At 63.7% G+C, this 223929-nt stretch carries 218 protein-coding genes, 3 tRNA genes, 1 other RNA gene, 1 pseudogene and 1 riboswitch (2 of these 224 cut by a window edge); of the genes and pseudogenes, 127 read left to right on the top strand and 96 right to left on the bottom strand.

Translation table 11 applies throughout. The features are described 5' to 3' along the window. The 3 genes in view from VVT58_RS07810 to VVT58_RS07800 are tightly spaced (at most 12 nt apart) and all read left to right on the top strand, a layout consistent with a single transcriptional unit that may run on beyond the window. On the top strand, nucleotides 1-462 hold the 3' portion of the coding sequence (locus tag VVT58_RS07810) for a type III pantothenate kinase (protein ID WP_327753493.1). 318 nt of this gene lie to the left of the window's left edge; 462 of the gene's 780 nt are visible here — the last part of the coding sequence; its start codon lies off the left edge, out of view; its stop codon occupies nucleotides 460-462. Then, nucleotides 462-2099, top strand: a complete 1638-nt coding sequence (locus VVT58_RS07805; protein WP_327753494.1) for a ribonuclease J — start codon at nucleotides 462-464, stop codon at nucleotides 2097-2099. The genes VVT58_RS07810 and VVT58_RS07805 overlap by 1 nt, the downstream gene beginning before the upstream one ends. Nucleotides 2100-2111: 12 nt before the next feature. Next, nucleotides 2112-2372 carry a DUF1467 family protein gene (locus VVT58_RS07800; protein ID WP_066555765.1) on the top strand — a complete coding sequence of 87 codons (261 nt, stop codon included), beginning with the start codon at nucleotides 2112-2114 and terminating at the stop codon, nucleotides 2370-2372. Nucleotides 2373-2411: 39 nt separating this feature from the next. Here the strand turns inward: VVT58_RS07800 and VVT58_RS07795 are convergent, their stop codons facing one another. Then, nucleotides 2412-3098 carry a GNAT family N-acetyltransferase gene (locus VVT58_RS07795; RefSeq protein ID WP_327753495.1) on the bottom strand — a complete coding sequence of 229 codons (687 nt, stop codon included), beginning with the start codon at nucleotides 3096-3098 and terminating at the stop codon, nucleotides 2412-2414. 188 nt (nucleotides 3099-3286) lie between these two features. Here VVT58_RS07795 and VVT58_RS07790 point away from each other — a divergent pair, with 188 nt between their 5' ends. Then, nucleotides 3287-5254, top strand: coding sequence for an EAL domain-containing protein (locus tag VVT58_RS07790; RefSeq protein ID WP_327753496.1), 1968 nt, complete (start codon nucleotides 3287-3289; stop codon nucleotides 5252-5254). Between the two features lie 2 nt (nucleotides 5255-5256). Here the strand turns inward: VVT58_RS07790 and VVT58_RS07785 are convergent, their stop codons facing one another. Beyond that, complete coding sequence (locus VVT58_RS07785; protein ID WP_405053689.1) at nucleotides 5257-6216, bottom strand: crotonase/enoyl-CoA hydratase family protein; 960 nt, start codon at nucleotides 6214-6216, stop codon at nucleotides 5257-5259. A gap of 238 nt (nucleotides 6217-6454) precedes the next feature. Here VVT58_RS07785 and VVT58_RS07780 point away from each other — a divergent pair, with 238 nt between their 5' ends. Together VVT58_RS07780 and tgt are read left to right on the top strand one after the other, a co-directional pair. Next, a complete protein-coding gene (locus VVT58_RS07780) occupies nucleotides 6455-6634 on the top strand; it encodes a hypothetical protein (RefSeq protein ID WP_327753498.1) in 180 nt (59 codons plus the stop codon). Nucleotides 6635-6687: 53 nt separating this feature from the next. Next, entirely contained in the window at nucleotides 6688-7818 is a 1131-nt protein-coding gene (tgt, locus tag VVT58_RS07775) for a tRNA guanosine(34) transglycosylase Tgt (RefSeq protein WP_327753499.1), read from the top strand. 233 nt (nucleotides 7819-8051) lie between these two features. Here tgt and VVT58_RS07770 read toward each other — a convergent pair whose 3' ends face one another. From VVT58_RS07770 to VVT58_RS07760, 3 genes are all read right to left on the bottom strand, one after another. After that, a complete protein-coding gene (locus tag VVT58_RS07770; protein ID WP_327753717.1) occupies nucleotides 8052-9560 on the bottom strand; it encodes a sensor histidine kinase in 1509 nt (502 codons plus the stop codon). A 221-nt stretch (nucleotides 9561-9781) separates the two neighbouring features. Beyond that, on the bottom strand, nucleotides 9782-10027 hold the full coding sequence (locus tag VVT58_RS07765) for a NepR family anti-sigma factor (RefSeq protein WP_327753500.1): 246 nt from the start codon (nucleotides 10025-10027) through the stop codon (nucleotides 9782-9784). A gap of 70 nt (nucleotides 10028-10097) precedes the next feature. Beyond that, nucleotides 10098-10292, bottom strand: a complete 195-nt coding sequence (locus VVT58_RS07760; RefSeq protein WP_327753501.1) for a hypothetical protein — start codon at nucleotides 10290-10292, stop codon at nucleotides 10098-10100. Nucleotides 10293-10374: 82 nt separating this feature from the next. Here VVT58_RS07760 and VVT58_RS07755 point away from each other — a divergent pair, with 82 nt between their 5' ends. The 7 genes from VVT58_RS07755 (at nucleotide 10375) to prsR (ending at nucleotide 17473) form a co-directional block, all read left to right on the top strand. Beyond that, complete coding sequence (locus tag VVT58_RS07755) at nucleotides 10375-11169, top strand: response regulator (RefSeq protein WP_327753502.1); 795 nt, start codon at nucleotides 10375-10377, stop codon at nucleotides 11167-11169. A 94-nt stretch (nucleotides 11170-11263) separates the two neighbouring features. After that, complete coding sequence (locus tag VVT58_RS07750) at nucleotides 11264-11398, top strand: hypothetical protein (protein ID WP_327753503.1); 135 nt, start codon at nucleotides 11264-11266, stop codon at nucleotides 11396-11398. 113 nt (nucleotides 11399-11511) lie between these two features. Continuing rightward, on the top strand, nucleotides 11512-12168 hold the full coding sequence (locus tag VVT58_RS07745; RefSeq protein WP_327753504.1) for a sigma-70 family RNA polymerase sigma factor: 657 nt from the start codon (nucleotides 11512-11514) through the stop codon (nucleotides 12166-12168). Nucleotides 12169-12216: 48 nt separating this feature from the next. After that, complete coding sequence (locus tag VVT58_RS07740; RefSeq protein ID WP_066555778.1) at nucleotides 12217-12468, top strand: hypothetical protein; 252 nt, start codon at nucleotides 12217-12219, stop codon at nucleotides 12466-12468. 183 nt (nucleotides 12469-12651) lie between these two features. Then, nucleotides 12652-14040, top strand: coding sequence for a TIGR03013 family XrtA/PEP-CTERM system glycosyltransferase (locus VVT58_RS07735; RefSeq protein WP_327753505.1), 1389 nt, complete (start codon nucleotides 12652-12654; stop codon nucleotides 14038-14040). Beyond that, nucleotides 14037-16109 (top strand): XrtA/PEP-CTERM system histidine kinase PrsK, encoded by a 2073-nt coding sequence (gene prsK / locus VVT58_RS07730; RefSeq protein ID WP_327753506.1) that lies wholly within the window; start codon nucleotides 14037-14039, stop codon nucleotides 16107-16109. Before VVT58_RS07735 ends, prsK begins: the two co-directional genes overlap by 4 nt. Then, the gene (gene prsR / locus VVT58_RS07725; RefSeq protein WP_087574085.1) at nucleotides 16109-17473 is read left to right on the top strand and encodes a PEP-CTERM-box response regulator transcription factor; all 1365 of its coding nucleotides are present in this window, start codon (nucleotides 16109-16111) and stop codon (nucleotides 17471-17473) included. The genes prsK and prsR overlap by 1 nt, the downstream gene beginning before the upstream one ends. A 40-nt stretch (nucleotides 17474-17513) precedes the next feature. Here the strand turns inward: prsR and VVT58_RS07720 are convergent, their stop codons facing one another. Both VVT58_RS07720 and VVT58_RS07715 read right to left on the bottom strand, forming a co-directional pair. After that, complete coding sequence (locus VVT58_RS07720) at nucleotides 17514-17858, bottom strand: GntR family transcriptional regulator (protein ID WP_327753507.1); 345 nt, start codon at nucleotides 17856-17858, stop codon at nucleotides 17514-17516. 72 nt (nucleotides 17859-17930) lie between these two features. Then, nucleotides 17931-18509 carry a nitroreductase gene (locus tag VVT58_RS07715; protein ID WP_327753718.1) on the bottom strand — a complete coding sequence of 193 codons (579 nt, stop codon included), beginning with the start codon at nucleotides 18507-18509 and terminating at the stop codon, nucleotides 17931-17933. 138 nt (nucleotides 18510-18647) lie between these two features. On the opposite strand from VVT58_RS07715, the gene VVT58_RS07710 reads away from it, so the two are divergent. Beyond that, complete coding sequence (locus VVT58_RS07710) at nucleotides 18648-20174, top strand: peptide MFS transporter (RefSeq protein ID WP_327753508.1); 1527 nt, start codon at nucleotides 18648-18650, stop codon at nucleotides 20172-20174. A gap of 7 nt (nucleotides 20175-20181) precedes the next feature. On the opposite strand, the gene VVT58_RS07705 is transcribed toward VVT58_RS07710, so the two are convergent. Then, nucleotides 20182-20652: an SH3 domain-containing protein gene (locus VVT58_RS07705; protein ID WP_327753719.1), complete on the bottom strand. Its 471-nt coding sequence runs from the start codon at nucleotides 20650-20652 to the stop codon at nucleotides 20182-20184. Nucleotides 20653-20771: 119 nt separating this feature from the next. Here VVT58_RS07705 and VVT58_RS07700 point away from each other — a divergent pair, with 119 nt between their 5' ends. After that, on the top strand, nucleotides 20772-21770 hold the full coding sequence (locus tag VVT58_RS07700) for a D-glycerate dehydrogenase (RefSeq protein ID WP_327753509.1): 999 nt from the start codon (nucleotides 20772-20774) through the stop codon (nucleotides 21768-21770). A gap of 219 nt (nucleotides 21771-21989) precedes the next feature. On the opposite strand, the gene VVT58_RS07695 is transcribed toward VVT58_RS07700, so the two are convergent. Continuing rightward, nucleotides 21990-24662, bottom strand: coding sequence for a hypothetical protein (locus VVT58_RS07695; protein ID WP_327753510.1), 2673 nt, complete (start codon nucleotides 24660-24662; stop codon nucleotides 21990-21992). A gap of 80 nt (nucleotides 24663-24742) precedes the next feature. Here VVT58_RS07695 and VVT58_RS07690 point away from each other — a divergent pair, with 80 nt between their 5' ends. The 4 genes from VVT58_RS07690 (at nucleotide 24743) to VVT58_RS07675 (ending at nucleotide 28815) form a co-directional block, all read left to right on the top strand. Then, nucleotides 24743-25045 carry an Hpt domain-containing protein gene (locus tag VVT58_RS07690; protein WP_066555790.1) on the top strand — a complete coding sequence of 101 codons (303 nt, stop codon included), beginning with the start codon at nucleotides 24743-24745 and terminating at the stop codon, nucleotides 25043-25045. 77 nt (nucleotides 25046-25122) lie between these two features. After that, nucleotides 25123-26289 (top strand): hypothetical protein, encoded by a 1167-nt coding sequence (locus VVT58_RS07685; RefSeq protein WP_327753511.1) that lies wholly within the window; start codon nucleotides 25123-25125, stop codon nucleotides 26287-26289. Between the two features lie 46 nt (nucleotides 26290-26335). Continuing rightward, nucleotides 26336-27433, top strand: coding sequence for a hypothetical protein (locus tag VVT58_RS07680; protein WP_327753512.1), 1098 nt, complete (start codon nucleotides 26336-26338; stop codon nucleotides 27431-27433). Next, nucleotides 27433-28815, top strand: coding sequence for a HAMP domain-containing sensor histidine kinase (locus VVT58_RS07675; protein WP_327753513.1), 1383 nt, complete (start codon nucleotides 27433-27435; stop codon nucleotides 28813-28815). Before VVT58_RS07680 ends, VVT58_RS07675 begins: the two co-directional genes overlap by 1 nt. A 194-nt stretch (nucleotides 28816-29009) precedes the next feature. Here the strand turns inward: VVT58_RS07675 and VVT58_RS07670 are convergent, their stop codons facing one another. Both VVT58_RS07670 and gltX read right to left on the bottom strand, forming a co-directional pair. After that, a complete protein-coding gene (locus VVT58_RS07670) occupies nucleotides 29010-30296 on the bottom strand; it encodes a citrate synthase (RefSeq protein WP_066561525.1) in 1287 nt (428 codons plus the stop codon). 17 nt (nucleotides 30297-30313) lie between these two features. Further along, nucleotides 30314-31768: a glutamate--tRNA ligase gene (gene gltX, locus VVT58_RS07665; RefSeq protein WP_327753514.1), complete on the bottom strand. Its 1455-nt coding sequence runs from the start codon at nucleotides 31766-31768 to the stop codon at nucleotides 30314-30316. A 27-nt stretch (nucleotides 31769-31795) separates the two neighbouring features. Here gltX and VVT58_RS07660 point away from each other — a divergent pair, with 27 nt between their 5' ends. Next, the gene (locus VVT58_RS07660; RefSeq protein ID WP_405053688.1) at nucleotides 31796-33961 is read left to right on the top strand and encodes a ComEC/Rec2 family competence protein; all 2166 of its coding nucleotides are present in this window, start codon (nucleotides 31796-31798) and stop codon (nucleotides 33959-33961) included. On the opposite strand, the gene lexA is transcribed toward VVT58_RS07660, so the two are convergent. Further along, entirely contained in the window at nucleotides 33952-34635 is a 684-nt protein-coding gene (gene lexA / locus VVT58_RS07655; protein ID WP_327753516.1) for a transcriptional repressor LexA, read from the bottom strand. The two genes, VVT58_RS07660 and lexA, sit on opposite strands and share 10 nt — an antisense overlap. A gap of 154 nt (nucleotides 34636-34789) precedes the next feature. On the opposite strand from lexA, the gene VVT58_RS07650 reads away from it, so the two are divergent. Next, a complete protein-coding gene (locus tag VVT58_RS07650) occupies nucleotides 34790-34948 on the top strand; it encodes a hypothetical protein (protein ID WP_169576135.1) in 159 nt (52 codons plus the stop codon). 108 nt (nucleotides 34949-35056) lie between these two features. On the opposite strand, the gene VVT58_RS07645 is transcribed toward VVT58_RS07650, so the two are convergent. The 7 genes from VVT58_RS07645 to VVT58_RS07615 form a co-directional block, all read right to left on the bottom strand. Then, the gene (locus VVT58_RS07645; protein WP_327753517.1) at nucleotides 35057-36238 is read right to left on the bottom strand and encodes a molybdopterin molybdotransferase MoeA; all 1182 of its coding nucleotides are present in this window, start codon (nucleotides 36236-36238) and stop codon (nucleotides 35057-35059) included. Next, nucleotides 36235-36720 (bottom strand): cyclic pyranopterin monophosphate synthase MoaC, encoded by a 486-nt coding sequence (gene moaC, locus VVT58_RS07640; RefSeq protein ID WP_327753518.1) that lies wholly within the window; start codon nucleotides 36718-36720, stop codon nucleotides 36235-36237. Before moaC ends, VVT58_RS07645 begins: the two co-directional genes overlap by 4 nt. Further along, nucleotides 36717-37508 (bottom strand): indole-3-glycerol phosphate synthase TrpC, encoded by a 792-nt coding sequence (gene trpC, locus VVT58_RS07635; RefSeq protein WP_327753519.1) that lies wholly within the window; start codon nucleotides 37506-37508, stop codon nucleotides 36717-36719. The genes moaC and trpC overlap by 4 nt, the downstream gene beginning before the upstream one ends. Beyond that, nucleotides 37505-38497 (bottom strand): anthranilate phosphoribosyltransferase, encoded by a 993-nt coding sequence (trpD, locus tag VVT58_RS07630; protein WP_327753720.1) that lies wholly within the window; start codon nucleotides 38495-38497, stop codon nucleotides 37505-37507. The genes trpC and trpD overlap by 4 nt, the downstream gene beginning before the upstream one ends. A 96-nt stretch (nucleotides 38498-38593) precedes the next feature. Next, nucleotides 38594-39187, bottom strand: a complete 594-nt coding sequence (locus VVT58_RS07625) for an aminodeoxychorismate/anthranilate synthase component II (RefSeq protein ID WP_327753520.1) — start codon at nucleotides 39185-39187, stop codon at nucleotides 38594-38596. A gap of 213 nt (nucleotides 39188-39400) precedes the next feature. Then, nucleotides 39401-40000, bottom strand: coding sequence for an NAD(P)H:quinone oxidoreductase (gene wrbA, locus VVT58_RS07620; protein ID WP_066555818.1), 600 nt, complete (start codon nucleotides 39998-40000; stop codon nucleotides 39401-39403). A gap of 112 nt (nucleotides 40001-40112) precedes the next feature. Continuing rightward, nucleotides 40113-40832 carry a pirin family protein gene (locus VVT58_RS07615; protein WP_327753521.1) on the bottom strand — a complete coding sequence of 240 codons (720 nt, stop codon included), beginning with the start codon at nucleotides 40830-40832 and terminating at the stop codon, nucleotides 40113-40115. Between the two features lie 120 nt (nucleotides 40833-40952). On the opposite strand from VVT58_RS07615, the gene VVT58_RS07610 reads away from it, so the two are divergent. Further along, on the top strand, nucleotides 40953-41846 hold the full coding sequence (locus VVT58_RS07610; protein WP_066555821.1) for a LysR family transcriptional regulator: 894 nt from the start codon (nucleotides 40953-40955) through the stop codon (nucleotides 41844-41846). 209 nt (nucleotides 41847-42055) lie between these two features. After that, on the top strand, nucleotides 42056-42763 hold the full coding sequence (gene ctrA / locus VVT58_RS07605; protein WP_007688543.1) for a response regulator transcription factor CtrA: 708 nt from the start codon (nucleotides 42056-42058) through the stop codon (nucleotides 42761-42763). A gap of 87 nt (nucleotides 42764-42850) precedes the next feature. Here the strand turns inward: ctrA and VVT58_RS07600 are convergent, their stop codons facing one another. From VVT58_RS07600 to VVT58_RS07590, 3 genes are all read right to left on the bottom strand, one after another. Further along, on the bottom strand, nucleotides 42851-43270 hold the full coding sequence (locus VVT58_RS07600; RefSeq protein ID WP_066561532.1) for a hypothetical protein: 420 nt from the start codon (nucleotides 43268-43270) through the stop codon (nucleotides 42851-42853). Between the two features lie 276 nt (nucleotides 43271-43546). Continuing rightward, nucleotides 43547-44209, bottom strand: a complete 663-nt coding sequence (locus VVT58_RS07595) for a hypothetical protein (protein ID WP_327753522.1) — start codon at nucleotides 44207-44209, stop codon at nucleotides 43547-43549. Between the two features lie 100 nt (nucleotides 44210-44309). Next, on the bottom strand, nucleotides 44310-45602 hold the full coding sequence (locus tag VVT58_RS07590; RefSeq protein ID WP_327753523.1) for a S8 family serine peptidase: 1293 nt from the start codon (nucleotides 45600-45602) through the stop codon (nucleotides 44310-44312). 91 nt (nucleotides 45603-45693) lie between these two features. Here VVT58_RS07590 and VVT58_RS07585 point away from each other — a divergent pair, with 91 nt between their 5' ends. Together VVT58_RS07585 and VVT58_RS07580 are read left to right on the top strand one after the other, a co-directional pair. Further along, a complete protein-coding gene (locus VVT58_RS07585; RefSeq protein ID WP_066555825.1) occupies nucleotides 45694-46182 on the top strand; it encodes an RNA polymerase sigma factor in 489 nt (162 codons plus the stop codon). After that, nucleotides 46179-46874, top strand: coding sequence for an anti-sigma factor (locus tag VVT58_RS07580; RefSeq protein ID WP_327753524.1), 696 nt, complete (start codon nucleotides 46179-46181; stop codon nucleotides 46872-46874). The genes VVT58_RS07585 and VVT58_RS07580 overlap by 4 nt, the downstream gene beginning before the upstream one ends. Before the next feature lie 437 nt (nucleotides 46875-47311). Here the strand turns inward: VVT58_RS07580 and VVT58_RS07575 are convergent, their stop codons facing one another. Further along, complete coding sequence (locus VVT58_RS07575; protein WP_327753525.1) at nucleotides 47312-48064, bottom strand: NRDE family protein; 753 nt, start codon at nucleotides 48062-48064, stop codon at nucleotides 47312-47314. 23 nt (nucleotides 48065-48087) lie between these two features. Between VVT58_RS07575 and ssrA the strand changes: the two genes are divergently transcribed. From ssrA to VVT58_RS07550, 5 genes are all read left to right on the top strand, one after another. Continuing rightward, nucleotides 48088-48434, top strand: a transfer-messenger RNA (tmRNA) gene (gene ssrA / locus VVT58_RS07570). A 290-nt stretch (nucleotides 48435-48724) separates the two neighbouring features. Beyond that, nucleotides 48725-49108 (top strand): tetratricopeptide repeat protein, encoded by a 384-nt coding sequence (locus VVT58_RS07565; protein ID WP_327753526.1) that lies wholly within the window; start codon nucleotides 48725-48727, stop codon nucleotides 49106-49108. A gap of 281 nt (nucleotides 49109-49389) precedes the next feature. Beyond that, entirely contained in the window at nucleotides 49390-50982 is a 1593-nt protein-coding gene (locus VVT58_RS07560) for a hypothetical protein (protein ID WP_327753527.1), read from the top strand. Between the two features lie 89 nt (nucleotides 50983-51071). Beyond that, a complete protein-coding gene (locus VVT58_RS07555; RefSeq protein WP_327753528.1) occupies nucleotides 51072-53756 on the top strand; it encodes a TonB-dependent receptor domain-containing protein in 2685 nt (894 codons plus the stop codon). A 156-nt stretch (nucleotides 53757-53912) separates the two neighbouring features. Continuing rightward, a complete protein-coding gene (locus VVT58_RS07550; protein ID WP_327753529.1) occupies nucleotides 53913-55352 on the top strand; it encodes a CHAD domain-containing protein in 1440 nt (479 codons plus the stop codon). 2 nt (nucleotides 55353-55354) lie between these two features. Here the strand turns inward: VVT58_RS07550 and VVT58_RS07545 are convergent, their stop codons facing one another. Then, nucleotides 55355-56002: a 2OG-Fe(II) oxygenase gene (locus tag VVT58_RS07545; protein WP_327753721.1), complete on the bottom strand. Its 648-nt coding sequence runs from the start codon at nucleotides 56000-56002 to the stop codon at nucleotides 55355-55357. 169 nt (nucleotides 56003-56171) lie between these two features. Between VVT58_RS07545 and VVT58_RS07540 the strand changes: the two genes are divergently transcribed. The 19 genes from VVT58_RS07540 (at nucleotide 56172) to trxB (ending at nucleotide 73524) form a co-directional block, all read left to right on the top strand. Next, a complete protein-coding gene (locus tag VVT58_RS07540; protein ID WP_327753530.1) occupies nucleotides 56172-56987 on the top strand; it encodes a type II secretion system protein N in 816 nt (271 codons plus the stop codon). Continuing rightward, a complete protein-coding gene (gene gspD / locus VVT58_RS07535; protein ID WP_327753531.1) occupies nucleotides 56984-59176 on the top strand; it encodes a type II secretion system secretin GspD in 2193 nt (730 codons plus the stop codon). The genes VVT58_RS07540 and gspD overlap by 4 nt, the downstream gene beginning before the upstream one ends. Continuing rightward, the gene (gspE, locus tag VVT58_RS07530; protein WP_087574167.1) at nucleotides 59176-60720 is read left to right on the top strand and encodes a type II secretion system ATPase GspE; all 1545 of its coding nucleotides are present in this window, start codon (nucleotides 59176-59178) and stop codon (nucleotides 60718-60720) included. Before gspD ends, gspE begins: the two co-directional genes overlap by 1 nt. Then, complete coding sequence (gene gspF / locus VVT58_RS07525; RefSeq protein ID WP_327753533.1) at nucleotides 60713-61930, top strand: type II secretion system inner membrane protein GspF; 1218 nt, start codon at nucleotides 60713-60715, stop codon at nucleotides 61928-61930. The genes gspE and gspF overlap by 8 nt, the downstream gene beginning before the upstream one ends. 10 nt (nucleotides 61931-61940) lie before the next feature. Continuing rightward, nucleotides 61941-62414, top strand: coding sequence for a type II secretion system major pseudopilin GspG (gene gspG / locus VVT58_RS07520; RefSeq protein WP_327753534.1), 474 nt, complete (start codon nucleotides 61941-61943; stop codon nucleotides 62412-62414). 58 nt (nucleotides 62415-62472) lie between these two features. Beyond that, nucleotides 62473-62922: a GspH/FimT family pseudopilin gene (locus tag VVT58_RS07515; protein WP_327753535.1), complete on the top strand. Its 450-nt coding sequence runs from the start codon at nucleotides 62473-62475 to the stop codon at nucleotides 62920-62922. Beyond that, nucleotides 62915-63277: a type II secretion system minor pseudopilin GspI gene (gene gspI / locus VVT58_RS07510; protein WP_327753536.1), complete on the top strand. Its 363-nt coding sequence runs from the start codon at nucleotides 62915-62917 to the stop codon at nucleotides 63275-63277. Before VVT58_RS07515 ends, gspI begins: the two co-directional genes overlap by 8 nt. Then, nucleotides 63277-63915 (top strand): type II secretion system minor pseudopilin GspJ, encoded by a 639-nt coding sequence (gspJ, locus tag VVT58_RS07505; protein ID WP_066555852.1) that lies wholly within the window; start codon nucleotides 63277-63279, stop codon nucleotides 63913-63915. Before gspI ends, gspJ begins: the two co-directional genes overlap by 1 nt. Next, a complete protein-coding gene (gspK, locus tag VVT58_RS07500; RefSeq protein ID WP_327753538.1) occupies nucleotides 63908-64897 on the top strand; it encodes a type II secretion system minor pseudopilin GspK in 990 nt (329 codons plus the stop codon). The genes gspJ and gspK overlap by 8 nt, the downstream gene beginning before the upstream one ends. Continuing rightward, nucleotides 64894-66012, top strand: coding sequence for a type II secretion system protein GspL (gene gspL, locus VVT58_RS07495; protein WP_327753539.1), 1119 nt, complete (start codon nucleotides 64894-64896; stop codon nucleotides 66010-66012). Before gspK ends, gspL begins: the two co-directional genes overlap by 4 nt. Continuing rightward, nucleotides 66009-66497: a type II secretion system protein M gene (locus VVT58_RS07490; protein WP_327753540.1), complete on the top strand. Its 489-nt coding sequence runs from the start codon at nucleotides 66009-66011 to the stop codon at nucleotides 66495-66497. Before gspL ends, VVT58_RS07490 begins: the two co-directional genes overlap by 4 nt. Then, nucleotides 66494-67216 (top strand): type II secretion system protein N, encoded by a 723-nt coding sequence (gene gspN, locus VVT58_RS07485; protein ID WP_327753541.1) that lies wholly within the window; start codon nucleotides 66494-66496, stop codon nucleotides 67214-67216. The genes VVT58_RS07490 and gspN overlap by 4 nt, the downstream gene beginning before the upstream one ends. Next, entirely contained in the window at nucleotides 67213-67974 is a 762-nt protein-coding gene (locus tag VVT58_RS07480; protein ID WP_327753542.1) for a prepilin peptidase, read from the top strand. Before gspN ends, VVT58_RS07480 begins: the two co-directional genes overlap by 4 nt. A 107-nt stretch (nucleotides 67975-68081) precedes the next feature. Next, a tRNA-Met gene (locus VVT58_RS07475) sits at nucleotides 68082-68158 on the top strand. A gap of 177 nt (nucleotides 68159-68335) precedes the next feature. Next, nucleotides 68336-69745: a circularly permuted type 2 ATP-grasp protein gene (locus VVT58_RS07470; RefSeq protein WP_327753543.1), complete on the top strand. Its 1410-nt coding sequence runs from the start codon at nucleotides 68336-68338 to the stop codon at nucleotides 69743-69745. A 121-nt stretch (nucleotides 69746-69866) separates the two neighbouring features. Beyond that, a complete protein-coding gene (locus VVT58_RS07465; protein ID WP_066555864.1) occupies nucleotides 69867-70799 on the top strand; it encodes an alpha-E domain-containing protein in 933 nt (310 codons plus the stop codon). Nucleotides 70800-70811: 12 nt separating this feature from the next. Then, nucleotides 70812-71681, top strand: a complete 870-nt coding sequence (locus VVT58_RS07460; RefSeq protein ID WP_327753544.1) for a transglutaminase family protein — start codon at nucleotides 70812-70814, stop codon at nucleotides 71679-71681. 24 nt (nucleotides 71682-71705) lie between these two features. Next, entirely contained in the window at nucleotides 71706-72443 is a 738-nt protein-coding gene (locus tag VVT58_RS07455; RefSeq protein ID WP_327753545.1) for a peptidase, read from the top strand. A 118-nt stretch (nucleotides 72444-72561) separates the two neighbouring features. Further along, nucleotides 72562-73524 carry a thioredoxin-disulfide reductase gene (gene trxB / locus VVT58_RS07450; protein ID WP_327753546.1) on the top strand — a complete coding sequence of 321 codons (963 nt, stop codon included), beginning with the start codon at nucleotides 72562-72564 and terminating at the stop codon, nucleotides 73522-73524. Nucleotides 73525-73597: 73 nt separating this feature from the next. Here trxB and VVT58_RS07445 read toward each other — a convergent pair whose 3' ends face one another. Next, a complete protein-coding gene (locus VVT58_RS07445; RefSeq protein ID WP_066555875.1) occupies nucleotides 73598-74071 on the bottom strand; it encodes an Lrp/AsnC family transcriptional regulator in 474 nt (157 codons plus the stop codon). Nucleotides 74072-74274: 203 nt separating this feature from the next. On the opposite strand from VVT58_RS07445, the gene VVT58_RS07440 reads away from it, so the two are divergent. The 7 genes from VVT58_RS07440 to VVT58_RS07410 all read left to right on the top strand — a co-directional run bounded on the left by VVT58_RS07440 (nucleotide 74275) and on the right by VVT58_RS07410 (nucleotide 82055). Then, complete coding sequence (locus VVT58_RS07440; RefSeq protein WP_327753547.1) at nucleotides 74275-75981, top strand: HAMP domain-containing sensor histidine kinase; 1707 nt, start codon at nucleotides 74275-74277, stop codon at nucleotides 75979-75981. A gap of 50 nt (nucleotides 75982-76031) precedes the next feature. Further along, on the top strand, nucleotides 76032-77069 hold the full coding sequence (locus VVT58_RS07435) for a polysaccharide deacetylase family protein (RefSeq protein WP_327753549.1): 1038 nt from the start codon (nucleotides 76032-76034) through the stop codon (nucleotides 77067-77069). 26 nt (nucleotides 77070-77095) lie between these two features. Next, nucleotides 77096-77171, top strand: a tRNA-Ile gene (locus VVT58_RS07430). 435 nt (nucleotides 77172-77606) lie between these two features. After that, nucleotides 77607-78887: a CmpA/NrtA family ABC transporter substrate-binding protein gene (locus VVT58_RS07425; protein WP_327753550.1), complete on the top strand. Its 1281-nt coding sequence runs from the start codon at nucleotides 77607-77609 to the stop codon at nucleotides 78885-78887. Next, entirely contained in the window at nucleotides 78887-79882 is a 996-nt protein-coding gene (ntrB, locus tag VVT58_RS07420) for a nitrate ABC transporter permease (protein ID WP_327753551.1), read from the top strand. Before VVT58_RS07425 ends, ntrB begins: the two co-directional genes overlap by 1 nt. A 17-nt stretch (nucleotides 79883-79899) precedes the next feature. Then, nucleotides 79900-80703: an ABC transporter ATP-binding protein gene (locus tag VVT58_RS07415; RefSeq protein WP_066555882.1), complete on the top strand. Its 804-nt coding sequence runs from the start codon at nucleotides 79900-79902 to the stop codon at nucleotides 80701-80703. A 68-nt stretch (nucleotides 80704-80771) separates the two neighbouring features. Then, complete coding sequence (locus tag VVT58_RS07410) at nucleotides 80772-82055, top strand: alginate export family protein (RefSeq protein ID WP_327753552.1); 1284 nt, start codon at nucleotides 80772-80774, stop codon at nucleotides 82053-82055. Between the two features lie 414 nt (nucleotides 82056-82469). Here the strand turns inward: VVT58_RS07410 and VVT58_RS07405 are convergent. The 3 genes from VVT58_RS07405 to VVT58_RS07395 all read right to left on the bottom strand — a co-directional run bounded on the left by VVT58_RS07405 (nucleotide 82470) and on the right by VVT58_RS07395 (nucleotide 84426). After that, nucleotides 82470-82546: transfer RNA gene (locus VVT58_RS07405), tRNA-Pro, on the bottom strand. Between the two features lie 134 nt (nucleotides 82547-82680). Continuing rightward, a complete protein-coding gene (locus VVT58_RS07400) occupies nucleotides 82681-82893 on the bottom strand; it encodes a hypothetical protein (protein ID WP_327753553.1) in 213 nt (70 codons plus the stop codon). Between the two features lie 156 nt (nucleotides 82894-83049). Continuing rightward, complete coding sequence (locus tag VVT58_RS07395; protein ID WP_327753554.1) at nucleotides 83050-84426, bottom strand: M28 family peptidase; 1377 nt, start codon at nucleotides 84424-84426, stop codon at nucleotides 83050-83052. A gap of 100 nt (nucleotides 84427-84526) precedes the next feature. Here VVT58_RS07395 and ettA point away from each other — a divergent pair, with 100 nt between their 5' ends. Beyond that, nucleotides 84527-86212 (top strand): energy-dependent translational throttle protein EttA, encoded by a 1686-nt coding sequence (gene ettA / locus VVT58_RS07390; protein WP_066555887.1) that lies wholly within the window; start codon nucleotides 84527-84529, stop codon nucleotides 86210-86212. Between the two features lie 371 nt (nucleotides 86213-86583). Here ettA and VVT58_RS07385 read toward each other — a convergent pair whose 3' ends face one another. Further along, nucleotides 86584-86874, bottom strand: coding sequence for an acyl carrier protein (locus tag VVT58_RS07385; protein ID WP_327753555.1), 291 nt, complete (start codon nucleotides 86872-86874; stop codon nucleotides 86584-86586). A 28-nt stretch (nucleotides 86875-86902) separates the two neighbouring features. Beyond that, nucleotides 86903-87910, bottom strand: coding sequence for a GNAT family N-acetyltransferase (locus tag VVT58_RS07380; RefSeq protein WP_327753556.1), 1008 nt, complete (start codon nucleotides 87908-87910; stop codon nucleotides 86903-86905). Nucleotides 87911-87959: 49 nt separating this feature from the next. On the opposite strand from VVT58_RS07380, the gene VVT58_RS07375 reads away from it, so the two are divergent. The 19 genes from VVT58_RS07375 (at nucleotide 87960) to VVT58_RS07285 (ending at nucleotide 111816) form a co-directional block, all read left to right on the top strand. Continuing rightward, nucleotides 87960-89513, top strand: a complete 1554-nt coding sequence (locus VVT58_RS07375) for an acyl-CoA ligase (AMP-forming), exosortase A system-associated (RefSeq protein WP_327753558.1) — start codon at nucleotides 87960-87962, stop codon at nucleotides 89511-89513. Next, a complete protein-coding gene (locus VVT58_RS07370; protein WP_327753560.1) occupies nucleotides 89510-90742 on the top strand; it encodes a pyridoxal-dependent decarboxylase, exosortase A system-associated in 1233 nt (410 codons plus the stop codon). Before VVT58_RS07375 ends, VVT58_RS07370 begins: the two co-directional genes overlap by 4 nt. A gap of 131 nt (nucleotides 90743-90873) precedes the next feature. Beyond that, nucleotides 90874-91524: an XrtA/PEP-CTERM system exopolysaccharide export protein gene (locus VVT58_RS07365; RefSeq protein ID WP_327753561.1), complete on the top strand. Its 651-nt coding sequence runs from the start codon at nucleotides 90874-90876 to the stop codon at nucleotides 91522-91524. A 1-nt stretch (nucleotide 91525) separates the two neighbouring features. Further along, entirely contained in the window at nucleotides 91526-93037 is a 1512-nt protein-coding gene (locus VVT58_RS07360) for an XrtA system polysaccharide chain length determinant (protein ID WP_327753562.1), read from the top strand. A gap of 13 nt (nucleotides 93038-93050) precedes the next feature. Then, entirely contained in the window at nucleotides 93051-93971 is a 921-nt protein-coding gene (locus VVT58_RS07355) for an AAA family ATPase (RefSeq protein WP_327753563.1), read from the top strand. Continuing rightward, nucleotides 93968-95557 (top strand): hypothetical protein, encoded by a 1590-nt coding sequence (locus tag VVT58_RS07350; RefSeq protein ID WP_327753565.1) that lies wholly within the window; start codon nucleotides 93968-93970, stop codon nucleotides 95555-95557. Before VVT58_RS07355 ends, VVT58_RS07350 begins: the two co-directional genes overlap by 4 nt. Nucleotides 95558-95587: 30 nt before the next feature. Continuing rightward, a complete protein-coding gene (locus VVT58_RS07345) occupies nucleotides 95588-96814 on the top strand; it encodes an XrtA/PEP-CTERM system-associated ATPase (RefSeq protein ID WP_327753566.1) in 1227 nt (408 codons plus the stop codon). Nucleotides 96815-96821: 7 nt separating this feature from the next. Then, nucleotides 96822-97667, top strand: a complete 846-nt coding sequence (locus tag VVT58_RS07340) for an XrtA system polysaccharide deacetylase (protein WP_327753567.1) — start codon at nucleotides 96822-96824, stop codon at nucleotides 97665-97667. Further along, nucleotides 97664-98725 (top strand): FemAB family XrtA/PEP-CTERM system-associated protein, encoded by a 1062-nt coding sequence (locus tag VVT58_RS07335; protein WP_327753568.1) that lies wholly within the window; start codon nucleotides 97664-97666, stop codon nucleotides 98723-98725. The genes VVT58_RS07340 and VVT58_RS07335 overlap by 4 nt, the downstream gene beginning before the upstream one ends. Next, the gene (locus VVT58_RS07330) at nucleotides 98722-99951 is read left to right on the top strand and encodes a TIGR03087 family PEP-CTERM/XrtA system glycosyltransferase (protein ID WP_327753569.1); all 1230 of its coding nucleotides are present in this window, start codon (nucleotides 98722-98724) and stop codon (nucleotides 99949-99951) included. Before VVT58_RS07335 ends, VVT58_RS07330 begins: the two co-directional genes overlap by 4 nt. Next, a complete protein-coding gene (gene xrtA / locus VVT58_RS07325) occupies nucleotides 99948-101474 on the top strand; it encodes an exosortase A (protein WP_327753570.1) in 1527 nt (508 codons plus the stop codon). The genes VVT58_RS07330 and xrtA overlap by 4 nt, the downstream gene beginning before the upstream one ends. A 10-nt stretch (nucleotides 101475-101484) precedes the next feature. After that, complete coding sequence (locus tag VVT58_RS07320; RefSeq protein ID WP_327753571.1) at nucleotides 101485-103380, top strand: XrtA/PEP-CTERM system amidotransferase; 1896 nt, start codon at nucleotides 101485-101487, stop codon at nucleotides 103378-103380. Between the two features lie 232 nt (nucleotides 103381-103612). Beyond that, the gene (locus tag VVT58_RS07315; RefSeq protein ID WP_405053736.1) at nucleotides 103613-104902 is read left to right on the top strand and encodes a sugar transferase; all 1290 of its coding nucleotides are present in this window, start codon (nucleotides 103613-103615) and stop codon (nucleotides 104900-104902) included. Then, nucleotides 104902-106035: a glycosyltransferase family 2 protein gene (locus VVT58_RS07310; RefSeq protein WP_327753573.1), complete on the top strand. Its 1134-nt coding sequence runs from the start codon at nucleotides 104902-104904 to the stop codon at nucleotides 106033-106035. Before VVT58_RS07315 ends, VVT58_RS07310 begins: the two co-directional genes overlap by 1 nt. Before the next feature lie 61 nt (nucleotides 106036-106096). Next, nucleotides 106097-106840 carry a methyltransferase domain-containing protein gene (locus tag VVT58_RS07305; RefSeq protein WP_327753574.1) on the top strand — a complete coding sequence of 248 codons (744 nt, stop codon included), beginning with the start codon at nucleotides 106097-106099 and terminating at the stop codon, nucleotides 106838-106840. A 38-nt stretch (nucleotides 106841-106878) separates the two neighbouring features. Further along, nucleotides 106879-108165 carry a hypothetical protein gene (locus VVT58_RS07300; protein WP_327753723.1) on the top strand — a complete coding sequence of 429 codons (1287 nt, stop codon included), beginning with the start codon at nucleotides 106879-106881 and terminating at the stop codon, nucleotides 108163-108165. A gap of 8 nt (nucleotides 108166-108173) precedes the next feature. Next, nucleotides 108174-109328 carry a glycosyltransferase family 4 protein gene (locus tag VVT58_RS07295; RefSeq protein ID WP_327753724.1) on the top strand — a complete coding sequence of 385 codons (1155 nt, stop codon included), beginning with the start codon at nucleotides 108174-108176 and terminating at the stop codon, nucleotides 109326-109328. Beyond that, on the top strand, nucleotides 109325-110077 hold the full coding sequence (locus VVT58_RS07290) for an FkbM family methyltransferase (RefSeq protein ID WP_327753575.1): 753 nt from the start codon (nucleotides 109325-109327) through the stop codon (nucleotides 110075-110077). Before VVT58_RS07295 ends, VVT58_RS07290 begins: the two co-directional genes overlap by 4 nt. Then, complete coding sequence (locus tag VVT58_RS07285) at nucleotides 110077-111816, top strand: MFS transporter (RefSeq protein WP_327753576.1); 1740 nt, start codon at nucleotides 110077-110079, stop codon at nucleotides 111814-111816. The genes VVT58_RS07290 and VVT58_RS07285 overlap by 1 nt, the downstream gene beginning before the upstream one ends. A gap of 6 nt (nucleotides 111817-111822) precedes the next feature. On the opposite strand, the gene VVT58_RS07280 is transcribed toward VVT58_RS07285, so the two are convergent. Both VVT58_RS07280 and VVT58_RS07275 read right to left on the bottom strand, forming a co-directional pair. Continuing rightward, nucleotides 111823-113526 (bottom strand): amidohydrolase, encoded by a 1704-nt coding sequence (locus VVT58_RS07280; RefSeq protein WP_327753577.1) that lies wholly within the window; start codon nucleotides 113524-113526, stop codon nucleotides 111823-111825. Further along, the gene (locus VVT58_RS07275; RefSeq protein ID WP_327753578.1) at nucleotides 113523-114392 is read right to left on the bottom strand and encodes an NAD(P)-dependent oxidoreductase; all 870 of its coding nucleotides are present in this window, start codon (nucleotides 114390-114392) and stop codon (nucleotides 113523-113525) included. The genes VVT58_RS07280 and VVT58_RS07275 overlap by 4 nt, the downstream gene beginning before the upstream one ends. Before the next feature lie 97 nt (nucleotides 114393-114489). Between VVT58_RS07275 and VVT58_RS07270 the strand changes: the two genes are divergently transcribed. The 3 genes from VVT58_RS07270 to VVT58_RS07260 all read left to right on the top strand — a co-directional run bounded on the left by VVT58_RS07270 (nucleotide 114490) and on the right by VVT58_RS07260 (nucleotide 119379). After that, nucleotides 114490-115737, top strand: a complete 1248-nt coding sequence (locus tag VVT58_RS07270; RefSeq protein ID WP_327753579.1) for a threonine ammonia-lyase — start codon at nucleotides 114490-114492, stop codon at nucleotides 115735-115737. Between the two features lie 121 nt (nucleotides 115738-115858). Further along, complete coding sequence (locus VVT58_RS07265) at nucleotides 115859-116677, top strand: arginyltransferase (RefSeq protein ID WP_327753580.1); 819 nt, start codon at nucleotides 115859-115861, stop codon at nucleotides 116675-116677. Between the two features lie 179 nt (nucleotides 116678-116856). After that, nucleotides 116857-119379 carry an EAL domain-containing protein gene (locus tag VVT58_RS07260; RefSeq protein ID WP_327753581.1) on the top strand — a complete coding sequence of 841 codons (2523 nt, stop codon included), beginning with the start codon at nucleotides 116857-116859 and terminating at the stop codon, nucleotides 119377-119379. A 9-nt stretch (nucleotides 119380-119388) separates the two neighbouring features. Here VVT58_RS07260 and VVT58_RS07255 read toward each other — a convergent pair whose 3' ends face one another. From VVT58_RS07255 to VVT58_RS07240, 4 genes are all read right to left on the bottom strand, one after another. Further along, nucleotides 119389-120198, bottom strand: a complete 810-nt coding sequence (locus VVT58_RS07255) for an RcnB family protein (RefSeq protein WP_327753582.1) — start codon at nucleotides 120196-120198, stop codon at nucleotides 119389-119391. A 107-nt stretch (nucleotides 120199-120305) separates the two neighbouring features. Beyond that, the gene (locus VVT58_RS07250; protein WP_327753583.1) at nucleotides 120306-120791 is read right to left on the bottom strand and encodes a GAF domain-containing protein; all 486 of its coding nucleotides are present in this window, start codon (nucleotides 120789-120791) and stop codon (nucleotides 120306-120308) included. A 99-nt stretch (nucleotides 120792-120890) separates the two neighbouring features. After that, nucleotides 120891-121316, bottom strand: a complete 426-nt coding sequence (gene arfB, locus VVT58_RS07245) for an alternative ribosome rescue aminoacyl-tRNA hydrolase ArfB (protein ID WP_327753584.1) — start codon at nucleotides 121314-121316, stop codon at nucleotides 120891-120893. 3 nt (nucleotides 121317-121319) lie between these two features. Beyond that, nucleotides 121320-121997: an RluA family pseudouridine synthase gene (locus tag VVT58_RS07240; RefSeq protein ID WP_066561549.1), complete on the bottom strand. Its 678-nt coding sequence runs from the start codon at nucleotides 121995-121997 to the stop codon at nucleotides 121320-121322. A 64-nt stretch (nucleotides 121998-122061) separates the two neighbouring features. On the opposite strand from VVT58_RS07240, the gene VVT58_RS07235 reads away from it, so the two are divergent. After that, nucleotides 122062-123024 (top strand): acyltransferase family protein, encoded by a 963-nt coding sequence (locus tag VVT58_RS07235; RefSeq protein ID WP_327753585.1) that lies wholly within the window; start codon nucleotides 122062-122064, stop codon nucleotides 123022-123024. 63 nt (nucleotides 123025-123087) lie between these two features. Here the strand turns inward: VVT58_RS07235 and VVT58_RS07230 are convergent, their stop codons facing one another. From VVT58_RS07230 to VVT58_RS07195, 8 genes are all read right to left on the bottom strand, one after another. Then, complete coding sequence (locus VVT58_RS07230; RefSeq protein ID WP_327753586.1) at nucleotides 123088-123948, bottom strand: sigma-70 family RNA polymerase sigma factor; 861 nt, start codon at nucleotides 123946-123948, stop codon at nucleotides 123088-123090. After that, nucleotides 123948-124403, bottom strand: a complete 456-nt coding sequence (locus VVT58_RS07225) for a carboxymuconolactone decarboxylase family protein (RefSeq protein WP_327753725.1) — start codon at nucleotides 124401-124403, stop codon at nucleotides 123948-123950. The genes VVT58_RS07230 and VVT58_RS07225 overlap by 1 nt, the downstream gene beginning before the upstream one ends. 254 nt (nucleotides 124404-124657) lie before the next feature. Then, on the bottom strand, nucleotides 124658-127444 hold the full coding sequence (locus VVT58_RS07220) for a TonB-dependent receptor (RefSeq protein ID WP_327753587.1): 2787 nt from the start codon (nucleotides 127442-127444) through the stop codon (nucleotides 124658-124660). Between the two features lie 180 nt (nucleotides 127445-127624). After that, nucleotides 127625-128389: a metallophosphoesterase gene (locus VVT58_RS07215; protein ID WP_327753726.1), complete on the bottom strand. Its 765-nt coding sequence runs from the start codon at nucleotides 128387-128389 to the stop codon at nucleotides 127625-127627. 44 nt (nucleotides 128390-128433) lie between these two features. Beyond that, nucleotides 128434-128988, bottom strand: coding sequence for a dCTP deaminase (gene dcd / locus VVT58_RS07210; RefSeq protein ID WP_087573006.1), 555 nt, complete (start codon nucleotides 128986-128988; stop codon nucleotides 128434-128436). A 7-nt stretch (nucleotides 128989-128995) separates the two neighbouring features. Then, nucleotides 128996-129454 carry a cytidine deaminase gene (locus tag VVT58_RS07205; protein ID WP_327753588.1) on the bottom strand — a complete coding sequence of 153 codons (459 nt, stop codon included), beginning with the start codon at nucleotides 129452-129454 and terminating at the stop codon, nucleotides 128996-128998. Beyond that, a complete protein-coding gene (locus VVT58_RS07200) occupies nucleotides 129451-130119 on the bottom strand; it encodes a glycoside hydrolase family 25 protein (protein ID WP_405053728.1) in 669 nt (222 codons plus the stop codon). Before VVT58_RS07200 ends, VVT58_RS07205 begins: the two co-directional genes overlap by 4 nt. A gap of 29 nt (nucleotides 130120-130148) precedes the next feature. Continuing rightward, the gene (locus VVT58_RS07195; protein ID WP_087573025.1) at nucleotides 130149-130631 is read right to left on the bottom strand and encodes a UPF0262 family protein; all 483 of its coding nucleotides are present in this window, start codon (nucleotides 130629-130631) and stop codon (nucleotides 130149-130151) included. 135 nt (nucleotides 130632-130766) lie between these two features. Here VVT58_RS07195 and VVT58_RS07190 point away from each other — a divergent pair, with 135 nt between their 5' ends. Then, nucleotides 130767-132248, top strand: a complete 1482-nt coding sequence (locus VVT58_RS07190) for a replicative DNA helicase (RefSeq protein ID WP_327753589.1) — start codon at nucleotides 130767-130769, stop codon at nucleotides 132246-132248. Nucleotides 132249-132302: 54 nt separating this feature from the next. Here VVT58_RS07190 and VVT58_RS07185 read toward each other — a convergent pair whose 3' ends face one another. From VVT58_RS07185 to VVT58_RS07145, 9 genes are all read right to left on the bottom strand, one after another. Continuing rightward, nucleotides 132303-132698, bottom strand: a complete 396-nt coding sequence (locus tag VVT58_RS07185; RefSeq protein ID WP_327753590.1) for an MAPEG family protein — start codon at nucleotides 132696-132698, stop codon at nucleotides 132303-132305. Between the two features lie 13 nt (nucleotides 132699-132711). Beyond that, nucleotides 132712-134604, bottom strand: coding sequence for a CocE/NonD family hydrolase (locus VVT58_RS07180; RefSeq protein WP_327753591.1), 1893 nt, complete (start codon nucleotides 134602-134604; stop codon nucleotides 132712-132714). 105 nt (nucleotides 134605-134709) lie between these two features. Next, nucleotides 134710-135501, bottom strand: coding sequence for a phosphoadenylyl-sulfate reductase (locus VVT58_RS07175; RefSeq protein ID WP_327753592.1), 792 nt, complete (start codon nucleotides 135499-135501; stop codon nucleotides 134710-134712). Further along, a complete protein-coding gene (locus VVT58_RS07170; protein ID WP_087573011.1) occupies nucleotides 135494-135934 on the bottom strand; it encodes a DUF934 domain-containing protein in 441 nt (146 codons plus the stop codon). The genes VVT58_RS07175 and VVT58_RS07170 overlap by 8 nt, the downstream gene beginning before the upstream one ends. Continuing rightward, nucleotides 135927-137558: a nitrite/sulfite reductase gene (locus tag VVT58_RS07165; protein ID WP_327753593.1), complete on the bottom strand. Its 1632-nt coding sequence runs from the start codon at nucleotides 137556-137558 to the stop codon at nucleotides 135927-135929. The genes VVT58_RS07170 and VVT58_RS07165 overlap by 8 nt, the downstream gene beginning before the upstream one ends. 2 nt (nucleotides 137559-137560) lie before the next feature. Further along, nucleotides 137561-137857 (bottom strand): DUF2849 domain-containing protein, encoded by a 297-nt coding sequence (locus tag VVT58_RS07160; RefSeq protein ID WP_066555963.1) that lies wholly within the window; start codon nucleotides 137855-137857, stop codon nucleotides 137561-137563. Continuing rightward, complete coding sequence (gene cobA / locus VVT58_RS07155; RefSeq protein ID WP_327753594.1) at nucleotides 137854-138642, bottom strand: uroporphyrinogen-III C-methyltransferase; 789 nt, start codon at nucleotides 138640-138642, stop codon at nucleotides 137854-137856. Before cobA ends, VVT58_RS07160 begins: the two co-directional genes overlap by 4 nt. Before the next feature lie 96 nt (nucleotides 138643-138738). Beyond that, nucleotides 138739-140172, bottom strand: coding sequence for a succinylglutamate-semialdehyde dehydrogenase (gene astD, locus VVT58_RS07150; protein ID WP_327753595.1), 1434 nt, complete (start codon nucleotides 140170-140172; stop codon nucleotides 138739-138741). Nucleotides 140173-140199: 27 nt separating this feature from the next. Beyond that, nucleotides 140200-141594, bottom strand: coding sequence for a protein adenylyltransferase SelO family protein (locus tag VVT58_RS07145; protein WP_327753596.1), 1395 nt, complete (start codon nucleotides 141592-141594; stop codon nucleotides 140200-140202). Nucleotides 141595-141634: 40 nt separating this feature from the next. Between VVT58_RS07145 and VVT58_RS07140 the strand changes: the two genes are divergently transcribed. The 5 genes from VVT58_RS07140 to VVT58_RS07120 all read left to right on the top strand — a co-directional run bounded on the left by VVT58_RS07140 (nucleotide 141635) and on the right by VVT58_RS07120 (nucleotide 146110). Beyond that, a complete protein-coding gene (locus VVT58_RS07140) occupies nucleotides 141635-142504 on the top strand; it encodes an alpha/beta hydrolase (RefSeq protein WP_327753597.1) in 870 nt (289 codons plus the stop codon). A gap of 15 nt (nucleotides 142505-142519) precedes the next feature. After that, nucleotides 142520-143671: a glycosyltransferase gene (locus tag VVT58_RS07135; protein WP_327753598.1), complete on the top strand. Its 1152-nt coding sequence runs from the start codon at nucleotides 142520-142522 to the stop codon at nucleotides 143669-143671. Nucleotides 143672-143765: 94 nt separating this feature from the next. Then, nucleotides 143766-145169, top strand: coding sequence for a nitronate monooxygenase (locus VVT58_RS07130; protein ID WP_327753599.1), 1404 nt, complete (start codon nucleotides 143766-143768; stop codon nucleotides 145167-145169). Then, complete coding sequence (locus tag VVT58_RS07125) at nucleotides 145169-145381, top strand: DUF2093 domain-containing protein (protein WP_327753600.1); 213 nt, start codon at nucleotides 145169-145171, stop codon at nucleotides 145379-145381. Before VVT58_RS07130 ends, VVT58_RS07125 begins: the two co-directional genes overlap by 1 nt. Before the next feature lie 573 nt (nucleotides 145382-145954). Further along, on the top strand, nucleotides 145955-146110 hold the full coding sequence (locus VVT58_RS07120) for a hypothetical protein (protein ID WP_169576141.1): 156 nt from the start codon (nucleotides 145955-145957) through the stop codon (nucleotides 146108-146110). Between the two features lie 91 nt (nucleotides 146111-146201). On the opposite strand, the gene VVT58_RS07115 is transcribed toward VVT58_RS07120, so the two are convergent. Continuing rightward, nucleotides 146202-146906 carry a glutaminyl-peptide cyclotransferase gene (locus VVT58_RS07115; RefSeq protein WP_405053735.1) on the bottom strand — a complete coding sequence of 235 codons (705 nt, stop codon included), beginning with the start codon at nucleotides 146904-146906 and terminating at the stop codon, nucleotides 146202-146204. A 38-nt stretch (nucleotides 146907-146944) separates the two neighbouring features. Next, nucleotides 146945-147682, bottom strand: coding sequence for a folate-binding protein (locus tag VVT58_RS07110; protein WP_327753728.1), 738 nt, complete (start codon nucleotides 147680-147682; stop codon nucleotides 146945-146947). A gap of 61 nt (nucleotides 147683-147743) precedes the next feature. On the opposite strand from VVT58_RS07110, the gene VVT58_RS07105 reads away from it, so the two are divergent. Continuing rightward, nucleotides 147744-149069 (top strand): dihydroorotase, encoded by a 1326-nt coding sequence (locus tag VVT58_RS07105; protein WP_327753602.1) that lies wholly within the window; start codon nucleotides 147744-147746, stop codon nucleotides 149067-149069. Here the strand turns inward: VVT58_RS07105 and rarD are convergent. Continuing rightward, a complete protein-coding gene (gene rarD, locus VVT58_RS07100) occupies nucleotides 149066-149935 on the bottom strand; it encodes an EamA family transporter RarD (RefSeq protein ID WP_327753603.1) in 870 nt (289 codons plus the stop codon). The two genes, VVT58_RS07105 and rarD, sit on opposite strands and share 4 nt — an antisense overlap. 38 nt (nucleotides 149936-149973) lie before the next feature. Then, entirely contained in the window at nucleotides 149974-150195 is a 222-nt protein-coding gene (locus VVT58_RS07095; RefSeq protein WP_327753604.1) for a hypothetical protein, read from the bottom strand. Between VVT58_RS07095 and VVT58_RS07090 the strand changes: the two genes are divergently transcribed. From VVT58_RS07090 to VVT58_RS07060, 7 genes are all read left to right on the top strand, one after another. Continuing rightward, nucleotides 150194-150352 (top strand): hypothetical protein, encoded by a 159-nt coding sequence (locus VVT58_RS07090; RefSeq protein WP_327753605.1) that lies wholly within the window; start codon nucleotides 150194-150196, stop codon nucleotides 150350-150352. The genes VVT58_RS07095 and VVT58_RS07090 overlap by 2 nt on opposite strands. A 4-nt stretch (nucleotides 150353-150356) precedes the next feature. Further along, a complete protein-coding gene (locus VVT58_RS07085) occupies nucleotides 150357-151052 on the top strand; it encodes a hypothetical protein (RefSeq protein ID WP_327753606.1) in 696 nt (231 codons plus the stop codon). 225 nt (nucleotides 151053-151277) lie between these two features. Continuing rightward, on the top strand, nucleotides 151278-151661 hold the full coding sequence (gene crcB, locus VVT58_RS07080) for a fluoride efflux transporter CrcB (protein ID WP_327753607.1): 384 nt from the start codon (nucleotides 151278-151280) through the stop codon (nucleotides 151659-151661). After that, nucleotides 151658-152968 (top strand): RluA family pseudouridine synthase, encoded by a 1311-nt coding sequence (locus VVT58_RS07075; RefSeq protein WP_327753608.1) that lies wholly within the window; start codon nucleotides 151658-151660, stop codon nucleotides 152966-152968. Before crcB ends, VVT58_RS07075 begins: the two co-directional genes overlap by 4 nt. Beyond that, complete coding sequence (locus VVT58_RS07070) at nucleotides 152965-153633, top strand: HAD-IA family hydrolase (RefSeq protein WP_327753610.1); 669 nt, start codon at nucleotides 152965-152967, stop codon at nucleotides 153631-153633. The genes VVT58_RS07075 and VVT58_RS07070 overlap by 4 nt, the downstream gene beginning before the upstream one ends. Then, nucleotides 153630-153887, top strand: coding sequence for a hypothetical protein (locus VVT58_RS07065; RefSeq protein ID WP_066555985.1), 258 nt, complete (start codon nucleotides 153630-153632; stop codon nucleotides 153885-153887). The genes VVT58_RS07070 and VVT58_RS07065 overlap by 4 nt, the downstream gene beginning before the upstream one ends. Beyond that, nucleotides 153884-154579, top strand: a complete 696-nt coding sequence (locus tag VVT58_RS07060; protein ID WP_327753611.1) for an ATP12 family protein — start codon at nucleotides 153884-153886, stop codon at nucleotides 154577-154579. The genes VVT58_RS07065 and VVT58_RS07060 overlap by 4 nt, the downstream gene beginning before the upstream one ends. A gap of 18 nt (nucleotides 154580-154597) precedes the next feature. Here the strand turns inward: VVT58_RS07060 and VVT58_RS07055 are convergent, their stop codons facing one another. The 3 genes from VVT58_RS07055 to VVT58_RS07045 form a co-directional block, all read right to left on the bottom strand. Next, nucleotides 154598-155278, bottom strand: coding sequence for a murein L,D-transpeptidase catalytic domain family protein (locus VVT58_RS07055; protein WP_066555989.1), 681 nt, complete (start codon nucleotides 155276-155278; stop codon nucleotides 154598-154600). A 125-nt stretch (nucleotides 155279-155403) separates the two neighbouring features. Continuing rightward, nucleotides 155404-155697 (bottom strand): hypothetical protein, encoded by a 294-nt coding sequence (locus VVT58_RS07050; RefSeq protein WP_066555991.1) that lies wholly within the window; start codon nucleotides 155695-155697, stop codon nucleotides 155404-155406. Between the two features lie 4 nt (nucleotides 155698-155701). Next, on the bottom strand, nucleotides 155702-157174 hold the full coding sequence (locus tag VVT58_RS07045; protein WP_327753613.1) for a L,D-transpeptidase family protein: 1473 nt from the start codon (nucleotides 157172-157174) through the stop codon (nucleotides 155702-155704). Nucleotides 157175-157232: 58 nt separating this feature from the next. Between VVT58_RS07045 and VVT58_RS07040 the strand changes: the two genes are divergently transcribed. Beyond that, nucleotides 157233-158156 (top strand): histone deacetylase, encoded by a 924-nt coding sequence (locus tag VVT58_RS07040; protein WP_327753729.1) that lies wholly within the window; start codon nucleotides 157233-157235, stop codon nucleotides 158154-158156. Here the strand turns inward: VVT58_RS07040 and VVT58_RS07035 are convergent, their stop codons facing one another. The 7 genes and pseudogenes from VVT58_RS07035 to hisB all read right to left on the bottom strand — a co-directional run bounded on the left by VVT58_RS07035 (nucleotide 158157) and on the right by hisB (nucleotide 162111). Continuing rightward, nucleotides 158157-158738 (bottom strand): hypothetical protein, encoded by a 582-nt coding sequence (locus VVT58_RS07035; RefSeq protein ID WP_327753614.1) that lies wholly within the window; start codon nucleotides 158736-158738, stop codon nucleotides 158157-158159. A gap of 78 nt (nucleotides 158739-158816) precedes the next feature. Then, on the bottom strand, nucleotides 158817-159137 hold the full coding sequence (locus VVT58_RS07030; protein ID WP_327753615.1) for a phosphoribosyl-ATP diphosphatase: 321 nt from the start codon (nucleotides 159135-159137) through the stop codon (nucleotides 158817-158819). A gap of 42 nt (nucleotides 159138-159179) precedes the next feature. Beyond that, nucleotides 159180-159323: pseudogene (locus VVT58_RS07025) on the bottom strand (PEP-CTERM sorting domain-containing protein); the annotation flags it as partial. 77 nt (nucleotides 159324-159400) lie between these two features. Continuing rightward, nucleotides 159401-160165, bottom strand: a complete 765-nt coding sequence (hisF, locus tag VVT58_RS07020; RefSeq protein ID WP_327753616.1) for an imidazole glycerol phosphate synthase subunit HisF — start codon at nucleotides 160163-160165, stop codon at nucleotides 159401-159403. A gap of 10 nt (nucleotides 160166-160175) precedes the next feature. Then, nucleotides 160176-160913 carry a 1-(5-phosphoribosyl)-5-[(5-phosphoribosylamino)methylideneamino]imidazole-4-carboxamide isomerase gene (gene hisA, locus VVT58_RS07015; protein WP_066556001.1) on the bottom strand — a complete coding sequence of 246 codons (738 nt, stop codon included), beginning with the start codon at nucleotides 160911-160913 and terminating at the stop codon, nucleotides 160176-160178. After that, nucleotides 160910-161527: an imidazole glycerol phosphate synthase subunit HisH gene (gene hisH / locus VVT58_RS07010; protein WP_327753617.1), complete on the bottom strand. Its 618-nt coding sequence runs from the start codon at nucleotides 161525-161527 to the stop codon at nucleotides 160910-160912. Before hisH ends, hisA begins: the two co-directional genes overlap by 4 nt. Then, nucleotides 161524-162111 (bottom strand): imidazoleglycerol-phosphate dehydratase HisB, encoded by a 588-nt coding sequence (gene hisB, locus VVT58_RS07005; protein WP_066556006.1) that lies wholly within the window; start codon nucleotides 162109-162111, stop codon nucleotides 161524-161526. The genes hisH and hisB overlap by 4 nt, the downstream gene beginning before the upstream one ends. Before the next feature lie 99 nt (nucleotides 162112-162210). On the opposite strand from hisB, the gene VVT58_RS07000 reads away from it, so the two are divergent. The 4 genes from VVT58_RS07000 to gmk all read left to right on the top strand — a co-directional run bounded on the left by VVT58_RS07000 (nucleotide 162211) and on the right by gmk (nucleotide 165248). Further along, entirely contained in the window at nucleotides 162211-162687 is a 477-nt protein-coding gene (locus VVT58_RS07000) for a ClpXP protease specificity-enhancing factor SspB (protein WP_327753619.1), read from the top strand. Nucleotides 162688-162754: 67 nt separating this feature from the next. Beyond that, the gene (fumC, locus tag VVT58_RS06995; RefSeq protein ID WP_327753620.1) at nucleotides 162755-164140 is read left to right on the top strand and encodes a class II fumarate hydratase; all 1386 of its coding nucleotides are present in this window, start codon (nucleotides 162755-162757) and stop codon (nucleotides 164138-164140) included. Nucleotides 164141-164189: 49 nt separating this feature from the next. Continuing rightward, nucleotides 164190-164531 carry a hypothetical protein gene (locus tag VVT58_RS06990; RefSeq protein ID WP_327753621.1) on the top strand — a complete coding sequence of 114 codons (342 nt, stop codon included), beginning with the start codon at nucleotides 164190-164192 and terminating at the stop codon, nucleotides 164529-164531. Between the two features lie 51 nt (nucleotides 164532-164582). Further along, nucleotides 164583-165248: a guanylate kinase gene (gene gmk / locus VVT58_RS06985; RefSeq protein WP_066561562.1), complete on the top strand. Its 666-nt coding sequence runs from the start codon at nucleotides 164583-164585 to the stop codon at nucleotides 165246-165248. A gap of 49 nt (nucleotides 165249-165297) precedes the next feature. Here the strand turns inward: gmk and VVT58_RS06980 are convergent, their stop codons facing one another. From VVT58_RS06980 to rpsF, 6 genes are all read right to left on the bottom strand, one after another. After that, a complete protein-coding gene (locus VVT58_RS06980; RefSeq protein ID WP_327753622.1) occupies nucleotides 165298-166365 on the bottom strand; it encodes an SAM-dependent methyltransferase in 1068 nt (355 codons plus the stop codon). Beyond that, nucleotides 166355-167221 (bottom strand): prolipoprotein diacylglyceryl transferase, encoded by an 867-nt coding sequence (lgt, locus tag VVT58_RS06975; RefSeq protein WP_327753623.1) that lies wholly within the window; start codon nucleotides 167219-167221, stop codon nucleotides 166355-166357. The genes VVT58_RS06980 and lgt overlap by 11 nt, the downstream gene beginning before the upstream one ends. An 87-nt stretch (nucleotides 167222-167308) precedes the next feature. Then, nucleotides 167309-168748 (bottom strand): hypothetical protein, encoded by a 1440-nt coding sequence (locus VVT58_RS06970; protein ID WP_327753624.1) that lies wholly within the window; start codon nucleotides 168746-168748, stop codon nucleotides 167309-167311. Between the two features lie 172 nt (nucleotides 168749-168920). After that, complete coding sequence (gene rplI / locus VVT58_RS06965) at nucleotides 168921-169517, bottom strand: 50S ribosomal protein L9 (protein WP_066556016.1); 597 nt, start codon at nucleotides 169515-169517, stop codon at nucleotides 168921-168923. A gap of 13 nt (nucleotides 169518-169530) precedes the next feature. Next, nucleotides 169531-169755, bottom strand: a complete 225-nt coding sequence (gene rpsR, locus VVT58_RS06960) for a 30S ribosomal protein S18 (RefSeq protein ID WP_004212076.1) — start codon at nucleotides 169753-169755, stop codon at nucleotides 169531-169533. A gap of 13 nt (nucleotides 169756-169768) precedes the next feature. Beyond that, nucleotides 169769-170218: a 30S ribosomal protein S6 gene (gene rpsF, locus VVT58_RS06955; RefSeq protein ID WP_327753625.1), complete on the bottom strand. Its 450-nt coding sequence runs from the start codon at nucleotides 170216-170218 to the stop codon at nucleotides 169769-169771. 218 nt (nucleotides 170219-170436) lie between these two features. Here rpsF and VVT58_RS06950 point away from each other — a divergent pair, with 218 nt between their 5' ends. Further along, nucleotides 170437-171840 carry a GntP family permease gene (locus VVT58_RS06950; protein ID WP_327753626.1) on the top strand — a complete coding sequence of 468 codons (1404 nt, stop codon included), beginning with the start codon at nucleotides 170437-170439 and terminating at the stop codon, nucleotides 171838-171840. Nucleotides 171841-171888: 48 nt separating this feature from the next. Here VVT58_RS06950 and VVT58_RS06945 read toward each other — a convergent pair whose 3' ends face one another. Beyond that, complete coding sequence (locus VVT58_RS06945; RefSeq protein WP_327753730.1) at nucleotides 171889-172260, bottom strand: RcnB family protein; 372 nt, start codon at nucleotides 172258-172260, stop codon at nucleotides 171889-171891. A gap of 419 nt (nucleotides 172261-172679) precedes the next feature. Here VVT58_RS06945 and fabD point away from each other — a divergent pair, with 419 nt between their 5' ends. From fabD to metA, 7 genes are all read left to right on the top strand, one after another. Next, entirely contained in the window at nucleotides 172680-173615 is a 936-nt protein-coding gene (fabD, locus tag VVT58_RS06940) for an ACP S-malonyltransferase (protein ID WP_327753731.1), read from the top strand. Continuing rightward, entirely contained in the window at nucleotides 173612-174418 is an 807-nt protein-coding gene (locus VVT58_RS06935) for a crotonase/enoyl-CoA hydratase family protein (protein WP_327753628.1), read from the top strand. The genes fabD and VVT58_RS06935 overlap by 4 nt, the downstream gene beginning before the upstream one ends. Before the next feature lies 1 nt (nucleotide 174419). Then, entirely contained in the window at nucleotides 174420-175160 is a 741-nt protein-coding gene (fabG, locus tag VVT58_RS06930) for a 3-oxoacyl-[acyl-carrier-protein] reductase (RefSeq protein WP_327753629.1), read from the top strand. A gap of 215 nt (nucleotides 175161-175375) precedes the next feature. After that, nucleotides 175376-175609 (top strand): acyl carrier protein, encoded by a 234-nt coding sequence (locus VVT58_RS06925; protein ID WP_007689016.1) that lies wholly within the window; start codon nucleotides 175376-175378, stop codon nucleotides 175607-175609. Nucleotides 175610-175802: 193 nt separating this feature from the next. Further along, a complete protein-coding gene (gene fabF, locus VVT58_RS06920; RefSeq protein WP_327753630.1) occupies nucleotides 175803-177062 on the top strand; it encodes a beta-ketoacyl-ACP synthase II in 1260 nt (419 codons plus the stop codon). A 10-nt stretch (nucleotides 177063-177072) separates the two neighbouring features. Beyond that, nucleotides 177073-178044: an endolytic transglycosylase MltG gene (gene mltG / locus VVT58_RS06915; RefSeq protein ID WP_327753631.1), complete on the top strand. Its 972-nt coding sequence runs from the start codon at nucleotides 177073-177075 to the stop codon at nucleotides 178042-178044. A 283-nt stretch (nucleotides 178045-178327) separates the two neighbouring features. Continuing rightward, nucleotides 178328-178434: riboswitch (SAM-I-IV-variant riboswitch) on the top strand. A gap of 43 nt (nucleotides 178435-178477) precedes the next feature. Beyond that, on the top strand, nucleotides 178478-179404 hold the full coding sequence (gene metA, locus VVT58_RS06910) for a homoserine O-succinyltransferase (protein WP_327753632.1): 927 nt from the start codon (nucleotides 178478-178480) through the stop codon (nucleotides 179402-179404). Here the strand turns inward: metA and VVT58_RS06905 are convergent. After that, nucleotides 179401-179820, bottom strand: coding sequence for a sugar transporter (locus tag VVT58_RS06905; RefSeq protein ID WP_327753633.1), 420 nt, complete (start codon nucleotides 179818-179820; stop codon nucleotides 179401-179403). The two genes, metA and VVT58_RS06905, sit on opposite strands and share 4 nt — an antisense overlap. Nucleotides 179821-179924: 104 nt before the next feature. Between VVT58_RS06905 and VVT58_RS06900 the strand changes: the two genes are divergently transcribed. Then, nucleotides 179925-180428: a 2'-5' RNA ligase family protein gene (locus VVT58_RS06900; RefSeq protein WP_327753732.1), complete on the top strand. Its 504-nt coding sequence runs from the start codon at nucleotides 179925-179927 to the stop codon at nucleotides 180426-180428. Nucleotides 180429-180440: 12 nt separating this feature from the next. Here VVT58_RS06900 and VVT58_RS06895 read toward each other — a convergent pair whose 3' ends face one another. Further along, on the bottom strand, nucleotides 180441-181667 hold the full coding sequence (locus VVT58_RS06895) for an FAD/NAD(P)-binding oxidoreductase (RefSeq protein WP_327753634.1): 1227 nt from the start codon (nucleotides 181665-181667) through the stop codon (nucleotides 180441-180443). 127 nt (nucleotides 181668-181794) lie between these two features. Continuing rightward, complete coding sequence (htpG, locus tag VVT58_RS06890; RefSeq protein ID WP_327753635.1) at nucleotides 181795-183678, bottom strand: molecular chaperone HtpG; 1884 nt, start codon at nucleotides 183676-183678, stop codon at nucleotides 181795-181797. Nucleotides 183679-183925: 247 nt separating this feature from the next. Between htpG and VVT58_RS06885 the strand changes: the two genes are divergently transcribed. After that, nucleotides 183926-184579 carry a protein-L-isoaspartate(D-aspartate) O-methyltransferase gene (locus VVT58_RS06885; protein WP_327753636.1) on the top strand — a complete coding sequence of 218 codons (654 nt, stop codon included), beginning with the start codon at nucleotides 183926-183928 and terminating at the stop codon, nucleotides 184577-184579. 40 nt (nucleotides 184580-184619) lie between these two features. On the opposite strand, the gene chrA is transcribed toward VVT58_RS06885, so the two are convergent. Beyond that, nucleotides 184620-186011, bottom strand: a complete 1392-nt coding sequence (gene chrA / locus VVT58_RS06880) for a chromate efflux transporter (RefSeq protein ID WP_327753637.1) — start codon at nucleotides 186009-186011, stop codon at nucleotides 184620-184622. Further along, nucleotides 186008-186958 (bottom strand): chromate resistance protein ChrB domain-containing protein, encoded by a 951-nt coding sequence (locus VVT58_RS06875; RefSeq protein ID WP_327753638.1) that lies wholly within the window; start codon nucleotides 186956-186958, stop codon nucleotides 186008-186010. The genes chrA and VVT58_RS06875 overlap by 4 nt, the downstream gene beginning before the upstream one ends. 46 nt (nucleotides 186959-187004) lie before the next feature. On the opposite strand from VVT58_RS06875, the gene VVT58_RS06870 reads away from it, so the two are divergent. After that, complete coding sequence (locus tag VVT58_RS06870) at nucleotides 187005-188354, top strand: alginate export family protein (RefSeq protein WP_327753640.1); 1350 nt, start codon at nucleotides 187005-187007, stop codon at nucleotides 188352-188354. Nucleotides 188355-188473: 119 nt separating this feature from the next. On the opposite strand, the gene VVT58_RS06865 is transcribed toward VVT58_RS06870, so the two are convergent. Then, the gene (locus VVT58_RS06865; protein ID WP_327753641.1) at nucleotides 188474-189739 is read right to left on the bottom strand and encodes an MgtC/SapB family protein; all 1266 of its coding nucleotides are present in this window, start codon (nucleotides 189737-189739) and stop codon (nucleotides 188474-188476) included. Nucleotides 189740-189742: 3 nt separating this feature from the next. Continuing rightward, a complete protein-coding gene (locus tag VVT58_RS06860; protein ID WP_350339862.1) occupies nucleotides 189743-190744 on the bottom strand; it encodes a zinc-dependent alcohol dehydrogenase family protein in 1002 nt (333 codons plus the stop codon). A 92-nt stretch (nucleotides 190745-190836) separates the two neighbouring features. Here VVT58_RS06860 and VVT58_RS06855 point away from each other — a divergent pair, with 92 nt between their 5' ends. The 3 genes from VVT58_RS06855 to VVT58_RS06845 all read left to right on the top strand — a co-directional run bounded on the left by VVT58_RS06855 (nucleotide 190837) and on the right by VVT58_RS06845 (nucleotide 196974). Continuing rightward, nucleotides 190837-193062, top strand: a complete 2226-nt coding sequence (locus VVT58_RS06855) for a copper-transporting P-type ATPase (RefSeq protein ID WP_405053727.1) — start codon at nucleotides 190837-190839, stop codon at nucleotides 193060-193062. Between the two features lie 268 nt (nucleotides 193063-193330). After that, nucleotides 193331-195751 carry a TonB-dependent receptor gene (locus VVT58_RS06850; RefSeq protein WP_327753642.1) on the top strand — a complete coding sequence of 807 codons (2421 nt, stop codon included), beginning with the start codon at nucleotides 193331-193333 and terminating at the stop codon, nucleotides 195749-195751. Next, complete coding sequence (locus VVT58_RS06845; protein WP_327753643.1) at nucleotides 195751-196974, top strand: dipeptidase; 1224 nt, start codon at nucleotides 195751-195753, stop codon at nucleotides 196972-196974. Before VVT58_RS06850 ends, VVT58_RS06845 begins: the two co-directional genes overlap by 1 nt. Before the next feature lie 105 nt (nucleotides 196975-197079). Here VVT58_RS06845 and VVT58_RS06840 read toward each other — a convergent pair whose 3' ends face one another. Further along, nucleotides 197080-197697, bottom strand: coding sequence for a hypothetical protein (locus VVT58_RS06840; protein ID WP_327753644.1), 618 nt, complete (start codon nucleotides 197695-197697; stop codon nucleotides 197080-197082). A gap of 184 nt (nucleotides 197698-197881) precedes the next feature. Here VVT58_RS06840 and VVT58_RS06835 point away from each other — a divergent pair, with 184 nt between their 5' ends. From VVT58_RS06835 to VVT58_RS06825, 3 genes are all read left to right on the top strand, one after another. Next, the gene (locus tag VVT58_RS06835) at nucleotides 197882-198211 is read left to right on the top strand and encodes a helix-turn-helix transcriptional regulator (protein WP_327753645.1); all 330 of its coding nucleotides are present in this window, start codon (nucleotides 197882-197884) and stop codon (nucleotides 198209-198211) included. After that, a complete protein-coding gene (locus VVT58_RS06830; protein WP_327753646.1) occupies nucleotides 198198-199898 on the top strand; it encodes a SulP family inorganic anion transporter in 1701 nt (566 codons plus the stop codon). The genes VVT58_RS06835 and VVT58_RS06830 overlap by 14 nt, the downstream gene beginning before the upstream one ends. 315 nt (nucleotides 199899-200213) lie before the next feature. Then, nucleotides 200214-200687, top strand: a complete 474-nt coding sequence (locus tag VVT58_RS06825; protein WP_327753647.1) for a CYTH domain-containing protein — start codon at nucleotides 200214-200216, stop codon at nucleotides 200685-200687. Nucleotides 200688-200798: 111 nt separating this feature from the next. Here the strand turns inward: VVT58_RS06825 and arsH are convergent, their stop codons facing one another. From arsH to VVT58_RS06800, 5 genes are read right to left on the bottom strand one after another with little or no spacing between them, the layout of a single operon-like run. Further along, nucleotides 200799-201536, bottom strand: a complete 738-nt coding sequence (gene arsH, locus VVT58_RS06820) for an arsenical resistance protein ArsH (protein WP_327753648.1) — start codon at nucleotides 201534-201536, stop codon at nucleotides 200799-200801. Beyond that, nucleotides 201533-202201: an MIP/aquaporin family protein gene (locus VVT58_RS06815; RefSeq protein WP_327753649.1), complete on the bottom strand. Its 669-nt coding sequence runs from the start codon at nucleotides 202199-202201 to the stop codon at nucleotides 201533-201535. Before VVT58_RS06815 ends, arsH begins: the two co-directional genes overlap by 4 nt. Continuing rightward, the gene (arsC, locus tag VVT58_RS06810) at nucleotides 202198-202632 is read right to left on the bottom strand and encodes an arsenate reductase (glutaredoxin) (RefSeq protein WP_327753650.1); all 435 of its coding nucleotides are present in this window, start codon (nucleotides 202630-202632) and stop codon (nucleotides 202198-202200) included. The genes VVT58_RS06815 and arsC overlap by 4 nt, the downstream gene beginning before the upstream one ends. After that, on the bottom strand, nucleotides 202629-203150 hold the full coding sequence (locus VVT58_RS06805) for an arsenate reductase ArsC (RefSeq protein WP_327753651.1): 522 nt from the start codon (nucleotides 203148-203150) through the stop codon (nucleotides 202629-202631). Before VVT58_RS06805 ends, arsC begins: the two co-directional genes overlap by 4 nt. A 12-nt stretch (nucleotides 203151-203162) precedes the next feature. Further along, nucleotides 203163-203492 carry a helix-turn-helix transcriptional regulator gene (locus tag VVT58_RS06800; protein ID WP_066556102.1) on the bottom strand — a complete coding sequence of 110 codons (330 nt, stop codon included), beginning with the start codon at nucleotides 203490-203492 and terminating at the stop codon, nucleotides 203163-203165. 294 nt (nucleotides 203493-203786) lie between these two features. Here VVT58_RS06800 and VVT58_RS06795 point away from each other — a divergent pair, with 294 nt between their 5' ends. Genes VVT58_RS06795 through VVT58_RS06785 form a run of 3 tightly spaced genes read left to right on the top strand, consistent with a single transcriptional unit; the run spans nucleotide 203787 to nucleotide 206056 of the window. Then, entirely contained in the window at nucleotides 203787-204449 is a 663-nt protein-coding gene (locus VVT58_RS06795; RefSeq protein WP_327753652.1) for a peroxiredoxin, read from the top strand. A gap of 1 nt (nucleotide 204450) precedes the next feature. After that, entirely contained in the window at nucleotides 204451-205494 is a 1044-nt protein-coding gene (locus VVT58_RS06790) for a rhodanese-like domain-containing protein (protein WP_327753653.1), read from the top strand. After that, the gene (locus VVT58_RS06785; protein WP_327753654.1) at nucleotides 205472-206056 is read left to right on the top strand and encodes a GNAT family N-acetyltransferase; all 585 of its coding nucleotides are present in this window, start codon (nucleotides 205472-205474) and stop codon (nucleotides 206054-206056) included. The genes VVT58_RS06790 and VVT58_RS06785 overlap by 23 nt, the downstream gene beginning before the upstream one ends. Here VVT58_RS06785 and VVT58_RS06780 read toward each other — a convergent pair. Continuing rightward, the gene (locus tag VVT58_RS06780; protein WP_327753655.1) at nucleotides 206017-206277 is read right to left on the bottom strand and encodes a SulP family inorganic anion transporter; all 261 of its coding nucleotides are present in this window, start codon (nucleotides 206275-206277) and stop codon (nucleotides 206017-206019) included. The genes VVT58_RS06785 and VVT58_RS06780 overlap by 40 nt on opposite strands. Nucleotides 206278-206440: 163 nt before the next feature. On the opposite strand from VVT58_RS06780, the gene VVT58_RS06775 reads away from it, so the two are divergent. Then, entirely contained in the window at nucleotides 206441-207226 is a 786-nt protein-coding gene (locus VVT58_RS06775) for a hypothetical protein (RefSeq protein WP_327753656.1), read from the top strand. Here VVT58_RS06775 and VVT58_RS06770 read toward each other — a convergent pair. The 5 genes from VVT58_RS06770 to VVT58_RS06750 form a co-directional block, all read right to left on the bottom strand. Continuing rightward, a complete protein-coding gene (locus tag VVT58_RS06770) occupies nucleotides 207217-210285 on the bottom strand; it encodes an efflux RND transporter permease subunit (RefSeq protein ID WP_327753657.1) in 3069 nt (1022 codons plus the stop codon). The two genes, VVT58_RS06775 and VVT58_RS06770, sit on opposite strands and share 10 nt — an antisense overlap. Further along, nucleotides 210285-211283 carry a hypothetical protein gene (locus tag VVT58_RS06765; RefSeq protein ID WP_327753658.1) on the bottom strand — a complete coding sequence of 333 codons (999 nt, stop codon included), beginning with the start codon at nucleotides 211281-211283 and terminating at the stop codon, nucleotides 210285-210287. Before VVT58_RS06765 ends, VVT58_RS06770 begins: the two co-directional genes overlap by 1 nt. Then, nucleotides 211280-212683, bottom strand: a complete 1404-nt coding sequence (locus tag VVT58_RS06760) for a TolC family protein (protein WP_327753659.1) — start codon at nucleotides 212681-212683, stop codon at nucleotides 211280-211282. The genes VVT58_RS06765 and VVT58_RS06760 overlap by 4 nt, the downstream gene beginning before the upstream one ends. A 228-nt stretch (nucleotides 212684-212911) precedes the next feature. Then, a complete protein-coding gene (locus VVT58_RS06755; RefSeq protein ID WP_327753660.1) occupies nucleotides 212912-214279 on the bottom strand; it encodes a metallophosphoesterase in 1368 nt (455 codons plus the stop codon). Nucleotides 214280-214307: 28 nt separating this feature from the next. Then, complete coding sequence (locus tag VVT58_RS06750) at nucleotides 214308-216560, bottom strand: TonB-dependent receptor domain-containing protein (RefSeq protein ID WP_327753661.1); 2253 nt, start codon at nucleotides 216558-216560, stop codon at nucleotides 214308-214310. A 339-nt stretch (nucleotides 216561-216899) separates the two neighbouring features. Here VVT58_RS06750 and VVT58_RS06745 point away from each other — a divergent pair, with 339 nt between their 5' ends. Continuing rightward, a complete protein-coding gene (locus VVT58_RS06745; RefSeq protein ID WP_327753662.1) occupies nucleotides 216900-217577 on the top strand; it encodes a response regulator transcription factor in 678 nt (225 codons plus the stop codon). Continuing rightward, nucleotides 217570-218925 (top strand): HAMP domain-containing sensor histidine kinase, encoded by a 1356-nt coding sequence (locus VVT58_RS06740; protein ID WP_327753663.1) that lies wholly within the window; start codon nucleotides 217570-217572, stop codon nucleotides 218923-218925. Before VVT58_RS06745 ends, VVT58_RS06740 begins: the two co-directional genes overlap by 8 nt. Nucleotides 218926-218967: 42 nt before the next feature. Here VVT58_RS06740 and VVT58_RS06735 read toward each other — a convergent pair whose 3' ends face one another. The 3 genes from VVT58_RS06735 to VVT58_RS06725 all read right to left on the bottom strand — a co-directional run bounded on the left by VVT58_RS06735 (nucleotide 218968) and on the right by VVT58_RS06725 (nucleotide 222047). Beyond that, the gene (locus VVT58_RS06735; RefSeq protein WP_327753664.1) at nucleotides 218968-220383 is read right to left on the bottom strand and encodes a M20/M25/M40 family metallo-hydrolase; all 1416 of its coding nucleotides are present in this window, start codon (nucleotides 220381-220383) and stop codon (nucleotides 218968-218970) included. A 122-nt stretch (nucleotides 220384-220505) separates the two neighbouring features. Then, complete coding sequence (locus tag VVT58_RS06730; RefSeq protein WP_327753665.1) at nucleotides 220506-220808, bottom strand: hypothetical protein; 303 nt, start codon at nucleotides 220806-220808, stop codon at nucleotides 220506-220508. A 1065-nt stretch (nucleotides 220809-221873) separates the two neighbouring features. Continuing rightward, the gene (locus VVT58_RS06725; RefSeq protein ID WP_327753666.1) at nucleotides 221874-222047 is read right to left on the bottom strand and encodes a hypothetical protein; all 174 of its coding nucleotides are present in this window, start codon (nucleotides 222045-222047) and stop codon (nucleotides 221874-221876) included. Between the two features lie 212 nt (nucleotides 222048-222259). Between VVT58_RS06725 and VVT58_RS06720 the strand changes: the two genes are divergently transcribed. The 5 genes in view from VVT58_RS06720 to VVT58_RS06700 are tightly spaced (at most 35 nt apart) and all read left to right on the top strand, a layout consistent with a single transcriptional unit that may run on beyond the window. Then, nucleotides 222260-222451: a hypothetical protein gene (locus VVT58_RS06720; protein ID WP_007683897.1), complete on the top strand. Its 192-nt coding sequence runs from the start codon at nucleotides 222260-222262 to the stop codon at nucleotides 222449-222451. 3 nt (nucleotides 222452-222454) lie between these two features. Beyond that, nucleotides 222455-222778, top strand: a complete 324-nt coding sequence (locus VVT58_RS06715; RefSeq protein ID WP_327753667.1) for a hypothetical protein — start codon at nucleotides 222455-222457, stop codon at nucleotides 222776-222778. Nucleotides 222779-222782: 4 nt separating this feature from the next. Continuing rightward, nucleotides 222783-223145 (top strand): hypothetical protein, encoded by a 363-nt coding sequence (locus tag VVT58_RS06710; RefSeq protein WP_327753668.1) that lies wholly within the window; start codon nucleotides 222783-222785, stop codon nucleotides 223143-223145. Nucleotides 223146-223153: 8 nt separating this feature from the next. Next, entirely contained in the window at nucleotides 223154-223753 is a 600-nt protein-coding gene (locus VVT58_RS06705) for an SOS response-associated peptidase family protein (protein ID WP_327753669.1), read from the top strand. 35 nt (nucleotides 223754-223788) lie between these two features. Beyond that, a protein-coding gene (locus tag VVT58_RS06700) for a thermonuclease family protein (RefSeq protein WP_327753670.1) crosses the window boundary here: on the top strand, nucleotides 223789-223929 show its 5' portion. Its footprint extends 345 nt past the window's final position; only the first 141 of its 486 coding nucleotides appear in the window; its start codon is at nucleotides 223789-223791; its stop codon lies beyond the right edge, outside the window.

Raw genomic sequence — 223929 nt, 5'->3', positions numbered from 1 at the left:
GTCGGCGCGGACCGGGTTGTAAATGCCATCGCCGCCCACCATCTCTACGCGGCCGATCTTATCGTCATCGATTTCGGCACGGCGACGACCTTCGACGTAATCGACTATCATGGCGCTTATAAGGGCGGCATCATCGCGCCGGGCATCAACCTGTCGCTGGATGCGCTGGTGGCGGCCGCCGCCAAGTTGCCCAAGATCGCGATCGCGCCGCCGGAGAACCGGTCGGTTATCGGTCGGACCACCGAAGCGCAGATGCATATCGGCGTCTTCTGGGGCTATGTGGCGATGATGGAGGGGTTGGTCGCCCGCATCCGTGCGGAGATCGGCCGGCCGGCCAAGGTGATTGCGACGGGGGGCTTAGCGGTCCTCTTTGATGACAATAGCGATATTTTCGATGCGATCGCGCCCGATCTCACGATCCAGGGCCTCGCATTGCTGTATGAACGGAGTTTGAAAACATAATGACACCTGGAAATGAGCTGATCTTCCTGGCCCTTGGCGGGTCGGGGGAGATCGGCATGAATGTGAATCTTTACGGTTGCCAGGGCAAATGGGTGATGGTCGATCTGGGCCTCACCTTTGCCGATCCGGCCTATCCGGGCGTCGAGCTGGTGTTGCCCGACCTCGCCTTTATCGAGGAACGCAAGGACGACCTGCTCGGCATCGTGCTGACGCATGGGCATGAGGATCATATCGGCGCGATTCCCTATCTCGCTGCCGATCTGGGCGTGCCGCTCTATGCGACGCCCTTTACCGCTGGGCTGATCCGGCTGAAGCTGGAGGAAGAGGGGCTCAGCCGAGAGGTCGAGCTCAACGTCATCGACAATGAGGGCAGCTTCGCGCTGGGGCCGTTCGGTTTCCGCTATGTGCCGCTGGCTCACTCGATCCCCGAAGGCAATGCGGTGCTGATCGACACGCCTTATGGCAAGATATTCCATACCGGCGACTGGAAGCTGGATGAGGCGCCGCAGTTGGGCCAGCCCTCCACGCCCGAGGAACTGACCGCGATCGGGGATGAGGGCATATTGGCGCTGGTGTGCGACAGCACCAATGTCTTCAATGCAGAGGCGAGCGGCTCCGAAGGCGATGTGCGCATAGGGCTGATGGAGACGATCAAGGGCGCGAAGGGCCGGGTGCTGGTCACTACCTTCGCCTCCAACGCCGCGCGTCTGCAGACCTTGGGCGAGGTCGCCAATGCCGTGGGGCGCAAGCTCTGCGTGGCGGGGCGGTCGCTCGATAGGATCATTTCCACGGCGCGCACTGCGGGTTATCTCAAGGATTTTCCGCCCACCGTCGATTGGGACGATGTCATGGCGCTGCCTCATAATGAGGTGATGATCATCGCCACCGGTGGGCAGGGGGAAGCGCGCGCGGCATTGTCCCGCATCGCCTTCGACAGTCATCCGATCAAGCTGGACGAAGGCGATCTGGTCGTCTTCTCCTCCAAGCAGATTCCGGGCAATGAGATCGCCATCGGGCGCATCCAGAATGCGCTGGCGACCAAGGGCGTGCTGATGGTGACGGATCGCCAGGCGGAGGTCCATGTGTCGGGCCATCCGGGGCGGCCCGAGCTGGAGGCCATGTATCGCTGGGTGCGGCCGCAGATTCTGCTGCCGGTGCATGGCGAGCGGCGGCATATGGCCGAGCAGGCGCGGCTGGGGCTGGCGAGCGGGGTGCCTTCCGCCGTGGTGCAGTCCAACGGCGATATGCTGCGGCTGGCACCGAACGGGCCGGAGATTATCGGCCAGGAAGCCACTGGGCGGCTGGTGCTCGACGGCGATGTCATTCTGCCGGCGGACGGCTCGACGATGAACGAGCGGCGGAAGGTCGCGCTGCATGGGCAGATCAGCGTGGCGGTGGCACTGGACGACAAGGGGCGGGTGATCGGCACTCCTGCCTTGCGGACCCAGGGCGTGCCGGTCGAGGAAGACAAGACGGCCTTTCTGCATGAAGCCGCCGAGGAAGCCGCCGCCGTCGTGGCCAAGGGATCGCAGGAAGAAGACGCCCTGCGTGAGCGGGTACGACTGGCGGTGCGGCGCACGGCGACGCGCTGGACGGGCAAGAAGCCGGTGGTAGACGTGCTGCTCATTCGCGCCTAAAGCCTGACCTCCATGAACTGGTATGCGATTTTTGCCATTTATGTGCTGTTCTGGGTGATCAGCGCATTCATCGTGCTTCCCTTCGGCATTCGTACGCCTGACGAAACGGGCGAGGTGTTGCTGAAGGGGCAGGCGGACAGCGCGCCCGGCAATTTCCGGCCGGGCCGGGTCGCCATCCGGGCGACCATCCTGTCGGCGGCCTTGTTCGGCCTCTATTATGCCAATTATGTCGAAGGCTGGATCACGCTGGAGCGGTGGACGCATATCGGCTGAGCCTCCGGTGGAGCGGCGCGCGGAGGCGATTTCACCGATTTATCGCATGTCAGCGGCGATCACCATCATGTGCATCCGCGCCCGCACCCGAAAGCCGAGCGTCTCGTAGAGCGCGACCGTTGCCTCATGCGCGGCATAAGCATGGAGGAAGGGCGTTTCTCCCCGTTCCAGCATGGCTCTGGCGACGATCTGCATCAGCCTTTTCGCATGGCCCCGTCCGCGATGGTCGGGATGGGTGCAAACCCCGCTGACTTCGGCAAAGCCGGGCATGCGCATCCGCTCGCCCGCCATGGCGATCAGCTTGCCCTGCTCCTTGATGCCGATGAACCGGCCGAGCCGGTGGGTGAGGGGCAGGAACGGTCCCGGCTTCGTCATCAGGGCCAGGGCGCGCATCTCCGCCGCATCCTCTTCGGTCAAAATGACGGGTTCGAAGGGGGTGGGATCGCCAAGGATTTCTTCCGCCACCATCTGCGCCAGCATCGCTTCCCGCACCAGGCGGGCGCCTGGTGGTGGCGTCGGGGCTTCCGGTTCGACGATCCATGCCTCGCCATCCTTCGGCACCAGTGCCGCCAGGGCGGCCTGCGCCGTCGGCCCGTCATCCGCGGCGGCGGCGAAGGGGCCGTAGCGCGGATCGATCCGCAATGCATGCGCATCGCCTTGGGCCAGCGGCATCCAGCCGCTGTTGAGGGCGTTCCAGACGGGGCGATGCAGAGGATGATCTGTCATGACGGTCCTATTTTCCGGTTAAGAGCAGGGAAGGCAAGCCCTTCCCGGCCCCATTCGGCGGCGGGCTGCGGAAACCGTCGATTCCGTAACAATCCGCTTGTTTCGGGCGTCTTTGCGGGGCGTGATTTACCAAATGGAAATCATGTTTCGGCAAAGGTGGCGATGACGTGCCACGCCATGAACGAAACTTGATCGCAACCTTGCGCGGGCGCCTTGCCCCGGACACTCAGCAAAGCGCTGAAGTGCAGGCGAATCTCGTCAAATCCCTCTATGCTTCCCCGGCATCGCTGATGATCGGCGCGGTGGCGGGCGGGGCGCTGAGTCTGGTCGTCGCGTGGCATGCGCAGATTACCGCCATTACCGTCATTTGCGGATTGATCTGTTTGGTAGGGCTCAGCCGATCGATCTCCGCCGTCTATTTTCAGCGGCAGCTTGCCCATCAGCATGGCGTGACCCAGCCGATCTGGGGGCTGGCTTATGAGCTGGGCGCCTGGTGCTATGCGGCGCTGCTGGGAATTTTGTCGTTCGCGACGCTGCTATTGTCCAGCGACGCGAAGCTGCACGTCCTGGCCGTGTGTCTGGTGGCGTCTTATTCAGGCGGCATTTCCGGCCGCAATGCGGGGCGCATCCAGGTCGCGGTGGGCCAGACCTGCCTCTCGCTGCTGCCGACTTCGCTGGGCCTCATCCTTTCGGGTGGGCTGGGCTATACGGTGCTCGGCATCCTCTGCTTCCTGATGATCTTCGCCATGGCGGACATCACCAAGACGACGCACCGCATCGTTCTGGAGGCGTTGCAGGGCAAATATGAAAAGTCCCAGCTCGCCACCAAGTTCGAGCGTCTGGCCCGGTTCGACAGCCTGACCGGCGTCGAAAACCGCATGGCGATGCAGATGCGGCTGCGCGAACTGTTCGACGGGCGACGATCCGATCAGGATCCGATGGCCGTGTTCTGGATGGATCTGGACCGGTTCAAGGAAATCAACGACTCCCTGGGGCATATGATTGGCGACCAGCTATTGTGCGGGGTCGCTGAAAGGCTTTCCCATGCGCTGGACGGCCGGGGCCATGTCGCGCGCTTCGGCGGGGACGAGTTCGTCCTGATCTGCCCGGGCGCCGACCGGGGTGCGGCGGAACATATCGCCGCCGATGTGATGGCGGAATTCGCGCATGATTTCGACGTCGGCGGCTATCGCCTGGGCGTGACCGCCTCCATGGGCATCGCCGTCGCGCCGGAGGATGGGCAGGACAGCGAGGAACTGCTCCAGCATGCGGACATGGCGCTCTATCAGGCGAAACATGCCGGGCGGAACCGCCATGCGCAGTTCACCTGGTCGATGAAGGAACGGCAGAACCGCACCTACGAGCTGGAAATGGGTCTGCGCAGCGCCATGGCCAATGACGAGCTGATGCTGCACTATCAACCGATCTTCGATACGGAGACGGGGAAGATCGCGATCTGCGAGGCGCTGATGCGCTGGGATCATCCGACGCTTGGCCGCATTTCTCCGGCGGAGTTCATCCCGATCGCGGAAAGCAGTTCGATGATCGAGCCGATCACCGCCTGGGCGCTGGAGCGGGCCTGCGAGGATGCGATGGAATGGGATGAGAATGTCCGCGTCGCCGTCAATATCTCGCCTGTGCTGATCAAGAGCGACGGTCTGCCTCGCGCGGTGATATCGGCGTTGATGCAGTCGGGGCTGAAGGCGCGCCGGCTGGAACTGGAGGTGACGGAATCGATCTTCCTGGAGGATAGCGGGCGGACCAACCTGATCCTGTCCGACTTGCGGCGCATCGGCCTGCGGCTGGCGCTGGACGATTTCGGCACGGGCTATTCTTCGCTCGGCTATCTGCGCGACTATGCCTTCGACACGATCAAGGTCGACCAGAGCTTCATGCGCGGGGTGGATGGCAATTCACGCCACCGGGCGATCGCCCAGTCGGTCGCTTATCTGGCCCATGCGCTGGACGTGGAGACGGTGGCCGAAGGCATAGAGACGGAGGATCAACTGCGGTGCGCCCATGAGATGGGCTTCACCAATGTCCAGGGCTTCGTGTTGAGCCGGCCGGTGCCTGCGGCCCAGGTGTTGGAGATGATGCGGCGCATGAACGACGACAGCGGCACCGTGGCGATGTTGCAGGACCGGCGGCGCGCCTGATCCTATTTCTGCAGGCGGGTTTGGGCGGAAGCCAGGCGGCGCATCATCCGCACGCTCTTCGGATCGAGCTTGAGCGCGGTGGCCGCCCAATTTTCGACAATGTCCTTGAGTTCCTCATATTCCAGCGGATCGACACGCCGACCCGCCTGGAAAACGCCGACATGGCCCGCATGACGGGACAGGCTGCCCGCTATATAGTCGCGCACCGCCTGTTCGCCTTCGCCATCCTCCACCAGCGTATGGACGATGCCCATGTCGTACATTTCCTGCGCGCTATAGACCTTGCCCGACAGGATCATCCGCTCGGCCATCAGCCGGCCCAGCTTGCGCGCCAGGATGGAATAGGCACCCATGCCGGGGAACAGACCGAAGAGCATTTCGGGCAGGCCGAAGCGGGCGCTGCGTTCAGCGATCACCACGTCGAAGCAGAGCAAGGCTTCGAACCCGCCGCCCAGCGCATCGCCCTGCGCCAGCGCGATCGAGATCACCGGCAGGTCGCCATTGCGCCAGGTGCGGTGCACCACGTCGATGCAGGCGTGGCCATAATCGACCAGTCCCGGCAGGTCGCCCCGCTCGATGCAGCCAGCAAACAGTTCCAGATCGCCGCCCAGGTTGAAGACGCCCGGAAAGCGCGATCCCGCCACCATATATTTGACCGGCAGCTTGCCGGCGTCGAACAGGCGCTTCGTCTCCACATACCAGTAGCGGACGTCGCGCAGCATCGCCGGACTGAAGTTGGGCCGATTCGCGGGCGTCATGAATGCCCACAAAGTGGCCGCCGCCGCGTCCCAGCTCACGTCGATCTGGCCCAGATCGAACATCGTCGACGTGCCGATGTCCGGCGCGGAAGTTACGCTTTCCGTAACGGCAATGAGGGCAGCGTCCTCCTCCGCCGGGAGATGGGCGGGAGTCAGCTCGTCCATATGTTCACGCGCGGAATTAAATCGCCCGGAATCAACCATCTGAGCCCCCAAACTGCGACAGATAATGAGCAGAACAGTGTTGCGGCACTTATGCAACCGCCGCGGTCGAGGTCTCTCCGGAATTAACCATTTTTATTAGCTACTGTTGCGTACATGTCGCCCAAAAGAGGGTTATCGAAGGGTAAATGTTGCACTAATGCAACAAATCGCTGTTTTGACTGCCGGTCGCAAATTCGGCGCAGGCCTTTGTTAACCTTTATTAATTAGGACGGGCGGCATGAACACGCCCCGAACCGATACGCAGCTTGTGACCCTGCTGCTGCACGATCTGCAAGGTGAGTCATGGCGGCTCAGCCTGTCTGCGGATTGCCTTTGCTTCATCGGCCATTATCGCCGGGTGGAGGGCTTCAACGTCGACGCGATCGTGGCATTGGACGGGTTGCGCAAGAAGGGCTGAACCGCGCCTTTGCGACCTTGTATGGCGCGTCTTTCAACCTTACAGCGCGCAGCGTGACCAATCCCCGTTTCTCCTTTTCGATCGCCGCGACCGACGGCAAGGCCCGCACCGGCACCATAAAGATGCGGCGCGGCGACATCCGCACGCCTGCTTTCATGCCGGTGGGCACGGCTGCCACGGTCAAGGCGATGCGCCCCGCCGAGGTGCGCGCGACAGGCGCCGACATCATCCTGGGCAACACCTATCATCTGATGCTGCGTCCTGGCGCGGAACGCATGGCGCGGCTGGGCGGCCTGCACGGCTTCATGGGCTGGGACCGGCCGATCCTGACCGACAGCGGCGGCTATCAGGTGATGAGCCTCAGCGCGCTCACCAAGATGAGCGAGGAAGGCGTCGCCTTTTCCAGCCATATCGACGGGTCGAAGCATATGCTGACCCCGGAGCGGTCGATGGAAATCCAGCGGCTGCTGGACAGCGACATCGTCATGGCGTTCGACGAGTGCACGAAAAACGGCTGCACCCATGATGAGGCGGCCAAGTCCATGGAGCGTTCCATGCGCTGGGCGAAGCGTTCGCGCGACGGCTTCGATGCGGGCGGGGAGCATGCCCAACGAGCGGCTTTGTTCGGCATCCAGCAGGGATCGCTTGACGAAGGGTTGCGGCGGATTTCGGCGGACAGGCTGATCGATATCGGCTTTGATGGCTATGCCGTCGGCGGGCTGGCCGTGGGCGAGGGGCAGGAGGCGATGTTCGCCACGCTCGATTTCGCGCCCGACATGTTGCCGGTGGACAAGCCGCGCTATCTGATGGGCGTGGGCAAGCCCGACGACATCGTCGGCGCGGTGGAGCGCGGCATCGACATGTTCGATTGCGTGCTGCCGACGCGCAGCGGGCGCAACGGGCAGGCCTTTACCTGGGCCGGGCCGCTCAACATCCGCAATGCGCGCTTTGCCGAGGATATGGGTCCGCTTGATCCACGCTGCGACTGCCCGGTCTGCGCGACCTGGAGCCGCGCCTATCTGCATCATCTGGTGAAGGCGGGCGAGATGCTGGGCGCGATGCTGATGACGCAGCACAACATCCATTTCTACCAGGCGCTGATGCAGGGGATTCGCGACAGCATCGCAGAAGGGCGGTTCGCGGGGTTTGCGGCGGATTTCCGGCGGGATTATCGGCGGGCGTAAGGGGATGGGTCTGGGCGAGGATGTGGGATTGCCCTCGCTTGCAATTCGGTGAGTATAGGGGGGTGGCGGATCGTTCGCTCCTTGAAGCACCGTGCTCCTGCGCAGGCAGGAGCCCAGTTCCACCCTCAGTGTGTCATCGCAACGCCTGAACTGGGCTCCTGCCTCCGCAGGAGCACGTATCGCTTAACGGCAGCTAATTGGCCAGCCGCACCCATGGCCAAATCCCCACGCAGCTATTCCAGCACCGTGATCGCTATCGCATAGTCGCCTGTCTCGGGATCATGCTCCAGCGGCGCCCGCAACTGGCGGGACAGGCCCGTCAGCACCCTGCCGTAGCGCTCCTCCAATCGGGCGGTCATGTCCGGCGACCCGCGCAGGGCGGGCGAGAGAATGTGGAGCACCGCCCGGCCGGTGCGGCCCGGTTCCAGTTGCACCGATATCCGCATCGCGGTGCGCGGGTTGGACAGCATGGCGAGTTCGACCAGTTCGGTCAGCAGGAAGGCGATCGGCACGGCGACGTCCTGGCTGATATGCAGATTGTCGCTGTCGATCTGAATGCCGAAGCGGCGCGCTTCGGCGGGGGCGGTGCTGCGCAGACTGGCCGACAATTCGCTGATGAGCGAGCGCACGCCGACGCCGCGATGCTCCTCCAGCTCCGCATAATGGTTGCGGTGGACGACGGACAGCGCATCGACCCGGCGCTGGATCGTCGCATAGGCTTCGATTGCTTCCGTATCATGGGCAGATCGTGCGTGAAGGTTGATCAGGCTGGCGATGATCTGGAGGTTGTTCTTGACCCGGTGATGAACCTCGCGGGTCAACTTGCGCTGGGTTTCCAGACCCTCCGCCATTTCCGCCTCATGGGTCGCGACATCCTCGCTGATTTCGCGGAAGGTGTCGCCCAGCGCCACGATCTCCTGCGCGGGGGTGCGGATGCGGCGCATCGGTTCCAGCACCTCGCCGGGCTGGTAGGCCGCCACCGATCGGCGCAGCAGCACCAGCGGCCGGATCAGCAGGCGGTTGACCACGAACCAGCCTATCGCCGCCGCCGCGAACCACATGACCAGCGGCAGGAACAGCGAGAGCATGCGCGCAACCGTGACCGGGGGATCGCGCAGCGTCATGGTGAGGATGATGCCGGGCGAATCGAGCCGGGCCGAAAGCGTCGTGCTATGGCCGCTCGGCAAGCTGGCGGGGCGCGTGATGAGCAGGCTGTGGCGGCCATCGTGCAGGGTGATTTGCCGGTTCTGCAACGTCCCTGCCGGGTTGGTCATCGCCTCCAGATAGGCGCGCGAATAATAAGCGATCGCCACGACCGCGCCGTTGCTGCTTTGCGCGCGGCTGACGAGATAGGGCGCATTGGGAAGCAACTGGGCGGGGGCGCTGCTGAAGCGCAGCGAGGACGGCAGGCCGGCGGGCTCCGGCAAGGAGGAACCACATAGCCGCCGGCCTGCGCGGTCGTAAATATAATAGCGGCCCCCGCCGCGATCGTGGGAGTTCAGGAACACCGAAAGGCGCACACACATGGACCGATCCGGCCCGGACGTGGCGAAACTGTTGGCCGTCAGCATTAGCGCCGTACGATCCGAGGCCAGATCCGCCGATAATTTACGCGCGCTCTGGGTGACGGCGACGCGCAGCAGGGCTTCCTTTTCCAGATCGGTCGTGCGGATCGCCTGGAGCGACGCCACCAGCGCGATGAGCCCAAGCGGCAACAACGCCAGCGTCAGGATGAGGAACATCTTGACGCCGGTCGAATGGGAAATGTTGTTCAATCTTTGCACGAAGGAGAGAAGGGCCGGAGGAGGCATGGCTTCGATGGGCGGCGGTGCGGGGCTTGTGTCCATTATCTGACGCTGAACATCAAACGCCGGTTTTCCCAGGAAGGCAACATCCGCCTGCCGGATTTTTCCAGAAGCGCCATATCCCCTCCGGTTGTTCTGGTCCGGCTGATCAGGGAGGGTCAGTCCAGCTTGCTGAGAAGGTCGAGCATTTCGGCGGGAATATCCTCATCCACCGCCCGCTGGTAAACGGAACGCAGGGCGTTGGCGACCTGGCCGTCATCTTTCGCCGCCGATACGCGTTTCTTGCGGGCGGCGCCGCCCTTCACGCCAGAACCCGGAGTGCTGGTGCCGACATCTTTCTTGTCCCCTCCCGTCACATCCCGTTCCGTCGTTGAAGCAACCAAAACACGCCCCTCTGCAGCCATCAATATCATGCCAGCCTGCTCTTCTTGCGGCTTTCCCCTATGACGTCAATTCAACGTCTGGGAAATCAAATCACAAAATTCCAAAGATTTCGAAAAAACCGAACGGCAGTGAAACAAATCCCCCGGTTGTTGGTTCCCTCGGCGAAGCATTTTTTGCCCGCTGGGCAGGCCGGTGCAGGAATGGGGGAGCGATTTCGGCAAGCGTGCCGAAAGCCTTTCCGTTCCGAAAGGGGGAAGGGGGGCTTGCCACATCGGCATCGTCCATCCATCCTTCCGATCCGGCGAATGTTTCGACGCATATGTTAAGCCATGACAAGGCGCCCGATGGGCTGGGAGATTTTTTACAGATGTCGCTTGGTCAGCAACTCCACCCCCACCTTCCTTTCCTGCGTCGTTATGCGCGCGCGCTGACGGGCAGTCAGGCGCATGGCGATGCTTATGTCCGCGCCACGCTCGAAGCCATCGTGGCGGCGCCGGACGAATTTCCCGCAAATGTCGACCCGCGCCTTGGCCTCTATAAAACCTTCCATGCGATCTGGTCTTCCTCCCATCTGGAAGACGGGCCGGTGCTGACCGGCGCCGACGGGCAGGAAGCGATCGCGCAGGCGCGGCTGGCCCGCCTGACGCCGCTGCCGCGCCAGGCTCTGCTGCTCACGGCGTTGGAAGGGTTCACCGTCGACGATGTCGGCTATCTCATCGGTCTGGAGAGCGATGACGTCGAAGCGCTGGTCAAGGAAGCGCTGAGCGAGATCGAGTCTCAGACCCGCGCCAAGGTGCTGATTATCGAGGATGAGCCGATCATCGCGATGGACATTGAAACCATCGTCCGCGACCTGGGCCATGAAGTGACCGCGATCGCCGTCACCCGCGAGGATGCGGTGCGCGAAGCCTTGGCGGAACGGCCGGGCCTGGTGCTGGCGGACATTCAGCTTGCCGACGATTCGAGCGGGATCGACGCGGTGAAGGATATCCTTGCCGAATTTTCCGTGCCGGTGATCTTCATCACCGCATTCCCGGAGCGTTTGCTGACGGGCGAGCGTCCAGAGCCGACCTTCCTCATCACCAAGCCTTTCCAGCGGTCCACCGTCAAGGCGGCGATTTCCCAGGCGCTGTTCTTCGACGAAGCCACGGCTCCGGCCTGATCGTTGCTGTCAGCTTTCTAAAATTAGGCCGGAAAAAGCGGGAACCCCGATCCGCGACTCGCGTTATTGATGCGTAACGATCGGGAGAAGCTTGATGGCTGAACAGGAACGGCACATTGCGACCGAAGATGCCAGAGCGGGCTCTACGCGGCATAATGTGCGTTACGTCCTGGGCATTTCGCTGACACTCGCGATCATTGTGATGATTGTGATATTATGGGGCTATTGAATGCTGCGGCAATTGGTCCTTGAGAAGAAAAAAATTGGGATGCGGACGCACATATGGCTTTGACGACTTCCGTTCATGCAGCGAGGGCGACGGCCGGTGAGGGGGTTGTTTCCATGAGCGAGGGCGTAAGCCAGGATGTGGAGCGCGAAACCCTGTCGGACGCGGATTTCAAGCGCGAGCTGGCAGCCGTGATCCCGCATTTGCGCGCTTTTGGCCGGTCGCTGTCGGGCAATCGCGATGTGGCGGACGATCTGGTGCAGGAAACGCTGCTGAAGGCCTGGGCCGCGCGCAGCCGCTTCCAGGCGGGCACCAACATGCGCGCCTGGACCTTCATCATCCTGCGCAATCACTATCTTTCCCAGATGCGCCGCTCCCGTTTCCGGGGCGACTGGGACGATTTGGCCGCCGACCGCCTGCTTGCTGCGCCTGCCGGGCAGGACAAGCATGTCGAATTGTCGGACATGCAGCGCGCTTTGCTGCAATTGCCGCAGCCGCAACGCGAGGCGCTAATACTGGTCGGCGCGGGTGGCTTTGCCTATGAGGAAGCGGCCGAGATTTGCGGCGTCGCCGTCGGCACCATCAAGAGCCGGGTCGCGCGCGGCCGCGCCGCGCTGGAACAGATATTGGAAAATGGCGAACTGCCTTCGCGCCGCAGCCATGAAACCAGCGACACGTCGGTGCTGGACGAGATCATGGACGATGTCGACCGGTTGAGCCGGGGCCGCGAAGCCAGGGAAGTGAGCGAAGATACCGACTCGGACCTGGAATGATCTGTGTTACACTCTCCACCTCTGGATGTGAGGATCGGGAGAAGGAGAATGGACGAGGGGCGTAAGGATGAATCCTACGAACCGGCTTCCGTACCGGGCCGGTCGCGCGGCAGCTTGATCATCTTCCTTTTGGTGGCCATCGCCCTGATCCTGGCGATCGGCTTTTTCTACATGACCAAGGAACGGGATGACCGCCGGGCCGATACCCTGACGGAAGCGGCCGGGTCCGTCGACAGCGCGGCCCATGTGGTGGGCGATGCGGCAAAGAATGCGGCGGATACGCTTCGCAATCATGATTGAAGCGTCGTTGGATGCCCATGCCCGCCGACACCATTTTGCGTCACTGATAAGGCATAGGCCTCCGTTCAGAAAATCTTTGTGATTGTCGTGCATTGTCCCCGGCGGTGTCGGATTTCCTTACAGCATCTGTAAGGCGATCCGGCGATGGCCTGCCCGCCGGGCGCAGCGGGAAACGCGCGACGAATGATAAGATTGTTCAAACATTATGTGCCGCATGCGGTGTTGCTGCTCGGCCTGCTGGACTTCCTGCTGCTGATCGGCGCGGCGGAAGGCGGCTGGATTTTGCGCGCGCATCAGATCGGCATGAATGTCGATCATGTAACCACGCGCATCGGGCCGCTCGTCAGCTTCGGCATCGCGATCCAGACGGCGATGATCGCCGTCGGCGTCTATGGCCCGGAAGCGCTGCAATCGATCCGCTATGCGCTGGCGCGGCTGTTGGTCGCGATTTCGCTGGGCGTGCTGTTCCTCTCGGTCATGCATTTTCTGTTGCCGGACATCACGCTCTGGCGATCCAATTCGCTCTACGCCATGGGCTTGGCCATCGCCCTGCTGCTGGCGATCCGCATCCTTCTGGGGTCGATGCTGGGCGGCGAGGCGTTCAAGCGGCGGCTGGTCGTGCTGGGCGCGGGCAATCGTGCCGCCCGCATCAGGGAGATTGAACAGCGCAAGGGCTCGGGCTTTCTCATCGTCGGCTATATTGCGATGAACGACGGCTCGCAGGTTATCCCCGAAGCGATCAACCGCAGCGCCATCTATAATCTCGCTGATTTCGTGGTCCGCCTGGCCGCGAGCGAGGTCGTGCTGGCGCTGGAGGAGCGGCGCAACGCGCTGCCGCTGGGCGACCTGTTGCGCATCAAGACCACCGGCGTCCATGTGAACGAGATATCGACCTTCCTGGAACGCGAAACCGGCCGCGTCGACCTGGACAGCGTGAATCCGAGCTGGCTGATCTTCTCCGACGGCTTTTCCGCCGGCCGCCGGATTTCCAGCATCGCCAAGCGGCTGTTCGACATCATCGCCAGTTCGATCCTGCTGCTGCTGACCGGCCCCATCATCCTGCTCGCGGCGATCCTGGTGAAACTCGACAGCAAGGGACCCGCTTTCTACCGCCAGCAGCGCGTCGGCCTGTTCGGGGAGGAATTCTGGATCGTGAAGCTGCGTACCATGCGGCAGGATGCGGAATCGTCCGGCCAGGCGGTATGGGCGGAAAAGGACGATCCGCGCATCACGCGCCTCGGCTACTGGCTGCGCAAGCTGCGCATCGACGAATTGCCCCAGACCTGGACGGTGCTGAAGGGCGAGATGAGCTTCGTCGGCCCGCGTCCCGAACGCCGCCAGTTCGTCGAGGATCTGGAACAGCATCTGCGCTATTATGCGGAGCGCCATATGGTGAAGCCCGGCATCACCGGCTGGGCGCAGATCAACTATCCCTATGGCGCGTCGATAGAGGATGCCCGGCACAAGCTGGAATATGACCTTTATTACGCCAAGAATTACACGCCCTTCCTGGACCTGCTGATCCTGATCCAGACGCTGCGGGTCATCCTCTGGCCGGAGGGCGCGCGATGAGCATGCTGCTGCAATTCGTCGGGGATTGGGGCCATGCCCTGGCCGCCGTGCTGTTCGCGGCGCTGGGCATCTTCATCCTCCGTCGCCGGGAAGAGGCAGCCGAACAGCGGCTGCTGGCCGCCGCGCTGCTGCTCACTTCCTGCTGGTCGCTCTACGTCTCCTTCGGCGGGGTGGAAAAGCCGCTGACCGGCATTGGCGAGAATATCCGTAACGCCGCCTGGCTGCTGTTGCTGTTCGCCATGCTGCGGCGGAATGGAGCGACCCGCGGAGGATCGCTGGTCGCGATCGGATCGGTTTATGCCGCCGTGGCGGGAATCATCCTGCTCCAGACCTTCACCGACCTCATCTGGCGGCAATTGCCTTCGTCCAGCGATCTGCATCGCGCACTCACCCATGTTTCGCTGGTGCTGCACATGATGACCGCGATCGGCAGCCTGATGCTGGTCCATCATCTCTACATCAGTTGGCCGACGCGGGAACGGGGGCGGGTGGCGCTGCTGCTGGGCGCGCTGGCGGCGATGTGGACCTATGATCTCAACCTCTATGCCATCGCCACCTTCGCCATGCATCGCGCCAACGAGCTTTACGCGCTGCGCGGGCCGATGATGGCGCTGCTCGCGCCAGTGATCGCGGCGGGGATGCGCAACGACATGGCGGGGCGGCTGCAATTGTCGCGCGCGCTGACCTTGCAGTCGCTCTCGCTGGCGGCGATCGCGTTGTATGTCGTGGTGCTGGCGGCAGCGGCAGTTCTGGTGGAACTGGTCGCCGGTCCCTATGCGCGGGTCGTCGAAATCGGCTGCGTCTTCTTCATGGCGGTCAGCGCCTTGGTGCTGCTCCCCTCCCGCCGGATACGCGCCTTCTGGAAGGTGCAGGTGGCCAAGCATTTCTTCCAGCACCGCTATGATTATCGCACCGAATGGATGCGCTTCGGTGACACGATAGGGCGTCCGGGCGACAATGCCCTGCCTTTGGGAGAGCGGGTGGCGAAGGCGGTGGCCGACATCACCGATTCCCCCGCCGCCGTGCTGATGCTGCGGGCGGAGGATGGCGCGCTGGCGTTCGAGACGCAGTGGAACTGGCCCGGCGACATGCCAGATGGCGCAGTCGTGCCCGCGCCGCTCGCCGCGCTGATCGAGCAGAGCGGCTGGATCATCGATATCGATCGCCCGCCAAGCGGCGCGGGAGAAATCAGCGCGCCCGGCTGGATGAGCCTCGATCGCCGCGCCTGGGCGCTGGTGCCGCTCATTCATTTCGGTCGGCTGATCGGCGCCATCCTGCTCGCCCGGCCGCCGATCGACCGGCGGCTGGACTGGGAGGATTTCGACATGCTGCGCGCCGCCGGACGGCAGGCCGCCAGCTATCTGAGCGAGGCGCAGGGGCAGCAGGCGCTGGACGACGCCCAGCGTTTCGAGGAGTTCAACCGCCGCTTCGCCTTCATCATCCATGACGTGAAAAATCTGGTGAGCCAGCTTTCGCTGCTCGCCCGCAATGCGGAGCGGCATGCCGACAATCCGGACTTCCGCGCCGACATGGTGCTGACGCTGCAAGAGTCGGTGGGCAAGATGAACGACATGCTTGCCCGCCTGTCGCAGCATAACAAGGGCCGGGCGGAAGAACCGCGTCCCATGGCGCTGCTCGAGGTGGCGCAGCAGGTGGCGCGCACCCGCTCGCGCCAGCATGAGATCAGCGTCACGGGCGATGCGCCGCAGGTGCTGGCCGATCCGGCGCGGGTCGAGCAGATCGTGATTCATCTGCTCCAGAACGCAATCGACGCCAGCAGGCCCGATAGCCCTGTAGAATTGCGTCTGTCGGTTGAGGCCGAAAATGCGGCGTTGGACGTCGTGGATCAGGGCCGGGGCATGACTGCGGAATTCATCCGCCGCGAGCTGTTCAAGCCCTTTTCGTCCAGCAAGACGGGTGGTTTCGGCATCGGCGCGTTCGAGGCGCGGGCGCTGGCCCAGACCATGGGCGGTCGGATCGACGTGGAAAGCAAGCCGGGGGTGGGGAGCCGTTTCACGCTGCGCCTGCCGCTGGCCTTGGGGGAAGAATTTAGGGGGAAGGCCGCCTGATGAGCGATATGCGACCGAAATTGCTGATCGTGGAGGATGATCCGGGGCTTCAGCGGCAGTTGCGCTGGGCCTATGAGGAATATCAGCTTTTCATCGCGGGCGACCGCGAGGAAGCGATCGAAATGCTGCGCGAGCAGGCGCCCGATGTGGTGACGCTGGACCTGGGCCTGCCGCCCGATCCCGACGGCACCAGCGAGGGTTTCGCCACGCTGGCGGAAATCCTGCGCATCAAACCGGATACGAAGGTCATCGTGGCATCCGGCCATGGCGCAAGGGAAAGCGCGCTCCATGCCATTTCGGGCGGCGCTTATGATTTCTATCAGAAGCCGGTCGACATCGATGAGCTGGGGCTGATCGTCCGCCGCGCTTTCCACGTCCATGCGCTGGAAAAGGAAAATGCGCGGCTGGCCGAAACCGCGCCGGAGGGCGGGCGCGTGCTGGGCCGGCTGATCACCGCCGCGCCGGAAATGATGAAGGTCGCCCGCACCATCGAGCGGGTCGCGGGGGCGGACGTCTCCGTCCTGCTGCTGGGGGCGAGCGGCACCGGCAAGGAATTGCTGGCTCAGGGGCTGCACGATGCCAGCCCGCGCCGCGAGGGTGCCTTTGTCGCGATCAACTGCGCGGCGATCCCGGAGACGCTGCTGGAAGCGGAACTGTTCGGGCATGAGAAGGGCGCCTTCACCGGCGCGATCAAGACCACGCCGGGCAAGATCGAACTGGCGCAGGGCGGCACGTTGTTCCTCGATGAAGTGGGCGACATACCGTTGGCTTTGCAGGTCAAGCTGCTGCGCTTCCTGCAGGAGCGGGTGATCGAGCGGATCGGCGGGCGCCAGCCCATATCGGTCGACACGCGGATCGTGTGCGCCACGCACCAGAATCTGGAGGAAATGATCGCGGCGGGCAGCTTCCGCGAGGATCTTTACTACCGGCTGGCTGAGATCGTCGTGCGCATTCCCGCGCTTCGGGAGCGGCCGGGCGATCCGGCGCTGCTGGCGCGGCATTTCCTCAACCGCTTCGCCAAGGACATGAATCCGCAGGTCAAGGGTCTCGCGCCCGATGCGCTGGCGGCGCTCGATGGCTGGGGGTGGCCCGGCAATGTGCGTGAGCTGGAGAACCGGATGAAGCGCGCCGTCATCATGGCGGATGGCAAGCATGTCACCGCCGCCGATCTCGATCTGGACGGGGATCGGGCCGAAGGGGGCGATGCGGTGAACCTCAAGGCGGCGCGGGAAATGGCCGACCGCCGCGCGATCCGCCGGGCGATTGCGCGAACGGACGGCAATATTTCAGGCGCGGCGAAGATGCTGGGGATCAGCCGGCCGACGCTCTATGATTTGTTGAAGCAATATCGGATGCAGAATTGAAGGTTTTTTGCTGATTTGACTGAAGCGCAACGTGCTGGTCCTAAACCCTCTCAACTCCCAGATCCGCCGCGCTGATCCCCAGCCGCCTGATCTGCTCCGCCACCGGAGGCCACACGGCCTCCAGGAAGCGCGCCCGTTCCATATCCCGCAGCCGCCGCGTGGCGCCGTCCGCAACGAACATGCCGACGCCGCGCTTTACGATCACCAGTTCGTCATCCTGGAAACATTGATAGGCCTTGGCGACCGTCAGCGGATTGGCGCCCTGTTGCGCGGCCAGGGCGCGCACTGAAGGCAGCATGTCGCCGTCGCGAAATTCCCCGTCCAGAATCGAGGCGGCGATGATCTCCCGCAGGCGGAGATAGACGGGTTTGGAGTCGTCGGCCATGGTGCATCAGTGCCATAATACAGCCGTGCGGGTCAAGCCACGCTCTTGCGCCATATCAGGCCGGATACGTAACTATCTATCCCAAACGGAAACTATATTGTCATATTCTGGCCGGGGCCGTTCTTCCTGTTCTCTTCCCGGCGTACCGATGAAGACGAAGCCCGCGATCCGTTCCCTGCCCTTTGCGAAGGCTGTCCGCACCTCCTCATTATAGCAGGCCCAGCCGGTCAGCCAACCGCCAGCAAAGCCCAGGGCATGGGTCGCGTGGAGCAGGTTCATGATCGCCGCCCCCGCCGACAATTCCTGTTCCCAGAGCGGAATCTTGCTGCCCTCCACCGGCGCGGAAAGCGCGACGACCAGCGTCGGAGCCTGATGCGCGAACTGGTGCATCGCCTCTATTTCCAGCCGGCCCGCATCCGGCTTTTCGGCACGATAGGCGGTCTCCAGCAGCACTGCGAGATCCTCGCGCTTATCCAGCGGCACGATTACGAAGCGCCAGGGCGCCAGCTTGCCGTGATCGGGCGTGCGCTGCGCCACCTCCAATATCGTGCGGAGCTGGTCGGCATCCGGTCCCGGCGCGATCAGGTCGCGGGGCTTGCCGGATCGGCGGGTCTGGAGAAGCGAGAGCGGAGAGCTGAGGTCATTGAACATGGCGCTCCAGATGGCTCGCCCGCTGATCGGACGCAAGGGCATGGCCGCTCTTTGACAGATGAATAATTTCGGCTCTAGGCTGGCGGCGACAAGGGGCGCGTTCCGCAGGCTCCGCAACAAGATAGGATAAGGGGCCGGATGGCGACCTCCGTTTCAACCGCCGCCGGAGCAGGGGCGGGTACAGGCAAGACCTGGCTCGGCCATCCGCGTGGGCTGTTCCTGCTGTTTTTCGTGGAGATGTGGGAACGCTTCTCCTTCTACGGCATGCGCGCGTTGCTGATCTTCTACCTGACGCAGCATTTCCTCTTTTCCGACCGCGACGCCAGCTACGCCTATGGCGCCTATATGTCGCTCATCTATATTTCGCCGCTGATGGGCGGCTATCTGGCGGACCGCTATCTTGGCCAGCGCAAGGCGGTGCTGTTCGGCGGCGTCGTGATCGCCATCGGGCATATCATCCTTGGCTTGGAAAGCGACGATGCGGGCGCCATGGGCCTTGGCCTGTTCTGGTTCGGCCTGGCGACGGTGATCACCGGCACCGGCTTCCTCAAATCCAGCGTGTCGGCGCTGGTGGGGCAGCTCTATCCGCGTGACGATATGCGGCGCGACCCGGCCTATACGATCTTCTACATGGGCATCAATCTGGGCGCGACCATCGGTCCGGTCATTTGCGGCTATCTGGGTCAGACATGGGGCTGGCATTGGGGTTTCGGCGCGGCGTCGGTCGGCATGATCGCGGGCGTCATCGGCTTCATGCTGTGCAAGCCGCTGCTACAGGGCCGGGGAGAACCGCCCGATCCAGCGCGCCTGAAGGAGCGCGTCGGCGGCGTCATCAGCCGCGAATGGCTGGTCTATCTGTCCAGCCTGGCATCGATCGCGCTTTGCTGGTTCCTGATCCAGAGCCATGCGATCGTCGGCTGGATGCTGGCGGCGGCGAGCGTCGCCGTCGTGCTGTACATCCTCTGGGAGGCTTTCGGCCGGATGGAGCGGATCGGCCGCGACCGGATGCTGGCGGCGCTGTTCCTGCTGGTCATCAACCCGATCTTCTGGGGTCTGTACGAGCAGACCGGATCGTCGCTCAGCCTGTTCACGGATCGCTACACGAACCGGCATATATTGGGTTTCCATGTTCCGGCGTCGATGTTCCAGTCGGTCAACGCCGCCTATATCCTGATGTTCGGGCCAGTGATCGCGGGCTTGTGGATATGGCTGGCGAAGCGGGGATGGGAACCCTCCACCCCGGCCAAGTTCGGCATAGCGCTGGCGCTGGTCGGCGCTGGTTTCCTGATCCTGGTGGCGGGGACCGGCGCGCCCGGCACGCTGACGCCGGTGCTGTTCATCTTCCTGCTTTATCTCTGCCACACGCTGGGCGAACTCTGCCTGTCGCCGGTCGGCCTTTCCGCCATGTCGAAGCTGGCGCCGTCGCGCATGATCGGCCTGATGATGGGCATCTGGTTCCTGGCCATGGCGCTGGGCGAATATGCCGCCGGGTTGATCGCGGCGGCTACGGGCGGAGAGGGGGGGGCGGCCTCCCGTGGCGATGTGCTGGCGGTCTACAGCCAGATCGGCTGGTGGTCCGTGGGCGCGGGCCTGGTGGTCATGGCGCTGGCGCCGTTGGTGAAACGGCTGATGCACAGCGATCGCTTTGGAGAGGAAAGCGCCTGAACGGGCGTTACTGCGTCGCCCCCCAGATATCGCTTTCGCGGATGAAGCCCTTCTGCCCGCCGACATCGAACGCGCACCAGCCCTTGCCGCAGGAGGAAAGCCGCCCCACCACGCCCTTCTGCGCGCGGAAGAGAGGACGGGCATCCTCGCTGGGGGAATTGCGCATCGGCGCGATGCCGGCGGTGACGATGGCGGTGGGCGTGTCGCTGAGCAGCCGGACATGCATCCAGCCCTGGGTGCCGGACGAATCCTCGATCTTGCGCCACAGGCCCAGCACCTGCACCACCTTCACCGGCAGGTCGCGGCGGCGATAGACCCAGTTGGACGGGTAATCCAGGCTCGGCCCCACGCGCATGCGCGCCTCGGCCTGGGTCAGCGACGCCCAATAGGGCACCGGCTTCGCAGGCGCGGCCCATGCCCCGCCCGTCCAGCACAGCGCGGCGACGATGCCCGCGCCCAGATAGCCCTTCATGCCCATATATTCCCCATCATGCGACCCCGCGACCATAGCCGCTCGCCCCTATGACCGACAACCGCTCTCTTGCACATTGGGGATAAGCGCTTGACCATCGCGCCTACGAAGAATAGCGGCCAGACATGGCCAAGAAACCGCGCCCCGCCAAGCCGCGCGTCATCGTCACGCGCCGCCTGCCTCCCAATGTCGAGGCGCGCATGGCCGATCTGTTCGACACAGTCTTCAATATCGGTGACGTGCCGATGGATCGCGCCGCGCTGACCCGCGCCATGGCACAGTGCGACGTGTTGGTGCCGGCCGTCAGCGATCAACTGGACGCCGCGCTGATCGAGGCCGCGCCGGAGCGGCTGCAACTGATCGCCAGCTTCGGCAGCGGCGTCGACCATATCGACCTCAACGCAGCGCGGAAAAAGGGGATCATCGTCACCAACACGCCCGGCGTGCTGACCGAAGATACCGCCGACATGACGATGGCGCTGATCCTGACCGTGCCGCGCCGCCTGGCTGAAGGGGAAAAGCTGGTGCGTTCCGGCGCCTGGGCTGGCTGGAGCCCGTCGGGGATGCTGGGCCATCGCATCGGCGGCAAGCGGCTGGGCATCATCGGCATGGGCCGCATCGGCCGCGCCGTCGCCCGCCGGGCCGCCGCCTTCGGCCTTTCCATCGCCTATCACAATCGCCACCGCCTGCCCTTCGAAGTGGAGCAGGAATTGCAGGCGCATTGGTATCCTGATGTGGATTCACTGCTGCGCGACTGCGACATCGTCTCCATCCACTGTCCGCTCAATGCCGATAGCCGGTGCATGATCGATGCGCGGCGGATCGCGCTGATGCGGCCTGACGCCTATCTGATCAACACGTCGCGCGCCGAGATCACGGATGAACCGGCGCTGATCACCGCGCTTGCCGAAGGACGGATCGCCGGGGCGGGGCTGGACGTCTACACCCATGAGCCGGCGGTCGATCCGCGGCTGCTGGACCTCTCCAATGTCGTGCTGTTGCCGCATATGGGGTCTGCGACGTTCGAGGGACGCGACGCCACCGGCGCGCGGGTGATCGCCAATATCCGAAGCTGGGTCGACGGTCACCGGCCACCCAATCAGGTGCTGGAAGGCTGGGTCTGAACCGGTCGCCGGTGGGATGGTGGAAAGGGTGGAGAGCGGACGGTCTGCTTCGCGCTGCTTTCCTTGAAGCGCATCGTGCTCCTGCGAAGGCAGGAGCCCAGTTCCTACGGTGCGATGATCCACAAGCGGCGGAACTGGGTTCCTGCCTTCGCAGGAACACGGATGCGATCAATGTCTTGGAATGGCCGTTACCGGAAGTGTTTCCAATCTCCAGGCCGCTTACTGCCGCAGCCTCTCAATCGCCTGAGCGAGCGCGACATAGAGCTTGCCCATATCCGACGACAGGATCGCAACGCCCAGCGCATTGCCGTCGCGGGCCGACAGGATGATCCGCAGCATCGATTCGAAATCGTGGATATAGCGGTTCACATGCTCCTGGAACTCAGCATCATTGTCGTAGTGCAGGGCGATTTCGCGGGATTCGCCCGCGTCCAGCAGCTTGACCGCGCGCCGGGTGAAGACGCCGCGATCGCCCTTCAGATAGGCTGACCAGGCCGAATCCGTCACATCGTTGGACAGAATCTTGGACACGTCGATCGCCGTGCTGTTCAACGATTCGATGATCAGAGCGGAGCGGCGCGCGAAATGGTCGCGGTCGCGATCTTCGGTGGCGCGTTCGGCTTCTTCGATCCGCGCTTCGACGCTGGCGCTGGTGTCAGCGATGGTCAGAAGCTGGCGGGTCAGGCGATCGGAGGCCTGATGAGCGGCCTTCACGGCTTCCTCGGCCACCTTGGCGACCATCTCGATCTGCGCCGTGACCTTTTCACCTATGGCGCGCCGCATCGCTTCTTCGCTCGCGTCGGCAAGCGCCTCGGCCGCTTCGGGAATGGCTCGGCTGAGCGCCTGACGAGCGCGCTCGGCCGCCTGGTCGGCGGTGTCCTTGACGCGCAGCAGGGCGGTGACAAGCAGCGGGCCTGCGCCTTCGGTGATGCGGGTGGCGTCCTGATGCGCATTGTCGAGCGCGGTGCGCAGCTTTTCCACCAGCTCGCGATTGGCGTCGACGCCGCTCTGCGTGCTTTCCAGCCATTCGGTCAGGCGGCGGCCCTGGCCGCGCAGCAGTTCTTCCGCTTCCTGGGTGCGGCCGAGCAGCGCCTCGGAAATCGCCTCCAGCCGCTCCATTTCCGGCGCGGCGCTGTCGAGCAGGGTACGGCTGGTCTCGATTCGCCCGTTGAACCGCTGAAGCGCTGCGGGGAAGGTTTCATCGAGTTCGCGCACGCTGGAATCGAGCGCCATCATCAGCGTCTCGGCGCTGCCGATCAGCCTTTCGGCGGTCAGCCCACCGGCTGCCAGCGCCGAGTCGATGCGTTGCGTTTCGGCGGTCAGACGGCTCAACGCCTCGGTCAGCCGCTCATTGCGGGCCAGCGCGGACTGTTCCATCGCCGCGAAACGGGATTGCGCGGAATCGACCGCGTCCTCAAGGCTGCCCTGCAGGCCGGAGACGAGCGCCCGCTGACCCTCGACCAGATCGTTGATCTGGTGCAGGCGGCTTTCGATCTCGCCCACATGATCCGCAAGATTGGTGACGGTTTCATCGCCAATGGCGGCGATGCTGTTGCGCGACCGGGCGATCAGCGTCTCCAGCGCCTCGGTCTGACGGGCAATGCCGTCGTCCGTCAACCTGATGCCTTCATGGGTTTGCGCAATGGCGGCTTCGACCCGCTGGCGCAGTTCCGCCTCGACGGTCTCGGCATCGCGAGACAGGATGGTAAGCGCGGACTGGCTGGTCGCGGCGATCCCGGCCTGCGCGCCTTCGATCAGCGATTTGAGCGACAGTGCCTGGGCCGTCAGATTGGCATCGACCGCCGCCATGGTTTCCTGCGCCCGGCCATGGGTGGTTTCCAGACGATGCAGCACGTCGATTTCGACGCGGTTCAATTCCTGCGTCAGAAGGGCGATGACGGACTGAGTCGTCTCCGCGATGTCCGCCTTCGTTCGATCTGTCAGCCCGCTCAGGACGACAGACTTCTGCTCAATGTCGAGCCAGCTTTCCTCCATCGCCTTGCGGGCGCTTTGCGTCGTCGCTTCGATCCGGCCCGAAGCCAAGTCCGCCATGCCCGTGACCTCCTGCGTGGCGGAACGGGTGGCTTCCTGTAGCTGGGTGAGCTGGCTCGACAGGCTCTTGGTCGCGGAAAGCGTGCGCGTGCGGGCGTCGTCCGACAGTTCGCCCAGCGCATGCAGCCGCGCCTCCAACGCGTCGATGCGTTCCGACAGCGCATGGCCATTGTCGATGATCTGCGCCGACATGCGGGTGGCGCGATCCTCCAGTTCGGGGATCGATGCGATCAGCGTTTCCATCCGTTGGACCAGGGCCAGCCCGGCGCGTTCGGCGGCTTCGGCGCGTTCGGCGGTGCTGTTGGCGCGGCTCGCGATCAGTTCGGCCGACGCTTCCATATTGCTGCTGGCCGCCGCGCCATAGCTGTCGAGCAGTTCCGCCTGATCCTGCATGGTCTGGCGCGCCGTCTCCAACTGACCGGCGATTCGGCCGAGGCGTAGTTCGAGCAGTTCCGCCTCGGTCCTGAGCGCCTGGGCGGTGTCGAGATAGCGGCGGGATTCGCTGCGGCTGTTCCGCAGCAGCAGCAGATAGCAGACGCCGAGCAGGATGAGCGGCACCAGGATCGTCGCGACCAGGCCCGGCCAGGCCGCCGGCCCCGCCCGCCATTGCCCGGACGAAAGCGTGGCCCAGCCGGCAAAGCTAATCCAGGCGATGCCTGCGGCCAGCATCGCCCATTGGGTGCCGCGCACGCCGCGCTCGCCATTTTCGATGGGGATGCCTTCGTCCTCCAGATCCAAAACGGCCTGTTTCAATAGCAAGCTGTCGTCTGCCCGCGCCGTGTCATCGGCCGCTGCGTCCTTGTCCCGCCAGAATTCGACGATTGTGCTGCCCCCATTCATGGTTGCTATCCTAGCAGCTTTTACGCGCACGAAAATGCCCTGTTACCAAAACTTAACGCAAGCCAGATAGCGTTGACCCCATGTCCTATGACCCAGGCGCCCTGAATGCGGCTTTGGCCGCTGCTGTCGGTGACGACAGGCCGTTGATTGAGGATCTGCGCGTCGCCTTCATGGAAAGCGCGCAGCGGCATCTCGATTTGCTCGGGCGCGCCCGTTGCGACGCCAATTGGCAGCTTGCCGCATGGCGGCTGAAAGGGCTGGCGGCCAGTTTCGGCCTTACCAGCCTGATGACCATGGCCGATGAAGCGGTCGACGCCGCGCCTGGCGATCCGCGCATCCTGCGGCGCTTGCGGGCCTTGATTGACGATCTTGCGCGGGGTTGATGCGTGACGCTGCTTGCGTGAACGCGTCCGCCTTGTAACAAGGTGGCAGAACAACGATCGGGTCGGTTTCATCACGCATGACTTTTGCGGCTATTCTCAGCGCGAGCCGGGCCGGTGGCGATTCGGCCGGGTCGTTGCGCGGCAGTCTGCATTTCGCCGGGCAGACGCTGGTGGAATATCAGGCGCGGCAGGCCGTGCGCGCGGGCGCCGACCGGGTGATGATCCTGGTCAGCGTCATCACCCCGGCTCTGTCGCAGGCGGTCGACCGGCTGTCGGCAGACGGCATTGCCGTCGCGCTGGTCCGGGACATGGTGTCAATGGTGCGCGATGCGCCGCGTGATGCCGATACGCTGCTGGTCGCGGATGGAGCGATCATCGGACAGGGCTATTTCGAGGCGATGGCGGGCGATGAGGGCAATGCCCTGCTGGTGACGGACGACAGCCGCGCCAGTGCGCCGTTCGAACGGATCGATGCCGGTCAGCGCTGGGCGGGACTGGCGCGGGTCAGCCCGGACCTGTTGTTCAACACGCTCGACATGATCGGTGACTGGGATCTGGCGCTGACCCTGGTGCGGGCCGCGGTGCAGGCCGGGGCGCGGCGGGTCACCGTGCCGCAGGACGATCTGCTGGAAGGCCGGGTGGCGCTGGTCGAGGCGCAGGACCAGGCCGATCTGGCGGCCCAGGCGGTGCTTTCCCACGGGCCGCGGCAACGACGGATAAGGGGCGCGGCGGAACATTATCTGCTGGGTCCGGCCGCGCGGTTGATCAGCCCGGCATTGATGCGCATGCAGGTTCCCGCCCTGCAGGTGCGGATCGCGGCCATGGCGCTGGGTGCGATCGCGCTGGTGCCGATCGAGCTGCTTTGGACCGGGGCGGGCTTTTGCCTGTTGCTGCTGTCGCTATTGATGGCGGAAACTGCGGACCGGCTGGACGAAATGGCGTTGCGGCCACTGCCCATGGGCTGGACGGCCTTTGTCGCGCCCGCTTTCGCGGTGTGCGGGATAGCGCTGGCGGCGCAAGGCGCCACGCCGCTTTATCTGGCGCTGCTGCTGGCGATCATCCAGTTGGCCGACCGCGGGCAAAAGGTAGGTGCGGCGCGGCCGTGGACGATTTTCACCCCTGCCAGTGCGCTGCTGCCTTTGCTGGCGGGAGCGTTCGCGGGCGTGCTGCCGCTAATGTTCGACGTTGCGATGCTATGCGCCATCGCCTCTGCCGGAGCGATGATCCTGCTGCGGCGGGTTTGAGCGATTTTGCTCGTTACGGTTTAGTGCATTTTAACGACGTGCCATTATGCTGGCCGATATGAGCGCCTTTTCGTCCCTGATCGGACCGACCCAGGCGGACTGCTGGCCAATGGCGCAAGTCATGGCGGGCATGTCCGCCGTTCCTGTTGGTCATGCCATTGATCTGGCGTTTTTCTTTCCCGATGAGGGGCGGGAGAGGCATGATGCGCTGGTGGCGGAAACCCGGCGGCATCTGGGCGGATGCCTGACCGCGATCGAGATCGGATTGCGCTTGGCGCTGGAGGAAACGCCCGAAATCGCGGCAGCCCTGGCGCAATGGCCGCAGCCTGTCTGCTGGCCGACCCTGCGCGCGCAGCCGACCCTGCTGGGACCGGCGCTACTCGCCCATATGCAGATGCGGGGCGGGATCAGCCTGATGCTGCGCCAATTTGGCGTGTCCGATGGCGGTTCCGGGGGCGAATCGGAGGCGGATTCGCTGTTTCCCGCCGACGATCCGGCCTTGGGGAATGCGCTGGCGGCGCTGATGCTGGCCGAGGGGCGCTGGCTGATGACGGCGGCGGAGGATCAGCCGATGCAGCCCGATCTGCCTGCGGTCTTTTTCGCGGAATTGCTGTGGACGGCAGCGGCTTGCCTGGCGGCGATCGTCCAGCGGAGCGGCCTGATGGAGCCCGAGGCGGTATTGCCCTTGGTCGAAGCGGCGGCGCAGCGGCTGCTCGTACGGCATGATGAGGCTTTGGGACCGATTGCGGCGGCCGACAGGCTGGTCCGTCAACTGGGCGATGGGGCAGACGCGCCGGAATTGATGGGCGCGGCGCTGGGGCAGAGGCAATTTCTGCTGTTTGCGGCGCTGGCCGGACGGCGGTTGCGGATGGAGAGCGCGCAGGTCGCTGACATATTGGTCATGGGGCCAGTGGGACAGGTCGCCGCGCTCTGCCGCGCCCTCGGGGGATCGGATGCGGATTACCGGCATTTGCTGCTGGCGTTGCGGCCGGTGCGGCCGTCCCTGTCCGACGCGGCGATCGTCGGGGAAGCGGTGCGCTATCAGGATCTGACCGTGGCGCAGGCCGATGCGGCGGTGAACGCCCTGCGCGCGCCCGCCGCGCTGCGTGCCAAGCTGGATCATCTGCTGCGGATCAGCGGTTGATGAACATGCCGGCGCATCCTGCCATCATCCGGGCGACAGTCGCTGCGGACGGCCGGCTGCTCAGTGCGGATGCGCCCTTGCTCGCCTTGCAGCAGGAGGCGGGGGGGGGGTTGGGAACTATGCTGGCCATCCCGCAACTGGCGGCGATGGTTCGGCTGGCTGGACATCTGGGAATCGCGCTGTCGCGGCCTGTCGTCGCTGCGGCGGAACGCGGCGATATAGACATGTGGGTGCGCGCCAGGCCGGAAGCGGAACTGGTTCAGCTTGCCGTCATCGACTGGCATGAGCGGCAGCCGGCCGTCGCGCCAATCGATCTGATGCGGCGGGATACGGACATCGCCGCCCTGTCGGACGGCTGGACATGGCAGATCGACACGCAATTGCGTTTCCAGATGGTGCTGGAGGGCTTTGGCGAGGAGGGCGCGCTGCCTTCGGCGCCGCCCGTGCCGGGCAGCCGCTTCACCAGCTATTTCGAATTGCGTCCGGATGCGGACGGCGATCTGCCGATCCTGCGCGGCTTTGCCCAGCGGCGCGCCTTTCGCGATCAGGTTGCGGCGCTGACCGGCGACGCGGCGCAGCGCTTCATGCTGTCGGGCTTTCCGATGTTCGATCTGGCGGGGCAATTGGTGGGCTATCGCGGGAAGGCGCTGCCGCTGGACCGCGCGGTGACGGCGCCGCTCGCCGCGCCGGAGCCGGTGGTGTTTTATCCCGCCGAGTTCGGCAAAAGGCTGGACCGCTCGTTGCGCCAGCCTTTGGGCCGGATCATAGCCAATGCGGATTCGATCGGTGCGCAATTGGAAGGGCCGTTGCGGCCGGATTATGTCGGCTATGCCCATGACATATCGGCGGCGGGGCGGCATTTGATGGCGCTGATCGACGATCTGGCCGATCTGCAAGCGATCGACCGGCCCGATTTCAGCGTGATAGCCGAAGAGATCGATCTGGCCGATATCGGGAGACGGGCCGCCGGGCTGTTCCTGGTCAAGGCGCTGGATCGGGGGATTTGCGTGGTGGCGCCCGCGCCGGAGGTGAAGCAGCCTGCGGTCGGGGAATTCCGCCGTGCCTTACAGATATTGATGAACCTTGTCGGCAATGCGGTCCGCTATGCGCCCGAAGGATCGACCGTGCGGATCGAGACCGGCCGGGAAGCCGGGCAAGCCTGGATTGCGGTGCTGGACCGGGGGGATGGCATTCCCGCGGACAGCCGTGAGCGCATCTTCGACAAATTCGAACGACTGGGCCGCAGCGATGCGGGCGGCAGCGGGTTGGGGCTTTATATTTCGCGGCGTCTGGCGCGAGCGATGGATGGAGATATCCGCATCGACGACGCGCCGGAAGGGGGGGCGCGCTTTACGCTTTTGCTTCCTGTTTTTGCGGGGTAGCCAAGGGGAAGGGCCGGTAGCGGACGTTCTGTTCCGCGCTGTTTTCCTTGAAGTACGCCGTGCTCCTGCCTTCGCAGGAACACGGATGCGCTCAATGGCAGCTAATGGCCATTTTTGTAAAACATCACATGTTCCGGCTCAAAAAAAACGGCGCCCATCGGGCGCCGTTTCCCTTTTCTCATTGTCAGCGCCGCTTAGCGCTTTTCGACCGGGACATAGTCGCGCTGCGCGGGTCCGGTGTAGAGCTGACGCGGACGGCCGATCTTCTGCGCGGGGTCCGAAATCATTTCGTTCCACTGCGCGACCCAGCCCACGGTGCGGGCGAGCGCGAACAGCACGGTGAACATCTCGGTCGGGAAGCCGATGGCCGAGAGGATCACGCCCGAATAGAAGTCGACATTCGGATAGAGCTTCTTTTCGACGAAATAAGGATCGTGAAGCGCGATCTGCTCCAGTTCCTTCGCCACGTCGAAGATCGGGTCGTTCACGCCCAGCTTGGCCAGCACATCCTTCGCGGTCTTCTGCATCACGGTCGCGCGCGGATCGTAATTTTTGTAGACGCGGTGGCCAAAGCCCATCAGGCGGAACGGATCGTCCTTGTTCTTGGCGCGGGCGATATATTCCGGAATGCGGTCCACGGTACCGATTTCGCGCAGCATGTTGAGCGCCGCTTCGTTCGCGCCGCCATGCGCCGGACCCCAGAGGCAGGCGATGCCCGCCGCGATGCAGGCGAAGGGATTGGCGCCCGACGAACCGGCCAGACGGACGGTCGAGGTCGACGCATTCTGTTCATGGTCGGCATGGAGCGTGAAGATCTTGTCCATCGCATCGACGATGACCGGATCGGGCTCATATTCTTCCGCCGGGACGGAGAAGGTCATGCGCAGGAAATTGGCGGTGTAGCTCAAATCGTTGCGCGGATAGACGAAGGGCTGACCCACCGAATATTTATACGCCATGGCCGCGATCGTGGGCATCTTGGCGATCAGGCGGTGGCTGGCGATCTTGCGCTGTTCCGGATCGTTGATGTCGGTCGAATCATGGTAGAAGGCCGACAGCGCGCCAACCACGCCGCACATGATCGCCATCGGGTGCGCGTCGCGGCGGAAACCGCGGTAGAAGGTGGTGAGCTGTTCATGCACCATGGTGTGGCGCGTGATGGTGCGGGTGAAATCCTCCAGCTCCTTCTTGGACGGCAGTTCGCCGTTGAGGAGTAGGTAGCTGACTTCCATGAAGGTCGACTGCTCGGCAAGCTGGTCGATCGGATAGCCGCGGTGCAGCAGCACGCCGGCGTCGCCATCGATATAGGTCAGGCCCGAATCGCAGCTCGCGGTCGAGGTGAAGCCCGGATCATAGGTAAACATGCCGGTGTTGGCGTAAAGCTTGCGAACATCGATGACCTGCGGGCCGACCGTGCCATTCAGAATGGCATAGTCTTTCGCGTCGCCTCCGACGGTCAAAGTGGCATTGTTATCCGACATGCTGTTCTCCTGATACTTCAATTGGCCGATGCGTGCCTCACAGCGGCCAATCGTTCCAAGCTCTCCGCCTTCCCTAAAAGGAAAAGGACGTCGAAAATTCCCGGCGAAACCGTGCGACCGGTCAGCGCCGCGCGCAAAGGCTGCGCGACCTTTCCAAGCCCGAGGCTGGCATCCTCTGCCACGCGGCGTATTGCTTCCTCGATCGCTTCGACCGTCCAGGACTGGATGGGTGCAAGAGCGTCGGCTGTCTGTCCCAGCAGCGCGCGCGCCGAGTCGTCTAGCAGAGCAAGAGCCTTCTCGTCAAAATCGAGCGGGCAATTTTTGAACAAGAATTCGGCCCCCTCCGCAATTTCGTTAAGCGTCTTGGCGCGGGGTTTCAGCGACGCCATGGCGTCGGTCAACAGCTTTTCGGCGCCTTCGGGCAGGGCTGCGCCCAGCCTTTGCGCGACTCGCGGCGCGACCAGCGCAGCCAGGCGCGCATCATCGGCTTCGCGCAGATAATGGCCGTTCAGATTTTCCAGCTTCTTGATGTCGAAGCGCGAAGGTGAGCGGCCGACGCCCGTGATATCAAAAAGTTCGACGGCGCGGTCGAGGGAGATGATCTCTTCATCGCCATGGCCCCAGCCGAGTCGCAGCAGATAGTTGAGCACCGCTTCGGGCAGCATGCCCATTTCGTCGCGATAAGCGTCAACGCCCAGCGCGCCGTGGCGCTTGGAGAGTTTCGCGCCATCCGATCCGTGGATCAGCGGGATATGGGCATAAACCGGCTCTTCCCAACCCATGGCTTTGATGATGCCAAGCTGGCGGAACGCATTGTTGAGATGGTCGTCGCCGCGAATGACATGAGTGACGCCCATGTCATGATCGTCGACCACCACGGCCAGCATATAAGTAGGCGTGCCGTCGGAGCGCAGCAGGATCATATCGTCCAGCTCCGCATTTTGGACGACGACGCGGCCCTGCACGGCGTCCTCGATCACCGTTTCGCCTTCGCGCGGCGCTTTCAGGCGGATGACGAAGGGTGCGCCTTCAGGCGCCTCCTCGATCGAGCGGTCGCGCCAGCGCCCGTCATAGCGCATCGGCTGCTTCGCGGCGCGCTGCTGCTCGCGCAGTTCCGCCAGTTCCTCGGGCGTCGCATAGCAGCGATAGGCATGACCGGCGGCGAGCAACTGGTTCGCCACTTCGGCATGGCGGGGGGTGCGCTCGAACTGGAAGACCGCGGGCTCGTCGCCGCCCAGACCCAGCCATTCCAGGCCGTCGAAAATTGCGGTCACGGCTTCCTCGGTGGAACGCGCCCGGTCGGTATCCTCGATCCGCAGCAGGAACTTGCCGCCATGATGACGCGCGAACAGCCAGTTGAAGAGCGCGGTGCGCGCGCCGCCGATATGAAGAAAACCGGTAGGCGAGGGCGCAAAACGGGTTACTACCTGCTTGTTCGAACCCGTAGCAATCACCGCTTCATTCCCTGACATTCGCCCTGATATCCACCCGGCCTATCCATGATCGCGACGCCCCCTAGCATGGCTTTCGAGCCACGACAAACCTCCGTTGTCACTTCCGTCCGGGCAAGGGCGGAACGGCTTTGGCGCGGCCTGGAACTTTGGCTGGAGGAAGAGCGCGAGCGGCTGCCGCTTTGGGTTCCGGTTGCCTTGGCTGTGGGTATTGCGGCCTGGTTTGCCTTGCCTAATAGATTGGAATGGCTTGCCTTTTGCTGCGCCATGTTGGCGGGGGCGTGCGGCGCGCTTGTTTTGCCGATCGGCGGACGGGTGCGTCAGGCGATCCTGGCGGGCAGCCTTTTGGCCTGTGCAGGATGCCTGCTGGTCTGGGCAAAGGCGATGATGTGGGGCGCGCAGCCCTTGCCTCGGGCGGCTTTTGTCGAGCTGACGGGGGAGGTCAGATCGGTCGACCGGCGCCCTGCGCAGAAGATGAGTCGCGTGCTGGTTCGTCCGATCGGCATGCCCGCGCTGCCGTCTCTGATACGCGTCAATCTTGACGATGCGCTGATGCCGGCGGGCATCGGGGAGGGGGCGGTCCTGCGTTTCCGGACGAGGCTGATGCCGCCTGCGCCACCCAGCCTGCCGGGCGGTTATGATTTCGCGCGCCGGGCCTATTTTGACGGGATCGGTGCGACCGGGCGCGTGCTGCGGCCGATCACTGTCCTGCGGCCCGCGACGGCGGGGCCGCCGCTCAGGGCACGGCTGTTCGCGCATATTCTGGAACGGGTTCCGGGAAAGGGCGCAGGCATTGCCGCCGCTCTGGCTACGGGGGATCAAGGCGCGATTTCCGAAGTCGATGCCGTCGCGATGCGGCGGAGCGGGCTTGCTCACCTTCTGTCCATCAGCGGCCTGCATGTCACGGCCTTGATCGCGGCGGTGATTTTCCTGCTGATGCGGGGGATGGCGCTGAGCCGTCGGGCGGCGCTCGACTGGCCCTTGATGCTGGTCGCGGCGGGCGGCGGGGCTTTGGCGGGTATCGGCTATACGCTTCTGACGGGTGCGGAAGTGCCGACCGTGCGGTCCTGCGTTGCGGCCTTGCTGGTCCTGGGCGGGCTGGCGATGGGGCGGGACGCGATCACGCTCAGGCTGGTGGCCGCGGGCGCGTTGGTGGTGCTGATCCTCTGGCCCGAAGCGCTGGTGGGGCCGAGTTTCCAGATGAGTTTCGCCGCGGTGGTCGCCCTGGTGTCGCTGGGCGAGCATCCGCGATTCCGTGCTTTCCTGGCGGCGCGGGACGAGGAAATCTGGCGCCGGATCGCCCGCAATCTTTTGGGCATGCTGGCGACGGGTCTGGTCGTTGAACTGGTGCTGGCGCCGATCGCGCTTTTCCATTTCCACAAGGCGGGCATGCTGGGTTCGATCGCCAATCTGGTGGCCATACCGCTCACCACTCTGGTCGTCATGCCGTTGGAGGCGATGGCCTTGCTGTTCGATATGGGCGGATGGGGCGCCCCCTTCTGGTGGCTCACCGCCCGCGCGCTGGACCTGTTGCTGCTGGTTGCGCATGGGGTGGCGTCCAGCCCCGGGGCGGTGGTTCTGGCGCCCGCGCAATCGGGGGTGGTGTTCGGCTTCATCCTGTCAGGCATGTTGTGGTGCCTGTTATGGCGAAGCCGGTGGCGCTGGGCGGGTTTGATGCCAGTGACGGCTGGCGTGGTGATGATCGTGACCAGCTCGCCACCCGCCATCTTGATAACGGGAGACGGCCGCCATGTCGCGGTCCGGACTGCGAATGGCGGCATGGCGACGCTGCGCGGGCGGGCGGGCAGCTATGTGCGGGAGGTCATGGCGGAGAGCGCGGGCTATGACGGCACGCTGGAGGCAATGGCGGCGTTGCCGCAAGCCCGCTGTTCTCCCGATCTTTGCGCCGTTCGCGTGACGGGCGGAGGCCGGAACTGGAACTTGCTGCTGACGCGAAGCAGCATGAAGATCGACAATGCCATATTGGCGCGGGATTGTGCGCGCGCCGATATTGTCGTCAGCGATCGGCGCCTGCCGGGGGTCTGCCGACCGCGCTGGTTGAAGGTGGATCGACGATCCCTGGCCGCAACGGGCGGCCTTGCCATCGATCTCGACCATGACTCCATCCGCAGCGTGAAGACCGGGAATGACGAGCATCCCTGGGTCGCGCGGCCTTTGGGTCGACCGCGCGGATTGCCGGGACGTCAGTTATAGCGCCGCAATAACCCCGCCAGCTTTCCCTGTATCCGGACCTGCTGCGGATTGTAGATTTGCGGTTCATAGGCACTGTTGGCGGGATCGAGCCGAACCTTCTGTCCTTCGCGGTGGAAATATTTGAGGGTGGCCTCATTCTCGTCGATCAGCGCGACCACGATCTGTCCTTCGCGCGCCACCTCGGTGCGCTGGATGAGCGCGAAGTCGCCGTCGAGTATTCCCGCCTCGACCATGGAATCGCCCGCCACTTCCAACGCATAATGATCTCCGGTCCCGAGCAGCGCCGCGGGGACGGAGAGCATATTCTGCCCCTCCAAAGCTTCGATCGGCACGCCCGCCGCGATGCGGCCGTGCAGCGGAATCTCAAGGATGTCATTGGCAGCAGGCGGCGTGATCAACGCCGGGCCGGTCGCCAAGGGTGTTTTGAGCGGAGCAATGAGCTTGGGCGCGCGATGCATGGCGTCGGGAAGCTTGAGCACCTCCAGCGCACGCGCGCGATTGGGCAGGCGGCGAATGAAGCCGCGCTCCTCCAACGCGTTGATCAGGCGGTGAATGCCGGATTTGGACCGCAGGTCCAGCGCTTCCTTCATCTCCTCGAAAGAGGGGGAGACGCCTCCCTCCTCCAGCCGGGTCTGAATGAAGCTCAGCAATTCCTGTTGCTTGGGTGTCAACATCTCGCCTTGCCCTCCTTGGAACGTATGGGGAACGCATAGGAAACGGAAAGGGGTAAGTCAAGCGCCTAACGGTTTGCCGCATTTGCGGGAACGTGGCGGCGGGCGGGCCGTTTAAACGGCTGCCTTTCCCGAAGAAGGCGAATAGGAGAGTAAGATGGCCAACCAGAACAAGCAGGGCGGTGATCAACGCCGCGATCAGCAGGGCGGCGACCGGTCCAGCCAGGGCGGACGCCAGCAGCAGCAGGAGAACCGCCAGGGCCAGATGGGCGACGAACGCCGCCAGGACAAGGCGCCGGGCAAGCAGCAGCGCTGAACAGCCTGGCTGCCATTCAGTATATGATCTGAATGCCGCAACTAGTCATCAGGACTGCACTGGAAGGGGTCGCTCGTCGGCCCCTTTCCTTATGCGAAGAGGATGAGCTTAGGCGAGGGGGAGGACCGTGACGGCCTCGCCCGCCAAGGCTGCGGGTGAGCCGGCGGGGCGCAGGATGAGGCAGTCGGCCATCGCCAGGGCGGCCGTGGCGGCGCTGTCCTGCGAGGTCACGGAAACGATGCCCGCTTCGGTGCGGAACGCGCGCAGATAATCGTCGCGTTCTCCGGTGGCGGGAAGGGGCGCGGCAAGCGTTGCCAGCGCGGTGCGGGGCAGGGGCGATGCGGAGCCCATCAGATGGCGGACCAGGGGGAGCAGGAACAACGTCGCAGTAACGAAGGCCGATACGGGATTGCCGGGCAGGCCGAGGAAGATGGCGGAGCCCAGCGTGCCGGCCATGAGCGGCTTGCCCGGCCGCATGCGGATCTTCCAGAAATCGAGCGAGCCACCAGCGCGGGTGAAGGCGGGGCGGACGATGTCATGATCCCCCACCGACGCGCCGCCGGTCGAAACGATGATGTCGGCGTCCCCTGCGCGGGTGAAGGCCTGGGTCACGCTGTCGAGATCGTCGGGCACGATCCCCAGATCGATGATATCGCAAGGCAAGCCGCCGAGCAGCGCGGCCAGCATGGGAGCGTTGGAGGAAGGGAGTTGGCCTGGCAGCGCGGGCGCGCCGGGCGGAACCAGTTCATTGCCGGTGGAGAGCAGGGCGACGCGCGCACGCCGGGCGGCGGGCAAGCTTCCATGGCCGCCCAGCACGGCAAGGGCGATCTGTGCAGGGCCGAGAACGGTGCCCGTCTTCAGCAGAAGGCCGCCTTTGCCGAAATCGGAGGCAGCGCGGCGAACATTGCGGCCATGGGCCAGAGCGTCGCCCAATCCTCGCAGGATCGTTTCGTCCCGTTCTGCATCTTCCTGGATCAGAACGCTGTCCGCGCCTTGCGGCAGGGGCGCGCCGGTGAAGATGCGGCACGCTTCGCCGGGACCGAGCGGTGGAGGAAGCGGGCCGCCAGCCGCGCTTTCGGCCGTGACTCTCCATGGCCCCGGCCATTCGTCCGCGCGGATCGCATAGCCATCCATGGCGGAAAGATCGGCCCAGGGCTGATCGCGCAGCGCGGCGATATCTTCGGTCAGCCAGCGTCCAGAGCAGGCGGGAATGGCCGCCTGCTCGGTCGGCAGCGGCGCCGCGAGCGCCATCATGCGGCTTTGCGCCTCCGCGACCGGGAGCAGGCTCATGCCGCGCGCCCGTCCCCGGCAGTCCAGTCGCCGGACTTGCCGCCGGTTTTGGCGAGCAGGCGGACGTCGCTGATGACCATGGCTTTATCGAGCGCCTTTGCCATGTCGTAGACGGTCAGCAATGCGACCGACGCGGCGGTGAGCGCTTCCATCTCGACACCCGTCTGGCCTGAGGTTCTCGCGGTGGCGGTGACGGTGACGCCGCTGTCGTCGAGGTCGAAGGCGATACTGACGGAACTGAGCGGGATCGGATGACAGAGCGGGATCAGTTCGGCGGTGCGCTTGGCGGCCATGATGCCCGCGACACGGGCGACTGCCAGTACGTCGCCCTTTTTCACCAGGCCTTGGGCGATGGCGGCGGCGGCTTCCCCGCTCATGGTGATGCGGCCGGTGGCGATGGCCTCGCGGGCTGTGACTGCCTTGGCCGAGACATCGACCATATGGGCCGAGCCGTCCTCGTCCAGATGGGTGAGCTTGCTCATTGCCCCGTCAGCAGGTTGCGGGTCGCGGCTTCGACATCGGCCTGCCTCATAAGGGTTTCCCCGACCAGGAAGCAGCGCACCCCATGGTCCGACATGGCGATCAGGTCGTCATGGCTGCCGATCCCGCTTTCCGCGACGAAGGTGCAACCTTCCGGAGCCTGTCCGACCAGTTCATAGGTGCGGGCGAAATCGACGGTGAAGTCGCGCAGGTCGCGATTGTTGACGCCGATCAGGCGCGAGCGGAGCTTCATCGCCCGTTCCAGCTCCTGCGCGTCATGCACTTCGATGAGAGCGTCCATGCCGAGGCCGAGGGCAGCGTCCTCGATTTCCGCCATTTGACCGTCGTCCAGCGCGGCGACGATGATGAGGATGGCGTCGGCGCCCAGCGAGCGGCTTTCCAGCACCTGCCAGGGGTCGACCATGAAATCCTTGCGAAGCACCGGCAGGGCGCAGGCGGATCGGGCGGCCATCAGATAATCGTCATGGCCCTGGAAATAAGGCTCGTCGGTCAATACCGACAGGCAGGCCGCGCCGCCCGCCGCATAGGCCTGGGCATGGGCGGGCGGGTCGAAATCGGGACGGATCAGGCCTTTGGAAGGGCTGGCCTTCTTGATCTCCGCGATCAGGCCGAAGCCGGAGCGGGCGGCATCGTCCAGCGCCTTGCGGAAACCGCGCGGGGGCGTCTGTTCGGCGGCGCGGGCGTGGAGCGTGGAGACGGTGATCGCGGCCTTGCGCCGGGCGACTTCATCCCGCTTCACATCGCAGATTTCGATCAGCTTGTTGGTCATTGATAGGCAATCCAGCAATTGAGGAGCGCGTTGGCAAGCCCGCGATCGATGGTTTCGGCGGCTTCCTCCACGCCTTCGCGGAAGTCGGACACGGCATCCGCGACGACAAGGGCCGCTGCGGCATTCAACAGCACGGCATCCCGATACGGCCCCGTTTCGCCTTGCAGCAGGGCGCGGAGCGCGGCGGCATTATAGGCGGGGTCGCCGCCCCTGATCGCTTCCACCGGATGGGTGGAGAGGCCGAGTTCGGCGGACGTCAGGCGGCGCATCGCGATCAGGCTGTTGCCTTTCACTTCCGCCAGATCATTGCCGCCTGCCAGCGACAGTTCGTCCAGCCCTTCGTCGCCGGAGACGATCATCGCATGGTCGACGCCAAGGTCCGCCAGCGCCTCCGCATAGATGGGGACATAGGCCGGGCGGGCGATGCCGACCAATTGGCGGCGGACCCCGGCCGGATTGGCGAGCGGGCCCATCAGGTTGAAGATGGTGCGTTCGCCTATCGCCTTGCGGATCGGACCGAGGCGTTTGAGCGCGGGGTGGTAGTTCTGCGCAAAGAGGAAGCAGATACCCAGATCGGCCAGCGTCGCTTCGGCTGTCGCGGCGGCACGGTCGAGGTTGAGGCCGAGTGCTTCCAGCGTGTCGGCAGCGCCCGCCTTGGAGGAGGCGGCGCGGTTGCCATGCTTGGCCACGGGGATGCCCGCGGCTGCGACCACCAGCGATACGGCGGTCGAGACGTTGAGCGTATGGTGTCCGTCGCCGCCGGTGCCGCAGACGTCGATTGCGCCCGCAGGAGCGCTGACCGGGATCATGCGGTTGCGCATGGCGCGGGCGGCGGCGGCGATTTCCGTGGCCGTCTCGCCACGGCGGGCCATGGTGACGAGGAAGCCCGCAATCTCCTCTTCAGGGAGGTCGGCGTCGAACAGCAAGTCGAAGGCCGTGGCGGCCTGTTGCGCGTCGAGGGAGCCAGTAGGATCGGGCAGGCGGGTCATCGACGCTGCCTTAATCATGGGATGGCGCCGGAGTCGAGATGGGCAAGCCTGAAATTCACTATGCGAGCGGCATTCAGGGCGACGCAAGAGACATTATCAAAGCGCGGCGACGCGTTCCTGAACCGGGATGCCCGCGATCCGCATGAAGTTCGCCAGCATGTCATGGCCATGTTCGGTGGCGATGCTTTCCGGATGGAACTGGACCGAGTGAATCGGCAGGTCGCGGTGGCGGAAGCCCATGACCGATCCGTCTTCGCTGGTGGCGTTGACGATCAGGCTGTCGGGAATGTCCTCGACGATCAGCGAGTGATAGCGGGTCGCGGTGAAGGGCGAGGGGAGCCCTTCGAACAGGCCGGTGCCGTCATGGCTGACGGGAGAGGTCTTGCCGTGCATCAGGCCGCCGCGCACCACCTTGCCGCCGAAATGCTGCCCGATCGACTGGTGGCCAAGGCATACGCCCAGCAGGGGTGCGCCCGCATCCGCGCAGGCGGCGACGAGATCAAGGCTGACGCCCGCCTCATTGGGGGTGCAGGGGCCGGGCGACAGCAGGAAGGCCTGTGCGCCGGTGGAGAGCGCCTGACCGGCGGAAATGGCGTCGTTGCGGACGACCTCCACCTGCGCGCCCAGTTCCATGAGGTAATGGACCAGATTCCAGGTGAAGCTGTCGTAATTGTCGATGACGAGGATCATGGGGAAGCTTTAGCGCGGGATTGGGAGTTGGGGAAGTGGGGGTGGGTGCGTGGGATTTGCCCGTTCGCCTATTTGGCTTGAGGCAAAAAAGAAAGGGAGCCGGCGCGCAGTCCATGCGCCGGCTCCCCCGCTTGCGTTGATGCCTGGCGACCCAAGGCTCTCAACGACTGCACCGCTTAGACGGCGCAGCAATGCATTTTCCGTTCGGCTGTCTTAGCCGTGCAGCTTCAGCGCCGTTTCCGCGATGCGGCGGCCCTGATAGCGCGCGCCTTCCAATTCTTCCTCGCCCGGTTGGCGGCTGCCGTCGCTGTCCGCCAGCGTGGTCGCGCCATAGGGCGATCCGCCACGGACCTTGTCGACGCCCATCTGCCCGGCAAAGCCATAGTCGAGGCCGACGATCACCATGCCGAAATGCAGCAGGTTGGTGATGATCGAGAATAAGGTGGTTTCCTGTCCGCCATGCTGGCTGGCGGTTGAGGTGAAGGCTCCGCCGACCTTGCCGTTCAGCGCGCCGCGTACCCAGAGGCCGCCGGCCTGGTCCAGAAAAGCCGCCATCTGGCTCGACATGCGGCCGAAGCGGGTGCCGGTGCCGATGATGATCGCGTCATAATCCGCCAGATCCGCGACGGTCGCGACCGGCGCTTCCTGGTCCAGCTTGAAATGCGCGGCCTGCGCGACTTCCAGCGGCGCCGTTTCGGGGACGCGCTTGATATCGACTTGCGCGCCAGCGGCGGCGGCGCCTTCCGCCACGGCCTTCGCCATCGTCTCGATGTGGCCGTAGGAGGAGTAATAGAGAACCAGAACCTTAGCCATGAGTGTCTCCAATCGGGTTAATGCATTGATCGTAAAAAGGTTTCGAAAAATCTGGCCGCCCGCGCGGGGGAGGGGGGATTGCGCGGGCGGCCTTGGCCCCGGGGGGAGGGACCTATTCGCTGTCGACCAGGACGATTTCGGCGTCCTCGATCGCCTTGATGGTGATGGGCGCGCCGCCGATGATCGCGGCGCCATCCCGCGCCTCGAAAATCTGGCCTTCGATCTCGACCCGGCCCGTTGCGGGGACCAGATAGAGGTGACGCCCTTCGCCACTCTCATAGGTCACGCTCTCGCCCGCCTTGACCGTGCCGCCCAACAGGCGGGCATCGGCGCGGATTCGCAGCGCTTCCTTGTCGTCGTCATGGCCGCTGGCCAGCACCACCAGCTTGCCGGACCGATCGCCCTTGGGGAAAGGCTTGGCGCCCCAGCTCGGCTGGCCGCCCCGGCTGCGCGGAATGACCCAGATCTGGAAGAGCGTCGTCGTCTCGTCCTCCAGATTATATTCGGCATGGCGGATGCCGGTGCCCGCGCTCATCACCTGGACGTCGCCGGCCTCGGTGCGGCCCTTGTTGCCCAGGCTGTCCTGATGGGTGATCGCGCCCTTGCGGACATAGGTGATGATTTCCATGTCCGCATGGGGATGCGGCGGAAAGCCGGAGCGCGGGCCGATTTCATCGTCGTTCCACACCCGGATCGCGCCCCAGTGCATGCGGGCGGGATCATGATAGTCCGCGAAGGAAAAATGATGCCGCGCATTCAGCCAGCCATGGTCGGCATGGCCGAGCGAGGCGAAGGGGCGGCGCTCGATGCGACTCCCGACGGTCGTGCTCATATGCTTGCCTTTCGAATGTTGCCGTCCGCTTCCCAAACGGGCGCTTCCGGCTTGCTTTCCGATAATCTAGCGATCAGGATCGTTTCTTGAATAAGCAGCATTGAAACGGATTGTTTCCTTATGCGTCTTCCCGATTTCGAGGCCTGGGCGATGTTCGCCGCCGTGGTCGAGCATCGCAGCTTCACCGACGCCGCCAAGGCGCTGAGCGTTTCCAAGGCTACCGTGTCCAAGGCGGTGTCCCGGCTGGAGCAGCATCTCGACACCAGCCTGTTCAGCCGCACCAGTCGCCGTCTTGCCCTGACCGAAAGCGGCAAGCGGCTGGCGGATCATGCCGCGCGCATCCTCTCCGAAGGACAGGCGGCGGAGGAGGCGGCGCGGGATGAAACGGCGGAACTTTCCGGCACGGTTCGTCTGGGCGCGCCGATGACCTTCGGCCTGCTCCGCGTTGCGCCGCTGATCGCGGAATTCACCAAGCAGAATCCGCAGGTGGACATTGATCTGCACCTGTCCGATGCGCAAATCGACCTGGTGGAAATGGGGCTGGACGCCACCATCCGCATTGCCGACATGCCCGACAGTTCGCTCCGCGCCCGGCGGCTGGCGGATGTCAAAGTGCATGCCGTCGCTTCGCCAGCCTATCTGGCGGAGCGGGGGCGCCCGACTCACCCGTCGGACCTCGGCGGCCATGACTGCTTGTGCTATTCCAACACGCCGACGCCCGACGTCTGGCGCTTTTCTGGCCCCGGCCAGCAGAATGTCGTGGTGCAGGTCCGCGCCCGGATAACGGTTAACAGCGGAGAGGCGATGCTGCCCGCCTTGCGCGCCGGCGTTGGCATTGCCCGGCTGCCCGACTTCATCGTCGGTGAAGCGATGGCGTCAGGCGAACTGGAAGAGATTCTGGTCGACTGGCGGCCGCCGCTCTTGGGCATTCATCTGGTCACGCCGCCGTCGCGTCTGCGGCCGGCGCGGGTCGACGCGGTGCTCGACTTCCTGACCCGCCATCATGGCTGTTGAAGGCTCGTTTCGAAGATGAATCCATATTGACTCCATCTGAATCATTTCGACCTCAAAACATTGCAAACTGATTCAAAATCGCGCGACTCGTGGATTTCTGCCGGTTAGCGAAAAATTAACCTTTGTCCTTCAGAAGTTTTTTGGTTAATGAATTGGAGCGGCTGCCGTTCTCTGGGGGTGAACGGGACTGCTACGCAAAGGGGCTTCACATGCGCGTGCTGCTAATCGAAGACGAACCGACGACCGCCAAGGCGATTGAGCTGATGCTCACGACCGAGGGGTTCAACGTCTACACGACCGACCTTGGCGAAGAGGGTCTCGACCTCGGCAAGCTCTATGACTACGACATCATCTGCCTGGACCTGAACCTGCCGGACATGCACGGCTATGACGTGCTCAAGAAGCTCCGCGCGGCCAAGGTGCAGACGCCGGTGCTGATCCTGTCCGGCGTGGCGGAGATGGACAGCAAGGTCCGTTCCTTCGGCTTCGGCGCCGACGATTATGTGACCAAGCCGTTCCATCGCGAAGAGCTGATCGCCCGCATCCATGCCGTGGTGCGCCGCTCGAAGGGCCATTCGCAGTCCGTCATCCGCACCGGCAAGCTGGCGGTGAATCTGGACGCCAAGACCGTGGAAGTGGACGGCAACCGCGTCCATCTGACCGGCAAGGAATATGCGATGCTGGAGCTGCTTTCGCTCCGCAAGGGCACGACGCTGACCAAGGAAATGTTCCTGAACCACCTCTATGGCGGCATGGACGAACCCGAACTCAAGATCATCGACGTCTTCATCTGCAAGCTGCGCAAGAAGCTGGCGCTGGCCTGCAATGGCGAAAATTATATCGAGACCGTCTGGGGCCGCGGCTATGTGCTGCGCGATCCGGACGAAGCGGAAGAGTTCGCCACCAAGGTCGCCTGACGCATCCCGCATTCGTCCCGGAAATAGAAAAGGCCGACGATCCGCGAAGGATCGGCGGCCTTTTCTGTTTACCGCCTCAAAATGGGGTCAATCCCATTTGAAGCGGGTGTCCAGGCCCGGCAATCGGGTTCTGAAACCCGGCCTTTTCGTGTCTACCGAGGGTCGGAAATTTGCGGGAACCCGATAGGATGTCTCAACCGGCTTGTCGGCCGGGGCAGGGCTTTTTACGCTTGCGGGATTGATCGAAGCGTTGAGATGCACGCCGAAGGCCTGACCCTTGCGCCAGACGATCCTGCCCTCTGCGGGCGCGCAATCGGGCAGTTCGATGATCACGCTGTCGTCCAGGGCCAGTTCCAACTCGCATCGTCCGCCGATGCCCAGTTCCGAAACGTCGCGGACCAATATGTCGATTTCGCCGTGGCGCGGATGGCGCATGCGCGCCTTCAGCAGCCGACGCTGCCGGTCATGCAGGCGCTTTGAAAGAAATTCCGGATCGGAATCGGGCATGAACTCCCGCAACTCTTCCTTCTTGGCGTCCTGACGACCCCGATTGCGACCTCATTCCGTTCGGACCCTCGCCCGGCGGAATGCCTATAACTTTGGTTTAACCCTTTTACAGGGCAATGGAAAGTTGGATGATGACAACCCAATTGACCAGGCCGTTTCGGCCCTAGCTGATAGGGAAAGGCCGGCCATCCCGATGGGAGGACCGGCCTTTGGATCAAGCGGTGGGGCGGAAGGGGGGTGGCTGAAAGCCGACTGTGGGGCCGCCCCGTCGGGATGTTATTGGTCCGCTTGATCCGACGTGGAAGAACCATGCGATCCTGAAGCTTGGCCCGATGCCTGGCCCCCGCCCGAAAGCTGCCCAGCGGCATCGATCGAGGCTGCTCCATTGGCGGTGTTCGCGATGCCGCTTGCAGTCCCGGCCGCGCTGCCGGCTGCGTTGGCGGCCCGATCATGGGTCGCGCTGACCGCCGAGTCCGCACGGGCGCGGGTGTTGGCGACGGCGCTGGCGGTGCGCTCCCGCGCTGCGCCCGCCGTGCTGCCGGCCTGATCGCGCACGCCGCCCACGGCGTTGCTGACGTCGCTGGTGCCCAGCGTATCGGCGGTCAGACTGCCGCCGGCGGATCCGCTCGCGGAGCCGGACGCGCTGCCGCTATGGCTCTTGCCATGACGGCTGACCGATCCCGTGGCGGAACCGCTGCCGCTGCCATGGCCCGAACCGCTGGCGCCCACGCGGCCACTTTCCAGGTCGATGCTGCGGTCGAGGCCGATGCCGCCGGAACCGCCAAGCGTGCCGCCCAGCGATCCGCCGACACCACCCAGCGCACCGCCAAGGCCGCCGCCGAGCGCGCCGCCACCCCCGCCGCCCAGCAATTGGGCCGAGGCGGGCGCCGCCGTCAGGGCGGCAAGAGCGGCGGTGGCAAGTAGGAATTTGACTTTCATCGATCGTCTCCTTGTTCGTTGTCGATCCGATGAAAGGACAACGGAAGGGCGATCCAGTTTAATCCCAATCCGCCGAAAGAATTTTGCAAGATATTGAAATTCAATCAATATTTCTGCATTCGCTGCAAATGACCGCTGGCCCTGCGCCGCGCTTCGCCTCCGAGCGCAGGGCGCGAACGCTGCCGGTGGCGAACAGCCGCCCCGCCACCAGCGGCGCCGCGAAGGAGGTGCCCCGCACCCTGCCTTTGCCGCCATCGGGACGCGCCGCATTCATGTCCGCTCCCGGCGCGGCGAAATCGACATGGCGCGCTCGCCCGGCTTCGGGCAGGACGCGCCCGCGCCCGTCAATGCCGGTGACGGCGATCACGTCGGGATAGGAGGCGGGATAGGCGGGAGGCGCCGCTGGTCCGTCATTGCCGACCGCCGCGACCACGGTCACGCCCTTGTCCCGCGCCAGACGGATCGCGCCCGCCAGCAGCGGATTATCCGGTCCCACCAGACTGACCGTCACCACGCTGGCCCCACGCGCCGCCATCCATCCGAGCGCCCGCGCTATCGCAAAGGCGCCGCCGCCAGCCGGATCGTCGCCATAGACATCGGCCACCAGCAGCGGCACGCCAGGCGCTGCGCCGCGCACGCTGCCCGCCCCGCTGATGAGCGACGCCACCGCTGTCCCATGGGAGCTGGCGCGGGGAGCGCCACGGGCAAAGCCCTGTTGCTCGACCGGACCGCTCAGCGCCGGGTGGCGCGCTACGCCTCCATCGATCAGTCCCGCCGCCTTGCCCCGCACCGGACCAGCTTCCGCAAGCGCGGCAGCCGTCATTCCGATCGAGGGACCGCTGGGGAAATAGAGATTGTCGGCGCTCGCCTGCGCTTCGGGGGCGATCGACCGCACCTGTTTCAATGCGCGGGACAGGCTGCGGCCCTGCGGCACGATCAGGCGGGCAATGCTGAGGTCGAGCCCCTCAATCGCCGCATTTTCGACCCCATAGCCCGCTGTGCGCAGCGCCTCGATGCTTTCTGCTCCCGCGCCGGTCAGCAATATGACGCCCCGCCGTGCCGGTTCGCGCCGGTCGTCCAGTTCCACCGAGTCCGCATGTCGTCGCAGCAGATCATCGATCCGCGCCGCTCGCACCGCCACCAGCCGGTCTGCCAGACGAGCAGGCGACAGCCGGTCCAGGCCGGACTGGTCCAGCGTTCCTTCCACCCGGTCCAGCACATTGGGCACGATGCCGCCCACCTGCCCCAGCGCGTTGCCGGAGGAAGAGAGCAATTGAGCCTGTGCGCCGGGCGCGGTCAGCAGCAGACCGGCGACGATCCATGGTCGTGCGAATTTCATCTCGACCTCTCTACCACCGGCGCGTCCCGTCCTTTCGCTCTCAAAATGATTCATCGCGAAAAAATTTCCGATACAAGATCCATCTTCAGGGATGAAACGGCGGGCGACGGTCGTTTCATCCCTGACGGACAGAAATGGAGACCGGATGTCGTTCGAAAGCGATCTGTTGGCGATCCTGCCCCGGCTGCGGCGTTTTGCCGCCAGCCTGTCGCGGGACCGCGCCGATGCGGACGATCTCTGTCAGGCGGCGCTGGAAAAGGCGCTCAAGGCACGCGATCAATGGCAGCCGGGGACGAGACTGGATAGCTGGATGTATCGGATCATGCGCAATCTCTGGATCGATGAGGGCCGCTCGCGCCAGCGCGCCGCCCGGACTTTCGCGCCGGAAGAGGCGGGCGAGCATGTCGGTCATGCGGGTGACCGCGATATGGAGGCGCATGTCATGCTGTCCGATGTGGATCGCGCCATGCATGCCTTGCCCGACGAGCAGCGGGAGGCGATCGCGCTCGTGCTGGTCGAGGGGCTATCCTACAAGGAAGCGGCCGATGTGCTGGGCGTTCCCATGGGAACGCTGACGTCGCGGCTGGTGCGCGGGCGCGGCGCGCTGATCGAACTGCTGGGGGAAGCGGCATGACCGACATCGATGAAGCCATGTTGATCGCCTGGGTCGATGGCGAACTGGACGAAGTCACGCGGCGGCGCGTCGATCGCGCCGTGGCGGAGGATCCGGCCCTGGCCGAGCGGCTGGAGATGCACCGTCGCTTGCGGGAACGGCTGTCGGGCCATTATGCCCCGGTGGAGGCGGAGCCGGTGCCTGCCGGACTGCGGGCGCTGTTGGAGGGGAATGCGAAGGTCGTCCCGCTCGTTCGTCCTGCGGCCCCGCGCTGGCGTCATTGGGGAACAGGCGGCGCCATTGCCGCCAGCCTCCTGCTGGGTCTGGGCATCGGGCATCTGTCGGGCGGGCCCGAAGGGCCGATTGCAGTCGAGAAGGGCGCCATGATCGCCAGGGGCGAACTGGCGTCAGCGCTCGAAACCCAACTCGCTTCCGCGCAGGAGGACGCGCCGATCCACATCGGTCTCAGCTTCCGGCGCAAGGGCGGCGGCTGGTGCCGCAGCTTCGAAGGGCAGGCAGTTTCGGGCGTCGCCTGTCGCGAGGGGGAAGGCTGGCAAGTGCAACAACTTGTGCCGGGTGCAGGGCAGCAGATGGCCTATCGTCAGGCATCCTCGGGCGATGCGCGTATCATGGCGACGGTCGATGCACTGATCGATGGCGCCCCGCTCGATGCCGCGCAGGAGAAGACGGCAAAGGACAAGGAATGGCGTTAGAATAGCGGCTGCTTTGGGTGGTTTCCCGCCATTCCCCCTCCCGTAAACGGGAGGGGGCTAGGGGGTGGGCTGGCGCGACATCAGCGGCGATTTTCAACGGCTAACCGGGAAGCTCGCTTCGCTCGCACCCACCCCTAACCCCTCCCGTTTACGGGAGGGGAATGTCTTGGAATGGCCATTTTCAGACCCTCCTTCCCATCATCCGATCCTGACCGTGGAGGACTGGCTAAGGATCATGCGTTGCCCAATGGCTACAGAATCCAAAAAAACATCCTATTCCGCCGACAGGGCAGGATTGCGCCTGTCCTATTCCGCGCCAACGGGCCTATCCCGCATCCCTCTTTGAAACGTCCGGCACATCGCGTCGCCACGCATACGCGCGCGCAGGCACGTGCGCGCGTACACTGTGAACTTCGGCGTGAAATGGTCGGTTGTCGTCATTTCTCCGCCACAGGCCATGCGAAGGGGAGGCTGTTCTCTCCCGTTTGCGTACCCTCCGGATCGAAGCGGCGTTCGGTGATGGTCCCATGGCCTTGCGCGTCGATAGCGATGATCGTGCTGCAGCGGGTGCCATAAGCCGGATTGCGGATGAAGATGGGGGAGATCAGGGCTTCGGCGGGAACGTCGGAAGGGGTGTCGGGAGCGATACCCGCGTGGGGCAGGCTTTCCAGGCGGAGGGCATCGAACAGCGTCAGGGGATCAACGGCCTCGGTCATCAGCCAGTCGAGCAGGGCCGATTTAAGCGCCAGCGTCTTGGGCCAGGGCGCGTCGAGCGTGCCGTTGGAGAGGCCGTAGAGGCCGGGGGTGAGTTCAGTCCGCAAGGGGGCGGGGCGATTGGTAAGGAAATGGGCCTGATTCCGGTCGAGCAGGATGAGGTTGAAGGGATTGAAATCCTCCAGCGCAACAGCTTCGCGGCCTGCCAGAAGATCCGTCACCAGCGCGCCGCGAGAGGCGCGATCGGGGCGGGGATCGCCATAGCCGCGCAAATTGGTGACGATAGCGGCGCGGCCTTGCTCCGACACGCCCAGCCAGGTTCCGCCCGAAAGCAGGTCGCGGCCCGCGATCAGATGGTTCGGCGGCTCCCAGCGGGCGAGCGGTGCGGCGGGGCGGGCGTGCAGTTCGTCGCGGTTGCCGATCAGGATCAGCCGCCAGCGCGGATGCGCGTTCCACGCCATTGCCATGATGCACATGCCTTCATCCTCCTGATCTGCGACGGCTTGATAAACCGTCCGCGCCTCTCCATATAGGCGCGTGCCGGGTTCGCCCGGCTATGGTGATAAATCGTGTCGTGCAATAGGCGCAGCGGACCCGGGGGCGGTACCCGGCGGCTCCACCACATATCCCGGCTTTGCGCGGGGTGTTTGACGGGGCCGAACTAGGATCGACGTGTGTTGAAAAGCGATATTTTCACCCGGCCTGAGTACGCCGTAAAAAGGTTCAAAACACGTAAGTGCCAACGATAACGAGGCTCTTGCTCTTGCTGCGTAATTGATGGCCTCACGGCCGGACATTACTCAAAAAGAACGCGGTTGAACCCACCGGGCAACAGAAGGGAATTCAGCGGCCTCCGGAGGGGCCGGGCAACAGAACCCTCCGGACCTTCAAACATTATTCGGATTTCGCGGCGCGGGCGCTCAATGGGCCTCATGCGCCGTTTTTGCGATTCGAATCGGGCATCGCATAACTCGTTCATTCGATTACATTTTTATGACACTATTGCGTAAAATTTGTAAGTCATTGTTTTAAAATAAGTAAAAATCCTTTTTTGGCCTTTGTTCGCATCTTGTCCCCATGTCATCAAAGTGAAATACTCATCGCTATTATAGAAGGTTTTTTTTGGGAGAATCGGGATGAAGAAGGTGGCTGCGACTTTCGGTCTGGCGCTGCTTGCGTTTTCGCCGGCCGTGGCTTTCGCGGCACCTGACGAGGTGGTCGTCGTTGGCGTGCCTGATGGCCACTTGGCCGCGGGCGCTCTGGTATCGGGCGATTATGCCCATGCGGCGCAGCGGCTGGAAGTCGTGCGTCCCGACGCGGCCAACGACCCCGCGCGGCTCATCAATCTGGGTAACGCCTATGCCGGCATGGGCAAGATGAAGGCGGCGCGCGCGGCCTATAAGGCGGCCCGTTTCGCGCCGGATTCACTGCTGGTCACGGCCGATGGCAATGAGTCCTCCTCGCGGGATATCGCGCGGCGGGCGATGGGCCGTCTGGAAGCGCAATACGCCATGCGCTGAAACTGCATGGCGAAGCCCTGGGTGCAGGGAGAGGGGGCGTCATCCCAGCATAGGGGTGGCGCCCCTGCTTTATGTTACGCGCCGCGCTCTGTCGCAAAAATGAAATAACTGTCTTTAAACTGTCATTTTAAAGACGCCATTTCGTCACTAAATCAAAATCATGCTGTCATGCGCGCGTCCTAGCTGCCCCCTCTGAGGGCGACAGGGGGCGTTGTCCGATTCGAGTTCCCCTTGCGCTCCGCATCACATCACAAGCCGGCCTGGGCCGGAGCGGAGACGACATGGCCAAGATTAACCGTTTTCAAACGATCCTGATGGCGGGCTGCGCCTGCGCGGCGCTGAGCGCTTGCGGCGCCGACGACATCGCTTCGCCCGGTGAGGGCACGATCGTCCTGCCGACGCCCACCCCCACGCCGACTCCGACTCCCACGCCGACGCCTACACCGACGGCGGTGACGCCGGCCTCGGGTTGCCCGACGATCGCCGGTTCCGACCAGTTGCAGGATCTGGGCACCATCACCGATGGCAGCAACACCTGGCGGAACTGCGGCTTCCCGGCCCGTTTCAACAGCACGACGGCGATCGCCAAGACCACGGGCGTTATCTACTCGCTGCCCGGCCGCGTCGATGTCGGTACTGACCAGGGCGCCGCGAGCACAGGCACCAACGTCACCCTGTCGATCGATCCGGGCGTCGTGGTCTTCGCCAGCACTGGCAACGCCTATCTGGCGGTCAATCGCGGCAATAAGATCAACGCCGTCGGCACCGCCGCCAGCCCGATCGTCTTCACCAGCCGCGAAAACGTGACCGGCGCCGCGACTGACCAGTCGTCGGGCCAGTGGGGCGGCATCGTGCTGCTCGGCCGCGCGAAGATCACCGATTGCGACGCACCGGCCGCCGCGCCGGGCACCACCGCCTGTACGCGTGACACCGAAGGCACCAGCAACGCCATTTTCGGCGGCGCGGACGATGCCGACAATTCGGGCCGCCTGAGCTATGTCCAGATCCGTTATTCCGGCTTCGTGCTGGCGAACGGCAAGGAATTGCAGGGTCTGACCCCCTCGGGCGTCGGCACCGGCACGCAGATCGACCATATCCAGGTCCACAACAGCTCCGACGACGGTATCGAGGTCTTCGGCGGTTCGACCCACATGAAATATCTGGTCCTGACCGGCAACGAGGATGACAATCTCGACACCGACGTGGGCTTCCGCGGCACGGCGCAGTTCATCATCTCGATCCAGCGCGCCAACGCCAATATCGGTGACACCTTCACCGAGACGGACTCCAACCCCATTGCCGGCGCGGCCAGCAATGCGAGCGAGGATGCGCTGCCCCGTCAATATCTGAAGGTGGCGAACTTTACCCACATCCAGCGGTCGAACACCGGCGACGACGGCGCGGCCATGATGCTGCGCGGCGGCGCCGACCTGGCCATGGTGAACGGCATCATCGTCAGCCCCGACCAAAGCTGCCTGCGCATCAACAGCGCGTCGACCGTGCGGGATGCCGATCCGGCGCTGCAGGATGCGGGCAAGCCGCGCTACCTGTCGGTGGTGATGCAGTGCAACGCCACCCCGTTCAAGGGCACGGGCGGCGCGGACGTGGCGCTGGTCCAGTCGATCTTCACGACCGATCCGAACAGCAGCTTCAGCTACACGCCGTCGCTGACCAGCCTGTTCATCAACGGCGCGACCGAAACCGCCCGCACCGCGATCGACCCCAAGACGATCGACAGCAACTTCACCACCACCAACTATGTCGGCGCGGTGAAGGACAGCAACGACACCTGGTATGCGGGCTGGACCTGCAACTCGGTGACGGCGAGCTTCGGCAGCACGAGCAAGAACTGCACGGCCATTCCGACCACCTGATCGGTTCCTGACCTCAACAGGGGCGGGGAAGCGTGCATCCGGCGCTTCCCCGCCTTCTTTGCACTGAATTTCCTTTGGGGGACATTTGCATGTCACAGCCGCTGAACATGGCGCGCCTGCTCCTGATTTCCACCGCGCTGGTCGCGCCTGCGGCCATGGCCCAGAATGCCGCGCCCACGCCGCCTGCCACCTCCGGCACGCCCACGCAATCCGAGGAAGCGGATGCGCAGGCCGGCCGGATCGACGTTTCCATCCCCGGTTCCGACATCATCGTTACCGGCCGTCGCACCAGCAATGTGTCGCAGGCAGCGCCGCAGGTGGTGAACGTGTTGTCGGCCGCCGACATCAAGCGCACGGGCGAGGGCGATATCGCCGGTTCGCTCCAGCGCGTGACCGGCCTTTCGGTCGTGTCGGGCGGCTATGTCTATGTGCGCGGCCTTGGCGACCGCTATTCGCTGGCGCTGCTCAACGGTTCGCCGCTGCCCAGCCCCGAACCGCTGAAGCGCGTCGTGCCGCTCGACATTTTCCCGACCAGCGTCATCGCCTCGACCCTGGTGCAGAAGAGCTATTCGGCCAACTTCCCCGGCGAATTCGGCGGCGGCGTCATCAACCTCACCACCAAGGCGATTCCGGTCGAAAGCTATCTGGAACTGAGCGTCGGCAGCTCCGCCAATACGGAAACGTCGGGTCAGCTCGGCTATACCTATTATGGCGCCAAGTCCGACTGGACCGGCTTCGACGACAGTTCCCGCGACGTGCCGCCGTTGCTGGCGGAGGCGTTCAAGAGCGGCGTGCCCTTCTCGAACATTCCGCGCAGCGACTTGCAAGCAATCTCGATGCAGTTCCTCAATGCCAAGACCTCGGTGTTGCAGCGGACCAACAGCCTGCCGTTCAATTTCTCCGGGTCGCTGAATGGGGGCACCTCCTTCGACGTCGGCAGCGACGGGCGCATGGGGCTGTTGCTGACCGCTTCCTACAGCAACAAGTGGCGGACGCGCGAAACGCTCCAGCAAGCATCGACCGACCTCAGCCAAGCGCCCGGCAAGACCGGCACGCAGGTCAACACGGACAATGAGATCACCGTCAACGCGCTGTTCGGCGTCGGGCTGGAACTGGGCGAGCAGAAGATCCGCTGGACCAACGTTTATATCCGCGACACGCTGAAGCGTGGTGCCCTTTCGCTCGGCCAGAATAATGGCGAGATTGAAGGCGCGGATTATATGAAGCAGAATACCGCCTGGTATGAGCGGCAGTTGATCGACACGCAGTTGGTCGGTGAGTTCAAGCTGGGCGATGCCCTCAGCCTGGACATGCGCGGCGGCTATGCCAATTCGCAGCGCGAGGCGCCCTATGAGCGCGAGTTCGAATATGTGCGGACCAATCGCCCCCTTGCCATCGATCCGGTGGGGGATCGCTTCATCAACGCGCTCAACCGCCAGCGGGGCGACGCGTCGATCACCTTCAGCGATCTGACCGAGGATCTGTGGTCGGCGGGCGCTGACCTCAGCTACAAATTCTCGCCTGCCTTGACGCTGACGGCGGGCTATGCCTTTAGCGATACGAAGCGCAGTTCGTCCCGCTATGAACTGCATTTCGATGCGACCAACCTGCCGATCGGGGCGCAGCAGATGCGGCCCGATTATCTGCTGTCGGACGCCGCGATCCAGCTTTACGATATGACGCTGCTCGACTTCTCGGGCAATTATCCGGTCTATGATGCCGCGCTGCGCGTTCATGCCGGCTATGGCCAGGTGAAGGCGGAGCTGGTGCCGGGCGTCACCGTCGATGCGGGCGTGCGCTATGAAAAGGGCAAGCAGTCGGTCACGGGCATCGACGTCTACAATACGGGCGTGACGCCGGTGAACAAGATCGACAAGAGCTACTGGCTGCCCGCCGCGACAGTGACGTTCGAAGCGGCCAAGGGTCTTCAGTTCCGCATCAGCGGGTCGAAGACCATCGCCCGCCCGCAGTTCCGCGAACTGATCGCGCAGCCCTATATCGACACGGAATCCAACCGCTTCTATCGCGGCAACCCGTTCCTGCAGGACAGCGAATTGTGGAATGCCGAAGCGCGGGCCGAATGGTATATGGGGCGCGACGAGCGGCTGACGCTGGCGGGTTTCTGGAAGAAGATCGACAATCCGATCGAAACCTACACCACGATCAACGACAAATATGACGTGACCACCAGCTTCGCCAATGCGCCCGAAGCGACACTGTATGGCGCGGAGATCGAGGCGCAGAAATATCTGCCGCTGGACGGCTGGTCGGATGCCGCCTTCTTCCAGAGCCGCCGGATCGTGCTGATCGGCAACTATACCTATACCCAGTCGAAGCTGAAGGTCAGCGACGGCGACACCACCATTCCCTATAGCTACACCACCGGCGCGTTGCCGGCGGCATCGGACTATTTCCAGGATGGCGTGCCGCTGACCGGGCAGTCGGATCATCTGGTGAACTTCCAGATCGGTCTGGAGGATACCGACAGGCTGTCGCAGCAGACGCTGTTGCTGACCTATGCCAGCCCACGCGTGACCAGCCGCGGGCCGAACCTTCAGCCGGACATCCAGGAAAAGCCGGGCCTGACCCTTGATTTCGTGGCGCGTCAGGCGGTGAAGCTGCCGGGCGGGATCAACAGCGAGTTCAAGTTCGAGGCTCGCAATATCACCGGCCGGAAATTCCAGGAGTTTCAGGAACTGGACGGCAACAAGGTGTTCTATAATCGATACAAGATCGGCACGACCATTGCGGCCTCGCTGACGGTCGCTTTCTAAGCGTAGTTCTTACTTCGCTCCCAAGGCATCGAACGGCCGATCCGCGTCTGGCGGGTCGGCCGTTCTGATTCTGGAACGATTCGCCTGCGCAACCGGTTCATGGTAAAGGCTCCGCTCCATCGGTCATGACCATGGAGTGCGCGGAGGCGGCGGCGCGTGAAACGGGAAGTCGAACTGAAGCTGGAACTGGCGCCTGACGCGGCGGACGCGTTCGGGCTGCTGGCTTTTCTTCCGGCGGACAGCGACGTGGCGCATTTGCACGCAATCTATTTCGACACAGCCGATCGGGATCTGGCGGGGCGTGGGATGAGCCTTCGCATCCGGCGGGCGGACGGTGCACGGGTCCAGACGGTCAAGGATGACGGGAAAGGCGGGGCGGGGTTGTTCGCCCGAGCGGAGTGGGAAATGCCGGTCGCGGACGACGTACCCGTTCTGGATGCGCGCACGCCGGTCGCCGCGCTGCTGGGGGAGGCAGTGCATGCCATCGAGCCGGCCTTTCACGTCGATGTAGAACGGCGCAGATGGATCGTCGAGCAGGATGGGGCTGTCATCGAACTGGTACTCGACCGGGGGCAGGCCAGTGCTGGGGACCGGCAGGCGACGATCTGCGAGGTCGAGTTGGAATTGAAATCGGGCGTGCCGGATGCCCTCTTCCTCCTGGCGCGGCGGATCGATGCCGAAATTCCGGTGCGGCCCGGCGTGCTGACCAAGGCCGAAAGAGGATATCGCCTGCGCGACGCGGTCGCTGCCTCCGTCAAGGCGGAGCCGGTGGCGCTGGACCCGTCGATGACGGCGGAGGAGGCATTTTCCCGGATCGCCGGAAGCTGTCTGCGCCATTATCGGCTGAACGAGGCGCTGCTGCTCGATCATTATGACGCCAGGGCGCTGCATCAGGCGCGGGTCGCGGTCCGGCGTCTGCGGTCGGCCTTCTGGCTGTTCATGCCGATGCTGGAGAAGGCGGACGTCGCGCGCTTTCAGGGCGAGCTGAAATGGTTGGCGGCCATGCTGGGCGAGGCGCGCAATCTGGATGTCCTGGCGGATCGGGCGGAGGAGGGCGAACTGCGCGACCGGCTGGATGCCGTGCGGACAGAAGCGCATGGCCGGGTCAGGCAATGGCTTGAATCGGCGCGGGTGCGGGCGCTGCTGATCGATCTGGTCGAATGGCTGACATTGGGGACTGGGCAGGCTGAGGGCGAGCGCGCTGAGCCGGCCGTGGACTTCGCCGCGCGGCGGTTGCAGCGGCTGCACAAGCGGATCGCGAAGCAGGGCGCGCATCTTGCGAAGCTGACCGACGAGGCGCGTCATGAAGTGCGCAAGGATGCGAAGAAGCTGCGCTATGCCTCCGAATTTTTCGCCGGGCTATTCGCGGGTAGGAGACAGCGGCGGCGGCAGGCGAAGTTCATCGCTGCGTTGGAGGAGGTGCAGACAGGTCTGGGCGAACTGAACGATCTGGTCGCAGCGCCGGGGCTGTTGGCGCATTATGGGCTGAACGGCGAGCACGGGATGCAGGCCCGGCCGAAGAAGAAGCGCAAGCTGATTGCCGAGGCGGCCGACGCTCATGAGCAATTGGTGGAGGCTCCGCGTTTCTGGCGCTGAATTCAGGTCCAGGGCCGTTCGCGATACCATTTGGTGATGACATGCTTGACGCCGCTGCGGACCTTCATGCCGTGATGAATGCTGGCGGAATTATATTCGCCCGGACCTAGCCGGTTGTTCCAGGCGAGCAGCTTGCCGGTTTCGGGCTGCACCGTCTTGCCGATCTTGACGAAGCGGGTTGCGCCGCCTGCCGCCGGTTCATTGAGATAGACCATCAGCGTCCAGGTGCGGTTGCCTGCGACCGTGCAAAAGCGTTCGAAATCGGAGCCTTTGGGTTCGAAATAGTCGGTATGCGCCTTGAATTCCTGGCCCACGGCATAGCGCTGGCCCTGGATCGGTTCGCCATGCGCGGGATCGATGCCCGCAAAGGCCGCCAGTTTCGCGTCGATCGTCGCGACGAACGGATCGGCGGCCTCCAGGTCGCATGTCTCGCTGGTGCGGAAATATCCGTCGCCATTGGCGTCCGCGATAGTGGAAGGGCGCCTGTGAGCGTCGATCCGTTCGATCAGCTTCGCGCATTCCTCCGCCGAGAGGAAATTGCGCTGAATGAACAGGGTGAGATCGCGGTTGGGGACGCGCTGGACGCGGGGGTGGGCGGCGATCCAGGCCGGATCGGCGTCCGGGGCGGATGGAGGGGGGCTATTGGCCATCATGGGTCCAGGATACGGAAACTGCGCCCGTTGCTATCGCTGGCCGCGCGAAATGCAAGCACCGTCGTTTCCGGCGTTGCGATTGTCATTAAAGCGTCACAAGAGTGTCATCCGGCAGTAAAACCAATTTTCTAGCAGGCGCAGATATCAAGGGGGATGAACGACGCGCATGCGTGTGGCTTTTGGCGACAATATCCGGACTATGAGCGAGCGGCTGCGGCCCATCGACTGGTTGTCGCTGGTCGAGAAGCTGCTGCTGGGTTTTCTGGCGTTGCAATGTGCGGCGCTGGTCTGGGCGGTACTGACGCCCGCCGGCAGCTTCGGCCCGTGGGAAGGGCGTCAGGCGCGCTTCCTGTCCGTCGCGGAGCGGCAGGCGCTGTTTTCCGGCTTCGACCCCTTTTATCGCGGCGGCCCGCAGCAGGCCGGCGGGGGCGTCGTGACCTCTCTGGCGCTGACGGTTTACGGCATTCGGTTGAACGAAGGGTCCGGGCTGGGTTCGGCCATCGTCGCCGGGCCGGACGGGGTGCAGAACAGCTTTGCCGTGGGTGAGGAGATCATGCCCGGCGTGGTGCTGAAAGCTGTGGCCTTCGATCATATCACCATCGACCGGGGCGGAGCGGAGGAGCAGGTGTTCCTCGACCAGTCGCAGCCTGTGCCGACCGCTGCGCCGGAGGGTTCGCCTTCACTGCCGGTGATGGGGATGGATAATCCGAGCGCCGATATGTTGAAACGAGATGTGGGCATTACCCCTCGGATGCAGAATGGGCGCGTCACTGGCCTTATCCTGACCGCCAAGGGGCCGGGTTTCCAGCAGGCCGGTTTCCAGCCCGGCGACATCGTCACCCAGGTCGACGGCCAGCCGGTCGGATCGGTGAGCGATCTTCAGGCGTTGCAGGGCAAGATCATGCCGGGCGCGCGTATTTCCCTGACAATCGAGCGCGGCGCTGCCACGTCTTCGGTCAATCTGACACTGCAAGGCCAATGACCAGAAAATTGCTTCTTTCCGCCGCCATGGCCCTCGCTCTGGCGGCTCCCATCGCATCGCCGGTCATGGCGCAGCAGACGCTGAACGTGCGCGATGCCGATATCCGGGCCTTCATCCAGGACGCGGCGCGGGTGACGGGGCGGACCTTCATCATCGACAATCGCGTGGCGGGGAAGGTGTCGGTCGTGACTGATCGGCCCTTGTCGCGATCCGAATATTTCGAGATTTTCCTGTCGACCTTGCGTGCCAATGGGCTGGTGGCGGTTCCGGCGCCGGGCGGAGCCTATCGGATTCAGCCGGCGGATGGCGCGGCGGGTCAGCCTAGCGCCGTCGGGCGGGCGGCCAATCGAAACCAGTTCGTGACGGAGGTGTTCCGGCTACGCTCCATCGATGCGGCGAGCGCGCTGGAAACGCTGCGGCCGCTGGTCAGCAAGGACGGATCGGTGACCGCGAACCGGGCCGGAAACAGCGTGGTCGTGGCGGATTATGCCGACAATATCGGACGCATCCGGCAGGTGATTGCGCGGATCGACCGGGATACGGCCTCGACCACCACGGTCGTGCTGAAAAATGCCGGTGCGCGGGAAATCGCGACCTCGTTGCAGGCTCTGGTGACGACGGGTGGAGAGGGGGCGGCGAAACCCGCGACCATCGTGCCGGTCGACAGCAGCAATGCCGTCGCGATCCGGGGCGATGCGGGCACTGTGGCGCGGTTGGCGCAGATGGCGCGGGAGCTTGACCGGCAGGCGGCAAGCGGGACCGAGATCCGGGTTTACTGGCTGGAACATGCCGATGCCGAAAAGCTTTTGCCGGTGTTGCAGCAGCTTGTCGGGCAATCGACCAGTTCGGCGGTGACGTCTTCAACGCCGGCGGCGGGAGGGGCGCCTTCGGCAGTGCCCGCTGCCGCTTCCTCGGCGCCGATCATGGCGAGTTCGGGCGGGTCCGGCGGCAACGGCATTTCCACACGTGGCCCCGCCATCGTTACCCGCTATGAGGGCGCCAATGCGATCATCGTCGCGGCGAACAGCGACGTGCAGCGGATGCTGGGCGAGACGATCCGCCAGATCGACACAAGGCGCGAGCAGGTTCTGGTGGAGGCGATCATCGTCGAGATCAGCGATGCCGCGGCGAAGAAACTGGGCGTGCAGTTCCTGATCGGCAGCACGTCCACCGGCTTCGCCGCGACCAACTATTCCAACGCTTCGCCCAATTTGCTGACGATTGCCGGAGCTGTGGCGGCGGACAGGCTGGGTACGACCAAGACCACGATTGTCGCGGCCGACGGAACGACCACCACGACCGAGACGCAGACCAACAGCGATCTTGCCAGCACGCTCCAGCAGGCGGCGGTCGACAGCCTGTCCAGCGCCACCGGCATCATCGGCGGCCTTGGCACGCAGATCGGCAAGAACGGCATTTTCGGTGCGATCCTCAATGCCGTGAAATCGGATACCAACAGCAATATCCTGTCCACGCCGTCGATCATGACGCTGGACAATCAGAAGGCCTCCATTCTGGTCGGGCAGCAGGTGCCGGTGACGACCGGCGAGGCGCTGAGCCAGAATTTCGACAACCAGTTCCGCACCGTCCAGCGGCAGGATGTCGGCATCAAGCTGGAGGTGAAGCCCCAGATCAACACGGGCGGCGCGATCAAGATGTTCTTGAAGCAGGAGGTGTCGAGCGTCGCGGGGCCGGTGTCGAACAACAACAGCGACCTCATCATCAACAAACGCGAGATCGAGACGACCGTGACGGTCGACGATGGCGAGATATTGGCGCTGGGCGGCCTGCTGGACGATAATGAGCGGCGGACGATCGAGCGGATTCCGCTGCTGTCCGATATTCCCGGCATTGGCGAACTGTTCAAGTCGCGCTCCAAGAGCCGGACCAAGACCAATTTGATGGTCTTCATCCGCCCGACCATCCTGCGGTCGAAGGAGGATGCGCAAAAGCTGACGCAGCAGCGCTACGGCTATATCCGGGGCATGCAGTTGCAGCGCAATCCGGATCAGGAGCCGAGCATCGATGAGCTGGTGCGCGACTATATGGGCGCGACGCCGCCCGCCGCCACGCAGCAACCGGGCGATGCGGTGGTGCAGCCGCCGGCCGAAATCATCGAGCCGACCGCCCGCCAATCGAGCGGCGTCGTGCGCCCGCTCGAACGCCCTGCAGGCGGAGAGAAACGGTGATTGAAGCAGCCGGACAAGAGCCTGATCCCATTCCCCCGCACGTCGCGCCGCGTGCGGTCGACATACCCTATGTCTTTGCGCGCAAGCATGGCGTCGTCATGTTGCCGCTGGAGGGAGAACGGCTGACCATCGCCGTGCGCGAGGGCAGCGATCCGCGCGTTCTGCTGGAAGTGCGGCGGCATCTGGCGCGCAGCTTCGATGTCCGTTTCGTCGATGCGCCGCAATTCGACCGGCATCTGTCGGATCATTATGCGATGGAGGGCAGCGCCGCTGCCATGGCGGGTTCGCTCGATGTGGGAGCGGATGAGCTGGATATTCTCGCCGCCGATATTCCGACCGCCGACGATCTGCTCGACAGCGCCGACGATGCGCCCGCGATTCGCCTGATCAACGGCATCATTGCCGAAGCGGCGCGGCAGGGCGTGTCGGATATTCATATCGAGCCTTATGAGACGGGCCTGATTGTGCGGATGCGCGTCGATGGCGTGTTGCGCGAGACGTTGCGGATGCCGCCGCATGTCGCGCCTGTCGTCGTCAGCCGCATCAAGGTCATGGCGCGGCTCGACATTGCCGAGCGGCGCGTGCCGCAGGATGGACGGATCGGGCTGACCCTGGGCGGGAAGCTGCTCGACGTGCGCGTGTCGACCTTGCCGAGCCGGGCGGGCGAGCGGGTGGTGCTGCGCATTCTCGACAAGGAGAATGCGGGCATGAACCTTGACCTGCTGGGTATGACGGGTGCTCCGGACCGGATTTTCCGGGAAGGTTTGCAGGAGCCCAATGGCATCATCCTCGTCACCGGGCCTACGGGGTCGGGAAAGACGACGACGCTTTATGCAGGGCTACGGCAGCTCAATGACGGGACGCGCAATATCCTGACCGTCGAGGATCCGGTCGAATATGCGATCGAAGGCGTTGGCCAGACGCAGGTGAATGCGAAGGTCGGGCTGACCTTCGCGGCGGGGTTGCGGGCGATTTTGCGGCAGGATCCCGATGTGGTGATGGTGGGCGAAATCCGCGATCGCGAGACGGCGGAGATCGCCGTGCAGGCTTCGCTGACGGGACATCTGGTGCTTTCGACCGTGCATACCAACGATGCCGTGGGCGCGATCACCCGGATGCGCGACATGCGGGTGGAGCCTTTCTTGCTCGCTTCGACCTTGCGCGCCGTCATTGCGCAGCGGCTGGTGCGGCGGCTCTGTCAGCATTGCCGGGAGCCGGTGCAGGCGGACAAGTCGGCCAGCGCTTTGCTGGGCTTCGATCCCGGCACGATCATCTATCGGGCGCGTGGGTGTGAGGAGTGCAATGGTTCCGGGTACAAAGGCCGGATCGGCGTGTTCGAGGCGATCCGGGTGGATGACACCATCCGGCGGCTGATCAATGACGGCGGCGATGAATCGCTGATCGCGCGCCATGCTTTCCTGAATGCGCCCAATCTGGGATCGGCGGCGCGGGCTTTGGTGCGCGACGGGCAGACCACGGCGGAGGAGGCCATCCGCGTGTCGCGGCGCGATGCGGCGGAGGCGGAAACCATCGCTGATGGCTGAGTTCGATTATATTGCGATCGACCCCGCGGGGAAGGAGCGCTTGGGGCGGGTCAAGGCCGACACGATGGATGATGCCCGTGCCCGGCTGGATGCGCGCAAGCTGTTCATCGTGCGGATCGAGCCGGGAGCGGTCGAGCGGGCGCGCAAGCGGTCGGGGTTGTCGCTGCGATCGCCGCGCTTGTCGGCCAAGGAACTGACGCTGTTCACGAGGCAGCTTTCGACGCTGATCCAGGTCAGTCCACTGGAGGAAGCGCTGCGCACCATCGGGCGGCAGAGCGAGCAGGCGCATGTGCGCGCCATAGTCGCCAAGGTGCATTCGGGCGTGCTGGAAGGGCGGCGGCTGGCGGATGCGCTGGGCGCGGAACCAAAAAGCTTTCCGCCGCTCTATCGCGCGATGGTTTCGGCGGGCGAGAGTTCGGGCAGCCTGCCGACGATCATGGAGCGGTTGTCGGATTTGATGGAACGGCAGGCAGTGATCCGGTCCAAGGTGCTGACCGCCATTGCCTATCCCAGCGTGCTGGCGGCTTTTGCGGTATGCGTGGTCGCGGCGCTGATGATCTTCGTCGTTCCCAAGGTGGTCGAGCAGTTCGATACGGTCGGGCAGCAATTGCCGTTGCTGACGCGGATGGTGATGGGGGTTTCGGCCTTTCTTGCCGGTTATTGGTGGCTGTTGCTGGTCCTGATCGGGCTGGCGGGTTTGGGCTTCTGGCGGGCGTTGAAGGTCGAGAATTTTCGCTATCGCTTTGATTCCATGCTGTTGCGTTTGCCGCTATTGGGGCGGCTGATCCGCGATCTTCATGCGGCGCGGATGGCGCGGACGCTCTCGACCATGGTCGCCAGTCGCTTGCCGCTGATGGAGGGGCTGTCGCTGACCACCCAGACCGTCCACAACCGGGTGCTGCGTCAGGCTTCGGAGGAGATCGTCGAGGCCATTCGCGGCGGCGGCAGCCTGTCAGCGGCTTTGCGGCGGGCGGGCGTGTTTCCGCCGCTGCTGGTCTATCTGGCGGCGAGCGGGGAGAGCGCGGGGCGGCTGGATACCATGCTGGAGCGGGCGGCGGATTATCTGGAGCGGGAATTCGACAGCTTCACCTCCACCGCGCTCGCCCTGCTGGAGCCGGTCATCATCATTTTGATGGGCGGAATCGTCGCCGTCATCATCCTGTCCATCCTGCTGCCCATCCTGCAATTGCAGAGCCTTACCGGGGCCTGAAGGAGTGTTTATGCGTAAATTCCTCTCTCTCCGTCATTCCCGCCTTCGCGGGGATGACGAAAATGATGGAGAAAGTGGCTTCACCCTTGTCGAACTGATGGTCGTCATCGTCATTATCGGCCTGCTGGCGACGATCGTGGCGATCAACGTCATCCCGGCGACCGACACGGCGCGGGTCGAGAAGGCCAAGGCCGACATCGCCACCATCGAGCAGGCGCTGGAGCAATATCGGCTGGATAATCTGACCTATCCGGCGGGGACCGATGGCTTGCAGGCGCTGATCAGCCCGCCCGCTTCACTCGCCCAGCCGCAGCGTTACCGGCGCGGAGGCTATATCAAGAAGCTGCCGAACGATCCCTGGGGCCACCCCTATATTTATGCGGTGCCGGGCCGGAAGGGCGCGTTCGACATCAGTTCGCTGGGCGCGGATGGCCAGCCAGGCGGCGAGAATGAGAATGCCGACATCTATTCCAGCGAGCTTTGATCGCTCCCCGTCAGGATTGAAGTCCTTGAGGCGTTCTGCCGAGCACGGCTTCGAGTCTTTGAGACGTTCCGCCGAACACGGCTTCACGTTGATCGAGCTGATGGTCGTGCTGACGATCATCGGCTTCATTTCGGCTGCGGTCGTGCTCGCCATGCCCGATCCGCGTGGCCGGGTGATCGAGGATGCCGACCGCTTCGCCGCGCGCGTTGCCGCCGCGCGCGACGAAGCGGTTGTTACTGCGCGCCCTATGGGGGTGTGGGTTTCGGCTTCGGGCTATGGTTTCCAGCGCCGCGATGGCGCGCAATGGATACCGCTGGAGGACAAACCCTTCGTCACCGCCAACTGGAAAGCGGGAACGCGGGCGTTGGTCGGCAAGGATGGGCGGCAGCAGATCGGTTTTGACGGCACGGGCCTGCCGACCGATCCGATGACGGTGACATTGGCGCGTGATGGCGAGCGGATATCGGTGACGGTCGATATGGCCGGGAAGGTGGCTGTCGGTGGGTAAGCGCGCCAACGGCTTTACGCTTCTGGAGATGCTCGTCGCGCTGGCGGTGTTCAGCCTTGCCGCGCTGGCGCTGGTGCGCTTGCAGGGGGTGACGCTCCACACGGCGGCGGACCTCGACAGCAAGGCCATGGGGCAGATCGTTGTCCGCAATCTGATGGTCGAGTTGCAGACCGATCCCGCGCCGCCTTCGCTCGGCAGCGAGGAGGGCGAGGTCGATAATGGGGGGCGGCGCTGGCACTGGACGCGTGAGGTCAAGGCGACCGATGACAAGCGGCTGTTGCAGGTTAATCTGGCGGTAGATGGGCAGGCGGGATCCTCGCCGGTCGTGCTGAGTTTTGTGCGGGTGGTGCAGTGATGCGCACATTCGCTCATGATGGGGCTGGCTTTACGCTGATCGAACTGCTGGTTGCGCTCATGATCTTCGCCATGTTGGCGGCGGCGGGCGTGCTGCTGCTCGGCAACAGCGTGTCGGCGCAGGCGCAGATCAAGCTGCGACTGGACGATATGGCGGCGGTGCAGCGGGCGGGCGGTGCTCTGGCCGCCGATCTGGGGCAGGCGGTGCCACGCATCAGCCGCACCGAGGCGGGGACGCTCGCGCCTGCCTTCTGGTCGCATCGGGAGGGCGAGAGCGTCCCCCTGCTTCAATTCGTGCGCGGTGGCTGGGACAATCTGGGCGATCTGCCGCGCCCTTCCTTGCAGAAGGTCGAATATTGGGTGCGGCAAGGGCGGCTGGAGCGGCGGACCTATGCGCAGGTCGATGGCGCGGCGGGAGATGAACCGGCGGCGCTGCTGGATCATGTCGAGAATGTCGCGCTGCGCTTTCGCGATGCCAAGGGCGATTGGCGAGACGATTGGGCGCCGACCCAGCCCGACCTGATGCCGCGCGCCGTGGAGATGATGGTGACGCGGACGGGCGAGCCGCCGGTGACTTTGCGCTTTCTGGTCGGGCCGGGTCCGGTGGAGAAGCTGGAAGGGGAGGCCGTCGGTGGCTGATCCCCGGAAAGCGAGCGAGCGCGGCGTGGCGTTGCTGACGGTGCTGCTGCTGGTGGCGGTGATGGCGGTGGTCGCAGCGACCGCGCTGGAGCGGCTGGCGCTGGCGACGCGGATGACGGGCAATGGCGGCGCGGTCGATCAGGCGCGCGCCTTTGCCGATGCCGGAGCGGAGATTGCGCGCCTGCGGATCGGTGATCTGGTGGCGGCCAATCCGGGCAAGACGACGCTGGCCGGGAACTGGATGGGGACGCCTCAGGCGATCGCCGTGCCGGGTGGGATGGCGACGGCGCGGGTGACGGACGGCGGCAATTGCTTCAACCTCAACAGCGTGGTCGCTGGCGAGAATGAGGCCGATCTGAAGGTCCGGCCCGTGGGCGTGTCGCAGTTCCAGGCGCTTTTGCAGGCGCTGGGCGTGGATGCGCGGCAGGCGCAGGTGGCGGCGGCTTCGCTGGCCGACTGGATCGATACCGACAGCGTGCCCCAGCCGGGTGGGGCGGAGGATGAGACCTATGCGCGGGCGGCGCGACCCTATCGCACGGCGAACCGCTTCATGGTCGATCCCAGCGAGTTGCGGGCGGTGAATGGAGTGACGCCAGCGATCTACGATCTGGCGCGGCCCTGGGTGTGCGCGCTGCCGACGGCGGACCTGTCGCCTATCAATATCAACACCTTGCTGCCCAATCAGGCGCCGCTCTTCGCCATGCTGATGCAGGGACAGCTCAGCGTCCCGCAGGCGCGGCAATTGCTGGCGCAACGGCCCGCGGAGGGATACGGCAGTACGGTGGCGTTCTGGGCCGTGCCCGCGCTGGCGGGATTGAGCCCGCTGGAAGAAGTGGCGAACCAGGTCAAATTGACGACGGGATTTTTCGGAGTGGAAGTGTCGGTGGATGTCGGGGGGACGCAGGTGGTCGAACGGGCGCTGATCGATGCGCGGCAAAGCCCGGCCATGCTGATACGCCGCAATTGGGGGACCGGCGCGTGAACCAGGCCGAAGGATTGATCGTTACTCTGGCCGGGGAGCCGGGTGCCGAGCCGCTGTGGATGCGGGTAGCGAATGGCGCCGTGGTGCAGACGGGTGCCGGGGCGAACTGGCTGGCGGCCTGCGGGCTGGCGGCGTTGCCTGCGGATATGACCGTGATGCTGGTGCCGCCGGCTGCGCTGGTGACGCTGCATGAAGGGCATTATCCCGATCTGCCTGTGCGGCAGGGACGGGCGGCGGCGCGGCTGGCGGCATTGGCGAAGGGGATGGTGCCCGCCGATCAGCTTTTCGCGGCCGCCAATGAGAATGACGATCCGGCAAGGCCGCATCTGGTCGCCGTGGCGGCGCGGGCCGATATGCAGCATTGGCTGCTCTGGGCGCAGCATCATGGGCTGGACCCCGATATCATCGTCCCTGCGCCGCTGCTGCTGCCGGAGTCGCAGCATGGCTTCCTGCGCGGGATCATTGGCGGCGCGCCGGTGCTGCGCGGTATGGATATGGCACTGGCCGGCGATCTGGCGCTGCCGGAGCTGATCGGTGATGCGGTGGTGCGGGATGTGCCGCATGAGCAGATCAATGCGCGGGCGATTGCTGCGCTGGACGATCCGCCGCTGGACCTGAGGCAGGGTGATTTCGCGAAAAGGGTGCGCCGGTCGTTCGACAGGCGGACGCTGGCGCGGATCGTGCTGTGGAGCGGGTTGATCCTTCTGGTAAGCCTGTTGATCGCGCTGGTTGGCCTGACGAAGCAGCATTTCGCGGCTAGCGGGCAGGATGCGGAAAGCATGGCGCTGGCGCGGCAGGTGGTGCCTGGCGCGACAGATCTGATTCAAGCGGAGGCCGAGATGGACCGCCAGCTCGCCGCTCGCGGCGGGGGGGGCTATGCCTTCACCGCGCCGGTCGCGGCGGTGCTGAACGCGATGCAGGATGTGCCGGGCGTGTCGCTGACCGCCCTGTCCCGTGATCCGGACGGCATGGTCCGGGCGACGCTAGCGGCGGCGAAGATGGATGACATCAACAGCGTGTTGCTGGCCTTGCAGGCGGCGGGCTTTACGATCACGGCGACGCCTTCGCAGGATCCCGGCGGGCGGATGCTGGCTGACATTACGGTGCGATCATGATGGAACGTCTGAAACTCCTCTGGGACGAGCGATCCCCGCGCGAGCAGTGGATGCTGGGCCTGATGTTCGGGTTGCTGGCGGTGGTGATCTTGTGGCTGGGGGTGTTTCGTCCGCTTGATGCGGCGCAGCGTTCGGCCCGTGATGCGCTGCGCGAGGCGACGGATCGCAATGCGGTGATCCGGGCCAAGGTGAAGCTGTTGAAATCCTTGCCGCGCGCAGCCGGGATCGCGGATACGGGCGTGCCGCTGGATCAGTTCATCGGGCAGAGCGCGGGCGAGGCTGGGTTGACGCTGGAACGGGCGCAGGCGCAGGGGGCGGATCGGCTGGACATGGCGATCGCTTCGGTGCGCCCGGTAGCGCTGTTTTCCTGGCTGGCAGCGCTGGAGGCGCAGGGCGTGAGGGTCGAAACGATGAGCGCGCGGCCATCACCGACGGCGGGCAGCGTGTCGGTGCAGGCGGTGCTGGTGCGGGGCGGCGGGCAATGATGGGTTTGTCGCTCTCGCGCCGGATACGCATGGCTTTAATCCTGCTCTTTGCCCTGGGCTTCATCCTTTTCCTGCCGATGCGGATTGCGCTTGGCATGGCCGGGCTGGAGCGATTGGGCGTCGCTGCGCGGGAAGTGCAGGGTACGGTGTGGAGCGGCGGGATCGACCGGCTGATGTTGGGGACGACTTCGCTGGGTTCGGTTCATGCCGGCTTGTCGCCTGTTTCCTTGCTGGTTGGACGGGCCCGGTTCGATATCTGGCGGCGCAACGGCGCGGCTGATGATGTGGCGGGCGCGCTGACGGTCGGCTTGGGGCGGATCGGCATCGATGACATGACGGGCGCGGTGCCGCTGGGACGGACATTCGCGCCGCTGCCGGTGAACAGCTTCGTCATGGAAGATGTGTCGGCCTGGTTTTCCGGCGATCGCTGCGGCCATGCGGAGGGGCGGGTGCGAGCGCAGATGGCGGGGCAGTTTCCGGGGCTTAATCTGTCGCAGGGTCTTTCGGGCTTGGCGAGTTGCGATGGCGATGCGCTGCTGCTGCCATTGGTGAGCCAGTCGGGGTTGGAGAAGGTCAATCTGCGCATTTGGCGCTCTGGCCGCTATGTGGCGGAAATGCGGGTGGAGACGGCGGACACGACCTTGGGAGACGCTCTGGCCAAGGCAGGTTTTGTCGAAGGCGGCGGCGTGCGCGTGCTGAAGGTCGAAGGGACGCTGTGATCCAGGCCTTTCCCGCCTTGCTGGGCGGCATTGCGGGAGCCATTGCCGGGAGCTTCCTGGCCACGCTCATCCTGCGCTGGCCGCGGGGCCGCGGGATCGCGCATGGCCGGTCGGCCTGCGACGAGTGCGGGCGGGTCTTGGGCGTGATCGACCTTGTTCCAATGGTGAGCGCGCTCGTGCAGCGGGGGCGCTGCAGGACCTGCGGCGCGCTGATCGATCCGCTGCATGGGCGGGTGGAGGCGGGGTGCGCGATCATCGGTGCGCTTGCCCTGGGCTTTTCGCCTGAGCTTGGCGGGATGGGATGGGCGTTGCTCGGCTGGCTGTTGCTGACGCTGGCGGTACTGGACAAGCGGCATTTCTGGCTGCCCGATGCATTGACCTTGCCGCTGGCGTTTCTGGGTTTCACCATTGGGCTTTGGACCACCGGGGCGACGATGGGGGATAGGGCGATTGGCGCTATGGTCGGTTATCTGGCGCTGTTGCTCGTCGCGCTTGGCTACCGGCGGTTGCGGGGGCGTGAGGGGCTGGGGCTGGGAGATGCCAAGCTGCTAGGCGCGCTGGGCGCCTGGTTCGGTTGGCAGGCCTTGCCTTTCATTCTGTTGCTGGCGGCAAGTCTGGGGCTGTTGGCGGTCCTGGCGGCAATGGCGGTGGGCCGGACGGTCAATGGCGCGACGCGTGTGCCTCTAGGGACTTTTCTGGCCGCGGCGGCCGTTCCGGGCTGGTGGTTCTCGGTGCTGGCGACCGGGGCAGGAGCCTGAGCCGCGCAGAGAATTTTCATGATGCGGTGAAACCCCGTTGACCCATAAGCCTGCTCTGCTTATAGCGCCGCCTCACCGCAGGGCGCCGCCTGGCGGGATGCCCATGGGGCGGAGTAGCTCAGCTGGTTAGAGCAGCGGAATCATAATCCGCGTGTCGGGGGTTCAAGTCCCTCCTCCGCTACCATTTTCTTCTCATAAATCAGCTGCTTGCGACTTGTTCGTTGCCTTGGCATAGGTTTGCGCTGCGGAAAATATGTGTAAGCCCCGTTAACCCCCTATTTTTTGGGCTTGCAATCCCTCGCGTGCGTTGCACTAATGTTGCAATGCACAACCAGCCTTGGGCTGAGGGAGGATCGACACTTTGCCCTTCCATGAAATGTTTGAGCCGGATGGTTCGATACGCTCCTGCTATGCGGAAGTGCAGAATTGGGTGGAGCGGACCGGCATTGCCGGGCTCAATCGTCGGATGGATGAGGCGGAGGCGATCTTCCGGCGCATCGGCATCACCTTCGCGGTCTATGGCGAGGGAGGCGATCCGGAACGACTAATCCCCTTCGACCTGTTGCCGCGCATCTTCACCGGGCAGGAATGGCGGGTGCTGGACAAGGGCATCCGCCAGCGGGCGCGGGCGCTGAACGCCTTTCTGCATGACGTCTATCATCGCGGGGAGATCGTGAAGGCAGGGATCATGCCCGCCGACATCATCTATCAGAACAGCGCCTATCTGGCGGAAATGGCCGACTTCACCCCGCCGGGGAAGGTCTACAGCCATATCGTCGGCATCGATATCGTGCGTACCGGGCCGACGCGGTTCGAGGTGCTGGAGGATAATTGCCGCACCCCCTCTGGTGTCTCCTACATGCTGGAAAATCGCGAGATCATGACGCGCATGTTCCCCGAGCTGTTCGCGCAGGGGGTAGTGGCGCCGGTCGACGATTATCCGGCGGAATTGCTCAAAAGCCTGAAGGAAGTCGCGCCGCCCGCTTGCAAGGGCGATCCGGTGGTGGTGGTGCTGACGCCGGGGTCGCTCAACAGCGCTTATTATGAGCATAGCTTCCTGGCCGACCTGATGGGCGTGGAACTGGTCGAGCCGGCGGACCTGTTCGTCGACAATGACCGGGTGTGGATGAAGACCACGCTCGGGCCGAAGGCGGTGGACGTCATCTACCGGCGCATCGATGACGAATATATCGATCCGCTGGTGTTTCGGCCGGACAGCCTGCTGGGCGTGCCGGGCATCTTCAACGTCTATCGCAATGGCGGGGTGACGCTGGCGTCGGCGCCGGGATCGGGGATCGCGGACGACAAGGCCGTGTATATTTATGTGCCGGAGATGATCCGCTTCTATCTGGGCGAGCAGCCGATCCTGGACAATATCCAGACCTGGCAATGCGGCAAGCCCGATGAATGTGCCTATGTGCTGGAAAATCTGCACGATCTGGTGGCCAAGGAGGTTCATGGGTCGGGCGGTTACGGCATGCTGATCGGGCCGAAATCGACCAAGGATGAGATCGCTGCCTATGCCGATCGGATCAGGGCCAATCCTGCCGAGTTCATTGCCCAGCCGACATTGGACCTGTCGACCGTGCCCACGCTGGGGCCGGCGGCGGTGGTCGGGCGGCATGCGGATTTCCGGCCCTATTGCCTGGTGGGCCAGCAGATCAGGCTGGTGCCGGGTGGGCTGACCCGGGTGGCGCTGACTGAAGGGTCGCTGGTGGTGAACTCCAGCCAGGGCGGCGGGGTGAAGGATACGTGGGTTTTGCAGGATTGATGATGGTGGACCTGTCCCTTTTCTTTCTCCGTCATCCCAGCGAAAGCTGGGATCTCGTGCGGCTATGCTGTGCCTTCTCGCCTGAGATCCCAGCTTTCGCTGGGATGACGGAGGTGCCTTCATGCTGAGCCGGACCGCCGAAAATCTCTTCTGGATGGCCCGCTATATGGAGCGTGCCGAGGCCACCGCCCGCCTGCTGACCATGGGCCAGCGCATGGCGATCCTGCCCGGCGCGCATCATCGCGACGAATGGCGCTCCGTGGTGCGGGCCACAGGCGCGCTCAATCATTTCCCCGAAGGCGCGCAGGTGACGGAGAGCGATGCCATCGCCTTCCTGATGCTCGACCTCGACAATCCCTCGTCCATCCGGTCCTGTTTGCTCAAGGCGCGGGCCAATGCCAAGTCAGCGCGCACCATGCTGACGCAGGACATGTGGGAGGCGCTGAACGAAGGCTGGCGCAAGCTCGACAGCTATGATGTGGCGGAGGCGCGGCAACAGCTTCCAGCGCTGATCGACTGGGTGAAGACGCGGGTGATGACCTTTCGCGGCGCGGCCCATTCGGGGCAGTTGCGCAATGAAGGGCATGATTTCCTGCGCACGGGGTCGGCGCTGGAGCGGGCGCAGATGACGCTCCGCCTCCTGGACGTCAAATATTATGTGCTGCTGCCCGAGACCGAGGTGGTGGGCGGCAATCGCGATCATTATCAGTGGACGTCGGTGCTCTACGCGTTGTCGGGCGCGCGGGCCTTTCACCATATTTATGGCGGCACCTATACACCCTGGCAGATCACGGATTTCCTGGTGCTGAACCGGCTGTTCCCGCGCAGCATCGCCTATTGCTACGACCAGCTTGCCTATCGGCTGAACCGGCTGGCGGGATGGCATGATGCGCGCGCCGCCTGCCATGATACCGTGCGGGAGATGGTGGCGGATCTGGAGAAACTCGACAGTGGCGAGATTTTCAGGGCCGGCCTGCATGAGACGGTGCAGAACGGCCTGATGAGCACCAACCGGCTGGGTGTGGAGATCGCCCAGGCCTATCATTTCGGCTGAGGGGAGGGCGCGGTGAAACTGCTCGTCCGTCATCAGACGACCTACCGCTATGAGGCTGCAGCCGGGCGGGTGGCGATGCGGCTGAAGCTGATGCCGGTCGATACGCCCGCGCAGAAGGTGATGGACTGGCAGGTCAGCGTCAATGGCGAGCCGCTGACCAGCTTCCGCCCCAACAGCTATGGCGAAATGGAGGCGATCTGGGTTCGGCACGACCGAATGGACAATGCCGTGATCGTCGCGGAAGGATTGGTCGAGACGCGGGAAAGCCATGGCGTGCTGGGCTGGCTGGGTGGCCGGGTGAATCCGCGCTATTTCCTGCGGGAGACGCGACTGACCAAGGCATCCGAGGGGATCAGGGCGATGGCGTTGAGCTTGCCCGATGAGGATGGGCCGCTGGCGAGGCTCCATGCGTTGTCGGCGGCGGTGAGCGATGCCGTGGCCTATCGCGCGGGCGTCACGACAGCCAGCACCACGTCGGCGGAGGCATTCGCGCTGGGGGCGGGGGTCTGTCAGGATCATGCGCAGGTTTTCATCGCCGGGGCGCGGGCCTTGGGGATTCCGGCCCGCTATGTGTCGGGTTATCTGTTGGCCGATGAAGGCGATGTGCTGCACGAAACCCATGGCTGGGCGGAGGCGTTGGTGCCGGAACTGGGCTGGGTGGGGTTCGATCCGTCCAACCGGGTCTGCGTGACGGAGCGCTATCTGCGGATCGCCTGCGGGCTGGACGCTGATGAGGCTGCCCCGATTCGGGGCTCCGTGACGGTGGCGGGCGATATCTGGATTGACGCGGACGTCCGGATCGCGCAGGCGGAGGAAGGGGTGGAAGAGCGGCAACTGCAACGTCAGCAACAACAAAGCACGCAAACCACCACGCAGGATTGAACAAATACGGGAGCCCGGTGGGCGATGACCTATTGTGTGGCGGTGCGTGTCGACCAGGGGCTGGTCATGCTGTCCGATACCCGCACCAATGCGGGGATGGATAATATCGCCCGCTTCCGCAAGAGCTTCACCTACAGCGTGCCGGGCGAGCGGGCGATCACCATGATGTGTTCGGGCAATCTGTCGATCACCCAGGGGGTGAAGGCGATGCTGGGCCGCGCGATCAAGGATGCAGCGCTCGATCCGGAGGTGGAGACGATCCTGAACTGTCCCACCATGCACCGCGTCGCGCAGATCGTGGGAGAGGCGATGTGCACCATGCAGGGCCGCTATCGCAGCACGATTGAGATGCAGGGGGCGGCGGCGGATGCCTCCATCCTGATCGCGGGGCAGCGCAAGGGCGGGAAGCCGCGGCTCTACCTCATTTATTCGGCGGGCAATTTCATCGAGGCGACGGAGGATACGCCTTTCTTCCAAATCGGTGAGCATAAATATGGCAAGCCGATCCTGGACCGCATCATCAAGCGCGAAACCAGTCTGGAGGATGCGACCAAAGCGGTGCTGGTGTCGATGGACTCGACGCTGCGGTCGAACCTGTCGGTGGGAATGCCGCTGGACCTGACGGTGATCGAGCGCGACAGGTTCGACTTTCGTGTGCGGACGCGGATCGAGGCCGATAATGAGGAGTTCCAGCTCCTGTCGCATAGCTGGTCGGCGGCGCTGCGGAAGGGGTTCGAGGATCTGCCCAACGTCATCGACTAGATTGGCTGCGACGGTCTGATCGTTCAGCTTCTTACCCTTCAAGCAAATCCATGGCTTGCGTGCGTGCCCGCGCAGCCTATCTCATCCCGACACACGAATCGCAGCCGGAAAGACGTTCATGACCGCAACCCATTCGACCCGCATGCTGATCCTCGGTTCTGGCCCTGCCGGCCTGTCCGCCGCCATTTACGGTGCGCGCGCGGGTCTGGCGCCGATCGTGGTGCAGGGCATGCAGCCGGGCGGGCAACTCACCATCACCACCGATGTCGAAAATTATCCGGGCTTCCGCGACGTCATCCAGGGGCCGTGGCTGATGGAGCAGATGCAGGCGCAGGCCGAGCATGTCGGCGCGCAGATGATGTACGACCAGATCGTCGACGTGGACCTTTCCGAGCGGCCCTTCCGTCTGAAGGGCGACAGCGGCACGCTCTATTATGCCGACAGCCTGGTGATCGCGACCGGCGCGCAGGCCAAATGGCTGGGTGCCGAGGGCGAGCAGCTTTTGCAGGGCAAAGGCGTTTCGGCCTGCGCGACCTGCGACGGCTTCTTCTATCGCGGCAAGAAGGTGGTGGTGATCGGCGGCGGCAATACTGCGGTTGAGGAAGCGCTCTACCTCACCAACCACAGCCATGACGTCACGCTGATTCATCGCCGCGATTCGCTGCGGGCGGAGAAGATTTTGCAGCAGCGCCTGTTCGCCCATCCGAACATCAAGGTGCTGTGGAACCAGGCGATAGAGCGCTTCGTCGGCGGCGGCAGTCCGGAAGGGCTGGTGGGGGTTGACCTGGTCGATACGGTGACCGGCCATAAATCGCATATCGAGACGGATGGCGCTTTCGTCGCCATCGGCCATCAGCCCGCGACGGAACTGTTCATCGACAAGCTGCCGATGGACGAGGGTTATTTGCTGGTCGAGAAGGGCACCACAAAGACCGCCATTCCTGGCGTGTTCGCGGCGGGCGACGTCAGCGACAAGGTCTATCGACAGGCGGTGACGGCAGCCGGCATGGGCTGCATGGCGGCGCTGGACGTGGAGAAGTTCCTGGCCGAAACGGATTTCGAGGCGGTGGCAGCGGAGTAAGGCGGGTTTTCTTCCAGCCGTAAATGGCTATCCCAAGATGTCCCCTCCCGCAGGGGGAGGGGGCGGGGGCGGCTCAAACCGGCAGAGGCACGCCTGGCAGGTTCTTCGACATCCGGATGGTGAGGGATGTCTTCACGCTCACCACATTGGGGGCAGGCGTCAGTTTCGACGTCAGGAATTGCTGGAAGCTCTGAAGATCCTTCGCCACCACCTTCAGGATGAAGTCGATTTCGCCGTTCAGCATATAGCATTCCCTGACTTCGGGCAGGGTGGCGATATGATCTTCGAACGCCTTGAGGTCCGCTTCGGCCTGGCTTTTCAGGCTGACCATGGCGAACACCGTGATCGTGTAGCCCAGCATCGATGGGTTCACCACGGCGTGATAGGAATTGATGGCGCCGTTTTCCTCCAATGCGCGGACACGGCGCAGGCAGGGGGGAGCCGTCAGGCCCACCTTGCGGGCCAGCTCCACATTAGTCATCCTGCCGTCGCCCTGCAATTCGCCCAGGATCTGGAGGTCGATATCGTCAATATTGGGGCCGGCCATTATTCCGCTTATTTCCTTGCCTGTTAATATGGCGTTATCATAATAATATTTCAGGACAATGCAATTGTCCCACTATGCGACGTTCGCATAAGAACCCATTTGTGGCCCTTCCCCTTTACGCCGCGAAGCATTATCCCTGTGTAACGATCTTTCCGGTTAATGGTTTTTCCGCGCCGCGCCGGGGCCGGAAATGGGGAATTTGGGTGCGCTTCAACGATCTCATGCAGACGGTTCTCGCCGCGGAAGGCCGAAGTGGTCTTGGCGCCGTGACGCTGTGGCGGCAATGCGTGGATCTGCTGGCGCAAAATGACCGGCATGACCGGTCCATCATGTCCGCTGCCGAACGCGCTGCGCTGCTGGAACGGCTGAACGGACTGCTGCCGAAACTGTCGGAAACGCAGCGGATCGCGACTGTCGTTGAACTGGGCGGGCGGCTGCGTTCGCCCGCGCTGGTCGAATTCTTCGCCAACGACCGTCCGGCCATCACGGCTGCGGCCATGTCCCGCGCGCGCCTGTCCGATGCGGCCTGGGTGGAGATGTTGCCGCGCTTGACGCCGACCGCACGCGGGGTGCTGCGGTCGCGGCGTGACCTCGGGACGGCGACACTGCAAGGGCTGGAGGCTTTTGGCGCGACCGATCTGGTACTGACCAGCGATGTCGCGGCCGAGCAGGAAGACATGCTGCTGACCGAGGCGATGATCGTCCATGCCGATCCGCCGGCTGACCTGCCGCAAAGCGAACCTGTCGAGGAAGAAGCGGAGGACCAAAGCCAAATCCGCAATCTGGTCGACCGGATCGCGCGCTTCACCAGCACGCGCCGGACAGGCGAAGCGGAAGAGGCCCAACCTCGCGCTGATATGGTGGGACCGCGCGCCTTCGCCTTTGAAACCGATGCGGCGGGCACCATCGTCTGGATCGACCAGGGGCCACGGGCGGCGCTGATCGGGCTGGCGCTCAATGAAACCGCGCTGGAGGGCGGCAGCGGTCCCGATGGCCATGTCGCGGGCGCCTTCATGCGGCGCAGCGGGTTTCAGAGCGGCCGCTACACGATCGCCGGCGGCACGATGGCGGGCGAATGGCGCATGTCGGCCACGCCCTTTTTCGATCCGCGCTCAGGCCGATTCCAGGGTTATAGAGGACAGGCGCGGCGGCCTTATCTGCATGAGGTCGCTGCCGAGCCGCGGGCGGAGCCGGTCTCGATCGCTGGATTGTCCGCCGATTCCATCCGGCAACTGGTGCATGAATTGCGCACGCCGCTGAACGCGATATTGGGTTTTGCCGAGATCATCGAACAGGAGCTGTTCGGTCCGGCGGGGCATGAATATCGGGACATGGCGGGCAAGATCGCGGTGGATGCGCGGCATTTGCTGACGGCCTTCGACGATCTGGACCTGGCGGCACGCGTGTCGAGAGGCGAGGGCAGCGAGGCGCCGCGCGCGGTCGATCCGGCGCTGCTGGTGACGCAGGTTTCGGCGCGCTTCCGCGAGCAGGGCGATGGCGCGCAAATCGACATCGCCATGGCGCGTGGCCTGCCGATGGTGCGAATCGACCCGGTGCAGGGCGAACGGATGGTTCAGCATCTGTTGCGCACGCTGATTTCCGTGGCGCCTGCGGGTGAGGCGTTGACCGGAGCTTGCTGGTATCAGCCTGACGGCGCGGATGGGCGGGTCGTGCTGGCGGTCGATCGGCCGTCCTCTTTGGCGGGGATGGAAGAGGATCGGCTGCTCGATCCCGGCTATATGCCGGATGGCAATTGGGCGGACGGTCCGTTGCTGGGGCTCGGCTTTTCCTTGCGGTTGATCCGCAGCCTGGCCGCGGGATGCGGCGGCGCGCTGGAGATCGAGCCGGGGCGCTTTCTGCTCGCCGTGCCCGCAATCGCTGAAACCGGGGATGCGGTCGGCAGCGCCTGACTTGGGTCAGGGAAACCCTATCGCAACCAAATCCGGATAGCGATGGCGGAATGACCATGCTTTCCCATGACGGCAGCCTGCTCCGCGCGCCTGCGGCAGAGGACAGGATCACGTTCGACCCGGCCTTCGGCACGCGCTTCATGCTGTTCGTAGATACGGAGGAGGAGTTCGACTGGAGCGCGCCCTTCCGCCGGACAGGGCATGGCGTGACGGCGCTTGGCGGCATGGCGCGGGGGCAAGCCTATTTCGCGGCAGCCGACGTCAAGCCCGTCTATGTGACCGATTATCCGGTGGTCGAAAGCGATGCGGCGGCGGAGATGATGGGCCGCTGGCTGGCCGACGGCGCGGCGGACATCGGCGCGCATCTCCATCCCTGGGTCAATCCGCCCCATGTCGAGGAAGTGTCGGCGGTCAACAGCTATGTCGGCTTTCTACCGGAAGCGGTGGAACAGGCCAAGCTGGAGGCGTTGTGCCAGCGGATCGCGGAACGTTTCGGCAGGCGGCCGATCGCTTATCGGGCGGGACGCTATGGCGTGGGGCCGAACAGCGCGCGCTTGCTGGAGGAGGCCGGGTTCCGGCTCGACAGTTCGGTGCGCAGCCGCTTCGATTATAGCGGGCAATATGGACCGGATTTTCAGGGCTTGCCGCAATATCCCTATTGGGCGGGGCCGACGCGTAGCCTGGTGGAACTGCCCTTGTCGACCGCCTTTACCGGCTTGCTGCGCGGGGGTGGGGAGCGGCTTTACCGGGCAGCGCAGCGCATGGGACCGATAGCGGGCGCATTGGCGCGGACGCGGATGTTGAGCCGCGTGCCGCTGACGCCTGAGGGAATAACCGTGCATGAGGCGATCGTTGCGATCGACGCGTTGATCGAGGAGGGGGCGCTCGTGTTGAATTTCAGCTTCCATTCTCCGACGCTGGAGCCGGGCCACACGCCCTATGTTCGGGATGAGGCCGATCGGGCGGCCTTCTATCGCTGGTGGGACGCGGTGTTGAATCATCTGGACCGGCGGAACATTCGGCCTGCGACGCTCGATCAATTACTTGGCGCAGTTCAGGTGCGCGGACGGGCTTGCCAAGCGGCCTGATGCTGCCTATCCGGGCAAACAAGGTGGGGCCTGTAGCTCAATGGTTAGAGCTGGCCGCTCATAACGGCTAGGTTGCGGGTTCGAGTCCTGCCGGGCCCACCAATTTCCTTTCCCCTTCCCATTCAGGTTGCACATCAGATTCTGCATGATAGTGCACGGTTCGTGCTTGACTTTTGCAAATGCAGAAAAGTGGTGAGCAGTTGCATTTTGTGCAACGCAAAAATTTTGCTTGCGACTCGGACGAATCGATGACAGCTTCCTATCTGTCGAAGCAGGGGCGCTTCGACGCTTAGGTTGAACCGGCCGATGACGGCAAAGGTTCGATCCAGGTCTTCAAAAGACCGCATGGCAATGACGCCGCCCGGACAGGTTTTACGACCTTCGTCCCGGCGGCTTTTTTATTTGGTTTTTCGCTGGCGGCATGGGTGCTGCCGGGCGGCTCTCTACATCGATTTTCGTGCGCTGGACGGGCTTCCGGCGATGGCTGGTTGTGCATGTTGCGCAGCGGTGATGATTAACAAGGAAGGATTTTGGGGAATGGCAGAGGGGGATAATCCGGGCGACGTCAGCCGGCGTGGATTGCTCAAGACGAGCGGTACGGCGGCGCTGTTCGCTGCGGTGCAGCAGACCTTTCCGTCGGGCGCATTCGCGCAGGGCGCCGGGCCGGAAGTGACCGGCGCGAAGCTCGGTTTCATCGCGCTGACCGACGCAGCGCCGCTGATCATCGCCAAGGAATTGGGCTTCTTCGCGAAATATGGCATGCCCGACGTGCAGGTGGCGAAGCAGGCGAGCTGGGGCGCAACACGCGACAATCTGGTGCTGGGTAGCGGCGGTGGCGGCATCGATGGTGCGCATATCCTGACGCCTATGCCCTATCTGCTGACGCTGGGCGCGATCGGCAAGGCCACGCCGATGAGCATTCTCGCCCGCCTCAATGTCAACGGCCAGGCGATCTCCGTTTCCAAGGAATATCTGGGCGCCAAGGCCGATCTAAACGCCGGCAAGATGAAGGGCGTAATCGCCCAGCGCAAGGCGGCGGGCAAGAAGATCACCATGGCCATGACCTTCCCCGGCGGCACGCACGACATGTGGCTGCGTTACTGGCTGGCAGCAGGCGGGATCGACCCGGACAAGGATGTGGAACTGATCACCGTGCCGCCGCCGCAGATGGTCGCGAACATGAAGGCCGATACCATGGACGCCTTCTGCGTGGGCGAGCCGTGGAACGACCAGCTCGTTGCGCAGCAGCTTGGCTATACGGCGGTTTCGACCGGCCAGATGTGGATGAACCATCCCGAAAAGAGCTTCGCGATGCGCTCCGACTGGGTGGCGAAATATCCCAAGGCGGCGCAGGCGATTACCGCTGCCATCATCGAGGCGCAGCGCTGGGCCGACAATCCGGGCAATATCACCCGGCTGGCGGGCACGATTTCGGGCCGCGACTATCTGAAATGCCCGATCACTGACATTGCCGACCGTCTGCAAGGCAATTTCAACATGGGCGACGGGCGGAAATTCCCGAACGCGGCCTTTAAGATGAAGTTCTTCGCGGGCTATGCGTCCTTCCCCTACAAGAGCCATGACCTCTGGTTCCTCACCGAGAACCAGCGCTGGGGCAAGCTGCCCATGACGCTCGATACCAAGGGCACGATCGCCAAGGTCAACCGCTCCGACATCTGGCGCAAGGCGGCCGCGATGCTGGGCGGCAAGGGGCCGGCCAGCGACAGCCGCGGTGTCGAGAAATTCTTCGACGGCAAGACCTTCGACCCCGCCAATCCCAAGGCTTATCTCGCCAGCCTGGCGATCAAGCGGGTCTGATGAGCAAGGAGACGAGCATGGCGTCGCCATCGCACAGCAACGGCAGGACAGGCGGCAAGACAAGCGGACCGTCGGCTTCGGCCGGCGGTGCCACCGCTACCGAATTGGGGGTGATCGTGCCCTATCCCGAAGAGGCCATTGCCCGGCGCAGTTTCGAGCCGGTCGCCGTACCCGTGCATCCGCTCATCCGGGGTGCGCGATCGATGGTGGCGAACGCGCTGCCTACCATGGTGATGATCGCCGCGCTGCTTGCCTTCTGGCAGTTGCTCTGCGGATCGCCGGACGCGACTTTCCCCAGCCCGCTCAAGGTCTGGCAGGAAAGCCATGAGGTCATCATCCATCCGTTCAAGGGTGTGGAAATCGGCTTTACCCATTTCAGCATCCAGGACGGCGGCGATGTCGGCATTGCCGGGCATGTGCTGACCAGCCTCAGCCGCGTTTTGATCGGCTACAGCATCGCGGCGGTGATCGGGGTGGCGCTGGGCATATTGATCGGGCAGAGCGTCTTTGCCTTCCGCGCGCTCGATCCACTGTTCCAGGTGTTGCGGACCGTGCCGCCGCTGGCTTGGCTGCCGATCAGTCTGGCGATCTTCCAGCAGGCGCAGCCATCCGCGATCTTCCTGATCTTCATCACCGCGATCTGGCCGATCATATTGAACACGGCGGCGGGCGTGCAGACCCTCCCGACCGCTTATCGCAATGTCGCCAAGGTGCTGGCGCTCAATCCCTTCGAATATTTCGTGCGGATCATGTTGCCTGCGACCGTGCCGCACATGTTCACCGGGCTGCGCATCGGCGTCGGCATGAGCTGGCTCGCCATCGTCGCCGCTGAAATGGTGCAGGGTGGCACTGGCGTCGGCTTCTTCATCTGGGACAGCTACAACAGCTCGCTGCTGACCGACACCATCGTCGCGCTGATCTGGATCGGCATGGTGGGTTTCACGCTGGACCGTATCGTCGCCTTTGCAGGCCGCATCATCGGCCGCGCCGGCTGAAAAGGGGAGGCAGGACCATGAAACAGCGCAGCTATCTCGCGCTTGAAGGCATCACCGTCGAATTCCCGACCAAGGCAGGGCGCTTCTGTGCGCTCGACGGGATCGATCTGGAAGTCGAAAAGGGGCAGTTCGTGGCGCTGATCGGCCATTCGGGCTGCGGCAAATCGACTCTGCTCAATGCCGTGGCGGGGCTGGTCAAGCCGACCCGCGGCGCCATCTTCCTGGACGGACAAGTGGTGGATGCGCCGGGGCCGGACCGGGCGGTGGTTTTTCAGGACCATAGCCTGCTGCCCTGGCTGACGGTGGAGGAGAATGTGCGCCTCGCGGTCGACAAGACGGCGGGCGGCAAGAACAAGGCCGAGCGCAAGGATTGGGTCATGCACAATCTGGAACTGGTCCAGATGACCCATGCCGCGGGCAAGCGCCCCGGCGAACTGTCCGGCGGCATGAAGCAGCGCGTCGGGATCGCCCGCGCTATCGCGATGAACCCGCGCGTTCTGCTGATGGACGAGCCTTTCGGAGCGCTTGATGCGCTGACGCGGGCGGCGCTTCAGGATGTGGTGATGGATCTGCAGGCGCGGCTCAACAACACCGTGCTGATGATCACCCATGATGTCGATGAAGCGGTGTTGCTGGCCGATCGGGTCGTCATGATGACCAACGGCCCGGCGGCGCGGATCGGAGAGGATCGGGCCGTATCGCTGGCGCGGCCCCGGAACCGGCTGGAGGCCATCGATACGGTTGAATATGCCGAGGCGCGCTCCGCCGTCATACATTTCCTGCACGAGCGCTACCGCAATCCGGCGACGCTCGCCGCCTGAAAATCAAGAAAATCGAGAGGATGCCCTGAAAGGCCCAAAGAGCCATCGGGAGCAATGAAGGGGGATTTATGCGTAGAGTTTGTTTCTTGTTGTCGGCTTCGGCCCCAATAATGGGGTTGTCCGCGATCGCGGCGCCGGCGCTGGCGCAGGACGTGGTGTTCAAGCCGATCGTCGAAGCGCGGCTGCGTTACGAGACGGTCGATCAGGCCGGCCCAGCGCCTCTCACCAGCAGCCGCGACGCTGAAGCGGTGACGATGCGGGTGCGCGCGGGCGGCGAGATTTCCAAGGGGCCATGGGCTTTCCTGGCGGAAGCGGAAGGCACGCTGGCGATCAACGAGGATTATAATAGCGGCGTCAATGGGAAGACGCTCTATCCGATCGTCGCTGATCCGGAAAATGTCGAGGCCAATCGGGTGCAGATCCAGTATCGCACCAAGCCCCTGATCGTGACCGTCGGACGCCAGCGGATCAATCTGGACGACCAGCGTTTTGTCGGATCGGTCGCTTGGCGGCAGAATGAGCAGACTTTCGATGCGGTGCGCGTCGAATATATGGGCGTGAAGAACCTCAAGGTCGACGTCACCTATGCGATTTCGGCGCGGACCATCTGGGGCATAGACGGCGGCAAGTTCGGATCGACCAACCGGCCGACGAACATCGACGGGGACAATGTCTTTGCCAATGTTTCCTACAAGACGAAGCTGGGGACGCTGACCGGCTTTGCCTATCTGGTGGACGAGGATGAAGCCGTCGTCGCGCTGCGGCGGAACAGCAGTCAGACCTATGGCGCGCGTTTCATGGGCGCCGTGCCGTTCACGAAGAAGGTGAAGCTCAGCTACCTCGCCAGCTATGCGCGGCAGAGCGACTATGCGACCAATCCGGTCGATTATTCGGCGGACTATGTGATCGCGGAACTGGGGCTGGACGTCGCTGCCTTCAAGCTGACGGGCGGCTATGAACTTCTGGGGTCGGATGCGGGCGCGACCGGGATTGCGGGCGGTTTCGCCTTCCAGACGCCCTTTGCAACCTTGCACAAGTTCAATGGCTGGGCCGATAAGTTCCTGACCACGCCGGGCACGGGCATTCAGGACTATTATGCCGGGATCGCTTATACCGTGCCGAAGCTGGGCAAGGCCGGGCCGCTGGTGGCGTCCTTCACCTATCATCACTTCAGCAGCGACCGGCTGTCGATCCATTATGGCGACGAATATAACGCGCAGGTATCGCTGAAGATAAACAAGCATCTGAGCACGCTCGTCAAATATGCCGATTATGACCGCAAGGGAATCTCCAGCTACACCGGCGATGCCGACACCAAGAAGTTCTGGGCGCAGATCGATTATGCGCTCTGAGTTGTAACGGCGGGGCGACGCCGCCGTTGTCTGGGGCGCCATCGCTGCCGGGTCTTGGAAGGACCGGCCGCGATGGCGTTCTGACTATAAGAGGGCTGCGCTTCGTTCGAAATTGCGACCAATGAAGAAGCTGCTGCGCCCGCAAGTCGAGCGCCGCGGCTTTTTTATTGGGCGCGATGCATGGGGAGCAGACAGGAAGCCGCAACCGATGAAATCGCGGAACATCAGCGTAGCTTCGGCAGTTGAATATGCGAGAGAATTAAAAGAGGATCGAGTCAGATGGGCAAAGGCATTTTGCTATGGCTGTTGGGCGTGCCCATCCCCGTCATCATCATTCTTTGGCTGCTGTTTCACTGAAATGTGAAAGCCCGGCGATCCATACCAAGCAAACGCAAAACCATCGGGAAGAGTGGATGGTCGGGGAGACAGGATTCGAACCTGCGACATCCTGCTCCCAAAGCAGGCGCGCTACCAGACTGCGCTACTCCCCGGCGCTCGCGGGCCTTAGCGGTGAAGCATGTGGCCCGTCAATCTCGCTTTTGCCCCTTATGCCGTTGCCAGCATAGAAAAAGGGCGGATCGTACCAAGACGATCCGCCCTTTCGAATATCTCGCTGTAGCGAAGATTATTCGGCGTTCGCGGCGTTGCCAGCGACGTTCGCAGCGTTCGCGGCGTTGTCGGCAGCGTTCGCAGCGTTGTCGGCAGCGTTAGCAGCGTTCTCGACGACGTTCTCAACAACAGCGTTCGAAGCGTTCGCGGTCTCGTTAGCCGGCTTCTCACCGCAAGCGGCGAGGGCCAGCAGGCCGGCCGAAGCGAAAACAACAGCGATCTTCTTCATTGTGTACGGCTCCCATAGCATTTTGCCGCGTCAGACACGTTAAATTCGTGACCTACGCGAGCGACCCGCATTAACGTGTGCGCTGCACAAATCAATGCTTTTCTGCGTCGGTGAAGCGACAGAATCACGCGACAGGGTGTTGTCTACAATAAAAGTTCAGTTACTGCCTAGCGATTCTGGCGCATTTGCGATTTCGTAAAGTGCAACTGTCCAGGCGGCGACATTCTGTTGAAGCTGTGCCGGATCGATCTTGTCCAACGTATCATCGGGCGTGTGGTGAATGTCGAAATAGCGCGTGCCGTCCTGCTGAAGATCAATTACCGGAACGCCCGCCTTCACCAGCGGTTCGATGTCGGAACCTCCGCCGGCGGGCAAACGACTGGCGCCGATGCCGAGCGGCGCCAGCCCAGCCGTGATCCGGCGAGCGAGGGGATCATGCCCCTGCTGCAGTTTGAAATCGACGCGCCAGACGCGATCCGCTCCGAAATCCGATTCCATCGCCATGGCGTGGGCTTCTTTTCCATGAGCGTCGAAATAGGCGCGGCCGCCATTGCCGCCCACTTCCTCCGCACCCGCCATCAGCACGCGGATGGTGCGGCGGGGCGTCCCGGCCTTGGCAGCCTGCAGCGCGGCGGCCGCCACGATGCCGCAGCCCGCGCCGTCGTCGATCGCGCCCGTGCCCTGGTCCCAACTGTCGAGATGGCAGGCGGCGACGACGACGCCCGCCTTGGGATCGCTGCCGGGGATTTCCGCGACGACATTGCCCGAGGGCTGGTCCTTGAGCATTTTCGAGGTGAGCGTCAGGTGAAGCCGCACCGGCTGACCGCGCGAGACCATGCGGGCGAGTTGTTCGGCATCAGGCACGCTGAGCGCGGCGGCGGGAATGGGTTTGACGCCATCGGCCCACATCTGGACGCCCGTATGGGGCTGGCGATGATTGTCCGTGCCGATGGAGCGGATCAATATGGCGATGGCGCCCTTTTTCGAGGCGATGCTTGGCCCCTGGCGGCGGGTGGCGCCGAAATAGCCATAGGAGCTGCCGTCCTGGGTCGGGTGCATGGCGTGGCTGACGAAGGCAATCTTGCCGGTGAGGCTGCCTTCGGGTGCGGCTTCAAGGTCGGCAAGGGTAGGGAAATAGACGATTTCGCCTTCGATCCCCGTGTCTGGAGTGGAAGCGCTGTTGCCCAGCGCGGCGAGGACCAGATTTTGCGGGAAGGGCGAGATCACGCGGGCTTCATCATGGCCACGCAGCCAGACGGGCATGGTGTAGGGTTCGGCACGGACGTTGGAGAAGCCCAGGCTTTTGAGTTTTGCCACGGCCCAATCGCGTGCGCGGGATTCCTGTGGCGTGCCTGCGGGGCGGGAGCCTATTTCGGTCGTGAGACCTTCGGTGAAATCCATCGCCACCCCGTCCGTCAGGGCGGACGCGCGAATCGCGTCCACACCGGAAGGCGCGGCGGTGAGAGGAAGGACGGGGGTGAAGATGCTGCCGAAGAGAAGGGCGGCAAGCGTGCCCGATCGGATTTTCTGCATGGGTGAAGGCTTAGCGAGCCATCCCCCATTTGCCAACGCGTTCCGGCTCCGCTAACTCCGCCCCGATTTTAACGTTTATCCTTTCGGAGCTGCTTCAGCCATGTCCGCCTCATCGCAATATGCCTTCGTCATGAAAAACATGACCAAGAGCTTCCCCGGCGCCCAGAAACCGGTGTTGAACGGCATCAACCTGCAATTCTACCGCGGTGCCAAGATCGGCATCGTCGGCCCCAACGGCGCGGGCAAGTCGACGCTGATGAAGATCATGGGCGGCATCGACAAGGATTTCACCGGGGAAGCCTGGCCGGGCGAGAATATCACGGTCGGCTATCTGCCGCAGGAGCCGCAGCTCGACACCAGCAAGAACGTCCTTGAAAACGTCAAGGACGGCGCGCGCGAGATCGCGGACAAGATGGACCGCTTCAACGAGATCAGCATGATCATGGCCGACCCGCCGGAGGATGCCGATTTCGACGCGCTCATGGAGGAAATGGGCACGTTGCAGGAGCAGATCGACGCGGTCGACGGCTGGACGCTCGACAACCAGCTTGAAATCGCGATGGAAGCGCTGCGCTGCCCGCCGTCGGACTGGTCGGTCGAAAGCCTGTCGGGCGGTGAAAAGCGCCGTATCGCGCTGACCCGGCTGCTGATCCAGAAGCCGGACATCCTGCTGCTCGACGAACCGACCAACCATCTTGATGCCGAGAGCGTCGAATGGCTGGAAAACCATCTCAAGGAATATGCGGGCGCGGTGCTGATGATCACCCACGACCGCTATTTCCTCGACAATGTCGTGGGTTGGATTCTCGAACTCGATCGCGGCAAATATTTCCCTTACGAGGGCAATTATTCCACCTATCTGGAAAAGAAATCCCAGCGTCTGGAGCAGGAATCCCGCGAGGAATCCGGTCGCCAGAAGGCGATCAAGGACGAGCTGGAGTGGATTCGCGCCGGCGTCAAAGGTCGTCAAACCAAGTCCAAGGCGCGTATCAAGAAGTTCGAGGAACTGGTCGCCGGGCAGGAGAATCGCACGCCGGGCAAGGCGCAGATCGTCATCCAGGTGCCCGAACGTCTCGGCGGCAAGGTGATCGAGTTCAAGGGCATCAGCAAAGCCTATGGCGACAAGCTGCTGTTCGAGGATCTCTCCTTCCTGTTGCCGCCGGGCGGCATCGTTGGCGTGATCGGGCCGAACGGCGCGGGTAAATCCACGCTGTTCCGTATCATCACTGGCCAGGAGACCCCCGATTCGGGTGAGATCGACATCGGTTCGACCGTGCGTCTGGGCTATGTCGACCAGAGCCGCGACCATCTCGACCCGACGAAAAATGTCTGGGAAGAGGTTTCGGACGGCCTCGATTATGTGAAGGTCAACGGCCACGACATGTCGACGCGCGCCTATGTCGGCGCCTTCAACTTCAAGGGGCAGGACCAGCAGAAGAATGTCGGCAAGCTGTCTGGCGGTGAGCGTAATCGCGTGCACATCGCCAAGATGCTGAAGAAAGGCGGCAACGTGCTGCTGCTCGACGAACCGACCAACGACCTCGACGTCGAAACGCTGGCGGCGCTCGAAGAGGCTATCGAGAATTTCGCTGGCTGCGCCGTGGTCATCAGCCACGACCGCTTCTTCCTCGATCGTCTGGCGACGCATATCCTGGCCTTTGAAGGCGACAGCCATGTCGAATGGTTCGAGGGCAATTTCGAAATGTATGAAGAGGACAAGCGCCGCCGTCTGGGCGATGCGGCGGACCGTCCGACGCGACTGGCGTACAAGAAGCTGACGCGCTGATTTTTCCGGTGCAGTGCGACGGCGTTAATCAGGTTGCAATGATTGCAATTCCGGTTTCTCATTTCGCACTTGCGAAATAACATGTTGCACTGCATATAGAGGAGGCCTTTCAGGCATCCTCTCCTAAAACTTTCAGGCCGGTCCTTCGGGATCGGCCTTTTTTTCTTTGCGGAAGTTAGGGGCGCGTTTTGGCTAGAAATGGACGTAGATAATATCGTCATCCCAGCGAAAGCTGGGATCTCGTGAGGCTAGGTCGTACGCTATCGCCTGAGATCCCAGCTTTCGCTGGGATGACGGAAACCGAAGGTCCGCTTTTTACCCATTCGAGACGATCTGCGAAAATGCAGAAGCGCGCTTTTAAATCCGGAAATTCAGTTCCCGACCTTAGCCCGCGCGAAGGTTACCAGCGAACCGAAAGTCTCGAACGTATCGCCATCAATATCCTCATCTTCGATGAGAATAGCGAAACGGTCTTCCATTTCGGTGAGCAGGCCAGCGACAGCCATGGAATCGAGTTCCGGCAGCGCGCCGAACAGCGGCGTATCCGCCTCGAACGCATCGACCCGGTCCTGGGACAAGGCCAGCACATCGCGCAGCAGCGCGCGCATCATTGTTTCGATATCCATTGCCCGGTCGACCGGTTGTATATTGTCCGCCCGCATGATGGGCGCCTACCTAATCGTTCCGCCGCTAACCTACAAGCGCGGAAATGGCCGTGCGCGCGGCGGGGAGCCAGATGGAGGCGCGCCGGGGGTTGAAGAAATCGAGCCGGTAGAGCGTTTCCCGCTGCTCCATCCAGTCGGTCTTGTAGCCATTGTCGCCGGTGCCATAGTCGATCGTCGCGACATGATCGCGGTCGATGGCATGGGCGAACATGGCATGGCTGAGCAGGCTGCCGGGTGAGGCGCCGTCGAAGGCCTGATCATGGGCCAGCTTGTGGATCAGCGCGGCGCCGTTTTCCACGGTCCAGAGTTGAGTCGCCACCGGCTGATCCTCCAGCCTTGCGAAACCCAGGCGGAGCGTGCCGACGGCGCTTTCCCGGGCGGCAAGGGCGTAGAGGAAGGATAGGTTCGCTTCAGGCTGTTTCCAGCTTCGGTTATGGACGGCGACATAATCGCGCCACAGCGTATCGGTCAGCCGGTCCGCGATGCTGAGGGTGAAGCGGCTGGCGCGGCTTTTGCGCGTGATCAGCGTGCGCAGGCGGCCGGGCCTCTGCGCCCAATAATCCTCGAAAGTCCGGCCGTTCAGATGCAATATATGCCGTCCGCCCATTGGCCGCCGGACGCTGAACCAGCCGGCGCGGCGGAAGGCGTCGAGCAGCAGGCCGGATGTCTCCGTTACCGGATAAAGGTCGATCTGGGCGCTGTCCTTCAGCAGATGCTGGGCGATGACTTCGATCAGGCGGCGGCGGACGGTCCAGTCGGGCGGGCCGAGGAAGATGGGTGTCCAGTCGAAGCTGTACCAGTTGGCAAGCGCGCTCAGCCGTCCGGATTTGGGGGAGAGGAGGAAAAGCCATGCCTGATGCTCCCCTTCCAACGCCTGGAAGATGCGGACATTGGTGGCGGGGAAGCAATGGGCGTGGAGCGATTCGAACCAGTCGATGCGGTCGAACAGCGATGGGGTGGAGGCGCGGTCGAGCGCAGTCCCGAGCGCTTGGCGCGCTTGCGTGACGCTGCGATATTCCCTTGCGACCAGCAAACCACTATCTCCACGGCGACAGCATGGCGTTTAGGAAAAAAGTCTGGAGATGGAGTTAAGCGATCCCCCAAAGCCGGTAACCGGACCGATGACGGTCGACGGCGCGGAAGTGCGGCCGATCGATCATCTGCTGCTGCGCGGCGATCCGGCGCGGCCGGCGCTGGACGGCCGATCGGGCAAGCAGACCTATGCCGAGCTGGAAGTGACGCTGGGCAGGCTGGCGGCCTGGCTGGCGGGTTTCGGGCTGGAAAAGGGCGCGCGAGTCGCGAGCTGGATCGCCAAGGGGCCGGTGGCGGCGCTGATGCCGCTCGCCGCGCCGCGGGCGGGACTGGTGCATGTGCCGGTCAATCCGCTGCTCAAGCACGCGCAGGTGGCGCATATATTGGCCGACAGCGGCGCGTCGCTGCTGATCGGAACGGCGAGTCGGCTGACGACTCTGGGGGCGGGCGACGTGCCCGTGGGGTGCCGCCTGCACCGGGAGGACGATGCGGCATGCGCGATGAGCGGCGGCGAGGCGCTGGAGCCTTCCGACGCCGGATCGGATGACTTGGCGGCGATCCTCTATACCAGCGGCTCCACCGGGCGGCCCAAGGGGGTGATGCTGAGCCATGGCAATTTGTGGCTCGGTGCGGTGGCGGTTGCGGATTATCTGAAGCTGACGGCGGAAGACCGGACACTCTGCGTGCTGCCCTTCAGCTTCGATTATGGGCAGAATCAGTTGCTTTCCACCTGGTTCGCCGGAGGCTGCGTCTATCCGCTCGATTATCTGACGCCGCGCGATGTGGTGAAGTCGGTCGACCGGCGGGATATCACCACGCTGGCAGGCGTGCCGCCGCTCTGGGTGCAACTCGCTGAACTGGATTGGCCGGAGGAGGTGGCGGCGAAGCTCAGGCGGCTTACCAATAGTGGCGGGGCGCTGACCCGGCCTCTCGTGGCGAAATTGCGGGCGCTGTTTCCGCAGGCGGATCTCTATCCCATGTATGGGCTGACCGAGGCCTTCCGCTCGACCTATTTGCCGCCGGCGCTGGTGGACAGCCATCCCGACAGCATGGGATCGGCCATTCCCCATGCGGAGATATTGGTGGTGCGGCCCGACGGCAGCGTTGCGGGCGATGACGAGCCGGGCGAGCTGGTGCATTGCGGGCCGCTGGTGGCGCAGGGCTATTGGCGGGACGAGGCGCGCACGGCGGAGCGCTTCAAGCCGGCTCCCGCAGCGTCGCGCTATGGCGGCATGGCGGTATGGTCGGGCGATACGGTGCGGCGGGACGGCCAAGGCTTGCTTTATTTCGTTGGGCGCGACGATGCGATGATCAAGTCGGCGGGCAATCGCATCAGTCCGACCGAGATCGAGGAAGCCGCCGTCGCTGTCGAGGGCGTGGCCGAAGCGGTGGCGCTGGGCGTCAAGGATGAGCGGTTGGGGCAGGCGGTGTTGTTGCTGTTGCGCGGCGCTTCGTTCGAATTAAAGGCGGAGGTCGAGGCGCGGCTCAAGGCCGAGCTGCCCAATTTCATGCAACCGCGCGAGATCGTCATGCTGTCCGAATTTCCCCGCAATCCCAATGGCAAGATCGACCGCGTGGCGCTGGCGAAGGAGTATGCCGCATGAAGCCCATGGGTCCGATCCCGCCCTTTTTCGAGGGCGAGGAGGGCATGTTGCTGATCGGCGGCAGCGGCGCGGCGAGCTTGGTCGATGAAGCGGGCGATACGCCGCTGTTCGTCTATGACATGGGGATCGTGGAGAGGCAGGTGCGCGCTTTTCGCGACGCCATGCCGTCTGCGTTGGCGCTCCATTATGCGGTGAAGGCGAATCCTTATGCGCCCTTGCTGGAGCGGATGGCGAAGCTGGTCGACGGCTTCGACGTGGCATCGGGCGGGGAACTGGCGCGGGCGCTGGAAGCGGGAATGAGTGCCGCGCATATCAGTTTTGCCGGGCCGGGGAAGCGCGACGATGAGCTGATCGTCGCGATCGACAGCGGCGCGACGATCAACCTGGAATCGGAAGGCGAGGCGCGGCGGGCTATCGCGCTGGGCGAGCGGCGCGGGAAGACGCCGAAGCTGGCGGTGCGGGTGAATCCGGATTTCGACCTGAAAGGCTCCGGCATGCGCATGGGCGGCGGTGCCAAGCCCTTTGGCGTGGATGCGGAGCGGGCGGCGGATCTGGCGCGTTGGGTGATCGGGGCAGGGGCGGACTGGCGGGGATGGCATATCTTTGCCGGGAGCCAGGCTTTGGGCGCGGCAGCGTTGATCGAGACGCAGGCGGCGACCATCGGCCTTGCGACGCGCTTGTCGGACGCGGTGGGCGTGACGCCGCCGCTGGTCAATCTGGGTGGGGGCTTCGGCATTCCCTATTTTCCGGGAGATGAGCGGCTGGATATTCGGCCCATCGGGGATGCGCTGGCTATGCTGCTCGACCGGCGGGAGGACATTCTGAAGGACAGCGAGTTCGCCATGGAACTGGGCCGCTGGCTGGTGGGTGAGGCGGGGGTCTATCTGACCCGCATAGTCGACGTGAAGAAAAGCCAGGGCGAAAGCTTCGTCGTGGTCGATGGAGGCCTGCACCACCAATTGGCGGCCAGCGGCAATTTCGGCACGGTGGTCCGGCGCAACTATCCCATTGCCGTCGCCAACCGATTTGGAGAGGCGCCCGCGGAGGAAGCCGTGACGGTCGTTGGGTGCCTTTGCACCCCGATCGACAAGCTGGGGGACAAGGTCGCGCTGCCGCCCGTGGAGGAGGGCGACCTGATCGCGATCTTTCTTGCGGGAGCCTATGGCGCCTCTGCCAGCCCTGCCGCTTTTCTTGGTCATCCAAGTCCTCAAGAGCTTCTACTTGGCTGATTTGCCAATAACTTAACTCCTAACGGTATATTTACCCTTTGCGGGCAAGAAGGCGGTCAAAGCCCGTGCTTGACGGCCCGCCTTGCCCCCTTGGCGGCCCTTTGCGCGCGGCAAGCAAGAGGGTGAAGATCATGCGTTTCGTGTCGGTTTCCAGGGCGTTGATCGGCGCATCGCTGCCTGCTCTGGCCTTGTCGGCCATAACAGGCTGTGCCGCGGGCGGTGGGCAGCAATTGCCGTCTGCGTCCTTCGTTTCGACCCAGGAGGGGCCGGGCGAGGAATATGTGATCGGTCCGCTGGACGACCTCACCATCTTCGTGTGGCGTAACCCAGATCTGGGCGCGAAGGTGCAGGTGCGTCCCGATGGCCGCATCACCACGCCGCTGATTTCGGATATGTCCGCCGTCGGCAAGACGCCCAAGCAACTGGCCGACGACCTGAAGGTCGCGCTGTCCAAATATATCGAAAATCCGCTGGTGTCGGTGATCGTCAACAATTTCTCCGGCACGTTCAGCCAGCAGGTGCGGATCGTCGGCGCGACGGAAAAGCCGGCGTCGATCCCCTATCGCGCGAACATGACGCTGCTGGACGCGATGATCTCCGTCGGCGGCCTCAGCGAATATGCGGCGGGGAACAAGGCGCGGCTGGTGCGCTTCAACCGCGAAACGGCCAAGCAGCAGGAATATCAGCTCCGCATCGGCGATCTGCTGAAGCGCGGCGACAGCAAGGCGAACGTCATGCTGTCGCCCGGCGACGTCATCATCATCCCTGAAAGCATGTTCTGACATGGCGGCGATCGTCGACGAACTGCTGGTCGTCTTGCATGGCATCTGGACCCGGCGCTGGCTGGCGCTGGGCGTCGCCTGGGGCGTGTGCCTGCTCGGCTGGCTGGGCGTGGCGCTCATCCCCAACAGCTATGAGTCCAAGGCGCGGGTCTATGTGAACACCCAGTCGCTGCTGGAGGACAAGGTGGGCATCACCCAGGTCCAGTCGCAGCAGGATCTGGACCGCGTGCGCCAGACGCTGGCCAGCACGGCCAATCTGGAGCGAGTGGTCAAGGAGACCGACCTGAGCCAAACCGTCGATGGTCCGCGCGACATGGCGGCGAAGATCACCAAGTTGCGCGAAGGCATTACCGTGGTCGCGCAGCTTGACCCCAGCATGATCGACATCAGCGCGACATCGGCGGACTCCGGCCTGTCGGACGGCGCCAATGCGCGCATTTCGCAGCAGATCGTGCAGAAGCTGGTCGACATTTTCCAGGAAACCAACCTGTCGTCCGACAAGGTCGAGACGAAGCAGAGCCTGGCCTTTCTCGACCAGCAACTTGCCGAGCGGGGCAAGCAGCTTGCCACCGCCGAACAGCGCCGCGTCGAATTCGAACAGCGCTATGCCGGGATGCTGCCGGGTGCGGGGTCGATCGGCCAGCGGATGGATGCGGCGCGGTCAGAGATCAATTCCATCGATTCGCAACTCGTGCAGGCGCAGAGCGCTCTGGCGGCGATGAACGGGCAGTTGGCGGGCACGCCGCAGACCTTGCCGGGCATGGGCGTTTCGGGCGGGCCTTCGGCGCTGTCGCAGGCGCAGGCTGACCTTGCCTCCATGCGCGCGCGGGGCTTCACCAGCAGCCATCCGGACGTGATCGCGGCCCAGCGGCAGGTCGACCTGCTGCGGGGGCAGGGGAATGGCGGGGCGGGCAGCACACCCAACCCCGCCTATCTCTCGATCAGGTCGATGCAGGCGGAGCGCGCCGCGACCGTACAAGGGCTTTCCGCTCGCAAGGCGCAGTTGCAGGCCGATCTCAATGCCATGGCCTCGCGCCAGACGGATGAGCCGGGCCTCGCCGCAGAGCAGGAGAGGCTCGATCGCGACTATCAGGTGCTCAAGACGCAATATGACAAGATGTTGGGCGACCGCGAGGAAATCCGCCTGCGGGGTGATGTGAAGAGCGAGACGGGGTCGGTCCAGTTCCGCGTGATCAATCCGCCCAGCCTGCCCACCGCACCGGCGGCGCCCAATCGGCCGTTGCTGTTGCTGGTTGTGCTGATCGTCGGGATGGGCGCGGGCGTCGGGACGGCCTTCGCCATGGCGCAGCTCAAGGGCGGTTTCCCCAATGCGGCGCGGCTGGAGAAGGCGCTGGGCGTGCCGGTGATCGGATCGATCAGCCAGACCGTCAGCGCGGCGCAGGTCGCGTTGGAGAAGCAGCGGCTGAAATGGTTTGCGGGGGCCAGCGGTGCATTGGCGGCATTGTGCCTGCTGCTGGTCGTCATCGAATTTATCCAGCGCGGGCTGGCCTGAAGGGGGACGGACGATGAACAAGATGAAGTCCCTGTCCGGCGGCTCGCTGATCGAGCGGGCGACCGAGATTTACGATTTCAGCGCGGCTTTGCGGGGGCGCGCTGCGCCTGCGGTGGAAGTGCCGCAGGATGAAGCGGTCGTTGAGGTTGCGCAGTCTGCGCCGGTTGCCGTCGAGGTGCCGGAACCCGGCTATCGCGCGCCGGACTGGACCGGGCCGGTGCAGCCGATCGACCGGATCGCGCTGGTCGAGGCGGGCTATTTGCTGCCCGATGGCCCGGTCACTGCGATGAGCGAGGAATTCCGGCTGTTGAAGCGCGATCTGCTCGCGGAGCTGGCGGGCAATGCACGGGGCAACCGGGTTCTGATCTGCTCGGCCCATAGCGGCGAGGGCAAGAGCTTTTGCGCGATCAACCTGGCGCTCAGCCTGGCGGCGGAGAAGGAGCGGGAAATCCTGCTGGTCGACGCCGATTTCGGCAAGCCGGGGATTCCGGCAGCTCTGGGGCTGACGGCCGGGGCGGGGCTGATGGATGCGCTGGCCGATCCGGCGATTGCCATCGAGGACTGCGTGTTGCGCACGGACATTCCGTCGCTTTCGGTGCTTCCTGCTGGTCAACGCAGCAACAATGACACCGAATATCTTGCGTCGGCGCGGACGGAGATGTTGCTCAATCGGCTGACCGAAGGGCGGCCCGACCGCATCATCCTGTTCGATTCGCCGCCTCTGCTGGCGGCTTCTCCTGCGGCGGTGCTGGCGAGCCATGCTGCCGTCGCTCTGCTGGTGGTGCGGGCAGACCGGACCACCGAGAGTGCGCTGCGCGATGCGGCGGGACTGCTGAAGGGCGCGTCCAAGGTGAAGCTGCTGCTGAACGGCGTGCGCTTTTCGACCGGGGGGCGACGCTTCGGCAGCTACTATGGGCAGGGGAATGCGGGGTGACGATCTCTCGCTTCTCCCTTGTTCTTGCGGGGATCGCTTTGGCCTCGCCCGCCTTTGCGCGGGACGAGCAGCGCAAGGTCGACGTCACGCCCTATCTCGGCATCGATCAGGTCGTGGTCGCGCCGATCAAGGGCGGCGGCGACGTGCTGACCTACACCAATGTCACAGCAGGCGTGACGGCCAGCGTGCAGACGCGCCGCATGGAAGCGTCGGCGGACCTGCAATATGCGCACAGCTTCGGCTGGGGCGATGACCTTAGCGATCAGGATATCATCAGCGGCATCGTCAGCGGGCAATATAGCGTTGCGCGCGGATTGACGCTGAATGCGGGTGGCCTTGCGACGCGGGTGCGGACCGATGGGCTATCGGGTGCTTCGGTGCGCAATGACGGTTACAGCAGCCAGGTCTATGCCGGCTATGTCGGGCCGTCCTATATCACGCGGCTCGGTGATCTGGACGTCAGCGCCTCCTATCGGCTCGGCTATGCGCGAGTCGAGGATGACGTGAATGTCGACTTCCCCGGCGCGTCGCTAGGCAATGGATTTGCGGATTCGACCACGCACGATCTGATGGGCTCTGTCGGTGTCGGGCCGGGCGTGTGGATGCCGCTCGGCCTTGTCGCCAGCGCGGGCTACAGCCGGGAGGATGCGAGCCAGCTCGACCAGCGGTTCGAGGATAAATGGGCACGGCTTGACGCGACGCTGCCGGTGTCGCCGACGGTCGCCCTGATCGGCGGCGTCGGCTATGAGGACATGAAGATCAGCCAGCGTTCGCCCTTGCTCGACGGCAATGGCGTGCCAGTGATTTCTTCGAGTGGGCGTTACGTCACTGATGAAAGCTCGCCGCGCCAGCTCATCTATGATTTCGACGACATCATCTGGGATGTGGGCGTGCTCTGGCGGCCGAGCCATCGCACTTCGCTGACGGCGCGGGTGGGTGAGCGCTATGGCGGCATGACCTATTCGGGCAGCTTCATCTGGCAGGGGCGGAACAAGTCGTTCGCTCTGGTGGTGTTCGACGGGATCGATAGCTTCGGAAGGGTCATCACATCCGATGTGGCGGCGCTGTCGGGCAGCAACCTCAATCTGGTGCGCAATCCCTTTACCGGCGACTTCACCGGCTGCGCTTTCTCCACAACCGGCGGCGGGCAGTGCTTCAACGATGCGCTGGCGGGCATAACGGGCGCCAATTTCCGCTATCGCGGCGTCGCGGCGCAATTTGCGGCGGAGCGCGGGCCGTGGGGCATGGGGATCGGCCTTGGCTATTCGCAGCGCAAGTTCGTGACGCCATCGGGTGAGACGGTGTTCGTGCGCGGGACCAAGGACCAGAATTGGTACGGCAATGCCTCGCTTACTTATCGCGTGGACAGCCAGTCGAGCATCGATACGGCGGTCTATGCCAATTATTTCGATGCCAGCGGCAATCGTCTGGACGTGCTGAATCTGGGCGCCTTCACCAGCTATTACCGGCTCGTCACGCGCAATCTTCAGGCGTCGGCCTCGCTCGGCATCGACAGTGCCAAGGCGGATCAGCTGGATGCCGTCATCAATGCCATGGGTCAGCTTGGCCTGCGCTATACATTTTAAGCAAATGCCCGATCGGGTGGAGAATTAGGCATGTACGATCAGTTCTACGGATTGCAGGGACGCCCGTTCCAGCTAACGCCGGACCCGCATTTCTATTTCGAGAGCGCGACCCATCGCAAGGCGTTGTCCTACCTCGGCTATGGTCTGGCGCAGGGGGAGGGCTTCATCGTCATCACCGGCGATATCGGCGCGGGCAAGACCACGCTGGTCGGGCACCTCATGAACACCATCGATCCTTCCCGGCTGACGGCGGTGAAGATCGTCTCGACCCAGGTGGAGGGCGACGACATGCTGCGCCTGGCAGCGCAGAGCTTCGGCCTTGCGGTGGATGCCATGCCCAAGGCGCAGATTTTGCGGCAGATCGAGGGCTATCTGCACACGCAGGCGCGGGCGGGGCGGCGGTCGCTGCTGATCGTGGACGAGGCGCAGAATCTGCCGATTTCCGCGATCGAGGAATTGCGGATGCTCTCCAACTTCCAATTGGGCGGGCAGTCGCTGTTGCAGATTTTCCTGCTGGGCCAGCCGGAGTTTCGCGATCTGCTGAAGTCGCCGGAACTGGAGCAGCTTCGCCAGCGCGTGATCGCCACCCATCATCTCGACCCGATGATGCGGCGCGAGGTTGAGCCTTATATCCTCCATCGTCTGTCGCTGGTCGGCTGGAAGGGCGATCCGCAGTTCACGCCGGAGGCCTTCGCCGCCATCTATGCCGCGACGGGCGGCGTGCCGCGCCGGATCAACGTGCTGGTAAGCCGGGTGCTGCTGCTGGGCGCGCTGGATCAGCTTTCGGTGATCGATGCCGAAGTGGTCTATGCGGTCGTGGCCGATATGGGCGCGGACGCCGATGTGACGCCCGAGCCGATGGCGCATAGCGTGCTGGATGAGGCGGAGGAGCTGGTCGAAGCGCCTGAAGTTGCGCCCGCTCCGATTGTGTCGGATGAAGTTGCCGCGCTGCGGGCTGAGGTCGAGGCGCTGCGCGCTGCGCGGACGGAGCCGGCGATCAGCCTGCTGGATGAGATCGCTTCGCTGCAGGCGGAAATCGAGACGCTGCGGGCGGAGAATGATTTTGCCCGCGCCGCGCCGAGCGTCGATCCCGAAGCGCTCAAGGACTGCTTCACCCTGATCGAGGAAAGGCTCTCCACGCTGGAGTTCCGCGTGACCGAGCAGGATACCGCGCTGCGCCGGGTATTGACGCTGCTGGTCGAGTGGGTCGAGCGCGAGGAACGGATGGGCGACGCGCAGCACAGCGCCGCCGCCTGATCGGGTCATGCTGAACGCCCTGTCGGTCGATGTCGAGGACTGGTTCCAGGTCGGCGCGTTCGAGCGCACGATCCGGCGCGAGGATTGGGGGGGGCTGATCCACCGCGTCGAGCGCAACACCGACGAAGTGCTGGCGCTGTTAGATGAGGCCGGAGTCAAGGCGACCTTCTTCACTTTGGGCTGGGTGGCGGAGCGTTACCCGGCGCTGATGCGGCGGATTGTCGAGGTGGGGCATGAGGTGGCGAGCCACGGTTATGACCATGCGCGGGTGTTCACCTTCGACGGGGCGCAATTCCGCGCCGATCTGCGACGGTCGCGGGCGATATTGGAGGATGCGAGCGGGCAGGCGGTGACCGGCTATCGCGCGCCGAGCTTTTCCATCGACCGGCGCGTGCCCTGGGCGCATGAGGTGCTGGCCGAGGAAGGCTATGCCTATAGCAGCAGCGTCGCGCCGATCCGGCACGATCATTATGGCTGGCCCGAAAGCCCGCGATTCGCCTGGAAGCCGGTGGCGGGATCGCCGCTGGTGGAACTGCCGGTGACGACGGCCAAGCTGGCTGGGCGGACCCTGGCGGCGGGGGGAGGCGGGTTTTTCCGGCTGCTGCCTTACGGCTTTTCGCGCTGGGCGATCCGGCAGGTGAATGGGCGGGACCGGCGGCCCGCGATCATTTATTTCCATCCGTGGGAGATCGATCCCGACCAACCGCGTGTGGAGGGTGCGCCGCTGCGGTCGCGCTTTCGTCATTACACCAATCTTTCGGTCATGGCCGACAAGCTGCGCCGCCTGACGCGCGATTTTTCCTGGGGCCGCGTGGACGCGCTGGCTGCGCAGGAAGCGGAGCGGGCGGCATGAAGACGGGGGAAGTTCTCGTCACGGCTCTGGACCTTGCCGATCCGGTTCAACGGGAAGCGGCGGATGCGTTTGTCATGGCGCATCCGGAGGGGACGCCCTTTCATCGCCCGGCCTGGTTGTTGGGTGTCGAGCGGGGGACAGGCAATCGCGCGCATATGCTGTCTGCGGTGGCGCCTTCGGGACAGATCGTCGGCTTGCTGCCGCTGCATCATGTGAAGAGTGCGCTCTTTGGACAGGCTTTGGTGTCGGCGGGTTTTGCCGTCGATGGCGGGATTCTCGCGAGCGATCCGGGGGTGGTGTCCGCACTGGCCGCAGCCTGCGAGGGCGTGGCGCGGGATGGCAGCATCGCTTCGGTCGAGCTGCGCGGCGGGCCGGTGCCGGGCGAGGGTTGGGCTTTGCATGGGGGGAGCCATCTCGGCTTTTCGCGGCCGATTGCGGGCGACGATGAGGCGGAATTGCTGGCCGTGCCGCGCAAGCATCGCGCCGAATTGCGCAAGGCTCTGGCGAATGACGCGCTGCGGGTCGAGATCGGGCGGGAGGCGCGGCACCTGAAGGCGCATTATCGCGTCTATTCGGAAAGCGTGCGCAATCTCGGCACGCCGGTTTTTCCGGCGCGGCTGTTCCGCGAAGTGCTGGTAGCCTTTGGCGAGGATGCCGACATATTGGTGGTTCTGGAGGGCGATCGGCCGGTTTCGGCGGTGCTCACTCTCTATCATCAGGGGCGGGTGATGCCTTTCTGGGGCGGCGGCATCGCGGATGCGCGGCGGCTGCGGTCCAATGAATTGATGTATTACCGCCTGATGGGGCATGGCCGGTCGCGGGGGATGCGTGTCTTCGATTTCGGCCGGTCCAAGACGGGCAGCGGTCAGGCGGCGTGGAAGAAGAGCTTCGGCTTCGATCCTGTGCCGCTATCCTACCATAGCTGGTCAGCGACCGGCGAGCGGCGGGACATCAATCCCAACAGCCCGCAATATCAGCGGCGGATCGAGCTTTGGAAAAAGCTGCCTTTGCCGGTCGCAAATTGGGTCGGGCCGTTCATTGCGCGGGGGCTGGGGTGACGGAGGAGATCCTCTTTCTCTGCCACCGCATTCCCTTTCCGCCGGATCGGGGAGACAAGATCCGCTCCTATCATCTGTTGGAGCGGATGGCGCAGATCGCGCCCGTCCATGTCGGCTGCTTTGCCGACGATGATCGGGATATGGGATTTGCGCCCGACATGGCGAAGATGACCGCCAGCCAGTGCGTGCTGATGCGGGACCGTTCGCGGGCGGTGGCGGGGCTGAAAGGGTTAGCGACGGGGCAATCGCTGCTGGTGTCGCTGTTCGATCATCCCGGGTTACATCGCTGGGTAGCCAAGGCGCTGGCGGAGCGGCCCATCAAGGCGGTTGTGACCTATTCCGCGCAAATGGCGCATTTCGTGCCGGTGCTGCCGGACGGCGTGCGTTTCGTGATGGATTTCGTGGACTTCGATTCGGCCAAATATGCCGCTTATGGCGCGCAGGGATCTGGCCCGATGGCCTGGATTAACCGGCGCGAGGCGCGGCTGTTGCTCGACTTCGAACGAAAGGTGGCGGAGCGCGCCAACCTTTGCGCTTTCGTGAGCGAGGCGGAGGCGGCCTTGTTCCGGCAGGCAAGTGGTCTCGGACCGGATCGCATTGTTGGCATCGATAATGGCGTGGCGCTGGATTATTTCGATCCGGCGGCGGATTTCCCTTCGGTGGAGCGTCGGGAAGGGCCGCTGCTCGTCTTCACCGGGCAGATGGATTATCGCCCCAATGTCGAGGCGGTAGAAAGTTTTGCCCGCGAAACGCTGCCGGCGATCCACGCTCAATGCCCGGAGGTGGTTTTCGCGATCGTGGGCCGTAATCCCACCAAGCCGGTTCAGGCGCTGGCGGCGCTGCCAGGCGTGATCGTGACCGGCGCAGTCCCCGATGTGCGCGGCTGGCTGGCGGCGGCGGATGTCGTCGTGGCGCCGCTGCGGATTGCGCGCGGTATCCAGAACAAGGTGCTGGAGGCGATGGCGATGGCGCGGCCTGTCGTGGCTTCGCCGCAGGCCGCCGAGGGAATAGACGCACGGGATGAAGAGCATCTGCTGATCGCCGCCGATCCTGCGCAGGAGGCTGCCAAGATCGTCGCATTGCTATCGGACAGGGATCGCGCCGAACGTCTCGGTCGGGCTGCACGGATGCGGATGGAAGAGCGCTATCGCTGGTCCGCGACGCTGGCCAAGCTGCCGGACATGCTGTTCGGATCGCCGCCGACCGTCGACATGAGGGCTGCATGATCGATCGCGTCTTGCGGCTGGGGCCAGCCGAATCCGGACTGGCAGGCTGGCGCGGTCATCTGAGGGTGCTTGCTATTATCGCCTTCGCCATCCTCGCTTTGTTTCATCGCGATGTGCTGGGCATGATGGCGATCTGGTGGAATGCCTCCACCTATGGCCATTGCCTGTTCATCCCGATCCTGGTCGCATGGCTGGTGCAACAGCGCTTGCCGGGCCTCCGCCGATTGGAACCTACGGCATGGGCGCCGGGGCTGCTCTGGTTAGTGCTGGGAGCCTTTGCCTGGATGCTGGGCGCGGCGGCGGGTGTCGCGGTGGTTCGTCATGGCGCGCTGATCCTGATGCTTCAGGGAACGGTGATCGCATTGCTGGGTCCGGCCGTGTCGCGGGCGCTTCTCTTTCCCCTATTCTACGCCTTTTTCATGGTGCCCTTCGGTGAGGAAATCGTCGCGCCCTTGCAGTTGGTGACGGCGCATATCAGCATGGTCCTGCTTCACCTGACCGGCGTTCCCGCGCAGATGCAGGGCATCTTCATCACCACGCCCGGCGGCTATTTCGAGGTGGCGGAAGCCTGTTCCGGCGCCAAGTTCGTCATCGCCATGACAGCCTATGGCCTGCTGGTCTGCAATGTCTGTTTCAGCAGTTGGAAACGGCGGATCGCCTTCATGGCCGGGGCGCTTTCGCTGTCGATCCTGGCCAATGGGGTGCGGGCGTTCGCCACGATCTTCATCGCGGAGGTGACGACGGTCGATGCGGCGGCAGGCTTCGACCATGTCGTCTATGGATGGGTGTTCTTTGCCGTCATCATGACGCTGGTCATGGCCACGGCCTGGCCCTTTTTCGACCGTAAGCCGGGCGATTCCTGGTTCGATTCCGATCGCTTGCGGCAAAGGGGAGGATCGGCCACGGGGGCGATTGCGGGCGGTGCATTGGCGATCATCGTCGCGGCGCCGCTGTGGCTGGCTGCAAGTGCTGCGACGGGAAAGCTGCTGCCCGGCGCGCCCGCCATGCCGCAGGTGAAGGGTTGGGTTCAGACGGATGAAGCATCGCTCCATCCCTGGCGTCCGCGCTTCGACGGGGCCGACTATCTGGCGATGGGGCACTACCGCAATGCGAAAGGGCAGGTCGTCGACCTCGCCATCGCTACCTTCGACCGCCAGGATGAAGGCCGCGAACTGGTCGGCTTCGCGCAGGGGGCGGCCGATTCCGGCGGCGACTGGACTTGGTCGCAGCCTGCGCCCGCGCCCGCCAATGCGCGGGGCGAGCAGATCACCGGCCCCGGTCGCGTGGTGCGCCATGTGGTGAGCTTCTATGTCGTTGGAAATGGTAATCCCACCGGCAGCGGGCATCTCGTGAAGTTGGAAACTATGAAGGCCCGTCTGCTGGGCGGCGACCAGCGTGCCGCCGCTATTTTGGTCTCGGCGGAGGAACGGGAAGGGGGCTCATCCGATGCCGCGATCACCGCTTTTCTCCATGATCTGGGCAATGTGAAGGATTTGGCTGACCGCAGCCTCGGAACCCGCTAAGACCCTTCGCATGTGCGGAATAGCGGGCATCTTCCACCTTGAAACGGCCAAGCCGGTCGATCCGGCGCGGGTCGGGCTGATGCTGGACGCCATGCCGTGGCGCGGGCCGGATGACAGCGGCATCTGGACCGCGCCGGGCGTGGGGCTGGGGCATTTGCGCCTGTCGATCATCGATCTCAGCAGCGGCGCGCAGCCGATGCTGACCGAGGATGAGAGTCTCGCCGTCGTCTTCAACGGCGAAATCTATAATTTCATGGAGGTCCGCTCCGAGTTGGAGGCCAAAGGCCATGTCTTCCGCACGCATAGCGACACGGAAGTCATCCTCCACGGCTATCGCCAATGGGGCGAGGCCTGTGTCGAAAAGTTCAACGGCATGTTCGCCTTCGCCCTGTTCGATGCGCGGGCGCAGTCGCTCTGGCTGGCGCGAGACCGATTGGGCGTGAAGCCGCTCCATTATGCGCTGCTGTCGGATGGCAGCCTGATTTTCGGCTCGGAGTTGAAGAGCCTGCTCGCCCATCCATTGTTGCGCCGGGCGCCGGACCTGTCGGCGGTCGAGGATTACCTCGCTTACGGCTATGTGCCCGACGATGCCTGCATGGTCGCGGGCGTGCGCAAGTTGGGGGCCGCGGAGACTCTGCGCATCGTGCGCGGGCGTCCCTTGCCGCAGCCGCAGCGCTATTGGGATGTGAGCTTTGCCGACCGCAGCAAGGCATCTCCGCAAGCGCTGGAGGAGGAACTGGTCGCGCTGATGCGGCAGGCGGTGCGGTCCCGCATGGTGGCGGATGTGCCGCTTGGCGCATTCCTGTCAGGCGGGGTGGACAGCAGCAGCGTGGTCGCACTGATGGCCGAAGCGTCGAAACAGGCGGTCAAGACCTGCACGATCGGCTTCGACGTCAAGGAACTGGACGAAACCGCCTATGCCGATCGGATTGCGCGGCGCTTCGCCACCGACCATCGCTCGCGGATCGTGTCGCCCGATGATTATGGGCTGATCGACACGCTGGCGCTGCATTTCGACGAGCCTTTTGCCGACGCCTCCGCTCTGCCGACCTATCGGGTGTGCGAACTGGCGCGGGAGCAGGTGACGGTCGCGCTGTCGGGAGACGGCGCGGATGAGGCCTTTGCGGGCTATAGGCGGCATCGCTTCCAGATGCAGGGGGAGCGGTTGCGCGGACTGATCCCGGCTTCGGTGCGTCAGCCCTTGTTCGGGACGCTGGGGCGCTATTATCCCAAGGCCGATTGGGCGCCGCGGGCGTTGCGGGCGAAGTCGACCTTGCTCGAACTGGCGGGGGAGGGCGGGGAAGCCTATGCCGCCTCGGTCGGGGTGACGCCGCATGCCTTGCGGCAGAAGCTGTTCAGCCAGGATATGAAGACGCGGCTTGGCGCCTATCGGGCCGAGGACCGCTATATCAAGACCATGGCGGAGGCGCCTGCCCGCGACCCGCTGGACCGGGCGCAATATGCCGATATCCGCATCTGGTTGCCCGGCGACATCCTGACCAAGACCGACCGGATGAGCATGGCCGTCAGCCTGGAGGCGCGCGAGCCGCTGCTTGACCACCGCCTGGTCGAGTTCGCCGCCCGCCTGCCGGTCGCCCAGCGGATCAGGGGCAATAGCGGCAAATATCTCATGAAGAAGGCGATGGAGCCTTATCTGCCGCAGGATATTCTCTACCGGCCGAAAATGGGCTTCGTGACGCCGATCAGCGCCTGGTTTCGCGGGCCGCTCGCCGGGGAGGCGACGGCGATCGCCGGAGGGTCGGCGCTGGCGAAGACGGGCTGGTTCGACGCGAAGATGCTGGGCAAGGTGGCCGCTGATCACAAGGCGGGTTTGGCCGATCATGGCCGGCTGCTGTGGCAGTTGCTGATGTTGGACAAGGCTCTGGGAAGGCTGTTTGCCCTTTGATCCGGCTTATACGTGCTCCTGCGAGGACAGGAGCCCAGTTCAGGCGTCGCGATCTTAGACAAGGGTGGAACTGGACTCCTGCCTTCGCAGGAGCACCATGGATTTCAACCTTGAAAGCCGTCCCAAGGGGTGCCAACGGAGCGGACACGCTAAAGCTGATCAGGGTCCATAAGTGACAGTCTCCAAGGAAATATTGCGGGTGCGCCTGTACCTGCTGTGTCTGCTGGGGGACATGGCGGGGCTTTTCCTGTCCTTTCTGCTGGCCAATCTGCTGGTGTTGGGCGCGTTTTCCGGCGAGCCGGGCAAGCCCCACGGTCTCGTCATGTTCGCGATGATCGCGCCGCTCTACGTGCTGTTGGGGATACAGGGCGGCGCCTATGGCATCCACATGCTGGAGGATCTGCGGCGCGGCATCTTCCGGGGGCTTCTGGCGCTGGCGCAGGCGGCGATGCTGATGCTGCTGATCGTCTATCTGGGCAAGATTGCGGAGCAGCTTTCGCGCCTGACGTTCATCGTGGGTCTCGGCTTTTCGGCGGTCAGCGTTGCTGTGGTGCGGCTGGCCATCGACCGCCTCGGCGCGCTGCTATTGGGCGAGGTGCCGCATCTGACCGTCGTGATCATGGATGGCGTGGCGATCGACACCGGCCCGCATATGCATGTGATCGAGGCTGCCGCCGCTGGTTTGCATCCCAAGGGGCACGACGCCGACATGGCTGCGCGTCTAGCCGCCGTTGTGGGCATGGCGGAGCGCGTGATCGTCGCCTGTCCGATGGAGCGGATGAGCGACTGGTCGGTCGCGCTGAAGTCGCTCTCCGCGCGAGGCGAGATCGTCGTGCCGGAACTGCTGCGCTTCGCCCCGGCGCGAGTGGACGAGTTTGATGGCCAGCCCACGATCATCGTAGCGGGCGGGCCTTTCCAGTTCCGTGATCGGCTGATCAAGCGCTTCTTCGACATTGTGGTGGCGACGGCGGCAACCATCGCCTTGTCGCCGGTGTTGATCGCGGCGGCGCTGGCGGTGAAGCTGACCAGCCCCGGCCCGATCATCTTCCGCCAGCCGCGCATCGGGCGCGATGCCCGGCCGTTCAGCATCTACAAATTCCGATCGATGCGCACCGATGCCAGCGACCGCAAGGCCGACAAGCTGACCGCACGCGACGATGACCGGGTGACGGCGGTGGGCCGCTTCCTGCGGAAGACCAGCATCGATGAATTGCCACAGCTTTTCAACGTGTTGCGTGGGGACATGAGTATCGTCGGCCCGCGCCCCCATGCCGCCGCCGCCAAGGCGGGGGACAGCCTCTATTGGGAGGTCGATGATCGCTATTGGGAGCGGCATTGCATCAAGCCGGGCATGACCGGGCTGGCGCAGGTGCGGGGTCATCGCGGATCGACGGACCATCATCAGGATCTGATCGACCGGCTCCAGTCCGACCTGGAATATGTGACCAAATGGTCGATCTGGCGCGATCTGCGCATCATCGTCGCGACGATCGGCGTGCTGGTGCATCACAAGGCCTATTGATGGACAGGATCGATCTTGTCGCTGCGCTGGTTTTGCTGCTCTCGCTGGTGGCGGTGGCGTGGCCGTTTCTCTTTTATCCGCTGATCCTGCGGGTCTTGCCGACGCGGCCGGAACAACCCGTGGCGGGGCCGACGCCTTCCACGTCGCTGCTGTTCTGCGCCTATAATGAGGCGGCTGCGATGCCGGAAAAGCTCGCCAATCTGGCGATGCTGAAGGCCCGTCATCCGGGCCTTGAAATCCTGGCCTTCGACGATGGTTCGTCGGATGAGACGGCAGCGCTGATCGCGGCGCAGGGTGATCTGGTGACGCTGCTGCGCGGACCGGGGCGCAGCGGCAAGGCGCATGGCATGAAACTGCTGGCGGCGCGGGCGAAGGGCGACGTGCTGATCTTCACCGACGCCAATGTGATGCTGGATGCGGACGCGATCGACAATTTGCTGGCGCGCTATGCCGACCCGGAGATTGGCGGGGTGCTGGGCTCGCTGCATTATATGGGCGATGGCGAGAGCGCGACGGCCTCGGTCGGTTCGCTTTACTGGCGGATCGAGGAACGGTTGAAGGACGAAGAGTCGCGCACGGGCAACGTGCTGGGGGCGGACGGATCGATCTTCTCGATCAGGCGGGCGCTCTATCCCGAATTTCCCGATAGTGTGCTCGACGACCTGACCGTTTCCATGGCGGTGGTTTTCGCGGGCAAGCGGCTGGTGAAGGCGAAGAATGTGATCGCCCGCGAGCGATTGGTCGCGGCGCGGGGCGATGAATATCGCCGCAAGGTCCGCATCGCCGCCCGCGCCTGGCACACGCACAGCCATTTGCGGCCGCAATTGCGGCGCATGGGTACGCTGGACCGCTTCAAATATGCCTCGCGCAAGATCGTGCGCTGGTTCGGCGGCCTCTTCATCCTGACGGGGATTGTCGCTGCGGGGACGCTGGCGATGCGGATGTCTCCGACGCTCTATATGATCGGCGGATTGACCGGCGTGTTCATCCTCTGGCGCGGTTTGCGCTCCAGGGGTGGCCCGTTCGCGGCGGCGGTGGATATCGTGATCGCCTATTTCGCGACCCTGCAGGGCGTCTTGAAAGCGATGTCTGGCCGCACCGTCACCATCTGGAATCCGGCCAAGTCGCGCTGATCCCTCTCGCCAAAGCGTCGGCATATTGTATAGGCGACCTACCCTTTAGCGGAGCCAAGGCGTGATTACTTACCAGCGGGTGGCGAAAGCCGCCGGCAAGCATCTGACCCGGACCATGCTGGCTGTGCGCAAGGCGCTGGGCGCGCGCGCGAACCGGGGCTGCCCCGCCTGCGGGCAGGCGGTGGTGGGATTCTTCCGTTATGGCGACAATGCCGAATGGGGCTGTCCGAACTGCGGCGCTTCCCCACGCGAGCGGCTGATGAACCATCTGATCGCGGGCGATGTGTTGACGGTGCCGGAGCAGGGCGCGGTGCTGCATATGGCGCCCAATGAAGCCAGCCTGGTGCGCCGCTTTTCCGTTGCCGCCGATTATACGCCCGCCGATCTCGATCCGGGCCGCTACCATGTGCCGAACATGCGGCGCGTCGACCTCATGGCGCTCAATGACAGCGAACGCTACGACCTGTTCTACGCCAGCCATGTGATGGAGCATGTGCCCGATGATCATGCCGTGTTGCGCAATATCCACCGCGCCCTGAAGCCTGGCGGCGAGGCTTGGCTGATCGTTCCGCTGTGGGAGAAGCCGACCGAGGACGGCAGCTTCGACATTCCCCCACGCGAACGCGAGCGGCGCTTCGGCCAGTGGGATCATGTGCGCCAATATGGCCTGGACTTTGCCGACCGCATCCGCGCGGCAGGCTTTGAACTGGAAGAGATCGACGCGAGCGGGATCGATGCCGATACGCGGCATTATTATGCGCTGGACGACCGCCTGTTCCGCGCCCGCAAGCCTGTGCGAGCCTGATCCCGGTGAGCGAACCGCTCGGCAGGGCGCTCGCCCGGATGGAGGCTTCGGCCCGCATCCTTGCCCTTGTCAAGCTCGCCAATGTCGGGCTGACGCTGATCTGGGGCTTTGCCGTCACCTATGTGTTCGTGCGCGCCCTCCCGCTGCGCGAGTTCCAGTCCTTCCTGCTGCTGGTGGCGTTCGGCAATTTCACCATTTCCGCTGAGTTCGGCCTGACCAGCATCATCTATGCGCGGCTGCGGCGGCATTGGCTTGGGCTGGGACAGGATGATGCAGGCGGCTTCCGGCTGGAAGAAATGGGGGTGCTGTTCCTGTTCCTTGGCCTGCTGATCGTCGGCGGCTTTGCGATCCTGTCGGTCGCGCTCGCTCTGGGTGGGCTGCATAGCGGCATGCCGCTGCTGTTCCTGCTGTTCTTCCTCTCCGCCTGTCTCAACCTGCCCGCGCTGCTGGCCAAAAGGGCGTTGGCGGCGGTGGACGGCAATTTCCTTTGGGAAGCGCTCGACTGCCTGCGCCGGGTGATGACGATCGCGCTGCTGCTGTTCATCCTGCAAGGGCTGGACCCGCGCCTGTCGGTGGCCTTGCAGCTTTGCGTGAGCATCGCAGTGATCGGTTATGCCATAGCACTGGTGCATGGGCGGCTGGGCATGGAGGTCCGGCACTGGCTGTCCTTCCGCGTCGGTGGAGGCCATGTCCGCGCCAATTATCTGCGTGACATCGGGGCTTCGGCGGCGTTCACCATTTCCGAAATCCTGGCCTATAATGCGCCCTATTTCACGATCGCCGCTGCGACACATGATGCGCGGCCGATGCTGATCTTCGACTTTTTCTTCAAGATGTCGCGCTCGCTTTCGATGCTGGTGCGGGCGACGGTGGAGGCCGCCTTGCCCCGGATCACGCGGGCCTTTCACGCGGGCGACGGGGCGCGGTTGCGCCAGTTGGTGGGGCGGGCGCTGGGCGTTGCCCTGTTCTTTGCGCTCGGCGCTTCGGGCACCTTGCTGTTGCTTGGGGAGTGGTTGTTCGCCAAGTTGTTCGATGGCCGCGCAGTGATCGACCGCATCGATCTGTTGCTGATCGGCGGTGCGTTGCTGGCGCTCGCGGTGATTTGCGTGTCGGTCTATGTGCAGGGCGCTCTGGGGCGGTTTACCCTGTTGCTGGGGCGGTCGCTGCCTTTTCTCGCCGGTTCGTTGCTCAGTGTGCCGCTGGCAAGGATTTTCGCGCCGGAGCGGTTCGATCTGCTGTTCCTGATCCTCTATACGCTGACCCTGTTCGTGGCGGCCGCCATTCATGGCGCTTCCCTCCGCCAATTGGTGGGCAGGCGCGGATGAACGTCGCCCTGAAAGTTGCGATGTGCGATCCATCGCTGTTTACCGGGCGCTATGACGACAGCCTCTGCGCGGCGATGGCGGCGGAGGGCGTGGACGTCACCCTGCTTGGCCGGCCGATGCGCGCGACCGATGCGATCGTGCCGCAGGGCTATCGCTATGATGCGCGCTTCTTCCGGCGGAGCGAGGCGCTGCGCGGACGGATCGGGGAAGGGCGAGCCTTCCGTCTGCTGAAGGCGGCTGAATATGGGCTGAGCTGTGCCCTGGGCGATCTCGGCTTTCTGGGCGATGCCGATGTCGCCCATATGCAATGGCTTCCGCTGGCGCTTGCCGACCGGATCATGCTGAAGCGGTTGAAGGGCAGGACGGCGCTGGTCCATACCGTCCATAATGCCGATGCCTATCATGCCGATGCCGGGGTGCAGGGCAGGGGCTATCGCGACTTGCTCGATATGTTCGACGCGCTGATCGTTCATGGCGAGACGACCCGCTTGGCGCTGGAGCGGCAGGGCGTCGATCCTGGGCGCATCCATGTGACGCCGCATCCGCCAATGCGGCTGGCCCCTGCCGGACCGGATGATCTGGCGCAGGTGCCTGACGCATCCCTGCCGCGTTTGCTCTTCTTCGGCACGATCCGGCCCTATAAGGGCGTCGATCTGCTGGTGGAGGCCTGCCTGTCGCTTTGGCGGGCAGGGCATCGCTTCGAACTGGTGCTGGCGGGCAAGCCGTTCATGGACATCGCGCCGTTGCTCGATAGCGTGCGTGCAGCGGGCTTTGGCGAGCGGCTGATCACCGATCTCGGCTTCCTGACCGAACAGCGGCTCGACGCGCATATGGCGAAAGCGGATGTCTTGGTCTTCCCCTATCGGCATATCGACAGCAGCGGCGCTTTCCTGTCGGCGCTGCACCATGGCAAGGCGATGGTGACGTCCGACGCGGGCATGTTCGCGAGCTTGCCCGATGAGGTTGCGGTAAGGGCGTCCGCAGGAAATGCGCCGGCGCTTGCGCAAGCCCTCTTGCCCCTCGTAGAAAGCGCGGCCATCAGGCAGGCTTTGGGAGCGCACGCGCGTACCTATGGAGATTCAATGGGCAATTGGAAGGACATGGCGCTGGCCACCATCGCGATTTACCGCAGTGTGACCCACGCCAAGGTGACCAGAAGATGAGCCGCTATGTTCGTGAACTGCGCGACCGGGCGCTGGCGGTGCGTCTGGCTCTGGCGGGCCGTGTCCATCAATATCCCGAAATTCAGGCGCTGCGGCGGTTTCTGAGCACCTTCATGGTGGACTGCGTATTCGACGTCGGGGCCAATCGCGGGCAATATGCGACGATGCTGCGCAAGGATGCGGGGTTCCGGGGCATGATCCTCTCTTTCGAACCCAATCCGGAGATTTTCGCGGAACTGGAACGAAGCGCCGCGTCAGACGGCAAGTGGCATGCGTTCAACATGGCGCTGTCCGATTTCGACGGCACGGCCAGCTTCAACATCATGGCCGCCGACCAGTTCAGTTCCTTGAAGAAACCGTCGGGGCAGCAGGACGCGATCTTTGCCGAACGCAACAAGGTGACGCGCACGGTCGACATGCAGTGCCGCCGCCTTGAAAGCTTGCTGCCGGAACTGAAAAGCACCCATGGCTTTGCGCGGCCCTTTTTGAAGATGGATACGCAGGGTCATGACCTCTCCGTCTGTGAAGGCGCAGGCGGTGTATTGAGCGAAATGGCTGGCGTTCAGACCGAACTCGGCGTCCGGTCGATCTACGAGGGCGGCACCGGCTATCGGGACATGATCGACTGGCTGGCGAGCCGCGCTTTCGCGCCTTCGGCTTTCTTCGCCAACAACAAGGGCCATTTCCCGTTGCTGGTCGAGATGGATGGCATTTTCGTCAATCAGGCGTTGCTGCCACAGGAACGTTGATGTTCAACCGGTCGCGTCCCATTAGTGCCACCCGACTGTTCATCGCGGGTGCGATCGGGCTGACGCTTTGGCTGGGTGCCACTTTTCTTTGGCATGTGACCTATCGGCAGGGCATCAGCCTGGCCGTCATCCTGTTTCTCGATCAGGATTTTCCGGCGTTGCTCGGCGGGCTGCTGCTGCTGACGCTCGCCGCGCCCTTTGCGGAGGGGTTGGGCTGGCGCCTGCCTCTGCCGCGCGCGCGGGTGATGGTGCCGCTGGTGGTCCTGTTCGGCCTCGTCGCCTGGGCCGGGCATTATTGGCTGTTTCAGGATTATTCCATCTCCCGCGATGAAGAGGTGGCACGTTTTGCCGCCGCCTATATGCGGGAGGGCTTTCTGGCGCGGCCGATCCCGATGGAGTGGGAAGCCTATCGCCGGGCGATCATGCCGGAATTCTTCTCGCCCTTCGGCGCGGCGGATTATTGGACGGCGGCCTATCTGCCGGTGAACAGCGCGATCCAGGCGCTGTTCTGGCAGTTGGGCGATCCCAATCTGGCGGGACCGGCGCTGCTGATGGCCGGTCTGTTCGCGCTGTGGCGGGTGGCGCTGCATCTCTTCCCCGACCGGCCCGATGCGGTGTGGGTGACTATGCTGCTGGCGCTATCATCGGCGCAGCTTTGGGTTACGGCGATGACGCCCTATGCCATGACCGGGCATTTCGCGCTCAACATGGTCTGGCTGGCGCTGGTGCTGCGCGGAGGGCTGGTCGGGCATCTGAGCGCGGGCGTGGTCGCGCTGGCGGCGGCAGGGCTGCATCAGTGGCATTTTCCGCCGATCTTCATCGCGCCCTTCATCCTCTGGATGCTGCTTGGACGCCGGTGGAAGGTCGCGATTTTCCACATATTGGTGCTGGCGGCGATCGTCATCGTCTGGGCCAAGCTCTGGCCTGCTTTCCTAACCCATGTACTGGGCCAGCCGACCGATGTTCGGCCCTCGGCGGGGGTGGCGGACAAGGTGGGTAGCCTGTTCGAACGGCTGGGCGATCGCTGGCAGCCGCTGGTCAATCTCAGCCGCTTTGCCGCCTGGAACAACATATTGATGGTGCCGCTGGCCACGCTGGGCGTGTTCGCCATGCGCTGGCGCAAGGCGATCCGGGGGCAGGAGATTGCGCTGCCGCTGGCGCTCGGCTGCTTTGCGGGCAGCGCGCTGGCCTTGGCGCAGGGCTATGGCTGGGGTTATCGCTATGCCCATGGCTTTATCGGGCCTTTTTGTCTGCTTGCGGGCCTGGGTTGGGCGCGGTTCAGAACGGGGGCAATCCGGCCGGTCTTTCTGGGGGTGGCGATCACGCTGCTCGCCAGCGCCTATCTCGTCTGGCGGACGCATGGCTTCGTTGCGCCCTATGCGGCGAGCCATAGGATGATCGATGCGTCGCAGGCGGATGTCGTGCTGGTCGATCCGCGAGGCGGGCTTTACGTCACCGATCTGGTGCGGGGGCGCAATGGCGTGCCGGGCAAGCCGATGGTGATGAACCTGGGCATGTTGACGCTCGATCAGGTCGACAATCTCTGCAAAAATTATGTGGTGGAGCTGTTCGATCGGGCGGAGTTCCGGCCCTTGGGCGTGCCGCTGGCGCGCTGGAATCTGGGGCGGATGGACGCCCTGCGCGCGCATATGAAGGAAGAGGGCTGCGACAAGCCGGTCCAGCCGCCGTTGCCCGACACGGAGGAAGAGGCGTTCAACGCGGCGGGCGATGTGTTGTAGGGGGCGTTATTGCCCCTTCACATAGACCCGTTTGCCGCCGATCCATGTTTCCAGCACCTGCGTCGCGCGAATCTCGTTGGCGCTGGCGGCGGAAATATCCCGGTCGATCAGGAGGAAATCCGCTCGCTGGCCGGGAATCAAGCTGCCAAAGCGCTTTTCCGCAAAGCCCGCATAGGCCGCCTGTCGCGTGAACCCATCCAGCGCCGCCTGGAAGCTTATGCGCTGCTCGGGCATCCAGCCGCCGGTCGGTTGCCCCGATGCATCCTCACGAGTCATGGCGGCAGCGATGCCGGGGAATGGATTGGGGCTTTCCACCGGCACGTCCGATCCGAAGGCGAGGGGGACGCGATTGTTCAGCATCGCCTTCCACGCATAGGCGCCCTTTAGCCGCGCCTCGCCCAGCCGTGCCGTCGCCATGCGCCAGTCGGAGGTCTGATGTACCGGCTGCATCGACGCGACGATGCCAAATTGCCCGAAGCGCGGCAGCTCGGCTGGATCGACGATCTGCGCATGTTCGATGCGCCAGCGCCGGTCGCCCTTATAGGTTTCGCTCAGTTCCTGAACGGCGTCCAAAACTTCGCTATTGGCCGCATCGCCAATGGCGTGAACCGCGATCTGGAAATTGTCCATCGCCGCCCGGCTCATGATATTGCGGAGCTGCGTCGAGGGGATCATCGGCAGGCCGCGCTGACCCGGCGCATCGGTATAATCCGCCTTCAGCCAAGCCCCCCGCGACCCAAGCGCGCCATCCAGGATCAGCTTGATCCCGCCCATGCGCAGATGGTCGTCATAGAGCCAGGGCGTCGGTTCCGGCCCGGCGATCAGCACCATGTTTTCGAGGCCAAGGGCGTAGGAGATGATCCGAACCCGCAGCGCCCCGCGATCGGCGGACCGCCGGAAAGCCTGCCAGTCCTCGATGCTGGTGCCCATGTCGGCAATGCCGGTGACGCCCTGCTTGAGCAGCGCCTGCTGCGCCTTTTCCAGCGCGATGTCGCGGTCCTTGGCTGCGGGCGGCGGGACGACCCGCGTCACCAGTTCCATCGCCTTGTCCACGAACACGCCCGCAGGCCTGCCGCCCGCCATTTCGATCCGCCCGCCCGCAGGCGCCTTGGTCGCGGCGGTGATGGCCGCCGCCTTGATCGCCTGCGAATTGGCCCAGCCCGCATGGCCGTCGATCCGCTCCAGCCAGACCGGCACGTCGCTCACCGCCGCGTCCAGTTCGGCGGCGGTGGGGAATCGGCCCAGACCCCATATTTCCTGGTTCCAGCCCGTCCCGATGATCCATTTCCGCCCGGTATTGGCGGCAGCATAAGCCCTGATCTTCGCTTGAGCTTCCGCCAGTGATTTCGTGTCCGACAGATCGAGCGTGATCAGCGACAGGCCGTAGCCCATGACATGCCCATGGGCGTCGATCAGGCCGGGAATCAGCGTCTTGCCGCCCGCGTCCAGCTTGAAGTCGGGACGTTTGGGTTGCGCCGGTTCCGGCTCGTTCTTCTTGCGCTTTTTGGGACGGGCATATTCCGGTTCCTGATAGCGGTCGGGCAGCAGCTTCTCGACCTTGCCTTCATCGTCGATGGTCAGCGCCTTGAACCGCACCAGCCGCCCATTGGCGTCCAGCGCGATCCCGTTCACATTGTCGATCACGCCCGAAGCCAAAGCCGCGCCGGGCATGGCGAGCGCGGCAACCGCCGCCAGCAGAGCAGCCTTCATGCCCGCGTGATCCGTCGCACGATAGCGCTGGTATCCTGCCGATGGCCGCCCATCGCCTGCACATCGGCATAGAATTGATCGATCAGCGCCGTCACCGGCAAGGTCGCGCCATTGGCTCGCGCTTCCTCCAGCGCCAACCCCAGATCCTTGCGCATCCAGTCGACCGCGAAACCGAAATCGAAACTGTCGGCGGCCATCGTCTTCCAATAATTGTCCATCTGCCAGCTTTGCGCGGCGCCGCCGGAGATCGCATCGAATAGCTTGTCCAGATCCAGTTCCGCGGCCTGCGCAAAGCGCAAAGCTTCGGCAAGGCTCTGCACCACGCCCGCGATGCAGATCTGGTTCACCATCTTGGCGGTCTGGCCCGCGCCCGCGCGCCCGACATGGACGATGCGCGGTGCATAGGCCTGCATCACGATCTTCGCCGCCGCGACTGCGGGTTCGCTGCCGCCGCACATCACCGCAAGCCGGCCTTTTTCCGCACCCGCCTGACCGCCCGTCACCGGCGCGTCGACGCAGTGCAGCCCCCGGCTTTCGCCCTCCACGAACAATTGCCGCGCGATCCGCGCCGAAACCGTCGTATGGTCGATGAACAGGCCTCCGGGCTTCATCGAGCGAAAGGCGCCGTCGCGGCCCAACGTGATCTGACTGAGATCATCGTCGGTGCCGACGCAACTGATGACGATCTCCGCATCCTCCGCCGCCTTGGCCGGGTTGATCGCGACTTCGCCGCCATAGGCCTCCGCCCAGCGCTTCGCCTTGCCGATGGAGCGGTTGTAGACGGTGAGCTGATGCCCTGCCTTCGCCAGATGCCCCGCAATCGGGCCGCCCATGACGCCCAGGCCGATAAACGCGATTTTAGCCATATGCCTCGATCAGTTAGATGCGCGCGCCAATGCCATAGGCAGAGTTTTCCGTCAGTGCCAGTTCCTTCCGCCGCAATTTTGAGGTAGGGCGCCGCCCATGAACACGCTGACCAAGATCGAGAGCGCCACGCCGCTACCCATTTCCGTCGATGACATATTGGCGGCGCGCGTGCGAATTTCGGGCTCGGTCGTGCATACGCCGACGCTGGTCAGTCAGACGCTGTCGGCCATGTTCGGTTGCAAAGTATATCTGAAGTTCGAAAATCTTCAGTTCACCGCCGCCTACAAGGAACGCGGCGCGCTCAATCGCCTGCTTCAACTGGACGAGAAGGCGAGGAAGAAGGGCATCATCGCCGCCTCGGCGGGCAATCATGCGCAGGGTCTTGCCTATCATGGCAAGCGACTGGGCGTGCCCGTCACCATCGTCATGCCCACCACCACGCCGACGGTGAAGGTGACGCAGACGCAAGGGCATGGCGCCACGGTCGTCCAATATGGGGAGAAGTTCGACGACGCCTATGCTCACGCCCGCAAGCTGGAGGTGGAGCAGGGGCTGACCTTCGTCCATCCCTTTGACGAGCCGGACATCATGGCCGGGCAGGGCACGGTCGCGCTCGAAATGCTGGAGGACGCGCCGGAGATCGATACGCTGATCATCCCGATCGGCGGTGGCGGCCTGTTTTCGGGCGTGGCGACGGCGGCTAAGGCGATGAAGCCGGATATCAAGATCTATGGCGTGCAGGCGGAACTCTATCCGTCGATGTACGACTATATCAAGGGCGCAAACCTGCCCTGCGATGGCGACACGCTGGCGGAGGGCATTGCCGTCAAGCAGCCGGGCGAACTCACCCGCCGTTTCGTCGAGCGGCTGGCGGACGATGTGCTGCTGGTCAGCGAGCGCCATCTGGAGGAAGCGGTGAGCCTGCTGCTCCAGATCGAAAAGACGGTGGTGGAGGGCGCGGGCGCCGCGGGCCTTGCCGCGCTGCTGACGCATGGACAGGAATTTGCCGGGCGCAAGGTCGGGCTGATCCTGACCGGCGGCAATATCGACACGCGCCTGCTGGCGAATGTGCTGCTGCGCGATCTGGCGCGTTCGGGCCGCCTGGCGCGGTTGCGGATCATCCTGCAGGATCGGCCGGGCGCGCTGTTCCATGTGGCGCGCATCTTCGACCAGGAAGCGGTCAACATTCTCGAACTGTCGCACCAGCGGATATTTACCAATTTGCCGGCCAAGGGCCTTAGCCTCGACGTCGAATGCGAGACGCGCGACGGCGCTCATCTGGAGCGCCTGATCGCGGCCTTGCGCGCGGTTGGATATGAGGTTGCGCCGATCGAAGTCGCCTGATCGACGCGGCCTCTGCCGCTTAACCAATTTTCGTGGTAAATAATCTTTTCACAGCGGCCTGCGGACGGCATAGTCGTCTCATGAATCAGGGGTCGGGCAACGCTGTGGGGGAGATGCGGTTGTGAGTGCGCCTTTCCGCTTTCCGCGTTTCTTTGTGACAAACCCCAGCCCCTGCCCTTATCTGCCGGGCAAGAGCGAGCGGAAGGTGTTCACGGAACTCAGCGGCGACAATGCTTCGGAGCTGAACGACGCCCTTGGCCGCATCGGCTTCCGCCGCAGTCAGAATGTGGCCTATCGGCCAAGCTGCGCGGATTGTTCCGCCTGCGTGTCGGTGCGCGTCGTCGCGGGCGAGTTCGAACCCAATGCGACCCAGCGCAAATTGCTGCGCAAGAATGAAGACCTCGTCATCACCGCATGCAAGCCCTGGTCGACCGAGGAGCAGTTCGCGCTGTTGCAGCGCTATTTGCGCGCCCGGCACCCCGGCGGCGGCATGACCGAAATGGACGAGATGGACTTTGCCGACATGGTCGAACAGACCCCGGTGGAAAGCCATATCGTCGAATATCGCGAACCGGGCGAGGATGGCCGCCCCGGCAAGCTGATCGGCGCCTGCCTGACCGATCGGCAGGGCGATGGCCTGTCGATGATCTACAGCTTCTTCGATACGGAGCTGGAGCATCGCAAGGGGCTGGGCAACTTCATCATCATGGATCATATCCTGCGCGCGGCGAAGGCCGGGCTGTCCTATGTCTATCTCGGCTATTGGGTCGAGGGATCGCAGCGGATGCAGTACAAGATTCGCTACCGGCCGCTCGAAAGGCTGAGCCGCAACGGCTGGACCCGTTTCGACCCGCAGGAACAGGCGCAGGCCGTGCGGGAGGCAGAAAGCCGCGATGAGCCCGCGCTGCCACGCGAACTGGCGGCGATCTTCCGCAAATAAAACTGCTGGAATTCCCTATTCCTGACCGATGAAAGCCGGGGCGTATCGTCGTGCGGCTGGCGGAACGGTTCGCGCCGTTGCGGATTAATTTCCCACTACCGCATTGGAAAGCTTATTTAACTTTTTCCGTTACTGCATTCGGATGGATTGCAGGAATGGCAATGGATCTGGGTCGGTAGATGGACCGTTTTGCTGATCGCAGATTTGGGGAATTTCGCTCCGAACTGGCTCGGGACGGGCTGGAATGGGACGCGTTGCACTATCGTAATGAGTTGCTGTTCTCTCCGGTCTTCCAACGCGTCTCTCCGCCGCTGATTCGGTGGATCGCGGACTATCGCGGTCGCATATTGTCGCGAGAGATCGCTTCGGACCTGTTCGCCCGCCATTTTTCCTCCGACATGATCGGCAATGGCTGGCGCGCCATGCTGGACCGGCGTGACTGCATGGCGCTGGCCGATGCGGCGAGGCGGTCAACCCGGCCCGGTCCGGTTCCCGTCCGGATGCGCACCATATCGGGCGAGACGAGACCGGGGATCGTGCGCATGACGCTGGTCGCGGAACCCGATGAGGCGCCGCTGTGGTACGGCACGGTCGAGGACATCGATGAGCGTTATGACCGGGATAGCCGCGCATTGGCCGATGCGCTGGCGGAAAGCCGGCAACATTATCGCTGGTCGGTCGAGCTTAGTCCGCAGGTGCCCTGGACCGCAGCCCCCAACGGCGCGATCGAGGAGGTTGGCCCCCGCTGGCAGGATCTGACCGGCATTCCTCCGGCTGAGGCGCGTGGCGCGGGGTGGATCGATTCGCTGCACCCCGACGATGTCGAACGGACGCTGGCCGTCTGGACGGAGAAGCTCCGTACGGGCGATCCGGTGGATGTCGATTATCGGCTGCGTCTGGCCGATGGCGGTCATCGCTGGATGCGATCCCGGGCCTCGGCGCGGCGGGATGCGAAGGGCCGGATCGTGCGCTGGTATGGCACGCTGGAGGATATCCACGCACAGAAACTGGCGCAGCGCGAATTGGCGAACAGTGAGGAACGTTTCCGCCTGGCGGTGCAGTCGGCGCGCCTGGGCATATGGGATTTCGATGCGGTCGCTGGCACCCGGACCTGGTCGCGGGAATTCCGGTCGATGCTGGGCCTGTCCGACACGGAGCCGGCGACGAGCGAGCTGGCGTTGCGGCTGGTGCACCCGGAGGACCGGCCCCGCCTTGCCGAAATGCTCGACGCTGTGGCGAACGAGCGCATGCCGCCGCATTTCGAAGCGAGCCTCCGGGTATACAGGGCTGATACCGGCGCCCTGCGCTGGATCAAGAGCGTCGGATGGAGCAGCTTTTCCGAATCGGGCCGACCGCTGCGCGTCATCGTCACCTTCCAGGATGTCACGGAGGAAAGGAACAGCGAGGAACGCATCCGCTGGGCCGCGACTCATGACCCGATGACCCACATGCCCAATCGGGCGCTGTGGCAGGCGACGCTGGAGGACATGACGGAGCAGGCCCGCCGGACCGGCGTAAGCTTCGGCTTGATCCTGGTCGATATCGACGATCTCAAGCGGACCAACGACATGCTCGGCCATGATGCGGGCGACGCGCTGCTGTGCGGATTTGCGCAGCGCTTCGCCTCTTGCGCGCCTGCCGACGCGATGGTCGGGCGGCTTGGCGGCGATGAATTCGGCATGATCGCGCCCTCGCTCGCCAGTTGCGCGGCACTCACGGAATGGAGCGCCGAATTGCTGGGGGGTGTGCGTGCGCCCTATGTTCATAATGGCCGCTCGCTCGATTACGGCATCAGCATGGGCGGCGCGGTCTTTGGCGAACATGGCGACGATGCGGCCGAATTGCTGAAGGCGGCGGACCTGGCGCTTTATGCGTCCAAATCCTCGGGACGGGGACGGCTGACATTGTTCCAGTCGCAATTGCGCGCCGAAGCGCAGCAGCGCAGTTCCATGATCCACATGGCCCGGCAAGCCATAGCGGACGATCTGGTGGTGCCCTATTATCAGCCCAAGGCCGATATGAAGACGGGCCGGATATTGGGATATGAAGCGCTGCTGCGCTGGCAGCACCCCCGCACGGGCATCCATGCGCCCGACAGCATCGCAGCGGCATTCGACAATGCGGAAATCGCCGTCGAATTGACGGAAAAGATGCTGGCGAAGGTGGTCCGCGACGTCGAGCGGTGGTTACGGGCCGGCTATGATCCGGGCCGCGTCGCCATCAACGCTTCGGCCGCCGATTTCATGCAGCACGACTTTGCCGGCTATGTCCTCGACCATCTTGCCCGCTGCGCCATCCCGCCGCAACAGTTCGAGATCGAAGTGACGGAGACGGTGTTTCTGGGCCGTGGGGCAGAACAGGTGGAGCAGGCGCTGCATCGCCTGTCGGCGGCGGGCGTGCGGATCGCGCTGGACGATTTCGGCACAGGCTATGCGTCGCTCAGCCATTTGAAGCAATATCCCGTCGACGTGCTGAAGATCGATCGCAGCTTCATCAGCAATATCGAACAGGATGCGGGGGACGCCGTCATCGTCGACGCCATCGTGAAGCTGGGCAGCAGCCTGGGCATGGAGGTGGTGGCCGAAGGCGTGGAAACGGCGGGACAGGTCGAATTGCTGATCGCGCGCGGTTGCATGATCGGCCAGGGCTATCTGATGGGCCGGCCGCGTCCCTGGGCGGCGGTGCGATCGCAGGCCGCCTGACAATCTGCCCTAGCGGGCCTTTCGCCTGCGCGCGGGAACCTCTGTCACATAGGTTCGGGTGGTCGTGACGGCCGGCTGGATCACGACGGTCGTGGTGGTCGCGCCCGGATAATAATAGCCGTCCGCTATGAATCCGGGAGTCTGCGTCGTCGTGACCACGGGTTCTCCCGGAGCGCCGGGGCGGCTCATCGGATGCGGTGCGGCGGCATAGGGCGGCGGGTCGAAATCGACGCCGGGACCGCCGTTGACATGGCCTTCGAAGCGGCCTTCATAATCGCCGCTATAGGTCTTTCCGTCCTTGTCGCGCCAGGTGCCGCTCCAGCGGCCCTCATAGCCCAGCGGCGGTGGAGGAGCTTCGTCCGGCGCGGTGACTTCGTCATCATAGCGCAAGCCGGGTGGAGGCGGTGCATCATCGCTTCGATCCTGCCAGTCGACGCCGCTGCGATAGTCGTGCACCCGGCCGTCGCGATCGGTCATCACCGCATCGTCATAATAGCGCGACCAGCCATAGCCGCTTGCCGGGGCGGGCAGGCCATACATGCCGTAATTGCGGATATGATAAGCGGGGCCGACCCAGTAGCGGGGCAGCACATAGCCGACCGCCGGCCGACGATAGGCCGCCCAGCCGCCGGGCGCATACCAGCCCGCATACCAGCGGCCATGATGGCTCGGCCCCCAGCGGCGAACGGTCGTTCCCGAATGCGGCATTGCGGGTCGTGCGGCCATGCTGTTCCCCATGGCCGGACCGTTCGCAAAAACGGGCGTCGTCATCCCGATCGTCAGGACGGCGCCTGCCAGGATGATGCTCCGGATATGCATGCTCGAATCCCCGTTTTCGGCTGATTTGTTAACGGCTTGTTTAGCATGATGGGCCGCGGCGATCCACGCATTGGCGTCCTTGCGCCTGTCCCGAAACGGGGCAGGGCTCAGCCCAGGCGCGATCCGATCCGGGCGACCAGCATTTCCAGTCCCGCCTTGTCGGCATCGTCGAAACGCGCGGGAACGGGGCTGTCGAGGTCGAGTACCGCCGCGACGCGGCCGCCCACGATCACCGGCACGACGATCTCCGAAGCGCTGGCCGCGTCGCAGGCGATATGGCCAGGGAAGGCGTGGACATCCTCGACCAGTTGCGTCTCGCCGCTGGCTGCCGCCGTGCCGCACACGCCCCTGCCCAGCGGAATGCGGATGCAGGCCGTCTTGCCCTGAAAAGGGCCGAGAACCAGTTGATCCTCGACCATCCGGTAAAAGCCCGCCCAATTGAGGTTCGGCAGAAACTGCCAGATGAGAGCCGAGATATTGGCCATATTGGCGATGGCATCAGGCTCGCCCGCCGTCAGCGCATCAGCGGCGGAGAGCAGGTCGTCATAGAGCGTGGCTTTGTCGGCGTCGGCCGGAGGAGCGAAATCGAACATGGGCGGGATATAGGGGGCGACGGGCGTGTCGACCAGTCTGAACCCATCGACATCATTTCGAACGATTGGCGCCTGCGTCCACCCTAGTTTCGATCGATCCTAATCGAACCGAACCTTGCCGCGCCCGGCCTTGACCGAACTGCGCGCTTTCTTGGCGTCGACCCGGCGGGCCTTGGCGGCCTTGCCGGGCTTGGTCGCCTTTCGCGCCTTGGGCACTATGGTCGCTTCCCGGATCAGCTCGACCAGCCGGGCTAGCACCTCCTGCCGGTTCAGGAGCTGCGACCGGGAGCCTTCGGAACGGAGGATCAGCACGCCGTCCGCCGTCATCCGCCGCCCGGCGATCACCGCCAGCCGGCGTTTCACCGCTTCGGGCAGGGAGAGGCTGTTCGCCACGTCGAAGCGCAATTGCACGGCGCTGTCGGTGGTGTTGACATGCTGGCCCCCGGCGCCGGTCGAGCGGACGAATGTTTCCGACAGTTCGTCTGTGTCGATGGCGATCGACCGGGTGACGGGGATGAGGGCCAAGCCCTACAGTCCCGCCTGTTCGAGCAGCTCCTGCCCGAAGCCTGCCGCCGCAAAGGTCTCCGGCAGGGGAGCGGTCGCCTCCGCGGGCGCTTTCTCGCCACGCGGGATGCTGAGGAAACGGCTGTGCAGCAGCATGGGCCCGCTGCTGGTCCCATAGACCGGATCGCCCGCAATGCCGAAGCCCAGGCCATGCAGCGCGTGGGTGCGGATTTGGTGGGTCCGTCCCGTGCGCGGGGTGAAGACGATCAGTGCCCGGCCATCCTTTTCCGCGATCTTGCGCCATTCGGTGAGCGCGGCCTTGCCCGCCTTGGCCGGGATCATCCGCCAGCCCTGCGCTTGCGTGCTGACTTTTTTGATCGCGAGTTCGATAGTGCCGCTGTCCTCCGCCGGAACGCCGTCCACCACGGCGACATAGCGCTTTGCGACCGTCCCTGCCTCGAAAGCGGCGGCGAAGCGCTTGTGCGCCTTGGGATTGCGGGCGAGCAACAGGCAACCGCTGGTGTCCCGGTCCAACCGATGGACCGGCAGGGGCCAGCGCTGGAAGCCGAAGGTCAGCGAGGAGAGGTGGTTTTCCAGGGAAAGCGACCCGTCGCGCGGCGCGTCGACCGGCAGGCCGGCGGGCTTGTCGAGGATGATGGCCTCGCCATCGATAAACAGGACTCGGTCGTGAAGCAGGGACAAGAGGCGTTTCCGTAAATAGGAGGGCGATTGACGCGCGTGCGGCTTCCTATAGGGCGTGGAGATCATGGAGAACAGGGGGCATGAGGCGCACCCGCCGGGCGGAGGGCGGCTGGAATGGATCGATGTCGCGCGCGGCATCGGCATCGTCGCCGTGGTTGTCGGCCATGTGTGGACGCGGGGCGCGCTGCGCGACGCGATGTACAGCTTCCACATGCCGCTATTCTTCCTGCTGTCCGGCCTGCTGTCGCGGCCGCAGCAGGTGGCCCGCTTCACCCGGCGCCAACTCGCGTCGCAGATGCGGCCTTATGTGGCCTTCCTGATTTTGCTGATCCTTGCCGACCAGATCATCGAAACGATGAAGGGTGGGCGCCCGATCTTCCATAGCTGGCCGCAGGATGTGGCGCCGCTCCTGTTGGGCGGCTCCTGGCTGCGCGGGCCGTTCACCATTTTCTGGTTCGTGCCCTGCCTGATGATGGCCCGCATCCTGTTCAGCATGGCGTTGGCCCGCTGGCCCGATCCGCTCGATCGGCGCTGGACGTTGCTGATGCTGTCCTGCCTGTTGCTCGCTTATGGGGTGGGTAAGTTCACCAGCCTGTCGCCGCTTGGCCTGCTGACCGTGCCGATGGCGCTGGTCCTGCTGTGGCTTGGCGCGGCCTGGCGGCTTGTGATGTGGCGAGGCTGGATGCTGGTGCCTCTGGCCCCGCTATCGCTGGCGGGGTTGATGGCGCTGCTGCCGACGCTTAATATGAAGGCGGCGGATTATGGCTGGCCGCTCCTGTCGGTCGGCTCGGCAGTGGCCACCAGCTTCCTGCTGTTCCGCCTTTCAGTGCGGATTGCGCCCTTTGGGGGCTGGATCGCGGCGATCGGTCGCGCGTCGCTGGTCATCATGTATCTGCATGTCGCGGTGATCCACTATCTCTCGCCCTATCTCAGCAAGCCGTGGCTGTTGATGCAGGCGCTGTTGCTGCCGCTGGGCGCTTATTATCTGATCCGGGCCGTGCCCGGAGCGGGACGGATTTTCCTTTAGGGCTGCCTGATCCTGAAACACGTTCAGCATGACGATGTGCAGGGGGTGACCGCCGACAAAAGTTCAATGCAGATGCCGCAGCTTGTCGGGATTCCGCATCACATAGATGCCGGTGACGCGCCCATCCTCGATGTCGAGCGCCGTCGTCTGGAACTCGCCATCCGCCTCGCGGGTGACGAAACCGGGCAGGCCGTTGATCAGCCCCAAGCGCACCAGCGTCGAGCCATATTTGCCGAACAGCACCGCCAGCGCCTTGTGGATCTGCATGACCTGGCCGAAGCCGAGCACCGGAACCACCGCCGCTGGCCGCTTGCCGCCGCCGTCGCTGTGCAGGCTGACATCCTGCGCCAGCATCGCGCCTAGCGCCGTCATGTCCCCGCTGCGAGAGGCCGCGAAAAAGGCGCTGGCGATCTCCAGTCCGCGCTGCTTTTCAAGCCGGTAGCGAGGCCGGGCATCCCGTACATGAGCCCGCGCTCGCGCAGCCAATTGACGACAGGCCGCCGGATCGCGATCGACCGTCGCAGCGATTTCCTCAAAGCCGACGCCGAACACGTCATGCAACAGGAAAGCTGCGCGCTCCAGCGGCGAGAGGCGTTCGAGGGCGAGCATCAGCGGCAAAGTCACATCCTCCTCTTCCTCAGCATCCTCGATCACCGGATCTGGCAACCAGGGGCCGACATAGGTTTCGCGCTGGTGCCGCGCCGATTTGAGCTGGTCGAGGCACAGCCGCGTCACCGTGCGCCGCAGGAAGGCCTCCGGTTCGCGAACGGCTTCGCGATCCACCTCCATCCAGCGGATAAAGGCCTCCTGCACCATATCCTCGGCATCAGCGACCGATCCCAGCATGCGATAGGCGACGCGGGTCAGGCGGGGACGCAGCGGGTCGAAGCTCTCCGCCGCGTCCGCATGCGTCCCCTGCGTCATCACGCAGCCGCCTTGGCCGGGGTTTCGTACCAGAGGCCGAAACCGACCGCGATGCGGTTCCAGCCGTTGATGACATTGATCATCAGGGTCAGCTTCACCTGTTCCTCCTCCGAAAACTCGGCTGCCAGCGCCGCATAGGCCGCGTCATGGCTGTGCGCTTCGGAGAGGCGCGTCAAGGCCTCCGTCCATTCCAGGGCAGCCCGCTCGCGAGACGTGTAGCAGGGCGCCTCGCGCCAGGCCGACAACAGATAGATGCGCTGCTCGCTCTCACCCTGGGCGCGGGCGTCGGTCGTGTGCATGTTGATGCAATTGGCGCACTGGTTGATCTGCGAAGCGCGTATCTTCACCAGTTCGATAAGGCTCGGCTCCAGGCTGGCATTGACGGCGTTGGATGTTGCGAACCAGCTTTTCATGAGCTGGGGCGCGGCGGCAAAGGGATCGAGCTTGGCAGTCATGGTCGGCACCTTTCTTCCTGGATTGTGCTGACATGACGAGACAGGATCGGCGGCTGTGACATGGACTGTGAAAAATTGCAGCGTGCATGACGGAAAAGAGGGGAAGGCAGGCGTTTCCGCCTTCGTCATCCGCGCCTTCGCAGGGATGACCAACTTCGAAAATATCCGCTCCTGGCCAGATGCGGCCCGCTGTCAGATCGATCGGAGCGTCCGTCTCATTGCCGCCGCACCACCCGTCAAGCCGTCCTCTTCGGTCAGAATTCGAAGTTCAACCGGCCGTAATAAAAGCCGCCGCTGGTCCCGTAGGGCGAATATTGGTTGTAGAGGGAGAAGCCATTGCCCTGCAGTATGGGTAGCAATTTATCGGGATAGCTGTTGAACAGATTGTTGGCGCCCGCTGACAGTTTGATGCCCTTGCTCAGTTCCACCCCGGCTTCCAGGTCGACGATGATCTCGGGATCGATTTCCGCATCCAGCGAGGGCGTGGTCGGATGGACCATCGTGACCTTGCCAAAGCGGGTGGCGCGCAGGTTCAGGCTCGCCGGTCCCTTGGTCCAGAGGATGTTGGCGATGAACTTGTCGCGCGGCGTGCCCTTGGTGAAGTCGCCCTGCTTCGACCGGCCGATCAGCGCCAGCCCGGAACTGGCCAGTACGCTCGGCACGGCATCGACATGGGTGAAGACGGTCTTGTTGAAATTGGCCGACAGGCTGAACACCGCATGGCCCAGATCGTTGAAATCGGCGCGCCAGGTGCTGACCACATCGATCCCGCGCGTCCGCGTATCGGCCGCGTTGGAGAAGTAGAAGCCGCCCGCCGAAGAGGTGATGCCCGCCGCCGCCAGCACGCTGCGCACCAGCGGACCCTGCAGGGTTTCGGACAACAGGATGCGGTCCTTGATCTTGATCTGATAGGCGTCGACCGTGATGTTGAGGCGCGGCGTCGGCGTGATGACGATGCCGGCGGAAAGGTTCCTCGACTTTTCCGGTTTCAGCGGTGTTGCGCCCAGAGCGATGGCCGCCGCTGAATCCACCGGCAGCGCCGATACGGGCAGCAGCACGCCGCCCACATTGATCGTGCTGGCGGAGGAATAATGCTGCTGTTGCAGCGTCGGGGCGCGGAAGCCCGTGCTTGCCGTGCCGCGCAGCGCCAGACCGCGCACCGGCTCGATACGCAGCGACGCCTTGCCGGTGTCGGTGGTGCCGAAGTCCGAATAATCCTCATGCCGCCCGGCCAGCGCGACCTCGAACCCCTCTATGACCTGCTGTTCCAGGTTCAGATAGGCGCTCCAATTGTCGCGGTGCCATTTTCCGGCGGCGGAGAGGGGGAAGCCTGTCACGCCCTGCGATCCGGATGTCCGCAGTACCCCTGCATTGGCGCCGCTGGTCGAGCGATATCCGCCGTCGATATAGGATTCGGGGTCGCCCGAACCGATGGCATAGCTGTTCCAGCGATATTCCGCCCCCAGCGCCACCAGCAACGGTTCAGCCAAGCCCAGATCGACCGTCTTTTGAAGGTCGAGATTGGTCGTCCACTCCTTCGACGTGACGGAGCCGATATACATGTCGGCAGGGCTCGCCGGGCCGAGTGAGGCGTTGACGACCGAGCTTTCCCGATATTTTACCCAGTTGCGGGAAAAGCTGCTGGACAGGTCGTAATGGAATGTGTCGGAGAGATCTCCGCGCAGTCCTGCCGCCGTCTGGAAATCCTCGTCATAAATGTGCAGGTGCGGGCTGTAGCCGTTGGGGAAAAGCTCTGGAATATTGTTCGGCGCATCGGGGAAGCGATAGGTCAGCCAGGCGTCGCTATGCCGCCGGGAAGCCGTGCCGAACAGGTAGAACTCCACCGCCTCGCTTACCGGCAGCGACATGTCATAGGCGAAGTTGATGCCCGAAACCTGCGGCTGGCCGCCCTTGTTGACGTTGCGGTTGACGGTCGCTTCACGTGGATCGGGCGTGCCAGTGGTCGCTGAATAAGACTGGCCGAGATATGCATAAAAGCGGCCGGGGTTGAGCGCGCTGCGATAGGTGCGTCCCTGAAGGAAGGCGTCCAGCGTGAAATGGACATGGCCGCCATCACCGATGCCAAAGCCCTTGCTGATCTGGAACCGGCCCTGTTCGCCGCCGCCGTCCGCCGTGGCGCCGCCCAGGAAGGAAGCCGTGCCGCTGGCGTCATCCTTCAATAAGATATTGACGACGCCTGCAATCGCGTCCGAACCATATTGCGCCGACGCCCCGTCGCGCAGTACCTCTATGCGTTCGATGGAGGAGGAGGGGATGAGGTCCAGGTCCGGCGGCGACTGGCCGTTTTGGGTCGTGCCGTTGATGAAGAGGGTCGCCGTATTGTGGCGCCGCTTGCCGTTCACCAGCACCAGCAACTGGTCGCCCGCAAGCCCGCGCAGCGACAGCGTCTTGACCGCGAAGCTGGCCCCGGCGCCGCTGTTCGACACGTTGATCGACGGCACCAGCGTCCCCAGCAGGTCGCGGACCGATTGCTTGCCGCTCGCTTCCATATCCTTGGCGCTTAGTACGTCGATCGGGGCGAGGCTTTCCGCGACGGTGCGCGTGGTCTGGCGGGTGCCGGTGACGATGATGGGGGCGGACGTCTCCTCGGCTTCGGCGCCCGGTGCCATGGCGACCGGAGCCGCCGCGCCCGCGATGCCGATCTGCGCGAGCTGAATGGCCAGCGGGCGGCGGTGGGCGGCGCTCCGGTTGGCGGGGATCGCGAGCGCAATGACGCCCACGCCTGCCTCGCTATGTTTGAGCGCGGTTCCGGCGAGCAGCCTTTCCAGCGCATCTTCGGTCGATAGCCAGCCTTGCACGCGCCGACTGCGTATCGCGGCTACTTCGTCATAGGGAAACAGGATGCGCACGCCCGATTGCGTCGAAAGCTGGCGCAGGGCGCTGCTCAGCGGCTGCGGTGGAATGTCGAACTTGTGACGCTGCGACAGAGTGGCGTCCGTCTTGGGGGCCGCCAGAAGCTCCGTGGGCGAAACAAGGCAGGTGGCAAGGGCCAACCCTGCCAGCGCATGGCGAAAACGCATTGATTGTTCCCCTGTAGCAGACGGCATTATCGTGCCGTTCCGATTGCATCGAACGAAGAAAAGCTCCCGATCCGCTATCCGGCGGGCGGGAACGATCGATTGCGAGCGATAGATGATCGGAAAATGCGCTTAAAATGAGAGTTTCTTATTATAATATTACAACTGCGGCGATGCAGTCGTTCAGGCGCAAGTTTGCAGGAACCAGCGTTGATTTTCCTCCAGCCCGATAGCGGTCAGCCGGCCGCTGCGGAAAGCGCCGGTGTCGATGCCGATCCGATTGGGCTGAACGTCGACATCCTCGCTGATGCTATGGCCGTGGACGACCATCTTCCCGAACTGTCCCCGGTGGTTCAGGAAATCGCCCCTGATCCAGCGCAGATCGGCGGGAATCTGCGCGTCGAGCCCGATGCGCGGCCGAACCCCGGCATGCACGAACAGATAGTCGCCCACCGGCAGCATGTCGGGAAAATCGTCCAGAAAATCGATATGATCGCGGGGTATATGGGTCAGCATCCATTGGGCCAACGTCTCGTCGCCCATGGTGGCACAATCGTCTGGATCCAGGCCATAACTGGCCAGCGTCTCGACCCCACCATATCGCCGGAACAAGCGGGCGGCCTGCGCCCGACCGCGAGCAGCAGCGATGAACATTTCCTCATGATTGCCCTTGATGAAGCGGACATCCTCGCCTGATCGCGCCAGTCCCATCGCCCGTTCGACAACCTGCGCCGATTGCAGTCCGCGATCCACCAGATCGCCCAGCAGGATCAGCAGCCGGGGCAGGGGAGGACGATCCGCTTCATCCCGCACAATCTTGTCCAGCAATTCGGCAAACAGATCGTCGCGGCCATGAATGTCGCCAATCGCATAGACGCGCGCATCTCCGCCCACGTTGGGGACAAGCGGTTCGGCAGACGCTTTCCGGCGGCGGAAGGGCATCAGCATGGCGGACAAGGCTCACACATCATGTCCGCCAGTGTCGCATGGCTTCAAAGGCGGGGCAATGTGACGCCCTGCTGCCCCATATATTTGCCCGCGCGGTCGGCATAGCTGGTCTCGCACGGCTCATTGCCCTTGAGGAACAGGAACTGGCAGGCGCCCTCATTGGCGTAGATCTTGGCGGGGAGCGGCGTGGTGTTGGAAAATTCCAGCGTCACATGACCTTCCCAGCCCGGCTCCAGCGGGGTGACGTTCACGATGATGCCGCAACGCGCATAGGTCGATTTGCCGAGGCAGATCACCAGCACGTCACGCGGCACGCGGAAATATTCGACCGTCCGGGCCAGCGCGAAGCTGTTGGGCGGGATGATGCAGACGTCGGTTTTGCGGTCGACGAAGCTGTTCGCCGCGAAATCCTTAGGGTCCACCACGGCGCTGTCGACATTGGTGAAGATCTTGAACTCGTCCGCCACCCGCGCATCATAACCGTAGGATGAAAGGCCATAGCTGATGCAGCCGTCGCGCCGCTGGCTCTCCACGAACGGTTCGATCATGTTGTGGGTCTGGGCCTGTTCGCGAATCCACTTATCCGACAATATCGACATGGCTGGTTCAGCTCTTTCCTGGGAATATGCCGAGATCCCTGGGACCAAAGGCATGAGGTAATAGTTCAGCGACGCTATGTTCGACCACGGCGTCCCCCTCCGGCGCTGCGCAGTAAATGGCGAGCGTCCGCCCGGCCATCTGCTCGGCTTCGTTCATGATCTGGCGGCACCGTCCGCAGGGCGTGACGATGGCATCGCCTGTGATCGAGCCATCCGCGCCCATGGCGCCCCCGACGACCGCGATCGCTTCCACATCGGCAAAGCGTCCTTGCGCATTCACCGCCGCCAGCGCCACCGTTTCGGCGCAGAGCGACAGGCCATAGCTTGCATTTTCGAAATTGCAGCCGGTGATGATCTGCCCGTCGGTCAACCGCACTGCAGCGCCGACGGCAAAGCGGCTGTATGGCGCATGGGCATGGGCCATAGCCCCGCGCGCCGCCTCGATCAGTTCTTTCGTCGCGCTCATCGCGCCATCGCATCCCATCGCACCGGACCCTCGATGCCGTCGATATGCCGCATATCGCTGGCTGTCCACATCACCCATTTGCGCTTTTCGCTATCAGGGGGGAAGAAATTGCGGTCGAGCCACAGCGTCCGGTTGATCCCCGAGGCAATGCCATATTGCGCGTCGAAATCGTCGCTGACGTTCAGCACCACCGACGTGCCTGCATGGCTCTCGATCAGGTTGATCAGCGTATTCAGTTCCGACAGCACCGCATCCTGTCCCAGCCGTGCCCGGCAGCCGGGCTCGAACGCCAGCCGGATCACCGGGGGCAAGGCGGCATTGTCGCGGGGCACCATGGTCATGAACCCGGTCGCCTGATCGGAAGCCTTCGCGCACAGGCTGAATTCGAGCACCGCGCCATAGCGCATCCCGGCCGCTCGCGCCCCCGCCCAATTGGCCTCGAACGCCGGATCGCGAAAACGTCCGCCGCTGGCCGCGCGGATATAGGCGAAATCCGCCCCTTGCGCCGCCAGCGTACCCCATTCGATGGTCCCGTCGGCGGATGATACGGAGACGCCCTGGGTCGGAAATTCTTCGCGGCTCGGCGCCCAGTCGCGGGCATAAAGCCACCCGCCCAGAGCCAACAGGCCCAGAACGGCAAAAACCACGCCAAAACGGGCCAGCAAATGGCCGGCACTGATGATACGGATGCCCCTTACCCCTTGATATGCAGGACGCAAATCAGCGTGAAGAGGCGACGGGCCGTATCGAAGTCGACCTTGATCTTGCCCTCCAGCCGCTCGATCAGCGTCTCCGCGGCGGCATTGTGGATGCCGCGGCGCGCCATGTCCACTGTCTCGATCTGCGCGGGCGACGCATTGCTGATCGCCTGAAAATAGCTGTCGCAGATCGCGAAATAGTCCCGGATCGGGCGGCGGAAGCGGCCCAGGCTCAGGATGATCGCCTCCAGCGGATCGCCATTCTCCCGCCGAATCTCGATGACCAGCCGCCCTTCCTCGACCCGCAGATGCACTTTATAGGGACCGGCATAGCCGTCCTCATGCACGCGCTGGGGTTCGAAATAATTATCTTCCAGCAGATCGAAAATGGCGATGCGCCGTTCCTGCTCGACATCGGCATTGCGCCAGAGGATCGTCCGCTCGTCGAGCGTGATATCGATGATGCGCGGATCGGCCATGAACGCTATGGTCAGTGCGGCGGCGCACAAGGAAATGCAACCGGGAAAAGCAACGACGACTCTTGTCCACAGCTTTTCCAAATGCTTTCAACGTTCCACCTTGCAAGGGCGGGTCTGCGGCGCGATGAGGGGGCCATGGTCGAACTCGTGCAACTCAACGCCGCCGCGGAATCTGGCATCACCGAACTCCCCCGCAATGTCGAGGCGGAGGCGGCGCTGCTGGGCGCATTGATGATCGACAACCGCATTGCCGAAGATGTGCAGCTAAAGCTCAAGCCCGAGCATTTCTTCGAGCCTCTGCACGGCCGAATCTATGAATCCGTGATGAGGCTGGTCGAGCGCGACATGATCGCGAACCCGGTGACGCTCAAGCCCATGCTGGAGCAGGATCCGGCGCTCAAGGAACTGGGCGGCGTGGGCTATCTGGCGCAACTGACCGGCAATGGCGCCGCACTGCTGGGCGCGCGCGATTTCGCGACCCAGATTTACGACCTGGCGTTGTTGCGGCAGCTTGTTCATGTCGGCCGTGAACTGGTTGAAAATGCACTGGATACCAGTGAAGATGTCAATCCGCGCGAGCAGATCGAACAGGCCGAAGTCGCGCTCTACAAGGTTTCGGGAGGCGAGGGCGAAAGCGGCTCGGTCAAGAGCTTTGCCGCCGCCACCACCATGGCGGTCCAGATCGCGGAGCGCGCACTCAACAGCGGCGGCCATGTGTCGGGCATCACCACCGGCATCAACAGCCTGAACGAAAAAATCGGCGGCATGCACAATTCGGACTTGATGATCCTTGCGGGTCGTCCGGGCATGGGCAAGACCTCGCTTGCCACCAATATTGCCTATAATGCGGCCTCACGCTGGCTGCGCGATCATGCCGACGGCATTCCGCCCGAAAAGAATATGGGCGCCAAGACCGCTTTCTTCAGCCTCGAAATGTCCGCCGACCAGCTTGCCACGCGCGTATTGGCGGAGCAGTCGGGCATCAGCGGTGAAGCGCTCCGCATGGGCAAGATCAGCCGCGCCGATTTTCAGAATCTCTCCCGTGCGGCGCGCGATCTGCAGGAACTGCCGCTGTTCATTGACGATACGCCAGGCCTTACCATCGCGGCGCTGCGCACCCGCGCGCGCCGCCTGAAGCGAAGGCACGACATCGGCTTCGTCGTGGTCGACTATCTCCAGCTGCTCCAGGGTACCGGCAAGGGCGATAACCGCGTCAACGAAATTTCAGAAATTTCCCGTGGTTTGAAGACCTTGGCGAAGGAACTTAACTGTCCGGTTCTGGCGCTGTCGCAGCTCAGCCGCGCCGTCGAACAGCGCGAGGACAAGCGCCCGCAGCTCTCCGACCTTCGTGAATCAGGCTCGATTGAGCAAGACGCGGACATGGTCTGGTTCGTGTTCCGCGAGGATTATTATATCGCCGCCAAGGAGCCGGGGAACAAGGAAAGCTCCGAGCATCTCGAATGGGCGCAGGAAATGGAGCGCATCTACGGCCTTGCCGAAGTGATTATCGCCAAGCAGCGTCACGGCTCCACCGGCCGCATCCGCATGAAGTTCGACGCCAGGATCACCCGCTTCTCTGATCTGGCGGAAGGCAGTTATCTTGAAGACATGGAATAGGGGAAAGGGTGTCCGATCCCCGTTCGTTTCGAGCCTAGTCGAAAAACCTTCGCGCTACCCCGAAACAAAAGCCTGAAAAACCAGCGCCAGCCCCACCATGCTGACCAGATAGGCGACAGTCCGCACCACCGGCACGCCCATGCCGTAAAGCGGCAGATACACCGCCCTAGCCCCCAGCCACATCCATCCGCCAACCGCGGTCAACCCGCTGGTTTTCGCCGCAATCACCACGCCCAGCAGCGTGATGATCGCAATCGGATAGGTCTCCAGAAAATTCGCCTGCGCGCGCACCAATCGCCCGCCCACAGGGTCGAGGGGCGGCAACTCCTCATCACGCGCCCCCATATTCCATTTGGTGCCATATTGCCGCGTCTTGATATGCGCCGCCGCGAAGATGTGGACCAACAGCAGCACACAGCTCCACGCCAATATCTTCAGCTCAACGGCCATATCATTTCCCCTTTCAGTCACCCATTATCGGCAACCATATCGCGCTTGCATGGCCCGCGCCATAATGCACGCTCTGCGTCGCGATCCTGTAGTCGCTCTTCTTCGCCTCAAAGATCGACGGCACGAAACTCTGCGGATTGCGGTCATAGAGGGGGAACAGGCTCGACTGAACCGTCACCATGATCCGGTGGCCGGGCTGGAACACATGGTTCACATTGGGCAGGCCGAATTTGTAATTTTCGATCCTACCCGGCACCAGCGCCTCCGGCTCGTCGAAGCCATGCACATAGCGCCCGCGATAAATCTCTATCCCGATCGGCAGTTCATAGCCCGCCATCTTGGGGACATTGCTATATTGGTCGGGATAGACGTCGATCAGCTTCACCACCCAGTCGCTGTCCGTGCCGGATGTCGCCGCGAACAGATCAACCATCGGCTGTCCGGCAATATGCACGGGCTTGTCCAGCACCGGCGTCATATAGCTCAGCACATCGGTCCGTCCGGACACGAAACGCTGGTCCTTCACCAGCCAGGTCTTCCACGCATCATCCTTGTTCGGCAGCACCGGGCGGGGGAGATAGGGCACCGGCTTTGCCGGATCGGAGACGTAGCTGTCGCTTCCTTCGGCGCCCGGCTTGCTCCAGCTCAGCCCATTGCCGCCAGCCAGATACAGCGCCTTGGGCGAGCCGCCCGGCCACTTCGCCATCACCTGCCATTTGTCCGCGCCGGTGGCGTAGGTGAGCGCCCCCGGCACCTTATACCCCTTGGGAGGATTATCCTTCAAATAATGGTCCAGAAAGGGTTTCATGGTATCGCGCCGGAACTGAAGCCCTGTGTCGCCCGCAAAGTCCAGTTCACCCAGATGCGACCCGTCATAGTTGACGCCGCTATGCCGCCACGGGCCGATGATCAGGCTCACCATGTCGTTAGTCTTGTCCTGCGGTTCCAGCGCTTTGTAGACTGCCGGCGCGCCATAGCTGTCCTCCTGGTCCCACTGTCCCACGACCAGCATGGTCGGCACTGTCAGCTTGCGCTTGGCCAGCAGCTTGTCGAGCGCCTGTTCCTGCCAATAGCCGTCATAGGCCGGATGCTGCATCAGCTTCTGGGAAAAGGGGAAGCCGTCCAGCCCATAGGCACGCGCGAAATCGCCCGCCGACCCTTCCTTCAGATAGGCATCATATTCATCGCCCGTTCCAAAGGGCACGGCCCCGCCGCCCTTCTTCGCGGTCTGGCCCAGCACATAGTTGAAATTGGGTTGGCGGAAGGCGCCATTGTGGAACCAGTCGTCCCCGATCCAGCCATCCACCATCGGGCTTTGCGGCACGGCGGCCTTCAGCGCTGGATGCGGGTCTATGAGCGCCATCAACGAGGTGAAGCCCAGATAGGATGATCCAGTTATCCCAACCTTTCCATTGCTTTCCGGGACATTTTTCACAAGCCAATCGATGGTGTCATAGGCGTCGGTGCTGTGATCGACTTCGGTGTGATTCAACGGCCCGCGCAAAGGCCGGGTCATCACATAGTCACCCTCTGAGCCGTCCAGCCCGCGCACATCCTGATAGACGCGGATATAGCCGTCATCGACGAACTCGGCGTCGGAGACGGGCAGGATTTCCTCGATCTTCTGGCTGCGGTTGCGGGAGGTCGCCTTGCCCGCATTATAGGGCGTGCGACTGAGCAGGATCGGGCCATGGGTCGTGCCCTTGCGCATGACGATCACGGTGAACAGCTTCACCCCGTCGCGCATCGGGATCATCACTTCGCGCCGGATATAGTCGGCCTGGGGGCGTGCCGGGTCGTAAGTCTTGACCGTATCCGGTGTCATCGGATCGATCTGCGCGCCGAGCGGCGGTCCGAACGCCGTCAGGGTCAGAGCGAGGATGGAAATCTGCGCGAATGTTCTCATGGCTTCTTGCTCCCTTGCAGGTGGCAAGGGGTAGTCATTGAACGACTGTATAGCAATATCTGCCAAAATCCTCCCTGCGCGAAGCGTGGGGAGGATTGAGAAAGATCAGAACACCGGCTGGTTTGCTGGATCGTCCGGATCGACGGCAGGCGTCGGGATCGGCGTCACTGGCGAGTGGATGCCGCATTCCACCTTGTCCCACCCGCGCCAGCGTCCGGCGCGGGGGTCTTCTCCCGGCAGCACCTTGGACGTGCAGGGTTCGCAACCGATGGACAGATAACCCTGCGCTTCCAGCGGATGGCGGGGCAGGTTTTCCGCCTCGAACCAGGCCTCCAGATCGTCCTTGGTCCAATCGCCCAGCGGATTGATCTTCAGCCGCCCATCCTCGATCTCGAAGCGGGGCAGGTTCTGCCGCGTCACCGACTGGAACGCCTTGCGCCCGGAAATCCAGGCGTCGAGGCCTTCCTTGGCGCGGGCCATCGGCTCGACCTTGCGGATTTCGCAGCAGCCATCGGGGTCATAGGACCAGCGCAGGCCGGTTTCGTCCTTTTTCGCCAGCACTTCCGCATTGGGCACCACGGCCCGGCTGTCGGTAAAGCCCAGCGTGTTGATCAGCGTCTCGCGATAGTCCAGCGTTTCGCCAAACATCTTGAGCGTATCGACGAAGATCACCGGCACCGTCTTGTCCGCCTTGGCGATCAGCGACAGCAGCACTGCGCTTTCCGTGCCGAAGGAGGACACGACCGCCACATTGCCCGCCAGCCCTTCGGCAAAGACGGTCTTGAGCATCGACAGCGTGTCGACGCCTTCGAAACGCGCGTTGAGCGCGTCCGCATCCGCCTGGGTAAAGGCGGGGCGGGCGTCGATCACGTCAAGCTTGCGGGCAGGTTCAGCCATTCACAGTCTCCGGGTGCCGTTTCGCCCACAGCGGGCGGCGGCCGTCGACCGTCTTTTGATAGACGTCGGCATAACGATTAAGGGCGCGTTCCACGGCGGCATCGTCCAGCGCCTTGTCGGGCCGGAAACTGTCGAAACCGCAGCGGCGCATGGCGTTGAGCTGGTCCACCAGCACATCGCCCACCGCGCGCAGTTCGCCCTGATATCCGGCCTCGCGCAAAATCCGCGCCGCCGAATAGCCGCGCCCGTCGCCATAGGCGGGGAAGTTCACCTCGACCAGCGACAGCCGGTCCAGATAGGGCAGCAATTCGCGCGCATCCTCGCCCGCTTCGATCCGCACGGCGGTCGAGTTGGACTGGCCGGTGAAGGATTCGACCGTCACGGCCGGTTCCTGCGTGGCTTCGCCTTCGCGGAAGGACAGGAACTCAACCATAGATCGCCTCCTTGAAGGGCTTCATGCCAAGACGGCGATAGGTGTCGAGGAAGCGTTCGCCTTCCTCCCGCTGCGAAAGATAGAGGTCCGTGACCTTCTCGATGGCGTCGACCACGCCGTCCTCCGAGAAGCCGGGGCCGGTGATCTGGCCGACGCTCGCATCCTCCGCGCCCGATCCGCCCAGCGAGAGCTGGAAATTCTCCACGCCCTTCCGGTCCACGCCCAGCACGCCGATATGACCGGCATGATGGTGGCCGCAGGCATTGATGCAGCCGCTGATCTTGACTTTCAACTCGCCCAGATCCTTCTGCCGATCCGCCGAAGCAAACCGTTCCGACAGCTTCTGCGCCAGCGGGATCGAGCGCGCATTGGCAAGGCTGCAATAGTCCAGGCCAGGGCAGGCGATGATGTCCGTGATCAGGTCCAGATTGGCCTCGGCCAGCCCGGCTTCGTCCAGTTTCTGCCAGATGGCGTAGAGATCGGCCTTCTTCACATGCGGCAGGACGAGGTTCTGCGCATGGGTCACACGCAGTTCGTCGAACGAATAGGTTTCGGCGAGGTCCGCCACCAGTTCGATCTGCTCGGCCGAAGCATCACCCGGAATCCCGCCGCGCGGCTTCAGGCTGATATTGACGATGGCATAGCCCGGCTGCTTGTGCGCGGCGACCTGCCGGTCGACCCAGAGGGCAAAGGCCGGATCGGTCCGGTCGATCTTGTCGCTCAACCCCTGCTCATAGGCCGGATTGGCAAAGAAGGGCCGGATGCGGTCCAGTTCCTCGGTAGGCGGGTTGAGGCCGAGTTCGCGCATATGCGCATATTCTTCCTCGACCTGCCGCTTATATTCCTCGACGCCCAGTTCATGGACGAGGATCTTGATCCGCGCCTTATACTTGTTGTCGCGGCGACCATAGCGGTTATAGACGCGCAGGCAGGCCTCCAGATAAGAGACGATCTCATCTTCGGGCACGAAGTCCTTGATCTGCGGTGCGACCATCGGCGTGCGGCCCATGCCGCCACCGGCATAGACTTCCGCGCCGATCTGGCCATCGCGCAGCACCAGCTTGAGGCCGATATCATGCAGCCGCATCGCGGCGCGATCTTCCTCATTGGCGATCACGCAGATCTTGAACTTGCGCGGCAGATAGGTGAATTCCGGGTGGAAGGTCGACCACTGCCGCAGCAACTCCGCCCAAGGGCGAGGATCGGTAACTTCATCCGCCGCCACGCCCGCATATTGGTCGGACGAGATATTGCGGATGCAGTTGCCGCTGGTCTGGATGGCATGCATCTCGACCGTAGCCAACTCGGCCAGAATCTCCGGCGCATCGGCGAGCTTGATCCAGTTATATTGTAGGTTCTGGCGCGTCGTGAAATGGCCATAGCCCTTGTCATACTTCGCCGCGATCTCGCCCAGCTTGCGCATCTGCTTGCCGGAAAGGGTGCCATAGGGGATCGCCACGCGCAGCATATAGGCGTGCAATTGGAGGTAGAGTCCGTTCATCAGCCGCAGTGGCTTGAACTGATCCTCGGTCAGATGCCCGGCCAGACGGCGCTGGGTCTGGTCGCGAAACTCCTCGACGCGGGCGTCGACGATGGACTGGTCGTAGCTGTCGTAACGATACATGGTCAGATCACCCAGTTGCCGGCATCGGCGTCATTCGGTTTCAGCGTCAGGTCGGGGCGAACGGTCGGCCCCAGGGCACGGATGCGGTCCTTGATATGGGCCGGACGGACGCCTTCGTCGGTCACGGTCGCATCGATCACATAAGCGCCGACAACGCGCAGCGCGGCTTCCTCAGCGCGGGCAAGCTCGTCGCCCTTGTCGCCCACGTCGACGGAGTCCCCGACCTGCCGCGACCAGCCGTCGCCCGCCCACCAGATCACGTCCCCGGTGCCGAGGTCATTGCCGGTCAAAATCTTCACGAAAGCATCTCCGCCCCATTATTTGCCTGCGCGGCCCAACCGGCCAGCACATCCTGCGCCAGCGCATAGGCTGCTACGTCCCCGACGACAATCAGCGCCGGGCTCTCAACCTTCTCCCGCACCACCATATCGCCCAGATCGGCAAGCAAGGTGCGCAAAGTCCGCATGTCCGCGCGCGTGCCATTTTCCAGCACGGCCACCGGAATTCCCGGAGACACGCCATCCGCGATCAGCTTGTCGGCAATGTCCGCCGCCGTCGCCACGCCCATATAGATAACGAGTGTGCGCCCCGCGCCCGCCAGTCCCGACCAGTCCTGATCGGTCAGCCCCTTGCATTGCCCCGCGACGAAGGTGACGGCGCTGGCCGCATCGCGATGGGTGAGGGGCAATTGGGCCTGCGCCGCGCAACCGATCGCCGCGCTGATGCCCGGCACGATCTCGACCGGCACGCCGGCAGCACGGCAGGCTTCCATTTCCTCACCGCCGCGCCCGAAAATGAAGGGATCGCCGCCTTTCAGCCGCACCACCTTCCGCCCGGTGAGCGCCAGTTCGACCAGCAGGGCGTTGATCCCGTCCTGCGGCACGGAATGGCGGCTGCGCTGCTTGGCGACCGAAATCAGCTCGGCCTGGGGAGAGGCAAGTGCCAATATCTCGGTCGAGACCAGCCCGTCATGCACGATCACCTCCGCCTCACCGATCAGACGCGCCGCGCGCAGAGTCAGCAATTCCGGATCGCCCGGACCGGCGCCGACAAGGGTGACAGTGGCAGGTGGAGTTTCAGCCATATTGGGCAAATGGCGAAAGCGGCCAACGGTTTCAATCCAGAATGCTTTGGCCAAGGCGAAGGAAAATTTGGGGGAAGGCTAATTAAACTCTGCCGCTCACTCCCCCATCGTGGCGGTATCGATATCCTTCAGCCCCACGCCGATGGAAGCGCGCGGTTGCTCTATTTCCACCGACGCCACCGGATAGGCGCAATAATCGGCCGCATAATAAGCGCTCGGCCGATGGTTTCCCGAAATCCCGACGCCGCCGAACGGGGCCGAGGAAGAGGCGCCATTGGTGGGCCGGTTCCAGTTGACGATACCCGCGCGGATATTCGCCCAGAACTGGTTATATTGCTCCGGCGTGCCGCCGATCAGCGCCGCCGACAGCCCAAAGCGGCTATTGTTCGCCTCCCTTATCGCAGATTCGAAGTCGGGCACCCGGATGACCTGAAGCAAAGGCCCGAACAGCTCCGTATCCGGTCGTTCCGCCATGGCGGTCACATCGATGATCGCCGGGGTCACGAAGGGCAGACCCTTGGTCGTGCGAACCATATGCTTGATGGGCTTGCCGCCATTGCTCATCAGGTAGAGGAAGCTCTCCGTCAGATGATCTGCCGCCTGATTGTCGATCACCGGCCCCATATAGGGCGCGGGGTCGGCATGGGGATGGTCGACGATCAGCCGGTCGGCCAGCTTCTTGACCTCCGCGATCAGCGCGTCGGCCAGATCCTCCTTGACGATCAGCCGGCTCGCCGCCGTGCAGCGTTGCCCGCTCGACAGGAAGGCGGATTGCACGATCAGCGTTGCCGCGCTGGCCATATCCGCCGTGTCCCAAGCCAGGATCGGGTTGTTCCCCCCCATTTCGAGGGCCAATATCTTGCCCGGATTGGCCGCGAATTGCCGGTTGATGGCGATCCCCGTCTGCGCCGATCCGGTGAAGAGCACGCCGCCCACATCGGGATGCGCGGCCAGCGCCTTGCCCTCGTCCGGTCCTCCCAGCACCAGCCGCACGGCATCCTCCGGCACGCCCGCTTCATGATAGAAGCGCACCAGCATCTCGCCCACGGCAGGCGTCTTTTCCGAAGGCTTGAAGACCACTGCATTGCCCGCCAGCAGGGCAGGCACGATATGGCCATTGGGCAGATGCGCGGGGAAGTTGTACGGCCCCAGCACGGCCATCACGCCATGGGGCTTGTGCCGCACGGACTGGCGCGCGCCCATGGCTGCCTCCAGCCGCCTTTGTCCGGTGCGTTCGGAAAAAGCCGCGACGGAAATGTCGACCTTGTTCATCACCGCGGTCACTTCGGTCCGTGCGTCCCAGAGCGGCTTGCCGGTTTCGCGCGCGATCAGGTCGGCCAGCGCCTCCTCATTGGCGCGCACGACATTGACGAAGCGGCGCAGCGTCTCGATGCGATAGGCGATGGGCTGCGCGGCCCATTTGGGCCAGGCGGCACGGGCGCGGGCGACTTCCGCCTCCACCTCGCTGGCAGTCCCCTGCCACAAGAGAGCACCAGTGGCGGGTTCTATCGAAGTCAGCGCGGCGGACATGGTCCCGATATGGAGGATAATTGGGCGTTAGGGAAGAGGTGGCGCATCGCCCAGCGCATCGCCCATGTCCCGGATCGACGCGACCTTGGCATGGAGCGGTCCCCAGTCGTCATCCTTATCGATGGAGCCCCAGATCGCCTCGACCTCATCGATGTGCATGGAGCAGGGCGAAGGCGCGCTCCAATAGGGGTGATCCTTCGGCCCGCTGGCCTCAAATCCGGCTATGGCTTCACGGAATTCGGCCCATTCCTCGCCCGCATAGGGAGCGCCCTGACGAGGATCGCCACCGCGCCAGTCCTGAAAGAAGCGATCTATCGGCGTTTCGCTCGCGGTCATCCCCCGCACCGCTGCTTCGATCATGGCCGACGCATCGCCGCTCTGCACGACGCCCAAACGCCAGCAGAAGCGCCGCACCATCGCCTCGCCATACAGCGCTGGAAAGCGCTCCAGCTGCTCGATCAGCGGTTCCGCCTCCACCAAGGGCCGCAGCGATACGGCGAGTTGCGCCACGTCCCAGTGGATCGCCTCCGCCTGCCGCCCAAAGGCATATAGCCCCGCATGATCGAAATAGGCGGCGGTGAAGCCCGGCTCCCACAGCGGCGTGAAGCGCCAGGGGCCGTAATCGAAGCTTTCGCCCGTCACATTGATATTGTCGCTGTTGAGCACGCCATGGACGAAGCCCGCGACCATATAGCTCGCCGCCAGATCGGCGGCGCGCTCGACCACGCGGCCCAGCAATTGCGCGGGCGGGTTATCCCCCGGCACCTCGCCATAAAGCTTTGTCAGCGCATAATCGGTCAGCCGCTCCAGCAAGGCCTTGTCATCGAAATAGGCCGCCCGCTGGAATGACCCGATGCGGATATGCGAATGGCTGAGGCGCACCATCGCCGCCGCGCGGGTAGGGGATGGCTCGTCATTGCGCTCCAGAGCCTCGCCCGTTTCGATGATGGAGAAGGTCTTGGACGTGTTGACGCCCAGCGCCTCCAGCATCTCGGTCGCCAATATCTCCCGCACCCCGCCTTTCAGCGTCAGCCGCCCGTCCCCGAACCGGCTATAGGGAGTCTGGCCCGACCCCTTGGTGCCAAGGTCCAGCAACCGTCCGGCGCCGTCCCGCAACTGCGCGAACAGGAAGCCGCGTCCGTCGCCAATATCCGGATTATACACCCGGAACTGATGCCCGTGATAACGCAGCGCCAGCGGCCCCGGCAGCGATCCCTCCAGCGGCTGAAACCGCCCGAAATGCGCCACCCATTGCTCATCGCTCAGATCGCCAAGTCCCACGGTCGGCGCCCAGCGGTCATTGCGGAACCGCAGGATCGTCTGCGGGAAGTCCGCCGCCGCGACCGGATCGGCAAAATCGGGTTGCAGCGCGGCGATTTCGTTCGCGGGGCAATATTTGGCGGGTTGCAGGGTAGAGCGCATGCGGCGATATGGGGGATGCAGGGCGGAAGGATCAAGCAGCTTGAGCAGCTATAGCGACGGATATTGGTGGTCCCCCGATGGGCTGAGGCTCCATTATCGCGATTATGCAGGCGGGGAGGATGGCCGTCCGCCCTTGCTCTGCCTGCCGGGCCTGACCCGCAACGCCCGCGATTTCGAGCCGCTTGCCGCCCGTCTGGCCGGGCAATGGCGTCTGATCTGCCCGGACATGCGCGGCCGCGCCGAAAGCGCGCAGGCGAAGGATCCGATGACCTATGTCCCGCTCACTTATTTGCAGGACATCAGCCGCCTGTTGGCCGACCTGGCCATCACCCGTTGCGTCGCCATCGGCACGTCGCTGGGCGGCATCATCACCATGCTGATCGCCGCGACCCATGGTGAATGGCTGGCGGGCGCGCTGCTCAATGACGTGGGGCCCACGCTGGAGGAGCCAGGTCTCGCCCGCATCCGTACCTATGTCGGCATCGGCCAATCGCATCCAAGCTGGGTCCACGCGGCGCGCGCGCTGGAGGAAGCCAATCGCGACGTCTATCCCGGCTATGGCCTCGACCAATGGCTGGCCATGGCCAAGCGCCTTTACCGCCTCAACAGCGCGGGGCGCGTCGTCCTGGACTATGACATGCGCATAGCCGAGCCGTTGCGCGTTGCGGGCAGCGAGGCAGGCGTCGACATGTGGCCGGTCATGCAGAGCTTTCGCGGAATTCCGACGCTGATCCTGCGCGGCGAGCGTTCCGACCTGTTGTCTGCCGCCACGACCGCCCGCATGGTGGAGGAAATCGGCCCGGACGCCGAATGCGCCACCATCTCCAATGTCGGTCACGCCCCTGTTCTCGACGAACCGGAATCCGCCGCCGCCATCGACCGGCTGCTTGCGCGGGTTCTGAATGGCTGAAGTGATTTGAGTGAAATGGAAGATTTCACGGCTCGAAAATCACGGCAGACAGGCGAGCCGCCCCGGCTGCTTCACGTCCACGGCAGCTTCTCCCTAGGCGGCAAGGAAGCGCGGGCCGTCCGCCTCATGAACCTTTGGGGAGGGCGCGCCCATCACAGCATCGTCAGCGCGGCGCCTCATCTGATGAGCGCCCGCGACGCTATTGATCCAACCACGCCGGTCGATTTCCCCGAGCCGCCTCCACTCGCGGGCAAGCCCGGTATCCAGCGCTTCAGGGCGATCGCGCGGTTCCTGTCGGGATATGACCTCATCCTGAGCTATAATTGGGGTGCGATGGACGCGGTGATGGCGCACCGCATCCATGGCGGTCCTCCGCTGATCCACCATGAAGACGGCTTCAACGCGGACGAGGCGGCCGGTCTCAAGCCCCAGCGCAACCTCTATCGCCGCCTCGCGCTCCAGCGCGCTCATGCGCTGGTGATTCCGTCGATCCGTCTCGACGCCATCGCCCGCAAGGTGTGGCGCCAGCCCGTCGCCAAAGTCCACCTGATCCGCAACGGCATAGATACGGCCCGCTATGCGCAGCCGCCCTTGCCCAACGCCATTCCCGCCCTTCATCGCACGCCCGGCAAGCTGCTGGTCGGCACGGTTGCGGGTCTGCGCGCCGTCAAGAATATTCCCCGCCTCGTCCGCGCCGTCGCCCCGCATCGCGACCACCTGCAACTGGTGGTGGTGGGGGAGGGGCCGGAACGCGATGCCATATTGGCCGAAGCCAAGGCCCATGGCCTGGACGATATCTGCATGGCCGGCTTCATGAGCGAGCCCTGGCGCTTCATGGGGCTGTTCGACATTTTCGCGCTATCCTCCGATAGCGAGCAATTTCCGATCTCGCTGATCGAGGCGATGGCGGCGGGCCTCCCGATCGCCTCGATGGATGTGGGCGACGTCGCCAATATGGTTGCGCCGGAAAACCGGGTGTTCGTCGTTCCGGATGAGGCGGCTCTGGCCTCCGCCCTCGAAGCCCTGGCAAGCGACCCCGACATTCGCCAACGCCTGGGTGAAGCCAACCGCCACCGCGCCCATCGTGATTTTACGGAAGCCGCCATGGTCGACGCCTATGCAAGCCTTTATGGGCAGGCACTATCCAGCCCCCATATTTTGCGGTAGGGCGCCCCCAAATATTCGTCATCCGACCGTAAAGCTGCTATAGGGCCGCATTTAAGTGGTCGGGGGCCACTGGATTTTTGCGCGGGAGATTGCGTTGTTCAAGGGGTTGAAGCCCATCATTTACGGCGGCCGTGAAGTCTGGCCGCTGGTAGAGGGCGGCAAGGGCGTAGCTGTTTCCAACCATGCCAGCTCAGGCGCCTGGGCGGCGGCCGGCGGCATCGGCACGGTGTCGGCGGTCAACGCGGACAGCTATGACAGCTTCGGCAACGTCATCCCCCAAATCTATCATGGCCGCACCCGCCGCGACCGGCATGAGGAGCTGATCGCCTATGCCGTTGACGGCGCGGTCGAGCAGGTGAAGCGCGCTTTCGAAATCGCGGGCGGCAAGGGCGCGATCAACATCAACGTGCTGTGGGAAATGGGCGGCGCGCAGCGTGTCCTCCACGGCGTATTGGAAAAGACCAGGGGCATGGTCGCGGGCGTCACCTGCGGCGCGGGCATGCCGTACAAGTTGTCGGAGATCGCCGCCTCCTATGGCGTCAATTATCTCCCCATCGTGAGTTCCGGCCGCGCCTTCCGCGCACTGTGGAAGCGCGCCTATTCCAAGGCGTCGGAATGGCTGGCGGCGGTGGTCTATGAAGACCCTTGGCTGGCGGGCGGCCATAATGGCCTCTCCAATGCCGAAGATCCCAAGGTGCCGCAGGATCCTTATCCCCGCGTCCGGGATTTGCGCGCCACCATGCGCGAAGGCGGCATTTCGGATGACGTGCCGATCGTCATGGCAGGCGGCGTCTGGCACCTCAAGGACTGGAACGACTGGATCGACAATCCGGAACTGGGCGCCATCGCCTTCCAGTTCGGCACCCGTCCGCTGCTGACGCAGGAAAGCCCGATCCCTGAGGAATGGAAACAGCGCCTGACCCAGCTAGAGCCGGGCGACGTGCTGCTGCATCGCTTCTCGCCCACCGGCTTCTACAGCTCGGCGGTCCGCAATCCTTTCCTGCGCCAGCTCGAAGCCCGCTCCGAACGGCAGATCCCGTTCAGCACAGAACAGGCGGGAGACCATACGCACCAGCTTGATGCGGGCGTGAAGGGCAAGAATTTCTGGGTGACGCGGGGCGACCTGCTGCGCGCTCGCGAATGGGTGGGGCAGGGCTTCACCTCGGCGCTCAAGACGCCCGACAATACGCTGGTTTTCGTGACCGAAGAGGAAAAGGCCGAAATCCGGAAGGATCAGACCGACTGCATGGGCTGCCTCAGCCAGTGCGCCTTTTCTAGCTGGATGGACAGCGAAACCAATTCGACCGGCCGCCTGGCCGATCCGCGCAGCTTCTGCATCCAGAAATCGTTGCAGCAGGCCGTCCATGGCGGCGACCTCGACAAGAATTTGCTCTTCGCGGGCCATGGCGCCTATAAGTTCAAGCAGGATCCCTTCTATTCCAACGGGTTCGTGCCGACCGTGAAGCAGCTCGTCGATCGCATCCTGACCGGCGACTGATGGCGGATATTCAGGGACTGGCGGTGCTGCATTACGACACGCCGCATTTCGACATCGTGCGCCCGGGGCAGTTCGTGCTCTGTGCCGTTTCGGGTGCGCGGATCGAGCTGGACGACCTCAAATATTGGAGCGCGGAGTTCCAGGAGGCCTATCGCGGGCCGGAAGAGGCGACCCGGTCCTTTTTGAAGCATCGGGGTTCGGCATTCCGATAAGCATCTGATTAAAAAGAAGATGAGTGGATTTTTGCGATAAACGGGCGATTGTCGGCCCGACTGCGCAACCGGAGTTCAAGGCGCGACTCTTTCAGTCTGGCGTTTATGTGCGCCATTTCGCCGCACTTCTCCTGTTTCTTTGCTCGCACTAATGGTTTATCCTTCCTCAACGAAGCGACAAAGATCGCTCGATTGAGGAAGGATGAGAGCAATGTCGCGTATCGACATTTTTGGTGACCGTATATGCGTGGTGACGAGCTTGCTGATTGTGGGCTGGTTTATCTACAATGTAGCGTTCTGACGGACGCATCGCACCCCATCTTCCTTGCAAGGTTTGCGCTTCCCGTCCGTTCAAGGCGAACATAACTTCCGCCATCCGGTGAAACTTGTCGTCCTGATGCCTTAAGCAAAGCTATCTTCCCTCTCTCTATAAAATGAGTAGATATAGGCTTGAGCATGAATGCTCCGCGGCTTTTGAAGGATGTCAGCTTGCTCCGCGTCACCAACGGCTAAAGCGCACGGTACTGAAGCGACCACGCAAGGTTTCGTGTTCCTCCTCAACAGGAGAAGACGATGACCCAGAATGCATCTCGTACCCGCCGGTCGCGCCGCGTGGCCGCCAGCCCGCAAATCCATATCCCCCATTCATCCTGGAACCGTGTGGAACGCGTGCCCGAAAGCGCCGCGCCGGTGAAGCCGGATGAATTCTGGAGCCGACTGGGGCTTTAGGGTGGTGGTTGTCGTGAGTTGGAGCCTACGACCACCATAATTTCCCCCTTTCAGCCGGAGCCGAGAGTGATCAAAACGCCACCCGGCATCCTCACTTCACAACCTTTATCTCGAACAGCTTGGCCCAATTCTTCCCCGTCACGAACAGGCGATCGGCTTTTGCGTCATAGGCGATGCCGTTCGCCACTGCCTCGCTGTCTTTCGCGCCGCTGGCTTTCAGAAGCGGCGCGATGTCCAGCCAGTCGATGACAGCTCCTGTGCGTGGATCGATCCGCGCAATATGGGTGTCGTACCAGATATTGGCCCAGATCTCGCCCTTCACATATTCCAGTTCGTTGAGCCGATCGACCGGGCGACCGTTCCACGTCACCGTGATCCGCCGCTCCTCAGTCAGCCTATCGGGGTTCAGGAACCGCAACTGCGCGGTTCCGTCGCTCATGATGAGGCTGCGCCCATCCTGCGTCAGTCCCCAGCCTTCGCCTTCATAGCGAAACTGGGAAACCGGCGAAAAGTCGTTCAGCTTCCAGACGAAACCTTGCCGATGCCGCCAGGTCAGACTGATCAGCCGATCCTTCCAGTTGACGATCCCCTCGCCAAAATAGGGGCGAGGGATGATCCGGCGGTCCAGTAGCTTGCCGTTCTTGAGATCGACCTTGCGGATCTCGGATTCGCCCTCCAGCCCGGTACTCTCGTACAGCGCGCCGTCATGGTAGAAGAGCCCTTCGGTAAAGGCGGCCGGATCATGCGGATAGCTTCGGACGAGCTTCCACCGCGTCTCCGCCTGCGCCGGAGCGATCAGCAGCCATGCTCCCAGCAGCGCAACAAGGGCGCGCCTCATTCGGCGGCCTGCTCCGCCATCGCAACGGAGAGCCAGCCGGGCAGAGCGGCGGGGTCGATATCCTCCACCCGCCGCAATTCGATGGACAGGCCAAGGTTGGGCAGGGCGGCCTTCTGGCGTTTCTCATCGGCCTCAGCCAGCGGCACCGCCACCAGGCGCCGGTTCACCTTGTTGCGATAATGCATGCGGGCGGTGTTTTCCTGCCCGACATAGCATCCCTTGTCATAATCGACGCCGCCCAATTCCCCGGCATTGGTTTCCAGCCACAAAATCTGGTCCTGCCCTAGTTCCCCGACACCCTCGAACACGCCCAGCGACAGCCGGTGCGCCCGGAATGCCGCCGAGGCGTCGCCCGCGTCCGGCGGCGCGATCCAGCGATGCCCAAGCAGAGGCAGGCGTGGATCGAAGGGCTTATCCTGTGCCTCCAGCGCCCAGTGCACGGCCAAAGCCTCTTCCCGCGCGATCGCGACTTTGCGCCGTAGCCGATAGAGTGTCAGGCGTTTGGTCAGCGCATCGGCCTGTTCGGCTTCGCAATCGATCAGCACATCATCGTCATCAGCCCAAAGGATGAAGTCGAACAGCGCCTTGCCTTGCGGCGTCAGCAGCGCGGTCCATCGCGGCTCGCCCGCCTTCAGCCCCGGCACATCTCGCGTCAGCAGGCCTTGCAGAAAGATTTTCGCTTCCTCGCCCGAAATTCTGAGGAGCGCGCGGTCGGTTAGGGTGGTGCCGGTCATCGGCTTTAGGTAGGACACTCGGCAATCATATCCAAGCCCACCCTAAGCAGGCGACACCGACATGACTTTCGACCTCCTTCTCAAGAACGGCACCGTCCACACCCCCGGCGGCGCGGAAAGCGCGGATGTGGGCGTACGCGGCGGCAGAATCGTCGCCATCGGCACATCGCTGGGCGGGGCGGGAGAGGTGATCGATTGCACCGGCCTGGATGTGCTGCCGGGCTGCATCGACAGCCAGGTCCATTTCCGCGAACCGGGGCTGGAGCATAAGGAAGATCTGGAATCGGGCAGCCGCGCGGCGGTGCTGGGCGGCATCACCGCCGTGTTCGAGATGCCGAACACCAACCCCAACACCGACACTGCCGACCGCGTGCACGACAAGCTGAAGCGCGCCAATCACCGCATGTGGTGCGACCATGCCTTTTATGTCGGCGCCACCGCCGACAATGCCGAGCAGTTGAAGGAGCTGGAGCGGATTCCCGGCACGTCGGGCGTCAAGATCTTCATGGGCGCTTCGACCGGCAGCCTGCTGGTGGATGATGACGATGCCCTGTCGCGCGTCCTTGCGAGCGGCACCCGCCGCGTCGCCATTCATGCGGAAGACGAAGCGCGCATGAACGCCCGCAAGGACTTGCGCGTGGAAGGCGATCCGTCCTCCCACCCCGTCTGGCGCGACGATGAAAGCGCCATGATCGCGACGAAGCGCATCATCGACCTGGCCCGCAAGGCCCGCCGTCGCATCCACATATTGCATGTGACGACCCCCGCCGAACTGGAATATATCGCTCAGCACAAGGATATCGCGACCTGCGAAGTCACGCCACAGCATCTCACCCTGGCAGCGGAGGATGCCTATCCGCGCCTGGGCACCTATGCGCAGATGAACCCGCCGATCCGGTCCGGGGCGCATCGCGACGGCCTTTGGCACTGGCTGAACCAGGGGGTGCCCGACGTTCTGGGCAGCGATCACGCCCCCCATACGATCGAGGAAAAGGCGAAGGCCTATCCGGCATCGCCCAGCGGCATGCCCGGCGTCCAGACGCTGGTGCCGCTGCTGCTCAACCATGTCGCGGAGGGGCGTCTGTCGCTTCGCCGGTTCATCGAACTGACCTCTTCGGGCCCGCAGCGTGTCTTCGGCCTGGTCGGAAAGGGGCGCATCGCGCTTGGCTATGACGCCGATTTCACCGTGGTCGATCTGAAGAAGCGTTGGACTGTCGGCAGCGACTGGCTGGCCTCGCGCTGCAACTGGTCGCCCTTTGAGGGGATGGAACTGACCGGCAAGGCTGTCGGCACCATCATCCGCGGCCATCGCGTCATGTGGGAAGACACGCTCGCCAATCAGGCGGTGGGCGAGGCTGTGCGTTTCGAGGCGACCGAGTTCGCTTAAACGGTTGCCAGCCGATTGCGGCGGGCAGCGGTCAGGCTGTCCGTCGCGAACAGGATCAGGCTCAGCCAGATCAGCGCAAAGCTCGCCATCTGCCCCGCCGTCAGCTTTTCCCCGAAAAGCAGGGTGCCGCACAGAAATTGCAGCGTCGGCGCTAGATATTGCAGCAGGCCGAGCGTCGTCATCGACAGACGCTGGGCGGCGGTCGCGAACAGCACCAGCGGCACTGTCGTCACCGCGCCGGCAATGATCAGCAAGATGGTCGTCGTCATGTCCTGCCCGAAACTGACGCCGCCATGCGCCGACAGCCAGAACAGATAGCCGATGGCAGGCGGCGTCAGCAGTAGCGTCTCCACGCCCAGGCCCATCATCGGCGCTACAGGAGTCAGCTTGCGGATCAGCCCGTAGAAAGCGAAGGTCAGCGCCAGCGTGACGCTGATCCAAAGCGTGGTCAGCGCGGTTGCCGCCATGATGGCGACGCCGACCGCCGCGATCCCGACCGCCGCCATCTGTCCGCGCCGCAGCTTTTCATGAAGCAGCAGCACGCCAAGTCCGACATTCACCAGTGGATTGAGGAAATAGCCGAGGCTGGTGGCGATAACATGGCCTGCATTCACCGCCCAGACATAGATCAGCCAGTTCATGCCGATCATCAGGGCCGATCCCGCGAGCGGCAGCATGAGCCGGCGATCCCGTAATATGGCCGACAGCCCGGGAAGGCTCCGCCGCGCCAGCAGCAGCGCCATGACCAACAGCAGCGACCAGAGGATGCGCTGGCCGACAATCTCCACCGGGTTCACATGATGCAGCAGCCGGAAAAAGATCGGCAGCAGGCCCCATGCGCCATAGGCGGCAACCGCGGCGAGCAAGCCCTGACGGACCGCCTGTTCGGATGTGGGCAGGGGACTCAGAGAATGCCTCCGCCCAGGAACAGCCGCAGCGCCCCGAATGCCGCCACGATCAGACAGAAATTGCGCCCGCCATTTTTGGCCGAGAGCATGCCGATAAATGCGCCGAACAGCGCGACCGGCACGAGCAGCCAGTTGAGCGCGCCCAGCAGCGGAAACACCGCCGGGATCATCAGGATCAGCGTGAAAAGGCCGATCAGCGCTGACAGGATGTTAAGCATGGCCGCACAAATGGTGCTTCTGCTCCTTCGCGGCAAGCCGGATGGCGATGCCACTTGGTGGAGACTGGCCCGGCCAAAGGAAAAGATTCCGGGATTCACCAAAATCCCTAACGGAAAATTAACCTCTGCTCTTCATCCCTTGTTTACGAAGGAGTGAAGCCATGGCGCCTGTTCGATCTTTCTGTGTCCTCGCGCTGCTTGCCGCCGTGCCGCTGACGGGTTGCGGCAAGAAGGAGGATGATCTGAACGCTCTGGACGCGCAACTCACCAACAATGCGGTCGACGCGCTGGCCGGTCAGATCGTGGTCGACCCCAGGCTTGCAGGTCAGTCGCAGCAGGCTGCGAAGCTGCCGGTGCTGAAGGGAGAGGCTGGCAAGGCGCTGGCTGATTCGGTGAAGCTGGCGGGCGGCACCTTGCTCGCCACACCCGCGCCCGTGCAGGAGGAGGCAAAGGAATCCGCGTCCATGCTCGCCGCCGTGGCCAGCGAACAGCAAAAGCCCGGCGGGAACGCCTTCTGCCGCGAGCGACTGATCTACGGCGCCCAATGGGCCAGCCGCTTGCCCGAACCCTTCACCGTCTATCCCGGCGCGCAACTTGTCGAAGCGGCAGGGGCGGAAAAGGACGGATGCACGCTGCGCGCCGCCACTTTCGTGACGCCGGTGCCACGGCAGAGCGTGATGGATTTTTATTACACCCAGGCTCGCCGCGCCGGTTTCGACGCCGAGCATAAGGTGATGGACGGCGACCATGTGCTGGGCGGTTCGCGAAAGGATGACGGCAGCGCCTTCCTACTGCTGTTCACCGAAGCGCCCGGCGGCAAGACCAGCGTGGACGTGCTCGCGGATAACGGCCGCTAGGGGGCGGCCGGGGCCGCATTTCGCTTATTTTCGGACGTTGGTAATATCGTCATCCCAGCGCAAGCTGGGATCTAGTGAGGTTAGGTCGTGCGCCATCGCCTGAGATCCCAGCTTTCGCTGGGATGACGGAAATGACGTCCGCTCTCCACCTTCTCTCCCCGTTCGTCATTTCCCAAACCAATGACCGCTTCCCAATCCTGGCAAAAATGCTCTAGGGCGGGCGGCATGACCAATATCTTTCTCGTCATGACAGGGGGCGCCATCGGATCGGCGTTGCGCTACCTGCTCGGACGTCTCTCAGGCCATCTGGCCCCCGGCGCGCTGTGGCCATGGGGCACCTTCGGGGCCAATATCATCGGCGGTTTCGCCATGGGCCTGCTGGCCGGGTGGCTGGCGCGCTTCAGCACGGGCTCAGGCGAACCGATCCGCTTGCTGCTCGCTGTCGGCGTGCTCGGCGGTTTCACCACCTTCTCCTCGTTCAGCCTGGAAACCGTACTGATGATGGAACGCGGCCAATTCGGCATGGCGCTGGCCTATGCCGCCTTTTCGGCCATTGGTGCGGTCGGCGCGCTGGCCGGTGGCCTCGCTGTCATGAGGAGCGTCGCATGAAGGGTCGTCCTCCCGGCAAATCATCCGGCCCTCGCAAGCCCGGCGCCGTTCCCCAGGGGCGCGCCCGTGGCGCCGCCAAGGCCGCTCGCGCCCGCAAACCCGACGCGCCCAAATCCGCTCCGAAGCCACCGGCTGCCAAGCCGGCCACGGTAAAGCCAGCAGTCCGGCCCGCCAAATCGTCCCCGGCCAAGGGCGTTTCGCTCGACGTCCGGCAATTCCGTGTGGGGGCTGACGATGACGGCATCCGGCTCGACCGCTGGTTCCAGCGGCATCTGCCCGATGTCGGCTTCAATATCGTGTCGCGCTGGGCGCGCACCGGCCAGTTGCGTGTCGATGGCGCCCGCGCCGCGCCGGGCGACCGGGTTGCGGAAGGCCAGAGCATCCGCGTGCCTCCCGCCGAGCCCAAGGCCGTCGAAACCGCCAAGCCCAAGCGCGTCCGCCCGGAACTGAGCGACGATCAGGTCGCCTTCGCCCAGGGGCTGGTCATCCACCGCGACGCGCAGGCCATCGTCATCAACAAGCCGCCGGGCTTGGCGACGCAGGGCGGCACCAAGACCGAAGATCATGTCGACGGCCTGCTCGATGCGCTGGAATATGAGCTGGACCAGCGGCCCAAGCTGGTCCATCGGCTCGACAAGGACACGTCGGGCGCGCTGCTCATTGCCCGCACGGCCCGGTCTGCCGCCTTTTTCGCCAAGGCCTTCTCCAGCCGCACGGCGCGCAAGGTCTATTGGGCCCTCGTCATGGGCGTCCCGTCGATCGAGGACGGCATGGTCGAACTGCCCATCGCCAAGCAGCCCGGCACCGGCGGCGAGAAAATGCATGTGGATCAGGAGGAGGGGCTTCCCTCCCGCTCGCGCTACCGCGTGATTGAACGCGCAGGCAATCGCGCCGCCTGGGTCGAACTGCAACCCTATACCGGCCGCACCCACCAGTTGCGCGTCCATATGGCGGCAATCGGCCATCCGATCGTGGGCGACGGCAAATATGGCGGCAAGGAAGCCTTTTTGAGCGGCGCGATCAGCCGCAAGATGCACCTCCACGCCCGCCGCATCCGCGTCGATCATCCCGATGGCGGCCGGGTGGATGTCCGCGCCGAACTGCCCGATCATTTCGCCTCCAGCCTTGCCTCGCTGGGTTTCGACTTGTCCGCCGGCGATCTGCCGCTGGACGAGGAAATCGCACGCGCTCCCACCCGCGAGGATGAGAAGAAGGCGGCCCGCGCCCATGCCAAGCAGATCCGCAAGGGCCGCAAGGGCGAACGGCGTGCGCGGGGTTCGAGCGGGGGACCGCGCAAGAAGCCATGACGAACAAGCTCGCCGTATTCGACTGCGACGGCACATTGGTCGACAGCCAGCATAGCATCTGCACCGCCATGATTCGCGCATTCGAGGGGGAAAAGCTGGTCGCGCCGGATCGCGCGACGATCCTCTCGGTCGTCGGCCTGTCGCTGCCGCTTGCCATGGCGCGGCTGCTGCCGGAGGCGGAGGCCGATTATCATGAGCATCTCTCCGAAAGCTACAAGCTCGCTTTCCAGCAGCTTCGCCGGGAAAATGCGGCGTCGGAGCCGCTTTATCCGGGCATAGCCGAACTCATCCGCCAACTGGATGCCGATGGCTGGCTGCTGGGCGTCGCGACCGGCAAATCGGACAGGGGGCTCCAACTTTGCCTCACCCATCACGGCATCCACGCTCATTTCGTGACATTGCAGACCGCCGACCGCCATCCGTCCAAGCCGCACCCCTCCATGCTGCTTGCCGCCATGGCCGAAGCGGGGGCCGCGCCCGAAACCACGGTGATGATCGGTGATACCAGCTTCGACATCGACATGGCTCTGACCGCCGGCGCGCGTGCCCTTGGCGTAGGCTGGGGCTATCACACGCCGCAGGATCTGATCGCGGCGGGCGCGCATAGTGTGGCGATGGACAGCACCGAATTGCATGGCCATATCCACGCCTCCGACATCAAATGACCGACCTGCCCCCACTTCCGCCAGCCGACCCTGAAAAGGTCGCCCGCCAGCGCTTCTTCGCGCTCGGTCTGTTCCGCCTGTCGGGCGCTTTGCTGGTGATGTTCGGCTTCCTCATATTGATGCAACGCTTCCATTGGGTGCAGGGGAGCAAGGCCAAGGCGATGGGCGCGATCTTCGTCGTCGTCGGCCTGTTCCAGTTCGTGATCGTGCCGCGCCTGCTGCTCGCATTGTTCAGGAAACCGCCGCAATCATGAAACGCTTCTACAAGGACGTCGCGGTCGTTCCGGGTGAAACCGGTTTCGAGCTTCAGCTCGACGGCCGCCCAGTCCGCACGCCAGCCCGCGCCGCTTTGGCTCTGCCCAATGCACGCCTTGCCGAAGCGATCGCGGACGAATGGCGCGCCCAGGGTGATATGATCGATCCGCGCTCTATGCCCTTCACCGGCCTTGCCAATGGCGCCATCGACCAGATCGCGCCCAATCGCGAAAGCTTCGCCGCGGATATTGCGCGCTATGGGGAGAGCGATCTGCTCTGCTACCGCGCGGAGGGGCCGACCGAACTGATCGCCCGCGAAGCTGCGGCCTGGGATCCGCTGCTGGATTGGGCCCGTGGTCGCTATGACGTCGCTTTCCGGGTGACGCAGGGCATCATCCCGGTTGAACAGCCCGCCGAGACGCTGGAACGGCTGGGCGGGGCGGTGGCTGTCTTCGACCCCTTCACCCTTGCGGGCCTTTCGACATTGGTGACGCTGTCCGGATCGCTGGTTTGCGGGCTTGCGATCGTGGAAGGCGGCTATGATGGCGATATGGTCTGGACCGCTTCCGAAATCGACGAGGCGTGGGAAGTCGAAAAATGGGGCGAGGATGCGGAAGCCGCTGCCCGGTCGGCACGGCGGAAAGAGGAATTTGCCATGGCGGTGGCGTTTTGCGGGATGACTCGCGCCTGACGGGTTACGGCAAAGGCCTCAAGCCACCCCGCCGATGATCTTGTCGGCAAAGAGCAGCCTGCCCGGACCCATTAGCCCGATAAACTGCGGCAACATATGACGCGCCAGCGCGAAGCACCCTTCGCTGCGGCCGATCTTGCCCCAGGTCGCGATGTGATCTTCGCTCACATAATCGGCGCCATGCACGACGATGGCGCGCATTTCCGCGTTGTTGTTCTGCGGGTCAAGCCCCGCCAGGCGCATCGCCCGGCCATGCTGGCCCTCGTAAATTTCACCTGTCTTGAAGGCGCCCGAACAACTCGCCAGCGAATTGGGCTCATTGGAAAAGGTCTGGAGCCAACCTGAATGTTCGGGGTCGGAACCGCGGCCATGGGCGACCAGATAGGAACTGGCTTGCCCGCCGATCAGATCGACCACATGGAAACGCAATTCCCGCGAGGGGGCGTTGAAATCGGCCAATCCCACCCGGTCCCGCAGTGTGAACATATGGCCATGTTGGTCGAGCGCAGCCTTGGCGCGCTCCAGCAGTTTCGCATAGGGCTGGGTAGCAAGCGGCCCTGCGGAGACCGGACGCGGTGCCGGCGGAGCAGCAGGCTGCGGCGGCGTTTCACCGAACGACGCAGCGCGCCCGGCACTGTCGGCAAGGAATGAAAAAGCCAGCCCGCTCAAAGCGAGCTTGGTGAAACTACGACGATCCATGAATCGCAATATAGCAAAGGAGCGGGGCCGGTCCAAGGGGAGCGCCGGATCGCCACCGTCGTCCGTCCCACTCTTTGCTGTAAAACCGCCGTGCCGCCTTGTTTTCGGGGCGGGACGCGCCGATCCTATTGGGTGGCGTTCGCGCCCTCGTCCGCGCCTTCCCGATTCAGGCGCGCGGTCATGCCGGTGGCTGCGGCGTCGTCCTCGATTTGCTGCTGTTCGGAAATGGTCGGGGCGGGGGCAGGAGCGGGCGCGGCGTTATTGCTCGGCTCGGGAGCCGGGGCTTCCGGCTCCTCGACGATCACATTCTCGACCGGCGGTTCGACCAGATTGTTTGTCACCGGCGCCTCTTCCTCCTTCTTCCCGCAGGCGGCGAGGGCGAGCGCGCCGGCAAGGGCGATGAGGGCGAATTTGCGCATGAAATCAGTCCTTGGATGCGATGGAGGCCGCGGGCGCGGCGGTCGGGTCGACACGGCGGCTGGATGCTTCGATCTTTTCCGCAAGCAACTTGTCCCAGCCATAGGGATCGGAACGGAAGCTCATCGTGCCGTTATTGCTGGCGAAAGCAGTCCAGTAAAGCAGATACACCGCCACTTCCTTGGGCAGCGAAACCCGCTGGGTCTTGCCGGTGTCGATCAGCGACTGGATCTGCCCGGCAAGGTCGGGATTGCCCGCCACCATCAGCTCCGCCAGCGGCACCGGCTTTTCCAGGCGAATGCAGCCATGGCTCGCCAGGCGGTCATAGCTTGAAAATTTCGCCCGCGACGGCGTGTCGTGCAGATAGACGGCAAAGGGATTGTTGAAGTCGAACTTCAACCGTCCCAGCGCGCTGTTGGGCCCGGCGGGTTGCACGATCCGCTCGCCCGTCTCCGGCGTGCCGACGATCTTGTAGCCCTGGCGGATCAGCGCTGCGCGCCCCTTGGGCCATAATTCGCGCTTGGCGATGGAGGTGGGGACGTTCCACGGCGGATTGACTACGATCGAATGGATGCTGGACGACAGCATCGGCGTCGCATTGTCCGGCGCGCCCGTCACGGCGCGCATCGACGTCACCGGCTGATCGCCCTCGAACACCGTCAGCACGGCGGCGGCGATGTTTACCTGCACCCGGTTCACTGGCAATTGGCGCGGCATCCAGCGCCAGCGCTCCATATTCGCCATGATCGCGGCGATGCGGTCGTCGACCGGCACGTTCAGTTCCCTGAGCGTCCGCGCATCCAGCAAGCCGGTGGGGTTGAGGCCATAGCGCCGCTGCGCCCGTTGCAGCACGTCGGTCAGCTTTTCGCTCGGCGTGACGCTCTTGTCCTCTACGGCGATGCGGGCGCGCACGGTATCGGGCGAGGATTGCGCCGTCAGCGCCGGCCAACCGCCCGCGTCGCGAATCCGCTCATAATTGGCCAGACCTTTGCGCAGGCCATCATAACCCGCATAGGGCGGCGTCAAATTGAGCGCCCATTGCGGCAACCGATCCTCGCTGATCGCCTTGGCCAAGCCCGGTCGCGGATCGAACGGGGCAGGGCGCAGCGCCCAGATCGCCAGAAAGTCCGCCGTGTCGACGCGCCCCGTGCTGAGCGCCCTGGCCCGGTCCAATGCTGCCGAAAGCAGGGCATCGCCCGTCAGGTCGCCCGTTGCCTTGCTGCGGGCCATCAGCCCTTGCTGCGTGCCGCCCTTCAGCCAGTCGTTGAGCCAGCGTTCCTGCGTGGTGGACAGGGGGGGCAGCGGTACAGGGGGGGGCGGCGTCACGATGGACGGCGGCAGGATCACCTGCGGAGCAGGGGGGGAGGATGGGGGCGCGGGCAGTGTCGGCGCAACCGCCGGAGGCTGCGCCACGGACGGCACGGCGGCCGCACCCAGCAGACAAAAAACGGAAAAACGGATCAATTCGGGACGGTTCATGCTGGACCAGATAGCGCAAAGCCCGCATCGTTCAAACTCGAAGATAGCGGAAAAGATGATGCTGCACGTTGTTCACCATCCGGCCTATGTCTCTCCGGCAACAGCGGGCAGTTCCTTTCGCTTCGACAAATATGGGCTGGTGATGGAAGCGCTGACCATGGCCGCGGCGCCCTTTACCGTGCATGAACCCGCCCCCATGCCGCGCCAATGGATAGAGGCGGTCCATGATCCCGCCTATGTCGATCAGGTCGTGACGCTGAGCGTGCCGCCCGAAAAGGAAAGGCGCATCGGCTTTCCGGTGACGGATCGGGTGATGCGCCGCTCCATGCTCTCGCCCGGCGGCACCTGGCTGGCGGCCCGGCTGGCGCTGCGTCATGGCTATGCCGCCAACGCGGCGGGGGGCAGCCATCATGCGCTGGCTGACAGCGGCGCGGGCTATTGCGTGTTCAACGACCTTGCCATTGCGGCCAATCGATTGATCGGAGAAGGGGATGCGCGGCGGATATTGATCCTGGATCTCGACGTGCATCAGGGCGACGGCACCGCCGTGCTGACGAGCGGGCGTGGGGATATCTTCACCTTGTCGATCCACGCGGAACGCAATTTCCCTGTGCGCAAGGCGCGTTCGACGATCGACATCGGCTTGCCCGACGGAACGGGCGACGACGGCTATATGGACGCCCTGATGGAGGTGATGCCGCCCGTGCTGGACGATTTCCGGCCCGACTTGATCCTCTATCAGGCGGGGGTTGATCCCCATGCAGACGACCGTCTGGGTCGCCTTGCGCTCAGCGATGCAGGTCTGGACCGCCGCGACCGGAGCGTGATGCGCGCCGCGCGCAGCCGGGGCATAGCGCTCGCCAGCACCATGGGCGGAGGTTATGGCGCGGATCGCATGGCGATCGCCCGCCGGCACGCCGACTGCATGATCCGGCTGGCGGAAGAGGCTGCTCCGGAAGGGGATGCCGGTGCGCAATCCTGATTAGTGCACCGTTTCATCCACGACGGGGGCGAAGCCGGTTGGGCGCCTGCCTTCCATGATCTTCGCTGCCACCAGTCCTGCCGCGATCAATGCGACAAAATCGCTGAAGGCCAGATAAAGACTATATCCCCAGGGCGTATGGTTGAACACGGCTTGCCCGACATGCAGCCACAGCACGGCGGCGAGCGCGAACAATATCGTCACTCTGGCCCTTCCGCCCAGATCGCCACTGACGAAGCGCAGCATCAGCGCGATCAGCACCCCGACCACCAGCGCCAGGATCAGGCCGCCGATCAAGGCGCCGGCGTCCGTCACCGGAAAACCGCTGCTGTTGTAGAAGACCATCGCGACCGGCCCCTTGCCATAAAGCACAGTGCCTTCAGCGGTCGCCGGATCGGGGATCACATAGACGCCGGTGCCCGACGGCGTCAGCGCCTGCGCCATGGCGGCCTGTAAATTGCTGCCCGCTCCGGATTCCGCGCGATGAAAGGCGAGGGCGCTCAGCGGAGTGCCCCAGAAGATGAAGCCCACCAGATACATCGCCACGCCGCCGATCAGGCCGCCCAACAGGGTTTTGAACATATGCCCTCCTGTCCTCTCGATGGCTTGAGAGGCTGACGGACAAACGCCGATGCGGCAATATCTTTCCGGAAAAGACCCTCAATCGGCTTTGCGCGAAGCTTTTTCCGTGATGCCGGACACGCCTTCGCGCCGGTCCAACTCGTCCAGCACATCGTCCAGACTGATGTCGAGATCGGCCAGCAGCACCAGTAGGTGGAACAGCAGGTCCGCGCTTTCACCGATCGCCCCCTTCCGGTCGGAGGCCATGGCCGCGATCACCGTTTCGACGGCTTCCTCACCGACTTTCTGGGCGATCTTGCCGCGTCCCCTGGCGGTCAGCTTGGCCACATAGGATCGGCTGGGATCGGCCTGCCGCCGTTGACGGATGGTCTGTTCAAGATCGAATAGGGTCGCGCGCATGGCGCCATCAAGCGCCGCGCACGCGACCCGTCAAATGAAAACTTACTTCGGCTTGCGGCGCGCGGCGAAAACCCGCGCGCCAAGCACCGCAGCGCCAAGGCCGAACAGGGCCATCTGTTCCGGTTCCGGCACAGGAGTGAGTGCGCCGTCGGACGAAGAGCCGCCCGAGCTGCTGGAGCCGGAGCAGGGCCATAATGATTAACGATAGCCTGTAGCTATTGGTTAATGTACGGGAAACCGACGTTTTGCCGAGAAACAGGCGATCAGCCTGCCCGAACCGGCACACCTGCGGCAGCGAGCGCCTGATGCGCTTCAGCAATGCTGTGTTGACCGAAGTGAAATATCGATGCCGCCAGCACGGCACTGGCGTGGCCTTCGATCACGCCTTCGACCAAATGCTCCAGCGTCCCGACGCCGCCGCTGGCGATCACCGGGACGGATACCGCATCGGCAATGGCGCGGGTCAGCGCCAGGTCATAGCCCGCCTTGGTGCCGTCCCCGTCCATCGAGGTAACCAGCAGTTCGCCCGCGCCCAGTGTGGCGAGTCGAACCGCATGCTCCAGCGCATCGATACCCGTGGGCTTGCGCCCGCCATGGGTGAAGATTTCCCAACGATTCTCACCCACACGCCGGGCGTCGACCGAGCCGACGACGCACTGGCTGCCGAAACGGTCGGCAATATCCGCCACCACTTCCGGCCGGACGACCGCCGCGCTGTTCACCGCCACCTTGTCCGCTCCGGCGAGCAGGAGCGCCCGCGCATCCTCCGGACTGCGCACGCCGCCGCCGACCGTCACCGGCATGAAGCAGACCTCCGCGGTGCGCCGCACCACGTCCAATATCGTCCCGCGCGCCTCATGCGTCGCGGTGATGTCGAGGAAGCACAGCTCATCCGCGCCCGCCGCGTCGTAGATCTTGGCCTGCTCGACCGGATCGCCTGCATCGCGCAGGTCGACGAAGTTCACGCCCTTGACCACCCGCCCATTGGCGACGTCCAGACAGGGGATGACGCGGGTGCGGACCGTCATGGCTGTTCTCCTAGGCCGCAGCCCGCGCCACAGCCAGCGCTGCCTTCAGGTCCAGCCGACCGTCATAGAGGGCACGGCCCGTGATCACGCCTTCGATCCCTTCATCGGCATGCAGGCTGAGTATCCGGATATCCGCGATCCCCGCGACTCCGCCGCTGGCGATCACCGGAATGTCGGTCGCCCGCGCCAGATCGACGGTCGCGTCGATATTGCAGCCCTTGAGCAGCCCGTCGCGGCCCACATCGGTGAAGAGCAGGCTGGCGACGCCAGCATCCTCGAACCGGCGGGCGAGGTCGACCACCGGCATGTCCGATTTCTCGGCCCAGCCATCGGTCGCGACGAAGCCGTCGCGGGCATCGACCGCCACCACGATGCCGCCGGGAAAGTCCCGCGCCGCAGCCTTGACGAAATCCGGATCCTTGAGCGCAGCCGTGCCGATCACGATGCGCGATACACCAAGATCGAACCAGCGCTCCACCGCTTCCCGGTTGCGGATGCCGCCGCCCAGTTGCACATGGCCGGGGAAAGCCGCGACAATGGCCTCGACCGCTTCGGCATTGACCGCATGGCCCGCGAAACTGCCGTCCAGATCGACGACATGCAGATGCTGCGCGCCCGCCTCGGCAAAGAGCAGCGCCTGCGCCGCCGGATTGTCGCCATAGACGGTGGCGCGGTTCATGTCGCCCTCCGCCAGTCGGACGACCTGGCCGCCTTTTAGGTCGATGGCAGGGAAAACGATCAGGCTCATGGACGCCATTCCAGAAAGCGGGAAAGGAAGGAAAGGCCGTAGCTCTGGCTCTTTTCCGGGTGAAACTGGCAGCCGATGATCGTATCCCGCGCAACCGCGGCGACCAGCGGCCCGCCATGATCGGTCACGGCGGCGATATGATCGTCTTGCGCCACGTCGAAATGATAGCTGTGCAGGAAATAGGCCTCGCCCGCTTCCAGCAGCGGCGGATTGCCGCGCAGGGTCACGTCGTTCCAGCCCATATGCGGCACTTTGATCGCCGGATCATGAGGCTCGATCAGGCGCACGGTGCCGGGAATCCAGCCCAGTCCTTCATGCCGTCCGAATTCTTCCCCGGCGTCGGCCAGCAATTGCATGCCCACGCACACGCCCAGAAAGGGCACGCCGCGCTCTAACACCGCCTCGTTCATCGCCTCGACCATGCCGGGGATGGCGACCAGCGCATCGCGGCAGGCGCGAAAAGCGCCGACACCGGGCAGGACGATCCGATCCGCCTTCGCCACCAGTTCGGCATCGGCGGTGATGACGGCATTGTCCGCTCCCGCCTTGCGCAGAGCGTTATGCACCGAATGAAGGTTGCCCGCGCCGTAATCGATGAGGGCAAGCGCGGTCACAATATCCCCTTGGTCGACGGAATGGCGTCGGCCTTGCGCGGGTCGATCTCCACCGCCTGCCGCAGCGCGCGGGCGAGCCCCTTGAAGCAGCTTTCGACGATATGATGATTGTTGCTGCCGTAAAGATTTTCGATGTGCAGCGTGATCCCCGCAGCCTGGGCGAAGCTGTGGAAGAAATGCTCGACCATCTCCGTGTCCCATTCCCCGATGCGCTGCACGGTGAAGGGAGCCTTGAACACCAGCCAGGGGCGGCCGGAAATATCCAGCGACACGCGGGTCAGTGTCTCATCCATCGGGGAATAGACGCTGCCGTAGCGGGAAATGCCGCGCTTGTCGCCCAGCGCCTTAGCCACCGCCTCGCCAATGGCGATCGCCGTATCCTCGGTGGTGTGGTGCTGGTCTACATGCAAGTCACCGACCGTCTTCACATCCATGTCGATCAGCGAGTGGCGGGACAGTTGCTCGATCATGTGATCGAAAAAGCCAATGCCCGTCGAAACGGTATAGATGCCGGTGCCGTCGAGGTTGACGGTCACGTCGATCTGCGTTTCCGCAGTGTTGCGGTGAATGTCGGCCGTGCGCATGGCTGCGCCCTATACCGAAGTGGCCCCACGTTGCAATGTACCCCTGCAATCTATGGCGCGCTCTTGACCCGCGCCGCCGCGCCGCTAGGACATTGGCGCATGAGTGAAGACCTGCCCGATAGCCTGATTCCCTATGACGAAATCGTGCAGGAGGCACTGCGCGCTGTGGTCGGCCGTGTTCTGGGAGAAATCGAGCGTTCTGGGGGGCTTCCCGGCGCGCATCATTTCTACATCACCTTCAAGACTCAGGCGGCCGGAGTCGATATTCCCCGTCATCTGGTGGAGCGATTCCCCGACGAGATGACCGTCGTGCTGCAGAATAAATATTGGGATCTGAAGGTCAGCGATGACGCCTTTGGGGTCAGCCTGACCTTCAATCAGGTCGCCGCGCATCTGTATATTCCCTTTGCCGCGATCACGGCCTTCGTCGATCCAGCGGTGAATTTCGCCCTGCAATTCCAGGCGCAGGCCGACATCGCGCCCGAACCGCATGAAGAAGCGGAAAATGACGCCCCCCAAGTGATGACGGAAGACGGCTCCAATGTCGTCACCGTGGATTTCGGCAAGAAGAAATAAGCTCTGGAATAGGGGGGCGAGCTTCCCCAGATTGGTGGCACTCCAGCAATTTCAGGGAGTGGCTGATTTGAGCGAGACTCGTACCGAAACCGACAGCATTGGCGCCATCGAAGTGCCTGCCGACGCTTATTGGGGCGCGCAGACCCAGCGCAGCATCGAAAATTTCCCCTTCGGGTCGGACGAGCGGATGCCGATCGGCATCGTCCATGCCCTGGCGATCGTGAAGCAGGCGGCAGCGCAAGTGAATCGCGATCATGGCCTCGACTCGGGACTGGCCGATGCGGTCGAGGCTGCTGCCGCCGAAGTGATTGCGGGCCGCCATGACGACCAATTCCCCCTCGTCATTTGGCAGACCGGCAGCGGCACCCAGTCCAACATGAACGTCAATGAGGTGATTGCGGGCATCGCCAATGAAGCGCTGACCGGCAAGCGTGGCGGCAAAAACCCGGTCCATCCAAACGACCATGTGAATATGGGGCAGTCGTCCAATGACAGCTTCCCGACGGCATTGCATATTGCCGCGGCGCGGGCGGTGACCGGGCATCTGTTCCCCGCGCTGGACCGGCTGCATGCCGCGCTCGACGCCAAGGCGAAGGCGTGGGCGGGCATCGTCAAGATCGGCCGCACCCATTTGCAGGATGCGACGCCGTTGACGCTGGGGCAGGAATTTTCCGGCTATGCGCATCAACTCTACCGGAGCCGCAAGCGGATCGAACCGGCCACCATGCATGGCATGATGGCGCTGGCGCAGGGCGGCACGGCGGTCGGCACGGGCCTTAACGCGCCCAAGGATTTCGATGTCGCCGTCGCAAAGGAGATCGCAACGCTGACCGGATTGCCGTTTCGGACGGCGGACAACAAGTTCGAAGCGCTCGCCTCCAACGATCCGCTGGTGCATCTGTCCTCGACCCTGGCGACGCTGGCGGTGGCGTTGACCAAGATCGCCAATGACATCCGCCTGCTGGGCAGCGGTCCGCGTTCGGGCCTTGGCGAACTCGATCTGCCTGCCAATGAGCCGGGCAGTTCCATCATGCCGGGCAAGGTCAACCCGACGCAGTGCGAGATGCTGACGATGGTAGCCGCCCAGGTGATCGGCAACCATCAGGCGGTCACGGTCGGCGGCTTGCAGGGGCATCTGGAACTCAATGTCTTCAAGCCGCTGATCGGCGCGGCGGTGCTGCGGTCGATCCATTTGCTGAGCGTCGGCATGGACAGCTTTGCCGAACGCTGCGTCGAAGGGCTGGAGGCGAATGAGAAACGGATAGCCGAACTGGTCGACCGATCGCTGATGCTGGTGACGGCGCTGGCGCCGGAGATCGGCTATGACAATGCCGCGAAGATCGCCAAACATGCCCATGCCGAAGGGCTGACGTTGAAGGAGGCGGGCCTGGCGTTGGGACTGGTCGATGAAGCGACCTTCGATCGGCTGGTCCGGCCGGAAAATATGGTCTGATTCAGATCGACATGGCGGAACCCGACGGGCTGCGGTACATTGACGCCCCATGAAGAAAAAATCGCCCGACCAGCCGCTGATCGCCGTCCGCCCGCCGCGCAAGGACAGCTTGCTCAAAAAGGCGGCCCGTGTCGGAGCGACGGTCGTCGCGGCCCGCGTTGCGGCGGATACCGGCAAGAAGGGCGTGATCGGCCTGCTCGCGGGAATGGGCGCCAAGCGGCTCATCATGCGCTATCCGGCGGGCGCTCTGTTCGTGACGGGCGCCTATATGGTGGGCAAGATCTACGAAGCGAAGCGCGAAGCGGACCGTAAGCGCAAGGCCAAGACCCTGCCGGACAAAAGCGCGCAGCCGATATTGATCGAAGAGGCGCGCAAGGCTCGTAAAGGCTGACGCGCGGATTGTCCCTCTTGCCAAATGGCGTTCATGGCGGCACTAGCGGCCATGGCCGACAGCACCTCCATCGAGACGCCCGATTTCAAGCGCCGCGGCGTCCTGTTCGTTCTTTCCTCGCCTTCGGGCGCCGGTAAATCCACCATTGCGCGCAAGCTGCTTGCGGCCGAGCCGGACCTGGCGATGTCGGTGTCCGCGACGACGCGGCCGATGCGGCCAGGCGAAGTCGAGGGCAAGGATTATCATTTCGTCGATCTGGAGGAATTCCGGCGGATGACCGCCGATCATGAATTCCTGGAATGGGCGCATGTCTTCGGCCAGCGCTACGGCACGCCCCGCGAGCCGGTGGAGGCGATGCTGAAGTCTGGGCGCGACGTGCTGTTCGACATCGACTGGCAGGGCGCGCAGCAGCTTCACCAGATTGCGGGCGGCGATGTCGTGCGCATATTCATTCTGCCTCCCTCGATGGAGGAGTTGGAGCGCCGCCTGCGCGGCCGGGCGACGGACAGCAATGAAGTGATCGAGGGCCGCATGTCCCGCGCCGCTGGAGAGATCGCGCATTGGGACGGCTATGATTATGTCCTGTGCAATGTCGATGCGGAAGATTGTTTCCAGCGCGTCCAGACCATCCTGCATGCCGAGCGAATGAAGCGCAGCCGGCAGACGGGGCTGATTGGCTTTATCCGCAAGCTCAGCCGTTATCATCAGGACGATTGAGGGTCTGGCTGGCTGAAACCTGCTCCTGCGCAGGCAGGAGCACGGTAATTTATCCCTCAAATCCCGCCGGGTCGGCCCAGTCCGGGTGAACCCAGGCCATGGCCTTGAACAGCGTTCCCATGGCGTCGTCAGCGGTCAGCCGATGACGGGCGGCCTCCACTTCCTCTGCGCGAGCGGGCGCGGTGCGGCTCAACTGATCGGCGCGGGCGTCGATGCCGAGCTGGCGCAGAAAGGCACCCTGACCGACCGTTTGCGTCACGTGCAGCCCGGCTTGCCGCGCCATATTGCCGATCATGGTGAAATCGACATGGGTGGTTAGGTCACTCTCGCCGGGTTCGAAGAAAGGGTCAACGAACCGATGCGCTCTGACGGCCTGGAGCGTGTCGCCGGTGGCCGGGCCTTCATAGCCATAGTCGATGATGATCGCGGCGCCGCCCTGCCGCGCGATGCGATGCGCCAGTTCCAGCGCGATGGCCGATCCGGCGAGCGGCATTTCAAGGATCGTGCCTTCCGGCGCGTCGGCGGCCATGGCGGGGATGCCGGATTCGACTCGGCGGTAACCGGGCATTGGGGCGAAATGCGCGGGCTGTTCGGGATCGGGGCGTACGACCACCCGCTCGCGCCATTCCTGACCGACGCGGACAAGCTGCCGGACGGGGAGGGCATCGAAAAATTCATTGGCGACGACCAGCAGCGGCCCCTGCTCTGGCAGGCTTGAAACGGCGTCGTGGTGTGAGACATTGGGTATCAGCGCCCTTTGCCTTTCCCGCAGGCTGGGGCTGGTTTCGACGAAATGAACGCGGGGATGGAGCGATGCGCTGGCCATGGCGCGCAGCGCGTCGGAGGCAAGCGTGCCGCGGCCGGGGCCCAACTCGACATAATGCACCTCCGGACGGCTGCCCGATCGCATCCACATGTCCGCGAGGCAGAGTCCGATCAGTTCCCCGAACATCTGGCTGATTTCGGGCGCGGTGGTGAAATCGCCCGCCGCGCCCAACGGGTCGCGGGTGCCGTAATAATGCTGGTTCGCCTCCGCCATATAATGGGCGACGGAGATCGGGCCGCCCGCCGCGATCTGGCGCGACAGGCGTTCCGAAAGACCGAGTTCAACTGACACTCGCGCTGCCTGCAATGGGCTCCACACGGATACGGCGGCCCTTCGCCGTGACGATCAGGTAGAGGCCGCCCAGGATCATCGGCACGCAGAGCCACTGGCCCATATGAAGGCCGGTGCGGGCGGCGAATTCCATGAGCTGCGCGTCGGCTTCGCGGAAATATTCGATGCCGAAGCGGAAGATGCCGTAGCAGAAGAGGAAGAGGCCCACGAGCATGCCGGGCTTGTAGCGGGCGCGGGTCTTCCAGAAGGCGAAGGCCAGAATGAGGAAGAGGATGATGCCTTCGAAAAAGGCTTCGTAAAGCTGGCTGGGATGGCGGGGGAAGGGGCCGCCGGTCGGAAAGATGATCGCCCAGGCCACGTCGGTTTCCTTGCCCCACAATTCCCCGTTCACGAAATTGGCGAGGCGGCCGAAGAACAGGCCGAAGGGGACGCAGCAGGCCACGAAATCATGGATACGCAGCCAGCTCAGTTTCTCCTTGCGGGCCATGTAGAGGATGCCGAGCGACACGCCGATCGCGCCGCCATGGAAGGACATGCCGCCGTTCCACAGCTTGAAGATATCGAGCGGGTTGCGGAGGATTTCGGGCTGATAGAAGAAGACATAGGCCAGCCGCCCGCCGATGATGATGCCCAGCGTCGCATAGAAGATCATGTCGTCGGCATGGCGGCGGGCCATGGGCGATCCGGGCTGGGCGATCAGCTTCAGCAGATACCAGTAGCCGATCAGGATGCCGGCCAGATAGGCGAGGCTGTACCATTTCAGCGTGAAGAAGCCGAGGTCGAGCGCGACCGGGCTGAGGCCAAGCTGGTCGAAACGGATGGCGCCCGAAGCGGCGGCGGCAAGGTCAAGGATCAAGTTGTCGTTCCCCTTGGGAAAATCGGACCCGCCATAGAGCAGGTTGGGGGGAAGATGAAAGGGGGCGTTTGATGGGCGCCGGTCCGGCTACAGCCCCGCATAATGGGGCGGTACCGGCGGCAGGGTGAAACGGGCGACGCCGCCGCAGAGCAGCAGCAGCGCGATGGTCAGTCCCGCCCCGCGCCGCCCGCGCAAGGGCGAACGGCCCAGGATCAGCCAGCCGATCGCCGTCGCCAGCATGGGCCAGAGATGATAGCGCAGATCCGACGATATGCTGATGACCGCGAAGCTGGCCTCCTGAAACAGGGCGGAGGCGAAGAGGGCAAGCGCCAAATCCCTGGCACTATTTCCGGCGCTATCCTTGGTCCTTCCGGATGCCAGGGCAAGGCTGGTCCACAGGCCCCAAAGAGCGGCTGCGGTCCACAGGATCGGCCAGGCCAGCGGCGTTTCCGTCAGCCATGCCGCCAGACGCTGCCATGCCGCGATCAGAGGGCTTTGAGGGTTGGCGAGGCCAAGGTCATTGGGTTCGGCCCGAGCCGGCGGCGCGGCGAGCGGCCAGTGGAGGGGAACCAGCCAGCGCTCGGTCGAATTGAGATGGGCGGCGCGATGGGCAAGATAGGCGATCGGATGGCGCGCCGCCGCCACGGCGAGCTGGAGATAGAGCGGGCCGATCGGCGCTTTCTCCCAATATTTGATGGCGGATTGGCAAGCGGGGGTGGCGCTCAGCGAGTCCCAAAACAGCGGACGGACGCAATCATCTTGTCTCAGTGCCTCGATCGCTTTCGTGGAGAGACCGCCGGCTGTCCCGTCCCCTGCCCGCACGGCAATGCCCGCCAGGTCGTACATCGGCTGGGTGCGGCGGACGCCGCTGTCCTCCGCGCCGAACAGACCGTGGTTGATTGGCTGGGAGAGGAGCAGGATGGCCGGGATGGCGGCGATCATCATGACGAAGCGGGCAGCGCCGGATTGTGGCCGGGCAAGCAGCAGCATCGCCAACGGAACGGTCGAGAAGACCGCATTGGCGCGGAGCAATGTAGCGTAGATCAGGCAGAGGATGATGACGATCAGGGCCGGCGCCGGGATGGGCTGGTGGCGCAGGCGGAAATGGCCGACAAGGCCGGTAGCGAGGGCCAGCGCGCCGATCATCTGGCTGTCCTTGATCACGACGGCGAGCCATCCGCTGAGGAACGGCGTCGCGCCGACGGCGAGCAGGGCGATGGCCCTCCGGCCGCCGAGCGTCCGGGCGAGCAGACCAAGGCCGATCCAGTAACCGCTCAGTTGTAGCGCGAACATGGGCGCGGTGCCATGATGGGCGAAGGGCAGGATCGACCAGAGCCGGGCCATGACCGGCGGATGCCAGTCGTCATAGCTTCCGCTCAGAAGTTGTTGATATTGAACGACTGTGTCGTAGCTCGCAATGCCCGGCCAGAAGAGAAGCAAGGAACAGATCAGGAGAATGGCAGCGACGGTGAGTGGCCATGGCCTGGAGGTAATGGCGGCACCGGAAGAGTCGGCATTGATCTGCATGGTTCCCCCTTCAAGGCCTTGATAGCAGCCTGCAATTGCGGTCACTGTCGAGAGGGTGGAGCGGTGAGATCGGATAGGAAGCCGTCATTCCTGCGTTTGCCCTTGGCCGCCATATCCAACAAAAAAGCCGCCCGGTGAGGGACGGCTTCTCTGTTCAGTCCGAAGCTGAAACTCAGGCTTCTTCAGCCGGGGCTTCTTCGGCTTCCACGGCGATTTCGCCGGGTTCCGCGTTCGGATCATAATCTTCGGTGAAGCCGCTCTCGTCCTTTTCGAACAGGTCGGCCATCACGTCCACGCCCTGCGACTGCAGCTCGGCTTCTTCCGGCGAGCGGGCGACGTTCACCGTGATGGTGACGGCGACTTCGGGATGCAGCGCGACCTTGACGTCGAACACGCCCAGGGTCTTGATCGGGCGTTCCAGCACGACCATCGCCTTGGTGACGTTGGTGACGCCATCAGCGTGGAGGGCTTCGACGACGTCGCGAACGGCGACCGAACCGTAGAGGTGGCCGGCGTTCGACGACTGGCGGATCAGGACGATCTGCTTGCCGTTGACGCCTTCGGCAGCCTTTTCGGCGTCCGTGCGGCGGGCGGCGTTGTCGGCTTCGATCTTCGCGCGGTTGGCTTCGAAGACCTTCTTGTTGGCGTTGTTGGAGCGCAGCGCCTTCTTGTTGGGCAGCAGATAGTTACGCGCGTAACCGTCCTTCACGGTGACGACGTCACCGATGGCGCCCAGCTTCTCGATCCGTTCGAGGAGAATGATTTCCATGAGTCTTACTCCCTCACTTCACGATGTAGGGCAGCAGGCCCAGATGACGGGCGCGCTTGATGGCCTGGGCCAGCTCGCGCTGCTTCTTGGCGGAAACCGCGGTGATGCGGCTGGGGACGATCTTGCCGCGCTCGGACACGAAGCCCTGAAGCAGACGGACGTCCTTATAATCGATCTTCGGCGCATCCTTGGCGGCGAAGGGGCAGCTCTTGCGGCGGCGGAAAAACGGGCGTGCCATTGGTCAGATCTCCTTATTCGCCGGCGGCGGCTTCTTCGCGCTCACGGCGCGGGCCACGGTCGCCGCGATCTTCGCGGGGGCCACGATCGCCACGATCGCCACGGTCACCGCGGGGGCCGCGATCACCACGCTCGGAGCGTTCCTGCTTGCGCATCATGACCGACGGGCCACCTTCCAGCTCATCGACCTTGATGGTCATGTAGCGGATGATGTCTTCGTTGATCTGGGTCTGGCGCTCCAGCTCGGCCACGACGCCGGCAGGGGCATCGATGTTGAGCATGACATAGTGCGCCTTGCGGTTCTTGGCGATCTTGTACGCGAGGCTGCGCAGGCCCCAGGTTTCCACCTTGGTCACCTTGCCAGCATTTTCCTCGACGATCTTGGTGGCGGTTTCCGCCAGAGCGTCCACCTGCGCTTGTGCCAGATCCTGGCGCGCAAGGAACACATGCTCATAAAGAGCCATGGGTATTGCCTCATCTGTTGGCCGATCGCTGACGCCCACCCCATGTGGAACGCCCCTCCGGCTGTCGTCTCAAGCATTGATCCGCGCAGCCGCGAGTCACCCCGTGGCCGTGCGAAGCGGCGCCTATGACGGAAATGCGGATGAAAGGCAAGGGAGACTTGGCGTCCTGCCGCGGGATGCATAGAGGTTGATGCAAGAGACGCAAAGGGGAGAGTGGGATGGCGGTCGGGATCGCGGCCTTGTCGCTGATATTGCTAATGATTGCGGCCTATCGGGGGATGAGCGTCATCGTGATGGCGCCGCTGCTGGCGATGCTGGCGGTGTTCCTGACCGATCCTTCCGCCGTGCCTGCGGTCTTTTCGGGGCTTTTCATGGAGAAGGTGGGGAGTTTCCTGAAGCTCTATTTCCCGGTGTTTTTGCTTGGGGCGCTGTTCGGGAAGCTGATCGAGATTTCGGGCTTTTCGCGCTCGATCGTTTCGGCGGTGATCCGGCTGGTGGGCGCGCAAAGGGCGATTCCGGCGATCATGCTGGTGACGGCGCTGCTGACCTATGGCGGGGTTTCCGTCTTTGTTGCGGTGTTCGCGGTCTATCCTTTCGCCGCAGAGATGTTCCGGCAGGGGGATATTCCCAAGCGATTGGTGCCCGCGACCATCGGCCTCGGCGCGATCACCTTCACCATGGATGCGATGCCGGGGACGCCGCAGATCCAGAACATCATTCCGACCAGCTTCTTCGGTACGACGGCCTGGGCAGCGCCGGCGCTGGGGCTGATCGGATCGGCCTGCATCATGGGGATGGGGCTGGCCTATCTCGGCTGGCGGCGGCGGGCGATGAAGGCAGCGGGAGAGGGGTATGGCGCCCCGGAAACCCTGGTGAACGAGCCGGAAATGGTGGATGGGGGCGAGAAGGTTGCGCATCCCTTGATCGCATTGCTGCCGCTGTTGGTGGTGGGGCTGGGAAATCTGGCTTTGACCATCGTGATCCCGCGCCTGGTGCCGGGAGAGGAGGTCAGCGTGTCGCTGGCTGGCCTGACCGAGCCGGTGGCGGTCAAATTGGCGCAGGTGGCAGCGCTCTGGGCGGTGGAGGGGGCGTTGTTGCTGGGGATAGGGACGATCCTGCTCTTTGCCTTCCGGCCGGTGGCGCGGCGCTTTGCCGATGGGTCGCGGGCGGCTGTCGGCGGCGCCTTGCTGGCGGGGATGAATACGGCGGTGGAATATGGCTTCGGGGCGGTGATCGCTGCCCTGCCGGGCTTTTTGGTGGTCAAGGAGGCGCTGAAGGCCGTGCCCAATCCGCTGGTCAATGAGGCGATTACCGTGACATCGCTGGCAGGGATTACGGGATCGGCCTCGGGCGGGCTGTCGATCGCGCTGGCGGCGATGGCCGAGCAGTTCGCGGCGGCAGGCGATGCGGCGGGAATCCCGCGAGAGGTGCTGCATCGGGTGGCGTCCATGGCGAGCGGCGGGATGGACAGCCTGCCGCATAATGGCGCGATCATCACGTTGCTGGCGGTGACGGGGCTGACCCATAGGCAGGCCTATAAGGATATTTTCGCGCTGACCTTGATAAAGACGTTCACCGTTTTCCTGGTGATCGCAGTCTATTATCTGACGGGACTGACATAGAAAATGCCCCGGAATTGCCTCCGGGGCGTCTGCTGCTTTGATCCGGTTTTAACGGATGGCGCCGGTGATGACCGAGGCGATGATGCCGCTGGCAAGGGCGACCAGCACCGCGTCATTGCCTGAGCGGACCCAGTGATAGCCGCGCGGCGGAGCCTTCAGGCGGTAGCCGCGATAATTGTCGATCACGCGATAGTTGTTGGCGTAGCGGCGGTCGAAACGCTGACCCTTGGCCCAGCGGCGGTGATTGTCGCGGCGGTCGTCCTTGCGAATGACGGTCGTTCGGGTGACGGTGCGGCCATGGGAGCCTTGCTTCACGGTCTGATGGACTTCGCGGTGCGGCGCGGCCTGAGCTTCCGTAGCGACCATCGGGCTCGCCATCATGGTGGTGGCGGTGAGAGCCATCAGCAACTTCTTGAACATCATCATGCTCCTTCTTTCTATGTCTTGCCGTCGTTCCCGGCGTCGAAAACAGAGATAGGACGCATTTGTCGCAGGACTGTGCCGGGTCGCGGCAAAGCTGTCGCGAAGTGTAATCCCTATTCGTGACGCAGCGCGTCGATGGGGAAGGCGAACAGAGTTTACGCGCATATGTGCTTGTGCCGAATGGAGGTTGGCGAGACCGGCTTCATCGATCGGCGCGGGCCGAGAGCGCCAGTGCCGTTCCGGCGATCCATGCAATGCGATATCGCACCTTTTCCTTATACTCCGTCATCGTTAAAGGCGGTCCTCCGATGAGAACTACCGAAATGGGCCGGGGGCTCAACGGCATTTGTGTCTCAAAGGTGTAACGGCTTTGAAAAATTGCGCTTTTGCCGGGCGCGCATGTCAGAAGGTGGATGATGAGGGCATTTCTTTTTCCGGGGCAGGGCAGCCAGTCGGTCGGCATGGGCAAGGCGCTGGCCGAAGCGAGCCCGGCGGCGAAGGAGCTGTTTCAGGAGGTCGATGACGCCCTGAAACAGCATTTGTTCCGCATCATGGTGGAGGGGCCGGAAAGCGACCTGACACTGACGGAAAATGCGCAGCCCGCGATCATGGCCAATGCGCTGGCGACGCTGCGGGTGATGCAGAAGGAAGGCGGCTTTTCGCTAGCCGAGAAGGGCGATTTCGTCGCCGGGCATTCGCTGGGCGAATATAGCGCGCTCTGTGCGGCGGAGGCCTTCGACATCGGCACCACGGCGAAGCTGCTGAAGCTGCGCGGGCGGGCGATGCAGGCTGCCGTGCCGGTGGGCGAAGGCGCGATGGCGGCTCTGCTGGGCGCGGATATCGAGAAGGCTTTGGGACTGGCCGAAGCGGCTGCCCAGGGCGAGGTCTGCACCGTCGCCAACGACAATGACCCGACCCAGGTGGTGATTTCCGGCCATCGCGGCGCGATCGAGCGGGCGGTGGCGCTGGTCAAGGATCATGGCATCAAGCGCGGCGTGCTGCTGCCGGTGTCGGCTCCCTTCCACTGCCCCCTGATGCAGCCCGCCGCCGAGGCGATGGAGGAGGCTTTGGGCAAGGCGGCGATCAACACGCCGCTGCTGCCGGTCTATGCCAATGTGCTGGCGAGCGCGATTGCCGATCCGGAGGAGATCAAGGCTCGTCTGGTCGAGCAGGTGACGGGCCGGGTGCGCTGGCGCGAATCCGTCGCGGCGATGTGGAACGCGGGCGTGACCGAGTTCGTCGAGCTTGGCGGCAAGGTGCTGGGGCCGATGGTCAAGCGGATCGCGCCCGACGCGACCGTGCGCAGCATTGTGACGATGGATGATATCGAGGCCGCCCTGGGGGCGATGTGAGCGGCGCTCCTGTTCTGACCAGCCGTGACGGGGCCGTGTTGACGGTCACGCTCAACATGCCGGACCGGCGCAATCCGATCTCCGATCCGGCGATGGTCGATGCTCTGTGCGCCGTGTTCGAGGAGGCCGAGCGCGACCTGTCGGTGCATGTGGCGATCCTGACAGGGGCCGGAAGCGCCTTTTCCTCGGGCGGCGATCTGAACGCGATGCGGCCCGATGCGGGTGGTTTGCGGGCATGTTTGCCTGCGCAGACGCGGCGCAACTATCGGGCGGGAATCCAGCGTCTGCCGCTGCTGTTTCAGGCGATCGAACTGCCGGTGATCGCGGCGGTCAACGGGCCTGCCATCGGCGCGGGCTGCGATCTGACGCTGATGTGCGATGTCAGGATAGCGGCACAATCGGCTAAATTTGCTGAATCTTTTGTGAAGCTTGGGATTGTTTCCGGCGACGGCGGAGCCTGGTTGCTGCCGCGAATCGTGGGTTTTTCCAAGGCGACCGAACTGGCGCTGACCGGCGAGACGATCGATGCGGCGGAGGCGTTGCGGATCGGGCTGGTGGGGCAGGTGGTGCCGGACGCCGACCTTCTGACTGCCGCGCGCAAGTTGGCGGACAAGATCGCCGCCAATCCGCCGCATGCGACGCGGATGACCAAGCGGCTGTTGCGCGCGTCGCAGACGGCGGAATTGAACCAGATCATGGAAATGGCGGGCGCGATGCAGGCGCTGGCCCATGCGACGGCGGATCATGATGAGGCGATCGACGCCTTTTTCGAGCGCCGGACGCCGAATTTCAAGGGAGACTGACATGTTCGATCTGACAGGCATGACCGCGCTGGTGACGGGCGCTTCGGGGGGCATCGGTTCCGCCATTGCAAAAGCCCTTGCCGCGCAGGGTGCCACGCTCGCCCTTTCGGGGAGCAATGAGGAGAAGCTCAAGGCCTTTGCGGCCGAACTGGGCGGGGATCACAAGATTCTGGTATGCAACCTCAGCGATCCGGCGGCGGTGGACGCGTTGGTGGGACAGGCGGTCGAAGCGCTGGGCGGCAAGCTCGACATTCTGGTCAACAATGCCGGCATCACCCGCGATAACCTGATCCTGCGCATGAAGGATGAGGAATGGTCGAACGTGATCTCCGTCAATCTGGAGGCGGCGTTCCGGCTGGCCCGCGCTGCTGCCAAGCCGATGATGAAGGCGCGCTTCGGGCGGATCATCTCCATCACTTCGGTCGTAGGCGTCACCGGCAATCCCGGCCAGGCCAATTATGCAGCGTCCAAGGCGGGCATTATCGGCATGTCGAAATCGCTGGGCCAGGAACTGGCGAGCCGCGGAATCACGGTGAACTGCGTTGCGCCGGGCTTCATCCGCTCGGCCATGACCGACGCGCTGAATGACGCGCAGAAGGGTGCGATCCTGACCAGGATTCCGGCGGGCGATCTGGGCGCGGGCGAGGATATCGGCGCGGCGGTCGTGTATCTTGCGAGCAAGGAAGCGGGCTATGTGACCGGCCAGACGCTGCACGTAAATGGCGGCATGGCGATGATCTGAACCGGCCGGGCGCGACGCGTTATTCCCTTGCGCCCGAAAAATTTTGGGCATTTGCAAAGCGGCCGCCTTGTGCCATCGGGGCTAATGAGTCGAATGCAGGCGGGGGCGTGCTTCCCGATTGCCTCTTGCCTCTTGCCTCTTATGGGGCTTGCCTCTAGGGCATGCCTTAACAAATATTCAGAACCATCAACGATACCCAGTAAGAAGGACCACTCATGAGTGAGACCGCGGATCGCGTAAAGAAAATCGTCGTCGAGCATCTGGGCGTCGAAGCCGAAAAGGTGACCGAGGATGCGAGCTTCATTGACGATCTGGGCGCTGACAGCCTGGACATCGTTGAGCTGGTGATGGCGTTCGAGGAAGAATTCGGCGTCGAAATCCCCGACGATGCGGCCGAGAAGATCGCCACCGTCAAGGACGCCATCGATTATATCGACAGCAAGCAGTAAGAGCGTCGGGCGGTCTGCCTTTTTGGGGTTTGGCCGCCGCGTTTGAAGGAATTGGCTCCTCCTGTCCGGCAAAAACCGGTCTTGGGGAGCCTTTTCGTATCTGGTCCCCGTTCATGTTTTGGCTGTTCACAGGGGCACTTCGAATGGCTAGATGGGCGACATTGAGCCAAAGAGAATTTTTCGGAGCAAGCATATGCGTCGTGTTGTCGTAACCGGCCTTGGCATGGTCAGCCCGCTCGGCGGGGATGTGGAAACGACCTGGAAGAACATCATCGCGTCCAAATCCGGCGCGGCGACGATCGCGCGCTTTGACGCCAGTGAATATAAGTGCCGCATCGCCTGCGAGGTGAAGCCGGCGGATCATGAATATGGCTATGATGCCGGGCTGGATGTCGATCACAAGATCCAGCGGCAGGTCGATCCGTTCATCGTCTACGGCATTTCCGCCGCCAGCCAGGCGCTGCGCGACGCGGGCCTCGACAATATGAGCGAGGAGGAGCGTCTGCGCGCCGGTTGCTCGATCGGTTCGGGCATTGGCGGCCTGCCGGGCATCGAAAGCGAATCGCTGGTGCTGGCGAACAAGGGGCCGGGCCGCGTGTCGCCGCACTTCGTCCATGGGCGGCTGATCAACCTGATCTCGGGTCAGGTCTCAATCAAATATGGCCTGATGGGGCCGAACCATGCGGTCGTGACGGCTTGCTCGACGGGCGCGCATTCCATCGGGGACGCCGCGCGGATGATTGCGATGGACGATGCCGACGTGATGCTGGCGGGCGGCGCGGAAAGCGCGATCTGTCCGATCGGCATTGCCGGTTTCGCGCAGGCTCGGGCGCTGTCTACCGCGTTCAACGACCAGCCGGAAAAGGCTTCGCGCCCTTATGACGTCAACCGTGACGGCTTCGTCATGGGCGAGGGCGCGGGCGTGGTCGTACTGGAAGAATATGAGCGGGCCAAGGCGCGTGGTGCCAAGATCTATGCCGAAGTCATCGGCTACGGTCTGTCGGGCGACGCCTATCACGTCACTGCTCCCCATCCGGAGGGCAATGGCGGCTACCGCTCGATGCAGATGGCGCTCAAGAAGTCGGGGCTTTCGCTGGCAGATATCGACTATGTGAACGCACATGGCACCTCGACCCCGCTGGGCGACGAACTGGAACTGGGCGCGGTGAAACGGCTGTTCGGTGAACATCTCAGCACCATGTCGATGAGCTCGACCAAGTCGGCCATCGGCCATCTGCTGGGCGGCGCGGGCGCGGTGGAGAGCATCTTCTGCATCCTGGCGATGCGCGACCAGATCGTGCCGCCGACGCTGAACCTCGACGAGCCGAGCGAAAGCTGCAAGGGCGTGGACCTGGTTCCGCATGTCGCCAAGGAGCGCAAGGTGCGCGCGGTGCTGAACAACTCGTTTGGCTTTGGCGGCACCAACGCTTCGCTGATCATGAAGGCGGTCTGAGACACGACGCATGCGGCGGCTTGGCTATGGCATATTGCTGATCGGCCTGGCCGTCGCGGCTTTCGTTGCATTCCGCTTCGTCTATGGATGGACAGAGGCGGGACCGGCGATGAGGGATATAGAGATCGTGGTGCCCGAAGGCGCGACGATTGCGGATGCGGCGGTACTGCTCAAGCAGAAGGGCGCGGTGCGCTCCGCCGATGCTTTCCTGACCCGCGCCAAGATTTTCGGGCGCGGCAAGTCGATCAAGGCGGGCGAGTTCCTGATCCCCAAGGGCGCCAGCAACAGCGATATCTTCGGCATTCTCCAGGGCGGCAAGACGCTGACCCGGCTCGTGACCATACCGGAGGGGATGCCTTCGATCCTGGTCTATGAGCGGTTGAAGGCGAATGAGGAGTTGACCGGCGACATCCCGGTGCCGGCAGAGGGGAGCGTGCTGCCTGACAGCTATGCATTCGACAAGGGCGAGAGCCGGGCGGCGGTGCTGGGGCGCATGCAGGGCGCCATGGACAAGGCGCTCACGAAGCTGTGGTCGGAGCGGGCGCCCAATAGCGTCGTCAAGACGCCCAAGCAGGCCATCATATTGGCCAGCATCGTCGAGAAAGAAACCGGCGTGCCGTCCGAGCGGCCGATGGTGGCGGGGGTCTATGGCAACCGGCTGAAGGTCGGCATGATGTTGCAGGCGGACCCGACGATCATCTACCCGATCACCAAGGGCAAGCCGCTGGGACGCCGGATCAAGAAGTCGGAGATCGCGGCGGTCAACGATTATAATACCTATGCGATGACCGGGCTGCCCAAGGGGCCGATCGCCAATCCCGGGCGGTTGTCGATATTGGCGGTCTTGCATCCTGCGGAGACGAAGGCGCTCTACTTCGTCGCGGATGGCAAGGGCGGGCATATCTTTGCCGATACGCTGCAAGAACATAATGAGAATGTGCGGAAATGGTTTGAAATCCGGCGGGCTCGGGGAGAGCTTTAGCCTGCACGGGTCCGTGGGTTGTTTGGGTGGTTTTCCGCCATTCCCCCTCCCGCAAGCGGGAGGGGGCCAGGGGGTGGGCTGGCGCGACACTAGCGGCGATTTTCAACGGCTAACCCGGAAGCTCACTTCGCTCGCGCCCACCCCTAACCCTTCAAACGAGGCACGTGACTCGTTTGAACGCTTGCGGGAGGGGGAATGTCTTGGGTTGGCCATTGGCAGGCGAAGTTTTCCTTTTCTTCCGTAAAGCGGCGATTGCCAAACGCCACTTACCCGCCTATCCAGTCATCAGCATCAAGAGTTGGGGCGACGCCCAACGCCAACCTGCCGATCCGGGCAAGGTGGCACTCCGTAAAGGAGGATGTGGCCGATCCGGCAACCAAGCGGACCCAAGCCACATCGTTAAGCGTCGCTCCGAAGCAAGGAATGACGTGACGTGCCGATCAAGATAGCCGACGATCTTCCCGCCCGCCGCACGCTGGAGGCCGAAGGCGTCGTTGTCATGCGCGAGGCCGATGCGGTGCGGCAGGACATCCGGCCTCTTCGGATTGCCCTGCTCAACCTCATGCCCAACAAGATCAGCACGGAAACCCAGCTCGCCCGGCTGCTGGGCGCGACGCCGTTGCAGGTGGAACTGACGCTGGTGCGGATCAGCGACCATGTCTCGCGCAACACCTCCGCCGACCATATGGCGTCCTTCTATCGTCCATGGAGCGATGTGCGGGATGAACGGTTCGACGGCTTCATCATCACTGGCGCGCCGGTGGAAACGCTGCCGTTCGAAGAGGTCAGCTATTGGGATGAATTGCGCGCCATTTTCGACTGGACGCAGACCCATGTGCATCGTTCCTTGAGCATCTGCTGGGCGGCGCAGGCAGCGCTGCATCATTTCCACGGCGTGGAAAAACATGCGCTGGAGCGCAAGGCCTTCGGCGTGTTCCGGCATCACAATCATGTGCCGTCGTCGCCCTGGATGCGTGGCTTTTCCGACGATTTCTGCGTGCCGGTGTCCCGCTGGTCGGAAGTGCGGCGGGAGGATATCCCCGACGGGCGCGGCTTGCAGATTCTGGCCGATAGCGCGGAATCGGGCCTTTGTTTGATTGGTGATCCGGAGCGCGGCTTCCTGCATATGTTCAACCATCTGGAATATGACACGCTGACGCTGGCCGACGAATATGCGCGCGACGGGGCAAGGCAGTTGCCGGCCCATTATTTCCCTGGCGATGATCCGGCGCAGGCTCCGCTAAATCACTGGCGCAGCCATGCGCATCTGCTGTTCGGCAACTGGATCAACGAAATCTACCAGACCGCGCCCTTCGATCTGGGGGCGGTCGGACAGCAGCCGGGCCTGACCGCCGCTTAGCGAAGGATGCCTTTTGCGATCAGGCTGCGGGCATAGCGCCATTGGAAAATGGCGATGATCAGGATCACAGCGGGGAAGATCGCGGCCGTGATGCCTTTCACTGCCAACAGGTCGGTGTGGATGAAACTATAGCCGAACTGCACGATCACCGCGACGATCGAGAGCAGGAACAAGGGCGCAGCGGCGTCCTTGCGGAGCAGCAGCAGGGTCGCGCCCAGCGTACCGGCACCGACAGCGACCGCATAGGCAGCCCAGGCCCAGACCGGCATGGCGGCGAAGATATTTGCGGTATAAGGATCGGTCTTCGCCAATTGGTCGAGGTCGGCGGTATATTGTATGATGAAGGCGGCGACCCCCATCAGGTTCCAGAGCAGCAATATGATCCCGATGGCCCGAAAGGATCGCGGTGCGGTCATGACTTCCCCCCTCTGTCGGCGGCCTGCCTGCCGAGGCCGTGGGGGGATCATAGGGGCTGGCGGGATTTTGCGAAAGGATATGCCGGGTTTTGGCAAATGAGGCTTTGGCGGCGCCGATCGTCGTGACGGCTTTGATGGGTGCGGCGGATTTCGGCTGGGCGGAAGGCTTGCGCCGCGCGCATTTTCCGGCCGAACGCAATCTGGTGCCGGCGCATATCACGCTGTTCCATCATCTACCCCCCTCCGCTCTGGGGGAAGTGGCGCGGCGTTTGAAGCGGCTCTGCGCAGGTCCGTCACCCGGTGCGAGGCTGACCGAGGTAATGCTGCTAGGACGGGGTGTCGCCTATCGGGTGGAAAGCCCGGACTTGATGGCGATGCGCGATGAATTGGCGGAGGCCTTTGCGGGCTTGCTGGTGCCGCAGGACCAGGCGCAACCGCGCTTTCACATCACGGTGCAGAACAAGGTTGAACCGCTGGAGGCAAAGGCCTTGGCGACGACGTTACGACGCGATTTCCGCCCGAGGCCGCTCGCGATCGCTGGCCTTGCGGCTTGGCATTATCGCGGCGGGCCTTGGGAATTGGCGGTGAAGGCCAGCTTTCGGGGCTGACCTTCATCTCGATCAGGCGAGGCCGACTTCCTTGAGCGGAACCGAGGCGTCCGCCAACTGCGCCTGATCCAGCACCGCGCCGGAAATGACATGGGCGCGGCCCTGCACATAATCCTTGACCGCATTGACGCAGTCGAGCGCGATCAGCTTGCCCCCCTTGAGATAGAGGACGGAGAAGCTGCGGGTCGCCGGATCGCCGCGCAGGATCGCCTGATCATGCCCGGTCGAAAGCCCCACGGTCTGGAGCTTCAGATCATATTGGTTCGACCAGAACCAGGGAACCGCATGATAGGCTTCTTCCTTGCCCATGATGTGGTTGACCGCCGTTTTCGCCTGGTCATTGGCGTTCTGCACCGACTCAAGCCGGATCTGCGCGCCCCGGGCGAAGCTGTTGGCATGGGCGGCGCAATCGCCCACCGCATAGATGTCGGGCAGGCTGGTGCGGCAATATTCGTCCACGTCCACGCCATTGCCGCCCGCCGCGCCCGCCGCGATCAGCGGGCCGGTTTCGGGGATGATGCCGATGCCGACGATCACCATGTCGGTTGCGATCCGCTCGCCATCTTCCATCAGCACGGCAGTCGCCTGGCCATCGGTGACTTCGATGCAGTCCATCCGCGCGCCGGTGCGGAGATCAACGCCATGGGCGCGATGCTCGGCCTCGTAGAAGCGCGACAGTTCCTCGCCCGCCACGCGCGCCAGCACGCGGTCAAGCGCTTCGAGCAGCACGACCTTCTTTCCGAATTTCGACAGGACCGCAGCCGCTTCCAAACCGATATAGCCGCCGCCGATCACGGTCACATGGCTGATCTGGTCGAGCTTCGCCATCATGGCGTCGACATCGTCGCGGCGGCGCACGGCATGGACGTTAGGCGCGTCGGCACCGGCGCAGCTCAGCATGCGCGGCGAGCCGCCGGTGCACCAGATCAGCTTGCCATAGCTGATTTCCCGGTCGCCCGCGGTCACGAACTTGCCCACGGGATCGACGGCCTTCACCCGCAGGCCAAGCAGCATGTCGATCTTGCGCTCTTCCCAGAAGCTCGCGGGGCGGATCAGGATGCGGTCGAAGCTCTTGTCGCCCGCGAAATATTCCTTGGACAGCGGCGGACGCTCATAGGGCGGGTCTTTTTCATCGCCCACCATCGCGATCGAGCCTTCGAAACCGAGTTGGCGCAGCGAAATGCCCGCCTGTGCCCCGGCATGCCCCGCACCCACGATCAGAACGTCATAATAGCTCATCGACGCGCTATCCCCTCATTTTCCTGTTGCCGCGTGCTTGGCGCGCTTTCGCGAGGCTGGCAAGCGGATTGTCGCTCGATACTGTTATCGTTGGGCTGGTGGCCGGTCATGACCGGCCACCGGACTTTTATCCGATCGCGCCGCCGATCATGCGAGCGAGGCGTGCGGAAAAGGCGCGTGGGTCGGTCGGAAGTTCGCCATCCGCGATCCGGGCCTCATCCAGCAGCAGTTTCGCCGCGTCCTCGCGCAGGTCGCTGTCTTCGGCCAGCGTACCAAGCTTTGCGATCAACGCATGGCGGGGATTGATCTCCAGCACCGGCTTGGCCGCATTGTCGAGTCGCCCGGCGCCGGCCAGCAGCTTTTCGAGCTGGCGGTCCATCGCATTGTCGGGCGCGACCAGGCAGACAGCGCTTTCCGTCAGACGTTCCGATGCCCGGACGTCGGAAACTTCCTCGCCAAGCACTATCTTCACATAGGCGATGAAGCCGTCGACCTCTGGCGATGCCTGCATCTCGGGCGCTTCGCCGTCGGCCAGCGGGATCAGGCTGAGGTCGGCCAGACCCTGTGTCACCGACTTGAACGGCTTGCCCTGATAATCGACCCCGGCGGTGACCCAGAAGCTGTCGACCTGATCGGTGAGCAGCAGCACCTCGATCCCGCGCGCGCGGAAACCCTCAAGCTGGGGCGAGGAGGCAAGGCGGTCGAGATCGGTGCCGGTGGCGTAGTAGATCGCGGTCTGATTGTCCTTGATCGCCTCGACATAATCCTTGAGCGAACGCCAATTCTCTCCGCCAGCGGTGGATTTGAAGCGGGCGAGGCCAAGCAGCGTCTCGCGCCGCGCGAAATCCTCATACAGCCCTTCCTTCAGGACCGCGCCGAAATTCTCCCAGAAGCTGCGAAAGGCTTCCGCGTCCTTGTCGGCCAGCTTGTCCAGTTCGGAAAGGATGCGGTTGGCGACGCCCTTCTGGATGGCGGCGAGCACCGGGCTTTCCTGGATCATCTCGCGCGAGACGTTGAGCGGCAGGTCGTTGCTGTCGACCAGCCCGCGCACGAAGCGCAGATAGCGCGGCAATATCTGCGCCTCATCGGTGATGAAGACGCGGCGGACATAGAGCTTGATCCGGCCGGCGCGGTCCGGATCGAACAGATCGAAGGGGCGCATGGAGGGCAGGAAGGCAAGGACCGAATATTCGTGCAGCCCCTCGGCGCGGTAGTGGAGCGTCAGGGCGGGTTCATCGAACTGACCGGCGGCGCTGCGGTAGAAGTCGGTATATTCCTCCGCCGTGATGTCCGATTTCGGGCGGGTCCAGAGCGCCGCGCCGTCCGCGATCTGCTTTTCCTCCGCATCCGGCTTTTCCTTGAGGAAGATGGGGACGGGGACATGGCCGGATTGCGCGGTGATGATGCGCTGGGTGGTGAAATGCTCGGTATAATTGGCGGCGTCTTCCTTCAGGTGAAGGACGATGCGGGTGCCGCGAACAGGAGCCTGCACCAGCTCGACAAGCTGGATGGTGTAGCTGCCCATGCCGTCCGACGCCCAATGCGCGGCGGTGTCGGCACCGGCGCGGCGGGAGAAAACGTCGACACTGTCCGCGACCATGAAGGCGGAATAAAAGCCGACGCCGAATTGGCCGATGAGTTGCGCGCCTTCACCTTCCTTGGCTGCCGTGACGCGCTCCATGAAGGCGCGGGTGCCGGACCGCGCAATGGTGCCCAGCGCTTCGGCCAGCTCGACCTCGCTCATGCCGATGCCATTATCCTCGACGATGAGCTGGCGCGCTTCGGGGTCGAGCGTGACGGTGATGCGCGGCTGGCCGTCATCTCCGGCGAGCGCGGGATTGCTCAGCAGTTCGTAACGCAGCTTTTCGCAGGCGTCGGCCGCGTTCGAGATCAACTCGCGCAGGAAGACGTCCTTGTCCGAATAGACGGAGTGCACCATCATGTGCAGCAGCCGGGCGACATCGGCCTCGAAGGAACGGGTTTCGGGTGCGGTGCCGGTCGTGATGGTCATGGCGGTATCGAAATCTCTCCCTAATGGAATCCGGCCAGTGGAATCCGGACCGTCAGATGGCGGGAGCCGGGGCGGCTTTCAAGCCCTGATTCCCGCCTTCGTCTGCGGTATGCGGGTGGAGGAACGGTCGCCACCCCTTCATAAACATTGTAAGCTTTGCACCGAAATGTGCCGCGAATGCGCGAATGGCTGCCGGAACGCGGCGCTGGCCGTGCATGAGGGGCCAACCGGTCGGAAAGGCTGTGCCATGACCGATTATCAGCAGTTGCGTGACAGGATGGTCGATCGCCAGATCGCCCGGCGCGGCATTCGCGATCCACGCCTTCTTGCGGCCATGCGGGTCGTTCCGCGCGAACGCTTCGTGCGCGAAGGGATGGAAGACTATGCCTATGAGGATTCCGCCCTGCCGATCGAAGAGGAGCAGAGCATTTCCCAACCCTATATCGTCGCCGCTATGCTGGAGGCGGCGGAGATCGGGCCGCAATCCCGCGTGCTGGAGGTCGGTGCGGGATCGGGCTATGCGGCTGCGCTGCTGGGCCAGCTTGCGGGCCGGGTCTTCGCGATCGAACGGCATGAGGCGCTGGGCAGGCTGGCGGAAAGGCGGATGGCGGCGCTTGGCTATGCCAATGTCGAAATTCGCATAGGCGACGGCACGCGAGGATTGCCCGAGGAGGCGCCCTTCGACGCCATCCTGGTCGCCGCCGCCGCGCCCGTCGTGCCCCAGGCGCTGCGCCAGCAGTTGAAGATCGGGGGACATCTGATCATCCCGGTCGGCGCTTCCGGCGGGCAGAGGCTGTGCAAGGTGACGCGGGAAGGCGAGGACCGTTATGTAGAGCATGATCTGGGCGCGGTCATGTTCGTGCCGCTGATCGGTGAACAGGGCTGGCGGGAGGAGGAATAGCGCCTAGAGCCTGATCTTGCCCGCATCGGCGTCGATGGGGTCAGGCGATGAAGACATAGACCGCGCCAAGGGCTGCGCATGCCCCCAGCACCGGCAGCACGCCGACCTTGAACCGGAACACCGCGATCATCGCGCCGATCGACAGCAGCAAGGCAGGAATATTGACGCTGGAAAGCACTGGCAGGTCCACTCCCGCGATCCGCTGGACCTGCCCGAACAGGGTGTGGATGGCGAACCAGATTGCGAGATTGAGGATCACGCCGACGACGGCGGCTGTGATCGCGGTCAGCGCCGCCGAAAGCGCCGGATTGCCGCGCAGCCGCTCGATGAAGGGCGCGCCCGCGAAAATCCAGAGGAAGCAGGGGACGAACGTGACCCAGGTAGTAAGGATCGCGCCCAGGGTCGCGGCGATCAGCGGATGCAGCACCCCGGAATCACGGAAGGCGGCCAGGAACCCCACGAACTGCGTCACCATGATCAGCGGCCCCGGCGTCGTTTCCGCCATACCCAGGCCGTCGAGCATTTCGCCTGGCTTGAGCCAACCGAATGTGCCGACCGCCTCCTGCGCGACATAGGCCAGCACCGCATAGGCGCCGCCGAAGGTGACGACCGCCATCTGGCTGAAGAAGCTGGCGATATGGGTGAACACATTATCCGGTCCCAGGGTCAGGAACAGCGCCAGCACCGGCCCCAGCCAGAGGATCAGAAACACTGCCGAGATGCGCAGCGACCAGCCCGGATGAGGGCGGGCATGGTCGGGCAATTGCTCGCCCAATGCGGTGTCGCGGTCATGGACGACATCGCCGCTCGCCGGGCCATGACCGCCGCCGCCCTGGAACGCCTTGAGCCCGCTACGCCCACCGATGAAGCCGCCCAGGCCCGCCGCCAGGATAATCAACGGGAAGGGCGCGCCAAGGAAGAAGATCGCCACGAAGGCGGCGGCGGCGATCCCGCGCATGACATTGTTCTTCAGCGCCCGCGATCCGACCCGGACCACCGCCTGCATAACGATCGCCAGCACCGCCGCCTTCAGGCCGAAGAACAGCCCTTCGATGATCTGCACATGGCCCAGCAGGACATAGATATAGCTAAGGCCCAATATGGCGAGGAAGCCGGGCAGCACGAACAATATGCCCGCGATCAGCCCGCCCTTGGTCTTGTGCAGCAGCCAGCCGATATAGATGGCGAGTTGCTGCGCCTCCGGTCCCGGCAACAGCATGCAATAGTTGAGCGCATGGAGGAAGCGTTCCTCTCCGATCCAGCGCTTTTCCTCGACCAGCAGCCGGTGCATCACGGCGATCTGCCCCGCCGGACCCCCGAAACTGAGCGCCGCGATCCGCGCCCAGACGCGCGTCGCTTCGCCCAGTGAAATGCCGTGATCGCCGTTGGACGGGGAAGCCGCAGGAGTAGTGGAAGATAGGCTGGCCGTCATCGGTCCGTCTTTCTGTGGCTGAAAAAAGCGTGAAACTGGTTCAGGGCGTCGCTCGCCATGGCGATGCGCTGGATGTCGTCGTCGGTAGAGGCGCAGACGCCCGACAATATGGCGCTCAGGCCCGGCGTTTCAGGCCGCGCGAACTTGTTGTCGCCAATGTCGAGATCATGGATGATCTCCCCGATCGCGACCAGTGCGGGGTCGTCTTGCAGCCTCGCCCGCAGCAGCAATGTTTCGAAACTGCACCGATCGCCTTCATGGGTGAATTCGGCATCGGCCATGTCGAAGCGCAGTTCGCCCTCCGCCGGATCATGATAGCGGCTGTCGACGAATGTGAAGCGGGCGTCGGGATCGATGAAGCGGCGGATCAACCAGGCGCAGGCGATGCGATCGACATGGACGCCGCTGCGCGTCACCCAGATCCGGTTCGTCAGATCATTCGCGCCGATCCCGTCCACAGGATCGGCGCGGCTGACGTCCGGATGCTGGTAACGCTGGCGGTCCAGCTCCGCGAGCGCGGCCTCCGCCTCCTGCCGTCCATGCGCGCCGAAGAAATCGAGCCGGCCGATGTCCTCAAGCCGCTTTTGCAACCGGGCGATGTCCGGTCCGCTGGCGGGGCCGGTTTCCAGCAGGCGGCGGGCGGCCAGCGCGATCTCGTCATAATCGGCATTGCGGGCGGTATCGAACAGGGCGCGGACGTCGCCGTCCGACTGGCCCGCCAGCAGATGCGCCTCGATCAATATCGCCTCGCCGCCATTGGTGGTGATCTCCGCCATGAGGTCACGGAACGCCGCTGCTCCCTCTGCCGAATGGGGCAGGACGTGGACGGCGTTCTTCAGCGGCACCGCGCCGATGGCCTGCAGGCGCCGCCAGATCTTGACCCGCAAATAAGGTGGCTTCGCAGGAAGCTGGTGCAGCAGGGCAAGCCAGGGGGTGGCATCAGACATGATGCATATGTATCAAGGATATGGATTCGAAGAAATAGGAATATCAATGAAGCGGACTTTCGCCTTTGCAATGATCGGCGCGACGGCTGCGGCGCTCTGTGGAGCCGCGCCTGCATCGGCACAGAATGACGGTCTTGCCCTCAGCGGCAGCGTCCGGCTGCGCTTTGAAGAGATTGAGGGGCAGCCACGCGCCGGGTTCGATCGCGACGACAGCCTGTTCAACGTCCGCACCCAGATCCTGGCCGAATATCGGTCGGGCGCGTTCAGGGTGGGAGCGGAACTGTTCGACAGCCGGGCCTATGGCGCCGATCCCGGCACGCCGATCTCGACCAATGAGGTCAATGCGATGGAACTGGTCCAGGCCTATGTCGCTGGCGACATAGCCGAGCCGCTGGGCAAAGGCAGCAAGCTCAGCCTGATGGCGGGGCGGTTTACGCTCAACCTCGGTTCACGCCGCCTCGTCGCGGCCGACGATTATCGCAACACGACCAACGGCTATACGGGCTTGCGCGCCGATCTGACCGTGCCGCCGGGGGTGAAGGCGGTTTTCATCTACACCCTGCCGCAGCAGCGGCGTCCGGACGACTCCGATGGCGTCCGGAACAAGCGGGTGAGGATCGATCATGAAGGCTTCGATCTGGTGCTGTGGGGCGGCATCGTCAGCAAGGCCAGGGCGATCGGTCCGGCCATGGCGGAATTGTCCTATTTCCATCTGGGGGAGCGCGACGAACCGGGGCGGCCGACGCGGGACCGGTCGCTCGATACCTTTGGCGGGCGGATCATCCGCGAACCGGAAACCGGCCGGTTCGACTATGAGGTTGAGGCTTTTTATCAAACCGGCCAGATCAGCGCATCGCTCGCGCCGTCGGCGGCACGGCAATCCGTCGGCGCGAGCTTTCTGCACGCCGATGCGGGATATAGTTTCGCGGGGCCATGGAAACCGCGTCTCTCGGTCGAATTCGACCGGGCGAGCGGAGACAAAAGGGGAGGGCGCTATGGCCGGTTCGACACGCTGTTCGGCATGCGCCGGGCGGATTTGGCCCCCGCCGGCCTGTATAATGCCGTGGCGCGGACGAATATCATGACGCCGGGCATCAGATTGGAGGCGACGCCGGATAAAAGGTGGGACTGGTTTGCGGCCTATCGCGCCCTGTGGCTGGCGTCGCGGATGGACGCCTTCTCGACGACCGGAGTAAGGGATAGCGCCGGACGGTCGGGCCGTTTTGCCGGCCATCAGATGGAAGCGCGGCTGCGCTATTGGGTGGTTCCTTCGCGTCTGCGCTTCGAATTTGACGGGCTGCTGCTCGCCAAGGGCCGGTTTCTGCGGGACGCGCCCAATGCGCCCGCAGGAAAATGGACGCGCTATACTTCGTTCAATTTGACCGCGAGCTTTTAGGGCCAATCGACATTCAGCCCTGACGGCCTGCAAATGGCGCTTTTCCGTGCTTCCGGTGCTCACGTACTTTTAGTACGCTGCGCTCCAGGTCACGAAAAACCACCATTTTCGGCACGTCATCATCTGAATGTCGATTGGCCCTGGATTGCAGTCCAGCCCGCAAGGCTGATGGCAGCCGCCACCAGAGCTGCAAACAGCGGCATGGCGGCCCTGATGCCGCCATGGCCCCAGCCGATGACCACGGTCATGACCGCCTTGGCGAGCGTGTTGGCAAGGACCGCGCTTCCTAAAATCAACCCGGCGGTGCGATTGTCGAGCAGGCCGGGCGGCAGGCCCGCCATGGTCATGACCGCCGCGTCGACGTCCGATATGCCGGTCAGCGTCAGGACGACCGCCATGCCTTGTTGCCCGAAATGCTCCAGCGCCCATCGCGCGGCGAGCGACAGTCCCGCCACGATGGCGGCCAGCATAAGCGCCGGTCCGAAGCCGAGCGGATTGGCGATCCCCATGCCGTCGCTTCCTTCGCCATGCCGCCGCCATGCGATCAGGGCGAAGGCCACGGCAACCAGTGTCGCGGGCGCCATCGTCAGCGCCAGCGTAGGGACGGCGCGGGGAATGAGGACGAGCGCCACCAGTTGAACCCGCACGAACATGACGATAGAGGCCACCGCGATGCCAGCCGACAATAAGGTTCGCGCCGCCGGTTCATCGCGCAGCCGCCGCGCATAATCGGCGGTGACAGCGGTGGAGGAAACGATGGCGCCGGTCAGCGCCACCAGCAAAATCCCCCGCTCACGCCCGAAGCGTCGCGAAATGGCATAGCCCGCGAAGGACAGGCCCATCACGAACACGACCACCATCCAGATCTTTCGCGGATTCCAGGCGTCATAGGGGCCATAGGCTGCATCCGGCAGCAGCGGCAGGATGATGAGGGCGACCAGCAGGAAGCGGGAAACGCTTTCTATCTCGCTCTCGTCCATGCCCCTTAGCATGGCGTGCATCGATTGCCGGGAGCTCAATATCGCAAAGGTCGCCGCGCCCATGGCCAGGCCAAGCGCGGGCGAGAGTCGCGTGGCGCAGAAGCTCGCTCCGAAGGTCAAAAGGCCGGCGAGCGTGGTCGTCGCGGACAGATGGTCCGGATCGGCGCTGCGGGAATAGCCGACGGCCAGTATGACCGCGACTCCCGCGCCGAGGGTGGCCGCGACCATATCCGGCGCCAATCCCGCCATCCCTCCCAGCAGGCCGATCAGGCCGAAGGTTCGAAAACCGGCGACCCTGTGGCCCTTGCCGAGATTCCGCTGGGTCCAGCCGCGCTCAATCCCCACGAGCAGTCCGATCGCGATGGACGCGATCATGGACAGATAGGGCTGGCCGATGTCGGGCATGCGTTACGCGACCTGTGGCGGCACGATCACCGCCGCGCCCTTCACCTTGCCTGTTCGCAGGCGGTGGAGCGCTTCACCGGCATCATCCAGCTGGAATGTTTCCGTCACGGTGTGGAGTGCGATACGGCCTGCCATTTCGAAGAAAGAGGTGCCGTCCTCACGAGTCAGATTGGCGACGGAGAGCAATATTCTCTCTTCCCACAAATCGGCATAGGGAAAGGAGGGGATGTCGCTCATATGGATGCCCGCGCACACGACCCGGCCGCCCTTGCGCACGGCGCGCAATGCCAGCGGGACGAGATCGCCAACAGGGGCGAAGATCAGCGCCGCGTCCAGCGGCTCCGGCGGAGCCTGCGACGAACCGCCCGCCCAGGCGCAGCCCATCGACCGCGCGAAAGCTTGCCCTTCATCGTCGCCATCCTTGGTGAAGGCGTAGACGGTGCGGCCTTGAGCCTGCGCTACCTGCGCCAGAATATGGGCCGCTGCTCCAAAGCCGTAGAGTCCGATCACCGGCGTTTCGCCCGCCAGCCGCAGAGCACGCCACCCGATCAGACCGGCACAGAGCAGCGGCGCGGCTTCGACATCCGAAAACCGCTCAGGCAGGATGAAACAATAGCGCGCATCGGCAATCGCGTGGGTCGCATAGCCGCCATCACGCGTCGCGCCGGTAAACAGCGGCGCGTCGCAGAGATTTTCGCGATCCGCCCGGCAATAGGCGCATTGGCCGCATGTATGCCCCAGCCAGGGAATGCCGACCCGTTGCCCGATGGCAAAGCCTTCCACGCCTTGCCCGATCGCAGCGACCCGGCCGACGATCTCATGCCCCGGTATGATCGGATAATGCGCGGGAATTTCGCCGTCCAACACATGCAGATCGGTCCGGCACACTCCGCAAGCGGCGACTTCGACAAGCAATTCCCCGGCGCCCGGCGCGGGCACGGCGCGTTCGATCTTCTCCAGCGGCTGGCCGGGTGCGCTGATCTGCATGGCGACCATCTGTTGCATCGAAAGCCTCCTGTTGCGCCGTCTTCATCATCCATAGATCATATCATGGCCGGAAGACTCCGTATTTATCCTGATGGACGGGTGGGCGGAGCATGTCGACATTTTCGCCGGTCCATCCGTACCATCCTGCAAGGGCAAGGGAGCAGCATCTGATGTCCGGTATCGAATGGGATCGTAAGGAAGCCTTATCCCAAGCGGCTGCCGCGCCTGCGATCTGGACCTGTCCGATGCACCCGGAGGTCCGGCAGGATCATCCCGGCGCCTGCCCGCTTTGCGGCATGGCGCTGGAGCCTGAAGTCGCCACAGCCCATGCCGGCCACAGCGCGGAGCTGGTCGACATGACGCGCCGCTTCCGGATCAGCCTTCTGCTCGCCATTCCGGTGTTTATGCTCGAAATGGGCGGGCATCTTTTTCCGGCGCTCCATCACCTCGTTTCCGATCATGTCTCGATCTGGATTCAACTCCTGCTCGCGACCCCGGTCGTGCTGTGGGGCGGCTGGCCCTTTTTCGAAAGGGGATGGCACTCGCTCCAGACCCGCAACCTGAACATGTTCACGCTGATCGCCATGGGAACCGGGGTAGCATGGACCTACAGCATGGCGGCGGCGCTGGCGCCGGGCATCTTCCCGGCGGCTTTCCGGGAACATGGAACCGTCGCGGTCTATTTCGAGGCGGCCGCCGTTATCACCGTGCTGGTGCTGCTGGGCCAGGTGCTTGAACTGGGGGCGCGAGAGCGCACTTCGGGGGCTATCAAGGCGCTGCTCAATCTTGCGCCCAAGACCGCAAGGCGCCTGCGCGACGACGGCAATGACGAGGAAATTCCGCTTGATCTGGTAGCCGTTGGCGACAAGCTGCGCGTTCGCCCGGGCGAGAAGGTGCCCGTCGATGCCGTGGTCGAGGACGGCCGCTCAGCCATTGATGAGTCGATGGTGACCGGCGAATCCATGCCCGTCACCAAAGCGGCCGGGGACCATGTAATTGGCGGCACGCTCAACCGGAGCGGCCAGCTCGTCGTCAGGGCGGAGAAAGTCGGCCACGACACCATGCTCGCCCGTATCGTCCGGATGGTGGCCGATGCTCAGCGCTCCCGCGCGCCGATCCAGCGCCTGGCCGATCAGGTCGCGGGCTGGTTCGTCCCCGCCGTGTTGCTGGTTGCGATCGCTGCCTTTGCGATCTGGGCGATCTGGGGGCCAGAGCCGCGCTTCGCCCACGGCCTGATCGTGGCGGTGGCCGTGCTCATCATCGCATGCCCCTGCGCGCTTGGGCTCGCTACGCCCATGTCGATCATGGTTGGGGTCGGTCGCGGCGCGGGGCTGGGTGTGCTGATCAAGAATGCCGAGGCGCTGGAGCGGATGGAAAAGGTGGACATGCTGGTCGTCGACAAGACCGGCACGCTCACGGAGGGCAAGCCGTCGCTCACCGGCATCGTCGCGGCTTCGAGCTTTGAGGAGAATGCTCTGCTTCGGCTCGCCGCCGGGGTCGAGCGCGTTTCCGAGCATCCCTTGGCGCTCGCCATCGTGGCGGCGGCAGAGGCGAGGGGGCTGGCGCTGCCGCTGGTCAGCGAATTCGATTCCCCCACCGGCAAGGGAGCGGTCGGAATGGTGGAAGGCAAGCGCATCCTGCTTGGCAATGCCCGTTTCCTCGAAGAATATGGCATTTCGGCCAACCCGCTGGGCGAGCAAGCCGATGCCCTGCGCCGCGATGGCGCCACCGCCATTTTCATCGGCATCGACGGCATGGTCGCAGGCGTCTTCGCCATTGCCGATGCGATCAAGCAGACCACGCCCGAAGCGCTCGCCGCGCTGCGCAGGAAGGGCATCACGGTCGTCATGCTCACCGGCGACAATCGCACGACGGCGCAGGCGGTTGCGCGGCGCCTGGGGATCGATCAGGTGGAGGCAGAGGTTCTGCCCGATCAGAAGAGCGCCGTTGTCGCCCGCCTCAAGAGCGAAGGCCATGTGGTGGCGATGGCGGGCGACGGGGTCAACGACGCCCCGGCGCTGGCCGCCGCCGATGTCGGCATAGCCATGGGTTCGGGCACCGATGTCGCGATCGAAAGCGCCGGAGTGACGCTGCTCCAGGGCGACCTCACCGGCATCGCGCGAGCGCGGGCGTTGAGCGAGGCGACCATGTCCAACATCCGGCAGAATCTGTTCTTCGCCTTCGTCTACAATGCCGCGGGCGTACCGATTGCGGCCGGTTTGCTTTATCCTTTTTTCGGCATCCTGCTCTCGCCCGTCATCGCGGCTGCCGCGATGGCCTTGTCCTCGGTCAGCGTGGTCGGCAATGCGCTGCGTTTGAATAGGGCAAGGATTTAGAAGGGCTTGGGCGAAGTTTCTCCTGGCATGCCGGGCGTAAGGCGGACGATCTCGATCAGAAAATTCGTTACGGATTGAGAATTGCTCGTTTGTCCTTGGCGGATTTCCACCATCATTTCGTTTCACAAGAAAACTGAGAAAATCGGCTGGGCATATGATGCGCCCGGCTTCCCTGTTCTGTGGAGAGATGCAGCGCTGCGTGCCACGGCCCGCCGTGCATGCCTGAACGGCCCATAACTGCCCGAAAAGGGCCGAAAGGGAGCCATTTATGCAGAAATTCTCGTCCGTTCGTCGTGCCGCACTGCTGCTGTCATGCTGCATCGGCGTGGTATCGCCTCATGCCTGGGCGCAACAGCCGGATACGGAAGAAGATGCCGGCACGATCACCGTCACCGGCCGGCGTATCTCCCAATCGGCGGAGGCCATTGGCGAGGACAAGGTCAGCAATGTCGTGGCGATCACGCGGGAAGCTCTGCTGTCGGCGCCATCGGGCATTTCGGGCCTGAAGATGCTGGAGCAACTGCCCGGCTTCAACGTTCAGACCGACGGCGCGCTGGGCCTCTATGAATTCGGCAACAGCGTCCAGACCCGCGCCTTCAACCTCGATCAGATCGGTTTCGTGGTCGACGGCATTCCGACGGGCCGCAGCGACGCCTTCGGCGGCAGCCCGGTGTTCCGCTATGTCGACAATGAAAATCTGGGCGTGGTCGAGGCCGCGGTCGGGGCAGGGGACGTCGGCCTGCCGAGCTATTCCACGCTTGGGCCGGTGGTGCAGTATAACAGCATCGCGCCGCAGGATGAGATGGGCCTGTTCGTATCGCAGAGCTTTGGCGATTTCGGCATGAAGCGCACCTTCATCCGCGCCAGCACCGGGCGGGTCGGGCCGTTCAAAGCCTATGTCAGCCGCACCAAGCTGGACAGCGACCTGTGGCGCGGCCCCGGATCGGTCGACCGCGAACATTGGGAAGGGCAGATCCACGCCGATCTGGGCGGCGATAGCTGGGCGCGGTTCAAATTCGTGTCGAACGACTTCTTCGACTATGACTCGCCTACGATCTCCCGCGCACAGTATAATTGCGTGTCGCCAAATCCCCTGGGTCAGTGCGGACGCGACTATGCCAATATCGTAAATGTACCCAATACTACCGTAGTCAACGGCAAGACGCCATTTGCACCGAGCGTTCCAGGGATCTATTATTCCAACAGCAATTATACGAGCGTTTACAACCTTGCCATCAACGTGCGTAAGGATAAGCTCTACGGCGCGACCTTCCATGCCGGCATCGCCGACGGAGTCTGGGCGGAATCCACGCTGTACTGGGAAGATAAGGACGGTTACGGCGTGTCGCCTGATGCATATGGCAGCATAACCCGGGGTGCTACGCCGGGCAGTTATCTCCGCTATCTTTATCAATCGCAGGCTGGCCTTCCGGTCGTAGCGCCCAAGGGCGTGCAATATGGCCTGTCCGGCGTGGGCGGGGATCGCTACGGCATCACCAGCAAGCTGCACTGGGAAATGGGCAACAATGCTGTGGAAGCGGGCGTCTGGGCCGAAACCGACAAATATCATCGTACCCAGGCGCGCTATAATACGGTCGATGGCGCTCCCGACAGTGCGCCTAACCTCAACGAACTGGTCTATCTGCGCCGCGACTATCGGTCGAAGCGCGACATCCTGCAGCTTTTCCTGAAGGATACTCTGAAACTTGCCGACGAACGGCTCGTCATCGATCTCGGTTTCAAGGGGCTGGTGATGGATTATGTCCAGCGCGGCTATCGGGACTTTGACGATTATTACCGCACCACCGGATCGGGCCTGACCACCCGCGGCATTGCGGGTTGGGCCCCGCAGGCTAACACCGCCAACTATAAGGACTTGTTCCTGCCCATGGCGGGCCTGCTGTACAAGATCGACGGACGAACGCAGGTCTTCGCCTCCTATGCGGAGAATATGGCCCTGCCCAAGGGCATGGACGACATCTATTCGGTGACCCGTCCCGGCACGTCCGCGCTGGTGCCGCAGCCCGCGCCCGAACGGTCGAAGAATATGGAATTGGGCATCCGCACCAACCAGGGGCAGCTCTATGCGTCTTTGGCGGCCTTCTACACGAAGTTCGAAAACCGTATTCAGTCGATCACCGCCTTCGTGCCCGGTGGCGGCCAGTCGACGGAAACCTTCTTCCGGAATGTCGGCCGGGTGCGTTCCTATGGCGTGGAATTTGCCGGCACATACAAGCCGGCATTTCTGGACGGGCTGGCCTATGGCAACATGAACGTCACCTACAACAACGCCAAGTTCAGGGATGACATCATCGGCTCAACCGTCATTCCGATCGCGGGCAAATTCCTGCCCGACAGCGCCAAATGGATCGTCAGCGGCGGTGTGACGGTCGAGCCCGCAAGCTGGCTGGTCGCCAATTTCTCGGGTAAATATACCAGCAAGCGTTGGTCCACCTTCGTCAACACCCCTGGATCGAGCGTGCCCGGCTACACCGTCTTCAGCGCCTATGTCGACATTGGCGACGGGTTCACCTTCGGCCCGGTCAAGAGCATCAAGGCGCGGTTCAACGTCGACAATATCTTCGACAAGGATACGCTGTCCTATATATCCACATCACTGCAGGGCGATGGCTCCTTCCGGCCGCTGTCTCCACGCACCTTCCAGTTCACCATTTCGGGCGAGATTTGATGCGGAAAAAGATGATGGCGGGAGCAGCGCTGATGGCGCTGCTCCCGATCGGGGTACAAGCGCAGGAAGTTTCCAAGAAAGTCTACCAGCTTCATCAGAGATTGCTGACGCTCGACAGCCATCTCGACACGCCCGCCTCGCTCGACCTGCCGGGCTGGTCGATCGAGGAGGAGCATGGGGTTCATAGCGACTATACCCAGGTCGATCTGCCGCGCATGAAGAAGGGCGGCCTCGACGGCGGTTTCTTTGCGATCTACACGCCGCAGGGGCCGCTGACGGAAGAAGGTTTCCGCAAATCGCGTGACTTCGCGCTGCTGCGCGGCGTGTCGATCCGGGAGATGGTGGCGGCGGACCCGGCCAATTTCGCGCTGGCGCTGGAGGCGAAGGATGCCGCGAAGATCGCGGCATCAGGCAAGCGGGTCGTCTATATGTCGATCGAAAACGCCTATCCGTTGGGCGAGGACGTGTCGCTGCTCAAGACCTTCTATGACATGGGCGTGCGCGTGTCGGGCTTTGCCCATTTCGCCCACAACCAGTTTGCCGACAGCTCCACCGATCCGTCGAAGAAGCCGCGCTATGGTGGCCTTAGTCCGCTGGGCAAGGAACTGCTCAAGGAGATGAACCGCCTCGGCATCGTGCCGGACGCATCGCACAGCAGCGATCAGGTGCTGGACGATCTGCTCGCGCTTTCCACCTCGCCGGTCCTGCTGACCCATTCGGGCTGCAAGGCGGTCTATGACCATCCGCGTAACATTGATGACGAGCATTTGAAGGCGCTGGCCGCCAAGGGCGGGGTGATCCAGATGAACGCCTATGGCGTCTATCTGCGCGCCTCCAAGCCCAATCCGCAGCGGCAGGAGGCATTGAAGGCGCTCTTCGGCCAGTTGCGCGAGGACGCAAAGCTGTCGCCGGAAAAGCGCGCCGAATTGCTGGCCAAGCGGCAGGAAATCGACCGGCTCTATCCGGAAACGGACCGGGCGACCTTCGACGATTTCATGGCGCATATGCTCCATGCGCTCAAGGTGGCGGGGCCGGATCATGTCGGCATCGGCCTTGACTGGGACGGCGGCGGCGGCGTTGTCGGCCTGGAGGATGTGCTCGACCTGCCCAGGATCACCGCTGCCCTGTTGAAGGCGGGTTATAGCGAGGCGGACGTCCAGAAGATCTGGTCGGGCAACGTCCTGAGGGTTCTGGCCGCGGCAGAGGCCGCCAAGGGGTCGTAAGAGCGACGGGTCGCAGCAGGGGCCGCCTGGATCAATGGCGGCCCCTGTCCTATGATGACGGTCCCTGGCGTTGCGTGGACGCCGCCGTCGCTTGTGCAGGGGCCGTCAGTCCGGCTTTTTCCTGCGGCCGGAAATGTGGCGCGACAATTCCAGGCCGAATTCTTCCGCAAGCTTTTCCCGGACGCCGCCGCCACGCACGATCATCTGCGCCCACCCGCTATGTCCGTTGCGAACCTCGACCCGGAAACTGCCCAGCGCTTGCGCGGATGCGGCATCGACCACGTTTACCGTGCCTTCCAATATGTCTGAGCTGGCGGCCAGCATCGCCATGGCGGCATCGGCGGTCTTCAGCCGGTCCAATGTGATCCGCAAGATGATGGGCGTGCCGTCGTTCAGCTTCCATTCCCGGGTGACATCGCGGATGACCAGCGGAAACATCTGCTTGAAAGGCATGGTGGCGTATAGCGCCCCATCTTGCGGTCCGGTTGGGTAGCTGGCGGGATCGAGCGGAGGCAAGCCGGCATTGGCTCGCTTGCGTGCTGCCTTGGCATCGCTCTCCTGGAGTTCGGTGAGCATATCGGGTGCGAAATCCAGATCCATGCCGGTGATCCTGACCGGCTGACCGGCGGACAGGGCGAGCGGTTGGATTATCGTCACTTGCCGGGCCTGAGCGGCTTGCGCGAACAGCAATATCGGCAGCACGAACATCAGACGGCGGTACATGGCGGTTCTTCCTGTCAACCGTTCCGCGATGACAGGGCCGACTTAAAACCCGCTTTCCGGTCATGATTAATGCCCTCTTGGGGCGGGCTTCATCTATCCGGCGCACTTATGCTTATCCATATAGAAAATAGAATGAATGAAGCTTATGATTGCAATTTGATATATAATATATCATAAATCGACGATGATCACCTCGCAGCAAATGCGCGCCGCCCGCGCCCTTCTTGGCATCGACCAGCGCCAGCTCGCTGCGCTGGCCGGGGTGTCTCTGCCGACGATCCAGCGCATGGAAGCCTCTGATGGACAGGTTCGCAGCGTCGTTGACACGCTGGTGAAGGTCATCAACGCGCTCGAAACTGCCGGGGTGGAAATTATTGGTGAGAATGCAGTTTCCAATGGAATAGGGCGCGGAGTGCGCTTGAAGGAGACTATGGCTGGCAAGCAGCCCCGTCGCGCGCTTTCAATGCTGTTCGATCAAGCCGAATTGCCAGCGGACCAAGATGATGCATCGTGATGCGCGGCTTGCCGCCTTCACGCCGAAGCTCTTTACCGTCATAGGCACTGGCTATTCGTTCGATAATTTCCGCCGGGATGCCGTTGCGGGCCTGACGGTCGCGATCGTAGCGCTCCCGCTCGCCATGGCCTTGGCGATCGCGAGCGGAGCCTCGCCGGACAAGGGTCTTATCACATCCGTCATCGCCGGTTTTCTGATCTCCGCTCTTGGCGGTTCGCGGGTGCAGGTCGGCGGCCCCACCGGCGCCTTCGTGGTCGTCGTCTTCAACGTCATCGCGCAACATGGCTATGACGGGCTGCTGCTGGCCACGTTGATGGCGGGGCTGATATTGATCGTCGCGGGCTATTCTGGCCTTGGCAGTCTCGTGCGGTTCATCCCCCAGCCCGTGGTGATCGGCTTCACTGCGGGGATTGCGGTCATCATCGCGTCCAGCCAGGTGAAGGATTTTCTCGGGCTGTCGATGAAGATCGTGCCGGCGGATTTCATCCCCAAATGGCAGGCTTATTGGGATGCGCTGGGCAGCATCCGTCCCGACGCCCTGATGGTCGGCGTCGGATCGCTGGCGCTGATCATCGCCCTGCGGCTATGGGCGCCGCGACTGCCCGGTTTCCTGATCGCGATCATGGCGGCGGCCGTCCTGGTGACGCTGCTGCACCTGCCGATCGCGACAATCGGATCGCGCTTTCCGGACCTGCCGACCGGGCTGCCCGCTCCGGCGTTGCCCGACATTTCGTTCGCCAAGTTGCAGTCGGTCATGTCCTCGGCCTTCATCATCGCTTTTCTCGCCGGGATAGAAGCGCTGCTTTCGGCGGTCGTGGCCGACGGGATGATCGGATCCCGGCATCGGTCGAACCAGGAGCTGGTTGGCCAGGGCGTCGCCAATCTGGCCTCGGCTCTGTTCGGCGGCCTGCCGGCGACCGGGGCCATCGCGCGCACGGCGACCAACATCAAGGCCGGTGCCATCTCGCCCGTCGCCGGCATGATGCATGCGATATTCTTGCTGCTGTTCGTCCTCTTCGCTTCCGATCTCATGGCCTATGTGCCTTTGGCGGCGCTTGCGGCGATCCTGTTCATGGTCGCCTGGGGCATGAGCGAACATCATCGCTTCATCCAATTGCTCCGCATGCCCAATGGGGATCGCGGCCTGCTGTTGCTCACCTTCGGCCTCACGGTGCTGGTCGATCTCACGGTAGCGATCGGCGTGGGCGTGACGCTGGCCTCGCTCCTCTTCATGATGCGCATGAGCAAGACGGTGGAGATTGCGAGCGACACGAATAGCCTTTCATCGGATCGGCGAGAGGAGGAAGATGAGGACGTTCATCAGCGCGATGCGCTTCCCTTCGGCGTCGAAGTGTTCCGGATCGATGGACCGGTCTTCTTCGGCGTCGCGAACGAATTGCTCGACACCCTGCGCCGTATCGGGCGTGCGCCTAGAGTCATCATCCTGCGGATGCGGCGTGTCCCTTTGCTTGACGCGAGCGGTGTCACCGCGATCGAGGAAATCGTCCATCACGCGACGTCTGCGGGCACGCAGATCATCCTTTCCGGCGTGCAGGCTCAACCAAAAGCGATGTTGGAGCGTGTCTCGCTGGGACCGGGAAGCCGTCGGGTCATCCATAGTGAAGACTTCCCGGAAGCACTGCGCATCGCCGCAGCCATCACCGATGCTCCGCCGTTGACCAGCTAGCGCTGATGCGTGTCGGGGGAAGGTAGCATTTCCCGCAGGGAGGACGGCAGGCCAACGTCCCGCTCTATCCAGGTGCGGGTGCCGCGATCGGCCAGGTTGAGGTACAGTCAGCGGAAGGCACCGGCGCGATCAGCCTCGCACCCGTCCACCGGCTGCGATCCTCCTGCCGCAAATCTCCCGTCGAACCGGCCGTATAAAGCGGCAGGATGACATTATGGTGGCATTACTGGTGAATTACGGGACTCGCCTTCGCCCGGCGGCATCGCTAACATGGATCAGCCGCTTTCTTTCCGGCGATCCCATGTCAGGATATTTATGCCAATAGAGATTGAGCGCAAATTCCTGGTCGTGGGCGATGCATGGCGGCAGAGGGCCGATAAGGGGCGCTTCCTTCGTCAAGGCTATGTCGCGCATGAGGCGCATGCGAGCGTGCGTGTCCGCCTGTCCGATGAGGGAGCCTGGCTCACGTTGAAGAGCGGGCGAGCGGGCATCGTGCGGGACGAATTCGAATATGAGATTTCGCGCATCGATGCGGAGGATATGCTCGACAGACTGTGCGTCGGCCCGGTGATCGAGAAGACGCGCTACCGCGTGCCCCATGGCGGCAAGATCTGGGAGGTAGATGTTTTTGCCGGCCGGGCGGAAGGGCTGGTTCTGGCCGAAATCGAACTGGCTGCCACGGATGAACCGTTCGATCTGCCCGACTGGGCCGGCAAGGAAGTCACCGACGATCCCCGCTTCCGCAATTCGGCTATCGCTCTGATCCCGATGGCCGAAGTGGCCGCCTGAAAAGGCCTGCCGCTAACAGCGCACCAATGTCACACCGGCACCAGCAATATGCCGTGCGCCAAGGCTCGTCCATTCTGACCGGGGGCGCCCCTTGCTTTCCCAGTCAACCCATCAGGCCCGTGCAGCCGTGATGGAGGGATGTTCCGTAGTGCGGATTCCAGCGGCCTTGCGTTCGGAATAGCGGTCGACCAACTGCGCGGCATGGGGCCGCATCAGCACGGTGATGCGAACCAGCTCCTCCATCACGTCGACAATGCGATCATAATAGCTGGACGGCCGCATCCGACCCTCTTCATCGAATTCCTTATAGGCCATGGCTATCGACGACTGATTGGGGATGGTGAACATCCGCATCCACCGCCCCAGAAGGCGAAGGGTGTTCACCGCGTTGAACGACTGCGAACCGCCGGATACCTGCATGACCGCCAGGGTGCGGCCCTGGGTCGGGCGCAGCCCCTTCATCTCCAGCGGCAGATGGTCGATCTGCGCCTTCATGATGCCGGTGATCTGCCCATGGCGCTCCGGGCTGCACCACAGCATGCCCTCGGACCACAGGGCATGTTCGCGTAGCTCGTGGACCGCTGGATGATCGTCGCCCTTGACCTGATCGGGGAGCGGAAGGTCCGATGGATCGAAAATCCGCGTCTCTGCACCGAAATATTCCAGCAGCCGCGCGGCTTCCTCAACGGCCAGCCGGGAGAAAGATCGTTCCCGCAGCGATCCGTAAAGCAGCAGGATACGGGGTGGATGCTGATCGTTTCCCAAACCGAGGGCAGGGCGGCGGTGGACAAACTCCTGTTGCAATGCCGGCAGGTGATCGGCGGCCAACAGCGGGCGCAAGCGGTTCATGCGATGTCTTTCCGATTCTCACCGAAGATGGCTTCGGAGGCCAGATGGGCGATAAGGGCGCCGACGAATTGCACGGCAATGAAGCCGGGCACACTGGTCGGGGCGATACCCGCAAAGCTGTTGCTGAGCGACCGGGCGATGGTGATCGCCGGATTGGCGAAACTGGTCGAGGATGTGAACCAATAGGCAGCCGTGATGTAGAGCGCGACGCTGGCCGGCACCCATTGCGGACGTGTCTTCGCGGTTCCGATAATGGTCAGCACCAGGCCGAAGGTCGCGATGCCCTCTCCGGCCCATTGGCCGATGCCGCTGCGAACCTTTTCCGAAACCTCCCAGATCGGCGCGCCGAACATGATATGCGCGGCCCAGACGCCGAGAATGCCGCCGATCAACTGAGCGCACATATATTGCAGGGCCGTGCTTGTCCCAATGTGGCCGCGCAAGCGCATCACCAGCGTTACCGCCGGATTGAAATGCGCTCCCGAAACCGGCCCCAACATGGTGATGAGAACGAAGAGGATTGCGCCCGTCGCCAGCGTGTTCCCGAGCAGAGCGACCGCGCCATTCCCGCCGGAGAGCGTCTCTGCCATGATGCCTGAACCGATGACGGTCGCGAACAGCATGAAGCTGCCGAGCGCCTCTGACCAAAGTGCCGAACGATTCATCCGTGCAGCACGCGATGGCCGGATGCGTCGATGACCTGCTCGCCATCTTCCTTGGCAAAGGCGGCTTTTTGCGTTTGCGGGAGCAGGTCCAGAACCGCCTCGGACGGGCGGCATAGTTTCACGCCCAAGGGCGAGACAACCAAAGGGCGGTTGATCAGAATGGGATGCGCCATCATGGCATCGATCAGCGCGTCATCGGACAGCGTTTCATCGCCAAGGCCCAATTCGGCATAGGGCGTGCCTTTTTCGCGCAACAGCGCGCGAGGGTTGATCCCGGCGCGGGCGATCAGGCTTTCCAGCATGGCGCGCGAAGGGGGTGTCTTGAGATATTCCACGACGTGCGGCTCGATCCCGGCGTTGCGGATCATCGCCAGCGCGTTGCGCGACGTGCCGCATTCGGGATTGTGGTAGATGATGATGTCGGTGGTCATTCGGTGGCTCCCGCCTTGGTGCTGGCGCCGTCGCCCTGACCGATCTCCCTGAGCTGACGGCGCGTTGCCATCTCATCGAGGCTGGCAAGGGGCAGCGCGAGGAAAAGGGAAATGCGGTTTCGCAGATAATGGAGCGCGCGCATGAATGCCTCGCGCTGCTCTTCTCCTTCTACGGCGGCCGGGTCTTCGATTCCCCAATGCGCCGTCATGGGATGGCCGATCCAGACCGGGCAGGATTCGCCCGCCGCATTGTCGCAGACCGTGAAGATGAAATCGAACCGCGGCGCGCCGGGACCGGCAAACTCATCCCAGCTCTTGGAGCGCATGCCCGCCGTATCGAAGCCAAGATCCTCCAGCACGGCGATCGCCATGGGATGCACTGCGCCTTTGGGCTGGCTTCCGGCGCTATAGGCGCGAAAGCGGCCTTCTCCCAGCTTGTTCATCAGCGCCTCGCCCAGAATGGAGCGGGCCGAATTGCCGGTGCACAGAAAGAGGACGTTATAGATTTTGTCGGTCATGGCCTGATACCTTCAGCAGCAGGTGAGTTCAGCGATCAGAGGCTCGCACAGCTCGCGGCGGCCCTCGCAACAATCCTTGGCGAGATAGAGCATCAGGTCGCGCAATTTGGCGATGTTCGCACGCTGGATCATCTGTCGGCCGCGCTTCTCGGCCAGGACCAGCTCCGCCGCGACGAGGACGGCCAGATGCGTGGAAAAGGTGCTCTGGCTCAGTCCCGATGCGTCGACAAGCTGCCCGGTGGAAAGACCCTCGGGTTCCGCGCGGACGAGGCGTTGAAATGCCTCAAGGCGAGTGGGATGGGAAAGGGCAGCAAGGGCGCCGAGTGCGTCTTCGATTTCCATTCATCGTCTATTATCGATGAATTGGCTGTCGTCAATATCTATCGAAATTATCCGATGCGTTTAATATTCCAGAGACATGGCTTGCGCTTATCCTTGGCGGATGCTGTCGATGATGCGCCGGATATTCCGGCGCCGCCATGGTGCCGGCGACATCCCGACAGTCCCGGGACCAACCGCTCAGTGCCGATCCGCAAGAACACGGAACCCCAAGAAATAATCGCCTTGCCTGCCCCGCCATGATAGATTTCCCTGCCCGCCGATCCAGGCAGGCGCGAGTCTTTGCAGGGAGGAACCATGACACTCTCGATCGGCAGCAAGGCCCCCGACTTCACGGCGCAGACCACCAAGGGCGAAATCCGCTTCCACGAATGGCTGGGCGAAAGCTGGGGCATCCTCTTTTCGCACCCCAAGGACTTCACCCCCGTCTGCACGACGGAGCTGGGCTATCTCGCCCGGCTGACCCCCGAATTCGCCAGCCGCAATTGCAAGGCGATCGGCCTCTCAGTTGACCCCGTCGGCAATCATGAGCGCTGGCTGGCCGACATCAAGGCCGCGACCGGCGGCGACGTCACCTACCCCATCATTGGCGACAGCGACCTGAAAGTCGCCCAAGCCTATGAAATGCTCCCCGCCAGCGCCGGGGACAGCAGCGAAGGCCGCACCGCCGCCGACAACCAGACGGTCCGCACCGTCTACCTGATCGGCCCCGACAAGCTCATCAAGGCGATGCTGAGCTACCCCATGAGCAGCGGCCGTAATTTCGACGAGGTGATGCGCCTGCTCGACAGTTGTCAACTGACGGCAAAGCACAAGGTCGCGACCCCGGTGAACTGGAAATGGGGAGAGGATGTCATCATCGTCCCCGCCGTGTCCGACGAGGAGGCGAAGCAACGCTTCCCCGAAGGCTGGACCAGCGTCACGCCCTATATGCGCGTCGTCCCCCAGCCCCAAGACTAATATGTTCTTCGCGGTCTTTCAGGATGGCGAAGGATGCAAATCCTATATCATCGCCAATGAGGCATGCTGCGCGGCGGCCATCATCGACCCGGCGCTGGATTTGGTCGACCGCTATCTGGGCGAAGTGAACCGGCAGGGGCTGCGCGTCCGCTACATCATCGACACGCACACCCATGCCGATCATTTCTCCGGCGCGCGTGCGCTGCGGGAGGTGCTGCACGCCCCCATCGTCATGCACCGCTTCTCCCCCGCGCCCTATGTCGAGATGCATGTGGAGGACGGCCATTCGCTGCCCCTGGGCGACATGCGGATGCGCATCCTCCACACCCCCGGCCACACCCGCGATTCCATGTGCATCCATGTCGAGGATCGCCTGTTCACTGGCGATACGCTGCTGATCGGCGGCACCGGGCGCAGCGACCTGCCCAGCGGCGACCCGGTGCAGTTGCATGACAGCCTGTTCCACAAGCTGCTCGACCTGCCCGACGACACGCTGGTTTTCCCGGCCCATGATTATAAGGGTCGCGAAGGCTCTACTATAGGGGCCGAGCGCGCCAGCAATCCCCGCCTCGCCAAGACCGATCAAGGCGAGTTCGTCACGTTGATGAACAGCCTCAACCTGTCGGCTCCCACCCACCTCACCGAAGCGCTGCGCACCAACATGTCCGGCGGCAAGACCGTGCGCCAATTGCTGGCCGAGGCCGGCGCCAAAGTGCCCTTCATGGCAATGGACGAACTGCTCCGCCGTTTCGAACTGCGGGCCAATGATTTCGTCATCCTCGACGTGCGTGAAAAGGACGCCTTCGCCACCGGCCATGTGCCGGGCGCCATTCACCTGCCACGCGGCCAACTCGAACTGCGCGTCAACGAAGTCCTCCCCGACCCCAGCGTGGAGGTGCTGACCGTGTGCGAACTGGGCAAGATTTCCACGCTGGCGGCAGCCACGCTGCACGAACTGGGCTTCCACCGCGCCACCGCGCTCGACGGCGGCATGGCGGCATGGCGAGAGAAGGGCCACCCGCTTGAAAAAGCCGCGCGAGCCTGACCGTAGGCGTCACCAACGGTGGAAAAGCCTCATCTCTGCGGTTGAGGCGATCACGGCAATCTTCCAGGCCGAAGAAGGGCCGATCGTGCGGTTGCGTGGTCTCAAGCCGGGCGATCTTGGCCGGGTGGTAGAGCGGCAGGCGATGCTTTATGCCGAGGAATATGGCTGGAACCAGGACTATGAGGCATTGGCCGCCCGCATTGTCGCTGACTTCCACCAATCGTTCGATCCGCTCCGGGAAGCTGCCTGGATCGCGGAAATGGACGGTCGAATGGTTGGTTCGATCTTCCTGGTTAAAAGCGAAGATCAGAAGGTCGCCAAATTGCGGCTTCTCTATGTCGAGCCGGATGCGCGTGGTGCCGGCGTAGGCAGAATGCTCGTCGATAGCTGCATCCAGCGCGGGCGCGAAATGGGATATGAGCGGATCGATCTATGGACCAACAGCGTCCTGGCGGCTGCACGCAACATCTACCAGCGCGTCGGATTCAAGCTTGTTGACGAAGCGCCCCATCATTCCTTCGGTCACGATCTGATCGGACAAACCTGGTCGCTGGAGTTGTGACGTCCTCGCCTGCTCGCGTGTGAGCCATCAATGGCCGAGGAAGAGGTAGGGGAAATGATGGCAAAGCGGCTGCGGCCAAGGATCAGATAGGCACAGGCACCGGCGATGGCCGCCAATATGGCGCGCTGCGGCGGCAGGCCTGCTATGCCTGCATAGGCGATCGCTTCGGGCAGCATCAGGCCCGCAATCGAAAGCCCGGCTATGGCATCGCGCCCCTGCATGGTTGGACATCCTCTGCAAAGCCCGTCCCAAGGGTGTCGCGCCACGTTTCGCAAGCCATGCGCCGGACGGCAAGAGTCTGTTAAAGCCAGATCCGATTTCTGCGTGCCAACTGAGGCTGGCCGCTTCCGCGCCGTCTTCTTCATGAGTGGGGAGGCTGGACAGATGTCAGGACACGCACCCTTTCTGTCGGCGATCGCTGTTGGATGGCTCGGTTTGACATGGCCGGTTCCCGCTGTGGCGGGGACGGACTTGGTGCCGCGAGCGGACAATGTGCTGATGGCCCAACTGGAGGCCCGTCTTGCAGACAAGGATTTGCCAGCATCAAAACGCCCGCCGGGATTGACCCTGGGCAACGGCCTGAGCGCCGAAGACCGCTTCGACCTTGCCAACAGGAAAGTCCGTTCAAAGACGCTAGGCATCGGACCTGTGGAACTGGCGCTGACGGGGGGCAGGGCAGCCAATTTCGCACAGCGTTATGATATGCCCTATGCGGTGGATCGCTGGACGCTCAAATTCGTCGGTGCCAGCGCGTCCTTGTCTCTCCTGTCCGGCGTCGATTTCGTCCTGGACGCGGAATATGCGCGCATGGCCCGAAGATTGTCGGTTCTGGAGGTGACGCCGCACCGGCTGGCAACCGGGATGGCCCGGCTGGGCGGCGGCTTTTCGTTCGGCGGGAATGCCCGGCTGATGCTGGATTATGTATCCGTCGCGCGGTCAAGGCACCAGGACGATCTGACGCGGATGGCTGAGGCTCTTGGTGGTGCGCCGGTGACCGGGCGTGGGCCGGAATTGTCCTTCGCCCTGGGCTCTGGCACGGAAAGCGGGCAAGGCAATTGGCGTTTTTCGCTGGCCTCCCTGCGGCGCCCGATGAGCGATCTGGGGCTGGCGGCGGATGGCGATATCCGTACCGATGCCCGCGCCATGTTGAACTTCACCCTTCATCTTTGAGCGTGCCGCCAGCGCAGTATGAGGACCGGCAGCAGCAGCAGGCTCATCACGGTCGAACTGATCAGGCCGCCCAGGATCACCACCGCCATCGGCCCCTGAATCTCGCGCCCGGCCTGGCCGGAATCGATCGCCAGCGGCGCAAGGCCGAGCGCGGTGACGAGTGCGGTCATCAGGATCGGCGTGACCCGCTCCCTTGTGGCCCGCAGCACGGTGTCGAGCGACCAGGGCGCGCCTTCCGTCTCGACCAGATGGTCGGTGTGGGACAGCAGCAATATGGCGTTGCGCGCGGCAATGCCGAACAGGGTGACAAAGCCCACCAGCGCCCCCAGCGAAAGCGTGCCGCCGGTCAGCAGCACGGCGACGACCCCGCCCGCCAGCGCGAAGGGTGCGCCGGACAGGATCAGCCCGGCTGGCCGCGCTCCGCCAAAGGTGAGCGACAACAGCGCGACCATGGCGATGGCGGCGAAGGCGACGTTCAGCAGCAATTGGTGCGAAGCGGCTGCCTGTCCTTCGGCCGCGCCGGCATATTCCACATAGACGCCCGGCGGCAGAAGGATCTGCGCCGCGATGCGGGCGCTGGCGTCGCGGACGAAGCCGCTGATGTCCGAGCGTGTCGGATTCACGGTAACGACCTGCCGCCGCTGGCCGCCATCATGAACGATGGTGGAGCGGCCTTCCTCCTCCCGGATCGTGGCAATGTCGCTGAGGCGCGTTGCGGTGCCGTCGGCGGCGCGGACCAGCATGGCGCCGATGCCCTCCGGGTCCTGTCTCAGGGACGGCGGCAGGGCGAGGGCGATATCCACGGTGCGGTTGGCATCGCTGGTCTGCGCGACGACATGGCCCTGAAAGGCGATCTCTATGGCATCATAGGCGTCGGTGGCGGTGATGCCGTGCAACGCCATGCGGTCATGGTCAAGCCGGATACGCAGCACGGGCGTTCCGGCAGGCGCCTTCACCTGCACATCGGCGGCGCCCGGCGTCTGACCCACGACCCGCGATATCTGTGCGGCGACGCGATCCAGCGTGTCGAGATCGGCGCCATAGATGCTGATCACCACCGCTGCCGTTTCGCCCGACAGGCTTTCGCCGATGCGGTCGCCCAGGAAAGTCAGCACCTCGGTCTGGATGCCGGGATAGCGGGCCAGAACGGCACGGATGCCGGTCTGTGCCGCTTCCTCGCCCGCGCCATTGACGGGCTTCAGCCTGACATGGAATTCGCTGTGATTGGGAAGGAATGTGTCCTCGCCCGCTTCGGCGCGGCCCATCTGCTGCTCGACCGTCGCGACCTGCGGCAAGGCGAGCAGATCGTGCGAAATGCGCGCGCCGGTTCGGCGCATCCAGTCCATCGACGCGCCGGTGGGGCCGATCACCTGCACCACATAATGCCGTTCGCGAAAGGCGGGGAGCAGTTCGTTGCCCAGCGACAGGAACAGCAGGCTGCCGACGATCCCGGTCAGGGCAGCGACGAGGGCAATCGGGCGCGGATGGGCGCAGAGGCGGCGCACGAGCCGCTCATGCCCCACCTTGAGGCGAGCGATGAAGCGGGGCTCGTCGCGGTGCGTCACATTGCGCAGCAGCAGATAGGCCAGCGCCGGCGTCACGCTGACCGCCACCAGCAGCGATGCCGTCACGGCCAGCGCAAAGGCGAGCGCCAGCGGGCGGAAGAAGGCGCCATGCAGGCCGGTCAGCAGCAGGATCGGCGCCATGGTCAGCAGCAGCACATAAGTCGCATAGACCACCGGCGCCCGCACCTCGACCGAGGCGGCCTCCACCACGGCGGATCGCGGCATGTCCGGCGGCGCGAGGCGCAGGCGGCGGGCGATATTCTCTATGTCGACAATGGCGTCGTCGATCACCACGCCCAGCGCCACGGCCAGACCGCCCAGCGTCATCGTGTTGATCGTCTGCCCGAAATGATCGAGCACCAGGATCGCCGCCAGCAGCGAGAGCGGGATGGAGAGAAAGGCGATCAGCGCCACGCGCAGGCTGCGCATGAAGGCGATCAGCACGAAAGCGATCAGCAGCCCGCCGATCAACAGGTCATGGCGGATGCCCGCCAGCGCCGTCTCGATGAAATTGGCGGGGCGGTGGAGCGCGGGATACAGCGTCACCCCCTGCGCCGCCAGCGCCGGTCGCATGTCCTGCAACGTCTTCTCGACCGCCAGCGTGGTGTAGAGCGTATTGGCGCCATATTGACTCGACAGGGCCAGCAGCACGCCCGGCTTCCCCATGATGAGCGCATCGCCAAATTGCGGCGCGGGCGCATCGACGACATCAGCGACGTCACCCAGCCGCAGCGATCCGCCATTGGTCGGCGTCAGCACCGATTGGGCAAGGCTTTTCGCCGTCACCGCGCCATTGTCGGGCTGGACCAATATGCGCTGATTGGGTGTGTCGGCAAAGCCCCCGCCGCGCACGGCGGCGCTCGCCTGAATGGCACTCGACAGGTCGCTGATGGACAGGTTGCGGGCGATCAGGTCGGCGGGGCGCACGCGGATTTCGATGCGCCGCTGCGCCCCGCCAAAGACATTCGCGCGCGCCACGCCCGGCACGGCCAGCAGGCGCGGACGCACCGTCCATTGCACCAGATCGCGCAGCGCCAGCGGGCTGATCCGCTGCGAAGTGAAGCCGATCTTCAGCAGGTCCATGGTTGAGGAGGTGAGCGGCGTCAGCTGCGGCGTCCCCACGCCTGCGGGCAGGCGCGCGGCGGCATCGCCCAGCGCTTCGGCCACGACCTGTCGGGCACGATAGGGATCGCTGCCCTCCTTGAAGGTAACGGTGATGACCGACAGACCCTGGATCGATTCCGACCGCACGGATTCCACGCCATTGGCGCCGTTGACCACGGTTTCGAGCGGACGGGTGACCAGCGCCTCGACCTGTTCGGGCACATAGCCGGGCGCTTCGGTCTGGATCGTGGCCTGCGGCGGCACGAAATCGGGGAAGACGTCATAGGCGGCGCTGCGCAGCGCAAGTCCGCCGATCAGCAGCAGGAGCAAGGCGGCGGTCAGCACCGTCCAGGGATGGCGCACGCTCTGGCGGACGACAAGGGCGAGCATCAGTCGTCCTCGCCCGCCGCTTCGCCGCCGCGCTCGATGGAAAGCAGTACAGCCGCGCCGTCGGCCGCCACGCGATCGCCGGGTTTCAGGCCGTTGTTCAGGCCGTCGCGCACGAACCAGCCATCGGCCTGCGCGCGCGCATCGGTCAACTCGACCCGCCGATAGCCGCCGCCCGGCTCGGCGCGATAGACCCAAAGCCCGCCCTGATAGCGCAACAGCGCTGCACGGGGCACGATGACGCCGCTTTCCTTGCCCTGCGTTTGGGCCATGCTGGCCGGCAGCACGCGGCCCGTGCCCAGTTCCCGCGCCAGAGCGCCATATATGATCGCGAGCGAACCCGCGCTTTGCAGACGGGTATCGGCAGCGGCGGCGGGACCGATCAGGCGGACAGGCATCACCGCCGCGCCCTCACCGATCCGCGCCACGCCGGTCCCAGGTGCCGCGCCATCGGCAAAGTCCACCCGGATCAGACTGGCCTGGCCTGCGGCGACGGCCCTGACCAGATCGCCCAGCGCAGCGGATGACAGCCGCGCCAGACCGGAGCCATATTCCAGCCCCACACGCTGCGTGGCGGCGGCCAGCCGCGCTCGATCGGCCACGGCCTGCGCGCGGGCGCTTTCCACCGCTTTTGTGGAGGCGCTCTGATCGGCGGCCGCGAGCGCGCGTTGCCGGGCGTCATCCGCCTGGGAGGCGGTCAGGGCCGCCCGGGCGCTGACGATCTCGCTCTGGATAGCGGACAGGGTGCTGATGTCGAGCGCACGGGCAAGGCCATGCCGGACCGCGCTTGTCTGCGCGGGGATCAGCGTTACGGCATGAATGCCCGCTCGGGACGCCTGCGCTGGATCGAGCGCCACCACGCCTTCGGGCGTGGCCGGTGCGATAGCGGATGGCGACGCGTCGTCCGCGTCTGGCGTCAGCGCGGGCCAGGCAAGGAACAAGGCCGACGCAAGCCCCGCGCCCGACAAGGCAGAGCCAGCCGCAAGGAACAGCGGTTTCATGCGGCAGGCTCCAGCGCACCGGGTTTCAGCATCAATTCAGGCCCTTCAAGGGGACGACGCAGCGCATCTTCCAGCGCCGCGTCGGCGGCATGGACTCGGGCGAGCGCAGCCCATTCCGCCAGTTCAGCTTGCGGTGCCCCACCCTGTGCGGCGGCCCAGTCGGTGCGGTCAATCTGGCCTTGGCGCAACTGCGCGTCAGCCTGCGCCGCAAGGCGGCGGGCGATAGGCAGGTCGGCCCTCCGTACCCGCGCCAGCGCCGCGCGGGCCAGGCGGCATTCCATGATCGCGGCGTCCAGAGCGGCATTGGCGGCGGCGACCACCGCCTCCAATTTACGCCCGGCCTCCGCCCGCTTCGCCTGCGCGGCGGCGATGGCATGGCGATTGAGGTCAAGCGGCGGCAAGGCGAGGCCGATCGACAGGGGCAGCTTGGTGAGACCCCGTTCCCAGCTATAGCCGGGCGAAAGGGAAATGGCCGGATATTGTTTGGCGATTTCGCCGCGCAGGTCGCTTTCCGCCTGGTCATAAGCTGCGATGGCCTTGAGGATGTCGGCCCGCGCCACGGTCGCACCGATGCGATCCCCTATGGCCCCCATCGGCTCCGGCGCCGGTTCGTCGAAATCCGCCCAATCGAAAGCGATGGTGGCCAGTGCTTCGACGGACAACCCAATGGCGGTGGCGAGCGTCTGCCGCGCACCGGCGGTCCTGCCGCGTGCATCATCGGCGGTTGCTGCGGCGGTCGCGACATCGGCTCGCACCCGTTCCAAATCGGCGCGGGCCACCGCGCCAGCCTTCAGACGCCTTTCCATCGCCGCCTGCTGCTGATGGCGGAAGGCGAGGAGTCGGGCCGCCGCATCGGCCTCGCGCATGGCGACCAGCATGTCGGCCAGCGCACGGCGTGCCTGCATCCGTGCGGCCCAGACCGTATCGGCAAAGTCATAGCGCGCAATGGCTACGCCGATGGCTGCGCTGGTGATGCGCGCTTCGCGGCGTCCTCCCGTATCGAGCGGCACATCGATCGCGCCGCCGAGCAGCCAGGGGGAATGGGTCGACGGATCATTCGCATATTCGCTGCTCAGCGTCAGCGTCGTGCCGGGGGCTTGTCGCGCGGCGGCCTCCTGCGCGCTCGCGGTGACCATGGCGGCCCGCGCCACGGCGACATCGGGATTGTGGACCAGCAAGGCCACCAGCACCGAAAGCCGGGTCCAACGCGTGGCGTCATAGGGTGCCGCCGGGGCTATCTGTGCCTGTTCGGCCTGCACGGCTCCGGCGTCGATGGGGCGTTGCTGGCGCGCAAGGGCCAGCGCCGCCGCGTCCATGGGCGCGGGGTGGTAGGACTGGCACCCGCCAAGCGGCCAGGCGCATAGCGACAAAAACAGGAAGAAAACCGGCCTGCGCATCATGATGAGGGCTCTAGGCTCGCGCTGGACAAGCGCCTAATTGCAATATGGTAAGGTTAGGACCAATCGACATTCAGCCCTGACGGCCTGCAAATGGCGCTTTTCCGTGCTTCCGGTGCTCACGTACTTTTAGTACGCTGCGTTGAAGCGAGGCACGTGACTCGCTTCAAGGGTCACGAAAAACCATCATTTTCGGCACGTCATCATCTGAATGTCGATTGGCCCTAGGCTTTAGGCTCCGCAGGCGGAGCGTCGGCCCTTGACGATGCAACTGCGGATGATCTGTCCGGTCAGGCCATGAACCTCGACCCGCCAGCGCCGCCTGCCCGTCCGCTCCAGCGTCATGAAGCCGAAATGGTCCGTCCAACTGTCGAACCGAAAAACCTTGGCGCCGGGCACAGGCTCCTGCCCCAAGGCTCTGTCGGCGGGTACCTGCGTCACATCCTCCTGCGTTCCCGCCATGCCGGAAATGAACTGGCTGGGGTGGCGGGGGCCAAGATCGGCCTGCTGCCATTCATGGACATGGCCTGCGACCAGCATGTCGATACCGGCAAGGGTCAGGGATGGGTCGGCGGCGCCGAAAGTGGACCGCACCGAAGCATAGCCCGCCTGGATGCGCAGCAGACCCTGCTTGTTGGAGGCGGCAAGGCCCAGAAGCGGATAGTGATCGGTTGCAAGGGTGAAGCGATGCCCCTTCGCCATATCGGCAACGGCCTGCTGGATCGCCCGGATCTGCCCGTAACGTGGGTCGCCTGGCGGGATCGCGTCCTCGCCCATGATGACAAGGTCGATGGCGATGATCTGCGCGCCGCCGCCCAGCGGCACGGCGAAGGGTGCACTTTCGTCGCCACGCGTATCATTCTCTCCATCATTGCAGTCTTGCCCCGCGACGAACGGCTGCGCGGCCAGCAGGCGCCACCAACCCTGCCCGGCGCGCAGGCAGCTTTCATGATTGCCGCGCACCATCACCCAGGGCGCAGCCGCCAGCAATGGCGCGGCCGGCGTGAAGAAATCCGCGTCCCATGCGTCCCAGCCATAGCCCCACGGACTGCCCACGCAGCCCGAATGATCGGCGCAGGGGTTTTCGCGATAAAGATAATCGCCCACATGCAGCACAAGGTCCGGCTTCCAGGCGGCCGCCTGCCGCGCGATCCGGGCGAAAGGCCATGCCTCTGGATCGTCGCACGCCTGATAGGCATTGTCCGACGCCTTGATGCGGCAGCCCGTGTCGCCAATCACCACGATGCGCCGGGCAGACGCATGGGGCGCCGGAAGAAGGCGGTCGGCAACATGGATGGTCCGCGCATTCGCCGGAATTCGCGCTTCACATATCCGCACTGGAAAGCGGGAAGCCTTGCTGTTTTCGACGCTTGATCTGGTCGGGCGCTGCGGCAGGTCAGCAGGCTCTGCGCGCACGCTCATCGCCTCGCGCCTTCCGTCGATGGTCAGAAGGGGACAGGCATCCATCCCCGCCATCACGGTGCGGGCCACCGGTCCGTCACCGGTCATTACCATATAGGCCGAGAGCGGCGATGGTTGATCCACCGCCGCCCCGGTCGCGCCCCAACAGGCCAGACCGGCGACAAATACCCATTTCATCACGCCGCCGGTCATCGTCCCGCTTTCGTCAGAAGGTGATCGTTACATCGCCCATGACCGAGCGGCCGGGCTGGTAGAAATATTGGTCATAGGGCGCTGTCTTGCCCTGGTTGATATTGGTGATTTTTGTCGAGTTGAAGAGGTCGTTCACCTCGACGCCGATCCGCACCGGACCGATTTCGTAACGGGCCGACAGGATGGCGCTATTGTAACCGGCGATGCGATAGGCGGCAGGTTCGCCCTCAGCCGCATATTGCGGGCCGGTATATTTGTCGATCAGCGAGAATTTGACCGGCCCTTGCTTGAACAGCACGCCGCCCGCCGCCGTCCACATCGGGGCATTGGCGATCTGCGTGTGCGCTACGCCCGGATTATGGGTCTTGGCATAGTTGCGCGAGGCGTTGGCAAAGACTGCAAGGCCATTGTCGAAGGCGTAGGTCAACTGGCCCTCGACGCCTTTATACACCGCCCGGCCAAGGTTGATATAGACGGTCCCCTCACTGGCGGGCGCGGTGGTGTCGACCGCAACCTTGTTGCGGAAGTCGATATAATAGACGTCGGCGTCAAGGCTGAGATGCGAGCCATGGTAGACGAAACCGGCCTGATAATTGGTCGATTTCTGCGGCGTTGCGGTCGAATATTTCGGGTAGACGACATACAGGACGCTAAGCGGCGGGGCGAGAAAGCCTTTTGCGAACTGCGCATAGGCCGATAGCTGTTCCGTCACCACATAATTGGCGGTCAGGAACGGCAGGTCGGCTTGATAATCCTTGCTGATATTCTGCGCGAAGCGGGTCGTCTGGTTATAGGTGGCGTTGATCTGCCGTTCCAAATCGACATGTTTGAAGCCGGGCGTGACGGTGAGGCCGGGCAGCGGACGCAGCTCCAGTTCGGTGAACAGTTCGTTGTGGTTGGTATGGCTGTCCTGATCGAACTTGATGTTCGCGGGCGGCTGGATGGTGCCAGCCGGATATTTGGTCAGGTCGATCTTCTTTTCGATATAGTTGGGCGACATGGTGATCAGATCGACGTCACGCTGCTGGCGATAGGTGTTCGCCCGCTCCAGCCACAGACCAGCGGTCAGCGTGGCGAAATCGGTCAGTTGGAGGCGCACTTTGGCGATGTTGCCCCAGACACGATATTTGTTGGTCTTGGTATAGCCCGGCACGCCGACGACGGGTTTGCCGCCGGGAGTAAGCGTGACGAAATTGGCGTTCGCGATCTGCGCAGGTGTCGCCGTCGCATAGAGCGTCACGTCGTTGCCGCTCAGCGTTTCATTGTCATAGCTGTAGGTATAGGCCCGGTTCTCGAAGCTCGAACCGGGCGCGATATTCGCCTCCAGCTTGACGATCTCGAAATCGGTCGTCTTGTGGGTGTGGTTATAGCCATAATAGGTCTGGCTATTGGGGTCGTTGTTCAGGCTGAAATTCTTGCCGTACAGCGCTACCTGGCTCAGCGTCGCGCCATCCTTGTCCGGCTGGTTGAAGCGGTTTTCGTTATAGGTGCCAAGCAGCGTCAGCTTCACGTCAGGGCTGATCGGGATCATCATCTTGCCGAAGATATTGTTCGACCGGAAGGGGCTGTAGCTGCGGGCGCCATCCGATTCGACATGCTGGCCCGACAGCATGATTTCCGTGCCGCCCAGCTTCTCGATAGCGCCGCTTTGCAGTACGGCGCGGGTCAGCCACGTGTTCCATGTGCCATAGCTGCCCTTCAGTTCCGCGCTCGCATCCTCGCGGGTGGCGCGGGAAAAGAGGTTCATGCTGCCGCCAAAGGTGGCGATGCCCAGATTGGAGGCATTGCCGGGGCCGCGATCCACCACCAGCGTTTCGATCGTGTTCGACGGAAAGAAGGTGTTGCTGTGGTGCGACGGGTCATTGGTGTCGCCAAAGGGAACGCCGTCATAGGTGATATTATATTCGGCGTCCTGAAAGCCGCGGATCTGCGCCTTGGATTCCGATAGGCCCGCGCCGTTGGTGCCGCCAAAATTGGAAACGCTGGGCGAAATCAGCGCGATCTGGTTGAAATCGGCGGTCGCGGGCAGCGAGTCCTCGATGAAGGAGCGCGAGATGATCGCCTGCGGCTGCGTCGTCTGGAGCGAGGCGGTGACAGGTGCGATCTCGTTGACCCTGGTTGCGGTGACGAGGATGTTGGAACCCTCGGCAATGCCTTGATCCTCGGCCGCGCTGGCCTCCGTCGCAGCCATCGCGTGGCCGGCGATGCAGGGAAGGGTGGCGATGGTGCCAAGCAACAGCGCCCGGCGAAGCGTGGAAATGGTCATGAATCAGTCCCCTTTCAGCCATTTTGGCGTCGTGGGACCGGCTATGGGTGCGTCATGACGGATCGGTGACGCTTTGGTAACAGTTCAAAGTGTGGGGAAATGTAAGGTTTCCAGCACAGCCTGCCGCCCTTACAGTTGCGGCGACGGTCGGACATGAGGGCTAAGAGTCTGTTTGGAAATGCGCGGAAGAGCGCATTTCGGGCACCGCGCCGGCCCTCTCCCCCACCCGGCCACCCAACGGCAGTATCATATGGGTGGCCGGGTGGGGGAGAGGGCTGGTGCGGCTATGCGCCCAAAGGCGCATTTCCAAACAGACTCTCAGCATTGGGAGCCTGAGCATTGCAAATTCTGGTGGTAGAGGACGATCCCGATCTGCGCCTGTTCATCGAAAATGGCCTGCGCCGCGCCGGGCATGCGGTGCATGGCGTGACGAGCGCCGAACAGGCGGCAACTGATGTCGGGAAACAGGTTTTCGACGCCGTGATTCTCGACCGGATGCTGCCGGGCATGACTGGGCTGGATCTGGTGCAGCAGTGGCGCAGACAGGGTGAGCGGGTGCCGGTGCTGTTGCTGACCGCGCTCGACGGCATAGATGACCGGGTGGAGGGTCTCGAGGCGGGGGCGGACGATCATGTCGGCAAGCCCTTCGCCATGAATGAACTGCTGGCGCGGCTTCAGGCCATCACCCGCCGCGCCCATGTGCCCGATCCCGGTTCCCGGATCGAGGAGGGGGAACTCGTCCTTGACCTGATGCGGCGGGATTTGCGCTACAAGGGACGGCTTGTGGCGCTCCAGCCGCGCGAGATGCGGCTGCTGGAGGAACTGATGCGCCATTCCGGCGAACCGGTGACCCGCGCCATGCTGCTGGAGCGGGTCTGGGGCTTCACCTTCAATCCGCAGACCAGCATCGTGGAAACCCATATCAGCCGGTTGCGCTCGAAACTCAGCGACAGCGGCGTGCCCGCCAGCATCGAATCTGTGCGCGGTATCGGCTACAGGCTGGCCATGCATGGCTAAGGTGCTGCGCAGCGCGGCCTATCGCATCGCGCTGGTTTATGCGTTGGGCTTTGCGCTGGCGACGGCGTTGCTGGGCGTCGCGGTGATCCTTTTCGCCCATGCCGCCTTCATGCGCCAACTCGAAGCGCAGATCGTCGAGGATAGCGGCGCCCTGATCGCCGAATATCGGCTGGAGGGGCATGATGGACTCACCTTTGCCATTGGCGAGCGAGAGGCAGGCAATAGCGCCAATGAACTCCTATATGCGGTGTTCGCGCGGGACGGCCGGCGCATAGCGGGCGGCCTGCATGCCCGCCGTCCGCCGGTGGGTTGGAGCAACCTTGATTTTCAGGACGTTCTGGAGGGGCCGGATGTCGCCCGCGCCTGGTCCGTCGATCTGGATAATGGCTCTCGCCTGGTCGTAGGCGCGGATCGTTCGGTGGTCGAGCGTGTCGACCAGACGCTAGGCGGCATTTTTCTGGTGGCGTTCGCCATCGTGCTGCTGCTCAGCCTGACCGGCGCGCTCCTGCTTGGCGCCTATCTCCGCCGTCGCCTGGCTGCCATCAGCGGTGCAGCCGACCGGATCATGGCGGGCGATATTAACCGCCGCGTGCCTGAAAGCGGGACCGGCGACGAATTTGACGCGCTGGCCCATTCGCTCAACCGGATGCTGGACCGGATCACGGTCCTGCTTGAAAATCTGCGTCAATTGTCGGGGGACATCGCGCATGACCTGCGCACGCCACTGGCCCGGCTGCGCAGTCATCTGGAAGAGAGCCTGGAAGGCGGGGAGGATCCGGATCGCCTGAGGGAAAGGCTGGCTTCCGCGCTGGATCAGACGGACAAGCTACTTGCCCTGTTCGCGGCCATTTTACGTATCAGCGAAATCGAGGGTGGACGGCGCAAGGCGAGCTTTCGGACCGTTGATCTGGCGGAAATCGCCCGCGACATGGCAGACAGCTATATCCCCGCCGTTGAAGAAGGCGGTCGCACCTTGACCGCAAATTTGGCTGCTATCGCAACGGTGCAAGGTGATCGGGAATTGCTTTCGCAGGCGATCGTGAACCTGCTCGACAACGCGCAGGTACACACGCAGCCCGATACGGCCATACATCTGCTTCTCGAAAACCGTGACGGCAAGGTGCGTGTTGCGGTGTGTGACAATGGACCGGGCGTGCCCGGCGACGCCCATGAAGCCATTTTCCGCCGTTTCGTGCGCATGGACCGCGGCAGAACCACAGCTGGCCATGGCCTGGGCCTTAATTTGGTCGCCGCGATCGTCGCAATGCATGATGGGCAATTGGAAATCGGGGACAATGCACCGGGACTGACGATAGGCTTCATTCTCCCGCAAACCGTGCCTGCATAGTCGATGCTGGACGGGTAGTCTGCGGCATGATCTTCCTACCCCCTAATGCGCCGCATAATCCTTCACCAATTCGGTCAGGAGGTCGCGGCCGGTGTAGACGGACTTGACGATCGCCCGCTCATTGAGCCCGTGGGTGCCGTTGCCGTCAGGATCTCCATAAAGGCCGGGCGGACCGTAGGAGGGTATGCCGACCGCTTCGAGGAAGATGCCGTCGGTCGCGCCGGTCGACATGGTGGGAACAAGGGGAACGCCGGGATAATATTTGGCGACCAGCCTCTCAGCAGGTGCAAGTATCTGTTTCGTGAGCGGTGGAGGCACAGCGGCGGGGCCGCGTTCCTCTAGCAGCTTCACAGTCATGCGCGGGTCGTTGATCGCCTTTTCCAACGCAATACGAACATCCTCCGCGGGCACGCCGGGGAAGATGCGGCAGTTGATGTTCGCGCCGGCACGCTGGGGCAAGGCATTGTTGGCATGGCCGCCGTCGAGCAAGGTTGCCACGCAGGTGGTGCGCAACATGGAATGATAGCTCTTGTCCTGATTGAGGATCGCTTCGGCCAGCTTGTCCTGCGGGTTGACGACAATCGCGCTCATGGCCTTGCCGGTCTCGTCATGCTGCGTCGGGCCAAGGCGGGAGAAGAAGGCGCGGGTGGTGTCGTTCAGCATCACCGGGAATTCAAGGTCGCGGACCCGGACGAGTGCGTCGGCCAGTTCATAAATCGCATTGTCGCGTACAGGAGCTGAACTGTGGCCGCCGGGATTGGTCGCTTCAATGCGGAAATTGCTCGCGGCCTTTTCGCCAACATGCAAACTCATGCGCTGGACCTTGCCATGGTCGTCGGTGCGGCCGCCGCCGCCTTCATTCAGGGCGAAGGCCGCATCGATGAGGTCACGCTTGTTCTGGGCCAGCCAGTTCGCGCCATTGAAGGCGGTACTGGTCTCCTCGCCGCAGGTGAGCGCGAGTTTGAGGGTGCGCTTGGGCTTGTAGCCCTCCTTCTTGAAACGGATCAGCATGTCGATCCAGATAGCGTCCATCGCTTTCATGTCTGCGGTGCCGCGGCCGTAGAAATAGCCGCTTTCCTCGATCAGCGTATAGGGATCGCGCGTCCAGTCCTCGCGCTTGGCAACGACCACGTCGAGATGGCCGAGGAGCAGGATGGGCTTGAGAATCTTGGGGTTGGCGGTGCCGGGGAGGATCGCGACGATGCCGCCTTCCTTGGGATGGTCGGGGACAGCGAAGCGGGTGATGTCCCCGTCCGGGAAGCCGGCGGCCTTCAGATGCATCTCCACCTTGTCGGCGAGCGCAGTGCAACTGCCGGTGGTGATGCTGGTGTCGGTTTCGACCAGTTCCTTGTAGAGCGCACGGAACGTCTGTTGATCAGGGCGGTCCTGTCCGTGAGCAGGAGCGAGGCTTGTCAGCGCAGCAAGAGCCGTACCGATGAGATGACGTTTGATACGCATGGCTGTCCCCCAAATGCCTACGGTTTCACTAGACGAGGCCGTTGGCGGGATGGTGGCGAGAAAGCAAAGGGAAGGCAATCGCCGTAGCGTCGCTGCCATGTCTCATCGGCTCCCCCAATGGGTCAGGTTACCGCATTCAGTCCAACGTAAATATAGCGGATATCCTGCTGCACCATTTTCGACGCAGTAGCGGCGCGGTCGAGTTGCTTGGCGTGGGTTGCCGCGATACGCGCTGCCTTCCGCTTGAGAAACGAACCTGCGTCCAGCCTCGAAGCATCGGCGAAGAGCGGAACGAAACCCATTGAAAAATGGTGACCCCTACGGGAGGGGTTGGCTTCACCAAAGAATGGCAGAAAAGCGTTATTTTCTGCTGTGCGATCAAGCCCTGCTGTACCAAACCACTGTACCAGCGCGGGTGTAATCAAGGTGATCCGTAGCGCCTCGCTGCGGTCACATGCAAGCCTGTTTCATTCCTACGCTTACATCGGCTCTGATCCCCAAAACTTTCTCAGCAGGGCGGATGTTACCGCGGTACCGCCGAGCCTCTGCCGACTGATACGGCCAGTTGCCAGCTGCCTGCGTCGCTCATTGCAGCACGAATGGTGCTTAACCCGCAAATCGTTGATCGTCGAAATTGCGGGTTAAAAATTTTCCCGTGGAGTACGCCTGCCATTGCGTGCTGATCCGAGGAGGCTGGCTGGCTCTGGCCGGCAAGCGACTGTCCGGTTCGGACCGCGAACTCTGGAACAGCTGCCGTTGGCACTGGGTCGGTTCTCCACCAACATGCGCCGTTCAGCGACAACGTCGCGAACCGCCGCTATGACCAAAATCTGTCCCGCAGACATGGACTTACCGGAGAGCTAGTCTTACCCGACGAGCGTCGCGGTCAGCCGCCGGGACCGTCGCTTGTAAGTGTTGTAATCCGCGCAATCATGAAGCGCGTTATCCATGCCGCGGAGCGCGGGCTATTCGTCATAAGCGGCTGCTTCGTTTGGCTGACGTTTCCGCCTGCGCGAATGACGTCGCGGTTAGCCTTGACTCTGCCGCAGCGAAGGACTGCCTTGGCTCGGACGGCAGGACGTTTGATCCGGCCTTCGGCAGGCCATCAACGAGACCCAGTGAATTTTTTTGGGCGATAAGGATGCCAATCATGGGTCTACCACAGGCTCAGTTGGAGCAGCGCTGATGGTGACGATTGCCCGCGCGCTCATTGCGTGGATGCTCGTTCCCTGAGACAAGGCATCGGAAGATTGTATTGCAAGCCAGTTATGAGCGGGGAGCGCGTTATGATAGTCGATCTTCTTTCGGTAGGACCCCTAGACAATTTGGTCGCTCGAAAAGAAAATGGCCCCGTCGGAGCAAGCTCAACGACGAGGCCGAGGTTCAGGACCGCCCAAGGGGAACAGGCGGCAGATCCAATATTAGGTCGCGATCATGAATGCGCAATGTCCCGGCCAGCGACTGCGTCAGTAGGTGGCCTGCGGTTTGTCTCACTTGCGCACCAAGCGGTAGGCTCCAGCAGCGATCGCCGCCAGCAGCCCCAGCTTTGCGGCGGTCTTCAACGCACCAGATGCCACATAGCCAATGATCGCGCCCTTCACGCCGCTGTCACCGTCCCGCCGGTCGATCGCTGCCCCAAATGCTGTTCCGATCAGATTTCTCATGCGTCATCTCTCCAATTTGCCTGCGATGAGCGCATGAACCATGCCAAGGTTCCTCCGCCCCGCCAGACCGCGCCGCTCTCCATAAGTTGGCCACGCTCGTTAGAATTGCCGCCACGCCCATCAGGAACGCGCCATCGATATTCATCATTGCCGACTCCTTTCCTGTGAGGCATGTTCCACATTTGTTCTCGTGTAGGAAAGGTGATTCTGCGATGGCAGAGCAGACCCCCAATCAGGCGCCACTTCGCAGCGCGGCCAAGGCGATCTACGACACCGTATATCCCTCGTCGGAATGGACGCCGGTGCCCTTCGATGAGGCTGAGCGCCTTCAAACCGTCCACTATCGCAACGCCATCGCCGCTGCCCGCTATTTTCAGCCGGTCGAGCAAGGCGCGCTGTTGTGATTCATGGCCCGCTATCGCGATGGGCTGAAGGTGGCGACTTGCATCTTCGAAGCCGCGGCCTGGCACTATTCGGTGAGGGTTGCCTGCCAATGCGGCAGCGAGGAATTCTTTGACGCTCACGGGCTTTGGTGGAAGTTTCAGCGGAAAGGCTGGAGCGATGACTTCCGGGACGCCAGGCGACGCTTCTACTACAAGGCCTGTATGGAACGGCACGGCCGGAAGGTGCGTCCAGCTGTCATCGAAACAAGCAGGGAGACGCCGCGCTATTGCTTTCCACTGCCGGATGAGCGGGAATGGAAACGCGCGGTGAACCGCTTCAGAGGATAGGATCATGAGCTACAAAGCTGTCCCAGAAGAACTGTTCGACATTCCCGACAATCTGTCACCCGGGGAATATCGCCATGTCTGTGCGCAGGTGGCCCTTCAGGCTGTTACCTATGCCATGGGTTCGCGCGAGGTGAAGGAAGGCCATGCCTCCATCGCGATGCCGATGCTTGCCGAAGCGCTCGCCATGGGTATCGCCATGCTGATCACCGCCGACACGTCCAAGCGAACGCCGCGCGACATCCGCTTGGCGGGTGAACATTTTGGCAAGCTGATCGGCGGATTTGCCACGATCCTGCACGATGGCGAGGACAGGACAGGCAGTCAGCTGCTGGATATGTTGGGGGTGATGCCGACCAAGCTCAATTAGGAGCGACCATGTGCAATCTTTATAAAGCCCGGAGCAGCGCCGAAGAGCTTGCCCGTCTGTTCGGCGCGCTTCCTGATCCAGCCGACCAGATCGCGGTCAAAAAGGATTATGTCGCTCCGAGCAAGCCCGGCCACGTCGTGCGGGAGCAGGAAGGCCAGCGCATTCTGTCGGCAATGAGTTGGGGCTTTCCATTCCAGGGACGGCCCGTCACCAACGTGCGTAACTATACCAGCCCGTTCTGGAAGTCTGCCTTGGCAAATCCCTCCCGGCGCTGTCTGGTGCCGGTCACTGAGTTCCAGGAATGGTCGGTCGAGCCAATGCCTGACACAGGCAAGAAGAAGCCCTTCTGGTTTTGTGTCCCCAGCCAACCGGTTTTCGCCTTCGCTGGAATATGGCGAACCACAGAAAGCCTGCCGGTCTATTCCTTCCTGACCTGTGGCTATGATGGCGACGCTGCCACCCATGTTGTTGGCGCTATCCACCCCAAGGCCTGTCCTGTCATCCTTCACCCGGAAGACTATGACCGCTGGCTGCGCGCGGATTTTGACGATGCGCTATCGCTGGCGTGCGCATATCCTAGCCAGTTGATGGCCGTCGGTGACGTTTGATTTACGTAACGAAGCTGAGGCCCTAATCCCATCCAATGTCTAATGTTGTCAAATTCCGCCGCCGCAAAAAGGCGCCTCGTTCGCCTGTCATGCTGGCAAGCCTTGCCATCCTCGGCTTAGCCGGTGGGCTTGCCTCGCTCTCAATGCCCGATGGAGCGAAGGCCAGGGATGATGTC

It is taken from the genome of Sphingobium sp. SJ10-10 (genome assembly GCF_036038995.2).
Lineage (GTDB): Bacteria > Pseudomonadota > Alphaproteobacteria > Sphingomonadales > Sphingomonadaceae > Sphingobium.
This window is presented reverse-complemented; position numbering and strand designations above follow the sequence as displayed.

What these genes read in the sequence shown, in the direction of transcription:
- mltG (WP_327753631.1), top strand. Translation starts at nt 177,073, where the DNA reads ATGCGGCGGCTTGGCTATGGCATATTGCTGATCGGCCTGGCCGTCGCG.
- VVT58_RS06895 (WP_327753634.1), bottom strand. Translation starts at nt 181,667, where the DNA reads ATGAGCTATTATGACGTTCTGATCGTGGGTGCGGGGCATGCCGGGGCA.
- VVT58_RS07145 (WP_327753596.1), bottom strand. Translation starts at nt 141,594, where the DNA reads ATGCGCTCTACCCTGCAACCCGCCAAATATTGCCCCGCGAACGAAATC.
- gspN (WP_327753541.1), top strand. Translation starts at nt 66,494, where the DNA reads ATGATGGGTTTGTCGCTCTCGCGCCGGATACGCATGGCTTTAATCCTG.
- VVT58_RS06825 (WP_327753647.1), top strand. Translation starts at nt 200,214, where the DNA reads ATGCCAATAGAGATTGAGCGCAAATTCCTGGTCGTGGGCGATGCATGG.
- VVT58_RS07085 (WP_327753606.1), top strand. Translation starts at nt 150,357, where the DNA reads ATGGCGCCTGTTCGATCTTTCTGTGTCCTCGCGCTGCTTGCCGCCGTG.
- VVT58_RS07435 (WP_327753549.1), top strand. Translation starts at nt 76,032, where the DNA reads ATGACCATGCTTTCCCATGACGGCAGCCTGCTCCGCGCGCCTGCGGCA.
- VVT58_RS06705 (WP_327753669.1), top strand. Translation starts at nt 223,154, where the DNA reads ATGTGCAATCTTTATAAAGCCCGGAGCAGCGCCGAAGAGCTTGCCCGT.
- gspJ (WP_066555852.1), top strand. Translation starts at nt 63,277, where the DNA reads ATGCGCACATTCGCTCATGATGGGGCTGGCTTTACGCTGATCGAACTG.
- VVT58_RS07410 (WP_327753552.1), top strand. Translation starts at nt 80,772, where the DNA reads ATGCGTAGAGTTTGTTTCTTGTTGTCGGCTTCGGCCCCAATAATGGGG.
- VVT58_RS06735 (WP_327753664.1), bottom strand. Translation starts at nt 220,383, where the DNA reads ATGCGTATCAAACGTCATCTCATCGGTACGGCTCTTGCTGCGCTGACA.
- hisF (WP_327753616.1), bottom strand. Translation starts at nt 160,165, where the DNA reads ATGACGGTCCGCACCCGCGTCATCCCCTGTCTGGACGTCGCCAATGGG.
- VVT58_RS06720 (WP_007683897.1), top strand. Translation starts at nt 222,260, where the DNA reads ATGGCAGAGCAGACCCCCAATCAGGCGCCACTTCGCAGCGCGGCCAAG.
- VVT58_RS07205 (WP_327753588.1), bottom strand. Translation starts at nt 129,454, where the DNA reads ATGAGCGCGACGAAAGAACTGATCGAGGCGGCGCGCGGGGCTATGGCC.
- trpD (WP_327753720.1), bottom strand. Translation starts at nt 38,497, where the DNA reads ATGACCCGCCTGCCCGATCCTACTGGCTCCCTCGACGCGCAACAGGCC.
- VVT58_RS07465 (WP_066555864.1), top strand. Translation starts at nt 69,867, where the DNA reads ATGCTGAGCCGGACCGCCGAAAATCTCTTCTGGATGGCCCGCTATATG.
- VVT58_RS07090 (WP_327753605.1), top strand. Translation starts at nt 150,194, where the DNA reads ATGGCCGCACAAATGGTGCTTCTGCTCCTTCGCGGCAAGCCGGATGGC.
- VVT58_RS07395 (WP_327753554.1), bottom strand. Translation starts at nt 84,426, where the DNA reads ATGCAGAAAATCCGATCGGGCACGCTTGCCGCCCTTCTCTTCGGCAGC.
- VVT58_RS07455 (WP_327753545.1), top strand. Translation starts at nt 71,706, where the DNA reads ATGACCTATTGTGTGGCGGTGCGTGTCGACCAGGGGCTGGTCATGCTG.
- gspD (WP_327753531.1), top strand. Translation starts at nt 56,984, where the DNA reads ATGACCAGAAAATTGCTTCTTTCCGCCGCCATGGCCCTCGCTCTGGCG.
- VVT58_RS06885 (WP_327753636.1), top strand. Translation starts at nt 183,926, where the DNA reads ATGACCGATTATCAGCAGTTGCGTGACAGGATGGTCGATCGCCAGATC.
- htpG (WP_327753635.1), bottom strand. Translation starts at nt 183,678, where the DNA reads ATGACCATCACGACCGGCACCGCACCCGAAACCCGTTCCTTCGAGGCC.
- VVT58_RS07070 (WP_327753610.1), top strand. Translation starts at nt 152,965, where the DNA reads ATGACGAACAAGCTCGCCGTATTCGACTGCGACGGCACATTGGTCGAC.
- VVT58_RS07315 (WP_405053736.1), top strand. Translation starts at nt 103,613, where the DNA reads ATGGCGGGGCTTTTCCTGTCCTTTCTGCTGGCCAATCTGCTGGTGTTG.
- VVT58_RS07580 (WP_327753524.1), top strand. Translation starts at nt 46,179, where the DNA reads ATGACCGACATCGATGAAGCCATGTTGATCGCCTGGGTCGATGGCGAA.
- rpsR (WP_004212076.1), bottom strand. Translation starts at nt 169,755, where the DNA reads ATGGCACGCCCGTTTTTCCGCCGCCGCAAGAGCTGCCCCTTCGCCGCC.
- astD (WP_327753595.1), bottom strand. Translation starts at nt 140,172, where the DNA reads ATGTCCGCCGCGCTGACTTCGATAGAACCCGCCACTGGTGCTCTCTTG.
- VVT58_RS07690 (WP_066555790.1), top strand. Translation starts at nt 24,743, where the DNA reads ATGTCCTATGACCCAGGCGCCCTGAATGCGGCTTTGGCCGCTGCTGTC.
- VVT58_RS07695 (WP_327753510.1), bottom strand. Translation starts at nt 24,662, where the DNA reads ATGAATGGGGGCAGCACAATCGTCGAATTCTGGCGGGACAAGGACGCA.
- VVT58_RS06780 (WP_327753655.1), bottom strand. Translation starts at nt 206,277, where the DNA reads ATGCAGGGGCGCGATGCCATAGCCGGGCTTTCGATTGCGGGCCTGATG.
- VVT58_RS07645 (WP_327753517.1), bottom strand. Translation starts at nt 36,238, where the DNA reads ATGAGCCTGCTCCCGGTCGCGGAGGCGCAAAGCCGCATGATGGCGCTC.
- VVT58_RS07120 (WP_169576141.1), top strand. Translation starts at nt 145,955, where the DNA reads ATGACCCAGAATGCATCTCGTACCCGCCGGTCGCGCCGCGTGGCCGCC.
- VVT58_RS07260 (WP_327753581.1), top strand. Translation starts at nt 116,857, where the DNA reads ATGGACCGTTTTGCTGATCGCAGATTTGGGGAATTTCGCTCCGAACTG.
- VVT58_RS07565 (WP_327753526.1), top strand. Translation starts at nt 48,725, where the DNA reads ATGAAGAAGGTGGCTGCGACTTTCGGTCTGGCGCTGCTTGCGTTTTCG.
- gspG (WP_327753534.1), top strand. Translation starts at nt 61,941, where the DNA reads ATGCGTAAATTCCTCTCTCTCCGTCATTCCCGCCTTCGCGGGGATGAC.
- VVT58_RS07770 (WP_327753717.1), bottom strand. Translation starts at nt 9,560, where the DNA reads ATGTTCCTCATCCTGACGCTGGCGTTGTTGCCGCTTGGGCTCATCGCG.
- VVT58_RS07285 (WP_327753576.1), top strand. Translation starts at nt 110,077, where the DNA reads ATGTTCAACCGGTCGCGTCCCATTAGTGCCACCCGACTGTTCATCGCG.
- VVT58_RS07215 (WP_327753726.1), bottom strand. Translation starts at nt 128,389, where the DNA reads ATGCTGATGCCCTTCCGCCGCCGGAAAGCGTCTGCCGAACCGCTTGTC.
- arsH (WP_327753648.1), bottom strand. Translation starts at nt 201,536, where the DNA reads ATGAACCGCTTGCGCCCGCTGTTGGCCGCCGATCACCTGCCGGCATTG.
- VVT58_RS07585 (WP_066555825.1), top strand. Translation starts at nt 45,694, where the DNA reads ATGTCGTTCGAAAGCGATCTGTTGGCGATCCTGCCCCGGCTGCGGCGT.
- VVT58_RS07255 (WP_327753582.1), bottom strand. Translation starts at nt 120,198, where the DNA reads ATGCATATCCGGAGCATCATCCTGGCAGGCGCCGTCCTGACGATCGGG.
- VVT58_RS06815 (WP_327753649.1), bottom strand. Translation starts at nt 202,201, where the DNA reads ATGAATCGTTCGGCACTTTGGTCAGAGGCGCTCGGCAGCTTCATGCTG.
- VVT58_RS07230 (WP_327753586.1), bottom strand. Translation starts at nt 123,948, where the DNA reads ATGACGCAGGGGACGCATGCGGACGCGGCGGAGAGCTTCGACCCGCTG.
- VVT58_RS07375 (WP_327753558.1), top strand. Translation starts at nt 87,960, where the DNA reads ATGGAGTTAAGCGATCCCCCAAAGCCGGTAACCGGACCGATGACGGTC.
- VVT58_RS07170 (WP_087573011.1), bottom strand. Translation starts at nt 135,934, where the DNA reads ATGGTTGAGTTCCTGTCCTTCCGCGAAGGCGAAGCCACGCAGGAACCG.
- VVT58_RS07060 (WP_327753611.1), top strand. Translation starts at nt 153,884, where the DNA reads ATGAAACGCTTCTACAAGGACGTCGCGGTCGTTCCGGGTGAAACCGGT.
- VVT58_RS07715 (WP_327753718.1), bottom strand. Translation starts at nt 18,509, where the DNA reads ATGTTCAATGACCTCAGCTCTCCGCTCTCGCTTCTCCAGACCCGCCGA.
- VVT58_RS07800 (WP_066555765.1), top strand. Translation starts at nt 2,112, where the DNA reads ATGAACTGGTATGCGATTTTTGCCATTTATGTGCTGTTCTGGGTGATC.
- VVT58_RS06875 (WP_327753638.1), bottom strand. Translation starts at nt 186,958, where the DNA reads ATGTCTGATGCCACCCCCTGGCTTGCCCTGCTGCACCAGCTTCCTGCG.
- VVT58_RS07110 (WP_327753728.1), bottom strand. Translation starts at nt 147,682, where the DNA reads ATGACCGGCACCACCCTAACCGACCGCGCGCTCCTCAGAATTTCGGGC.
- VVT58_RS06755 (WP_327753660.1), bottom strand. Translation starts at nt 214,279, where the DNA reads ATGAAATGGGTATTTGTCGCCGGTCTGGCCTGTTGGGGCGCGACCGGG.
- VVT58_RS07290 (WP_327753575.1), top strand. Translation starts at nt 109,325, where the DNA reads ATGAGCCGCTATGTTCGTGAACTGCGCGACCGGGCGCTGGCGGTGCGT.
- trxB (WP_327753546.1), top strand. Translation starts at nt 72,562, where the DNA reads ATGACCGCAACCCATTCGACCCGCATGCTGATCCTCGGTTCTGGCCCT.
- VVT58_RS07615 (WP_327753521.1), bottom strand. Translation starts at nt 40,832, where the DNA reads ATGAGCACGACCGTCGGGAGTCGCATCGAGCGCCGCCCCTTCGCCTCG.
- VVT58_RS07610 (WP_066555821.1), top strand. Translation starts at nt 40,953, where the DNA reads ATGCGTCTTCCCGATTTCGAGGCCTGGGCGATGTTCGCCGCCGTGGTC.
- VVT58_RS06855 (WP_405053727.1), top strand. Translation starts at nt 190,837, where the DNA reads ATGTCGACATTTTCGCCGGTCCATCCGTACCATCCTGCAAGGGCAAGG.
- VVT58_RS06715 (WP_327753667.1), top strand. Translation starts at nt 222,455, where the DNA reads ATGGCCCGCTATCGCGATGGGCTGAAGGTGGCGACTTGCATCTTCGAA.
- VVT58_RS07055 (WP_066555989.1), bottom strand. Translation starts at nt 155,278, where the DNA reads ATGGATCGTCGTAGTTTCACCAAGCTCGCTTTGAGCGGGCTGGCTTTT.
- rpsF (WP_327753625.1), bottom strand. Translation starts at nt 170,218, where the DNA reads ATGGCTCTTTATGAGCATGTGTTCCTTGCGCGCCAGGATCTGGCACAA.
- VVT58_RS06830 (WP_327753646.1), top strand. Translation starts at nt 198,198, where the DNA reads ATGATGCATCGTGATGCGCGGCTTGCCGCCTTCACGCCGAAGCTCTTT.
- VVT58_RS07680 (WP_327753512.1), top strand. Translation starts at nt 26,336, where the DNA reads ATGCTGGCCGATATGAGCGCCTTTTCGTCCCTGATCGGACCGACCCAG.
- VVT58_RS07445 (WP_066555875.1), bottom strand. Translation starts at nt 74,071, where the DNA reads ATGGCCGGCCCCAATATTGACGATATCGACCTCCAGATCCTGGGCGAA.
- VVT58_RS06800 (WP_066556102.1), bottom strand. Translation starts at nt 203,492, where the DNA reads ATGGAAATCGAAGACGCACTCGGCGCCCTTGCTGCCCTTTCCCATCCC.
- crcB (WP_327753607.1), top strand. Translation starts at nt 151,278, where the DNA reads ATGACCAATATCTTTCTCGTCATGACAGGGGGCGCCATCGGATCGGCG.
- trpC (WP_327753519.1), bottom strand. Translation starts at nt 37,508, where the DNA reads ATGACCAACAAGCTGATCGAAATCTGCGATGTGAAGCGGGATGAAGTC.
- VVT58_RS07755 (WP_327753502.1), top strand. Translation starts at nt 10,375, where the DNA reads ATGTCGCTTGGTCAGCAACTCCACCCCCACCTTCCTTTCCTGCGTCGT.
- VVT58_RS07040 (WP_327753729.1), top strand. Translation starts at nt 157,233, where the DNA reads ATGCTGCACGTTGTTCACCATCCGGCCTATGTCTCTCCGGCAACAGCG.
- VVT58_RS06750 (WP_327753661.1), bottom strand. Translation starts at nt 216,560, where the DNA reads ATGACCATTTCCACGCTTCGCCGGGCGCTGTTGCTTGGCACCATCGCC.
- VVT58_RS06710 (WP_327753668.1), top strand. Translation starts at nt 222,783, where the DNA reads ATGAGCTACAAAGCTGTCCCAGAAGAACTGTTCGACATTCCCGACAAT.
- VVT58_RS06775 (WP_327753656.1), top strand. Translation starts at nt 206,441, where the DNA reads ATGTCAGGACACGCACCCTTTCTGTCGGCGATCGCTGTTGGATGGCTC.
- VVT58_RS07135 (WP_327753598.1), top strand. Translation starts at nt 142,520, where the DNA reads ATGGAAGATTTCACGGCTCGAAAATCACGGCAGACAGGCGAGCCGCCC.
- VVT58_RS07765 (WP_327753500.1), bottom strand. Translation starts at nt 10,027, where the DNA reads ATGGCTGCAGAGGGGCGTGTTTTGGTTGCTTCAACGACGGAACGGGAT.
- VVT58_RS07720 (WP_327753507.1), bottom strand. Translation starts at nt 17,858, where the DNA reads ATGGCCGACGACTCCAAACCCGTCTATCTCCGCCTGCGGGAGATCATC.
- VVT58_RS07360 (WP_327753562.1), top strand. Translation starts at nt 91,526, where the DNA reads ATGGCGGCGATCGTCGACGAACTGCTGGTCGTCTTGCATGGCATCTGG.
- ntrB (WP_327753551.1), top strand. Translation starts at nt 78,887, where the DNA reads ATGAGCAAGGAGACGAGCATGGCGTCGCCATCGCACAGCAACGGCAGG.
- VVT58_RS07600 (WP_066561532.1), bottom strand. Translation starts at nt 43,270, where the DNA reads ATGCCCGATTCCGATCCGGAATTTCTTTCAAAGCGCCTGCATGACCGG.
- VVT58_RS07745 (WP_327753504.1), top strand. Translation starts at nt 11,512, where the DNA reads ATGAGCGAGGGCGTAAGCCAGGATGTGGAGCGCGAAACCCTGTCGGAC.
- VVT58_RS07760 (WP_327753501.1), bottom strand. Translation starts at nt 10,292, where the DNA reads ATGGACGATGCCGATGTGGCAAGCCCCCCTTCCCCCTTTCGGAACGGA.
- cobA (WP_327753594.1), bottom strand. Translation starts at nt 138,642, where the DNA reads ATGGCTGAAACTCCACCTGCCACTGTCACCCTTGTCGGCGCCGGTCCG.
- VVT58_RS06740 (WP_327753663.1), top strand. Translation starts at nt 217,570, where the DNA reads ATGGCTAAGGTGCTGCGCAGCGCGGCCTATCGCATCGCGCTGGTTTAT.
- VVT58_RS07355 (WP_327753563.1), top strand. Translation starts at nt 93,051, where the DNA reads ATGAACAAGATGAAGTCCCTGTCCGGCGGCTCGCTGATCGAGCGGGCG.
- gltX (WP_327753514.1), bottom strand. Translation starts at nt 31,768, where the DNA reads ATGTCAGGGAATGAAGCGGTGATTGCTACGGGTTCGAACAAGCAGGTA.
- fabF (WP_327753630.1), top strand. Translation starts at nt 175,803, where the DNA reads ATGCGTCGTGTTGTCGTAACCGGCCTTGGCATGGTCAGCCCGCTCGGC.
- VVT58_RS07540 (WP_327753530.1), top strand. Translation starts at nt 56,172, where the DNA reads ATGCGTGTGGCTTTTGGCGACAATATCCGGACTATGAGCGAGCGGCTG.
- VVT58_RS07185 (WP_327753590.1), bottom strand. Translation starts at nt 132,698, where the DNA reads ATGGCCGTTGAGCTGAAGATATTGGCGTGGAGCTGTGTGCTGCTGTTG.
- VVT58_RS07320 (WP_327753571.1), top strand. Translation starts at nt 101,485, where the DNA reads ATGTGCGGAATAGCGGGCATCTTCCACCTTGAAACGGCCAAGCCGGTC.
- VVT58_RS06870 (WP_327753640.1), top strand. Translation starts at nt 187,005, where the DNA reads ATGAAGCGGACTTTCGCCTTTGCAATGATCGGCGCGACGGCTGCGGCG.
- VVT58_RS07555 (WP_327753528.1), top strand. Translation starts at nt 51,072, where the DNA reads ATGTCACAGCCGCTGAACATGGCGCGCCTGCTCCTGATTTCCACCGCG.
- VVT58_RS07625 (WP_327753520.1), bottom strand. Translation starts at nt 39,187, where the DNA reads ATGATCCTCGTCATCGACAATTACGACAGCTTCACCTGGAATCTGGTC.
- VVT58_RS06865 (WP_327753641.1), bottom strand. Translation starts at nt 189,739, where the DNA reads ATGCCCGACATCGGCCAGCCCTATCTGTCCATGATCGCGTCCATCGCG.
- VVT58_RS07660 (WP_405053688.1), top strand. Translation starts at nt 31,796, where the DNA reads ATGATCGCGACGCCCCCTAGCATGGCTTTCGAGCCACGACAAACCTCC.
- VVT58_RS07310 (WP_327753573.1), top strand. Translation starts at nt 104,902, where the DNA reads ATGGACAGGATCGATCTTGTCGCTGCGCTGGTTTTGCTGCTCTCGCTG.
- VVT58_RS07795 (WP_327753495.1), bottom strand. Translation starts at nt 3,098, where the DNA reads ATGACAGATCATCCTCTGCATCGCCCCGTCTGGAACGCCCTCAACAGC.
- VVT58_RS07075 (WP_327753608.1), top strand. Translation starts at nt 151,658, where the DNA reads ATGAAGGGTCGTCCTCCCGGCAAATCATCCGGCCCTCGCAAGCCCGGC.
- prsK (WP_327753506.1), top strand. Translation starts at nt 14,037, where the DNA reads ATGAGCATGCTGCTGCAATTCGTCGGGGATTGGGGCCATGCCCTGGCC.
- VVT58_RS07190 (WP_327753589.1), top strand. Translation starts at nt 130,767, where the DNA reads ATGGTCGAACTCGTGCAACTCAACGCCGCCGCGGAATCTGGCATCACC.
- VVT58_RS07065 (WP_066555985.1), top strand. Translation starts at nt 153,630, where the DNA reads ATGACCGACCTGCCCCCACTTCCGCCAGCCGACCCTGAAAAGGTCGCC.
- VVT58_RS07340 (WP_327753567.1), top strand. Translation starts at nt 96,822, where the DNA reads ATGCTGAACGCCCTGTCGGTCGATGTCGAGGACTGGTTCCAGGTCGGC.
- VVT58_RS06835 (WP_327753645.1), top strand. Translation starts at nt 197,882, where the DNA reads ATGATCACCTCGCAGCAAATGCGCGCCGCCCGCGCCCTTCTTGGCATC.
- VVT58_RS07175 (WP_327753592.1), bottom strand. Translation starts at nt 135,501, where the DNA reads ATGGCTGAACCTGCCCGCAAGCTTGACGTGATCGACGCCCGCCCCGCC.
- VVT58_RS07685 (WP_327753511.1), top strand. Translation starts at nt 25,123, where the DNA reads ATGACTTTTGCGGCTATTCTCAGCGCGAGCCGGGCCGGTGGCGATTCG.
- lexA (WP_327753516.1), bottom strand. Translation starts at nt 34,635, where the DNA reads ATGTTGACACCCAAGCAACAGGAATTGCTGAGCTTCATTCAGACCCGG.
- VVT58_RS07590 (WP_327753523.1), bottom strand. Translation starts at nt 45,602, where the DNA reads ATGAATCATTTTGAGAGCGAAAGGACGGGACGCGCCGGTGGTAGAGAG.
- dcd (WP_087573006.1), bottom strand. Translation starts at nt 128,988, where the DNA reads ATGTCGATATTGTCGGATAAGTGGATTCGCGAACAGGCCCAGACCCAC.
- arsC (WP_327753650.1), bottom strand. Translation starts at nt 202,632, where the DNA reads ATGACCACCGACATCATCATCTACCACAATCCCGAATGCGGCACGTCG.
- VVT58_RS07225 (WP_327753725.1), bottom strand. Translation starts at nt 124,403, where the DNA reads ATGACTGCCAAGCTCGATCCCTTTGCCGCCGCGCCCCAGCTCATGAAA.
- VVT58_RS07275 (WP_327753578.1), bottom strand. Translation starts at nt 114,392, where the DNA reads ATGGCTAAAATCGCGTTTATCGGCCTGGGCGTCATGGGCGGCCCGATT.
- VVT58_RS07370 (WP_327753560.1), top strand. Translation starts at nt 89,510, where the DNA reads ATGAAGCCCATGGGTCCGATCCCGCCCTTTTTCGAGGGCGAGGAGGGC.
- VVT58_RS07280 (WP_327753577.1), bottom strand. Translation starts at nt 113,526, where the DNA reads ATGAAGGCTGCTCTGCTGGCGGCGGTTGCCGCGCTCGCCATGCCCGGC.
- VVT58_RS07675 (WP_327753513.1), top strand. Translation starts at nt 27,433, where the DNA reads ATGAACATGCCGGCGCATCCTGCCATCATCCGGGCGACAGTCGCTGCG.
- VVT58_RS06840 (WP_327753644.1), bottom strand. Translation starts at nt 197,697, where the DNA reads ATGTACCGCCGTCTGATGTTCGTGCTGCCGATATTGCTGTTCGCGCAA.
- VVT58_RS07415 (WP_066555882.1), top strand. Translation starts at nt 79,900, where the DNA reads ATGAAACAGCGCAGCTATCTCGCGCTTGAAGGCATCACCGTCGAATTC.
- VVT58_RS06770 (WP_327753657.1), bottom strand. Translation starts at nt 210,285, where the DNA reads ATGCTCGCCCTTGTCGTCCGCCAGAGCGTGCGCCATCCCTGGACGGTG.
- VVT58_RS07195 (WP_087573025.1), bottom strand. Translation starts at nt 130,631, where the DNA reads ATGGCCGATCCGCGCATCATCGATATCACGCTCGACGAGCGGACGATC.
- VVT58_RS07785 (WP_405053689.1), bottom strand. Translation starts at nt 6,216, where the DNA reads ATGGTTGATTCCGGGCGATTTAATTCCGCGCGTGAACATATGGACGAG.
- VVT58_RS07050 (WP_066555991.1), bottom strand. Translation starts at nt 155,697, where the DNA reads ATGCGCAAATTCGCCCTCATCGCCCTTGCCGGCGCGCTCGCCCTCGCC.
- chrA (WP_327753637.1), bottom strand. Translation starts at nt 186,011, where the DNA reads ATGACGGCCAGCCTATCTTCCACTACTCCTGCGGCTTCCCCGTCCAAC.
- VVT58_RS07165 (WP_327753593.1), bottom strand. Translation starts at nt 137,558, where the DNA reads ATGTATCGTTACGACAGCTACGACCAGTCCATCGTCGACGCCCGCGTC.
- VVT58_RS07000 (WP_327753619.1), top strand. Translation starts at nt 162,211, where the DNA reads ATGAGTGAAGACCTGCCCGATAGCCTGATTCCCTATGACGAAATCGTG.
- ctrA (WP_007688543.1), top strand. Translation starts at nt 42,056, where the DNA reads ATGCGCGTGCTGCTAATCGAAGACGAACCGACGACCGCCAAGGCGATT.
- prsR (WP_087574085.1), top strand. Translation starts at nt 16,109, where the DNA reads ATGAGCGATATGCGACCGAAATTGCTGATCGTGGAGGATGATCCGGGG.
- xrtA (WP_327753570.1), top strand. Translation starts at nt 99,948, where the DNA reads ATGATCGATCGCGTCTTGCGGCTGGGGCCAGCCGAATCCGGACTGGCA.
- moaC (WP_327753518.1), bottom strand. Translation starts at nt 36,720, where the DNA reads ATGAGCAAGCTCACCCATCTGGACGAGGACGGCTCGGCCCATATGGTC.
- VVT58_RS07250 (WP_327753583.1), bottom strand. Translation starts at nt 120,791, where the DNA reads ATGTTCGATTTCGCTCCTCCGGCCGACGCCGACAAAGCCACGCTCTAT.
- VVT58_RS07490 (WP_327753540.1), top strand. Translation starts at nt 66,009, where the DNA reads ATGATGGAACGTCTGAAACTCCTCTGGGACGAGCGATCCCCGCGCGAG.
- fabG (WP_327753629.1), top strand. Translation starts at nt 174,420, where the DNA reads ATGTTCGATCTGACAGGCATGACCGCGCTGGTGACGGGCGCTTCGGGG.
- VVT58_RS07180 (WP_327753591.1), bottom strand. Translation starts at nt 134,604, where the DNA reads ATGAGAACATTCGCGCAGATTTCCATCCTCGCTCTGACCCTGACGGCG.
- VVT58_RS07705 (WP_327753719.1), bottom strand. Translation starts at nt 20,652, where the DNA reads ATGGGCATGAAGGGCTATCTGGGCGCGGGCATCGTCGCCGCGCTGTGC.
- VVT58_RS07030 (WP_327753615.1), bottom strand. Translation starts at nt 159,137, where the DNA reads ATGCGCGCGACCCTATTCGATCTTGAACAGACCATCCGTCAACGGCGG.
- VVT58_RS06765 (WP_327753658.1), bottom strand. Translation starts at nt 211,283, where the DNA reads ATGAAACCGCTGTTCCTTGCGGCTGGCTCTGCCTTGTCGGGCGCGGGG.
- VVT58_RS06850 (WP_327753642.1), top strand. Translation starts at nt 193,331, where the DNA reads ATGCAGAAATTCTCGTCCGTTCGTCGTGCCGCACTGCTGCTGTCATGC.
- VVT58_RS06795 (WP_327753652.1), top strand. Translation starts at nt 203,787, where the DNA reads ATGACACTCTCGATCGGCAGCAAGGCCCCCGACTTCACGGCGCAGACC.
- VVT58_RS07220 (WP_327753587.1), bottom strand. Translation starts at nt 127,444, where the DNA reads ATGCGTTTTCGCCATGCGCTGGCAGGGTTGGCCCTTGCCACCTGCCTT.
- VVT58_RS06725 (WP_327753666.1), bottom strand. Translation starts at nt 222,047, where the DNA reads ATGAGAAATCTGATCGGAACAGCATTTGGGGCAGCGATCGACCGGCGG.
- VVT58_RS06925 (WP_007689016.1), top strand. Translation starts at nt 175,376, where the DNA reads ATGAGTGAGACCGCGGATCGCGTAAAGAAAATCGTCGTCGAGCATCTG.
- VVT58_RS06945 (WP_327753730.1), bottom strand. Translation starts at nt 172,260, where the DNA reads ATGTTCAAGAAGTTGCTGATGGCTCTCACCGCCACCACCATGATGGCG.
- VVT58_RS07735 (WP_327753505.1), top strand. Translation starts at nt 12,652, where the DNA reads ATGATAAGATTGTTCAAACATTATGTGCCGCATGCGGTGTTGCTGCTC.
- VVT58_RS07575 (WP_327753525.1), bottom strand. Translation starts at nt 48,064, where the DNA reads ATGTGCATCATGGCAATGGCGTGGAACGCGCATCCGCGCTGGCGGCTG.
- VVT58_RS07710 (WP_327753508.1), top strand. Translation starts at nt 18,648, where the DNA reads ATGGCGACCTCCGTTTCAACCGCCGCCGGAGCAGGGGCGGGTACAGGC.
- VVT58_RS07335 (WP_327753568.1), top strand. Translation starts at nt 97,664, where the DNA reads ATGAAGACGGGGGAAGTTCTCGTCACGGCTCTGGACCTTGCCGATCCG.
- VVT58_RS07035 (WP_327753614.1), bottom strand. Translation starts at nt 158,738, where the DNA reads ATGTTCAAAACCCTGTTGGGCGGCCTGATCGGCGGCGTGGCGATGTAT.
- VVT58_RS07400 (WP_327753553.1), bottom strand. Translation starts at nt 82,893, where the DNA reads ATGAAGAAGATCGCTGTTGTTTTCGCTTCGGCCGGCCTGCTGGCCCTC.
- VVT58_RS07560 (WP_327753527.1), top strand. Translation starts at nt 49,390, where the DNA reads ATGGCCAAGATTAACCGTTTTCAAACGATCCTGATGGCGGGCTGCGCC.
- VVT58_RS06845 (WP_327753643.1), top strand. Translation starts at nt 195,751, where the DNA reads ATGCGGAAAAAGATGATGGCGGGAGCAGCGCTGATGGCGCTGCTCCCG.
- VVT58_RS06805 (WP_327753651.1), bottom strand. Translation starts at nt 203,150, where the DNA reads ATGACCGACAAAATCTATAACGTCCTCTTTCTGTGCACCGGCAATTCG.
- fabD (WP_327753731.1), top strand. Translation starts at nt 172,680, where the DNA reads ATGAGGGCATTTCTTTTTCCGGGGCAGGGCAGCCAGTCGGTCGGCATG.
- VVT58_RS07700 (WP_327753509.1), top strand. Translation starts at nt 20,772, where the DNA reads ATGGCCAAGAAACCGCGCCCCGCCAAGCCGCGCGTCATCGTCACGCGC.
- VVT58_RS06760 (WP_327753659.1), bottom strand. Translation starts at nt 212,683, where the DNA reads ATGATGCGCAGGCCGGTTTTCTTCCTGTTTTTGTCGCTATGCGCCTGG.
- VVT58_RS06860 (WP_350339862.1), bottom strand. Translation starts at nt 190,744, where the DNA reads ATGCAACAGATGGTCGCCATGCAGATCAGCGCACCCGGCCAGCCGCTG.
- VVT58_RS07650 (WP_169576135.1), top strand. Translation starts at nt 34,790, where the DNA reads ATGGCCAACCAGAACAAGCAGGGCGGTGATCAACGCCGCGATCAGCAG.
- VVT58_RS07595 (WP_327753522.1), bottom strand. Translation starts at nt 44,209, where the DNA reads ATGAAAGTCAAATTCCTACTTGCCACCGCCGCTCTTGCCGCCCTGACG.
- VVT58_RS06905 (WP_327753633.1), bottom strand. Translation starts at nt 179,820, where the DNA reads ATGACCGCACCGCGATCCTTTCGGGCCATCGGGATCATATTGCTGCTC.
- VVT58_RS07750 (WP_327753503.1), top strand. Translation starts at nt 11,264, where the DNA reads ATGGCTGAACAGGAACGGCACATTGCGACCGAAGATGCCAGAGCGGGC.
- ettA (WP_066555887.1), top strand. Translation starts at nt 84,527, where the DNA reads ATGTCCGCCTCATCGCAATATGCCTTCGTCATGAAAAACATGACCAAG.
- VVT58_RS07425 (WP_327753550.1), top strand. Translation starts at nt 77,607, where the DNA reads ATGGCAGAGGGGGATAATCCGGGCGACGTCAGCCGGCGTGGATTGCTC.
- VVT58_RS07670 (WP_066561525.1), bottom strand. Translation starts at nt 30,296, where the DNA reads ATGTCGGATAACAATGCCACTTTGACCGTCGGAGGCGACGCGAAAGAC.
- VVT58_RS07740 (WP_066555778.1), top strand. Translation starts at nt 12,217, where the DNA reads ATGGACGAGGGGCGTAAGGATGAATCCTACGAACCGGCTTCCGTACCG.
- gspF (WP_327753533.1), top strand. Translation starts at nt 60,713, where the DNA reads ATGGCTGAGTTCGATTATATTGCGATCGACCCCGCGGGGAAGGAGCGC.
- VVT58_RS06990 (WP_327753621.1), top strand. Translation starts at nt 164,190, where the DNA reads ATGAAGAAAAAATCGCCCGACCAGCCGCTGATCGCCGTCCGCCCGCCG.
- VVT58_RS07105 (WP_327753602.1), top strand. Translation starts at nt 147,744, where the DNA reads ATGACTTTCGACCTCCTTCTCAAGAACGGCACCGTCCACACCCCCGGC.
- VVT58_RS07270 (WP_327753579.1), top strand. Translation starts at nt 114,490, where the DNA reads ATGAACACGCTGACCAAGATCGAGAGCGCCACGCCGCTACCCATTTCC.
- VVT58_RS07545 (WP_327753721.1), bottom strand. Translation starts at nt 56,002, where the DNA reads ATGGCCAATAGCCCCCCTCCATCCGCCCCGGACGCCGATCCGGCCTGG.
- wrbA (WP_066555818.1), bottom strand. Translation starts at nt 40,000, where the DNA reads ATGGCTAAGGTTCTGGTTCTCTATTACTCCTCCTACGGCCACATCGAG.
- gmk (WP_066561562.1), top strand. Translation starts at nt 164,583, where the DNA reads ATGGCCGACAGCACCTCCATCGAGACGCCCGATTTCAAGCGCCGCGGC.
- VVT58_RS07345 (WP_327753566.1), top strand. Translation starts at nt 95,588, where the DNA reads ATGTACGATCAGTTCTACGGATTGCAGGGACGCCCGTTCCAGCTAACG.
- hisA (WP_066556001.1), bottom strand. Translation starts at nt 160,913, where the DNA reads ATGAGCCTGATCGTTTTCCCTGCCATCGACCTAAAAGGCGGCCAGGTC.
- hisB (WP_066556006.1), bottom strand. Translation starts at nt 162,111, where the DNA reads ATGCGCACGGCCGACATTCACCGCAACACTGCGGAAACGCAGATCGAC.
- VVT58_RS06970 (WP_327753624.1), bottom strand. Translation starts at nt 168,748, where the DNA reads ATGCAGATCAATGCCGACTCTTCCGGTGCCGCCATTACCTCCAGGCCA.
- VVT58_RS07045 (WP_327753613.1), bottom strand. Translation starts at nt 157,174, where the DNA reads ATGAACCGTCCCGAATTGATCCGTTTTTCCGTTTTTTGTCTGCTGGGT.
- VVT58_RS06950 (WP_327753626.1), top strand. Translation starts at nt 170,437, where the DNA reads ATGGCGGTCGGGATCGCGGCCTTGTCGCTGATATTGCTAATGATTGCG.
- VVT58_RS07805 (WP_327753494.1), top strand. Translation starts at nt 462, where the DNA reads ATGACACCTGGAAATGAGCTGATCTTCCTGGCCCTTGGCGGGTCGGGG.
- rplI (WP_066556016.1), bottom strand. Translation starts at nt 169,517, where the DNA reads ATGGAAATCATTCTCCTCGAACGGATCGAGAAGCTGGGCGCCATCGGT.
- VVT58_RS07300 (WP_327753723.1), top strand. Translation starts at nt 106,879, where the DNA reads ATGGAGGCTTCGGCCCGCATCCTTGCCCTTGTCAAGCTCGCCAATGTC.
- VVT58_RS06790 (WP_327753653.1), top strand. Translation starts at nt 204,451, where the DNA reads ATGTTCTTCGCGGTCTTTCAGGATGGCGAAGGATGCAAATCCTATATC.
- VVT58_RS07235 (WP_327753585.1), top strand. Translation starts at nt 122,062, where the DNA reads ATGGAGAACAGGGGGCATGAGGCGCACCCGCCGGGCGGAGGGCGGCTG.
- VVT58_RS07125 (WP_327753600.1), top strand. Translation starts at nt 145,169, where the DNA reads ATGGCGGATATTCAGGGACTGGCGGTGCTGCATTACGACACGCCGCAT.
- VVT58_RS07365 (WP_327753561.1), top strand. Translation starts at nt 90,874, where the DNA reads ATGCGTTTCGTGTCGGTTTCCAGGGCGTTGATCGGCGCATCGCTGCCT.
- VVT58_RS07095 (WP_327753604.1), bottom strand. Translation starts at nt 150,195, where the DNA reads ATGCTTAACATCCTGTCAGCGCTGATCGGCCTTTTCACGCTGATCCTG.
- VVT58_RS07780 (WP_327753498.1), top strand. Translation starts at nt 6,455, where the DNA reads ATGAACACGCCCCGAACCGATACGCAGCTTGTGACCCTGCTGCTGCAC.
- VVT58_RS07385 (WP_327753555.1), bottom strand. Translation starts at nt 86,874, where the DNA reads ATGCGGGCGGACAATATACAACCGGTCGACCGGGCAATGGATATCGAA.